This window comes from Polynucleobacter hallstattensis, assembly GCF_018881835.1.
GTDB classification, from domain to species: Bacteria; Pseudomonadota; Gammaproteobacteria; order Burkholderiales; family Burkholderiaceae; genus Polynucleobacter; species Polynucleobacter hallstattensis.
Map to the genome: position 1 here is coordinate 396,780 of NZ_JACVPO010000002.1, position 230,686 is coordinate 627,465.

The window sequence follows — 230,686 nt, forward strand, 5'->3', positions numbered from 1 at the left end:
GAATCGTGGCCAACATAATGAACAAATCACCCATCACTACTTCCATACTCAAGAGACTGGCAGGCTCACCTCGGGTGAGAACTACGGTAACGCCTATCAAGGAGACGACTGCACCCAAGAGCTGAAGAAGCGTCGGCCTCACTTGATAAAAGACAGCACCGATCAGGAGCATCCAGATAGGCATGCTCGCCCCAATGAGGGTGACATTAATCGCCGTCGAGGTTTGCAAGGCGAGATATAAGAGTACGTTATAGCTACCTACCCCCAACAATCCCAAAACAAGGAAGCGACTCTTGTTTTGCCACAAGGCACTTCCTGGCTTTAGGATTCGCCAGCCAAGAGGTAGTAGTAGCAAGGCTGCTAGACCCCAGCGGACAGCACTGAGGGTGATCGGCGAAATACTTCCCACCAAGACCCGTCCGGCAATTGCATTACCCGCCCAGAGGAAGGTAGCAAGCGATAAATAAAAGACAGTTGAGAGGGGTATTTGAGGCATTCGGGGGGATGTAGGTGAATGAGTGGCTGTTTAGAGCCTCAAGAAGGGCTTTGCCTAGTCATTGTAGAAACAAATGCTCGGTATTGCTAAGATAGAGCTTAAATTAGCGTCAGACATCTGGCATGAGCAACACACCGAGGGGTTTTAGTGACAATCATCACCAATATTGAAGATTTACGAGTTCTGCATCAGAAACGCACCCCCAAGATGTTTTATGACTATGCAGACTCCGGGTCGTGGACTGAATCCACCTACCGCGCGAATGAGTCGGATTTTCAGAAAATTAAACTGCGTCAACGCGTTGCCGTCAATATGATCAACCGCACCACCAAAACAACGATGGTCGGACAAGAAGTTGCCATGCCAGTCGCTTTAGCGCCTACTGGACTAACCGGTATGCAATATGCTGACGGTGAAATTCTGGCGGCCCGCGCTGCAGAAAAATTTGGCGTCCCCTTCTGCCTTTCTACGATGAGCATTTGCTCGATTGAAGATGTGGCAGAGCGCACTACCAAACCGTTTTGGTTTCAGCTCTATGTCATGAAAGACCGCGGCTTTATTGAGCGCCTCATTGAGCGTGCCAAAGCAGCTAAGTGCTCTGCCTTGGTTCTCACTTTAGATTTACAGATTCTGGGACAACGCCATAAAGATTTAAAAAATGGTTTATCTGCCCCTCCAAAGCTGACGATTGCCAACATCATCAACATGATGACTAAACCCCGCTGGTGCATGGGTATGGCGATGACTCCCCGTAGAACCTTTCGTAATATTGTTGGTCACGCCACTGGTGTTGGCAACATGTCCTCCCTCTCCTCTTGGACAGCAGAACAGTTCGACCCAGGTCTGAGCTGGGATGATGTGGAGTGGATTAAGAAACTTTGGGGTGGCAAGTTAATTATTAAAGGCATCTTGGATGAAGAGGATGCCCGCTTTGCTGCTAACTCGGGCGCGGATGCTCTGATCGTTTCCAACCATGGTGGCCGACAGTTGGATGGTGCCATCTCTAGCATCAAAGCTTTGCCTGGCATTGTGAATGCTGTTGGTAAAGATATTGAGGTGTGGATGGATGGTGGCATTCGTTCAGGGCAGGATGTTTTGAAGGCTTGGGCATTAGGAGCACGTGGCACATTGATTGGTCGCCCCTTCCTCTATGGCTTGGGTGCTATGGGCGAGGCCGGCGTTACTAAATGCCTAGAGATTATTCACAATGAATTAGATATCACCATGGCCTTTACAGGACATCGTGATATCCAGAATGTGACTAAAGATATTTTGTATCCAGGAACTTTTTAATATTTCACACTTAGCCAATTCTCCCGAACTCGTATTTGGCATCTCTGCTGTAGCCCTCTCGGGCTCGGTGTGGTTTGGCAATGCCGTACTGAGCAAGTACCGCACAAAAGATACTGAGACCTCTGCAGATTTGGGGATCATTCAGACTGCAACACTCACATTGCTTGGCCTGATTATTGGTTTTACCTTTTCCATGGCTATTGCTCGGTATGACTTAAGGCAGACTTATGAAGAGGCTGAGGCAAATGCCATTGGTACTGAGTTCTTAAGAGCCGATCTTTTGCCCAGCAAGACTGCAGAATCCATCAAGGGGCTTCTCAACGAATATCTGGATCAGCGTATTTTCTTTTACTCTAAGCAAGATCAAGAAACGGCTAAGCAAATTACGAAACGCACCCTTGCTTTAGAGAACGCGATGTGGAACGAATTACTCCCTGTAGCACGCACACAATCAACCCCGACTATTGCACTAGTCATCGCTGGAATGAATGATGTGATCAACTCCCATGGCTACACCCAAGCGGCTTGGTGGAACCGTATTCCGACTGCGGCCTGGTGGCTGATGGCAGCAATCGCGATTGCTGCCAATATGTTGGTGGGTTTTGGTGCACGAAACTTTAAACGTAATGTCGGCCTTTTTATGATTTTCCCAACCATGATTTCCATTGCCTTCTTTCTGATTGCAGACATTGATAGTCCTCGTGGTGGCATTATTCGTATCGACCCACGAAATCTGATTGATTTAAAAAACAATTTGAGCTCCCTAAATAGCTCAGTCCCTACCAGAGGCATTAATAAATGAAGCGTATTGTTGATGTATATAAAGATAGGGGTCGAGAGCTCGTGTGGACTTATGTCATTCACCTTGGCAATCTTGAGTTTCACCCGGCTCAAACTGATTTTGAGCAAGAGGCACTGCGACTTTCTCAACTTGATAAGCGCGGCACGCCAAGCGAGTTGAGTGCCAAAGCTAGACTTACCGTTCGATAACTTTTAACTTTAGTTCTGAAATATGAAACCTTTAAGCAAAAAAGCCAAGATGGCAGTTGGATGGACAATCTTAATGACCGTTACTGGCACTGCCATGCTGCATCAATGGGAATTTTTTGCGATGGGATGTGCATCCATTGCAATGCTACTCATTGCGAATCACTATGGCCTACTGAAAGATCCTGAAGACAAAAAATAAGGCCCCTATCTTTCGATAGCGGCCCCAATTGATCTTCAGCAGATTAGAGTGTTGGGTAATCTGTATATCCGACCTCTGCTCCACCGTAAAAAGTTGCACGGTTATAAGCATTCAGTGCTGCGCCTTGCGCAAAGCGCTCAGCCAAATCCGGATTAGAAATATACAAACGTCCATAGGCCACTGCATCTGCTAAGCCAGCCTCTAAAACAGCTTCACCCATGGCTTGATCATACCCACCGGCACTAATAAATTGACCCTGATAGATTGCACGGAACATCTCTGAGGTAATGGGCGCCTCTACGTTTACTTGATCATTACCACCTGCACTTGTGGAACGCGGTTCAATCATGTGCACATAAGATAAGTGATAGCCGTTGAGCTTCTGAATTACCGCGGTAAACAAAGCAACTGGATCGCTATCAGCCATATCATTAAAGCTACCGTACGGTGATAAGCGCACACCGATACGATCACTTGGGTATACCTTGGTAATAGATTCAATAACCTCGCCCAATAAGCGCATACGATTTTCGATTGATCCGCCATAGCCGTCAGTACGTTGATTGGTTTTATCTTGTAAAAACTGATCGAGTAAATAGCCGTTCGCAGAATGAATTTCCACACCATCAAAACCTGCCGCTTTAGCATTAACAGCAGCTAGCTCAAAGTCCTTCAGAAGACGGACAATGTCTTCGGTGCTCATCGCCTTAGGCGTTTCGTAATCGTGCAACTTCCAATCAGCACCATAAGTTTGGCCAGCAGGCGCAATCGCAGATGGAGCTTCAGGGATACCCTGCTCGGGATGTAAAGAAGAATGGGAAATACGTCCAACATGCCATAACTGCGCAATCATCTTGCCACCTCTGGCATGCACCGCACTCACAATTTCCTTCCAAGCCGCTGTTTGCGCAGCAGAATAGATACCAGGTGTTGCGGGATAACCTTTGCCAATAGCAGAAATTTGCGTTGCTTCGCTGATGATGAGGCCGGCACTTGCCCTTTGCTCATAGTACGTTTTTGCAAGAGGATGTGGCACATCCCCATCAATGGCACGCATTCTAGTGAGAGGAGCCATCACAAGGCGATTCTTTAATTCAATCGCGCCAAGTTTGACGGGTGTAAACATGATTTCTTTTCCAGACATGAACTACTTTCTTTGAGGATGAACACTTCAATTAATGGGCAACTGTAGCAGGGATACTAAAGCACCGCCGATACCATACTAGACTCTTTGAAAACTCTTTCGACTGCCCCGACTAATTCTTGGGCTAGATTTAAATCTTGACTCAATACTCTGGGCAAGCGCTTGGAACTCATCATGATGCGCAGTTGATAAGCGAGCTACAAGCGCAATCACTCTCTTGGGAGCAGGCGGTGCTAAAGGCCGGGCAATTAATGTCGTACCATTTAAGATCCCGCCTTTTACTGCCATTTCAGGTAGCAGCGCAATGCCCATACCAGACTCCACCATTTGCAACAGTGTCAGTAAACTAGTTGCCTCCATGCCTTCGGCATTGCGAATATCAGAATGCTTACAAGCTTGCATAGTGTGATCACGCAAGCAATGGCCCTCCTCTAGCAACAGTAGCCTCTCTGCCATTTTGGTTGGCAAATGAATTTCCTTACCTTTTAATGCAGGGTCATTTGCACCTGCAACTAACCAAAATTCATCGACAAAAAGCTCTTTTACCAACAGGCCCGCTGTGTCATAGGGCAATGCAATTAATGCAAAATCGAGTTGATGATCCGCTAAACGCGCCAATAGATTAGCGGTTAAATCTTCACGCAGGGCAATCTTGAGCTTGGGGTAATGCTCCCGAATATCTGGCAACACATTTGGCAATAAAAATGGTGCAATGGTTGGGATCACTCCCAATCGAATAGTCCCCACCATGGGCTCGCCAGAGGCGCTCGCATACTCCACAAGATCTTGAGACGAGGCTAAGATGACCTTAGCCCTTTCCAAAATCTCTAGACCGATTGGAGTGATAGCTACATTTTGTCTATCCCGCTCTACCAAGCAGACTCCCAACACATCTTCCAGCTCTTTTAAACCAGCGCTCAGGGTAGATTGGCCTACAAAGCAGGCCTCTGCAGCCCTAGTAAAATTAAGCTCTTGAGCAACTGCTACAAAATAGCGAAGTTGTCGTAATGAAGGTAGAGCCGCCATAAGTTGTAGTTATCCCTATAATCTAATTATCAGATAAATAATATCATTCCTATTTACCTTATAAATCATTGCCTACTTACTTGCTTGATACAAAACAATCAGTCTCTTAGCTGGCAAGTAAATTTGAAATTCAATTTAAACTGTCTTTTATCTCTCACAGTAAGGAATCTCTATGAAATCTTGGCAATGTATCGTATGCGGTTTCGTCTATGATGAAGCGAAAGGCTTGCCTGAAGATGGCATTCCTGCTGGAACCGCTTGGGCTGACGTTCCTGAAGATTGGGAATGTCCAGATTGCGGTGTATCAAAATCTGACTTTGAAATGGTGCAAGTTTCCTAATTCAAGTAAAACGTATTACCTTTCAACGCATTATTAGGGAGTCCATTTTTGGATCATCAGAATCAATCATCCCCATCAGGGATTGTCATCATTGGTAGCGGCTTAGCTGGCTTCACCGTCATTCGCGAGCTTCGCAAAATAGACAAGGTGATTCCGATTACCCTTGTAACAAGAGAGCCGGGATACTTTTACTCCAAGCCAATGCTCTCTACCGCATTGGCAAGCAGCAAATCTGCAGAGCAATTAGTCTCCACTAATGCCGAGGGCATGGCAACACAGCTAGACATTACGATTCTGGGCGATGTTGACGTCACTGCAATTGATACCACCTCACAAACAGTCACCACTTCTACAGGCAGCCTTTCCTATGGAAAGCTAGTACTAGGATTAGGCGCCGATCAAATTCGCCTTCCTTTGGAAGGCAATGCAGCCAATGAAGTGATTACCGTCAATGATCTGGAAGACTATGCGCAATTTCGCAAGACAATTGAAGGCAAAAAACGAATCGCTATTTTAGGTGCAGGCCTCATTGGATGCGAGTTTGCAAATGATTTAGTTTTAGGCTCCTATGAAGTAGATGTCATCGATTTAGCACCGCAGGCTTTAGGTAGACTACTTCCCGAAGCGGCGGCACAAGCACTGCAAGCGAAGCTCAGTGCAGCAGGTGTGCGTTGGCACTTCGCTACTACCGTTCAATCGATTGATCGAAGCGGCGATTCTCTCTCAGTTACTCTTGCCAACGGATCGGTAATTCATAGTGATGCATTTCTGTCGGCCGTCGGTTTAAAGCCTCGCTTAGATTTAGCTCAATCAGCCGGAATTGCAACAGGCGCAGGTATTACAGTTAATCGTCAATTAGAAACCAGCGCCAAGAATGTTTATGCCATTGGCGACTGTGCCGAAGTTGAGGGCTTGGTTCTGCCTTATGTCATGCCGATCATGCAGGCTGCACGAGCTTTAGCTCCTAATCTACTTGGGCAAGCGACTACCCTCAGTTATCCTGCAATGCCCGTCATGGTCAAGACCCCTGCCCTACCAACCATTGTTTCACCACCAGCTAAAGATGCGCTTGGTGATTGGAAAATCAATTCGGTTGAAGGTGGTCTTGAAGCGCGCTTTGAATCTAGTGACGGTAAGTTGCTCGGCTTCGCTCTTATGGGTACAGCTACCGCACAACGTGGCGCACTGACAAAAGAGTTGCCCCCCATCTTGTAGTCATGGTGGCTGACCGCTATCTCTCAACGATCTGCACAAAAGAAAAAGGCCCGCTCAGCGGGCCTTTTGCATGATCCAAAACATTTACCTTATGAAGCAATCACAAACCACGTTGTATTGTGTGACTGAGCGCTCATCAAAAATAGCATTGGGATAGATAGCATCGTGTTAAAGCGGGAAGTCAACATCGCAATGCGTGCAGACTTTGCTTTGACATCAGGCTCAACCGCAACCATGCCTAGAGCACGTTTCTGATTTGGCCAAATAATGAACCAAACGTTGAACGCCATGATCAAGGCAATCCACATACCTAAGCCGATTGCGCGGAAAGGTGCCTGCAAAGTGAATGCCTGATGCGCATACCCATTCAATATGGATAAGATCAAGCCGCTCAGTACGGTCAATAGAGCAGCCCATCGAAACCAAAAGAGTGCTGTTGGAGCAATAACTTTGCCGATTGCTGGCTTTTGCTCATCCGGAATCTTTGACATGGATGGAATCTGCACAAAATTGAAATACCAAAGCAAACCTACCCACATCACGCCAACCATCACGTGAATCCAACGGAATAAAAATGGCAACTCAATCGAACCGAGGTTCGCACCCAAGGCTAGGACAATCAATACGAGGAGCACAAAGCCAGCTAAAACAGTACGGCCTAATGAGGTAAAGATAGATGACATGAGAGCTTCCTAAAGAAAAGTAAATAGATCAGGTTGGATTTAAGCGAAATTCTTGCTAGCAAAATCCCAGTTCACTACATTCCAGAAATTTTCAACATACTTTGGACGAGCATTGCGAGTGTCAATGTAATAAGCGTGCTCCCAAACATCACAAGTCATCAAAGGCTTGGCATCGGTAGTCAATGGTGTAGCAGCGTTGCTTGTGGATGCCAAATCCAGAGTGCCGTCAGCCTTCTTAACCAACCAAGCCCAGCCAGATCCAAAGGTACCCACTGCACACTTTGTAAACTCTTCTTTGAATTTATCGAAAGAGCCCCACTTTGCATTAATGGCATCAGCTAGAGGACCTGTCGGTGCGCCACCGCCATTTGGCTTCATGCTATTCCAGTAAAAAGTGTGATTCCAGACCTGAGCTGCGTTATTGAAAACACCACCAGCCGACTTTTTAATGATGTCTTCAAGGGAAGCATTTTCAAACTCAGTACCTTTTACCAAATTATTTAAGTTGGTGACATACGTTTGATGATGCTTACCATAGTGAAACTCAAGCGTTTCTTTTGAAATGAATGGTGAAAGCGCATCTAATGCGTAAGGGAGTTGAGGTAATGTGTGTTCCATTATTTTTCCTTGTAAAACATATTAATAGGTAGCTACAGTAGCCATAATCGACCTAACTATAGACGATTATGGCGATTTTGTTTGATTGGGAGTAAATCAAGGGCTGGCCTGGTAATCCTTTTGATGATTACTGAGCTGTCCAGCCGCCATCCATATTCCAGGCCGCTCCACGAACTTCAGAAGCATCTGGGCTACAAAGGAAAACAGCTAACGCTGCTAATTGTTCTGGGGCCACGAATTCACCGGAGGGCTGCTTCTCAGACACTAAGGCTTTTTTGGCTTCTTCATTTGAAATTCCTTCACGCTCTGCCCGAGCATCCACCTGCTTTTGAACCAAGGGAGTTAAAACCCAGCCTGGGCAAATTGCATTACAAGTAATCCCCGTTTTGGCGTTCTCTAGAGCGGTCACTTTGGTTAAGCCAACAATGCCATGCTTTGCAGCGACATAAGCTGATTTTTGTATAGAACCAACTAAGCCATGAACAGAGGCGATGTTAATAATGCGGCCCCAGTTACGCTGCTTCATTCCGGGCAAGGCATGATGAGAGGTGTAGAAAGCTGAGCTTAAATTGATGGCAATAATCGACTCCCACTTATCCGCTGGAAAGTCTTCAATATTCGCTGTGTGCTGAATGCCTGCGTTATTTACTAATATATCCAGTGAACCAAAGCGTTTTTCAGTTTGCTTAATGAGATCCTCAATCTCGGCAGGCTTACTCATATCAGCGCCGTGATACTCCACTTCAACTCCACAAGCTTTGATGGCAGCAACTGCGGCATCTTTTTCACCAAAGCCGTTCACCATGATGTTGGCGCCCTGCTTTGCTAAACCAATAGCCATTGCCAAACCAATACCACTAGTGGAACCAGTGACAAGAGCTGTTTTACCTTTTAAATGGGACATATTTTTATTCACAATATCAAATTAATGGCAAATCCCCAGGTCGGGGATTTGCGCATGGTCAAAACTGGATGTTACAGGATCTACCAGCCCATTTAATACGGGGAATGCGCCTCATTTAGGTGTGCTCTAAATTAGACCTTTCCAAGGGCTTTAAGAATCTTTTCACAAGTAATGGGTTGGTCAAACACTGCAGTATTAAATGGCGCCAAAGCATCATTAATCGCATTCTGAACCGCTCCAGGAGCGCCAGCAGTGCCAGCCTCACCAGCACCTTTTGCGCCTAACTTAGATGACTGAGTTGGAGTCTCAACGTGAGCCACTTCAATATCCGGCATTTCATTAGCCATTGGCACCAAATAATCAGCCATACTGCCATTCCGTAGCAGCCCACTTTCGTCGTAGATACACTCTTCGAAAAGGACGCCGCCGATACCCTGAACAATTGCGCCGCGCACCTGCTCATCCACCAACATGGGATTCAATACCCGGCCGCAGTCCTCAACCGCCCAATGCTTTAGGAGTTTTACAAAGCCAGTATCCGGATCAACTTCAACATAAGAAGCCTGAACGCCATTGGTAAAAATAAATGGGTAATCTTTTTGGGTGTAATGACGCGTCACCATCAGATCAGCCGAGAATCCCGCTGGCAAAGTATCTGTGCGGAAATAACCTATTCGCCCAATCTCACTAAACGGCAGGAGCTGCTCACCGCTAGCCTTATCTAACACGTGTCCACGACGAACGGATAGCCCTTCAGGTGATCGATTGAGGATTGCACCAGCAAGCTTCAAGATGTTCTCTTGAAGTGCTTGGCAAGCCAATAAGACTGCTTCACCACCCACTCCAGCACCACGTGAAGCCCAGGTGCCTCCGCCGTAAGGAGTTACATCAGTATCACCAGTAATGATGCGCACATCTTTAATCGAAAGACCGACGGCATCAGCAGCAATTTGCGCGTATATACCTTCAGTACCTTGACCCTGCTCACCAACACCGATCAATATCGATACAACACCGCTTGGGTCTAGACGCGCAGAGGCACCATCCTGAGACGCGATGCGTGCCCCACCCACACCATAGAACGCCGGACTTGGGTTAGTTAATTCGATTAATGTGGCAAAACCAATTCCGCGATAGATACCTTTTTTACGCAACTCAGCTTGCTCTTTACGCAAAGCAGAATAGTCCATCATCTTTTCAATGGTTCGCAAGCATTGCTCGTGCGACAACACCTCTAACTTGATACCGGAAATTCCCGAGCAAGGGTATGCATCATCAGGGATCACATTACGCTTACGAAACTCCAAAGGATCCATCTTTAATTTTTGAGCTGCCAAATCAACCAAGCCCTCAGTCACAGCGCAGGCAATGGGGTGGCCTACGCCACGATATTGGCAAGTAGGCGTTTTATTCTGAAACACCACATTGAGTTTGGCGCGGTAGTGCTGATGCTTATATGGTCCACCAACCAAGTTCACCACCTGGTTACCCTCGATCGCACTGGTTCTTGGGAACATGGAGTAAGGGCCAATCGCCGTGAGATCGTCGATCTCAAATGCCAGGATATCACCCTCTTTATTAGCTGCAATACGTCCTTTAATCCGATGCTCACGCGCATGAATATCACTTGTAAATGATTCGAGTCGATCCGCAACAAATTTGACTGGGCGCTCCAACATCATCGCCAAACCCACCGTTGCAAAATCATCAGGATACGCATGCACCTTAATGCCAAACGATCCGCCTACGTCTTTACAAATGACATGGACATCAGACTCTGACAATCCAAACTGACGGCAATATAAATCTTGCATCATGTGTGGCGCTTGTTGCGAGTGATACACCGTGAGACGACGATCACCAGGATTGTAGTCAGCAATTTGGCAGCGAGGCTCTAACGTAACTCCAGTATGTCGACCAAATCCAAAAGTAGCTTCAGCCACAATATCCGCCGTTGTAAATACCTCATCTACCTGACCAACATCCAAGGTACGGGTAAAGCAAAGATTGTCGCCAAGCTCAGGATGGATTACTGGAGTGTCTGCATCCAATGCCGTTTCCATTGAAACTACTGCAGGCAGCTCCTCCCACTCAACATCAATGAACTGCAAAGCATCTTCTGCTTGAGCGCGTGTCTCAGCAACTACAGCAACTACAGGCTCGCCTTGCCAGCAAGCCCTATCAATTGCCAATGCATATTGAGGGGCGGATTTCATACCCGCAAGGTGGCCTAAGGTAGCAACCCAAGGCTTACAAAGCTCAGCCATTCTCACGCCATCAACAATGGCCAAAACACCTGGCATCTTGCTAGCTTGTTCAGTATGAATTTTTCCAATTTTCATATGTGCTACTGGCGAGCGCCAATAGACTACATGACCCATCCTAGGCAGCTGAATATCATCTACATAAGTACCCTGACCCTCGATGAGTCGACGTGCCCCATGCCGAGGTTCACTACTACCGATATAGCGCTGGTCATTGGTTACCGGATCAAGCACCAATCCTTTGAGATCTACTGGCTTATTCATAATCAGTTTTCCCAGTCTTTTTAAGCGAGAGCAACAACGGGTTTAATTTTTTCACCTTTGGCACGCGCTTCAAGCACGGCCATGATGGCGTCCACTATGGAATGGTAGCCAGTGCAACGGCAGTAGTTTCCAGAGATCCATTCACGCACTTCTTCACGAGTGGACTTAGGTTGTTTTTCTACTAATTCAGCTGCAGCAAGCAACATCCCAGAAGAGCAGAAACCACATTGCATTGCGTTATGACGCATAAAGGCTTCCTGTAAATCTGCTAATGCACCGCTCTTAGTTAATCCTTCGATTGTTTCCACTACACAACCATTGGCTTGTACGGCCAGATATAAACAACCACGAATAATTTTCCCATCCACCTTTACTGTACAGGCGCCACAAGCCCCTTGCTCACAACCGAGGTGCGGGCCTTTGAGATGGAGATCTTCTCGCAAAAAATCGACTAAGTGACGACGCGGCTCAATCTCAGCATTGACTGTCAAACCATTGACGGTCATCGTAATTTTTTTCTTTAAGCTCATTAGAATCTCCGAACTAGATTTATCTTTTTGTGTATTGATTGCTCAAGCAATTAAGTGCTTTAAGCCACGCTCTAATAAAACACCAATCAGATGTTGCTTAGTTTGTGCACTGTTAGTGATATCGGCAATCGACTCAATCTCTTCCCTTACAGCGGCGACTGTATTGGCAATTAATTCATCATTAAGAGGCTTACCATCTACCAGGGCTTGAGCCTTTTTCGCCATGATTGGCGTGGCACAAACAGAGAAGAATGTAAAAGTGCAATCACTCAAAACATTGCCTGCCTTATTCGCAACTAAGGCTACGCCCGCAATTGCATAGTCTCCGTGACGGCGAGCTAGCTCATGGAAATAAAAAACTTGATTACTGCTCGCGATCGGGATTTCTGTTGCTATGAGAATTTCATTGGGCTCTAAAGAGGTGGTGTAAAGATCAATGAAAAAGTCTTGCGCTGAAATTCGACGCTCTCCATCAGGGCCGCCGATCAACATGGTTGCATTGAGCGCCAGACTACAGGCAGGCCATTCAGCCGCAGGATCTCCATAGGCTAGAGAGCCGCCCCAGGTTCCTAAATTGCGGATGGCTCTGTGCGCGATATGAGGAGCCGCAGCCTTGAGAAGTGGTGCATGCTGCGCAATCAGTTTGGATTCCTCAATCTCAGTATGGGTTACTAATGCACCAATACGCAATTGATCTCCGATAACTGAAATACCTTTTAATTCATCTAAATTCGTGATGTCAATCAGCATGCTAGGTTCAGAAAGACGCAGGTTTAAGGTAGCTAAGAGCGTCTGTCCACCCGCAATCAATTGCGCATCTTCACCAGCTTCGGCCAACATAGCTAAGGCCTCACTGAGAGCCTTCGGTTTTGCATAATCAAATGCTGCTGCTTTCATTGTGTCTCCTTCACTACTTTTATATTGACATCGCCTCGCATTATTGAGCTTGCGGGTCCGACTCCAGTGGCACTATTTCACCACCTAACTCTTTTGCAAAGCGCTGGAAAAAGTCATCCGCAATCTTTTTAGCAGAGGCGCTAATAAGCCGCCCACCAATTTGCCCCAGCTTGCCGCCAATAGAAGCCTCAGTCGTATAAGAAACCAGTGTCCCGCCCTCGGCAGGCTTGAGCTCAACACGTGAACGACCCTTTGCAAATCCTGCAGCGCCACCTGAGCCCTCAAAGGCCATAGAACAGGACTGATCTGGAATGACATCGCTTAAAAATAACTTTCCTGAGAATCTGGCTCTGACGGGTCCAATTTTGAACATCACCTTGGCATGAATCTCCTCTGGGGAGATGCGACTGATTTCCTCGCAACCTGGAATGGACTTTGCCAGCACGTCAATATCATTCAAGCCCTTCCACACAACTGGGATTGGGGCTGCAATGAGCTGCTCGCCATTTAATTCCATTACATCTCCTTGGGGTTTGTACGAATAGAGTCTTATCTACCAATTGTTCAACAATGTACCATTATTTAACTTTTGGTCAATAAGGCCAAATTCGGATAAACCCTGATGACAATGAGTTTCGATCGAGACAGCAGTACGAGAAGTAGTGTCGCTCTAGAAGCGACTGCATCTAGAGCGCCTGCACGTCGCAGAATGAGTACTGTGGATCGTAAGCGTCAGATTTTGGATCGTGCTATTCAGTACTTTGCAAAGCATGGAATGGATGGGCAACTCAGAAACTTAACAAAGGGTTTGGGCATTACTCACACCCTGCTTTATCACTACTTCCCCACTAAGGATGCTTTAATCAAAGCAGTCTATGAAGATGTCTTCGAGTCCCGCTGGAAGCCAGAGTGGGAGCAGCTGCTAGATGATAAGACTCTCTCGCCAGAGGAAAAATTTAATGCCTTCTATATTGACTACTCAAATACAGTGCTGACCTACGATTTTGTACGTATTTTGATTTTCTCAGGCCTGAGCGATCATTCAATTAGCGACAGATTCTTTGAATTATTGCGCGATCGCCTTTTACCGCGCCTTATTCGGGAAACTCGTAAGCACTGTGGTCGTAGCTCGCGCAGTAAGCCTTCGCAGCGAGAATTGGAATTTTTAATGGGCTTGCATGGCGGCGTCTTTTATATTGGTATGCGACGATGGATTTATGGGCAAGCTATTTATGACTCCGGCAACCCCCATACCGAACAAGAAATTATTCAAGACCGTATTAGTTCTTACCTCACTTCAGCAAAAACTTTATTTAATACCGGCAAAAAAATAAAATGACGAATTTAAGCTTAAATCACTTCTCCATTCGCAGTCTAGAGATTGAACAAACCACCAAGTTCTACTGTGAGGTCTTTGGATTCACAGTGGGGCCTCGTCCCGATTTTCCTTTCCCAGGCGTCTGGCTATACAACGGCGATCCAAACGATTGGGCTAACGCAGTTGTGCATCTCATTGCAATTGATAAGAACAATCCGAATGGCTTAAAACAATATCTCGGGGAACGAGATCCTAGCTCACTCTATGGCTCTGGAGCAGTAGATCACATCGCCTTCTTTGCCAAGGGATTGGAGGCCAAACTTGCATTGCTGGAGAAGTTGGGCGTACCTTGCAGACAACGCACCGTACCAGCAATTCAATTACACCAAGTCTTTATGGATGATCCTAATGGCATTGTGGTTGAACTAAACTACCCTGCTGCAGAAAAGGCGGCACTAGATGCCAAGGCTGCATAGGTAAAGATGGCCAAAATACTTGTCATCGGCGGATCTCTTGGAGGCTTATTTGCCGCCAATATATTGCTGCGCGAAGGGCATGATGTCACCTTGTTAGAAAAGGCAATCGGCTCTTTAGATGGTCGAGGTGCCGGAATCGTGACCCATGACGCTCTTGCAGATGCCTTAAGTGAAGCAGGTATTCAAGTTGATAACAGCCTGGGGGTTGCTGTATCAAAGCGAGTTACTTTGGGTATTGATGGGGAGAACTTGGGCGAAATGCAGCTCCCGCAAATCTTGACTTCATGGAGCCGTCTATACCATCTATTAAAAGAGAATTTTCCAAACGAGCGTTACTTACAGGGTAAGAATGTCAAAGTGGTGACACAGGACTCTAATAGCGTTCAGGTCAGCTGTGAAGATGGCAGCACTTATCAGGCCGAGCTTCTGATTGCATCAGATGGCATACGCTCCACAGTCAGATCCCAGGTGGCGCCAAATATTCAGCCCAAATACGCAGGATATATTGCGTGGCGTGGCGTTTGTGATGAGAGCAATTTATCAAATTACACCTTAGAGACTCTATTTAATTATTTTGGATTCTGCTTACCCAATGGTGAACAAATGCTTGGCTATCCAGTTGCAGGGCCTGGCAATGACACTAGACCTGGCAAACGTCGCTATAACTTTGTTTGGTATCGCCCTGCCTCCGAAGAAGATGAGCTAGTCAAGCTGCTGACTGATGCGGATGGTCACTATTATCCGACCGGCATCCCACCACTAAAAGTCTCATGGAAGCATATTGCCGAAATGCGCACAGTTGCGCGCGATATTCTGGCGCCGCAATATGCAGAAATTTTAGAAAAAACACCCTCACCTTTTTTGCAAACTATTTATGACGTTTGTTCAGAGCAAATTGTGTTTGGAAGAATTGCCTTGATGGGTGATGCTGCTTTTGTTGGTCGACCTCATGTTGGCATGGGGGTTACCAAAGCGGGTGATGAGGCCATGGCAATTGCACGTCATATTGCGACCTTAGGTCCAACTCCTGAAGCTCTCGAAGCCTACAGCAAGGAGCGTCTTAAGTTAGGGCAACAAGTTGTTGCAAGAGCACAATACTTAGGGCGCTACATGCAAGCGCAAGGTAGCAAAGGCAGTAGAGATAGCAACAGTCTTCGTAGAAATGCAGATACCGTAATGGCAGAAACGGCCATTGATATTAGTACTTTGTTGGTGGCTGGAAAAGCAGTTCCGGAGTCACATTAATTTAAACCCGCTGTAGATTTTCGTATCACTAGAAGCATTCAGTTAAGATTTATGCATTACGAAGTAGTCCTATTAATAAACTGTTTTAAATGGAGGAGACAACCATGAAACAAAAAGTAACGAATCAAACTAGAAGAAAAATGTTGATCGGCGGAGCTGCTGCTGCAAGCACTCCCCTGTGGATAAATGTAGCCAGCGCCCAGTCTGAAACAATTAAGATTGGTTTTCCAACACCACTAACTGGGCCATTTTCTGCAGAAGCACAAGATCAAGTTAAAGCAGCTGAATTAGCCATTAAAGAATTTAATGATGCTGGTGGCTTTAATGGACGCAAAGCCGAACTTTTGGTTCGTGACGACAAACTCAACCCAGGTGAGGCTGCAACGCGCACTCTTGAGTTGATTGAAAAAGACAAGGTAAATTATGTTGTGGGTTCGCTCTCAGCTGCAACCCAACTATCTATTAATGCAGTATGCAAAGAACGTAAGGTGCTCTTCAATTCGATTAGTCAATCTGATGCGATTAATGAGGTAAAGGACTGGAGTGTTTATACATTCCATGAGGCGCTCAATCCAACTATGACTGCTGGTGCAGTCGCGCGCTATTCGATCCCTCGCTATGGCAAAAAAATTGTCTACTTAACTGCAGACTATGCCTACGGTCACGAGATGGTGCGTGCATTTGAGCGCGCCGGTAAGGAGATGGGTGCCACTACATTGGCAGATATTCGTCACCCACTTGGCGCATCCGATTACTCTGCATTCTTGCCACGTATTAAAGCCTTGAACCCAGATATTTTGGTACTCTGTAATTTTGGCCGCGATTTAGTTAACTCCGCTAAGCAATGTACAGACTTTGGTCTAAAGTCCAGCATGAAGATCGTGACTCCAGTATTGCTATATACCGCACGCTTAGCTGGCGGGCCAGAAGCATTTGAAGGAATCCTTGGTGGCACTTCATACTACTGGGGACTTGAGGATCGCATCCCTACAGCGAAAATGTTTAACGATGCATTCCGTAAAATGTATAACGGCTCGGTTCCTTCTGACTATGGTGCACTAGGCTACGCTGGAGTAAAAACTGTTCTTACTGCTGTTAAGAACGCTAAATCTACCGACACAATGAAGGTGGTGAATGCACTAGAGAACCTGAAGTACGACTTTTACAAAGGTCCTGAGTATTACCGCAAATGTGACCATCAGGCAGTGCAGACGGTCATTATTGTTGAATCTAAATCAAAGGATATGAAAGATAAGTATGACGTCTTTAAAATTCTGACCATTGAACCAACCACTGAGAAAAATATGCGTAGTTGTGCGGAGTTAGGCCACAAAGCTTAAATCCAAGATTACAGGGCAAATCCTCTGATTTGCCCTGAGCCCCTCCCCCGATGCCCATGGTTGAAGGGGAGTTTTTCTGAGTACATATATGACCGGTCTTACATTTGAACTTTTATGCATGCAGTTACTGACAGGGATTGCTCTGGGCAGTATCTATGCACTTCTAGCCTTGGGTTTATGCCTTGTTTTTGGCATGCTCAATGTAGTGAATTTTGCACATGGCGCCTTCTTTATGGTTGGTGCATTTATGGGCGTTTACTTCTTAGGTATTACAGGCAACTTTTGGTTTAGCCTAATTCTTACCCCAATCGCTACCGGAGTACTTGGATTACTCACTGAACGCTTCTTGGTTCGCCCCCTATATGGCCGAGGCATTGACTACCCCCTACTCCTCACTTTTGGATTGTCTTACGTATTAATTGAGGCGATGCGCGTCACCTTTGGCATTGAGGGCTTGCCCTCTGTTACTCCCGACGGACTTAAAGGCACTATGGATGTCGGGGTTGGCTTCTTTCCAAAATATCGCCTATTTTTAATCGCTGCTACAGCCGTGATTATTTTTGCAGTCTGGTTCTTCATTCAAAAAACAAAATATGGTCTGATTATTAAAGCTGGTGCTGCTGACCAAGAAATCGTTAAGGTACTTGGTGTAGACATTGCTAAGGTATGGCTCATGGTATTTGGTCTTGGTTGCGCGATTGCTGGTCTCTCCGGAATACTGGCATCGCCTACTCGCTCCGTGAATCCAGAGATGGGCATCCCCATCTTGGCAGAATCCTTTGTAGTAACTGTAGTTGGTGGCATGGGCTCACCAGTCGGCGCTGTTGTCGCAGGTCTATTGGTTGGCGTGGTTTACAGCATGACCTCCCTATTCTTCCCAGATCTTGCAGAACTCTCGATCTTTGTGCTGATGGCAGTAGTGCTTTTAATTCGCCCACAAGGTTTGTTTGGCAAAGCGGGGGCGATGGGTTAACCCCCCTTGATATATATGAAATCATTTTTCCAGCTTATTGCACGTCATCGTGTACTGGCAAGTACTCTTTTCTTGATGATCTTTCCTTTCATCATGCCGTATGAGGCACTTGCTATCAATATCTTGATCTTTGGCTTGTTCGCGATGGGATTCAATCTCTTGTTCGGCTACATGGGATTACTGTCCTTCGGACATGCAGCCTTCCTTGGTATCGGCAGCTATCTTACCGGTATTGGGATCGTCCATTACGCCATGCCCTGGGGTGCCGCAATTCTAGTAGGCGTGATTGGTGCAGCCATCGGTGGACTGCTCATGGGTTTCTTGGCTATCCGCACGAGAGGCATCTACTTCTCAATGGTCACCCTTGCCTTAGGTCAAATTGTGTTCTATGGTTTTTATAAGGCAGAGAGCTTGACTGGCGGAGAAAATGGTTTGAGAGGTGTCCGTGTCGATACTTTCAATATCTTAGGCATGCCGGTAGATTTTTTAAATCCAATGATCAAGTACTACATCATTCTCTTCTTTGTTGTTATTGCCATGTGGCTAATCTCGCGCATTCTCAACTCACCACTAGGCGCGGTAATGGAAGCAATTCGTGAAAATGAGAAGCGTGCTGCTGCCTGCGGATTCGATGTGACCCGTACAAAGCTCCTGGTATTTATATTATCGGCAGCGATCTGTGGATTAGCAGGTTCATTGCGTGCCCTGCACCTCTCGATCGTTCCAATTGACTCATTGCATTACCTACAATCAGGGCAAGCAGTCATGATGAGTATTTTGGGTGGCATGGGCACTTTCTTTGGCCCATTCTTTGGCGCCGCTGTCATGCTGTATTTGGAAGATGTAGTGACTACCTTTACCAAACATTGGATGGCCGTCATTGGACTAGTCTTTATGTTCTTTGTATTGTTCTTCCCGCAAGGAATCTGGGGAACGATCTTGAGTAAGCTAAACCTGAATCAGGATTCAAAATCATGAGCAGTCCAAATCAAACTCCCATCCTTGAAGCTCGCAATGTCAGCAAGAGTTTTGGGAAATTCAAAGCTTTACAGGATGTCTCCACCACTTTTATGCCTGGCACTTTGACGGCAATTATTGGCCCTAATGGTGCAGGTAAGAGCACTTTCTTTAATGCTCTCAGTGGAGCCTTTCCACCTTCAAGTGGTCAAATTCTATTTAACGGTAAAGATATAACCGGCATGCAGCAACATGAATTTGCCCGCATTGGTATCTCCAAAAGCTTTCAAATTACCAATGTATTTAAGCAGCTAACTGTTCATGAAAATGTGCGCGTTGCTGCCCAAATGGAAACGGCGCGCTATAACTTCTTACGTAATGCGCAAAGTTACCCAGAACCCATTGAACTTGCAGACCAGCTTTTACGTCGCGTCAACTTAGAGCATCTCAGAAATAAAAAAACGGGTGACTTAGCCCATGGTCAACAACGTGCTTTAGAAATTGCGATGGCCCTCGCCTGTAATCCCAGCCTTCTTTTACTAGATGAACCAACTGCTGGAATGTCTCCTGAAGAAACCCTCGTCATGATGGATCTCATCCGCACACTAGCCAATGAAAGAACGGTGATTTTGGTTGAGCATAAGATGAAACTCATCATGGGTTTATGCAAACGCATCATTGTTCTGCATCATGGTGAGTTTTTAGCTGAAGGCACTCCAGAAGAAATTCAAAATAATGCAGAGGTAAGACGTGTATACCTAGGTCAAGGTTAATGAAAGTTTATATATGTTGCGCATAGAAAATTTAAACGCCTGGTACGACCGTAGTCACGTGCTTCAAGGCGTCTCGCTGGATGTCAATAAGGGTGAGATTGTTACGCTGATGGGAAGAAATGGTGCCGGTAAAACTACCACCCTGAGATCCTTGATGGGCCTTCTCCCTAAAAGAGAAGGAAAGACCACCATTGATGGCACTTCTTTTTTAGATCTTGCAGCGCATGAGCGTTATCACCTTGGACTGGCATATGTTCCTGAAGATCGTCGTATTGTTCCAGGGCTCACCGTCAAAGAAAATTTAGAGCTGGGCGTGATTTCCAAGAAAAATCGTGGTGATATGAGCGCCTTGGTCGATGAAATCGCCGAAACCTTTCCGCGCCTTAAGGAAAGGTTGTATCAAGACGGTACCTCCATGTCTGGTGGTGAGCAACAGATGTTAGCAATCGCAAGGGCCATGATTGCCAAACCAAAAGTGATCTTGCTGGATGAACCATCAGAGGGAATCATGCCGGTATTAGTTGAAGAAATGTTTGAACTGTTTGCCAAACTCAAGCAACAAGGCGTAACTATTCTGCTTGTAGAGCAAAATGTTCAGCAAGCACTTAAGATTTCTGATCGTGCCTATATTTTGGATCAGGGTCAAATTGTTTTCCACGACACCGCTCAAAATCTTTTGAATAACGACGAGATTCAGCAAAAATACTGCGCCGTTTAATCCCTCAAAGTCTTGCTTAGATTAGGCCTAGCCAATGTCCCAATTGGTGCCAAACGCTGGTGGGCACCAAAGTTAACAACCAGGTCATCGTGAGATAGCGTAATAGCTTGCCAATAAACATGTAGATTAAGCATGGACCCCAAGCAAGCCTGAGCCACCCTGCTGCCAAACACAAGGGGTCGCCAAAGCCAGGCAACCAAGATAACAAGAGCATCTTTGGCCCCCGCTCTTCGAGCCAGCGCTGCATTCTGCCATTACTAGGTCCTTTAAGGGATTCAAAACTATTACGGCTAATCAGTCCAAGCCACCAATCCAACATGCCCCCTAATGTATTGCCGATAGTAGCAACCATAATGGCGATCCAATACAAGTGGGGGTTAACTGAAACGTACCCAAATAGGATGGGCTCGGAGCCAACGGGCAGTAAAGTTGCGGAGATAAAAGCGCTAATAAATACCGCTGGCAAACCAATTGATGGCATCCCAAAGAAGTCAAAGAATTGACTGAGCATTTGCTCCATTAAGCAGGAACTCCGGACGGTTTAGCAAGTAAGCGCTTGGTCATCCTTCAAGTATGCCCCAATAGAAGCTCTGGTCGATCATACTGATGAAGGATGCATTTATTTTGACTCGCCCGTAATTCTGAATTCTTGCTTAAACTGTAGGCCTCAACATTATTTAACCTCCTCCACTTTTAGATAGCGATATGAATCACCCCATCCCTAAGCCAGACCAATATCAAGACATGCGTGAAGCTTTGCGCGACCTCTGTGGCAGCTTTGATTCTGCTTACTGGCAAAAGGTAGATCACGAACGTGACTATCCAGAAGCGTTTGTAGATGCTATGGCCCAAGCGGGCTGGTTAGCTGCATTAATTCCTGAGGAATATGGTGGCTCTGGCTTGGGTTTGGCTGAGGCTTCAGTCATCATGGAGGAGATTAATTTCTCCGGCGGTAACGCTGGCTCCTGTCATGGGCAGATGTACAACATGGGCACCTTGCTGCGCCATGGCTCAGACCTGCAGAAGAAGCTGTACCTCCCCAAAATTGCTACCGGTGAATTACGCCTCCAAAGTATGGCAGTGACTGAGCCAACTACAGGCACCGATACCACCAAACTCAAAACTACTGCCGTCAAAAAAGGTGATAAGTACATTGTCAATGGTCAGAAGGTTTGGATCTCCCGCATACAGCATTCTGATTTAATGATTCTGCTAGCGCGCACCACTCCATTAGCAGAGGTCAAGAAAAAATCAGAGGGTATGTCGATCTTTATCGTCAATCTCAAAGATGCTATTGGTAATGGCATGGCAATTCAGCCGATTGCTAATATGGTCAATCATGAAACCAATGAAGTCTTCTTTGATAACTTAGAGATTCCAGCTGAGAACCTCATTGGTGAAGAAGGCAAAGGCTTTAAGTACATCTTAGATGGCCTTAATGCTGAGCGCGTCCTTATTGCAGCTGAGTGTATTGGTGATGCTTATTGGTTTGTTGATAAATCACGTCGTTATGCCAATGACCGTGTGGTGTTTGATCGTCCCATTGGTAAGAACCAAGGTATTCAGTTTCCTATTGCCGATGCTTTTATTGAGACTGAGGCGGCTAACCTGATGCGCTTTAAAGCATGCGAACTATTTGACAACAATCAAGCTTGTGGTGCAGAGTCCAACATGGCAAAGTACTTAGCTGCAAAAGCTTCTTGGGAGGCGGCAAACGTTTGTCTACAAACTCATGGCGGTTTTGGTTTTGCTAATGAATATGATGTTGAGCGTAAGTTCCGCGAGACCCGCCTCTATCAAGTTGCGCCGATTTCCACGAACTTAATCTACTCTTACGTTGCAGAACATATTTTAGGTCTGCCACGCTCCTTCTAATTTGGTAGATCTTTTGATTGATTCAGTTTTTTAGAGAAGTAATGACATGAGTATTCGCCCTTTAGATGGCATCACTGTGGTTTCCTTGGAACATGCTATTGCCGCTCCTTTTTGCACGCGCCAATTAGCTGATTTAGGAGCGCGCGTTATTAAGGTGGAGAGGCCTGGTGCCGGAGACTTTGCCCGCGCTTATGATGAGCGTGTCAACGGTATGTCCTCTCACTTTACTTGGGTCAATCGCTCCAAAGAAAGTCTGACCTTAGATCTCAAGCAAGAATCTGCGCTAGCAGCACTAAAGATGCTTCTCAAAACGGCTGACGTTCTGGTGCAAAACTTAGCACCTGGTGCGGCAGCACGGATGGGATTGACTATAGAACTCCTGCAAAAAGACAATCCGGGTTTGATTTTGTGCGACATCTCAGGCTACGGAAATAACGGTCCTTATCGCGACAAAAAGGCCTATGACCTTTTGATTCAGAGCGAAGCTGGGTTCTTATCCGTTACCGGCACTCCAGAAACTCCTAGTAAAGCAGGTAACTCCATTGCTGATATTGCCGCAGGTATGTATGCCTATACCAATGTACTCGCAGCACTATTGCAGCGGGGCAAGACTGGCAAGGGCTCTACGATCGATGTATCTATGCTCGAGTCTCTGGGTGAATGGATGAGTTATCCACTCTACTATGCCTATGAGGGTGCGACACCCCCTCCTCGTAATGGCGCATCTCATGCCACGATCTATCCCTATGGTCCTTTTAAGGCGGGCGATGGTGGCACCATCATGCTGGGCTTACAAAACGATCGTGAGTGGGTTTTATTCTGTGAGGTGGTGCTTGAGAATCAAGCCCTCGCCAAAGATGAACGCTTTGATAAAAACTTTAAGCGCAATGAAAAGCGCGATGAATTACTTTCCATTATTGATGCGTGCTTTAGCAAACTGACTACCGAGCAGGTCATAGCAAAGCTGGATCAAGCTCAAATCGCCAATGCCCGACTAAATGATATGCAAGGCTTATGGAATCACGATCAACTCAAAGCACGCGAGCGCTGGGTACAAGTTGGATCACCCGTAGGTCCCATTACAGCAATGCTGCCGCCTGGTAGCAATAACAGCTTCGAATACCGCATGGATGACATTCCTGCTGTAGGTCAGCATACTGAAGCAATCCTATCTGAGCTTGGTATTGCCGCAAGTGAGATTGAGGTAATGCGCAGTAAAGGAGCGATTTAAAGTAGAGGTGAAGCTAAGTGTGCCGCATTCTCTAGCAAAACACGCCAACGTGGTCGCTTAGCCCAGCTTACTGGATCAACTAAATCAGATTGGGCTAAGTAGGACTCAATCAGTGTCTCAAGTTTGGCGCAAAATGCATCGTTGTAGACAATTAAGCTGATTTCAAAATTGAGGCGCAAGCTTCGTTGATCAAAATTCACGGATCCAAAAATCGCTACCTGCTTATCTATTAACAAACTCTTGGTATGCAACAAGCCGCCATGGAATTCAGCGATATTGACGCCAGCATCCATCAGGTCTGCATAAAAGCTATGGCTACTCCAGGCGACTAAGGCTGAATCGTTCAATTTGGGAACAATTAAAGTGACCTTCACACCGCGACCGGCTGCTGCCATCAGCGCCTGAATCAAGCCATCATCTGGACCAAAGTAAGGCGTAGTAATGATGAGCTCCTTACGTGCGTCCATGATGGCAGAGAGGAGCACCTGATACAAGATGTCATCGCGATATACAGGCCCTGAAGAAAACTCTTGGGCAAGCACTCTTCCCTCGCTCGGAGTGGCAGCAGGTGCTACGGCTCTAAAGTGGGAAATCTTAGGGTTATCAACACTCCAGTCAAATGAGAATGTCAGCTCAAACTGAGATGCAACCGGGCCTTCAATTCTGACCATGGCATCCACCCACTCACCCACACCGGAGTCTTGCTTAAAGCTGCGCGGATCGACCATGTTCATGCTGCCAGTCCAAACGACGGTGTTATCGATCACAAATATTTTGCGATGCAGTCTGAGATCCGCACGGCGAAATTGAAAGCGGCCAATTTGAATTGGTAATGCCTCAGTCACTTGAATACCGGCTTTTCTAAAACGATTAGGCCAACTGGATTTAAACCAGTCCTTACTTCCTAATGAATCTAATAACACTTTACAGGCCACGCCGCGTTTAGCAGCCGCAATTAAGGCCTCGCCAACGCGATCAGCATCGCCACCCAATGCCCATATATAAAACTCCAAATGCAGTGATTTTTTTGCCTGATTAATTTCATCAATAAAATGCTGCAAGATTTCTAGTGAGATGGTAAATAACTCTATCTTGTTGCCAGCAATAACAGGGGATCCATTTTTGGATTCGGCTAACAAGCTCAGGGCCCTACCCTCAATTGGTAGTTGTAGCTTATCGGCTTGATAGTGCTGACGCATCTCTGCCGTGATGGCCGCATACTCCTTATCCATCCGAATAATTTTTCTCGTGAGCTTACGACCCACAGGACGCTCACCAATCAAGATATACAGACTGATGCCTAAGAGCGGGAACAAGACCACAATCAAAAACCATGCAATCGCAACACCTACAGGTCTTCTGACAGAAATTAATCTAAATCCAAACAGAATCACAATGACTGCATGGACTATGGGGACCCAAATTAAAGAGAATCCAAAAATAGAGCCTAATAGAAAATTTAATATGCTCATATGATTTCCAGTTCAGCAGTGATACCTAGGTGATCCGAGAGCCTCAACCATTCATGCAAAACTGCTGCTGAATGAATCTTTAACCCTCGTACATAAATTCGGTCCATCGGAAGCATAGGCTTCACACTAGGAAAGGTTTTTGCGGGAGTGCCTGTCAGCACCTCAAAAACTTCATTAAAACCAGCGGCACGCATCGGCGCACTGACACGATTACGCCAATCGTTAAAGTCGCCCGCAACAATGGTTGGGCCACCCTCTGCAAGCGAATCAATGTAACGAATAATTTCGTCCAATTGACGCTCTCGCCCTCTTTCAAATAAAGCTAGATGCACACAAAAACAATGAATCGGCGTTGCAATACCTTCTAGCTGTGTAATGCTATGTAGCAAGCCCCGCCTCTCAAATCGATAGGCTGAGATATCGTAGTTTTCACCCTTGTGTAATGGTCTCTTTGAGAGAATGGCGTTGCCATGATGGCCATCTGGATACTCAACATTCTTACCGTAGTGCCAATCATGCCAAAAGTCTTCGGATAAAAAATGGGTGAGCTCTGTTAGTGGCCATTGGCTAAATCTCCTGATCCGCCCACGATGCTCTTGCTGAAGTTCTTGAAGAAATAGTAAGTCCGGATGATGGCTACGCATTTTTTGACGCAACTCATAAATAGTCGATTTTCTGTGCAAGGGTGATAGCCCCTTGTGGACATTCATGGTCATGACGCTAAAGCGACCGAGTTGCACTGGTGATATCAAAACTGTCCTGCAGCACGCTGTCGTCGTACCCGCGCCAAATAGATTTCACCCTCAACCAATTCTTGGCACTGCATACACTTATTACAAATAGAGGCCTGATCGCGTAACTCTTCAATCGAATCGATCGGATGCCCGTCAAGATATTCGCGAAGATCAACATCAAGGACCTCGTTACAGAGGCAAATGACTTCAGCCATGAGTTCAAAAAAGGGAAATTGTTTGCATTTATGCCATTTTGCCATCCCCTTGCTAGAATCTAGCCCATGTTGATGACCTTTCAGGACGCTTTCGGACTACTTTTGCATTTAGATGCTGGAGTCATTGGCATTGTGCTGATCTCACTTCAGGTCAGCTTAAGCGCTTTACTCCTCGGCACGATTCTGGGACTACCCATTGGCGCCCTATTGGCCACAGAGGAATTCAAGGGTAAACAAACAATTACGCTGGTCCTAAACACCCTCATGGGCGTTCCAACTGTGATTATTGGCGTCATTGTGTACCTGCTACTCTCTAGAACAGGGCCATTAGGAGTATGGGGATGGCTATTCACACCCAAAGGCATGATCCTGGCTCAAACACTGCTCACAACCCCCCTCATTGCCGCCCTGAGCCGCCAAATCCTAGAAGATTCTTGGAGAATTCATCGGGATTCCTTTATGGCACTTCGCTTACCTAGGCTTTCCGCCCTGAAATGGCTTATTTGGGACTGCCGGTTTTCTCTCACGATTGCAGTTTTAGCGGGGCTGGCTAGAGCCATATCTGAGGTTGGCGCAGTCATGATCGTGGGTGGCAATATTGATAAATCCACTCGCACCATGACAACTGCAATTGCACTTGAAACCAGTAAAGGTGATCTCCCATTGGCGCTTGCCTTAGGCATTGTTTTGTTGGGTATTGTTTTGCTGGCAAACCTCTTTACATTTGTAGTTCGCCATTTTGCGGAGCGGCGCTATGGTTGATCATTCGGAACAATTCAAGCAATTTATTGAGTTCAAGGGCGTCATCGTCAAACGTGATGGGCGCATCATCTTGGATATTCCTCATGCAATTATTCCTACCGATCGAATTTGCGCTTGCATTGGCCCCAATGGCGCTGGCAAGACGACTTTCCTAAAATTAATTGACGGCCTAATCAAACCAGACTCAGGCACTGTTACTCACTCAAGTGGTCCCATCAAATCATCTTTAGTATTGCATCACACGCCGATGATCAAAGCCTCAGCTAGAGCTAACATATCGATGGTGAAAGACTCAGACTCTTCAATTCATTCTCTGGCGATTGATACGGTAATGGAGCAGATTGGATTAAGTCATCTTGCCAATAGCCCTGCGCATAAACTCTCGGCAGGTGAAAGACAAAAGCTTTGCTTGGGTCGAGCTATTTTGCAAAAACCGAACTTGATATTACTAGATGAACCTACGGCCAATTTAGATCCAAACACTACAGAACAAGTTGAAGAAATCATTCGCCAATTTAAGTCTCAAGGCTCTGATGTGATCTTTACCTCACACCAACTTGCACAAGTACAAAGAATCGCGCAGTACATCATCTTCATTGATGATGGTCAGATAAAAGAAAAGGGACCCGTAGGTCCCTTCTTTGCCGATCCCCAGACACAAGCAGCTAAACGCTACTTACATCAAGAATTGCTCGTCGACTAACTACTTTGCTGCTGGTGCTGGCGCTGCTGCTGTTGGTGCTGCAGCACCCGGTGCAACAAATGGAGGCGGAGCTACACAAGCTGCAGGCGCCGGAGTACCAGGAACACGGTATTGATCAGCTACCTTATTGATTGCTTGGCATAACTGAAAAGCGCCGACCCGACCAGCATAAGCTGTTTTAGCCTTCGCTAGATCATCAGCCGCTTTGGCTTCTGGAGTGAGCGGCGGCAGAGTAGCAAACGCTGAAGCTGTTGCAAATGTACAGATCATAAAAGCAATGAGTTTTTTCATGGCCATGTCCTTATTTATTAACTTTGTCATACCAGAGCTCATGGTGCTCTTTAGCCCAGGTTGCATCAACGTAGCCAGTCATCATGCCATCTGATGAGCCTTGCATACCGATAGATCCGATATACATGTGGCCCATAGCCATTGCAGTCATGAGGATAGATGCTGAACTATGAATGATGTTAGCTAACTGCATGGTTCCACGGATGTATTGAACTTCCATGAAAGGGACAATCATGTCTAGTACAAAACCAGATCCTGAGATGACCAAGCCTAAGAAAGTCATACCAAACCAGAACCAAATTTTTTCACCAAAGTTGAAAAAGCCAGCAGGAGGATGTTTGCCACCGAACATTCCGCCAAATGACTTAATCCAAGTAAGATCACCCTCTCCAGGAATATTTCTAGTTGCAAACAGCAAGAAGAAAATCACAACGCTTAGAGTAAAGAGTGGGCCAGAGTAGTTATGAATATTTTTACAAATATTCAAGAAAGTGCCATAGGCAACACCACCCATCATTGGCATCACAAAATACTTGCCCCACAAAATCAACATCCCAGTCAAAGCGAGTCCAATGAAACTAAAGGCCATGACCCAGTGAGTGAAGCGCTCAAAACCATTAAACCGTTTGATTTTTTGACCAGACATTGGGGCATGTAACTTAATTGGACCCTTGATGATGAACACGGCTGCAATACCGAAGAAAGCAAGGGCTAATAACCAGCCGCCGTAAACAGTGATCACACCGTTACGGATAAAGCGCCATTGCTGACCAGCACGTTGAATCAAAACACTCGCCTCTTTATCAGGAATGCTGACAAAGTTATAAGGATCGCTGTTTGCTGAGTTCCAAAGGAACTGCTCACCAACCTGAGCAGAATTCGCAGGCTGAGACTGAGCTTGGGTTCCATTAGGAATATTGCTAAGGTCCTTTGGGAAGTCAATGCCACTTGGAGATGGCAGCGGTGGCATTGGCGCACGCTCTGCCATGGCAACACCGCTAAGCAAACTGAGCGATACGCCAAGGGCTAGCAACCAGGAGCGACTAACACTAGAGAATGATCGATTCATACAAATATCCTTAAACGTTTTCGTTTTATTTATTGTTGTTTAACTGATGACTTAAAGCGTGAATACTCAGACTGATTCTGATTACGCTTATCGACCGATTCGGCCCAGCTTTTTTCATCCTTTGGAGTCCAGCCCTTAGTCATGAAGCCGTTATCAGCCCCCATGTAAGGCGCAACGTCTGGACGCTTTGCAGCTTTAGCCGCAATCTCAGGAGGCTCGGAGCAAGCAGCCAATGTGGCGCCTGCAACGAGGCATAAGCCAATGGTTTTTAGATTAAATCTCATGATTTGGCTCCTGGGATTTTGTCAGCTGGCGTTGGTTTTGGCGCAGGAGAATCCATTGGGCCGTAAGCAGTAGACCAACCGAAAATATCCTTGCTTGGATATCGACCATTTGCCTCGCGTACAGAAACACGCTTGGCGTAAATAGAAGAGATCACCTCGCTATCACCACCGATCAATGCCTTGGTTGAGCACATCTCTGCGCACAAAGGCAACTTACCTTCTGCTAAACGATTGCGACCATACTTCTCAAATTCAGCAACGCTTCCGTTGACTTCAGGACCGCCGCTACAGAAGGTGCACTTATCCATCTTGCTACGGACACCAAAGGCGCCTGAACTCAAGAACTGTGGTGCACCGAATGGGCAAGCAAATGAGCAGTAACCGCAACCGATACAGATGTCTTTGTCATGTAAGACAACACCTTCGTCCGTGCGGTAGAAACAGTCGACCGGACAAACAGCCATACAAGGCGCATCTGAACAGTGCATACATGCCACTGAGATTGATTTTTCTTTTCCGATAATGCCGTCATTCACCGTTACAACACGGCGACGATTAACGCCCCAAGGTACTTCGTTATCGTTCTTACAAGCAGTGACGCAACCGTTACATTCAATGCAACGCTCTGTATCACAAATAAATTTCATTCTTGCCATTGTGTTCTCCTGACTTTATTTTTTAACTTAGGCAAATTTTTCGATTTGGCACATGGTGGTTTTGGTCTCTTGCATCATCGTCACCTGGTCATATCCATAGGTAGTTGCAGTGTTAACCGACTCACCCAAAACAATTGGTGACGCACCTTCTGGGTAGTACTTACGCAAGTCAGCGCCTTGCCACCAACCAGAGAAGTGGAACGGTACAAATGCAGTTCCTTGATCAACGCGCTCTGTAACCATTGCACGTACTTTGATCTTGGCGCCTGTTGGTGATTTAACCCACACATAGTCCCAGTTCTTAATGCCGCGAGCTTGAGCAGCTTTTGGATTAATTTCTACAAAGTTCTCTTGCTGCAACTCTGCCAACCAAGGGTTAGAACGAGTTTCCTCTCCGCCACCCTCATATTCAACCAAACGCCCTGAGGTCAGGATGATTGGGAACTTCTCGTAGTACTTCTCGCTCAAGTTTTTGTCTTGTAGCGTTTTGTACAGAGTTGGCAAGCGCCAGAAATTCTTCTTATCCGCAGATGTTGGGTATTTACGCATCATGGGCTCGTTAGTACTGTACAAAGCCTCGCGGTGGACTGGAATTGGATCAGGGAAGTTCCACACTACAGCACGTGCCTTAGCGTTACCAAATGGATGGCAACCGTTTTTCATGACAACGCGCTGAATACCACCTGATAAGTCTGTCTTCCAGTTTTTACCTTCAGCGGCTTTTTGCTCATCCTCGGTTAACTGATTCCACCAACCGAGTTTCTTCACCAATACATGGTCAAACTCTGGGTAACCCGTCTTGATTGCAGAACCCTTAGAGTAAGAGCCATCTTCAGCCAACAAATTCTTGCCATCCTTCTCAACACCAAAGTTCGCGCGGAAGTTACCACCACCCTCCATCACAGACTTGCTGGTGTCATAGAGATTCGGTGAGCCTGGATGCTTAATCGCTGCAGTACCGTAACATGGCCAAGGCAAGCAATAGTAATCACCGGTTGTGTCATAGCCTGATACGGGATCTACACCACCTCTGGATTTCAGTGTCTTAGGATCAAAAGTGCCCGCCATTCTCATGTGCGCTTTGATACGCTCAGGAGTTTGACCGGTATAACCAATCGTCCAAACAGAGCGGTTAATTTCTCTAAGGATGTCTTCAATCAGCGGCTCTTTCCATTCCTTACCAGCAAACTTAGAGCTCTGCATCTTGAAATTCTTAGAAAGCTCTTGACCAAAACCAAGACGATCAGCAAAGGCTTGCATGATGACGTGGTCAGGTACAGATTCGAACAATGGATCGATCACTTTCTCGCGCCACTGAACCGAACGGTTCGATGCAGTTACTGATCCACAAGTTTCAAATTGGGTTGTAGCCGGCAAGAGGTAAACATTACGGTTCTTGTTAACCGAGTTACCTTCTGCAGGAGGCATTGCAGCCATCGCAGCTACTGCTGTTGGGTATGGATCCACTACAACGAGCAAATCTAACTTGTCCATCGCGCGCTTCATATCTAAGCCGCGAGTTTGAGAGTTTGCTGCGTGGCCCCAGAAGAACAAACCTTTAACAGCGGTTTGCTGGTCAATCATGTCATTCTTCTCTAGTACCGCATCGACCCAACGAGAAACAGTAGTACCTGATTTCTCCATCATGTCTGGTGCGTAGCGTCCTTTAATCCACTCGTAGTCAACATCCCAAACAGTCGCGAAGTGTTTCCAAGAACCCGCTGCCAAACCATAGTAGCCAGGTAAAGAATCTGGGTTAGGACCTACGTCAGTAGCGCCTTGAACGTTACAGTGACCACGGAAAATATTGGTTCCGCCGCCAGACTTACCGACGTTACCTAATGCCAACTGCAAAATACAGGAGGCACGCACCATGGCGTTACCGATGGTGTGCTGAGTCTGACCCATACACCAAACAACTGTACTTGGACGATTTTTTGCCAATGTCTCAGCCACTTTATAAACTTCGGCCTCAGGAACACCACAAGCTTCTTCAACGTTCTTAGGAGACCACTTTTCCATCACTTCTTTGCGGATCTCATCCATGCCGTATACACGGTCGTTGATATATTTCTTATCTTCCCAGCCATTGTTGAAGATGTGATACAGAACGCCGAACAAGAACGGAATATCTGTACCTGAACGAATGCGAACATATTGATCGGACTTGGCAGCTGTTCTTGTGTAGCGTGGATCAACTACAACAACCTTACAGCCGTTTTCCTTTGCATTGAGCAAGCTCAACATCGATACTGGATGAGCCTCTGCTGCGTTGGAGCCAATGTACATGGCAGCCTTGGAGTTCATCATGTCGTTATAGCTATTGGTCATCGCACCATAGCCCCAGGTGTTTGCAACACCCGCAACTGTGGTTGAGTGACAAATACGAGCCTGATGGTCTGTATTGTTGGTTCCGAAGAAGGAAACCCACTTACGCAATAAATAGGATTGTTCATTGCTATGCTTGGAAGAGCCGATGAAAAACAGTGAGTCAGGACTGTATTTTGTGCGGAGATCTTTCATCTGCGCAGTGATTTCAGTTAAGGCCTGATCCCAAGAAATCTTTTGGTATTTGCCATCAACGAGCTTCATTGGGTAACGGAGACGGAATTCACCGTGACCGTGCTCACGCAGTGAGGCACCCTTGGCGCAATAAGCACCCATGTTGATTGGGGAATCAAAATTGGAATCTTGACGAACCCAAACGCCGTTCTCAACAGTAGCGTCAGTTGAGCAACCTACTGAGCAGTGGGAACAAACCGTTCTCTTCACTTCAATCTTGCCCTTGCCATCCAACATCGCTCTATTTGGTTCAGCAACCGCTTTTTGAACAAAGCTGAGCTGGCTAGCTGCAATACCTGCCCCTACACCAACGCCAGAGCGTTTCAAAAAGGTTCGACGATCCATTGTTGGTACCGCAGACTGAAGTCCGCGTGAGAGGCTACCAATAAGGCGTGATGCAGGCGTGGAGCGGCTGCTTTGTGAAGTATTAGATTTGCGAGTCAGACTCATATCTTGTCCCTGAGTAATATTTTTAATTAACTATTTCGAAATGACTAAATCAACAAATGGTTTAAAGCATGGTGGTTTCGTAGTACTTACGAATGTGCGCAGTGAGTTGATAGCCATCATCTTTACCCTTTACTGTGCTGCCAATTTCTTGAATCACTGCTTTGCCAATCGGCGTTTGCGAGGCTATGGCTACGGCACCAACAGTGGCACCTGCCCCGATGAAAAACTTCCTACGGGAAGGCTTGTTTTCTTCGTTTACTGCGGCTGTAGATTTGGTGCTCATCGTATGCTCCTGTTTAGTGCTAATTTGATATCCGTCAAGTTTAAATGGTAATTGCATTTTTGACATATTAGCCACACAAAAATTTCTTACCAAGGGGGTAAACACTAGTATTTTTTTACTGCAATGCAGCATTTAAATCATGTCAAAGCCTTGGCCCTCAATAGCAAGAAACTCCCTAGCTAAAGAGGCGACAGAGTGATAAAGACGCATCTCGGGGACTGCATCGATTGCATCGAATAAGTCGTCATGCCATGGTCGAATGTGGTCATTAAAAAAGACCCTTTGATTTGTAAGGTTGGAGATCTCTACGTCATCACCTGCAATTAGGTAGCGCATCACTTCGCAGAGCGCAGAGATATGATCTTCAGTCTCAGAAATCTCCTCGGCAGATTCCAAGCCAAAAGCATCCAAAGCGCGACGGATTTCTACTAAGGGCCTCTCGTTTAAGTAACCAGCCATGTAAAAGGAACCATTCAGAATAATGATGGGTCGTCCAACGCTGATGAAGTTCTGATCAAACTCATCCTGCCAAGCTTTAGCGGGATTGGCTTTAGCCACTTCAACCAAATTCTGCCAAACCCTAGCTAAAGGAGCGTCTTCAGACTGAGCCTCCTGCCCCTCTGGAATGGAAGACACTATTTGATCCAACAACTCTTGATCGGGCGCCTCATGAAAGAGTCTCGCGATCAAGCCATATAAATCCGCTCTAGCCAAATCTTCCGGTAAGCCCACATCACCCACTTCGGTTACGGAGCTTTCTTTTATCTGTTCACTCATGTTTCTTTTTTCACCATATCGACAACACGACAATCACTGCACATTTTGAGTCTTTCTAAAGCCTCTCCAGCAAAGGCGCTGTGGGCGCCCAGCTTCATCAGCATCAGGTCGACCATTTTTGCTGTACCAAATACTTTTCCACAGCCGATGCAATGAAAAGGCTTGGTCTCGTTGAGTTCTACCTTTTGCTTGCGCTGCTCCACCGTTTGTAAGCGAGGGGCTAAAGCCAAAGCCTGCTCTGGGCAAGTTTGCACGCAAATGCCGCATTGGACGCACTGCTTTTCAATAAAGGAAAGTTTGGGCTCATCTAAGTTATCGAGCAAAGCGCCTTCAGGACAGCTACCCACACAGGACATGCATAGCGTGCAAGCATCCTGGTTAATTTTTAGACCACCCAAGAAAGATGACTGCGGTAAAGCTACTCCCTCTGCTGGTAACGGTACTTTTGCTTGCTTTTGCAAATGCTCCAAGACCGTTTCAATCGTTTCTCTCTTTTGATTGGATAAACCAAAGCTAGCGGGAGAACAAATAGCGGATAAAGCGCCACGCTGGCGCAGTTTACTCATCGCCTGTGAAGCTGGTTGAAGATCAGAAGAAGATCCTAACTGTATTTGCGACAGTCTGGCGTCAAATCCATAAGCAGCCAAAATGGCATTGCCTAAGTCAATTTGAGTTTCTAGGGCAGCTCGATAGCTTGGATCTTCATCGCCCGTTAGCAATAACACTACTTCACCAAAGCCGTAGCTAAGTGCGCCAAGCCATAAATCCAAACCAGTAGAAGCGATATGCTCGATCCCGTAAGGCAGCACAAAGGATGGCAAGCCCTCAAATTGTTTTGGTCTGAGGTGCGCAGATCGTCCGAGAGAATCTAAGACCTGAGTTCCTGCCTTGAGTGTATGAAGTAACAGAGTTGGAGCAGAAGATTTCTTAGCTTTAGCACTCTCGACAGTAAATACCGTAGCCAGCGTTTTAATTTCTTTACCCTGATGCGGCACACTTGGATAGTTGTAGCGCATTGCACCGGATGGACAAACTGTTGAGCAAGCCCCACAACCCATACAAAGATTCGGGTTGACATCAACTGTGCCTTGCCCGTTCTTGAACAAAGAAGATATAGCGCCGGTGGAGCAGACATCGATACAGGCATTGCACCCTACTTTGCCATTGCGACCATGGGCGCAAACTTTCTCGTTATAAACAAAGTATTTAGGCTTCTCAAACTCACCAATTAATCCGAGCAATTGATTTGCCACCAGAGATTGCTCAAATGGATCCTGGCCTGGGGCAAAGTAGCCTTGCGGAGTTTGACTCATACGCAGCTGAGGGTTAGCGCGCAGATCCATAATTAAGTCAAATTCAGAGCTACGCTGACGCTCAACGCGATCAAAATTAATTGCTCCAATGCCAGCACAGGCTGTGATGCAATCACGGTGTGACTTACATTTGTTTAGATCAATCTGGAAAGAGTCATCAATCGCACCCTCTGGGCAAACTTCAACACAGGCACCACAGCGAGTGCACATCTCTGGATCGATTGGGTTTTGTAAATTCCAGTCGACCGTAAAGTTGCCAAGATAACCATCTAGCTTAGTCACCTCACCTGTATAGGTCGGGAAATTTCTGGCGATTGGTAATGTTCCTGGCTCGGTACATAGCACTGAGACATCAAGAGAGTCGCTCAATTTTTCAGCCCAAGGTAAAGCTTGATCTCCAGGCCCAACAATGAGTAAGCGCCCCTGACTTTCGTAATTCACCACTGGCACGGGCTCGGCTTCTGGCATATCCGCTAAGGCCAGTAAAGCCGCAATCTTGGGTCCGGAATGTTTAGCCTCTTGAGTCCATCCAGCAACCTCACGAATATTGACAAACCGCAAGGGCGCTATCAATGGCTTCTCGGATTGTTCTGCCAGTTCGTTAAATAACGCACCCTCTTGAGTACAAGCAATCACGAGTGAGTCATTGCCATTCATTGCCTGAATAGCGATGCCCACTTCTTGCCTGCACAAAGAGGTATGAACCGGTACGCCCAGTGCCTTTGCATCTAAAGGCATGGTTCCGTTGCAATTACAGACTAGTTTTTGACTCATGGATTTCTTCTTAACTGGTTTTTTTATCCACGGATAGGGGGGCTTGATTTCCCACTTCCTGAATAGATGTTGGTGTGGATGTTAAATCAGTCTGGTCAGGAGCGGGCAAAGTTAGATCTTGGGATCCCGAATTGTCGATGCCAGCAGCGGTAGTAGCCTCAGGCTCTCCATCATCATCCTTGCGGAAGATGTTCAGCATATCGGACTGAACCATACGCTTGAGCATCTCCAAAGGGATCGGATCTGGCTTTGAATAATCATCGATATAAATATCCAAACCATCCATGATGTTGAAGTGCGGGTCTGAAAACATCTTCTTCATTGCCGCTTGCTGAACTGCTGGATCAACTCCAGGCTGCATAAAAGCTGAGAAGTCTGGCGCAAAGCGATCTATCTTTTCAACATCATCTAATGAAGCAGGCGGCGGAGCATCTTCAAGCTCGGTTGATTGCTGGATAGTCTGCGGACTGACAGCTAATTTTTCCTTAGCGAGCTCGCCTGGTTTTTTCTCAGGCTCAATATCCTCGCCTGACTTGCGACGTGACCATCGACTTAAAAAACCATCAGCCATCAATCCTCCACTGGGCGGTTTGCACCCTTGAATGATTCAGGACGATGACGTTTTTTTGGTTCAGGACGGTAATGTTCATTGACATACTCTTGCAGCCAAGAGGCATGCTCTGTAGACAAAAGCACACTATCGACCGACTCGCCGCCATCTAATAGACGCCCTGCTTCGTTGTAGCTTACGCTGATCCGATGGGGAATGGCAAACGAGGGCTCTGTTTTGGCCAAGTCAATAGACTGTGCGTCTATGTATCTCTCAACATCTTCCTCAAGACGCCACATCACAAACCAAGCAGGAAGAGTGGCTGATAAATTGAGGTAATAACCTTCAGCCTCATCCGGAAAAAGATTCAGTTCGTATCCAGTAAACAACCAAGACTCACCTTGTTCATCGCGCCCTAGAAACTGTCCAGAAATCTTATTGCCTGCTATAGACGTACTCGTAAATTGCCCAAAATCCGGCAATACCTCGTGCGGCGCCCACCGATATGAAATCCACGGGTTATCAACAAACTGCTTACGCATGATCACAGCAAAACGCATAAGGCCTTAGGTGTTTTGAACCACAATGTTCGGGAATTTATTGCTCATATCTTTAGAAAGCGCTGCTACTTTGATAGCAACTCGTCTTGCAATCGTTTTATAAATTTCGCTGATAGCGCCATCTGGATCGGCCACTACGGTTGGGCGACCCGCATCCGCCTGCTCGCGTATCGATAAGTTCAGGGGCAATGAGCCCAAAAAGTCAGCACCATATTCTTGGCACATCTTTTGGCCGCCACCAGTACCGAACACATGCTCTTCATGACCGCAACTTGGGCAGATATAGGTACTCATATTTTCGATGATGCCCACAATGGGTACGCCAACCTTGTCAAACATCTTTAGACCTTTACGCGCATCTAGCAAAGCAATGTCTTGGGGCGTAGTCACAATTACCGCGCCTGTAACAGGCACCTTTTGAGCAAGCGTGAGTTGAATATCGCCGGTACCAGGAGGCATATCTACAATTAAATAGTCGAGATCACGCCAACGGGTTTGACGCAGCAGTTGCTCTAAGGCCGAGGTCACCATGGGGCCACGCCAAACCATAGGAGCATCGTTATCAATCAAAAAACCAATCGAACTGGCTTGGAGGCCGTGGCCTACCATGGGCTCCATGGTGTTCTCTTCAATAGATTCTGGTCTGCCGGTAATACCCAACATCATCGGCTGACTTGGTCCGTAAATGTCCGCATCCAACATACCTACTTGCGCACCTTCAGCCGCTAAAGCTAAAGCGAGATTAACGGCGGTAGTGGACTTTCCGACCCCACCCTTGCCACTGGCTACAGCAATAATATTTTTTACATTAGGCAATAGTTTGACGCCGCGCTGAACGGAATGCGCAACGATTTGACTACTCACATTGACGCTGACGTTTTTAACCTCAGGTAATTCACGGAGCACAGCAATCACCGATTTACGAATAGCATCAAATTGACTTTTTGCTGGATAACCTAAAACAATGTCCAAACTGACATCACCGCCATCAACGCGTAAATTTTTAACGCTCTTAGATGTTGCAAAATCAATTTGGGTATTGGGGTCAATCAGACCCTTTAGTGCAGCTTGCACAGTCTCTACAGTAAGTGACAAAACTCTCTCCTATTCAGCAGAACGGGCTTTTGTAAAGCCAGCTCAGCCTCTTTTATTAAGCCTGATGATGAAAAATCAAATAGTGCGTAGATTAACCGCACATGCAAAAAATTGCTAAAACCAAAATTAAGGGCTAAGGTGAAACCGGGAATCCAGCCTCCGTTATCAGCCCAGAGGCTAACTCCGGAGAAAGACTGGTTTCTAGCGTGACCAGCTGCGTCGCCAAGTCCACCTGAACCTGCGCTTGGGGATCTTGGGCCTTTACAGCCCTAGTGACTGCGTTGATGCAACCACCACAAGTCATCCCTGAAACCTTGAGCGTAAACATAGCTTCTCCTTCAAAACGGTCAAAATACAGTTGCTAATGGCTTTTTTTCACCTTGCAGTAGATTATCTTCTACATGAGCCCTACAGAATCGTCTAATTCAGAGTTTTATACCCTCGACATTGGTGGTATGACCTGTGCCTCCTGCGTCGGTCGGGTAGAAAAGGCTCTAGGCAAGATTCCAGGGGTAGAGGCGGCTAGCGTCAATCTAGCTACCGAGCAAGCAAGAATTCGTACTCAACGGGGCTCGTCCAGCTTAGCGGAGATCATTGCGCTAGTTCAAAAGACAGGCTACGAAGCCAAAGAAAGCTCTGTTCGGGGTAATCCTGATCAGAGGATTGGTAAGTCATTTTGGGCTGCCGATGGCTTAGGCCGAGTGATTCTGAGTTTTGCACTATCCGCCCCCCTCTTCTTGCCAATGCTGTTCATGCCTTTTGGAATTCATTGGTCCTTATCAGGATGGTGGCAACTTGCCTTAGCCACACCAGTCCAGTTCATTTTAGGATGGCGCTTCTATGTAGCGGGCTATAAATCAGTCATGGCCGGTGCGGGCAATATGGACCTGCTCGTTGCCTTAGGGACGAGCGCTGCTTATGGACTCAGTCTCTATATATTGCTCACTTCAAGCCACGCACATGAACTTTACTTCGAAGGATCAGCGGTCATCATCTGCATGGTCTTATTGGGTAAATGGCTAGAGGCACGAGCCAAGCAACAAACCAGTGAAGCGATTCGCGCCCTGCAACAGCTCTGGCCAGAGCATGCCAAAGTTTTAAACACCAATGTTGATCTGCAGGGCAATAAGGCTATCGGCGCCGACCACTATCGCGACTTACCTTTAGAACAAGTGCTGCCTGGCGATAAAGTCTTCATTCTTCCCGGTGAACGTATTCCGGTAGATGGTGTCGTTATTTTTGGTGCTAGCCACGTTGATGAATCCCTGCTCACCGGCGAAAGCGAGCCTGTTAAGAAATCAATCGAGTCAACGGTTATTGGTGGCGCCTTAAATGGTGAAGGCGTGCTAATAGTGATGGCTCAAGCTGTTGGTGTTGAAAGCGTACTCTCACAAATGATTAACTTAGTAGAGGAAGCACAAACACAAAAAGCGCCGATTCAAAAGTTGGTTGATCAAGTGAGTGCGGTATTTGTGCCGACCGTCATTGTGCTTGCGCTCATGACGGGAATCGGCAACTGGCTTTACTTAGACTCCATCTCCATTGCCATCTTACGCGCCGTATCGGTCTTGGTGATCGCTTGTCCTTGCGCGCTTGGCTTAGCTACTCCGGCTGCAATCATGGCCGGTACTGGTATAGCCGCACGCTTTGGCATTCTGATTAAGGACCCACAAGTATTAGAGCTGGCTCATAAGCTCAATATCGTTGCCTTTGATAAAACTGGCACATTAACAATAGGTAAGCCGCGCATGCTCGCCCTACTACCTTTTGATACATCAATTGCCGATGCCAATCAGATCCTCGCCACTGCTGCAGGCTTACAGTTGGGAAGTGAACATCCGTTGGCAAAAGCATTACTAGTTTCATCCAAGGAAAAAGGTATCGCACCTATTACCACCTCGTTTAGTAAAGGCTTGCCTGGTATTGGGATTGAAGGTATTCCGAGTAGCGGTCCTTTTGCAGGTCAAACACTGCGTTTACAAAGCGTAGCTTCGCTTGAAGCTAGTCCTCAATACGCTATGGTGTTGCAAAAAGCACAGGCGTATTTTGAACAGGGTCAAACTGTTTCTGTGCTGATGAGCTCAGGTAGTGAAAGTAATGGCGCACCTTCACCAATTGCTGTCATTGCTTTTGGAGATGAACTGAAACCCAATGCAAAATCAGCAGTCGATGCATTGCATGCATTGCATATTCGAACGGTGATGTTGTCTGGTGATAATTTATCTTCTGCTACTCGTGTAGGAAAAATGATTGGTATTGATGAAGTCTTTGCACAAATTATGCCGAGCGATAAAGCGCAAAACATTCATCGATTACAAAACCCACCCGCACTACAAAAGCAATATGTCGCGATGATTGGTGATGGCGTAAATGATGCGCCGGCATTGGCGATAGCAGATGTGGGTATGGCGATGTCTACTGGGACTGATGTAGCCATGCAAGCCGCCGGAATTACCTTAATGCGTGGCGACCCTACTTTGGTGGCTGATGCAATCGATATCTCCAAAAAAACTTGGAATAAGATTGCGCAAAATTTATTTTGGGCATTTGCATTTAATACGATTGGCATACCAATGGCAGCTTTGGGATATTTATCGCCCATGCTAGCTGGCAGTGCAATGGCGCTCTCCAGTTTTTGCGTATTGAGCAATGCTCTCCTCTTAAAGCGCTGGCGCCCGAAGAATAGATAGGCTATTTGGAATTCTTACGCAGTAACTCGATATCGCCGTACAGGGCTCGGGTCTCTGATTTTGTATTGTCTGTATCCGTCAGTAGTGCAATGCCAATGACATTACCTGGTGTCTCTCCATAAGCCGACTTGTAGTCCGCGGCTAAATCCCGTTCGTGCTTGCGCCACTCTCCCAAACCATCCCAACCAGAGTCCACCACAATCATCTTCACACGAGAGGTATGAGCGTTGTTCAGGACGGTATTGACTGAATTCTTACCTGACCAGATGTACATCACTGTGGCGTAAGGCATTTCTTGGCCACTAATTAGACTGGCCATCTCAAAGGTGAGCTTTTCTTTGAGGGGCAGTTTAGATTTGTTGCCATCAAAGGCTACCAAGATACGTAGTGGTGCATCATCATGCTGACTATCTGCATTGTCTGCCTGCGGTATTGCACCTACCGCCTTCCACTCCCATTGCAGCCATAAGTTCTGAGCCGAGCGCGGTCGAAGTTTTACCGCGAGACCAGATGCTGAGGTTTTGGAATTAGCAGCAAGCACTGTGCGACCTTGATAATTCTCAAGGCGATAAAGCGTATTCTTTTTATAGGGTGCGATGCGATAGAAATGCCAACCATCTGGCATGCCAGCGCGTGGCTTCTCCGCAGAGAACTTGGGTAAATCCTCTTGAGCTGGCAATTGATCCGCATTGAATGGCTGCCCCGCCTCATTCTCAATCGAGTTTCCAGTCAAGCCCGCACAACCAGCCAAGGAGATGACAATCGTGGTCAAAAGCAGCAGGGATCGAAAAGGGGTTTTTATAGGCATCCGCTTTATTGTCCCAAAGAATGGCTTGCTTAAGTCTAAAATCATTGCATGCGTCATCAATCACCCTCGAGCTGGGCTGTCATCAGCATCTGCATTGCTGCACTGGTCCATCTTGCCCTGGGTTTCTCGATTGAGTTTTCTGTCGATGAAGCGCACTACGCTCTATATGCAAAGCACCTTGCCTGGAGTTATTTTGATCACCCACCACTGGTGGGTTGGATCCAATGGCCATTAGTAAGTCTGACATCATCCGAGGGGATCATTCGCCTAATTCCGGAATTACTCTGGGTGCTCTCCGCTTTCTTAGTGTATCGAGTGACAGTGGAAATTCACCGCTTGATACAAGGGCGTAATGCGGGTTACCTCACTACCGCTCTTCCATCAGCAAACCTGTGTGGATTGATGGCGGTATTAGCGATCATTGCAGCACCATTGCCCCACGTTTTAGCAATTGGTCTTTTACCAGACACCCTACTTGCCCCCTTAAGTCTTGGCTTGATGTTGATGGCCTTACGTTGGACCCGAAAAGATCAGTTCTCCATTACGGACTGGATCATTACCGGCTTATTACTGGGCTTGGCAGGTCTGAGTAAGTACACCGCTGCGTTTACTGCATTTGCTTTGCTCTTCGTATTGTTAGCTTCGCCTAAAAAAGTCTGGATTACTAAAGTCGGCTTTTGGCTAGCAGTCGCAATTGCCTTGATCGTGATTAGCCCCGTACTCTATTGGAACTGGATCAATGATTGGATCTCATTCAAATATCAAATTGCCCATGGTAGTGGTGGTGCTTGGGAGTGGCGAAGAGTCGGTGCCTTTGTAGGTATTCAGATCGCCTGCTTTGGAGCTTTATTAATTTTAGGCACCTATTCTTTTTTAAAGCATTGTCTCCACTCGCAAAAGCTGATTCTGATTGCTCTACTGAGTTTCTTCGCAATTCCCTTTGTGATCTTTGCTGCGCTATCTGGTGGAGGTAGCCTGCCCCACTGGACTACACCTGCCTGGTTTTGCCTTGCGCCATTTGCCGGCATCGGTCTAGCTAAAACATGGGCCATGCAGCACCGCTTGGTAATTCGAATATTGCTTATTGGGCAGTTACTGATTTGCTTACTCGGTTTTGGTTTTGTTCTGGCTGGAGGCTTTACTAACTCGGCAGTGAAATCAAACCCCATTGCTGATCTCTATGGCTGGAAGCTTGCTGGCCAGAAAGCAGCTCAATTAGCGCAAGCCAGCAAGGCAAATGGGATTGCAGTACAAAACTGGACTTTGGGTAGTCGTGCTGCTTGGTATGCTCAACCACTCCCGGTCTTTGTGCTGGACCAACGACAGGATCAGTTTGACCTTTGGTTTGGGCAATTACCCGCTGGCGCAAACGTCTTACTCATTAACTGGTCGGGCATGACTTTTAGGTCACCCGTGGGCGGAAATCTGGCCTTTGAAGTCTGTGAACCCTTAGATAGCCTAGAAATTATTCGATTTGGGCGAGTCTTATCCAAATTTGAGTACAGCCTCTGCCGGAACTGGCAGGGTGCTGGCGCAACGCGTTAATTCCCCAAATTCAAGACCTTAGGAGCCATAGGCATTATCCTTATGCCTATGAGTTCACAACCCCAAGCCACCCCCAAAGCCACATCTGGGTGGAAAGCAATCCTGAAGCGGGCATGGCCCACGATTCGTATTTTGTTATCGATCGCCCTTCTCTGGAAAGCTACCAGCGGAATTGATTGGCACGCCATATTAGATTCCGATATTCAGATGCAGCCCTGGTGGTTTTTAGCAGCAGGATTAGCCATGATCTCAGCGTTTATTTGTGGTGGACTGCGCTGGGGATTTTTGATGCGTAAGGTTGGCTTTCAAGGCAGTCTGATTAGTTTTGTGGCACTCTACTTTGCCGGTGGACTCATTAATCAGGGATTGCCAAGTACCTTAGGTGGCGATAGCTATCGCGCCATTACTGCTACTCATTTAAATAGTAGCGGCAGTTTGACTGAAGCGAAGAAGCTCGATGAAGAGCTACATCACTCTGTTGACCTAGAGCACGCTACTCCTAAACTTCGCCTGAGCTTTTCCATGGTGTTGGTAGATCGCTTGCTTGGCTTGGCTGGAAATAATTTGCTAGGTGGACTTGGCCTCATTTTGGGTGGTGCGACTTTAGCCGCTTGGGGTACCGATCTCGGATATGCGGTCACTGGGATTATGGTGACAGCAGGTTTATTACTCGCTGCTATTTTGGCATGGGGGCCTAGCTGTAATTTATTGCAAAAATTACTAGAGCGCGTACAAATGAATCATGCCCTGCCTGGCATCAAGTTCGCATTTTCTTGGCCTATGAATGTAGCTCAAGCCGCATTTGCAATTGGCATTCACTCCCTGACTATTTTGACGCTACTCTTCTGTCTCAAGGCCTATGGAGTCGACGCGCCGATTGAAGCCCTGATGATTGGCTTGCCTGCCTTAAGTCTTTTATTAATGCTGCCAATCAGCATCTCCGGCTGGGGCTTGCGTGAAGCTACACTCTCTTCTGTACTGGCATTGTGGGGCGTTAGTCCATCCATGACAGTATTAGCATCCATTAGTTATGGTGCCATTACCGTCTTATCGGTATTGCCAGGCGCTTACTTTTTATTAAAACGGAAATAATTCTTTTAGAGCCCTACTATGAGTATTAGCGTCAACACCATGCGTGCAATTGACCACTGGGTCGGCGTCCCACTTTGCGCATTAGCAAGCCCTGTCGTTGCTCTAATGGATGGCGTGAAGAATATCTTTGCTCGCAGTCCAGAGGCGCCCCGCAAATTACTCTTTATTGAACTATCTGAAATGGGCAGCGCAATCTTGGTTGATCCTGCCATGCGTAATGCACAAGCTCGTGGCGCTGAATTATTTTTCCTGATCTTTAAAAGCAATCGCGCCAGCCTGACTTTGTTAAATACGGTGAAACCTGAGAATATTTTCACAATCGACTCCTCAAGCTTAGGCGGCTTAATTAAAGATACGCTGAAATTTTTGCTACTCGCTCGCAAGCATCGTATCGATACCGTGATTGATTTGGAGTTATTCTCTCGCTTTACTGCTCTACTGACCGGCTTATGTGGCGCACGCCTTCGTGTGGGCTATCACATCTTTCATGGTGAAGGGTTATGGCGCGGCTTTATGCTGACACGTAAAGTTCATTACAACCCACACATTCACATTACTAAGAATTTTCTCTCTCTGATTCATGCAGCATTTGCTAAAGAGATTGAAGTGCCATTTAGCAAGATACAGATTGCAGATTCAGAAGTTCGCTTAGAGCAAGCGGTGATTGATCCGGCAGTATTGAGTAAAGTTCGCGAGCGCATTGAGAAACTGACTGCGACTTTTGGCATTGCATTTAAGCAAGGTGAGCAACGCCTCATTTTGGTCAACCCCAATGCTAGCGATCTTTTGCCACAAAGGCGTTGGGCTCAACAGCGCTTTTCTGAGTTGATTCAGGGATTAAATCAACGCTATCCAAATGATCTCATTCTGATTACTGGCTCCCCAGCTGAATTTGACTATGTTGAAAAAGTCCGTGCAGTTGCCAATGTTAAAAATGCTCTAAACTTTGCAGGTCAAGTGAGCTTTGCGGAATTGCCGCCGCTGTACACGCTATCCGATGTCATGGTGACCAATGATTCTGGGCCCGGCCACTTCTCCGCTGTTACTCCACTGCGAACAGTCGTCCTCTTCGGACCAGAAACACCAGCACTGTATGGCTCTATTGGTAAATCGATTGCAATTACTGCTAATCTGGCATGTTCTCCGTGCGTTAGTGCAGCTAATCATCGCAAAACACCGTGTCATGACAATGTCTGCATGCAGGCCATCACCGTTGCTCAGGTACTAGAGAAGATGGCGCATCAATTAAATGAAGCCGACCAAGAGCGGGCGCATTAATTCGCATGACTGAGCAGCGCAAATCGGCTTTAGCGATTGCATCAATTTGGGTTTGGTGTATTCCGCTTCTACCGCTCAGTCTAGCAATTGCCATTTACTTTGGTGAATTACAAACTCCGACATTTTTATTTATTAATCATTGCACCCGGTTACTTCCAGATACTTTCTGGACTTGGCTTACTTTTATTGGCAATGGTTGGGGCATCTTTGCGCTGTGCTTTCCTCTCTTGCTGCTAGCGCCAAGATTATTGAGCGCCGGACTATTGGCATCCTTGATTGGTGGCGCCATTAGTCAAATCATCAAGCCTTTTTTAGCCCTTCCTCGTCCTGCTGGAGTATTGGGTTTAGAGGACTTTTATCGTATCGGTGAACCGCTATTGTATAAAGCAATGCCCTCCGGCCATACGCTAACTGCTTTTGCGGTAATTTCCGGAATCTACTTTGCTAGTGATCGAGACAAAAGAGCCTCTTTGTGGTGGATCTTCATCATTGCGAGTTTTTCAGGTATCTCTCGCAATGCACTTGGCGCTCACTGGCTCACTGATGTATTGGCCGGCTGTGCTATTGGAATATGGTCTGGAATGTTGGGCGCAATATTGGCTGGGTTTATTCCAGAGAAACAGATGGCGCCCAATCAGATCGGGCCTCGCTTACTTGCGCTAGGTGGCCTTGCAACTATCCATGTTCTCCTTACACAAACTCTAGACTCAGAACTCAATCAGTCTTTGCAATACGCGTGTGTGGCGTTAATTAGCATTACCTTAGCTTTGTTTATTAAAGCGCAAAAACCCAGGGCCATATAAAGATGTTTAGTTATCGCCATGCTTTTCATGCGGGTAGTCATGCTGACATTCTGAAGCATCTGGTGATGATTCATTTAGTTGAGTACCTGCAAGAAAAGCCTGGTGCTTTGACTATTGTGGATACGCATGCTGGTGCTGGGATCTATAGCCTGACTGATGGCTTTGCAACCGTCAGCAAAGAAGCTGATCAAGGTATTTATCGCTTGGCTAAATTTGCAGAGGGTAATTCGATAAGTTCTGGGATAGCTAGTTATCTCGAACACATTCGTTCCGAAAATAATACTAATGAGATTGCCGTCTATCCCGGCTCTCCATTTATCCTGGCGCATTTACTGAGAGCACAAGATCGCCTGAAGCTCTTTGAGTTACATCCCAAAGAGATTGATATCCTGCGCCACAATATCAGCCAGCTCAAGCAGTCTAAGCAAGTCGACATTTATGCAGAAGATAGCTTTGCAAGACTAAAAGGCTTGATGCCGCCACCTAGTAGGCGCGGGTTGGTGTTAATTGATCCCTCTTATGAAGATAAGCAGGATTATCGCTATCTCGAAACGGCGATCGAAGAGGCTTTGCATCGTTTCGCTACCGGGTGTTACGCAATTTGGTATCCGTGCCTCTCCAGAAGAGAATCCGCTTCTCTACCGGATCATATGAAAAAGATTGCGGCAACCCACAAGCGATCCTGCTTACAAGTTGAGCTTCGGGTTGAGAATGCCCCAAAAGAGCGCCGACTGCAGGCGAGCGGCATGTTCATCATTAATCCACCATGGACTTTAGAAAAGCAATTGTCAGAAAGCTTACCCATTCTTGTTAAGGCGCTGGGACAAGATGGTGGCGCCTCATTTGTATCAAAGAGTTTTGAAGTCTAAGCTTTTAGTCAGCGGACAAAACGGGGGTTTATTCCCCTGATTCTTTGGTACTCATGGCTTTTTTGATGATGATCGCTGAAAGAGCCAGCAACAATACCGCTCCACTCTCATATATCAAGTCAATCGTACTAATTCCTTTGCCCTGCAAAATAATCAGCCTGCAAAGCGCTGTAATGGCAATAAAGATTGGAATAGTAATTGGAATCTTGTTGTACTTGTAAAAGGCTGCCACCATACCTAGAACCTCGGCATAAATGAACATTAACAATAGATCGGTTAAAGCAATTTTTCCGTTTATAAGAACGGCATACATCTCTATGCCGACACTAAAAATAGTAAAGAATGCAATGAGGATCAAAATAGCTTTTTCAGCCGCAGTAATCCAATCGTAAATTTTCATAATGTATGTACCTTAGCTAGATAAGAGGAAAAGTTAAATGGCATCACTGTGAAAAACTAATTGCTGAAAAACTGCTGGGATATTACTGGCGCAGTAGTAACGCCTATTTCTTCTGGTATTTTTTTTGCTGACGAGATTGACGTTGATCAGTTTCTTCAAATGAAATTGCAGAGTCCCTGAATCCACCCCAAACTGCTCGACTATTTCTTTGGGTGCAACTCCGTCCTCACCTGCCTGCATGATGAAATCAAAAACTTGTAATCTGATTTCACAACCCAAGGCTTCAAACACTGAACAAAATTTCATGATCGTCATATTAGCTCCCTTGCATCACCTCAGAATCTGCCTTTAAAAAATTGACTTCTCTTATTGGGCACTTGCCCTAAAGCTTGTTGAATACCGCTTAACGGCATCGACTAAAACAGCAACATTCTCTGGAGGGGTGAATTGTGAAATTCCATGCCCCAGATTAAAAATATGTCCATCGAGTGGATTGCCACCAGCAACATCAGCCGTTGATAAACCTTGAAACAATTGCATGACACGAGCATCTATTTCAGCAGGGTTTGCTAACAAAATCGAGGGGTCTAAATTACCCTGAATTGCAATTGGGTTTTTGGACGCATGGTTAATAGTTTGTCGCGCACGTTTAAGCTCTATAGTCCAATCCAGACCAATCACATTGGCACCTGATTGCGCAATATCGCTTAACCAAAGACCCCCTCCCTTGGTAAACAAGATGATAGGCAGGTCTTTGTATTTGGGATTGCTTTTAATGCTGCTGATAATTGCTGACATGGGAGCTAGTGAATGCTCAAGATAGTCACTCGGGGTCAATAGGCCACCCCAAGTATCAAAAATCATGAGGGCCTGAGCGCCAGAATCTGCTTGCAGTGTGAGGTATTCAGTGATGGATTGGACGTTGATATCCAATATTTTTTGGATGAGATCTTTGCGGTCATAGAGCATTTTCTTTGTCTTAGCAAAGTCTTTTGATCCACCGCCTTCAATCATGTAGCAAGCTAAAGTCCAGGGACTTCCTGTAAATCCAATTAAGGGAACTTGCTGTTTGCCATTGGAGGTGAGTGCCTTAGAGATGGATGCAACGGCATCAAAAACATAACGGAGCTGCTCCATATTAGCTACTGGAAGCTTTTTTACATCTTCTTCGGAGCTTAATGGGTGCAAAAACCTCGGCCCCTCACCGCTATCAAAAGTGAGTCCCAATCCCATTGCGTCTGGAACAGTCAAAATATCTGAAAATAGTATCGCAGCATCTAGGCCATAGCGATCTATAGGCTGCAGGGTAACTTCTGTTGCGTACTCTGGGCTTTTGGCTAAATCGAGAAAACTTCCAGCCTTAGCTCTGGTTTGGCGATACTCTGGAAGGTAGCGTCCAGCCTGCCGCATCAACCAAACAGGCGTTCTTTCTGTCTTTTGAGAAAAACAAGCTCTTAAAAAAAGATCGTTCTCCAATTCTGCCGCCATGCACTGACACCTATGAACTAGCGCAATCGCTCAACATAATAAGTTGCCTTTTCCAAGGCATCCGCTGCATCAAATCCAACCATATCAGCACCCAATTCATACACTAACTCAGGGTGTTGATTGAAAACAGGGCTGCCAACAATCACACCAACACGCGGATTTTTGGATTTAAGCTTGATTTCTTGAATCAGGTCTTTTAATTGCGGGAACTGTTCACGTAAACTTGCCGATAGGCCAATGACATCAAACCACTCTGTCTGTGCCATGGAAACAATATCCTCTTGTGTAGCAGCCAACTCACCCCAGATTCTCCAGCCCGCTTTAGCAAAAAACTCAGAAACCATAAATAGCCCTAAGTTATGTTGCGAGCCCGGCAAGGGAACAAGCATGATGCTCGAACCAGTTTTATTTTGCTCTGCATATTGCTGGAAGATGGGACTTAAGTCATACATCAACTGCTTGATACGCCAAAGTGCAATCGTGACGTCGGTGAAGCTAGACTGATCATCCTCCCACATTTCACCCAGTTTTCTCGCAACTGGAGTTAGTAAGAGTAAATAAATATTTTCGAGACTAACGCCTGAAGCATGAATATCTTTGACGTAGCTAACAGAGGTTCTCGCATCCTCTTGCAATACCAATTGCGTTAACTCGGTAATCGATTGCTGGGTAATCAGGTCGGCTGGAGGCGCTTTTAAAACTGAGGAAATCGATGTCTCTAGATGCTGCTCAACGATCAAGGGCAATATATTGTTTTCAATCGTCTTGACTAGCGACTCAAGATACTCTTCTTCCGTGCAGGCTTTTTCTAGTGGATGCGGAGTATCGTTTTTTTCAAATGTAGTCTTAGAGGGCGCATTTGCAACCAGGCAGTCCTCCCAGATGCTATTGGGCTGATTTGAGGGGGAATTCTGATTAAGTTTGGAGTCGTCTTGGCTAGATCTCTTTTTAGATTTAGCGATGCTCACTAGTCTGGATAAATTCATGAACATCACCTGATCAGATCACAGTCTCAAATCATTACTTGAGATCGCTATGACTGCCTAAGAGCCTATAAATGGGAATGTTTACTTTATAGGCTCATTTTTGAAGATACTCAAATGAATTAGCTTAAGTACTTTCCCTAGACCCCTTTATTTCATCACTAGAAGGCCGTATTTCATATTTTTCAAGCAAAACCCAGGTGGCTTTAGGCACCATATTTTTTATTTTGTGCGGCGCAATGCTGCGTAAATGAATCACCGATTCGATTGCCTTCATTTCTACCCTCGCTTTAGCAAACTCTAGCCCGCGAGGCCCAAATCTCGGCATTACCCAGGCAAAAATACTGCGCATGAAGTTGGGCATTCGCTGCAATGGCAAGCCACCTGCAGCAAGCTCCACATTTTTCATAAAGCCTTTAACGGGGCCTAAACGATTGCCAGCGGAACTCACCGGCTCAAGCGATAGCTCCTTAGAAAGGAGGTTTACGAGCTCTTGACCTTTTGGGTTGCGAACAATAATCCACTGCTCCCCCGTGCCTGCCATATACCCCACCGTGATATCCGATAGGGAGTTGACGTAATCAACACAGGTTTTACAAGTCGTTGGGAAAAAATCTGCGGGCAAAGTGCTGAGAGGTAACTTTAAAAAAGGGATCTCTTGCACTTCACCATTTTTAAATCTCAATTCAACATGGTAATCGGCTCTAAATTCTAAATAGGTAATATCTTCGGGATTGGGACTGAGCAAACCTAAAAACTGATGAAAGTTTTCGGTTGTTGTGTTGTCAGAGCAAGGAGATCCAATGATGAGTAACTTCTCAAATCCAAGCTCTTTTTCTAATGCTCTTGCAGCATAGACTTGGCAAGGTATGCCTACCATCACTACTTTTTCATATCCCAGATCCCTCGCTTGCTCAAGATACTGAATGATGGGCGCATAACCCATCTTCATACCTCGACACTCGGCCATATTCTCCGCTTTAGTGACGATGACTGGGCTGGGTTTCCAGCGATCCTCGGGGTCAGAACGCATGGTAATAACAGCGTCAACCTCCCCTTTCTCTAATAGCACTTCACATAAGCGACTGATAATTCCTGTCCATTGCGCACCAGGCAATGGATTGACTAGTCGAGCCCTAAACATGTGGAGGTAAGCCCCAAAAAATACTTCATCCGAATTTTCTAACTTACGCTCTCTACCATGAACTGATAGTTCGTATTTTGGGTAATCAGGCTGAATAAATTGACAGGCCGTAGCGCAGCGCTTCGGGGCTGATGTGCGCGAAACTCCACAATCAGTACATAAGTCCCGATATGGAAGCTCTTGAATTAAATCCTGTCCTGCCAATACTTTATCCAAATCGTGAAATAACGCTCTGCTTTATCTTCTGAGCAGAGAGTCCGTAATGATCTAAGAGTAGATTGACATCGCCATGCTCTACATACTCATCCGGCAATCCAAGTTGAAGAGTTTCTATTTGAATATTTTTATTTGACAGCACCTCAAGGCAAGCACTTCCAGCACCCCCCTGAATTGCGCTATCTTCAATCAAGACCAGAGCGTCGTGAGACTGGGCAATAGTCAGAAGTAGCTCTTCATCAAGCGGCTTAACAAAGCGCATGTCTACTACAGTCGCATTGATCTCTTCCGCCACGTCTAGGGCGGAATATAAGATTGGCCCAAAGCAGATAAAAGCAATTTTTTTCTTTGGTGGCGCTTCATTGCGAATACTGCGAACTATTCGGCCCTTACCGATAGGTAGCGCATCTAATGAAGATTCAATTGGAGTTCCAACCCCAGAACCACGTGGGTAGCGGACAGCTGCAGGGCCATCATGCTTAAAGGCAGTGCTCAACATAGCACGGCATTCTTGCTCATTTGAAGGTGTCATCAGAACTAAGTTTGGCAGGCAACGTAAGAAGGCAACATCAAATGCGCCAGCATGCGTTGCACCATCCGCACCCACGATACCGGCACGATCAATCGCGAAAACAATCGGGAGATTCTGCAAGGTGACATCGTGAATCAGCTGATCATAGCCGCGCTGTAAAAAGGTGGAGTAAATCGCAACTACTGGTTTTAAGCCTTCACAGGCAATACCAGCAGCAAAGGTAACAGCATGTTGCTCTGCAATTCCAACGTCATAGTAGCGATCTGGGAAGCGAGCTTCAAACTCGTTTAATCCCGAGCCCTCACGCATAGCTGGCGTAATCGCAATCAGTCGCTCATCAGCAGCGCCCATATCGCATAACCATTCACCAAATACTTGGGTGAATGTTTTCTTGGCGGCTTTACCAGCTTGAATTCCTATGCTTGCATCAAATTTACCGGGGCCATGATAAAGAATGGGATCGTCTTCCGCCCGTGAGTAGCCTTTACCCTTTTTCGTAATGATGTGAAGAAACTGAGGTCCCTCGGTTTGAGCAAGCTGTTTTATGTTTTCTAGAGTAGGAATTAATATATCTAAGTTATGCCCATCAATCGGACCATAGTAATCAAATCCAAACTCTTCAAAGATCGTTGCTGGGCCAACCATTCCTTTTGCATGACCTTCCAATCTTTTTGCAAACTCTCGTATTGGAGGAGCTACAGATAACACTTTGTCAATACCTCTTTTGGTCGCGGCATACATCGAGCCCGATATGAGTTTGACCAAATAGCGATTGAGCGCACCGACTGCTGGTGAAATCGACATCTCGTTGTCATTGAGTATTACTATCAAAGGTACTTTTTTATTTACGCCAGCATTGTTCATGGCCTCAAATGCCATACCGGCACTCATGGCACCATCACCAATCACTGCCACTACACTGCGCTTTTCATTTTTAGTCTTCGCTGCCACTGCCATCCCTAAGGCAGCCGAGATACTTGTTGAAGAGTGCGCAGTACCAAAAGCGTCATACTCACTCTCACTGCGCTTTGGAAATCCTGAAATACCGCCATATTGGCGAAGTGTGGACATTCCCTCACGTCGCCCCGTCAGCACCTTATGGGCATAACTTTGATGACCTACATCCCAAATCATTCGATCATGAGGAGTATTAAATACGTAATGCAGAGCAATAGCAAGTTCTACGGTGCCCAGATTAGAGGATAAATGCCCCCCAGTACTAGAGACTGAGTTGAGAATAAAGCTGCGTAATTCTTGAGCTATTTGAGGAAGCTGATTAGGCTCATAAGTCCTCAAATCAGCAGGATTAGTGATAGTCTCGAGAAGATTGGTGACTTTTAACATGGTAATTTACTTAGATGTATAAATTGTCGAAATGATCTTCTTAAAATCTTCCAGATTTTCATGGCTAGAGTTCTGAAGCGCACAAATTGGGGCATGCATAAATTTATTGGCTAGTGCACTAGCCATTTGAGAAAGAACAATCATGGGATCCTCTCCTTTGGCAATTCTTCTACCTGCTTTTTCCAGTTCAATTTTTTGATACCGCTCACCCACATCCTGAATCGATTTAATGATGGGCACTACTGCTCTTTTTTCTAAGGCTTGATAAAACTCGATCACCCCTTTTTCAATAATCTTTTCTGCCTCATGGACAGACTCTGTGCGATTGGCTTTGCCCGCGCTCACAATCTCACCCAGGTCATCGATAGAATATAAATAGGCATCTTTGACACTCTTAATCTCAGATTCAAAGTCTCTTGGAACGGCTAAATCAATTAAGACCATGGGTCGAAACTGCCTTGCTTTCAAGGCCGTTTTAACCATGCCTAGGCCAATAATGGGCAATGAACTTGCCGTGCAAGATACCACTACATCGTATTCATGTAGGTGCTGGGCTAACTCGTGTAATGGGAATGCTTCAGTGACTAAATTTTGATCGGCGAAGGCTTTGATTAATTCACTACCCCTATCCACCGTACGATTAGAGATCGCAATCTTTTTTGGCTTCTTCCCGGCAAAATGACTTGCACAAAGGCCGATCATTTCTCCTGCGCCGATAAACAGCACATTACATCCATTGATGTCACCAAAAATACGCTGAACTAGTTTGATTGAGGCGCCCGCCATAGATACCGAATGAGCGCCAATTTGAGTGCTGCCACGAACCACCTTGGCAACTGAGAAAGTTTTATCAAACAATGGCTTCAAATATGCGCCGACAGTCCCTACTTGATTAGCGCAGTCAATTGCCTTCTTCATTTGTCCGAGAATTTGGGTCTCTCCGAGCACCATAGAATCCAGGCCACTACCTACCCTAAAGGCATGCTTAACAGCATCTGCTGATGTTGCAGAGTAAATGTAGGGACGCAGCGCATTACCCTGAACATTATTTTGCGCTGCTAACCAATCAAAAGCTCTTTTTTCAAAGTCGTTATCTGCGTACTCAATATCATTTGCAGCACAGTAAATTTCCATACGGTTGCAAGTCGATAGAATTGCCACTTCAGGACTACTGTTTGAATTTTTCCCCTGCAAGTACTTACGCAGATCAATCAATGAGTCTTGCAAAATCTCAGGGGCTACGGCAACACTTTCCCGAATATCTATCGGAGCAGTATGATGATTGACACCAAGATTAAGTAGTTTCATGCTGGCCATTGTTTAATAAGCCCCCGGATTGAGAACTAGAGTCTCCCAGTTCAGACACATCGCGATAGTGACCCAAATCAAATAAGGCAACATTAAAAAGGCTGCCAACTTATGAATAGGCCACATAACCACCATAATTCCTAAGACAGATAACCATAGAAAGCCTGCCTCTATCAGAGACCAATCTGGATGGTGCATACGAAAGTAAAAGATGCTCCAGAGGATATTTAAGAAACTATTGAGCACAAATAGGCCAACTAAAGAAATTCTCTGCGACCTTGTTGGACGATTGTTAAAAGCAATCATCCAAGCAGCTGCTGATAGTATGAAAATAATCGTCCAGATCAAACCAAAGGCCCAATCTGGTGGTTTCCATGCAGGCTGCTTCAACGAGAAATACCAAGGCCCGATCTCTGTAGCTAATCCACCCGCAACAGAAGTAATGATCATCCATGCGGCGATCATTAGAAGGTACTTGCGCTCGAAGAAAATCTTCATGCCTTAGCTAATCCCAATAAATGCCCCATATCTTTGAAGAAGATCTTAATATGAGCCAAAGGCTTTTTGCGTACAAGTTTTTTATTCATATAAGACTCGAAGGTCAGCTTCTGAACATCCTTGTCTTCACACATTTTGACAAAACTCTCGCGTCGCTTGTCAGTTGTGTACCAAAAATACTGCATGATTCCCAATACCCAGAAAGTCATACGATGCTCTTTCATAAAGCGCTTTCTGGCTAACTGTAACTTTGCGGGATCATTGCTCTCTACAAATTCATAGACAGCCTCGCCTGCTAATTGACCCCCCAGCATGGCGTAATAAATTCCTTCGCCAGACGCCGGGGCAACCACTCCTGCTGCATCACCAGCCAACACAACCTGCTGTCCATCATCCCATTTTTTAAGGGGCTTCATCGGCAAAGGTGCGCCCTCATGCCTGATGAGCTCCGCACCCTCAAGACCCACATCTGAGCGCAGCTTGGCAACAGCATTCCTTAAGGAGAAGCCTTTGTCAGCACTTCCAGTACCGATACTGATCGTATCGCCGTGAGGAAATACCCAGCCATAAAAATCGGGGGAGATCGGCTTTTGATACACCACATCACATCGGGTGGAATCAAAATGATGTGGCGTGTTTGGCGGAGTTTTAATGATTTCGTGATACGCAAAGACGTAATTGGCTTCAGCACAACCCTTTACTCCAGCACTTCTTCCAACTTGAGACTTAGCACCATCAGCGCCAATCACTGCTTTAGTAAGAACACTTTTGATAGCACCAGAATCGCCATCACGCGATCCTCTTGTGCGGTAATGAATGCGAGCCAGTGGGCCTTCACGTGTCAGAGTTTCAAAAAGACCATCTTCCCGAGTTGCTCCAGCAGCAACGGCGCGCTTGCGCAACCATTCATCAAATTGGGCTCGATCGACCATGCCAACAAAGCCATTATCAATCGGGATATCAACCGCTTTTCCGAGCGGTGAAACCATACGTGCTGATTTTGCCTTAGCAACTAACAGCTCATCGGGAATCTCAAAGTCTTTTATTAAGCGCGGAGGAATTGCTCCGCCGCAAGGCTTCACTCTGCCTCGCTTATCCAGCAATAAAACTTGCTTGCCTTTTTTAGCCAATGTTTGGGCTGCCGTAGCTCCTGCTGGACCACCGCCAATCACAACCGCGTCATAAATAAATTCTGTTCCCATTCGCTTTACCTCGCTTGACTCGTAGTGCTATTTTTTCTCTCAACTAGAGAGGCCATATATGCTGAAACAACAAACAACAGTGCTTCGATAAAAAAGACGCTGGAGTATGCAAAAGCAGGATTGGTGAAAATGGATCTCGCTAAATCACTAGCCCCAGCACCAATTAATCCACCCAAGCCAAAGGCAATGGCTTGCGCACCACCCCAAAGCCCAATGCGCACACCCTCTTTGCCTGCTCCACCCACTACCGCTAATCGCATCATGGAGGCAATCGCTGCAATTGAAAAAGCGCCATTTGCTAAGCCAAGCAAAAATACGTTCGGCTTTAATGGCCAGTCACCTTCTATCAAACCAGCTAGAACCAATCCAAACATGGCCAATGCAGAAGCAAGACAGCCATAAATCATCCATGAACGGAGTGAACCAAAATATTTGCGCAATCGACTCGATCCACAGACGGCGACCAATAACATTCCGGTCAACACACCAGCATGCTGAATACCCGATAGACTGGTTGTCTCACCCAAGGTGTATTTAAAAACCATTCCTGCAAATGGTTCCAGAATTAAATCCTGTGCACTAAATGCCAGCATCGACAAAAAGATAAAGATCGTAAATCGCTTGGTATCTGGATCAGCCAAAATATCACTTAAGGCTTTTTTGAAGGGGACTTTTTTATCTTTCTTCGCTCTACTATTTTGTAGATCATGACCCTCTAGCTTGAACAGGGCTGCAAAAGAAAGTGCCATAGCAGACAGAGAGATGATGCCGGAGATCAAGATCACTTTTTCTGGTTCATACGGATCTAAAAATTTTCCAGCAATACCGCTCGTCATGGCAAAACCAAAAATCATCATGAGCCATACAGTTGTAGCAGCAGCCGCTCTGCGCTCGTCGCTGACACCCTTCGCTAGCAGTGCCAGCAAGGATGTACCACTCATACTGACGCCAACACCAATAAAGAAGAAAGCAACAATCGCTGAGGCAATGCCTAAGAGAAGATGCACCCCCATTAACGTTGTTGCGATAGCAGCACCAAATCCGCCTAAGGCTAATAAAGTAATTCCGCCCAATATCCAAGGCGTTTTCTTAGCCCCACTATCGGACTCAAAGCCCATTCTTGGACGAATGACTTGTACAAAATAATGAATGGCCACTAAAAAGCCTGGGAGACTCGCTGGCAAGGCTAGCTCAACTACCATGATTCGATTTAAGGTGGATGTCGTCATCACCACAATAGCCCCGATGCAAGCCTGTACAAGCCCTATGCGAACGATACTCAACCATCCGAATGTCGAAAGATTTAATAGAGGTTGACTAATTGCGATACTCATTAGCTATCCATCCCCATCACTGCAAAAGCAGAAACCATCATTCCAGTAACCAAGACAGGCACTCCAAAGCCGCTATAAAAAAGTGCTTTCTCTATGGGCCGCTTTAAAAAATCCCTTAATAAAATCACTTGCGCTACGATCAGTAGGCCAATGACTAAGGCATACATTTCCTTATTCCAAGATAGCAGCAGGCATAGCACCACTACCTGCGGAATCAACATGAATGCAGCTGCAACTTGCGCTGCTCTTTTGGCCCCGAGTTGCACAGGCAAGGAGCGCACTCCCATTTGCCGATCACCCTCAATCGCCTTAAAGTCATTTAAAGTCATGATGCCGTGAGCACTTGCACTGTAAAGGCCGGCAAGTATTAGCGATGGTTTATTTGGCATTAAGCCGCCTGAGAGCAAGGTAGCTCCGGTAACCCATGCCAAACCTTCGTAACTAATTCCGCACGCAAGATTTCCAAGCCAACCATTATTTTTAAAGCGAATTGGCGGCATGCTGTAGAGCCATGCAAGCACTAAGGCTAATAAGGTTGCGGCAAATCCAATCGGACCCAAATAACTTCCCACCCAAATGGAAATCAAAGACCATAGGATCGCAATGTATAAACCCCAACGACCAGGTATGCGACCAGAGGGTATTGGACGCATGGGCTCATTGATCGCATCTACGTGTCGATCAAACCAATCATTGACCGCCTGACTAGAAGCGCAAACTAGTGGGCCAGTCAGGGCCAGTCCAACAAGAAAAATCGGTAAATTGTCAGCAATTTTTTCACTGCCAGTGATTGATCCACAAGCGAAGGCCCACATTGGCGGAAACCAAGTGATGGGCTTTAAAAGCGTCAAAATTGCTTTAGGATCAGGCAGATTCATGTAAATGATTTTGTCATTGACATTTAAAAGTGTCAATTAAATTTGACACTTTTATCGCCTGTTTTTACAAGTGAAAACCCTTATAGAACAGCACTTAGGAGAAAAAAGAGGGGTTTAGGCCGCCCTGAGAAGCTCTTTTGGGAGGGAAAAATTCACTGTTTCTTCAATTCCCTGGAGTGGTGAAACAGTTCCACTGGAAAATAGGCCAATAGCCTCAACGATTTGGGCTGTTAATGCCTCTGGAGCGGAGGCCCCTGCTGTTACACCAATATTACGAATCCCATCAAACCACTGCTTTTGAAGTTGTGAGGGGTCATCCACTAAATAGGCTGGCACATTCATGCTTTCAGCAAGCTCTTGAAGACGCTTAGAGTTAGAACTGTTTGGACTACCTACTACCACCACTAAATCCACCTGCGGAACCATTGCTTTAACTGCATCTTGACGATTCTGAGTGGCATAGCAAATATCTTGGCGTTTTGGTGCATGAATATTGGGGAACTTTTCCACTAATGCTTTGGTGATTTCTTGCGTTTCATCAACCGATAAAGTCGTTTGAGTGACGTAAGCTATCAGCTCATCTTCTTCAAAGTCAAGCTGAGCGACATCTTGCACGCACTCAATCAAATAGATTGAAGAGTCTATCTGGCCCATCGTACCCTCAACCTCTGGGTGACCACGATGTCCAATCATGATGATTTGATATCCACGCTCTTTTAAGCGGACTACTTCGGCATGCACCTTAGCAACCAGAGGACAGGTGGCATCAAATACCTTGAATTGACGATTATTCGCTTCCATCCTGACAGCCTGCGAAACTCCATGCGCACTAAAAATCAGAATAGCGCCCTGAGAAACATGCTCCAATTGATTAATGAAGACTACGCCGCGAGATTCGAAATCTTTAACAACATAGGCGTTGTGAATGATTTCATGTCGAACATATATGGGGGCACCATAAATTCTGAGAGCCTCCTCAACTATCAAAATAGCCCTTTCAACTCCGGCACAAAAACCGCGAGGTTGAGCTAAGAAAATAGTTTTTTTTGAAAGCATATTCAAATCAATTAGTGATTTTTTTTGTAACCCCACTTCCAAAGCAGCTCACTTGGAAACGGCAGAATTAAAAAGAGATGCTCTAATAAACCAAGAGCCAATAGGGTTCCTAGCAAGGCATATGAGGCCCTATCAAAGGGAGAAGAATCCACTCCAGCACTAGACCAAATCAGAATCAATATCATCACAGAAACCAAAACAGAAAATGGCATCAGGAAGTTCATTGCCCTGCGTCTGAAATAGGTAACCAAATACTGAAGATGCTGTGGCAAGAAAGATTCATTGAAATTAAGAACGCCTAAGAAGATATTAATCTTCGTACTTTGGCGCATACCCCATAGAATGACAAAGGTCCAAAATCCAGTTTGATTCACGGAGTCTAAATTAATGAAAAATAGAATCGCTCCTAAGCTGAGCAATGCCAGCTCATGATAATTAATCGTCTGAAATGCGTACCAAGCTCTTGTCATAGGGCTAAGTCCACTGGGACACTCTGAACGTCGTGATCCAGTGATGTAGCCCAAAAGAAAGGCCAGCTCTTGCCAACCCCAAATGATGATTGCGCAAGTAAATGAGCAATAAGCACCAGCAATCGTCGCCTGCTGACTAGAGATAGACAAGCCCCAAAAGGCGAGCAATAAAACTCCAATCGAGGCTATGAATATAGATTTAAAAAAACGCTTTGGAAGGCTATGCACCTTCAAGATAAGCCCTGTGCTAAACCACCATATAAAGACGGTGAATATCAGCGGGCTTATCCAGAAATACATATTGAATTACCAAACGGGTGCCATGCGAATATCGCTCGGTAATTCATTCGGAACTACGGGCAGCATGTAAAGACGCAAGAAGGTAGCGGTAGCTGCAATTGCTAGAGCACCTCGTTTGATAGCTGAGAAAACACCACCCACCCGCTTCAAATAATCTACCTCATCTGAAATTTTTCTCAGCTTTTCAAAGCACTCCCAAATTCTTGGATCATCTAAATTAATAGTGAAAGGAAAAACCTGCTTAGTAATATCAGAAGTAATTTCTAGTACCTTACGGTCGTAGTCTGTTGGCGATACTCCAAGCGCTTTATGAAACTCAGGCCTAGAATGATCACGCACATACATCGTTGCGTATACCGCCAATAAGAAAAAACGAATCCACAGTCGATTGCCGCCATCAAGTAACTTAGGCGTAGAGCGCATTAATAAGGCAAAGGCTTCACCATGCCGGAATTCATCATTACACCATTTCTCAAACCAGAGAAAAATCGGATGGAAGCGTAATTCTGGCTTGTTTTGAATAATTCGATAAATCGTGATGTAGCGTGCGTAGCCGATTTTTTCAGATAAGTAGGTTGCGTAGAAAATAAACTTTGGCTTAAAGAAAGTATATTTTTTTGTACGAGCTAAAAATCCTAGATCAACCCCAATACCAAAATCTTTGAGCCATTGATTAATAAAACCGGCATGTCTACTCTCATCACGAGCCATGTATGAGAACAAGTCTTTTAAGTCAGGATTCTTAATTGACTTTTTAATTTCTGAATAGAGAACACAGCCCGAGAACTCTGAAGTAATCGAGCTAATCAAGAAATCTAAAAACTCTTGATACAAACCTTCTGGTAAGTGGGAGTAGTCTTTAGACATATCTTCGGGACGCTGAAAGTGAGCCTGATTAATATCTAATTCAAATTCTTGCATGAGCTTATCCCACTCTGGCTTTACTGAGCTGATATCAAAACGATCCATCTCATCAAAATCGGTGGTGTAGAACCGGGGACTTAAGATCGTACTTTCTAATGCGCGATCAGTTGATTCATTAATGGGGCGAACCGCTTCCATGGTGGGGGCATTAGCGCTCATACTTCAATACCTTTAGTCACAATAAGGGGTTGGGTGTGCACTACTGGGCGCACTCTGGGATATTTTTTTGCTTGACTGAATCGGGTAGTTGAAAAGCTGACTTCGTATAACAAGGTAATTTCGAGTCTTGCAGTCAGATATACCCAAAAACGTGACAACCAACTAGCCTTAGAAACAGTTGCTGTTCTTTGGTAGCTCAATACTTCACCAAAAGGGAGCTCCACAATCGGATCATGGACTAACACCTGATCTCCTGGGCCGACTTGAATACCGTCAAGATCCACATGGGCATATAGGTACTCTGAAGTATTGGACATATCTACAGAACATTTGACCAGCTGTTTAGACATTATTGCCCCGCGCTATTTAAAAATGCAGCAAACTGCGCTGCGTTATCTCGACCAAATGATTCCAAATCAATGCGATTGCCTGTTGCTAGATCTACTAAAGTCAACCTACCATCAGATCGACTACTCAATTCAAATGCATCATCGCTGGTAATTTGCTGAATACGACGCTCACGAGCCAACGCTCGCAAAATTCCTCTTACAAAACCAGCCTGACCTTCTACCTGTGCAATCATTTTCCCATTAGAAGCTGATATAACCCCTACTGATCCATCAGGGAGATCCCTAAAAAACAGTGTTTTTTTCGCGATCACGCTGGCATCCGCCTGTGTTTCTGATTTGCCAGACTGAACGGTATTAGCTACCAGGAAAACTATCCCCGCCAAAAAAATGACTACAAACAGTGCAATGTAGTTTTGGATGCGGATAGTATTCATACGCAAAATCATGCTGTCTCAGCCCTTGAATAAGGCGCATTCACCATCGATAGATTGTTTTGAGCGGCTTGAACTGACCTAGTAATGACATTATTCTGAGTAGCCCAAGCATCAACCAAAATTTTGGCTACTTCGGAGCAGTTGTTAATACACCGTAGAGTAGGCTGAGGACTAGCCCAATGGGATGGCCTTGAATGCGGCCATAAGTGAAATATCGCAATTTTTGTATCTTTGCTTAACTTGAGAGAAATATCTCCCGTACCCTGCTTAGTGACGCAGCAATCAGCCGACTCAATCATCTTGAGGGGGAAATTGAAAGTCATATTCAGCACAATCCCAATCCGCATCACTACACGCTTGTTGGTAATAGTGTAGACCGCAGTGGATGCCATGAGATAAGCAAGTAAGGCAACTAGAGATAAGCCAATGGCTGAAAAAATTGCAATCCTTAAGGAGGAGAAAAATATCGCACTGAAGGCTTCACCATCAGTAACCCCTGTAATAATCTGATAGAGCAAGATCAGGCCGAAATAAATCAATAGCCCTTTGAAATGAAACACTCGCAGAAGCATCGCCTTTACATCAGGCGAGCCCTGCCACAAAATACGTTCGCCCTCAGGTAACTTTTCTGGAAGTCCCAGCTCTGGCTCAAACTCATGCTCTGGACTACTAGGAATGTTCAGGCTCATATTAGTGGCTCCTGACGATCAGGAGTCGCATACAGAGTGCCGGCGCCATAGTACGCCATGATCTTCTCTTCTTCCAGTAAAGTAATTTCCTCTGGATTCTTTGTTTTTGGCACAGCCGCAAACTGATCTGCAAGGATTGATGCTACTTGCACATCTTGCTTTCCAATACGTGAGAAATTGACAGGCAATAAGACTGCTGACCCTTTGACATCAATCTCTAAATAACGGATTAGCATTTCCATATGATCAACCCAGACGTCTTTCACAACGCCAGCTTTATGACCATCTGCGCCAATAACGCTCAAGCCAATCGGATTAGTATCTTGCTTTGCAATTGCAAAATCATTTAGCTTCCTCAGCGGACGAATTCGCGCATGACCCTCTAGATCGTAATCAACATGATCAGCACGGTTTGCATAGGAGCCTGGACCTACTCCTGCTAATAATGGATTGCCAATTGGAGCAATCGGTGCGCCATTCCACGGATGAATTGGCTCTGCTGAAAGCTGCTCTGTATCCGGCGGAGTTTCCAAGGGGGAGTAATAGGTTTTGCCGAATTCGGTGACATATTTCTTCGTCTTTGGCATACCTAAAATGCCATCTTCGCGTCGAACCTTGCCGAAGCGTTCGGTTTCAAGAGGGAAACCCTCTCTCTTCCCTTCTAATGTTAGGTATATCACTAAACCAACAAAAAAAAGTAGAAATAGATAAAACGCTAATTGAGCGACATCTATATATTGTGTAATTGCACCAGTACCCATTTTTTCTCTCCCTCTTTAAAAAACTAGCTTGGAAAATCTGCTAGGCCAAACTGACTCATTTTTGAAATCTCCAGGTTTCGCTTTTTGGCTACTAGTGGACCTAAGGCTATCAAAGTAATAAACAACAAATAAATCTCAATGTGATAAACAAAGCTATACCCAGTGGCAGGGTTCATTAAGGCAGAACCAATTGCACCGCCCATCGCCAAATCCGAGACGAGATCACGAATGACTCCTCCCAATGACATACCAATTCCAGAGCATGTTGCTGTTACCGCTCCCCAAGCGCCAATCACCATCCCAGTTTTATTCTCCTGATCCATACTCATGGCAATAGTGAGCGTACTCACTGCAAACAAGCCTCCACCAAAACCGATCAGAAGTGCGCCTAATCTAAAGAGATTGGGTGAACCTAATGGCTCTGAAAATATCACCATGGAGAAGGCAATCAGCCCAAGCAGGAGGCCGGCTGCAGAAATTCTGTAGGCGTTATAGCCCTTGCTTAGCCAGCGTGCAGATAGCGTAAATGCCAGTAAAGATCCGCAGGCAATCAGCGCAGTCAAAAAGCTAGTAGCAGATACATCCAATAAGAGTATTTCTCCGCCATACGGCTCCAAGATAATGTCTTGCATGCTAAAGGCAGTAGTTCCGAGACCTAGCATGATGAGGAAGCGACGAACCTGTGGCGCCTTAATGAACTCACTCCAACTTTGTGAGAATTTGGGCTGAACAATAGAGGGCGCAGTATTTTTAGGCTGCCTTGCTTCTTGCTTCCACAAGGCGAATAAATTGAGTAATAAGGTAATGAGTGCAACTCCCTGAATCACCTTAATTAGCTGAATCGGGCTAAATGGATCTAGAAAGACACTAAACATTACCCCGCTTAAGACCATACCAAAGAGCAGCATGACGTACATCATGGCAACTACACGCGGACGATTTTTTGCGTCCGCCAAATCTGTTGCAAGAGCTAAGCCAGCAGTTTGGGTAGTTTGCATTCCTGCGCCGACCAGTAAAAAAGCCAACGCACTGCCAAGGTAGCTAAACCAAGCTGGCCAATGGGTATCTCCAGACAGAATGATGAGCGCAAAAGGCATGATGGCCAAGCCACCAAACTGCAACCAAGTTCCGATCCAAATATAAGGAACTCTTCTCCAACCCAATATGGATCGATGGGTATCTGACTTATGGCCAATTAAGGCCCTAAATGGTGCAAATATGAGTGGGAGGGCAACCATTAAGGCTACCATCCAAGCATCCATGTGTAACTCAACAATCATGACTCGGTTTAAGGTACCAACCAATAAAGCAGTAGCCATACCTACCGAAACTTGAAATAAAGATAGTCTTAAGAGGCGGCTTAGAGGTAAATCTGGGGTCGCCACGTCAGCAAAAGGCAGAAAGCGAGGATCAATCCTCGTCCATGTCTTAGCCATCTTTGACAGATTGATCATGATACTTTTTCAATCTCCATGAGTTGTGACTTATAAAAACCACTAGAAACTAATTGGGTGTGGGGAATTTTCCAATCCACAAACCAGGGTGATTGATCTATTAACTTACTTAGCTTAGTTTGGCTTATAGGCTCTATAAAAGGTGCCCGATCTTTTCTAGGAAAAAGACGGCCAACACGAATCATGATTTCCAGCGGCAAGGTACTTGGCGCAAAAGTAAATACAATCTTATGTGAAACTCGTGGGGCCAGCTTCTCCAGCACGACTAACATATCATCCGCGCAGTAATGGATCATCGAATCCATGCCCACTACGTAATCAAATTCACCTAAGCCTTCATCGAGCATATCGCCAGATCTAAAGTCAATATTTTGACGATCAGCTGGAGCAATTCTCTCTTTAGCTAACTCAATGAGATTGGGCGATAAATCAATCGCAACAACACTAGCCCCTTTTTGGGCTAATTCCAAAGCCAATGCACCGGTGCCACAGCCTGCATCTAGAATTCGTTTTCCACTTAATGACTCTGGCAGGCGGGCAATCAGATTTGAGCGCATTTGGTCGCGCCCTGCTCTGACTGTTGCTCTGATTCCGCTCACCGGAGCATCAGAAGTTAATTTTGCCCAAGCATCATTTGCAGTCCGATCAAAATAGTCCTGCAACTTACTACGTCTATTTAAATAAGAAATAGCGCTCATGATTAGTCAAATCCAAGTAAGTCAAATATTTCACGGTCTTTGAGTGACTCTGTCAGCAAAGGATCGTCGTCTAAAAGTAGGCTAGCAGCTAAACGCATGTATTCATCTTTGACCTTCTCAATCTCTGGGGTCGATTCCATCTCAAAAACGGTACATTTTTTGAGACGGCTTTTACGAATCGCATCGAGATCCGGAAAGTGCGCCATTGTTTTTAAACCTACCCGCGTATTGAACTTATCAATCTGGTCTGTATCTGCGCTTCGATTGGCGATCACGCCACCCAAACGCACGTTATAGTTTTTTGCTTTGGCACTGATAGCCTGAACGATGCGATTCATGGCAAAAATAGAATCAAAATCATTCGCCGCGACAATAAGGGCTCTGTCAGCATGCTGTAACGGGGCAGCAAAGCCACCACACACCACATCGCCTAAGACGTCAAAAATAACAATGTCGGTATCTTCGAGTAGGTGATGCTCTTTCAGAAGCTTGACAGTCTGACCAACAACGTAGCCACCACAACCAGTTCCTGCAGGTGGGCCACCTGCTTCCACGCACATCACACCGTTAAAGCCTTCGTAGACAAAGTCTTCTACTCTTAGCTCCTCCGAATGGAAATCTACTGACTCTAGAATATCAATTACGGTAGGGACTAGTTTTTTAGTCAGCGTAAAAGTGGAATCATGCTTTGGATCGCAACCAATCTGAATGACCCGCTTACCCAGCAATGAAAACGCTGCAGACAGATTGGAAGAAGTTGTACTCTTACCGATCCCACCCTTGCCATAAATTGCGAATACTTTGGCATTCCCAATTTTTTCATTGGGGTCCAGGTGAACTTGCAAGCTCCCCTCGCCATCGGTTGGCTTACTTCGAGTGTTAATCGAAGAAACTGGCACACTAACTGTATTCATTAAATAGGTACTCCCTCATAAACGCCTTCAAGTCGATCTTCAAAGTCATTAGCAACGCGACGCAAGGTCTCTAATACTGATGGCTCTGGCTTCCAATAATTTCTTTCTGATGCTTCCAATAGTCGACTTGCAACTTTTGCTGATGAAGCAGGATTTAGCTTCATCAATCGCTCCCGCATTTCTGGGTCTAATATGAATGTTTGTGTTAGATGTTGATAAACCCAGGGCTCTACTTGGCCAGTCGTAGCAGACCAGCCAACAGTATTAGTTAAGTGACTCTCAAGCTGGCGAACGCCCTCGTATCCATGCTTAAGCATGCCTTCGTACCACTTTGGATTTAGCATGCGTGAACGGGTCTCTAGTGATACCTGCTCATTGAGAGTTCTGACAACCGCAGTACCACGAGTTTGATCGCCGATATACACAGGCGCCGCTTTTCCACCCTTTGCTCTTCTGACAGCCCTACTAACGCCACCTAAAGTATCAAAATAAGTATCGATGGTTGTGACACCAAGTTCAATGGAGTCTAGGTTTTGATAAGTGAGCTCCACATCAGCAAGAATATTGTTGAGAAGCTCGCTTTGTAGCATTGGGACACCAGTTCTTCCGTAGGCAAAGCTTTTACGACGGGTATAGGTTTCAGCTAACTCGTTTTCATCTTTCCATAAACCGTTATCAATCATCATATTGACATTGGCACCGTAGGCACTTTCAGCATTACCAAAGACTCGTAGCGCAGCAGTCTCAAGATCGCAGCCATTTTGTGCCTGATAGGCTAAGGTATGTTTTTTAATAAAGTTCTGATCAAGCGGCTCATCAGCACTAGCTGCTAAGAAGGCTGCCTCGGCAAGAATGCGGATTTGCAAAGGCATCAGATCTCTGAAGATTCCTGAAATCGATACCATGACGTCAATTCTAGGTCTGCCCAACTCTTCCAAAGAAACTAGTTGAGCGCCAGCTAACCTGCCGAAGCTGTCAAAACGCGGCAACGCTCCCATCAGCGCCAAAATCTGAGCAATCGGCCCGCCTTCAGTTTTTAAGTTGTCAGTACCCCACAAGACCATGGCGATGGATTCTGGCAGTGGATTACCATCCAGCTTATATCTCTCCAAAAGCATATTGGCCTGAGTCAATCCATCCTTCATTGCAAATTTACTTGGAATACGGAAAGGATCGAAGCCATGAATATTTCGACCAGTTGGCAATACCTGTGGGTTGCGCAGGACATCGCCACCAGGTGCTGGACGAATATAGCGCCCCTCTAAGGCCTTCATCACACCCTGCATTTCACTATCAGCTTGTAGCTCGCTATACACCGCAAGTAATTCCTCTAGCTCGGCACGTAGTGTGGGAGTTAGATTCATTTTTTGGGCTTTTATAAACTGCTCCAAACTATCGCTATTAATCAGCTTTTCAATGCTGGCTCGATCCATATTTTTGAGCTCACCCTCTTGCACAGATAAAAAGCTCACCAACATATCTAAGCTCTGTTCCATGCTGAGCGGACTACCGAGGACATGAAGTCCGTAAGGAATCAAGGTGTACTCTAACTCCAGAATCTGTTCACTCAGATGCATCACAGTCTGATTTACTTTACTTGCACTTAAATTCTTCCAAACAGGCTCTGGGGTAGAAAATTCGAGCTCAACTGCTTGTGCTTGCATCGAATCAAGCAACTCTTGCTCAGTGTCACTCCAAGCTTGGGCTGTCTCATTTGGAACCAACTTACGCCAGTGCTCTACCGCTTCCTTGAATTCCAATAGACCTTGATATAGACCTGCTTGTGAAACCGGTGGTGTTAGATAACTAATTAAGGTTGCTCCAGCACGACGTTTAGCAATCGCACCTTCTGATGGATTGTTTGAGGCGTAAATATATAGATTTGGTAAATCGTTAATCAGGCGATCTGGCCAGCAGGCACCGGACATCCCCGATTGCTTACCTGGCATAAATTCCAATGCGCCATGGGTTCCAAAATGCAATACTGCTGAGGCTGCAAAATCTTCGCGGATATAACGATAGAACGCAGAGAAAGCATGAGTTGGTGCAAAACCTTTCTCATACAACAAGCGCATTGGATCGCCCTCGTAACCAAACCCAGGCTGCAGAGCTACAAATACATTGCCAAACTGTTTACCCAACACAAAAAGTGATGAGCCATTACTCAGGAGATTTCCAGGAGCTGGGCCCCACTGCGCTTCAATCTCTTTTAACCAAGGCTCGCGACGAATATGATCTGCGGCGCTAATCATTGCATGAACATTAGCATCAGTGCCATGCTCTTTCGCATTACCAATCAAAATCATGTCCCGGAATTCATCGATAGATGCGGGTACATCAACACTATAGCCCTCTGCTTTAAGGCTTTTTAAGGTATTGAATACAGATTCAAAAACACTTAAATGAGCCGCAGTACCAACCCTTCCCGCATTTGGGGGAAAGTTAAACATCACCAGCGCCACTTTACGGTCGGCACGCTCGGCTTTGCGTAAGGCAATCAGTTTTGATACGCGCGCAGCTAACATTGCTGTACGTTCTATGCAGGTATGCATGTCATGACGATTAATGCTGGCCTCAAATACGCAGCCCTTATGGCAACCCTTGCACTGAACATTCGCATCACCTGCTCTGCCACCAAACACCATTGGGACAATCGCACCATCGAGCTCTGGTATCGCGATCATCAGCGTGTTTTCTACTGGCAGGAGTCCTCGATCAGAACTGCCCCATTCATTAAGAGTCTGAAACTCTAAAGGCTGTGCTGCGAGGTAAGGCACATCTAAAGAGGCGAGTATCTCCTCAGCTGCTTTTGCATCGTTATATGCAGGACCACCAACCAAGGAGAACCCGGTAAGCGATACAACCGCATCAACTACTTTCTCGCCATTTTGATAAAAGAATTGGTCGATAGCTGGTCTTGCATCCAAACCTACTGCAAATATAGGCAGAACTTGCAGTCCTTGTGCCTCAATTGCGGCAATAACTGAATCGTAATGCAATGTATTGCCAGCCAAAATATAGGATCTGAGCAATAGCAATCCAACGCGGCCCTTAGATTTCTTATCAGAAACCAATTTAGGTAAATCGTTAATAGACTCACTCATACGGCCTTTGAGCCGCGGATGATAAATACCGTTATCAGGATAAATAACTGGCTCAACCAGTTTTTCTTTAGTCTTTAAAACTACTCTCTCACCAGCAGCATAACGATTGACTAAGTTGGTCACCATATGGAAGAGGTTCTCTTCGGAACCACCCAACCAATATTGCAGAGTTAAGAAATAGGCTCTGACATCTTGCGCATTACCTGGAATAAATCGAAGAATTTTTGGCAGGCGACGCAACATGCGCATTTGAGCTGCACCACCAGTTTGGGCTTTCTCTTTATTCCCACGTAAACGCTTTAACAAGGCCATCAAGCCAGTTGCTGGCTTGCCCATATCAAACCCGCCCATGCGAGTCAGAGAAACCACTTCACCTGCTGACATAGCACAAATCATGGCATCACATTCATTGCGCCGAGCTTTTAAAGCTTCAATCACTGGCTTGTAGTGATCCTCCATAAAGAGCATGGTCACAATCAAGATATCTGCAGACTCAATATCAGCAATACAGTTTTCTAGTGCTTTAGCATCGACAGTCCAACTGGAAGCCGCATGAATACTTAGCTCAAGACTTGGGAGCTTTTTCTTGAGGGCATAACGAGCTCGCTCTGTCGCGCTACTCAAGTGCGTATCCATCGTAATGATAGAGACTCTCATTGGGATTTTCTTATCTGCCATAGTGAGCCTTAGCGTCGTAGAGCGTTTCAATAGTGATATGGCTAATGCCATGCTCAACTGCGAACTTCTCGGTATTGCGTCGTGCTTTACCTCTAACGAAGAATGGAATTTTTCCCAATTCTTTTTCCGCTTCTGCATCCCATAATTTTGCTGGCTCTGTACCACTAAATGTCTCAGCGTTTACCTGAGTGTGACTAACTACTGGAGCGACCTCATTGGATTGAGGCGCTGGTGAGTGCAAGTTTTCTTTAACAGCTGATGAATGCCCTAGATGTGAAGGTGCAGCCTTAGCACTAAATTCAAAATCATCGCGGAACATCATAATCAGATGCTCTTCAAGACCCATCATGAGTGGATGAATCCAGGTGTCAAACAATACATTGGCACCTTCAAATCCCATCTGTGGTGAGTAGCGTGCTGGAAAGTCCTGAACATGGACTGGTGCAGAAATCACAGCACAAGGAATGCCTAATCTTTTAGCGATGTGGCGCTCCATCTGCGTACCCAAGACCAAATCTGGAGTAAGTTCAGCTACCTTTTCCTCAACCTCTAAATAGTCATCGGTAATTAAAGCCTCAATCTCATATAGCTTTGCAGCTTCACGAACTTCGCGAGCAAATTCACGGCTGTAGGTGCCTAAGCCAACTACCTTAAAGCCGATTTCTTCTGAGGCGACCTTTGCAGCAGCAATGACATGACTTGCATCACCAAATATAAATACACGCTTATCGGTGAGGTAAGTTGAGTCGACTGATTTTGCATACCAATGGGCCCGCTCATCTTGAGACTGTAAAAAAACCTCTGGATTGATATTGGCTAATGCAGCCACTTCTTGAACAAACGCTCTAGTTGCTTTAGTGCCAATCGGAATGGTCTTTGTGAAAGGCTGCCCAAATGTTTTCTGTAACCAAGTACAGGTCAGTTGAGCAACTTCTGGATACAGCATGACATTAAAGTCTGCCTGAGGTAATTGGGTGATGTCTGCAACTGAGGCATTGAGTGGTGCAACCACTTTCACCTCGATACCCATCGCCTCCAATAGAGACTTGATTTCTTGAATATCGTCGCGATTTCTAAATCCTAATGCAGTAGGTCCGAGAATGTTGCAGCTCGGCTTTTGATCCTGCTTAGCATTAGTGGCACGCATCTCTTGATACTGCTGGGCACTAATAGATTTATCGAACGCCACTAATCCACGGACAATGTGATAAAAAGTTTCTGAAGCGCCCCAGTTTTCTTTTTTCTGATACGAAGGGAGTTCAAGTGCAATCACAGGAATTGGTAAAGTGAGTGCTCTTGCCAAACCACCTGGATCGTCCTGAATTAATTCTGCAGTACATGAAGCACCTACGATCATGGCTTTAGGCTGGAAACGTTCATATGCAGAATTGACAGAATCCTGGAATAACTGCGCTGTATCCCCACCCAAGTCTCTTGCCTGAAATGTCGTGTAGGTAACGGGAGGACGGGTTTTAGCGCGTCCAATCATCGTAAACAATAAGTCAGCGTAGGTATCGCCCTGTGGTGCATGCAAGACATAATGCAAATCCGTCATCGAGGTAGCAATACGCATCGCACCAATGTGTGGTGGGCCTTCATATGTCCAAAGTGTCAGTTGCATGTGAACCCCTTAAGCCGCTAGTTTCAGACTGCGATTTAAAGGCCGTGCAAACAGCTCTGCTAAATCAGCAGCCTGCTCATATCCATGCACGGGGCTAAACACCAACTCAATTGACCACTTAGTCGTAATACCCTCAGACTCAAGGGGATTGGCTAAGCCAAGTCCACAAACCACGATGTCGGGCTTATCACTCCGACAGCGATCTAATTGCTTCTCGACATCCTGGCCTTCAACAATGCGAATATTTTCCGGCAATAAATCAAATTCACATTCCAAATGCTGCTTATGAATATAGGGTGTGCCTATCTCCAGAACTTTCATGCCACATTCTTTGGACAAGAAGCGCGCTAAAGGAATTTCTAGTTGTGAATCTGGAAAGAAAGAAATACTTTTATTTTCCAAAGCTGGCAGGTAACGTGCGAGACTCTTTTTAGCCCGATCAATTCTGACTTGGGTTACTTGATCAAATTTGCCATCATCAATATTCCAAGCCTTGGCTGCAGCTTTAAGCCATGCGGTAGTACCTTCAACTCCAAATGGGAATGGTGCAGATAGTCTCTTTGCGCCCCGCTCCTCAATGAGTCTGGCAGTTTCAGCCAAGAAGGGCTGGGCAAGTAGGTAATGAGTATTGCTATTGATCTCAACTACTTGCTTTGAACTCTTTGGCGGGAAGAACGATACATTCGTAATTCCCAGCTCATTAAAAATGCGTTGGAATTGATCTTCAACGATATCTGGCAAGCAACCAACGATGAGTAAGTTTTGCTCGACTGCAGGAGCTTGCTTTGGTGTATCCGATATTAAGGATGCCAAGCAGGCATCCTCGCCTTGAGTAAAGGTTGTTTCAATTCCGCTACCCGAGTAACTCAATATGCGGCATTGATTGATCATCTCCTTATTCAATCTTTGCGCGGCACGAGACAGATCTAATTTAATCACTTCTGACGGGCAAGAACCTACTAAAAATAGCATCTTGATGTCAGGACGTCTTGTCAGTAAGGCCTTTACAACCCGATCTAGCTCATCATGCGCATCCGCAATTCCAGCAAGATCACGATCATCAATAATCGCCGTCGCAAACCTTGGCTCTGCAAAAATCATGACCCCAGCAGCTGACTGAATCAAATGTGCACAGGTTCTAGAGCCAACTACCAAGAAGAAAGCATCCTGAATTTTTCGGTGCAGCCAAATAATCCCTGTGAGCCCGCAAAATACTTCCCTTTGACCACGTTCTTTATAGATTGGAATATTTTTCCCAACATGGGACTGAGCTTCTTTTGGCAGATCAACGATAGCGTTCATGCTGCAACCTGGTCATTAAACTGCAGGCGAGCCATCCGAAGCTTGTAAATAAACTGGCCTGCATTAATAAAGTAGGATGCATACGCTGCGAGAGCGAGATACATCAGACTACGATCGCTCATGCCACCAGCTATGAGGAAGTAGAGATAAATCGTATGTAGGGAAATGACCAACATACTAAATACGTCTTCCCAGAAGAAACTATCGGCAAATAAATATTTTCCGAAAACAACTTTCTCCCAAATACTTCCAGTAAGCATGATCAGATACAAAAAGAAGGTTTTAACCACTACTGAAATGGTGGCTAATTCATAGTGATGGCCAGAAATAAGATATTGCACGACCAAGTACAGGCTAATCAGGCAAACTAAAAATTGAACAGGCGCCAAAATCCCCTGGACTAGGGTCCACACAGTGGCATCGCGTTTTGCGCGTTGCTCCTGACTGTATAGAGGCTTATTGATCTTCATTTTTGGGCGTGATGTTTTTGGCTATGTGTAAACAAAACTTTACGCTTATTAGAACTTACTAATACTGGTACTTTCCCTAGTTTATATTAGTGTTTACCCTAGTTAATAGAAAATAATTGCTATTATTAGATCTCTAGTGTAATAATTATTTTACATATGTTTGTAAATAATACAACACTTTAGATCAAGGGCCATTGGGTGAATCCATCTTTTAAAAAAGAACTCATCATGGAAGTGTTCAGCACTCAACTGCCCCACTTAGTTGAGGAAATTGAACGCAAGGTTGAGGGAGCTAATAAGCCCAAAGCCTCCAACGAAGATGGTTGGATTGAGACCCCCATACCCACTCTGAGCAAACAAGGGGAAGTATTAGGCGATGAGGAGATTAATCGCATTACCCAATTACTACTCTCTACCGAAGATGGGGCCTTTGAGCTGGCGATTACAGTACTCAAGACTCATGGGGTATCGATCAATTACATTGTCTTAGACCTCATACCCACTATTGCTAGAAGACTAGGCAAGCAATGGGAAGATGACACACTGAGTTTTGCCGAGGTATCAATTGGGGTTAATAAGCTTGAGCGGGTTATTCATAAGCTCGACTACCTTTTTCAAGTAACTCAATTAGAAAAACGAGGTGACCGCTCGATTCTGATCTCAAATTTTCCAGAATCACAGCACTCTCTAGGCACACTTATTCTTTCTAATTATTTTATTCATTCTGGATGGCGTGTTTGTCGCCCGGAAAATAACAGTATCAAATCCATCAGCCGAGAGCTTGAGTCTAATAATCATGATGCTATTGCCATCTCAATATCTTGTGACGAGCAATTGGATCTGCTGCCAAATACTATTAGCTTTCTGAGGGGAAAATCTAAGAACCCCAAAATTAAGGTACTGATTGGGGGTCCGCTCTATAATAGAGCGCCTGCAACATTTGATTGCATTCAGGCGGATATAAAAGCATTTACCCCTGAAGAATCTGTTGAAAAATTAGAGCTTGTTCTCAGCCAAATATAAAAATAATTATTAGAAAAATCGGTAAATAAACATAGTGACTAAAATTTTCAATTTAGCTCCACAAGCAATCGATGCCTTAGATGTGCATCAAGCAGCTGCAATACTGTCGCTTTCAGTCGATCTTGTGTTTGTGATGAATAGCTCAGGCTTAATAGAGAATGTATTAAACGGCTCAAAGCCTATTGCCAGCAATACGCAGTCTTTAATTGGGAAAAATTGGCTCGATACGGTTGCTATTGATAGCCAACCTAAAGTCAATGCTCTTCTCAAAACAAGCGAGGATGAGTTAGAGCAAAAGTGGCGCCAAGTAAACCAATGGATTGAAGGATCGCCCTCTTTTCCAATTCAATTTAGTACGATTTTTTTTTCAAAAGAAAATAAGTTAGTTGCTATTGGCAAAGATCTCAGCAGCATCTCTTTGCTGCAGCAAAAACTGGTCGACTCTCAACAAGAAATTGAGCGTGACTATGCCAATCTTCATGCAATACAAAATCGTTACGTCCAACTATTTAATAACATTGATCAAGCCTATTTAATAGTAGACAGCCAAACCCTAAAGATTCTTGAGGTAAATAAATCTGCGGGCTTTTTGGTAGGTGACCTAAAGAAAATTCAGGGAAAACTATTTACTAATTTATTTCCTGTAAAAGATTATGAGGCTATACAAACTTATTTAGCAGAATCAAAATCAGGAATTTTGCAGTCTCCTATCCAATCGACACTGGAGAATCTCAAAGAGAATGTAGAAATCTCTAGCGTCTTGTTGCGTGAGGGCAATCAAAATATTTGCCTAGTATCCATTAAGCCAAGATCGAAGAGTGTCCCGACTAACAATCTAAATGAGCAAACTACTTTGCTCACACAGGCCATTGAAGACTTTCAAGATGGTTTTATTGTGTGCAGTACTAGCGGCGTTATTTTGACCGCCAACAGTACCTTTGTTTCTATGTCTCAATCTGCCCAGAAAGAAAATATTCTCGGCAAGTCCTTGGAAATATGGCTAGGTAGAGCGGGAATTGATTTAAAAATTATCCTCGGCACCGTGCGCGAATATGGCTCAATCAAAGACTATTCAACAACAATTACCGCCGATGATGGTAGCTCACCGCAAGAAGCCCAAATTTCAGCAGTCAGCTTTATCAGTGGAAAACTTTCAGCAGTTGGTATTAGCATTCATCTGATTTCGAAATCTGTACAGCAACCTAGCGCTAAATCTGAGAACCTAGGAAAGAATGCCAAGGAACTAACCCAATTAGTTGGCAAAGTTCCTTTAAAGCAAATCGTTACTGAGACCACTGACATTATTGAAAAATTATGTATTTTGGCTGCCTTAGATCTCACGATGTCCAACAGAGCCTCAGCAGCTGAATTACTAGGCTTATCTCGACAAGGTCTTTATATCAAAATGAGGCGTTTTGGCATTGTTGATAGTAATGCTGCTGAAGATATTGATGCCTAATTTCTCATGACTAATCAGACAGCAGTATTAGCTTTAATCAATATTGCTGCTGGTTCTAGTGGATGGGGGCTATCACGCTATGTTCTGGGTAAATACCCCTTCGCTGGGTTGCAAGGCCTGCAATTTTGCAAAGTACTAGGCTCTGGATTTAACGGGGGATTTAGTACAAAACCAAGCCTCACAAAACAAGGCTTCTTTTGTGTATTTGATGAGCCTGAAAATGCAGCCGCTTTCTTAAAAAATGCTGCTATCTTGCGTGCATACCGAGATCATTCAAATGAAATGTTTACCGCAACGCTCCAGGCCTACTCTAGCCGTGGTTCGTGGTCTTCATTTCCAATGCAAGACTTGGTAGCAAAACCGATAAGAGGTCCTATTGCATCTCTGACTCGAGCTTCAATCAGACCCACTAAAGCGATGCAGTTTTGGAGCAAGGCAAAGCCTGCTGAAGTTTCCATTAATCAGGCATCTGGAAAAATACTGACGGCTGGACTTGGTGAGGCACCCTACCTTCGCCAGGCAACCTTTACTATCTGGAATGATGAGCAGTCTCTAGATCGCTATGCGCAGGAAGGGGCTCATCTCGCAGCCATTAAAGCCGCATACGGTAAAGACTATTTTTCAGAGTCCATGTTCACACGCTTTGTAGTCAATTCAGCTCAAGGTGTATGGCAAGGTAAGTATGTTGAAATCGCCTAAGGTTCTCATTGTTGGAGCGGGTATTGGTGGTCTTAGCGCTGCTTTGACCTTATCCCATCAAGGTCTCGATGTCACGGTCATCGAGAAGAATTCAGGGCCAGGTGGAAAGATCCGCCAAGTGCAAGCAGGCAGTTCTTTCATTGACTCTGGGCCTACGGTCTTTACGATGAAATGGATCTTTGATGAACTCTTTGCAGATTGTGGAGAGCATTTTGATTCAGAATTCGAACTTGAAGCATTAGATATTCTTGCAAGACATAGTTGGGGTGATAACTATCTAGATCTGTATGCGGATAGTCAAAAAAGCGCTGATGCTATTGGCCAATTTAGCGGGCCACAACAAGCAAAACAGTTTTTAGAGTTTTGCAAAACAGCAAAAAAAGTTTATCAAGCACTCAAATCACCTTTCATTGAGTCCCCTCGCCCTAGCATGATGGGAATGATGTCCTCTTTAGGGCTAGCAAAAAGTAAAGTGCTATGGGACATCGGCCCTTTTAGTAGCTTATGGTCAGCATTAGACCGCTACTTTCCTGATCCTCGTCTACATCAGCTGTTTGGGCGTTATGCAACTTACTGTGGCTCATCGCCTTATTTGGCTCCGGCAACTCTGATGCTGATTGCGCAAGTAGAAATGGAAGGTGTTTGGTCTATTAAGGGCGGAATGATCAAAATCCCCGAGGTCATTGCACGCTTAGCCCAAAAGAAACAATGCAACTTTAGATACAACTCGGAAGTCCAATCGCTGGATATTGCCGGGGATAAAGTAAAAGGTGTATTGCTCTCTTCCGGCGAATATCTTGAATGTGATTACCTGATTTTCAATGGCGACATTAACGCCTTAAAGCATGGCTTACTGGGTGAACCAGCTAGTGAAGCGATTCCTAAAAATCTTCAACAGTCTGACTCTCTATCTGCAGTCACTTGGTCAATGCAAGTTAAAGCATCCGGCTTCCCCTTAGTCAGACATAACGTTTTCTTTAATCAACCCTACCGTGATGAGTTTTCGGATATTTTTTCTCAGAATAAAATTCCAGAAAATCCAACGGTGTATATATGCGCTCAAGATAGAACGGATCATGCGATCGAGAGCGACCAACATGAGCGGCTACTTTGTCTGGTGAATGCGCCAGCAAATGGTGGCACTTCATCTTACGACGTAAAGGAAGTAGATCGATGCGAGCAAAAAATATTTTCACTCATGCGCCAATATGGTCTGCAACTTCAAAATCTGGAAGTGACTCGAACGAGCCCTCAAGAATTCGCCAAACTCTTTCCGGGTCGCGGAGGAGCTCTTTATGGTCAAGCAACTCATGGATGGATGAGCTCATTTCAGAGGCTCGGTTCTCAATCTCAAATCAGCAACCTTCTACTCACGGGGGGAAGCACGCATCCGGGTCCGGGAGTTCCCATGGCGGCTATGTCCGGTCGATTGGTGGCCGCAACCCTAATGGAACACCTCGGTTTGACCAAGCGGTAGATCCAGGCAATTATCTCTGGTGGTATGTCGATGGTCTGAGTGATGATGGTCTTTATGGCTTTAGCATCATTGCTTTTGTTGGCAGCGTGTTCTCACCCTATTATGCTTGGGCCAATAAAAAGCAGCCCGCAAATGCAAATGACTACTGCGCTATTAATGTTGCGCTTTACACACCAAATTCAAAATGCTGGACTATGACTGAGCGAGCTCAGAATGCGATCAAGAGAACGGAACATACTTTCACGATTGGCCCTAGTCATTTGCATTGGGAGAATGATGTTTTAACTATTAAGATTAAAGAGCGCGTACCTTTACTGGGGAGCAAGGTAGAGGGCACTATTAAGGTTTATCCAGATCAACTCTTTAATCAGGTTGTTGCCTTAGATGATCAGGAAAAGCATCGCTGGGGGCCGATCTCTCCGTCAGCAAGGGTTGAGGTGTCCTTTACCAAACCCAATTTACATTGGAAAGGGAGCGCCTATTTTGACTCGAATGAAGGCGATGAGGCAGTCAGCCAATCGTTTAGTGAATGGGACTGGTCTAGAGCACACCTGAAGGATGGAAGTACAGCCGTTATTTATGATGTCCGCCAAAACAATGGTGCAGAGCGCATCATCGCCTCCAAATTTAATCTCGATGGTACGGTTGAGCCCTTTGTAGCGCCAGAGAGAGTCTCCCTAAGAAAAACTGGCTGGGGCATCAAAAGAAATATGCGCTCAGAAAAACCTCAGTCGATGGAGCTCTTAAATACCTACGAAGATACCCCGTTTTATGCGCGCTCCAGAATTCAATCCCATCTGCTTGGGGAAGAGGTCATTTCGATGCATGAGACCCTCAACGTCAATCGCTTAAAGTCCAATATTGTGCAACTCATGCTACCTTGGAGAATGCCGAGAAACCCAACAATGATTTTTTAAACAGAGTTTTTAAGCTTGTTGCTGAGCGTTGGCGTGATAAGTTGCCGCTTTTCGGAGCTCGACTTTTTCAAGTAGCCCTACAACCCAAATTAATCTTTCCTCAACACTTCCAGTGTAATGAGCGTACGGCTCTTCTGGCCTAACGACATTAACCAAAAACTGTATAGAGGCGATCTCGCTGAAACTACGAGTCGGCTTAGCGGTAAAAATAGCGGTTCTAAATGCCTTAACAAGTAAGAGTAGCTTTCTCTTTTTAGAGACTACGGCACGTCGAGAGACCGAATCATAGGCTTGTCGCTCTACCTGACGACTGATTTCTGAGTAAATAAAGCTAGCAGCAGCAATTGCCGATCTACAGTTACGCGGCAAGCCAGAGAATCCAAAGGAAGAACGGCTGTAAAGGTCATCCGCGTAAGTAATCAGTCTTTTAACTACCCTGGATAATGCGGGACTAAATTGGGGATTAAGTAACCACTGATCCGGATCAATACCCTCCTCCTCAAGCCACTGCTTTGGCAAATAGAGTCGTTGATTTTTTGCATCCTCACCAACATCTCTAGCGATATTACTTAGCTGCATTGCTAGTCCGAGCTCACATGCTCTCTCTAAGACTGCGCGATCTCTGACTCCCATAATTAAAGTCATCATGACGCCGACGGTAGAGGCCACTCTTGCGGAATAATCACACAGCTCTTCTATTGTGTCGTATTGCCTACCACTGCGATCCCACCTGAATCCCTCAACTAGAGCCTCTAATATTTCTCTAGGAATCAAGAATCGTTCAACGACTAAAGCAAGTGCTCTGTCTGCAGGGATATCAGCAGGAGTCTGCGCATAAATACAATCGAGTCGATACTCAATTTGCTTGATGACATCATCTGGCGCATTAGGATCATCTACCATGTCATCCAATAGACGGCAGAATGCATAAAGTGCAATGGCAGAATCCCGTATTTTGCTAGGCAATATACGTGAGGCAGAAAAGAACGACTTAGAGCCCTCCTTCATCAGACTTTCGCAAGTCTGCAGATCTTGCTGAAAACCAAATTCAGCGGTAATCGCTCTATCGTGCACGGCTATCTGCAACCTTAACAGGCTCGATTAATGAATCTAGAGCTTTAGCTGACGACAGTACTCCAGGTATGCCAGCACCAGGATGGGTGCTTGCCCCAACCATATAAAGACCTTCAATATCTTCACTGCGATTGTGTGGTCTAAACCAAGCGCTTTGGGTTAGGAGAGGCTCCAATCCAAATGCTGCGCCCTTAAAAGACAAGAGTCTGTCTTTGAAATCTTCGGGAGTCATCACAAAGGATTCCACTAGATTCTCTTCTAAGCCCGGCAATACCGTCTCTTCTAACATTGTTGCAATAGCCTGCCTATAGGGCTCAGCCTCTTTTTTCCAATCCGTTCCACTATCTAAATGGGGCACAGGAGATAAAACATAAAATGTGTCACAGCCCTCTGGCGCCAAGCTGGGATCAGTAGCGGTCGGGCGATGTAAGTAAAGACTGAAATCTTTTGCTAAGTGATGACGTTTAAAAATATCCTCTAGCAATTCTTTATAACGCTTGCCAAGCAACATCATATGATGCGGGATTTGTGGATACTGTTTCTTGGTTCCAAAATACCAAACAAATAAACTCATGGAATACTTTCCATTGTTTATTTTTCTATCTGTCCAAATTTTTCTATGCTGCGGCTCAATCAGATTTTTATAGGTCCATGCAGTATCTGCGTTTGACACCACCTTATCAGCATAGATCACTTCCCCACTTTCTAAGGTGACCCCAGTGACCTTGCGATCGACGATATTGATTTTCTTGACCGTGCTGTTATAACGAATAGAAACCCCAAGACCTTCGAGCAAGCCTACCAATCCCTTGACAATGGCGCCAGTGCCACCCATCGCTGAATGCACACCCCACTTACTCTCTAGGGAGTTTATTAAAGCGTAGACAGCTGTTACTGAAAAAGGATTTCCACCAATCAGCAGAGGATGAAAGCTCATTACCTCTCGCAGCTGAGGATCTTTCATATGCTTGGCTACTAGACTGTAGAGGGTTTCCCAAGCGCGCATTTTGATCAGACTGGGAAATGCCTTTGCAAGATCAGCTAGGTTGTCGAAGGCGACATCGCCTAACTCTTCAAAACCTAACTTATAACGGTATTTGGCATCTTCCAGAAAGCGTAAATAACCCGGCAAATCCTTTGGATTAAATTTACTGACCTCCCGCTTCATTTGCTCTAAATCGCCGGTGTAATTAAAGATCCGTCCATCAGCAAATCGGATTTGGTAGAAGGGATCCATGGCTCTAAGATCAACATCATCAGCCATTTTTTTACCGCACATCTCCCACAACTCTTCCAATAGAAATGGTGCAGTAATAATGGTCGGGCCAGCATCAAAGGTAAAGCCATTCTTTTTATGAACGAATGCTCTACCGCCTGGACTCTCGAGTCGCTCTAATACTTGTACTTGATAGCCTTTTTTTGCCATGCGAATGGCGGAAGCTAGACCCCCGAATCCTGAGCCAATGACTAAAACACGCTCAGCATGATTGCCGTCATGAGGGTTTGTGATTTGCCCCGGAATCTTAAATAGATCGACCTTTTGGTCCATCACACTTCCTTTAGTGAAATCCCCCTCTTACTCACAATGAACAAGAGGGGGTTACTACATCAATTCTTAGAACTATGAATACTATCGGCCGGTTTAGTTTTGGCAGGAACAAGATATGGATAATCTTTGACCATGCTTTGTCCTAAGAGAGGCTTATTTACACCCTGATGGCAAGTGGCGCAATTGGCTTTGGCTACATCACCATCTGGTCCCTTACGGTTATCGGGGAAAGTAGATGCTAATGAATCTATATAGTTGGTATTTACATCTTTCAGCATCTGAATACCATGCCAAGCTTGTATACGTTGTGGCGTACTCTGCTCCCAACTACTAAAGGCGCGACTGTTATGACAGTACGTACAATTGACCCCAAGAGAGCTCGACATGTGCGACATCACGCCATACACACTCTCGGTACTTTGTAGAGTTGCTTTATGTCCATTAGGCAATGCATCACCCCCAATAACACGCGCTGCACCGGCACCGGCCACGAAGTAGCTTCCAAAGGTGTTATTAGGTAAGGAGGCATAGGCGCTACCTGCCGTTGGATCATTTTGACCATTCTTATTACCCAGCATATTACCGCCACGGTTTTCGACTGTATTGAACCAAACATTTTGCGGGATGTTATTACCACGGTGACAGGTATAGCAAGTTACACCTGTAGTTTTTACGTGATTATTCCAAGTGCCATTGATCTCTTGATTCATCAAGATCATTTTTCTAGCAACGGTCTTGGTGTACATAGAGTCATCGGCAAAGTTTTGAACGTTATGACAGTAAGCACAACCTTCTTTAGGAGCAACCCAAGCGGTCATAGACACCATAAAAGCGCTGAACTGAGCAGCACTCAAGTTATTAAGCACCTTGACGTTCTTGTATACAGCACCAGCCTTGGGTCCATCGGCCGATGCTGGAATTCCTGCCGGCATTTCATTGAGCTTGGCCAGCTGAGCATCTGTTCTTGGATTATTAATCTCAGCCATACCAGTGCCTCGGAAGCCAGTTTGCTTTGATTCTATTGGCGGCCGCTCACATGCGGTCAGCATCAAGATGCCCAGAATTCCGAATACAACTGTTAATTTATGACGTAGGTTCTTCATTTTTTCTCTCCTATAGCAATTGGAGCAGCGGGCGCTGTAAGGGCGGGATCCGTCATCGTTCCATATATTGCTGGATAAGCAGGTGCTATGTCGTGCTTCACACCCCATAAATACCAGTTATCAACTACTGTGCCAGTCAACAAGATACCAATACCACCGGTCAGCGGTGTCAATATTGCAAACCACCAAGCCCAACGGTGAATAGATTCCATAGTTGCATTGAAGCCCATGGTCCATCTCCAAAACAGTGCGGCCCGCTCTGAAGCTGTACCACGATCAACAATTTGTTCGATTTCTCGCTCTCCACCAAAACGGCTCACCGCCAGAATGGTTGCACCATGCATTGCGAAGAGCAGGACAGAGCCATATAGAAATACGATTGAGAGCATGTGGAACGGGTTATAAAACAAATTTCCGTAGCGAATCGAGAGGGCAGCCGTCCAGTCCAAGTGAGAAAAGATGCCAAATGGAACTCCTTCACTCCAGCTTCCCATCAATACAGGTCGAATCAGACCGAGCACTAAAAATAACCAGATTGCGGAAGCGAATGCCCAAGGTACATGGTTACCCATGCCAAGTGCTTGTGCGCGGCGGAAAGTTCTGAACCACCACAACATAATGGATATCGTGGAAAAGAGACCCACAATCAGCCACCAACCACCCTCATTTAGAGGGGGGAAGCTAAGGCCATACTTAGGTGAGGGGGCATCTAGAGAAAGCCAGAACAGTTTTCTGACAAACTGAAGTGGATTCCACCCTACTTGTGCCCACATATTCATACCAATGATGAAAAATGCCGTCATGCCGAACATGAGTGACGCGACACCAAGCCGTCCCAGATAAATCGGTCCAAGCTGAGCATTGCCTAGGCGACCCAGTAAATGGCTAACGCCGATTGAGCGAGTTCGCTCACGCATATCGTATGCGTTAATGGGCACGCCATGACTAGCAGGTCCAGTTACTTGAGTTTGAGTAAATAAGTTTTGATATTCCATAATGCTCTCCGCATATTTAATTCAGCTGAAAACTACCCCCAGATAGGCAAATTCAACCACCACGTCCACCACTCAGGCCATCCTTTTGTCCAGAAAGGCCCGCTGATCACGATACAAACTGCACTCCAAAAGACGGCTGCTAATGCCAGGAATAAACCGAGGCGGTGAATTCCCAAGGTTCCTACTGAATAACCAATAATGTCCCTGAAGAAAGTATCTTCATGCTCCGGAGTCCTGACAGTCTTACCAGCAGCAGGATTGGTAGAAGACAGAACTAAAGCACCATGCAGGGCAAGCGCTAAGGTTGTAGTGAAGAATAAGGTCACCGCAATCATATGAGCCGGGTTGTAATGAAAGTGCAGGTACTGATAACCGGTATTGGATACCCAATCAAGGTGACTCAAGATTCCATACGGGAATCCATGTCCCCATGCACCCATCAGCACTGGACGAATTACCACCAAGCTAAAGTACGCAAAAATTGCCATGCTAAAAGCCAGCGGAACATGAAGACCCATACCCAGTTTTCTGGAGATCTCTACCTCGCGCAAAGCCCATGATCCGAATGCGCCTAAGGCACAAATCGTAATGATTTGCCAAAGTCCGCCCTCCATCATGGGAGCTGGCCCTAGACCATACTTCAGATCGGGCGGAGCAATATTGATTAGCCAGGGATTAAAGACCCCTACCTGAGAGGTTCCCCAAAAAATCATTGCAGTCCCGAGAAACGTAAAGAAGACTGTAGTGACACCAAAAAATCCCACGTAAAACGGGCCTACCCAGAAATCAAATAGATCTCCACCGATAAGTGTCCCGCCGCGTACGCGGTATTTCTTTTCAAAGTTGAGCATGGCCATTTAGCGCTCCTTGCACTATGAGATTTTTCTCATAATTAATTAATATTGCGTAGACGAATCACTATCTCTAGAAATTCGTCTACGGTTTGTACATCTACTTACTTCTTCGCTGCAGAGATTGCTGCTTTGTACTGCTCTTGACTCATGCCATCCAACCATTTGTACTGAACAGTGCTCAATAAAATGAGATGAATCATCGCTGCCAAAGCAAAGAGAAAAACTCCTTGGGCAACCATTGCACGTAGTGGGTCGTATAACTTCCAAATTCTCCACATAATATTTCTCCTAATTTAAGTAAGACATAAAGCCGTAAACACCTGACTCGACTGATTTGAAGAATGATCCCCCATCAGATCCAGAAAATAACCACGCCTTCTGGGAGCCAGGCAATACAACCAAAAAGAGAGCTGCCATAAAGATCACTACATAGCTAATTAAAAAAATGATCTTGAACGACACCGTGTCGGGTAGATGATTCTTATTGATTAAATCTGCATTGGTCTTCATATAAAACACTCCTTTTAGTTGAATCTATTTACTATGTACTTACTGCTGCATCAAAAGAACCATGGACGCCATGCCCATACAAGTATGTGCGCGACGACAGCGATGGCAGTAAATCCAAGAAGACCTTGCACATAAAATGCATGGAATTCTTGAGCTTCTGCATCGGTAAGCCCAGATATAGATCTGTTTTCACTCATGATGACTACTCCTTGAGACTGACCTTACGGTCTTTTCTACATCACCCCTGTAGATTTGGGGATACAGCTTTACTACGCCATATACGTTTAGCCTTTTAATAAGGCAATTTCTTTTAGCAAAAGTCATACTGTCTCTCCACTCAGGTGGGATAGCGTGGACTTTTGAACACAATCGACTGTCACTCTTTCAATATTCTGTTTGCGTGCCTCAAACTCAGCTTCATCACGAATTCTTTTTGCAGCTGAAATTTGCGTCAGCACAGGTTGATTACTAATTAATTTATTCATCAATGCTTGGGCTTCTTCTTCCCAAGGAATAGAGGCAATCTGGCCTTGTATTCTTGCTGGGGTTGGATCCACCTTATCCATCTCTGTACCTAATGGCAGGATGTGAAAGAGCGCATCAAATAAGGAGTTACACACTTCCTGAATCAGATAGACCGCCCCGGAATAACCCATAAACGGAGTGCCGGTATGTCGACGGATAATCGCGCCAGGGAAGGAAGCGGGAATATAAGAGAAACGTGCATTCACTTCGCTTCCGTACATCCGCTCGTTATAACTACCAAACATGACTAATGGTGTTTTCTTCTGCACCAAATCTCTCACTTCGACGTTATTCGTTTTATTACCAGGCAATCTAGAGACGGCAAAGTTACAAGGGAGACCCATCTCATCTTCCAAGAAATTACGTACACCACGGGTATAGGTTTCGTTAGCAACGATGGCAAAACTAGCTGTGCCAAAAAAGTCTTGAGTCACAGAGCGCCATAAATCCCATGCTGGTTTGAGTGTGGTGTGCTTTTCTTTTTCGATAAAACTTTCCACATCGATCTCACAGAGCTCACCCAGCTTACGCAGGAATGCAGTGGTCGATTGCATACCAATTGGCGCCTGTAAATAAGGGCGCTCCAGGGTCTCACACAATAAACGTCCATATTCGCGATACATGCAAATATTGACATCCGCATTGACTAACTTGGCAACATCGGCCAGATGAGAGCTCAATGGGAACACCATATTGACCTCTGCACCAATGCCCTCTACCAAACGTCGAATTTCTGCGAGGTCGCTATATAAATTAAAGCTGCCATAGGCTGGGCCAATGATATTGACTCTCGGCTTTTCGCCTTCTGCTCTGACGCGCTGCGGAATCTTTTTGAGGCCATACTCTGTCCATAACCAATTCATGGCACGATTTGCGCACTGCCACTGATCTTCATCAATGGTTCTGGGTAAGAAACGCTTAATTCCAGTTCCTTCTGGTGTCACACCGCCGCCAATCATTTCAGCAATAGAGCCTGTAACTACTACTGCTGGTAAATTGGGATCGAGCACCTTGTGGGCCCGCTTCATCGACTCTTCTGTACCTTCTCTACCGAGCTGCTCTTCTGCTAATCCAGTAACCACAATCGGCAACTCATGCGGAGGCAATGCATCGGTGTAATGCAAGACTGAAGTCACTGGTAAATTTTCACAACCGACAGGTCCATCAATGACAACCTGCAGCCCCTTGATAGCTGTGAAAACATACACGGCTCCCCAATAGCCGCCAGCGCGATCGTGATCAATGACTAACATTAGCCCATCTCCTCCGCTTTTTGCTTGGCAATTGCTTTCTCAAGCTTACGGCGAACTTCGGCCTTAAATTCAGGGCGATCTACCGGCATGTCTTCCCAAACTCCAGTTGTATGCTCAGTACCGACACCTTCAAAGAATTCAGTCATGTTGTTGAATCGCTCTTTATTAGCTAGAGCTGCATTCACAACCTGGGCTAATGAACCCGCGCCTGCAGCACCCATCAGCGGCCGCGCAGATATTAAATTCGTGAAATATAAGGACGGTATAGCCAATTCTTTTGCTTTTTGGACCACTGGCGTAGTACCAATCACTAAATCTGGTGAAAACTCTTTCATTGCGGCAAGGTCTTGCTCAAGAGAAGCGCGATATTGGACATGTATGCCTCTGGATTCGAGCCAATCTAAGTCTTTGCTACTCCAAATAGTTTTTGGACAAGCTGTTCCAACATAGCGAACGTCTGCCCCACTCTCAACCAACAGTCGGGCAACGAGTAACTCGGAGCCTTCGTAACCGCTGACAGTGATACGACCTTTAATAGGCTTGGCACTTAAGGCCGCCTTGATCATCGGTAAAAACTTGGTTTTTGCATTGCCAATTTTTTCAGCGCTAACACCACAAGCATTACCTATCTCATCTAGCCAGTCGGCTGTACCGTCATATCCGATAGGTGCAGATCCGACAATTTGTCTACCGGCAGTCTGAAACTCACGAATACTCGCTGTATAAAAAGGATGAATGGCAGCAACTACTTTTGAATCCATTGCTTGATACAGTTCACGCCATTCTCTGGTGGGAACAACCGTTCCGACAGCTAAATCCATGGGCTCTAACATCATCCCAATACTGATAGGATCTACTGGGAACATCTCTCCAAGTAAGGTGATGGTTGGCTTCTCTGATACACCATTACGAGGCGCTTGAACTGGACCGCTTTCAATTTCATTACGCGCATAGCGCAACATAGCGCTGGCTAAAACATCTTTTGCTTCGGCATGGGTCGGAACTCCAAAACCAGGAACATCGATACCAATGATGCGAACACCATTAATTTCTTTTGGTAGCAGTTGAAGTGGTACACCACTGGCAGTCGGTACGCATAAATTAATAATGACGATGGCGTCGTAGAGCTCTGGGTTAGCCTCTTTGTAAACAGCCTCTCGGATATCTTCAAATAACTTACCAGTTACTAAAGATTCAGAATTAAATGGCACATAACCCACGCTGCGACGGGCACCATAAAAATGCGAGGTAAAAGTTAAGCCATAAACGCAACAAGCAGAACCCGACAGAATGGTGGATGTGCGACGCATTCTTAAGCCAACCCGCAGAGATCCAAATGCAGGACACATGCTCTGCGGTTGGTCATGAGGCCCCTTTGGGTAATCTTGAGCGTACTGCCCCAAGATCTCGCTCTTACTAGCATTTTTTGCTGCTGCCAGTAATCCTTCTGCGCCAGAGTGGCAAGCAATCCCCGATACATCGGCAGATGCATTTTGAATAGGAATTACTTTAGATGATTTCATTTGGCTCTCAGTCTCTATGCTTTGTCATAAATTACTTCGAGGGTTGGCTTAATCACTTCATTTTTGCCAACCATGTCAAAAATAGTTGCAGGCTCTAGTACGACATCTCTACCGACTTGGCTTGCAGAAAATAGTCCTAGCAAATCATCTGGAGCCATTGGTTTTGGTCTTACAGGTGGCGCCCCTGCAACATTGCTAGCTAACTCTTCAAAGAGTGGGCCCCATTGTGAATCTGGTCGACCGATGATTTCGTAACTAGCACTCTTTCTTCTAATATCGTCATTGGCAGGAATAACAGACAGGATGGGAATCCCAACTTGTTCAGCGAAGGCGGTGGCTTCACCAGTACCATCATCGCGGTTGATGACCATACCTGCCACACCCACATTGCCACCCAACTTCCTGAAATACTCCACTGCAGAGCAAACATTGTTTGCTACATAGAGAGACTGCAAATCGTTACTTGCTACCACAATCACTTTTTGGCACATATCGCGAGCAATTGGAAGACCAAAGCCACCGCAAACTACGTCACCCAAGAAATCAAGCAGCACATAGTCAAAGCCCCAATCATGAAAGCCAAGCTTTTCCAAGGTTTCAAAGCCATGAATGATTCCGCGTCCACCGCAGCCTCGGCCAACCTCAGGTCCACCCAACTCCATGGCGTATACGCCATCGCGCTTAAAGCAGACGTCGCCAATCTTGACTTCTTCGCCAGCTAATTTTTTCTTTGAGGATGTTTCGATGATGGTTGGGCATGCCTTACCACCAAAGAGCAATGATGTTGTATCGCTTTTAGGGTCACAACCAATCAGCAGCACTTTTTTACCTTGCTGCGCCATCATGTAAGACAGATTCGCTAAGGTAAAACTTTTACCGATACCACCTTTGCCATAAATAGCAATGATTTGAGTTTCTTTTTTGATCTCGCCGGTATGAACCTGATCAGGTTCGATAGCAGCCTCTTTCTTTAATGCTGCGAATTGAATCGTAATTTCTTTTGGGACGCTTGGTGCATTCATAATGCTTCTCTCCAGTCAACAATCATTTTGAGACAGTTTGGATCCTCAAATGCGGTGTGATAAGCCTCACCAATTGAACTTGGGGTTCTTTGATGCGTAATTAATCCCTGCAGATTGAGGTGTCCGCTGGAGATCATTTGCTTCACATCGGCCAGATCCTGTGGAGCCCACTGAGCGGCAATTCGAAATCTTGCCTCTTTCATGAAAGCCTTAGGAAAGTTAAATTGAATATCTTTGTTGTAAAAGCCAGCCAAGGTAATTTCGCCACCTGGCAAGAGCTGTCCAACTAAAGAATTTAAGACGTCCACTTGACCACTAGCATCACAAATGTTTTTGTACTTGCTCTCTTGGTCTTCGCTAGGATGAACGACGGTATAACCATCAGCATTACCCATACGATCTGAGTCGATTTCCCAAACAACGGGATGGCCACCTAACATCACTGCGATTCTGGCAATCAAGCGGCCCAGTACGCCATGCCCAACAATCAGGTCTGGTTGCAAAGCCTTCTTACCCTGAGTCACGTGATATGCAGTAGCTGCTAGTGCAAGCAATACACCTTCCTCACCAATTGTTTCAGGCAAGGCAATAATTCGATCGCTTGGTACTACAACATGAGAAGAGGCTCCACCAAATAATCCTTTCACATCACCAAAGCATTTAGCGCCAGGTACGAACACCCGTTGATTCAAGCTAAATTTTGATTTTTTACCGACTTTAGTAATGCGGCCAACAGATTCATATCCAGGCACTAATGGATAGCCCATGCCAGGGAAATCAGGCATGGTTCCATTCCAGAGTAATTTTTCTGTACCAGTGCTAATTCCGCTCCACTCAATCTGCACAACAACATCCTCATCTCTTGGCTCATCAAGCAAAAGACGCTTCAACCGAAGCTCTCCTGGAGATTCGAGTAAGACTGCTGTTGAATGAAGTTGACTGGGCATTTGTATATTTTTATTTACTTTGCTGTATGTAAACTAATTTATACACATAATAGGATATGCGCATTAGTAATTACCCTAAATTAACGACTAATTAGTAAAACTTGGGCATTAATTGGCATGTTGGAGGGTAAAACCTCCACTTTTTTGAAGCCTGAGTCGATTGCCAAGGCCGAAATCTCGGAAATACTTCTCGGTTTACCACGGCCCATTGCCAATAGATAAAAACCAAAATAAGCCCGTCCCATCGCTGGGTGGCCCGGTGTATCAGCCATCGGCTCAGCGATTAATAGCTTTCCATTGGGCGGGAGCGCTTCAAAAACCGAACGCAAAAGAATTTTGACGCGCGCATCGTCATGATCAAAGATTACCCGAATCAATGTAATCAAATCGGCGCCATGAGGCAGAGGATCTTTAAAAAAATCACCGCCGTATACCTGAATATCTTTTTGTTTTTGGTCTTTCAAAAAACCATCTTGTGCAAGCTGCGCTACACCTGGAAGATCAAATAATTTTCTCTGTAATTGAGGCGCATTCAGATGCACTCGTTTTAAAAAAGTTCCTTGACCACCACCAACATCCAGAAGACATTGATGCCTAGAAAAATCGTATGCATCAACTACTTGATCGGCGACTAGTGGTAGTGATGCTGACATTAAATCTGAATAATTTTTAACGCGCTCTTTATCTAATAAAAATTCTTGTTCCTTTTCATCTTCAGAAACATAAGGCCAAAATTTTTCTAGATTTTTATTTTTAATACCGCCCGATAACAACAACAAAGGATCTTTAAGATCTTCATACAGTACGGTGTGATGCTCGATCATCGCAGACAATGCAGTATTGCCAACCATGGGGGCGCCGAGTGCACCTAAGCCATATCTCTGATGAGAGCGCAGCTCTAGGAGATCAATCGATACTGCGCCATCGAGTAACTTCTGTAATGCATCCAACTCAAGACCGCAGTTATTTTTTATGAACCCGATTTCTAATGGGCCATTTTTTAACAGGTTAAATAAATTGATTCGAACACAAGCAAGCAGTATCTGTGTGTAGACAAAGCCAGCCATCAAATCAAACAGTTGATTGGCTCTTTTTTTTGCAATTCGATTGATAAAAGGAATTTTTGAAACTGCGTTTTGAAAGCGACTATTTGCAATAAGTTGATCTCGATAGATGCAGAGTTTTTCCCAAAGGCTATATTCACTTGGGCTTACATTGATCACAGCTGTCTCTATGGATGGCATACTCAATATCGATTCAGTCTAGGCAAATTGCCTTTGAGCAACAACGGCAATATGTCTTTCATCATTCTGAAACCATGAAGATGGGAGAAGTCTCTCCGCCTCAAATGCCACTAACCTTTTTAAAGCAACATCTCCTTTGCAACTCGGTATTGAGGAGATAGCCTTTCCAACCAAAGTATCAAAATGCTCAACAGCGCCATTGAGTCCTAATTCTTTTGCAGAGCTTGGACGGTGATGCTCTTCATCCTGCCCTGCTGGCTTACCAAGAAACTGAGCATCCCCTAATACATCACGAATATCGTCGGCAATTTGATAGGCCTCACCTAGCCATTCGCCCAAGCCCATCCAGGTTTGTGCATCAGCACCAGCAGCTTGTGCGCCGCTAGCTGTTGCTGCAGCAAACAGAGCGCCCGTCTTTGATCTTTGGTAGTCACTAAGAACTGCTTGCGATTCGCACTCCCAAGATTGGCCGGCAATAATTCCGAAGGGTGCCCCTACTCCCTCAGAAATCGTTTTGATAATTGGAGCTAAACGTTGGGCTGATCTTCTCGAGGCGGCAGCAACAGTCTGGTATGCCATCACAATCAGAGCATCACCCGCTAGTACCGCAAGCCGTTCTCCAAACTCTTTATGAACCGAGGTTTGACCTCGACGCATTTCCGCGTCATCGAAGCAGGGCAAATCATCGTGCACTAGAGAGCCACAGTGAATCATCTCAATCGCAATGGCACTTGCCATGGATAGTTGCGGATCATCGTTACCGCAGGCATGAGCCACTGCCAGAGTAAGTTGCGGTCTAATGCGCGCACCCCCAGGAAATACAGCATGTCTAATAGCTTTGCTCAATAAAGCCGGCCCTTTTGCTGACTCATGGGACTTCAATGCTTGCTCTAAGGCTCTATCCAAATGCTTGATTGGTGACATGTTCTTGCCCCTAAAGGAATAAATTACTTTGTCAAAATAAGAATACGATTTAATATGTAAAAAAATATAGACACTATTTGAAGAGCTGTCAAACCAAAATATTCGGGTTAACCCTTAATTTTTAAATGTAAGTTGCTTAGGATGATTAAAAGAGTTCCAAATGATTGGCCCAATAGCGCCTTTAGCCAAGAAATTCAGGTTGGGGATTTGTTTTGGCACGTTCAAGTTTCTGGAACCTCACCAAGTCACCTGCTGTTGCTTCACGGCACTGGATCATCAGCACATACCTGGGGGGCGATCTTTGCAGAGCTCTCAAAGCATTACACCGTGGTTGCAGTAGATCTACCGGGGCATGGCTTTACAAAAAACTTAGGCAATAAAACGCTCAGCCTAGATCAATTGGCTGACACACTTACCGACCTTAGGAAGGCTTTAAAGATTGATTATTTCGATAGCATTATTGGGCACTCTGCAGGAGCAACGCTAGCCTTAAGTTACGCACTAAAAAATAAGCAACCAAAGACGATTATTGGACTAAATCCCTCACTCATTAGCTTGCCCAATTTTTACAATAAGTTCGTAGCACCGTTTCTCAATCCGATTGTGACCTCATCATTTTTTACGGCTGTGTTGTCTGACTTACTGCCAAGAACAAGCATGATTGATAGTCTATTAGATTCAACCAAATCAGTCCTGCCACCTGAAAAAAAAGAGCGTTATAAAACACTCTTCAAAAGTGCTGATCACCTTAATGGTTCTATGAGCTTCATGGCTGGGGCAGATATCCCGAGCTTACTCAGTCAGTGCAAGAAAATTAGCTCTCGATTGACATTTATTGTCACAGAAGATGACGGCTGGATTCCGATAAAGCAACTCCGTGAGGTGATTAAAAAAGACTTTATAAATCCTCGCATCATAGAGATCAAAGGTGGTCATTTATTCCATGAGGAATCTGAAAAACTAGCGCTTGAATTCATTATGAGTGCATTAACAGAAGAAGAGGCAAAGCATGTTCACACTAACTAATGTCGCACTATGTCTAGGCCTTGTACTTGGTCTAGGACTTTTTATGAATGCCTACCTTAAGGGTAAGAAAGTCTTAGGCAAGCTTTCTCAAAAGAAACCTTATTGAACATTAGCAAGCTGTATAGCAGCATGCGAAATTATCTTGCCTGAGCCGCTGTAAGGTAAAGCTAGATATTGCGCAGCCATCATCTGGGAAAGCTCTTGCGCTAAAACTTCAGGCTGAGGCGAGGTATCAACAAATAAAACGCAGTGATTTTTTACTCTTAGCTCTTTAGCGGCCATCAGGGCATCGTTGTGAGCCTCAGATCTACCGCCTACTCCCTTAAGATTTACGTTTGCCTTGCCATCACTCAGAATGACAATGATGGGAGTTAAGCCTTTTCTCTTGAGCACTACGGCCATTTCATTTGCCGCTCTAAAGCCTGTTGCCAGAGGCGTTCCTCCCCCACCTGGGAGTGTTGCTAAATTTCTCTTTGCTCTAACAAGTGATCGAGTGGGCGGCAGAATGAGCTCAGCTTTAGAGCCCCTCATCGAGAGCATGGCTACTTCGTCGCGACGGATATAACACAGAGCCAGTAGTTGCTCCAAGGCTCCCTTGGCCTCAGCTAGGCGTTGTGTTGCAGAAGATCCTGAGGCATCGACCAGGAAAATAGTGACAGTTCCCCGTCTTTTTAGATACTGCTTTATATGTAAATCTTCTGACCGAAAATCAATTTTCCTTTTTCCAGGACTGTATTGCTGTGAGCCAATATGACTCTCGCGTACACGCTGCCAAGGAATTGCAGCCCGAATACTTTTTAAAACGTCTAAGCGACGACCACCTCCTGGCTGTCCCTTACGTGAACTCATTGGCCTTCCACTGATAAAGCTATTTTGAGACTCACCAGATTTTCCAGAAGTATGCGAAGCTACATGAGTTGAGCGAGTACCTTGTTTAGATTGGGCAAAGAAATCCTTTGGGACGGATGCTTTGGCTGCTGCAACGACGATATCTTCTAACTCTTCCTGAGATGGTGGCTGGGGATTGGGTTGCTGATCTCCATCCTCTTCAGGATGATTGTTTTCTGGGTTTTGATCTGGGTTCTGATCATCACCCTCTTCATCCTTAGAGTTTTCTCCATCATCTTGATTTGGCTGCTCTGCTTCTGGTGGTGCATGCAGTATTTTGGAATAGGTATAGACCAAGCGCGCGGCATCAACTACCTCATCTTGACCGACCACTTGCAAGCCCCGTAATGCTGCCAAGGTCTTCGCCGTCTCCACTGCAAACTGGTTGGCTCTAAAAGAACCAATACCAATCTTGAGGGCTGATTTAGTCAATACCTCAATGTAATCAATGCTGCAAACTACTCTGGGTAATAGCTCTTTGGCATCCCGAATATCATCTACATGAATCGCTAAATTTTCTTTCATGTCAGCGAGAGAAAATTGATCAAGATAAACTTCAAAAGCCAATCTATCCATCATCCTAGGGCTAAAGCTATCGCTCGCAGCCTCTGATTCATCTAGGGCGATTACTCCAAACTCAGCGCCATGCGTAGTGCCGCTATCTAATGCTTGCGAGATTAACGCCAGCACCTGAGTATCCATGCGTTCAGCCATTGATAACAATAAGAAGTTACCTTGCGCCTTCTCTAAAAGTCCTTTACTAAGGACTAAGGAACCTTGATTGAGAGTAGCTTCAATGTCTAAGGAGCCCATTAATTGCTCTGCTACTAGGTTGGCAGGTGCCTTGATCAGACGCGCTGCTGGAGAACACAGAGCAGAGAAATAACTAAGCCATGAATCTCTCACAGGACCAAACTGACCTCTGAGGCAGACGCCTTTAAGTACCCGAGGATTAATCGCTACTAGAGCAGCAACGATATTTGCATCAAACCACGCTAATTGATCTGATTTCACTTCGATGTATCGGCAAAGAATTCTTGCATCGCGCGTTCAATGCGCACGTTAGAACTACTGTCATCTAGTGGATTACGGCGTAGACGATGGCTCAGAGCAATAGGGGCAATTTTCTTTAAGTGCTCTAAATTGGCTTTTTTCTTACCCTCAAATGCGGCAAGCGCTCTTACCGCTCTTAATACAGTAAGCTCCCCTCTTAAGCCGTCTGTACCCAAATGCGCGCAAAGCTTGGTTGCCAACTCCAGAAGGCTATCATCAACCTCGACTTTATCCAGCATTTTTTTGGACTTGCTGATTTTTTTCTTTAGCTCTAATTCATCTTCCTGGCATTGAGCAATAAATTGTTCGGGGTTGCGTTCGAACTCATCGCGCTTTTTGATAATGGACACCCGCTCCTTAAAGTCTGTAGGGGTTCGCACTTCAATTGACAGTCCAAAGCGATCTAGCATTTGGGGGCGAAGCTCACCCTCTTCGGGGTTGCCGCTTCCAATCAAAACGAAGCGTGCTGGATGCCGAATACTCAAACCCTCACGCTCAATAATATTTTCTCCAGAGGCAGCAACGTCAATCAGAAGGTCTACCAAGTGGTCCTCAAGCAAATTGACTTCATCAATATAAAGATAGCCACGATTTGCTTTAGCCAGCAGTCCTGGCTCAAATGACTTAATTCCTTGTGTCAGCGCTTTTTCAATATCCAGGGCGCCAACCACTCTATCTTCAGTAGCCCCTAAGGGGAGGTCAACTACAGGAACAGAAATTAGCTGTGATGAAAGCTTTTGTCCACTCGCTTTTTTAGCCAAGCAATCAGTACACAGATTGCTTGAATCTGGATCACAGTGATAGTGGCAAGCAGCAACCGACTTCATTTCAGGGAGCAAAGAAGCTAAGGAGCGAATGGTGGTAGATTTTCCTGTACCGCGATCCCCAAAGATCAGCACTCCACCAATGGAAGGGTCGATCGTACAGAGTATGATGGCAAGCTTCATTTCAGCTTGTGAGACTATTGCTGTGAACGGAAAATTAAGGGCCATCGCTATCCTAAGACAGATTAATATGTAGTTTGAATTTTACTTAGATTAGTGTAACTAAATGTAAGTGATAGCCCTTAATATTCCTCAATTCCACCCATTGCAAGAATTCAAATTCAAGTCTGATTAAGCTATTTTTATAAGTTATAGCCCCGTTTTTAGGGGCTCTATAGTTCCAATATCAATACCTAAAAGCGCTCCTCCACCTCAGCGCATCACATAGAAAAACCATCAATGTCTGAAAACGCAATACCGGTAAGCAAGAAGCTAAAAGCCTTAAAAACACTTTTGCCATTCATAAAGCCCTACAAAAAACAGCTTTTCTTTGCAGGAATTAGCTTAGTGCTCGCTGCAGCAGCAACTCTAGTCATTCCACTTTGTTTTAGAACCATCATTGACCAAGGCTTCAGTGAAGCAAGCCAAGCTCAAATAAACCGTACTTTTATTAATTTATTCGGGGCGGCAGTTGTGTTGGCATTTGCCAGCTCTTTGCGCTATTACCTCGTGTCATGGCTCGGAGAAAGAATCACTTGTGATATCCGCAAAAAAGTTTACTCCCATATTATTTCTCAAAGCCCTGAGTTTTTTGAGACTCAGCAAAGTGGTGAAATTCTCTCGCGCATCAATAATGACACCACCATTATCCAGATCCTCTTAGGTACCAGCATTTCAATGGCGGTAAGGAATGCATTTCTATTGCTCGGTGGTATGGCAATGATGTTCATCACCAGCATTCAACTTTCCCTACTGATTGTATTAACTCTCTTACTTACAGTCATTCCCATCGTCTTGATGGGGAAGAAAGTTCGACAGCTATCTAGAAACTCCCAAGACAAAATCGCCCTCACATCCGCAATAGCTGGAGAAAAGATTAATGCAATCTTTACAGTGCAATCTTTTGCAAACGAAGAGAAAGAAATCAAAGCCTTCAATCAATCGATTGAAAAATCATTTTTAGCATCAATCACTCGTAGTGCAGCACGGGGAAAGCTGACTTTTGTTGCCATCTTATTAGGCTTTAATAGCATCATCTTAGTCCTATGGCTTGGTGCTTATGCGGTAAGCAATCAAGAGATATCTGGTGGTCAACTCACCCAGTTTTTTCTTTATGCAGTCATTGTTGCTGGTGCTATCGCGGCACTATCTGAAGTTCTTGGAGATACCCAAAGGGCGATGGGTGCGGGTGAGCGACTACTGGAGCTGTTGAGCTCTCAGTCCAAGGTGATGAGTCCATCAATGCCACATATCAGGACTCAGAGTGCAGATAAGGCCGTTCATGTTCAGATTGAGAATCTCACCTTTGCTTATTCATCCAACCCAAACCTCGTCCTCTCTGATATCAACCTATCGATTGAGGCGGGCGAGAAAATTGCTCTAGTGGGTCCTTCAGGGTCTGGAAAAACAACTCTCTTTAAATTGATACAACGCTTCTATGACCCCCAATCGGGTTGCATCAAATTTGATGATGTTGATATTAAAGAATTTAAGCTCGAGGACTTGAGAAGATTAATTGGAGTTGTGCCACAGGACATCAGTATATTTTCAGAGAATGCTTTAGAAAATATTCGTTATGGCAGAGAAGATGCAACTGATGATGAAGTTTATGAGGCGGCTCAGCAGGCTGCTGTAGATGAATTTATTTCCAGACTTCCAGAGCGCTATGAATCCTTTTTGGGGGATCGGGGAGTCAGATTATCTGGCGGACAGAAGCAGCGCATTGCGATAGCAAGAGCGCTACTGAAAAATCCACCATTACTTCTTTTGGATGAGGCAACCAGCTCACTTGATGCGGAATCAGAAAGGCTTGTCCAACAAGCTCTTGAAATTGCTATGAAAGGTAGAACCACGATTGTGATTGCACATAGACTTTCTACCGTCAAGCAGGCAGATCGAATTATTGTGATGGAGCATGGTCGAATTATTGAAACTGGCAACCACGCAAGCTTGATAGCCCAATCAGGGCTGTACTCACAACTAGCCAAATTACAATTTACGGATAGGTAGTATCGGAGCCCGTTAGAGGGCTACTCTTCACACTCAGAAATTGAGTTTAGATACGAACCAGACGCAAGCAGTGATGGTTAAAAAAATACCAGTAAAAATCAAGATACCTGTGAGGTAAATATTTCTTGATTTATCACGTATCAAACTAATGCGCTTATGTTCCATTTATGTATCCAAAACTCTATTGATTTACAAATATTAATACATTTGGCTAAACGGCGCATGGCAGCTCAACAATGCCCCTTTAAAACTGCTCACTTCAGCAGTTTCTTACCCCCGTCTCTTAGGGCTGCTAACAGAGGGTGGCCAACTGGAAAATTCACTTCATCAATAGCAGCACTCACCTCAGGCAAGCCTTTGAACAATTCCTTGTCGCCCTGAAAAACCATAGTCCACTTTTCAAAGTTTCTGGCACTAATGGTTTTCCTCTCTATTAATAGGATGTTTTTATGGCGATCATCTTTTTGAATTTTCTCCCACAATGCATCAATCACATCCTCTGGTCCCTCAATCACCTGACCAAATTGATTATTTTCGAAGATGAGTGCGCCGGTAATTTCTAATCTGAGGTTTCTCAAATAAGAGTGATAGAGAAGTCGCATGAGACCTAAAAAGGACGTCCCTTGAACGGGTTCGCTTACATAGGTTAATTCAATAAGTTTCGACATTCCTACATACTATGGAGGAATAGTGATAGTCTCTGTAGGCATATACCCTAAAGTAAGAGCCCGAAAGATTGATGACTCTGATTACTGTATTCGATTAATCCCGAACTGTTATCAGAATTTCATTACGGCGCATAAAGGGTATAGACCAAGGAGGGTTATAGCGTGCAAATTGGGGATTTCCAATTACCTGCCATTGTTTACTTTTGATCCACTCTTCTAATGCCTTTGTTTTTTCAAGGACTTTAGCTTCATTATAGAAACCAGAAAAAGTAATTGCAGCACGTCTTTGGGCTGGCAACTCCCGAATAGTAACCAAAGGGTTTAATGGCTTTGGTAGTGTCGCCATGGTGTACTCAGAGGGCATTACAAAAGAAAAAACCCATTGATTGACACCTTTCCCAGAATCCTTACCAGCCTCAATACCTACCGGTACAGTCATCGCAATCTTGGTGCTTTGCGCTGTTTCAATCGCTACTGGCACAGTCATAGAAATTTTTTCACTAACTTGGTTCTGCCCAAAAATAAAAGCCGCTATCAGACGAAATCCTTGGCTAGAGGCTGCATCTAAATCGCCCTCGACTTTGACTTCAGCAACTAGTTGAGGAGCATAGGTACGAAGCTCAAAAGGTTCTGATTTTTCAAGGATAGAAAATTTTGGTTCTTCAGTTGCCATTACAGTGCTCGCAATCAATATGCTGGTGAGAAACACCAAGAGTCGGGGGATGGAACTTTTCATAATCATTTACTTACCAAGTTGAGTGAATAGTAAAACCAGTTAAATCATATTGAAGCTGCGCTTGCGCACCAACTGGCAAAGTGAGTTTTTCTGCTTGATGCCCAAAAGGCAGGCCGGTTAACACCGGAATATTATTTGGTAGGCGCTGATTAATCGCTTCAATAGCAGTTTCTAGTGTGTAACCTCGATCATTGTCATAAAGACGATAGGCCGAGAATCCACCCAAGAGAATGGCGCTTTGATTAGCCAATATGCCTGCATCTAGTAATTGCATCAACATCCGCTCAATCCGATATGGATGCTCATTCACATCCTCTAAAAATAAAATCCCACCTTGAGTTTTCTGCTGATTTGGCAAATAAGGCGTACCAACTAAACCTGCCAGCACGGTTAAGTTTCCACCCCAGAGCATTCCGGATACTTGGCCTAAGGCAGATTTTCTTAAAAAGGGTTGCGCAGCCTCGATGGTGCAATCTAATTTACGCTCTGTAATAGCCTTCTGAAAATGCGCCCACATAAAAGCATTTGGGGTAATGTCCCCACCCTGCTCACCTTGGCAAGCAAAATCAAAATTGAGCATAGGGCCAGCTAAAGTGACTGCGCTAGTTTTAGCTAACAAACCTAACTGAAAGGTGGTGAAATCGCTGTGCCCACAAATTTGTAGACCGCTCTTGATAGCATTACTAATAGCGCTCCACTCAATATCTGGGAGTAGGCGATGCAATCCGTAGCCACCACGCATAGCTACCACGACCTTATCGGGAGAGAGTGTAGCAAGTTGATTGATTTCAGCTAGGCGCTCAGCATCTGAGCCAGCAAAACGTTGCTCAACTCGGTTTACGCAAGCGGTATTGAGAACTTCAATACCCTGCTTCTGAATCCATTCTATTCCAGCTAATGGGCTGCGTGTATCTAAGCTAGCTCCAGAAGGAGCAATTAAATGAATTGACTTCAACGCCGCTCCTTAAAAAAATTACGCAGTATTTGCCCACACTCTTCGCTCATGATGCCACCTTCAACCTGGGTCTGGTGATTGATCTGCTTTTCTGAGAATACATTGAGTACGCCTCCTGCGGCACCAGTTTTAGGATCGCCAGCACCAAATACTACGCGCTCCACTCTGGCATGCAGCATCGCTCCAGCACACATAATGCAGGGTTCTAGCGTGACATAAAGGGTTGTACCAGGCAAACGATAATTTGATTCATCATGAGCTGCGGCACGCAATGCCATCATTTCGGCATGGGCGCTAGGATCGCTATTGCTAATCGGTTGATTAAAGCCGGTTGAAATTATCTGACCATCCCGAACCAATACGGCACCTACAGGCACCTCACCAGCTGCGGCAGCGAGCTTGGCTTGATCCAAAGCTTGCTGCATAAATTGACAATCAAGCTCTGCTTGCATATTGTTTTTTACGAATGAGAAACGTCAGCCCAACAATTGGGGGTTTCATAAAGACGAATAGATGCCAGCTTCAGTCGGCCATCAAAGGCTTTTTCAAAAACAGGTTGTAGCGCTCTAAAGGCTGCACTGGCTAAGTTCTCAACAGTGGGCACATGCTCCATCACCACCGTCTTGTGATTAGGAATGGAATTTAAATAATCTACTAAGCCAGCATCTTCTTTGGCCACCAGAAACGCATGATCCCAGGGCTCCACTACATATTGATTAGTGAGGCGCTTGATATCCCCAAAGTCCAAGACCATGCCATCATCCGCTTTACCAGGATGATCTGCAATTACACCTGTCAGGGTGACTTCAATTGCATAGCGGTGGCCATGCAGGTGTCGACACTGCCCATCATGATTCGGAATGCGATGACCTGCATCAAACTCAAGTCGACGGGTAATGGAAATAGCTTCTTGCTTTGCGCTCATTTTATTTTTTCTTAGTGCTTATAAATTACTTGATCAGGCTTTTATCGGATACCAATGATCTTATGGGTCTGAACACTCAAACGCCACAAGGGGCGCTTCTGACAGAGGCGAACTGCTAATGCGAGATTGTCTTCGAGATTAGGGCCATCCATCGCTTGCAAGAAGCGATTGCGATAATCCATCTTCTCAAACCGAGCCAATAAGGTTTCGATAGAGGTGTGTCCAGCTTGAGGTACTACCAACTTCATCTCATCAGCCTGCAACACAATGAGTTCAGACCCAGCTTTAGGGCTGACGCAGACCCAATCAACCCCCTTAGGTACCTTGATTGTTCCGTTCGTCTCAATGGCAATAGCAAAACCCTTGGCATGCAAAGCATCAATCAATACAGCATCTAGTTGTAGTAATGGCTCGCCACCCGTAAAGACAACGTAGCGTTGTTGCGGTCCGGCAGAGGTGCTAATCCATACCTCTTCGATGGTATCGGCCAATAGTGAGGCAGTTTCAAACTTTCCACCACCAGCACCATCAATACCAACAAAGTCGGTATCGCAAAATTGGCAAACCGCAGTAGCACGATCTTCTTCGCGACCGCTCCACAGATTGCAGCCAGAAAATCGGCAAAATACAGCCGCACGACCAGCGTGGGCGCCCTCACCCTGAAGGGTTGGAAAGAGTTCTTTTACGGTATACATAGCTATGTCACGATTTTAAGCGCTTTGCTTACTTCCAGGACACAAGCTCCCACTCTAAGTAGTCTTCCCATAGGGCATTGCCCCAAAACATACCGGCCCATAAATACTGACCCGAACTACGCCGAATGACCCAGCGACCGATTTCAGGGGAAAGCCAAATGTCTTCTTGGCGATAGTTGGCCACTCGAGAGAAGTCATTGCTGGTGAAATAAGGCGCCTCACTTTGATACTTTAGGACCGGGAATTGACCTGCGGGAGCGCTGACACCCTCCCAGCCTACTGCGGTAATGTTCAAGCCCCAGTAGTAGTCATTGTCTGGATAACCAAGCACCTGATAACGATTCCGATAAAACCCAGACCATCCTGGAACCAGTTGTTCAGGCCACAAGGGGATGGGCTGTAAAAACCGTTGGGGAGGATTCCAATGGGGATCTTGAACAATGTAACCCCAAGGTTGCTGGATCTCATCCGGGAGCGGTCCAGCCTTCAATCCGCTGCGCTCAATCCGAATCTGAGATCCAACCGACACAACCCTCTCCGTAACGATATCCACTAGCTCTTGGTTAAACACATTGCGTACGTTGTAAACCCACTGCTGACCAACTTGTGGCAACCTCACTTTTGGTGGATTAATGGGTTGCGGTAAAGGTGTTGCAACTGGATAAGGCTGCGAAGCAATACAAGCCACCAGCAATGCTGGTGATAGCAGTACGACCAATCTCTGTATTGTATTTATTTGTAAGAGCTCAATTGCCATTGATAGCTACCCTCTAAAATCACCGCACTAACCTGACCCTGAATTCGATAAGATCCAAATGCCTCACGCGCAACCCAGCGACCAATCTGAGGTGCAAACCAAACCGTTTCCTTGCGAATACAATCAAGCTTGTTTGGATCTTCACTCTCATAATTAATCAGAGTCTGAAAGCGCAGGGCTACAAACTCTCCAGCAGGAACAGTAATTTTTTCCCAGCCCTGAACGGTCATATATTCCTGCCAATTCATTCTCGAATCTGAGTAGCCCGCAATGCTGTACTTAGTATTGAACTGCTTCGCCCAGGTAGTCGATAATTGCTCGGGCCAAAGCGGCAAAGATGGACTGAAGTTCAGCAAACGTGACCACTGCGTATCGGTAGCAACCATTCCCCAAGAGGTTTGGATTTCGCTGGGTAAGCGAGCACCATCAGCCGTGGACCGATCAAGCACAATAGTTGAACCAATATTAGCAACACGCTCCGTAATCACATCTAGCGTTTTACCATCAAAGATGTTTTTCTTAATATAAGTCCACTCCTGCCCCACTTGCGGAGGGCGAACAACGGGCAGTGGCTTTGGTTGAGCAACTGGAATCCCATGCTCATAAGAAAGGCTTCCACAAGCTACAGGAGCTAGAGCAGCTGATACGATGAAAGTGCGGCGAGATAAATTCATGTGCGACCCGGAATGATTAAATTAAATGGTTTGGATAAATAAGTTTATACATGCTTCAATGCTTTTGCTATTTTATTGCGCCTCACTGAAGTCTTTGGAATACCAGGCATATCAAACCACTGATGGGCCTCTTCCTCAAAACCTACGCCGTGCATAAAGTTGTAGATCGCTTTTTTGAGGCCAAGCCCAAGATGATCGTGATCTACACCTGTGGGATCGATAAAGGCAACATCATTCTTAGCAAAACTAATAGGCGGCAATGGGACAAGTTCGATGCCATAGGCTTCCGGATCAAGACCTACTGGGGAATGGACCGTACAAGTAAATCGATGAAAAAAGCCACTCTGAATACAGCCATTCTCAAAAAGCTGACGAACGTACTCAAGAGAGTCGACAGTTTCTTGAACAGTTTGCGTTGGGAAACCGTACATCAGATAAGCATGCACCAAGATGCCCGCATCTGAAAAGCCTTTGGTCACTTGGGCCACCTGCTCTACAGAAACACCTTTTTTCATAAGATCAAGAAGTCTGTCGGAGGCAACTTCTAAGCCGCCAGACATCGCAATGCAACCACTTTGCGCCAATAAATCAGAAAGCTCTGGTGTAAACGTCTTTTCAAAACGAATATTGCCCCACCAAGAAATCACCACCTTGCGACGTATTAATTCTTCAGCAAGTGCCTTCAAGATCTTCGGTGGCGCAGCCTCATCTACAAAATGAAAACCTGTCTGACCAGTCTCCGCAACAATCGCTTCAATGCGATCAACCAATAGACTGGCTGAAGCTGTTTCGTAACGAGAAATGTAATCTAGACTGACATCGCAAAAGCTACATTTTTTCCAATAGCAGCCATGCGCAACAGTGAGCTTATTCCAACGTCCATCACTCCATAGGCGATGCATAGGGTTGAGCATATCCAGCAAGGATAAATAAGAATTGAGAGGCAGGCCATCCCAAGTAGCAGTACCTACCTCTTCAAAAGGTATATCAGGCTCTTGCCAATTAATGTAACGTACTTCATTACCAGTAGTTCGAATAAATGTACGAACTAATCTTTCTGCAGAACGCTTGCCATTTAAATGTTCTAGGAGTGCAAGTAAAGGTCTCTCACCAGAATCCAGAGTGATGAAATCGACAAAATCAAATAGGCGTGGATCGGTGAGTTCACGGAGCTCAGTATTAACGTAGCCACCACCAAGACCAATTTTGATGCCGGGGTAATCTTGTTTGATAGTTTGGGCTATTCGTAATGCGGCATACATTGCCCCAGGAAATGGCACCGACAACAATACTAAAGTAGGCTGATGCTTTTCTATGGAAGACTTTGTAAGTTCCTCCAAATGCAAATCCATTAATGTAGGACTTGCTGCTAGAGCATCTGCCAAAGGCGTAAAGGTAGGCTGACTACCTGCCAAAGATTCTGCATAACGCACAAACTCAAAGCGCTCATCCACTGCATCACGTAGAACGTCTGATAAATCATTGAGATAGAGGGTAGCCAAATGACGTGCTCGATCCTGAGAGCCAAGTGCACCAAAGGCCCATGCCAACGAATCTCCACCCTCTTCTTCTTCAAAAGAATCTAAGGATGCAAAGCGTGGGCCCTCAGGTAACAAAGAGCGGCTATTGATGCGATGGGCAAGAGTGCTATCTCTTCCTTGCAAAAATGCAATAGCCAAAGCAATGGTGCTTTGGTAATCCCTAAAGTAATCCAAAAAGAAGTTGACGCTGGCACTGCGATTATCTTCAGGGAGCCTCAAGGCTTGACTCTTAATCTCTAGCAAACCCTGTGGAGTAAAGAAACCTAGAACTAGGGCCAAAGCCAAATCTTCTTGAACCGCCTCAAAACCACGTGAACGTAAAAATCCAGTGAGATAAGCCGTTGATGGATACGGCGTATTGAGCTGCGTCATCGGCGGAATGAGGCTCAGAATCTTCATACTGCTTGCATCCGCTTTTCACTGAGAGATTCCAGTAACTCTAATTCTTCTGAAGTAAAGCCAGCTTGTTCACGTGCTTCAAAATTAAACGGCCCCCTCAAAGTGGGTGCACAGTATTTCTTAGCTAATTCTTGATAAGTCGTAATCGGAGATAAGTTCTCATTCGCGCACAAGAAGTTAAACCAACGATTGCCAACCAGCACATGGCCGATTTCATCATGAAGAATAATTTCCAGAATCTCTACAGCACGTTCATCTTGAATTTGCTTAAACCGATCCCGAATCTCTGGAACTGCATCAAGACCTCTTGCCTCCATGGTTCTAGGAACCAGAGCCATGCGAGCAATCACTGAATCTGAAGTTCTCTCCACCATCTCCCATAGACTATTGTGGGCTGGGAAATCACCATAGCTAAATCCAAAAGACTGAAGATGGGCATTGATCAAACTGAAGTGATGTGACTCTTCCTTAGCAACCCTTAGCCAGTCCTCGTAATAGGCCATAGGCATATTTGGGAAGCGCCAAATCGCATCTAAAGCAAGATTCATGGCATTAAATTCAATATGAGCAAGAGAATGCCAAAGAATAGCTCTTCCCTCAACCGTATTCATTTTTCTTTTAGGCACAAACTTCGGTGCTACTAAATCCGGCTTATTGGGTCGGCCAGGTAGATGCAGATTCTGACTATCGAAGTTACCTGAAAGATTGATTGCAATATGCTCAGAAAAGTAATCCTCAAATAAGCTAAATAGTTGGTTCACTTTAGCTTGTGGATTAGTATCTGCCAGTATTGCGAGGGCAGCCTTTCTTAACTCAAGCATGGGTATGGGCCTGTTTGATGGCAGACATGAGCCGCTCATTTCCACGCGGTAGTTAAACCAGAAAAACCATTTACGAGACGCGGAGTTTCATCAATTGATTTCATGTGTACTGCTAGCTTGGTAGTGCTCTAAAAGAGTGGAAAAGTGAGGTTAAGCATATGACCATATTGTACGTAGATATGGGTCATACAGCATGCAAATGGGCTGTATTTGTATTTAAGTGATCCCATTAATTAAGTTGATGACCAACACTTTAGAAAACCCTAAACTCCCACCATATCTGGTGGGATTAGGCTCAAACAAAACCTATTGGGGAGCTAAGCCAAATTTACTGGTTTGAGCCCTATCCCAGTACAGCACATACTCTGGAGGTAAATCTTTTTGTAAAGAGGTTGCGGCGCCTTGCAATAGCGCTCCAGCAGATAGAGTTGGGAGCTGAGTTGCCAATGAAGTGATCTTGCCAGAACCATCTCTGCTCAAAAGATAATCAGGTGTAATTTCGGTAGGATGCGTCAGACCTGCAGAGCCAATTAAATCAGCCAAAGATGCAACCGTATTCTCGTGAAATGCAAATACGCGCTCAGCCTTATCGGGAACCACTAATGCTCTTTGACGACCTAAATCCTGAGTTGCAACACCTGTAGGACACTTATCCGTATGACATGTTCGTGACTGAATGCAGCCTAAGGCAAACATAAACCCTCTTGCAGAGTTACACCAATCAGCTCCTAATGCAATAGCTCGAATAATGTCATAGCCAGAAATAATTTTTCCAGAGGCCCCAATCGCAATCTCCTTGCGCTTATTGATTCCAACTAAGGTGTTATGAACCAGTCTAAGGCCATCACGAAGCGGCATTCCCACATGATCTGTAAATTCAACGGGGGCAGCACCAGTGCCACCCTCGCTTCCATCAACCACAATGAAGTCGGGACTAATGCCTGTCTCTAGCATCGCCTTAGCAATACCAAAAAACTCCCAGGGCTGGCCAACGCATAATTTAAAGCCAACAGGCTTGCCACCGCTCAACTTACGCAAACGCGCAATGAATTTCATTAACTCTAAAGGAGATGAAAATTCAGCATGATGAGCCGGAGAGACGCAATCCTCACCAATCGGTACACCTCTAGTAGCAGCAATTTCAGCAGTAACTTTAGCGCCAGGCAAGACTCCGCCATGGCCTGGCTTAGCGCCCTGAGATAGCTTAATTTCCACCATCTTGATTTGCGGATCGACTACTTGAGCAGTAAATTTTTCCTCTGAAAATCGACCATCCGCGGTGCGACAGCCAAAATATCCAGATCCAATTTCCCAAATAATATCGCCGCCAAACTCCCGATGATATGAAGAAATTGAGCCTTCGCCGGTATCGTGTGCAAATCCACCCAGCTTGGCACCTCTATTCAACGCTCTAATGGCATTTGGTGAAAGCGATCCAAAACTCATCGCAGAAATATTGAATATAGATAAAGAGTAAGGCTGAAGACAGCTTGGACCACCAACTTGAATGCGAAAGGTGCTTGGGTCAGGATGACATGGAGAATTGGAGTGTCCTAACCACTCACCCTCAGAACCGTACATAGACTTGATTGAACCAAATCCCCGCTTATCGTTATCTTTTTTAGAACGGCTATAAACCATAGCCCTTTGATTTCTAGAAAAAGGAAGTTTCTCCTCATCATCCTCTAGGAAATATTGACGAATTTCTGGGCGAATATATTCAAGCAAAAAACGCAAATGTCCTATCAGGGGATAGTTCCGCAAGATTGAATGCCGCTTTTGCATTACATCCCTCAAACCAAGCAGAAATAATGCTACGAAAAAAATAGAGAGGTATGGGCTAAAGGGAAAAGAGAGGATTGCAAATACAACTGTGGAGAGCCAAAAGAAATATCTGGAATAGCGCATTCGAAGTTCCCTCACCTCAATTTTTGATAAACGGAAATTAAAAAATGATGCCTTCTACATCTACAGCAAGATATACAGAATGATGAATTATCTGAGTATAGCTTTTATGTGCTATCGACAGATATATGACATTTAAATGAAAATGTAAGCTTATTCAACTCAGAACGGGATGCTATCCAAAGTTATCGCCCCTTTTTAGGCTTTGACTGCAATTAATCCTAGCAACAACATAGCTCGCGCTATTGATAACCTAAGATCTATCGATTCACTTTAATTATCGAGATATCTTCTCAAGAAATACGAGAAACTATCTACTAGTAATACCAAACCAATCATCGTCATTAAAATCGTGCTGGTATCTTGCATTTGAAAGAGGCTCATATGAAAAGCGAGCATCTGCCCCAAGCCGCCGCCGCCAACCACCCCAAGAACGGTCGCAGCCCTAATATTATTTTCCCAGCGATATAAGCTATATGAAATTAATTGCGGCAGAATGCTTGGTAATGTAGCGTATAGGAAAATTTTTAACTCACCAACTCCCATAATGCGCAGAGTCTCTGCCGGTTGAGTAGGCGCATTTTCAATAGCATCTGCAAACAACCTCCCCAGCACACCCGTAGTGTGCAAAGCTAGTGCCAAAGTTCCTGCAAAGGGGCCGAGACCAACCGATATCAATAACAATGCAGCCCAAACTAACTCTGGAATGGATCGTAATGCATTCAATATCCACCGAGTGATAGTGCGAATGTAAATTGGATCATTGGCATACGTTTTACTAGCGGGAAAAGCTAAAACTATGCCGAATAAGGCCGCAATAAGAGTGCCTAAGGCCGACATTGCCAAAGTCTCTAATGAGGCTTGGAAGACCTTATTCAGAAAGTTCCCGCTGAAATTGGGTACTAGCAACTCACCAAAAAATTTACCCATTAATTCCCAGCTACGAACTGAAAGTAATTTTGATAGTTGTATATCTAGGGACCAAAAGCTAGCGATGATAAGCAAACTCATACCCATCAGTACGATGTAAGGATGCAATGAAAGATGGGGAGACTTTAATTGCATATCAGTTGATTAATTTTCTGAGTTGGGCACTAAACCAGTCTGCCAAAGCAACTAAGATCATGAACGTGATCAGAATAGTCGCTACTTCAGAACCATTAAACATTCTCATGGAGTTATCCATTTGCTGGCCTAAACCACCTGCACCAACAAACCCAAGCACTGCAGAAGAGCGGACAGCGCACTCCCAGCGATAAACGGTGTAACTTGTTAGCTCACTCGAGTTTTGAGGCAGGACGGCATACAAGAAGGTTTGTAAGCGGCCCGCTCCATTGCGAAGCAGTGCTTGACTTGACTCATGACTCCCACTCTCTAAGATTTCAGCATAGATCTTCCCAAGCATGCCTGCATACGTTAGTGCGATTGCCAACACTCCTGCGGCAGGGCCAAGACCAACTACCCTCACAAATACCAAAGCCCACACTATTTCAGGAATACTTCGCATCAAGATCAACACGATTCGAATAATTTGTCGAATCACGAACGGTAAAGTTGCCATACGACCCGTTAACGCAGAAATGGATAGCACACGGGTGCTCACCAAGGTAAGTGGGATTGCTAGTACGAGAGCCAAAACCATCCCAGCAGTTGCAATGGCAATAGTGCGCCAAGCCTCTATAGCAACTAATTTTAAAAAGTCGGGCTTAGTATTAGGCGGGACAAAGTCTGCCAAAAACTTAAGAGTGACTTTTAGATTCTCTGCCTCAAAAAAAACCCAAGGCTTAAATTCTGTTGAGATGAGTGCTGGCACCAATAAAACAATAGCCAGAATAGCAAGACTAAGACGTGAATGCCATGCAGGATCTTTTATATGCAAGGGAGTAGAAGCTGAAATCATTGAAAATATTAAGTCAGCATTCGATTAAGCTTCACTCAGCATGGAAGATATTAGCTTCTAACTGAGTAATTTCATGCTCACTTTGTGCATATAAATTCTGAAGAATATTTTTCGTAATATCAGCGGATGGCAAATCAAATGCCAGCTCACCAGCTTGCAGTCCAATCACCCTAGAAAATTCTTTGGTTGCAATATCGACTTGGTGCAATGTCACAATTAAGGTAACGCCCCGTTTCTTCGCCTCTGCAATCAGCATCTGAATTGCTTGCCTCGATCTTTTGGGATCCAAGGCGGACAAAGGCTCATCTACCAACCATAGGTCAGCTCGGCTCATTAAGATTTTTGCCAACCCAACCCGCTGACGCTCCCCACCAGATAAACGATCTACCCTACTCCATAATTTTTCACTGAGATCAAATAGGGATAGCGTGTTGAAGGCGTCTTGAGAATATTGTGGGTAAATTAAATTCAATATGCTCTTGCTCAATCCCATTTCTCCGAGCCGACTGGCGGACAAGGAAGTAACCACACGTTGTCGTGGGGGCAGCGGCGGAATTTGCGGTGCATAAAAAAGGTGCTGGCGCAGTTGACGTAATGCCCCGCCAGAAATTGACCATGGATTGATTCCACCTAGAGCAAGTGCCCCGGACTTAGGTTTCATTGCAGCCGCAATCATTTGCAGCAAAGTGGTCTTACCAGAACCCGACGGCCCAATGATCGCTACATGCTCACCAGTTTTTACTTGAAAAGAAACATTCTTTAAGGCAAAGACTTCATCCTGCTCACGAGCAGGATGATAGGCAGTGATATTTTCTAAATGTACGTCCACGACTATTTGATTAAGCCTGCACTGCGGCCAGCAAGCTCCAGATTTTTATAGTTATCTGCTTTCGTGGGAATGTATTTAGTGGCGCGATTTAAAGTCAATATTTCCTTGCCTTCGGAAGTGTTCATATCCAGCGCAAATAGGGCCTTAGCAATCTTCTCACGTTGAGCAGCAGGCATATCTGCATGAACCGACCAGTTGTAATTAAAGTAAGGGGGTGTTGTGTAGAAAACATCCACCTTGCTCGTGTCTACCTTACCTTCATTCACAAATTTATTCCAAACGGTAATGTCTAAAGCTGCTGCATCCACTCGACCACTCACTACTGAGGCAATCGTCGCATCATGCGCACCTGAATAAGCTACGCGCTTGAAATCAGTTTCCGGGTTAATTCCAGCCTCTAGGAGGAAGGTGCGTGGCATCAAATGCCCAGACGTGCTGGATTGAGAACCAAAACTGACTTGCTTGCCCTTTAAATCCGTTAACTTAGTAATTCCTGAATTTTTCTGCGTAATAAAAACAGAACGAAATTTAGTATCTTCTTCACGCTGTGCAAATGGGACTACTTTTCCACCGGAACGAATGTTTGCCTGTACATAGGTAAATCCACCAAACCATACCAAATCTACTTGCTTATTAACCATGGCCTCTACTGCAGCCGGATAGTCATTGACCGGAGTGAACTCCACCTTCATACCAAGATTCTTTTCGAGATAATTACTGAGAGGTCCAAACTTTCTCATTTGCTCAGTAGCTGCCTCTTCAGGAATAGTTGTTACCCGAAGAACTTGCTGCGAGTAGCCCAGAGGGATATGTAGCAAACAAGCCAATACCACTAATGATCGAATCCATTGAAGCATTTTCATCATGTTCCTTTATTAATAATGTGATTATGTAACACCAAAGTAAGCTATCTCAATACGTAATCGCAAAAATCAATCATCTCATTCCCACTCAATCCTTGCCGGTGGCTTTCCGCTGATATCCTCAGCTTCTCGTTAAATCAAAAATCTGGCTAGAGTAAAAAAGGCCATTCCCAATAATATGGTCGCCAAGATACTATTGGTCACCAAAAACCCAATCACTCCGCCAATTGCTCCAAATAGCTGGGGTGAATACAGGTTTAATTCAAATAGTTGCGTCGTCGGATCTTTTACAAACAGCACATCTGGAAGGACGATAGCAATGAGCGCGGCAGTAGGTGCATAGCGCAAGAACTCATGAACGCTTCTGGGAATCGGGAATTTTGATCCCACTAAAAGAAAAGAGCCTCTGCTAAGTAAGCTAACCAGCATTAAGCCAAAAAAAGCAATCCACAAATCTACTGTATTCATATATTCTTTTTTTGAGATTGTTTATCAACCAATACCGCAGCCATAACACCAGCAATTACTGAGCAAACAATTGTTAAGCGATAAGGTAGATTGATTGTTAAGACGCAAGTACAGGCAGCCACTAACGCTGAGATAACAGCAGTTTTATGTTTAATAGCAGGAATAATCAAAGCCATCAATGCTAGCGGGCCAGCAAATCCAAGGCCCCATGAGATCGGAATATAGGATCCAAAAAAAATGGCAATTAATGCGCCTACCTGCCAAAAAAACCAATGCGCTAAAACCATTCCCATAAAATAGAGCAGCTCAACTTGCTTCCCTTGGGAATTATCTGGTGAAGGGAACTTTTCTATAAATTTCGCAAAACTCATATCGGTATTTAAACCCCCGATACCCAATCTTTGCCAGAAAGAATAATGTTTGAAGTGAGGTTGAATGACTGCGCTAAAAATGACAAAACGGGACATCACAATTAGTGCCGTCAGCCAAACAGTCCAAAAGGGATAATCTCCAGCAATCAATGGCATCACCGCTAATTGCGAAGAGCCGGCATAGACCAAGATATTGAACCAAAATGTATCTACTGGACTGAGTCCCGCGCCCAGCAAACTAATACTTGTCACTAAGGACCAAGCAATTATCCCCGGAGACGACTCGAGCATCACTTTTAAACCTTCGATAAAAGGCGGTCGCTGGAAGAATTTCAAGAAATTTAAATGCTTTATTTAGCGAATTGGGAAGCAACTCAATCGTGAATTTCTATTCCCACTCGATAGTTGCTGGTGGTTTTCCGCTGATATCGTAGACCACACGATTAATGCCACGCACTTCATTGATGATGCGGTTCGATACTTTGCCCAGTAGATCATGTGGCAAGTGAGCCCAGTGTGCGGTCATAAAGTCTTGTGTTTGCACTGCCCTGAGGGCAACAACGTATTCATAGGTTCTACCATCACCCATTACGCCAACGGACTTCACTGGCAAGAACACAGCGAAGGCTTGGCTAGTGAGGTCATACCAAGATTTTTGGCTGACTTCATCAATCGTATTGCGTAACTCTTCAATGAAGATAGCATCAGCACGTTGCAAAAGACTTGCAAACTCAGCTTTGACTTCACCCAAGATGCGCACACCAAGACCGGGGCCTGGGAATGGATGGCGATACACCATCTCACGCGGCAAACCTAAAGCAACGCCAAGCTCACGTACTTCATCTTTAAATAATTCACGCAAAGGCTCAAGTAACTTGAGGCGCATATCTTCAGGAAGGCCGCCTACATTGTGATGACTCTTAATCGTATGCGCGCCCTTCTTACCTTTACCGGCAGACTCAATCACATCTGGATAAATAGTTCCTTGAGCAAGCCACTTGGCATTTTCGATCTTGCTAGACTCGATCTGGAAAATCTCCACGAATTCTTTGCCGATGATTTTTCGCTTGGCTTCAGGATCTGCAACACTGGCGAGCTCAGACATAAACTTCTCTTTAGCATCAACCCGAATGACTTTGACACCGAGATTGCGGGCAAACATTTCCATCACCATGTCGCCTTCATTTAAACGAAGCAGGCCATGATCAACAAATACACAAGTGAGTTGCTCACCAATGGCGCGATGTATTAATGCCGCTGCCACACTAGAGTCAACACCACCGGATAAACCTAAAATGACTTCTTCATCGCCGACTTGCTTACGAATATGCTCAACTGCTTCACTAATGTAGTCGCCCATGACCCAGTCTGGTTTGCAATGACAGATCTCATGCACAAAGCGAGCTAGGATAGCTTCGCCTTGTAAGGTATGAGTCACTTCTGGGTGAAACTGGAATGCATAAAAACGGCGCTCTTCATCAGCCATACCTGCAATTGGGCAGGACTCTGTTGAGGCCATCAGCTTGAAAGCTGGCGGCATTGAAGTTACTGAATCACCATGACTCATCCATACCTTCAGAATGCCGTGGCCTTCGCTAGTAGAAAAGTCTTGGATACCTTTGAGTAAATTGGTGTGGCCATGGGCACGTACTTCTGAATAACCAAACTCACGGGCTTTAACAAGAGATTCGGCGGAGGCAACTGCGCCACCCAATTGGCTTGCCATGGTTTGCATGCCATAGCAAATACCTAAAACAGGAACGCCTAATTCAAAAACGATTTGCGGTGCACGAGGACTACCCTCTTCCGTTACCGAGCTAGGTCCACCAGAAAGAATGATGCCTTTACCACCCTGCTCTTGAATAAACTTACGAATGAATTCTGGATCGCAATCATAGGGGTGGATTTCAGAGTAGACGCGGGCATCACGCACGCGCCGAGCAATCAATTGGGTGACTTGTGAACCAAAGTCGAGAATCAGTATTTTGTCGTGCACGAAAGGATTGCCTTAAATTCAGTCTGCTTTTACTTCTTAATCAATATGGTAATTTGGCGCTTCCTTGGTGATCTTCACATCATGAACGTGTGACTCGCGCACACCCGCTGAAGTGATTTCCACAAAATTCGCTTTCTCATGCAGTTCATCAATCGTTTTGCATCCAAGATAGCCCATTGAAGAACGAATACCACCAGTCAGTTGATGCAAGATGGCCAGGACACTGCCTTTGTAAGGCACTTGTCCTTCAATACCTTCAGGCACTAGCTTCTCAGCATTTGCAGCACTGATATCGCTTTGGAAATAACGATCTGCAGAGCCATCTGCCATCGCGCCCAAAGAGCCCATGCCGCGATAGCTCTTGTATGAACGGCCTTGATACAGGAACACCTCACCAGGAGCCTCTTCAGTACCGGCGAACATACCGCCCATCATGACGGAGCTTGCGCCAGCAGCTAAGGCTTTAGCAACGTCACCCGAGTAACGCACACCACCGTCTGCAATTAAAGGGATACCCGTACCTTTGAGTGCAGCCGCCACATTCACAATGGCGCTAATCTGAGGCACACCTACACCCGCAACAATACGGGTGGTACAAATAGAGCCAGGGCCAATGCCGACCTTCACGCCATCAGCGCCGTGATCAGCCAATGCTTTAGCAGCTTCGCCAGTGGCAATGTTTCCACCAATCACTTGTACGTGAGGATAATTTTTCTTAACCCACTTCACGCGATCTAAAACGCCTTGGCTATGACCGTGTGCGGTATCGACCACAACCACATCAACACCCGCACGAACTAAGAGCTCAATACGCTCATCATTATCGGGACCAACACCGACAGCAGCGCCAACACGCAATTTACCTTCGCTATCTTTACAGGCATTTGGATGCTCAGTCGCTTTCAAAATATCTTTAACGGTGATGAGGCCACGTAATTCAAACTTGTCGTTGACAACCAGTACGCGCTCTAAGCGATGCTGACTCATCAAGCGCTTTGCCTCTTCTAGAGAACAGCCTTCCTTGACTGTAATCAAGCGCTCACGCGGAGTCATTTTGGATTTCACTGGTGCATCTAAGTCTTCTTCAAAGCGCAAGTCGCGGTTGGTAATAATGCCCACTACCTCTTTGCCAGTCAGTACCGGGAATCCGGAGAAACCATGCTCACGAGAAAGTTGCATCACTTGACGCAGCGTGACATTTGGATCAACCGTAATGGGATCACGCAGAATGCCGGACTCGTAACGCTTCACCTTGGCTACTTCCCTAGCCTGTTCAGCAGGCTTGAGATTTTTATGAACAATACCAATACCACCCTCACTAGCCATGGCAATTGCCAAACGGCCTTCAGTGACGGTATCCATCGCTGCCGACACCAACGGTGTATTGAGTGAAATTTCTCGAGTTAACTTACTTGCCAAGCTGGCATCTCGAGGGAGTACCGAAGAATAAGCCGGTACAAGGAGCACATCGTCAAAAGTGAGTGCTTTTTGAATGAGTCGCATGCAAAACCCCTAGTCGCAAAAACCGATTATAGCCTCCTAGCCTTTCTTTTAGCTGCGGCGGCCTGGAATTTGGCATCTTGATTCTGATTAGCCTTCTTACGACGGACAGCCTTGGGGTCAACTAGGAGTGGTGAATACAGCTCTAGGCGATCACCCTCGTAAATAGGGCTGTCCCAATCCTTACGCTTGCCAAAGACGCCAAAACAGCCTTTTCTGGCCAAGGTGGAATCACTAGGGCCTTGGGCAAGTCCAGCTTTAAGGAGGGCAAGTCCTACAGTAGGAGCCTCGGAGGGCAATAAGCGCAGCGTGAAAGGGTTTAACTTGGGCTCACCCAAGCGGGCATCGCAAATCAGAATCTCCATAGACTGACTAGCCATAGAGGTCTTCAGCTCGCTTAACAAAGCAATCCACGAAGGTACCTGCAATATGTCCGAAGACTGGGCCAATAATCTTATCCAGGATGATGCTCTTGAACTCCCAGTGAAGCTTAAATTCCACCTTGCAGGCATCCTCTTTAAGGGGAATGAAGTTCCACTGCCCAGAAAAATGCTTGAATGGGCCATCCACAAAGACCATATCAATACTCTCGGGGCGACGATTGGTGTTTCGAGTATGAAAATACTGATTAATACCCTTGAAGTGGATATTGATTTTGGCATCCAAAACAGTCTCGGATTGCTCAAAAATTTCCACTCCACCGCACCAGGGTAAGAACTCTGGGTAGCGGGCAACATCAGTTACCAAACCATACATACGGTCCGCGGATTGGCCAATTAAAACGGTCTTGTTGACGTCTGCCATAATCGATCTTGAGAAGCTAAATAAATATGAGTATCGTCGATAACAAAAAAGCCTTCTTCGATTATTTTATCGAGGAACGGTTCGAGGCAGGGCTGGTTCTGGAAGGCTGGGAAGTAAAAGCCATCCGCGCCGGTCGCGTGCACGTCAAAGAAGCGTATGTTGTCATCCGTCAGGCGGAGCTGTTCCTGATCGGCTGCCATATCACCCCCCTGCTATCAGCTTCCACTCATATAGTTCCAGACAGTACTCGGACCCGCAAACTCCTCCTCAATGCGATTGAGATTAAAAAGCTGATCGGTAAAGTGGAGCAAAAAGGCTACACCCTCGTTCCATTGAACCTGCATTTCTCGAAAGGGAATGTGAAGTGTGAGATTGGGCTAGCCCGTGGCAAGAAACAGCATGACAAACGCGCTGCCACTAAAGAGCGTGAATGGGAAGTCCAAAAGGGACGTATTGCTAGAGGCGATCTCAACGCTTAATCTGAATCACCTTACATTACTCGGTCTCGCATGATTGCACCAATAAAGTGCATGACAGTGGACTTGGGAAAGTAAGCTCAGCCCAAAACAAAATGCCTAGATTTGCATCTAGGCATTTTTTCATCTTGCTAGTGGTTAGCAATTCGAAGTTAAGTCTCTTTCTTACCTAACATTTCCCAGGTGGCTACTACGCTGTCTGGATTGAGGGAGATGGAAGTAATACCCTTAGCAACCAACCAACGTGCAAAGTCTGGGTGGTCTGAAGGGCCTTGACCGCAAATACCGACATACTTGTTTTGCTTAAGGCAAGCTTCAATTGAGCGAGCAATCATGAACTCTACCGCAGGGTCGCGCTCATCAAAGTCAATTGCCAACAATTCCATACCGGAGTCACGATCTAGACCCAAGGTTAACTGAGTCATATCATTTGAACCGATTGAGAATCCATCGAAATGCTCGAGGAATTGATCCGCTAAGATGGCATTAGAAGGAATCTCGCACATCATGATTAGGCGTAGACCATTCTCACCACGCTTAAGACCTAACTTCGCCATCATGTCGATGACACGCTCAGCTTGCTTGATAGTACGTACAAACGGCACCATGATCTCGACGTTATCTAAACCCATATCCTCGCGAACGCGCTTCATTGCAGCGCACTCTAAAGCAAAAGCTTCGCCGAAATCTGCTGATACGTAACGGGACGCACCACGGAAGCCCAACATTGGGTTCTCTTCGTCCGGCTCATAGCGTGAACCGCCAATGAGCTTCTTGTACTCGTTTGACTTAAAGTCAGACAAACGGACGATCACGGGCTTTGGATAAAAAGCAGCAGCAATCGTTGCCACACCTTCAACTAATTTATCTTCATAAAACTGACGTGGACTTGCATAGCCACGAGCAACGCTCTCTACCGCGCGCTTGAGATCAGGGTCAATGTTTGGATACTCCAAGACAGCACGTGGATGCACGCCAATGTAGTTGTTGATGATGAACTCGAGACGAGCCAAACCTACACCAGCATTTGGGATTTGACAGAAGTCAAAGGCTAACTGGGGATTGCCGATATTCATGGTGATCTTTACTGGGATCTCTGGCAATACGCCACGAGAAACTTCAGTTACTTCAGTTTCAATCAAGCCATCATAAATATGGCCCTCGTCACCTTCTGCACAAGAGACTGTAACCATCATGCCGTCTTGCAAATGCTCAGTCGCATCACCACAACCAACCACTGCAGGGACACCTAGCTCACGAGCAATAATCGCAGCGTGACAAGTACGACCACCACGATTAGTGACGATCGCAGAAGCGCGCTTCATCACTGGCTCCCAGTTGGGATCAGTCATGTCGGCAACCAATACATCACCTGGCTGCACACGATCCATCTCACTTGGGTCACGAATAATACGAACCGGGCCTGCGCCAATCTTTTGACCAATTGCACGACCTTTAGCCAATACCTTTGAGCTGCCTTTTAACTTATAACGCATCTCCACTTGACCGGCAGCTTGGCTCTTCACTGTCTCTGGGCGAGCTTGCAGGATATAAATACGGCCATCTTGACCATCCTTACCCCACTCAATATCCATTGGACGACCGTAGTGCTTTTCAATAATGACTGCGTATTTTGCTAATTCAGTAATGTCAGCATCTTCCAATGAAAAACGATTGCGTTTTTCCGGAGCAACATCCACAGTCATTACCTTCTCAGCAGAACCTGCCGGGGCGAATTGCATCTGAATCAACTTGGAGCCTAAGGAGCGACGAATGATCGCCTTCTTATCTTTTGCCAAGGTAGTTTTGAACACATAGAACTCGTCTGGGTTCACTGCACCCTGCACTACTGTCTCGCCTAAGCCATAGCTGGAAGTGATAAAGACCACATCCTCGAAACCAGACTCAGTATCCAAGGTAAACATCACACCGGCTGCACCTAGGTCAGAGCGCACCATACGCTGGATACCAGCTGATAGCGCTACTTCAGCGTGAGCAAAGCCCTTGTGAACGCGATAAGAAATCGCGCGGTCGTTATATAAAGAGGCAAATACTTCACGAATCTTCTTCAGAACATCATCAATGCCTTCAACGTTCAAGAAAGTTTCTTGCTGTCCTGCAAAGGAAGCATCAGGTAAGTCTTCTGCAGTTGCTGAAGAGCGTACTGCAAAGGAGCCTTTGCCAGAGTCATCTAGTGTTTTGAATGCAATACGAATCTCTTCATCAAGACGCGCTTGAAATGGTGCAGTCTCAATCCAGCCACGAATTTCTTTTCCAGCCTCGGCTAGCGCACGCACATCATCAATGTTCAGATTTTCCAAACGCTGTTGAATGCGCTCGGTCAAGTTGTTGTGCTCCAAGAAATCACGGAACGCCAGGGAGGTAGTTGCAAAACCAGTAGGCACACGTACACCCGTGGAGGACAACTGAGAAATCATTTCACCAAGCGAGGCATTTTTACCGCCGACTGACTCAACATCGGTCATCCGGAGTTGCTCAAAAGGCAAAACATAGGCATTTGCTACATCGTTACTTTGTTGCTGTTGGTTGGACATAAAGTACTCTCTAAGGATAAGGAAACTGGTCGAGCGGCCGGATAAAATACGGCATACTTCATTAACTACATATTGTAGTGCTGACCAAGACCTCTAGGCCAATCTCATGTCTACCCAAACTCGTATTGTTTTTATTGTTTCCGATGGCACCGGCATTACTGCCGAGAACTTCAGCCAATCAATTTTGGCCCAATTTGAGGCCACTTTTAAGCATATTCGAGTGCCTTTTGTGGATAGCCCTGAAAAAGCCCACGATGCAGTCTCTAGCATCAATCAGGCAGCCTCCAAATATGAAGTCCAGCCGATTGTTTTCACTACTTTGGTGAATCCCGAATTGAATACCATTGTTGGTAAAGCCAATGGCCTTATTTTGGATATGTTCCAGACTTTTGTGGCACCTTTGGAACAGGCTCTCGGGGTTAAATCAACCCACGCCATGAACCGCCTGCACCACAATGCGGATACCGAAGCCTACAAAAACCGGATCGAGGCGATTAACTACTCCTTGGCCCACGATGATGGTCAATCTAATAAAAATCTAGCTGAGGCTGATGTCATTTTGGTGGGCATATCGCGGGTGGGCAAAACACCAACTAGCCTCTACTTAGCGATGCAATATGGCATGAAGGCAGCAAACTACCCTCTCATTCCGGAAGACTTCGAACGTGGGCAACTACCCAAAGATTTAATCCCATATCGCAGTAAGATTTTTGGCTTGATGATTGATGCCGAACGCTTATCAGAGATTCGTAATGAGCGACGCCCCGGCAGCAACTACGCTAAGTTAGAAAACTGTCGTTATGAGATTAATGAAGCAACCGCCATGATGAAAAAGGAATCCATTCCTTGGGTGACTACGACTAGTAAATCAATTGAGGAGATTGCAACTACCGTCTTACAATCCATGAAGTCAGATAAGACAATTTTAGGCTAGCGCATTAGCTAGTTTTAGTTGCGACGAATTCGGACTGTTTCAAATAAACACACTGCCGCAGCAGTAGATACATTCAGCGATTCGACTCTTGGATCAATCGGAATAGAAACTCCCTTAGCCTGAGCCATCAGGTCTTCAGAAACGCCTTGACCTTCACTTCCCATGACCCAGGCAACCGGATGAACCAACAGTTTAGGCATATTAAATACATCAAGCTCACCATCGGCAGTTGCAGCGAGCAAAGGTGCAGTAACTGCGCTGAGGACTTGCTGAGATGACCAGCCTTCATAAAGATCGAGCAAGCGATGGGCACCCATGCCGGCTCGTAATACTTTGCTTGACCATAGGTGGGCACAACCTGACAGCGCAATCACCTGAGTAAAGCCTGCTGCCGCTGCAGTACGCAAAATAGAACCTACGTTCCCCGCATCCTGAATACGATCCAAAATAATGACATCCCCCTCAAGCGTAGCAACCGACTTTTGGGGGTTCAATGCAGATTGAGGAAGGTCCAGTAATCCTGCAATCTGCGGGGCGTTAACCAAATCAGATAGCAGGTCCCATAAGCCTTTATCTAATTGATAAACCCGGGTCTCTGGATAAATCTCTACATGGTCATATACAGCTTGAGCAATTTCTGGGTTTTGCAAACCCAGCTCGGAGGTAATTAATGTCTTGAGTGCTGGATCACCCACCCATGTTTGCACTAAATGAATGCCTTCTAACAAAGCTTGCCCACAAGCAAATCTGGCCTTTTGTCCTTTAGGGCCAGCGGCTTGCAATTGACGAATCTCCTTAAATAAGGAATTGTCTTTTGAGCTGATAAATTCAATTTTCATAGTTGGGATTATCGACTATGCAGCGCCAATACATTGCGCACGGGAGAAAAGCTACGGCGGTGTTGATCGCATGCGCCGTATTCCTTTAGTGCAGCGAAATGGACTTCAGTTGGATATCCCATATGCTGAGCAAAGCCATATTGGGGATGCAGTTCATGCAAGGCCATCATTTGACGATCACGTGTGACCTTTGCCAAGATAGAGGCGGCTGAGATTGCTGGCTCTTTAGTATCGCCCTTGATGATAGCCTCGGCTGAGATGGGAAGCTCGGGACAGCGGTTGCCATCAATCAAAGCTTTATCTGGCCAGCCGCCTAAACGTGTGCAGAGATCTTCAATGGCACGGCGCATGGCCAACATCGTCGCTTGCAAAATATTGATCTCATCAATCTCGGCTGGGCTCGCCTCGCCAATGCCCCAGGCTTTGGCCTTCAGCAAAATTTGCTCAAATAAAAACTCACGTCTGATAGCTGATAGCTTCTTAGAATCTTTTAATCCACTAATGGGGTTTTCAGGATCAAGAACAACCGCACCCGCAACAACTGCTCCTGCCAATGGGCCACGTCCTGCTTCGTCGACACCACATACCCAAATCAAGCTCACACAGTAACCCGATGCTTTGCGGCGGTAATGGTTTGCGCTACGGCCTGTGCAACCAATAAACCAGTTGGTCTTCGTAAGGTCTCATGCATTGCTGCAAAACGGGTTTTCAGTTGAGCAACCTTACTGGGGTTGTTTAACCAGGCTAACAAGGCATCGGCCAATTTATTCGGAGTAGCGTCATCTTGTAGAAGTTCAGGAACAACAAACTCACCGCAGAGTATGTTGGGCAAACCAACATACGGTAGATAGCCCTGTCGCTTCATAATCTGCGCAGTCAACCAAGGTACTTTATAAGAAATCACCATCGGCTTTTTCCAGAGCGCTGCCTGTAATGTCGCTGTACCACTAGCAATCAGTACAACATCGGCAGCCTCGAGAACTGCATCGGCCTCACCATCAATCAGATGAATATGAAGGTCAGGATTATTATCAAGCGTATTTTTAAGCAATGCTTCTAGCGGTTCACGCAGGCGTGGCGTTGCCACCGGAATTACAAAATGCAGATGCTGTCCTGACATGCGCTTTGCAAGCTCTACTATCGCCTCAAAAAAGACTGGCGCAATCAGTTCAATCTCGGAACCGCGACTGCCTGGCAGTACAGAGATAAGCACTCCGCTTAATGTATTACTTGGTAGATTTAAGATTTCTTCTATTCTTTGCTTAGCACTTGCTGGATTTGGCTCTAGAGGTATTTCACTAGCAAGGGGGTGCCCAACATAAGTTGCGCCAATACCAGCACGCTCATAAATCTCCGTTTCAAATGGGAAGATGCAGAGCATACGTTCAACTGCTTGCTTAATCTTCGTAATGCGCCCTGCTCTCCAGGCCCAAATCGATGGGGAAACAAAATGCAGAGTCGGAATACCTACTTTGCGCAAAGCCAACTCAACACCTAAATTGAAATCTGGTGCATCAATACCAAGATACACATCTGGGCGGCCTTCGCCCGAGAGATTGGCAATCAATTCTTTGCGCAACTTCAGAATGGCAGGTAACTGTTTAATTGCCTCAACGTAACCACGGACACTCAATGTCTCCATTGGCCAATCTGAGTGCAGGCCCTCGGCCTGCATGCGAGGACCGCCAATACCGTAGACCTCCAGACTAGAGGTGTCGGGAATCTGCTTAAGTGCGCTCAATACTGGCGCTGCCAGCAAGTCACCCGAAGGCTCTCCGGCAACACAAGCAAGTTTAGACACTAGATCTTCTCTATCGAATAATGCCGCGCGTCGAGGCGGCAATAAAGTCATGTAACTCGGTCAGCTTTTCTGCAGTTTGGGTATCAGATGCACTAGCGAGCGCCATCTTCTGAATCTCCACTTTAGCCTCCTCAAAGCTGAGGCCATCTTTGTAGAGAACCTTATACGCCTGCCGCAATGCAGAAATCGTTTCGCTAGAGAAGCCACGACGTTTCAGACCCTCCACATTAATGCCATGAGGAGAGGCTTTATCTCCAGCCGCAATGACAAACGGTGGAATATCTTGAACTAATGCAGAAGCACCACCCAACATAGCATGTTGGCCGATGCGGACAAATTGATGAACTCCAGACATACCACCCATGATTGCCCAGTCACTCACTTTTACGTGGCCAGCAATTTGTGCGTTGCTTGAGAAAATCGTATGGTTACCGATTTGGCAGTCATGTGCAATGTGCACATAAGCCATGATCCAGTTGTCATCACCAATTCTAGTGATGCCCTCATCCTGCGATGTACCCGTATGAATGGTTGTGAACTCACGAATCGTGTTGCGATCTCCGATAATCAACCGGGTAGGTTCGCCACGGTATTTCATATCCTGGGGAGCGCCACCAATAGCAGCAAAGTGGGCAAAGTTGTTTTCTTTGCCGATCGTGGTGTAACCCTCGATCACAGTGTGGGAGCCAATCTTGCAAGCAGCGCCAATTTTGACATTTGGTCCAATGACGGAATAGGGACCAATCTCTACGTCGCTGGCGATCTCCGCTTTGCTATCAACTAGAGCAGATGCATGAATCCGAGTCATTAAGCACCTTTCGTACGAACAGCACAAGTGATATTCGCTTCGGCAGCCAACTCGCCATCCACGGTAGCTTGCACTTGGAACTTATAGATGCCGGCACGCTCGCGCTCTAACTTAGCCGTCATGATCAATTGATCACCAGGCAATACCGGCTTCTTAAAGCGCGCACCATCAATACCAGCGAAGTAATAAACCGCATTTTCTTCGCGCACTTCAGAAAAGGTTAGGAGAGCCGCCGTTTGGGCAAGCGCTTCAATAATTAACACTCCCGGCATTACCGGAAAATCTGGGAAGTGACCCTGAAAGAACGGCTCATTCATGGTGACATTTTTAAGCGCAGTAATGCTTTGACGGGGCTCAATTTCCAATACGCGATCAACCAATAGAAATGGATAGCGATGCGGCAGCAACTTCAAAATTTGATTGATGTCGATAGCGATAGGTTTGCTCATGTATTTACCTGCTGAATAAAGTTTCTAGATTTTGTAAGATGGCGATGATTTATTTGGATTTATCTAATAAACGTAAGCGTTGACGGATTTTATCGAGACCTCGCAGAATGGCTGCGTTTTTCTCCCAAGCACTGTGAAGCATTGAAGGGTACACGCCCGTGTAATGCTGCCCCGGCTCAGTAATCGAACGAATAATTGAGGTATTACCCGACACTGTTGTTCTGTCTGCAATAGTAAGATGGCCAGCAAAATTCGCTGCGCCACCAATAATGCAAAAGTTGCCAATCTTCGTGCTTCCAGAAATGGCAGCGCAACCAGCAATCACACAGCAATTGCCTACCACTACGTTGTGAGCAATTTGAACTTGGTTATCAATCTTGGTGCCATTGCCGATGATTGTGTCACTCATGGCGCCACGATCGATTGTGCTTGACGCGCCCACCTCAACATCATTACCGATGACAACAGCGCCCGTTTGCGGGATCTTGACCCACTCAGCACCCGTAGCGGAAAAGTCAGGGGCAAAACCAAAACCATCCGCACCAATGACCGCTCCACTGTGAATAATGCAGCGCTCACCAAGCTTGGTTTCTGAATAAAGAGATACGTTGGGATAAATCAAGGTATCACTGCCAATGTTGGAATTTCTAGCGACACAAGTATTTCCCAACAAGACAACTCGCTCCCCTAATTTAACGCCAGGGCCGATTTGCACAAATGGTCCGATATGACATGTTGATGGAATGCTGACGCTAGAATCAACAGCGGCACTGGGATGCACTCCGGGTGCATAAACTGGTGCAGAAGCCTTGGCAAAATGCTGCGCCATTCTGGCAAAAGTGGCGTAGGGATTTTTAGAGACAAAAAATACTCGCCCTGCCGTGTTGCTTCCAGGGCTCGCCTGGAGAAAATCTAAATCCGCCTGACTGACAATCAAAGCTCCTGCAGTGCTATCACTAGCTTGTTGGCGATACAGCGGATTCGAAAGAAAGGAGATTTGACTTGATTGGGCTCGCTCGAGCGGAGCGAGGCCTTGAAGCGCGAGGGAGCCATCCCCCACCAAGCTTACTTGAAACTGTTCGGCCAGCTCGATGGCGGTGGGCATAAAACTTACTTAAGACTATTCAAGGCCTTGATGACATCATCAGTAACATCAACCTTGGGATTGGCATAGGCTGGATCTTGAATAATGACATCAATTTTTCTTTGTTCAGCAATTTGCTTCAGGGCTTGATTGGCCTTTTCAGCAATCTTGGCACGCTCTTCAAAGTTACGCTGATTCAGATCCTCGGTGTACTCACGCTGTTTGCGCTGCAATTCGCGATCCTGGTCGGCCAACTCACGCTGACGACGTGCACGCTCAGCCTCAGACATTACCGCTGAGTCACGATCTAACTTTTCTGCAGCAGATTTGATTTTTTGGGCGCTGTCACGAATTTCGTTTTGACGTTTTGTAAATTCATTCTGCAACTTAGTCTGACTAGCTTTAGCCATGTTGGATTCGTTGAATACCTTTTCAACGTTCACAGCTGCAACTCGAGTTCCAGCATCTTGAGCCAATGCCGATGGCAATATCATGAGTGATGAAACAGCAATTAAGCTGAACTGAATCCATTTGGAAGATTGACGAAGCTTCATAAAACTTTCCTTAAACAATTAAAACGCTGTACCCACTTGAAACTGCAATCGCTGGATGTTATCCGTCGGCAATGATTTGATCGGAATACCGTAACTAAACTTGAGTGGTCCCAATGGTGATATCCATGATAAACCCAAGCCGTAAGAATATCGTAAGACGAGATTGATATTCTCCGCATAGACATTACCGCCATCTACAAAACCAAATACCCGAAGAGTTTTATCAATGCCAGACCCAGGTACTGGAACGGTATATTCGACGTTACTTACAATTTTAGACTGGCCACCGGTAGGCTGATTCAGACCGGTATAGGTATTGACGTAGGTAGGCCCCAGCGACCCAGGGGCGTAGCCTCGCACTGATCCAATGCCACCAACATAGTAGTTTTTAGTGATCGGGAATGGGTACTTACCGTAGGCCTCACCATAACCAACCTCACCGTTAAAAGATAGGATATTTCCTTTTGAGAAAGAGTGATATTTTTGATACTGACCAAAGATACGATAAAACATCATGTTTCCTACTGGGGTTCCAACTTCAGCATTCAGTTGCTGAAGTGATCCTGTCGATGGAATAAGTGCGCTATCACGACCATCACGAGACCAGCCAACGGTAACAGGGATATTGTAAGTATTCAGCGATGCAGGATAACCTGGGAATGGAGCGCCGTAATCCATCATGTAATTCAAATATGGTTGAGGCGTATTCACGGTGGATTTAATTTGAAAGAGCTCAATACCGGATCCAAAGAAAACACGATCCACTTCGGTGTAAGGAACACCAAACTTGATATTTGAACCGATCGACTTAATTTGATATTCAGGATCGCCAACATAGTACAAAGGCTTGGATGAGCGATAGAACAAATCAGTGTAACGACTGATGCCATCCTCTGTAAAGTATGGGTCGTAGTTTGATAATGCTAAGCTTTGGTTGATTTTTCCAAGCGAAAAGTTCAAGCCTACTGCGGTACCTGTACCGAAAGCATTTTCTTGGTTGATACCAGCGGAAAGAATTAACTTTTCTGTGGATGAGAAACCAGCACCAATAGTTACCGCACCGGTTGGCTTTTCAGTTACCTTCACGTTTACATCCACTTGGTCTGAAGATCCAGGAACATCTTGTGTAGAAACATCAGCTTCAGTGAAATAGCCCAAACGACCTAAACGTTTTTTAGATAAATCAATCTTTTCGCTATCGAACCAAGCGCTCTCAAACTGGCGTATCTCACGTCGAATCACCATGTCACGAGTCTTAGCATTGCCCGTAACGTTTACCTGACGTACATAGACACGACGGCCTGGATCCACAACTAGAGTGAGATCAACCTCACTTAATTCACGACGAATATCCGGCTGTGGGTTGATAGTTGCAAACGCATAGCCATACGAACCTAAAATTTCTGCAATCGCCTTGGTGCTTTCGGTCAACTTAGCAGATGAAAAGGTATCACCTGACTTAAGGGTTACGAGTTGAATGAGTTCAGCATCTTTACCCAACAAGTCTCCAGCTAGGCGCACATTCTTGACCGTGAACTTATTACCTTCGCGAATACTCACCGTGAGAAAGATGCCTTTTTTATCCGGGGTAATAGAAACCTGAGTTGATTCAATGACAAACTCGAGGTAACCACGATTAAGGTAATAAGAGCGGATATTCTCTAAGTCAGCAGTGAGCTTTTGCTTCGAGTACAAATTATCTTTGCTGTACCAAGAAAGCCATCCACCTGTCTTCAATTGCATCTCGCTTTTGAGAGTGCTCTCGCTAAAGACCTTATTACCAATTAAATTAATCTCTTGGATCTTGGCTACAGGACCTTCATCGATATTGAAATAAATCGCCACTTGATTACGCTCTACCGGGGTAACGGTTGCAACGACCTCAGCAGCGTACATACCCTTACCAACATACTGACGCTTGAGCTCTTGCTCAGCTTTATCAATCAACGCTTTGTCATAGAAGCGGGCTTCTGCTACACCTACTGCCTTGAGTGATTTGCGGACAATTTCTTGATCGAATTCTTTCATCCCAGTAAATTCAATTCGGGAGATAGTAGGTCGTTCCTCAACGATCACAATCAATACATTGCCTTGCGCTTGAATCTGAACATCTCGGAAAAAGCCAGTGTTGTACAAAGTCTTAATAGCCTCAGCACTCTTCTCATCTGTAAAGGTGTCACCCACCTGAACGGGCAAATAGCTAAAAACAGTTCCTGGTTCAACTCGCTGCAAACCCTCGATTCGAATATCTTTGATCACAAAAGAGTCGGCAGCTTGTGCATGAATGCAAAAACCGGCCGCAAGAATCAAAGCGGCTTGCGCAGCAAATCGAGTTAGAGAGCGAAAAGAGGGGATCAGAAAATTCAAGGTGAAAGGTAGCGTTGCAAATCGTTAAACAAGGCTAGCAAGGAAAGAGATATCAGAAGCAAAAAACCCACTTTTTGGAGCTTTTCCTGCAGTGATAAAGATATTCGCTTACCAGCAACCAACTCCCATGCATCATACAGGAGCTGACCCCCATCGAGCATTGGTAAAGGCACTAAATTCAAGAGCCCAATACTGATACTCATCAGGGCTAAAAAGGCTACAAATGGCTGCCAGCCGACCTGGGCAGACTTACCTGCCATATCCGCAATACTTAAGGGCCCACCGAGCTGCTTTAAAGTCGTTTTACCCGTAAATAAGCCCAGCATTAGCCGGAAAGAGACCTTGGTTATCAGCGAAACCCGCTGGTATGCAAAACCTAGGGCATCTATCGGTCCTAACTTGAGCTCTATCCACTCCGAAGGTGGGGCCACTTGAGGAAACAATCCGAGAGCCTGAAATGGATCAGAATCAGGTGCCATTGGAGGTAAATCGCCCTGCTTAAAGAATTTAACATGACGGGCACCAGCAGCATCCTGGATTTCTAGGGCAAATCCTTGCTCGCCGGTAAGCGCATTTAAGAGCAGCCAACGCAATGCATTCCAACTTGGAACCGATTCAAACTCTTCAAGAATGGCGCCACCGTTGTAGTCAGATGAAAGAGATTGCCAGCCAATGACCTGATCACCTGCCGCTACCCCCAGTTTTGCGGCAATAGATTGCTCGGGCGGAGCTTGAAGTCGAGCGGGGATCTGAGGCACACCCGAAACATAAATCACTGAGAACAAAATGACTGCCAGCAGGAAGTTGGCAAAGGGTCCTGCGGCCACAATCATAGAGCGTTGCCATAGGGGCTTTACATCAAAGGATTGGGGGCGCTCTTGAGCTGAAATGGTTTGCTCACGATCACGGCCGTCCAACAATTTGACATAACCACCCAAAGGAATGGAAGCCAGAACCCACTCAGTGCCATTACTAGCATGATAAGTAAATAGCGGCTTACCAAATCCTAGGGCAAAGCGAAGTACCTTAACTCCGCACAAACGAGCTGCTAGGAAATGGCCGTACTCATGAAAACTGACCAGCACTCCGAGTGTGACTAAGAATGCAGCAAGAGTGATTAAGGCCTGCATCAAAAGACCAATCTATTTCTGAAGGTTGTGAATAAATTGATTGGCAACTTGACGAGCCTGAGCATCAGACCCAAGAATGGTTTCTAAAGAGTCCGCAGAAGCCGATGGCAAGGCATTTAAACAGTGCTCCACTACCTTCGGAATGCTTAAGTAAGGCAATCCATTCTCTAAGAAAGCGGCAACGGCAACTTCATTGGCGGCATTCAACACAGCGGGCGAAGTTCCCCCTGCTTTTGCAGCAGCAAAGGCCAAACTCAAACAAGGGAATTGGGCAAAATTGGGTTCTGTAAAACTGAGGCCGCTCAACTGCGTCAGATTCAAAGGAGCAACACCAGCATCAATACGTTCAGGCCAAGCCAGTCCATAGGCAATCGGTGTGCGCATATCAGGTTGACCCATTTGCGCTAAAACCGAGCCATCGCGATAACGCACCATCGAGTGCACTACGCTCTGCGGATGAATCAACACCTTAATTTTTTCTAATGGCAGGCCAAACAACCAAAAAGCCTCAATAACCTCAAGACCTTTATTCATCATCGTCGCAGAGTCAACCGAAATCTTTCGACCCATCACCCAATTCGGATGGGCACAGGCTTGATCAGGAGTAATGCCCGCTAAATCTGCGAGAGCTCTATCTCTAAATGGTCCACCAGAGGCAGTTAACCAAAGTTCTTCAACACCTAAATGGACAGATGGGTTTTTTGTAAAGCGATCGGGTAAACATTGAAAAATCGCATTGTGCTCGCTATCAATCGGCAGCAATTCACTGCCACCTGATTTCATCGCCTGCATAAATAAATTACCCGACATTACTAGCGCTTCTTTGTTAGCCAGCAACACTCGCTTACCTGCTTTTGCAGCTGCCAAAGTCGGGACTAGACCGGCTGCCCCCACAATCGCTGCCATCACGGTATCGCATCCAGATTCAGTTACTGCACTGACTAAAGCTTCAGGCCCATAAAGAACTTGAATAGAAATCTTTTTTTCTAGCAAAAGTTGGCTCAGTTGAGCAGCGCCATCAGCATCAGCCACCACTGCAATAGCAGGCTGGAACTCAATACATTGCTCAGCCAAACGCTCGATTTGTTTTGCGGCAGTCAGGGCCACTACTTTAAAGCGGTCGGGGTGGGCGCGGATCACGTCTAGGGTATTAACACCAATTGATCCAGTAGACCCTAAGATAGCAAGGTGTTTCAGAGGCATTAAATCCACCCTGCTAGTAATGCAGCAATTGGCATTGTTGGAATGAGTGCATCAACTCGATCTAGGACGCCACCATGACCTGGCAATAAATGACTACTATCTTTGACGCCAGCCAAACGCTTTAACTGAGATTCAAATAAATCCCCAAAGACACTGAACGCTGTTAAGACTGTCACCATAAGGAACATCGGCACCCAACCAAATTGAATGGCCCAAGCGCCAAATAAAGTATCACCTAGCGGTAAATACGTGACACACAAGAATGCGTAGAGATAACAAAGCAGTAAACCACCTAGCGCGCCCTCAATCGATTTTCCCGGGCTAATGCTCACGGCTAGCTTATGTTTACCAAAAGCTTTGCCAACAAAATAAGCGCCAATATCAGCAACCCAAACTAAGGCCATTGTTGTTAATAAAAATACTAACCCTAATTCACGCAAGAAGACTAATGCAAACCAAGTAGCCGGCAGAATGATCAAGCCCACAATGCTGTAGAAAGGTTTGAATTTTTGAAGAGAGAGATTCATTCCTTTGGCTAAGATGAATGGTGCTAAAAAGAACCAAAACAAGACCGCTATCATCAGCAAAGAAAACTGCCAAGTAATTGCTTGCATACCCAGCAACAATAAAATAATGACCAAACAAAAAACAGCATAGAGCAAAGCAGCCTTTTTAGCTTCGGGAGCAATCATACGACTCCATTCCCAAGCGGCAGCAACTAAGGCGATCAGGAAAAATATACCCAAGTAAAGCGGTGGCAAGAAAAATAAAATAGGTAATAGCACTGCCATCAAGATGGTGGCAGTAATGATTCGAGTGATTAGCATGGAGAAATAAGGAGGGTTAGACTGCGTCGCTCAATGACTCAGACGCTAACTGAGCACTAGTGCGTCCAAAGCGACGCTCGCGCTGACTGAACCAGTCAAAAGCTTTATGCAATTGAGCTTCATCGAAATCAGGCCAAAGAGTATCCGTGAAATACAACTCGGTATAAGCCAGTTGCCATAGCAGAAAGTTGCTGACGCGCTGCTCGCCACCAGTTCGAATAAACAAGTCTGGCTCTGGCGCATAAGCCATAGATAGATAAGGCTGCAGTAATTCTTCAGACACTTGTTCTGGTTTTAAGCCAGGATTGGCAGCCAAAGATTGGCGCATAGCCTGCAAGATATCCCAGCGCCCACCATAGTTGGCAGCAACAGTAAGCGTAAGCCCTTTGCAGGCAGCTGTTTTTTCTTCGGAGAACTGCACCATCTCCTGAATCCCAGAATCAAAGCGGCTTAAATCCCCAATGAGGCGAAGACGGATATCGTTTTCAGCCAAACGAGAGACTTCACCTTTTAAGGACTTCAAGAATAACTTCATTAAAAAGCTAACTTCTTCTGGAGGGCGACGCCAATTTTCAGAGCTGAAGGCAAACAGAGTGAGATATTCCACGCCTAGTTGGCGACACTCTTGAACAATCTTACGAACAGCACCTAAACCCTCTGAGTGACCCGCTACCCGCGGCATGAAGCGCTTACTTGCCCAACGTCCGTTACCGTCCATGATGATGGCAACATGACGAGGAATAGCACTAACCTCTGGGATTACCAAGGTTGAGCTAGTATGCTTTGTCATAAGGCGAATAATAAGAATGAATCTGACGATTAAACCGTCATGATCTCTTTTTCTTTTTCAGCAACGATCTTGTCGATCTCGATCACTGCGCGATCAGTCATCTTCTGAATATCATCCGTTGCACGACGCTCATCATCCTCGGAAATTTCTTTATCTTTGGTGAGGCGCTTTAAATGCTCATTGGCATCACGGCGTAAATTACGTACAGCGATCTTAGTATCTTCACCCTCGTTTTTGACAACCTTGGTTAAATCACGACGGCGCTCTTCAGTTAATGCAGGCATAGGCACGCGGATCACAGTGCCTTGGGAGGCTGGGTTGAGACCCAAATCCGAATCACGAATCGCCTTTTCAACTACAGCAACCATTGTTTTTTCAAAAGGCTGCACATTAATCGTTCTGGCATCAGCCAAACCTAGGCTAGCCACTTGGCTTAGTGGCGTCGGATTACCGTAGTAATCCACTTGGATATGTTCCAAAATTCCAGGGTTTGCACGACCGGAGCGAATCTTCGCTAAATTGGTTTTCAGAGCCTCAAGAGACTTCTGCATCTTTTGATCGGTAGTGGTTTTAATTTCTGTTGCGGACATCAAGCCTCCTATTAAACGTGAACTAAAGTGCCTTCAGATTCACCCTGAACTACGCGCATCAATGCGCCTGGTTTGAGAATCGAAAACACTTTGATTGGTAATTTGCGATCACGGCACAATGCAAAAGCAGTTGCATCCATTACCTGCAAGTTTTTGATGATTGCCTCGTCAAAAGTCATTGTTTTATACAAAGTAGCTGTTGGGTCTTTCATTGGATCAGCGCTGTAAATACCGTCTACCTTAGTAGCCTTGAGCACGATTTCAACTCCCATCTCTGCGCCACGTAATGCGGCTGCAGTATCGGTAGTAAAGAATGGATTTCCTGTACCAGCAGCAAAAATCACTACCTTGCCCTCGCTTAAAGCACGAATCGCTCGGGGACGGATGTAAGGCTCGACCACTTGATCCATTCTCAAAGCAGACTGCACGCGAGCTTCAACTCCTTTTTGACGCAAAGCATCTTGTAAAGCCAGAGAGTTCATCATAGTAGCGAGCATTCCCATGTAGTCAGCGGTCGCACGATCCATGCCGGCTGCGCCACCTGCTACACCTCTGAAAATATTTCCACCGCCAATCACGATAGCTAGTTGAACGCCGCTATTGACTACATCGGCTATTTCTTTCACCATGGAATCAATCGTAGTTGGATTGATACCAAAAGCATCATCCCCCATAAGGGCTTCACCAGAGAGTTTTAAGAGAACACGTTTGTAGGCTGGCATTGTTTTATTTTCCGTAATTTGCTATGCAATTTATCTGCTTAGCTTATTGATCTTTAAGTACTTTTTAATGTCTTGCCCAAATTATAAAGGGCTTGGCACAGATCAAAGAAAAGGGCATAGAAACCGAGGTTTCTATGCCCTTTTGGGTATTACAGCCGTACTGGAAGAGCCCAGTAAGCTTGGGGCTAATTAAGCACCTTTAGCAGCGGCAACCTGAGCAGCAACTTCAGCTGCAAAGTCGTCTTGACGCTTCTCAATGCCCTCGCCCACAACAAACATGGTGAAACCCTTGATTGTGGTGTTAGCAGCCTTCAGCATTTGCTCAACCGATTGCTTATCGTTTTTAACGAAAGTTTGGTTCAACAAAGAAACCTCTTTGAGGTACTTCTGAATAGAACCTTCAACCATCTTCTCTACGATTTCTGGTGGTTTGCCAGATTCAGCAGCCTTTTGAACAGCAACACTACGCTCAACAGCAATTGCTTCAGCAGGAACATCAGCCATCGATAAAGCTACTGGCTTCATTGCAGCAATATGCATTGCCACGTCTTTAGCTGCAGTCTCATCACCTTCGAACTCAACCATAACGCCAATACGAGTACCGTGGAGGTAAGAAACCAACTTGTTACTGCCAGCGAAACGCTTAAAACGACGTGGCATGATGTTCTCGCCGATCTTACCGATTAAGGCGCTGCGAACTTCATCCACAGTTTGGCCATTCATTGGCAATGCTAATAAGGCAGCAACATCCGCTGGATTCTTTTCAGAAATCAGATTTGCGCAGGCTTGTGTAAATGCCAAGAAATCATCATTTTTTGAAACGAAGTCAGTTTCGCAGTTCACTTCAAGCAAAGTGCCTGTAGTGCCATTGATTGCTGAAGCAACAATACCTTCGGCCGTAACGCGGGATGCGGCTTTACCAGCTTTGCTACCGAGCTTTACACGCAGAATTTCTTCTGCACGAGCCATATCGCCATCAGCCTCAGTCAATGCTTTTTTGCACTCCATCATCGGAGCATCTGTCTTGGCGCGTAACTCGCCAACCATTGCAGCGGTAATAGCAGCCATTATTCAGCTTTCCCTTCTTCAACAAACTCTTCTTCGCCTTCTTTAACGGCAGTCAAGATTTCTTGAACAGAGTTTGATTTACCTTCGAGAATTGCATCAGCAATACCACGAGCATAGAGAAGAACAGCTTTGCTGGAGTCATCATTACCAGGGATGATGTAATCAACACCTTCTGGTGAGTGGTTGGTATCTACTACAGCGATAACAGGAATGCCAAGCTTATTAGCTTCAGTAATAGCAATCTTGTGATATCCAACGTCCACTACGAAAATCGCATCAGGAACGCCGTTCAAATCCTGAATACCGCCAAGCGCTTTTTGCAACTTGTCGAGATCGCGATCATTAGTCAACGCTTCTTTCTTGGAAAGCTTTTCCCAATCGCCAGCTTCTTTAGCAACTGCCATATCCTTCAAACGCTTGAGGGAGCCTTTAACAGTTTTGAAGTTCGTGAGCGTACCGCCCAACCAGCGACTGTCGATGTAAGGCATGCCAGCACGAGCAGCTTCTTCAGCAATAATCTCGCGTGATTGACGCTTAGTACCAACGAATAAGATAGTTCCACGGTTAGCAGCAATTTGTTTTGCAAATTTCAGGGCATCCTGAAACATTGGCAATGTTTTTTCCAAATTGATAATGTGAATTTTGTTGCGATGACCAAAAATATAAGGGGCCATTCTTGGGGACCAGAAACGGGTTTGGTGACCAAAATGGCAACCGGCTTCCAGCATTTGACGCATAGTTACTGACATAACTTCTCCTAAGGGTTGGTTTCTGAGATTGAGTCCTAGCTGCGCTAAAAAGCGCCACCCTGGAAGGCTCAACCCGCTATTTCAGATCAAAATTGACCTGAGAACGAAATTATAGCTTAAATATCAATGGTCTAGACGCACCACCCCAAGCGCCTCGCCTTGAAACCTGCACAGAAATACCATTAAATGGTGCATCTGCCTATTAATTAGGCATCTATCCACTAGCAAAAAGCTCCAAGTCGTTGATAATCAAGGCATGAATAGTGTATTTACTGCTGAAAAAGACATCCAAGGGATGCGCGAAGCTGGCCGCTTAGCCAGTGAAGTTCTTGACCACGTTGCCCCGCACGTGAATGCTGGTGTCAGTACGGCTGAACTCGATCGCATCTGCCACGAATATATGCGCGATGTCCAAAAGACGATTCCAGCCCCACTAAACTACCAGCCGCCTGGCTACCCACCCTTCCCGGCATCGATCTGTACTTCGGTTAACGATGTGATCTGCCATGGAATCCCTGGTGAGAAGATTTTAAAAGCTGGGGATGTTGTCAACCTCGACATCACTGTGATTACGCCTGATGGCTACTACGGCGATACCAGCCGCATGTTTATGGTTGGTGAAGTTTCAGTATTAGCTAAACGCCTCACCCAAATTACTTTTGAATGTATGTGGCTTGGTATTGCGCAAGTGAAGCCTGGCGCATCGCTCGGTGACATTGGCCATGTTATTCAGACCCATGCTGAAAAAGCCGGTTATTCAGTTGTTCGTGAATACTGCGGTCATGGCATTGGCAAAGTGTTTCATCAAGATCCACAGATTCTTCACTATGGTCGTCCTGGCACCGGTGAGAAATTAAAAGAAGGGATGACCTTCACTATTGAGCCGATGATCAATGCCGGTAAGCGTGATATTCGGACAATGCCTGATCAATGGACCGTGAAGACTAAAGACCGAAGTCTCTCGGCGCAATGGGAACACACGCTACTGGTAACAGCCACTGGCGTTGAAGTGCTAACTTGGTCAGAGGGTAGTAATCCAATTCCTGATTGCGTTAAAGGCCTTTCATTTAGACCCAATCTAGCCAACGCTTGATTGCCAAATTAACTCAATCGTAATGGGTCAAACTCTCGCAGCTACTCAACCTATTGAAGATATTGCCGGCCTAAAGGCTGCGCGAGAATTGGCCTACGCCGATTTTCGTGAGAATCAAGTAGTTGGGCGATTAACCAAGCAACTGAGTAAGCTCAGCGATGAACTCCTCATCAGCCTATGGAATTCCTGTGATTTAAATTCAGATGCTGCACTTGTGGCAGTGGGTGGATTTGGCAGGGGCGCACTCTTTCCCTATTCCGACATTGATATTCTAATTTTGCTGCCTGCAGATAAGCAATACTTTGAAGATGTTCTTGCCAGCAAGATTGAAAAGTTTGTAGCGCAATGCTGGGATACCGGATTAGAAATTGGCTCCTCAGTTCGAACTGTTGCTGAGTGCGCATCTGAGGCAGAGCAAGACATTACTGTTCGCACCTCCCTACTTGAATCCAGACTCATTTGTGGCAAGAAGGTCCTCTTTAAAGAGTTTGAATCTGTTTATGAAAAGACTTTAGATCCAAAGTCATTCTTCCAGGCTAAGCTAGCAGAGCAAATCCAGCGTCACTATAAATATCAAGACACGCCCTACTCATTGGAGCCTAATTGCAAAGAGAGCCCCGGTGGCTTACGTGACTTACAGGTAATTTCCTGGGTCAGCAAAGCAGCGCGCTTAGGCAATACATTCAAGGATCTCAGTCTTGCAGGCCTAGTAACTCAACGTGAGTTAACAGAGCTCAATCGCAACCAGCGTTTTTTAGAAACTCTGCGCGCAAACTTGCATCTATTAGCAAAGCGAAGGCAGGATGTTTTGGTATTTGACTTACAGACACCCTTAGCAGCAGCTATGGGCATCCAAGAAGAGTCCTCTAGACTAGCTAGTGAGGCCATCATGCGCCGCTACTACTGGGCAGCCAAAGCAGTCAATCAATTAAATGATGTGCTACTTCAAAATATTGAAGCACTCCTTTTTCCTCAAGAATCTAAAACAACCCATGCTATTGCTGGCAAAGGCAACGAATGCTTTATTGAGCGTCAAGGTGTCCTAGACATTACCGACCCTCAGTTGTTTCAGAAGCATCCAGAACAAATCCTGCGGACCTTCTTAGTTTTTGCGCAAACAGCGAACGTCAAGAGCTTATCGGCAACAATCTTTAGAGCCCTCTATAACGCTCGTCAAAAGATGGATAGTCAATGGCGTAAAGATCCGATCAACCGCGCACTCTTTATGGAAATTCTTAAGGAGCCAGAAGGAGTCAGTCGCGCCTTCCAACTCATGAACCGCACCAGCGTTCTTGGTCGCTATCTGCCAGCCTTCAGAAGAATCGTTGGCCAGATGCAGCATGACTTGTTTCATGTCTATACGGTGGATCAACATATCCTGATGGTGCTGCGGAATGTACGCCGCTTTATGGTGGTTGAACATACACATGAGTTTCCTTTTTGCAGCAGTCTGATTGCCCATTTTGAAAAGCCTTGGCTATTAGTGATTGCCGCCCTCTTTCATGACATTGCCAAGGGACGTGGTGGCGATCACTCTGAACTTGGCAAAGCAGACATGCGTAAGTTTGCCAAAGACCATGGTTTAGATAAGGCGGATACCGAGCTCTTAATTTGGTTAGTGGCAGAACACTTGAACATGAGCCAAGTGGCACAGAAACAAGACATTACCGATCCAGATATAGTGCAAGCGTTTGCTAAAAAAGTAGGTGATGAGCGCCACCTTACTGCGCTGTATTTATTAACTGTTGCCGATGTCCGTGGAACCAGTCCTAAAGTATGGAATGCCTGGAAAGGCAAGCTATTAGAGGACCTCTATCGCGTAACTCTTCGCGTATTGGGTGGGGCAAAACCAGATGCCTCCTCCGAACTCGCACAACACCAAGAAGAATCCCGCGCCATGTTGCGGCTCAATGCAATTGAAGATTCTGCTTACGAAAATCTCTGGAAGCAATTGGATGTTGCCTTCTTCTTGCGCCAAGATGCTGCTGATATTGCTTGGTTAACTCGCCATCTATTTGATAAGGTGGATAGCGAAACTCCGGTCGTACGCGCTCGTCTCTCCCCGGTTGGCGAAGGATTGCAGATTGCCGTCTATGTCAAAGACCAAGAAGATCTGTTCGCCAGAATTTGCGCCTACTTTGAACGTCATGGCTTCTCTATTTGGGATGCCCGCATTCATACAACAAAGCATGGCTATGCACTCGATACTTTCCAAATTTCAGGAAGCAACTTAGTAGATGAAGGTGGTAGCTACCGAGATCTGATTCAACTGGTTGAATACGAATTAACAGCTGCACTACAACATAACGACCCATTACCATCACCCAGTATGGGTCGCCTATCGAGGCAATCACGCACATTCCCAATTCAGCCACGCGTACATATGACTCCAGATGAGCGTGGTCATTACTATGCTCTATCGCTCTCAGCGAGTGATCGCACCGGCTTGCTTTATGCAATCTCTAGAGTCTTAGCTAGGCATCAAGTGTCCCTACACACCGCACGTATTAATACGCTAGGTGAGCGAGTCGAGGATGTATTTTTATTAGATGCGGCTAACTTGAGTAAGAACCCTAAGCTGCAGATCTTGTTGGAGACAGATTTGTTAGAGGCCTTAGGAGCTTAAGCCAAGAGTAGAAGCATGCTTGCTTCATCAATCACCGGAACGCCTAGCTCCTCTGCTTTAGTAAGCTTGCTTCCAGCATCGGTACCTGCAACTACATAGTCAGTTTTTTTGGAGACTGAGCCTGCTACTTTGGCACCCGCTTTTTCAAGCAAGTCTTTGGCTTCGTCTCTTGTCATGGTCGGGAATGTGCCTGTCAGTACAAAAGTTTTACCTGCGACTGCTGCGCTGATAACTTTTTCTTCTACAGAGAGTTGCATGCCTGATGCTAAGAGTTGCTCAATCACTTCACGGTTGTGAGCTTCTTCCATAAAGCTGGTGATGGAGTCTGCGACCACAGGACCAACATCTTTTACTGTCAGCAAGTCCTCGAGGCTGGCATCCATCAAAGCGTGCATAGATTGGTAGTGATTAGCTAAATCTTTGGCGGTAGTCTCACCTACGTGTCGTATACCCAATGCAAATATGAATCTGGCTAAGGTGGTATTTCTGGATTGATTGATTGCAGCAATGAGGTTATCAGCAGACTTCTCACCCATGCGCTCTAAATTAGCGATAGCCGTAAAGCCGAGGCGATAAAGATCAGCAGGCGTTCTGACTAGATTGTGATCAACCAACTGATCAACAATCTTCTCGCCCAAGCCTTCAATATCTAATGCACGTCTATGCGCAAAATGAATTAATGCCTGTTTACGTTGTGCGCCACAAAATAAGCCACCACTGCAACGGGCAATGGCTTCATCAGCTAAGCGCTCAATATGGGAATCACATACAGGGCAATTTGTTGGCATGACAAATTCTGTTGTACTTTCTGGTCGACGCTCTTTAAGCACCGAAACCACTTCTGGAATGACATCTCCTGCTCTTCTGACAGAAACGGTATCGCCAATACGGACATCTTTACGCTTAACTTCGTCTTCATTGTGCAAAGTGGCATTGGTAACAGTCACTCCGCCTACCTCGACGGGAGCAAGTCTTGCAACTGGTGTGATAGCACCAGTACGCCCAACTTGGACATCGATACCGAGTACAGTGGTTAAGGCTTCTTGCGCTGGAAACTTATGAGCCAAGGCAAAGCGTGGGGCTCTAGATACAAAGCCCAGCTTAGCCTGCTCTGCAAAGGAGTTGACCTTGTAGACCACACCATCAATGTCATAAGGCAAAGAATCGCGCTTTGCACCAACTTGGTTGTAGAAGGCCAAAATATCATCTACTGATTTGAGAACACGGCGTTCTGCGCAAACTGGTAAACCTAGTTTGACATAGGCATCCAAAAGTTGTTCGTGAGTGACTGGTAACCAGGACTGCGGCTCCAATGCGCCTAAGCCATAGGCAAAGAATGACAACGGTCTTTTGGCGGTGATCTTGGAATCTAGTTGCCGCAAACTTCCTGCTGCAGCATTACGGGGATTGGCAAACTCTTTCTCACCCTGGGCAGCAGCTTGTGCATTCATTTTCTGGAAATCTTTTAGATACATAAAGACTTCCCCGCGCACTTCTAATACTGCCGGGATATTATTACCTGTCAGCTTGAGTGGAATAGCCCGAATAGTTTTGATGTTGGCAGTGACATCTTCGCCACTGGCACCATCACCCCGAGTAGCAGCCCTTACTAAAGAGCCATGCTCGTAGCGCAGGGAGATTGCAAGGCCATCAAATTTAAGTTCACCTGCGTAATCTACATGATCCGCATGCAGACCTTCACGACAGCGACGATCAAAAGCAATTAACTCAGCATCTTCAAATGCATTATTCAAAGAAAGCATCGGTACTGCGTGAGTTACTGAATCGAATTCCTTCAGTGCGGCACCACCCACCCTTTGCGATAGTGAATCCTTTGTAATCCATTCAGGGTGCAAAGCCTCTATCTGAAGTAACTCACGATATAGGAGGTCGTACTCACTATCAGGAACTATTGGGTTATCAAGAACGTAGTAGGCATGCTCTAAGCGCGCTAGTTCAGCTTGTAACAATGCATAGCGATCCGCTAAATTTGTCGGATTAGGGGACGACAAGTGATTCCTCAGCTAAAAAGTCTGCTGGCAGCAGAGGATCCTGCAGGAACACCGTTTCTCTCGAGGTTTTCATATAAACCATCAAGGTGTTTACGAATGCTTTGAATAGAAATTTCAGACAAATTGATACCGTTGTCATCGACTAAGCGACCTTGAGCAATTTGTGCAATTTCAAGGCCCTCCGCAAGCATGCGCTCAAATGCTTTCTCATCAAAAGAAACTAAGGGCAGCTCTAGGAGTAAGGTAAGTTGCTGCACAGGCTTGCCGGGATTAAGGTCGCTACTGCTAAAAATAGGCGCTCGATTACTGAAGTACTCATAAGTGCGGCCACTGCGCGACAAGATAAATCCACGTTGACGCATCACAGAGTCAAGGCTAGCCCAAGGGTATGCTTCATCAAATAGCACATTGATACTCAATTGAATATCGCTTTCAGCAGCCATGAAATCCAAATCTTTAGCCTTATCCAACATCGTACTGACACTCGGCATGTCAATCTGAGAACCAAGCGTTAAGGCAAGCGCCTGAGCTCTAGAGCAAAAGTCAGACAACTCCAGCACGCCTATAGGCCCGCGACGACTTGCTAATTGAATAGCTAGTTGAAGCTCCGAATAAGAAGAGTCAGGCATAAGCAAACCCCATGCCTCAGAAGAATCATGATCCACATTCAAGCCCTCACACATCCAGCGTGCAGAAGATGGGGCAGATAAATCTTCCCAGGAATGCATTTCTTTCAGAATCTCTGACCCCATAATTGGCTGGGAAAAGCGCAAAGTAATAACGCAGTCTATTCTTGGATCTATCGAAAAGGCTGGCAATTCAGCCTTTGCTGGCAAGGAGCCTTCTTTAAAAACCGGTTCAATCTGTTCGCCAGGAATAGGGTCGGCAAAACCAGTTCCAAAAGTTGGTTCACGCGCACTTCGTTCGGCGGCGTAATACTCAACGCTCGCTTTTGCCTTACGCAGTGCGCGAGCATATTTAACATTCAAAATAGCCACTAATATTAGTATCAGAAGGCCGATAACAGCCAAAGCAAACTGCAAGTCAGACAAACCCAATGCTGTCATGATTTGCTCTAGATCCACTTAAGCTGCCTCCACCATCGATACTGCAGAAGAAATATCCACCGCCACAATACGCGATACCCCCTGCTCTTGCATGGTGACACCAATCAACTGATGAGCGATTTCCATAGTGATCTTGTTATGTGAAATGAATACAAACTGAGTCTTATCAGACATTTTGGCAACCATCTTCGAATAACGCAAGGTGTTCGCGTCATCCAATGGTGCATCAACCTCATCGAGTAAGCAGAACGGTGCGGGATTGAGGAGGAACAAGGAGAAGACCAAAGCGATTGCAGTTAAGGCCTTTTCACCTCCGGAGAGCAAGTAGATCGAACTATTCTTCTTGCCTGGAGGCTGAGCCATAACCTGAACACCAGCATCCAAGATCTCCTCACCAGTCATTACTAACTCCGCATGACCACCACCAAACAGCTCAGGGAATAGCTTGCCGAAATGGATATTGACCTGATCAAAAGTACCCTGCAAGAGATCACGGGTTTCTGCATCAATCTTGGCAATCGCATCCGTCAAAGTTTGCATTGCTTCATTTAAGTCAGCAGATTGGGCATCCAAGAACTGCTTACGCTCACGTGAACTAGAGAGCTCATCTAAGGCAGCCATATTGACTGGGCCTAAAGATTGAATCTCAGAATTGAGGCGATTGACTTCGGTTTGCAATGCCCCAACCTTGAGGTCTGGGCTAAAGCTGGCTTCTAATGAACTTAAGTCTGCTTCAGCGTCTGATAGCAAGGTCGCAAACTGCTCAAAGTTCAGACGGGCAGCCTGTTCTCGCAACTGTAAGTCAACTACTTTGTCACGCATAGGTTGAAGACTGCGTTCAATCTGCAAGCGCACTTCATCCGCTTCACGTAATTGATGCAACAGTGCATCTTGTTCTGTACGGGCATTTGCTAATGCGGCTTCGCGAGCACTGCGTGCCAGCAAAAGTCCCTGTAATTTATCTTGAGCCTCTTCATCACTCAGAGTTTCCAGCTCTTGCTCTGAGGTAGCCTGCTTATCCTGAATCTCCATGATCTGTACACGCGCAGTACTTTGATCACGCTGTAAGTCAGCAATCCGCTGCTGCAAAGAACGGGTTGCAAATGCAGCCTCTTGGGCAGACATCTCGGATGAGCGCAAAGATTCACGGAGACGATCGCGCTCTTGAGTCGCCAATTCCAGTTTTTCTTGCGCAATGGCGAGATTCTCTTGCAAGCCTTGCTTAGATTCTTCTGACTGAGCGAACTCATCAGAGGATTGCGCTTGAGTTTGGGTCAACTGCTCCATTTGCTGACGCAACTCGCTTAACTCACCCTGAATTTGCTCAGCGCGTTGGCTGTACTTTTCTTCAGCCTGAGTTAACTGCATTCTTTCTACTTCAAAGCCATGCACTTCTTGAACAGCATGCTCTGCGGCAATGCGGGTTTGCTCAGCAGCTTGATGGGCAGCTTGGTAATTGGCAACACATTGATCCAGCTCACCTTGCAACTCACTCTGAATTAACTTCTGTGCACGCAATTGCTTCTCAAGACCTTCCATCTCTTGAGCACGCGCCAACATGCCAGCTTGCTCAGAGTCTGCTGCATAAAGCTGCACACCCACACGGCTCACTAAGTGACCTTGCTGAGTAACGAAAGCACCACCAGCAGGTAACTTTTCACGGCGATGCAATGCATCTTCCAAGCTATTGGCAATATAAATATTATCTAACCACTCCTGCAATACAGCAGCTACGCGTGGTGCGCCTGCACTTTGGACGCGGGTCAATAGTGCAATGAAATCTGCTGGAACGGCAGTGTGCGCAGGAGAAATGTCTTCTGTGAGCAAAATCGCTAAACGACTTGGAGGCGCATCATTCGCTAAGGCTAAAGTTTCTTGAACGCTCTTGGCTGTAACAGCAGCTAAGCGCTCGCGCAAGACGGACTCTAAAGCGGCTTCCCAACCACTCTCGACTTTAAGCTCTTGCCATAAACGCTTGCTCTCTTTTAAACCTTTGCTCTCAAGCCATGGACCAATTTTGCCTTGAGCTTGAACGCTGGCTTGCAAGGCAGTCAGTGCAGTTAATTTAGCTTCGGTTTGTGCCAACTCTTGGTTAGCAGATTGAATCTGTTGTTGTGCGATATTACGAGCCTCATCGGCAGCAGGCACACGTTGTTGTGCCTCACCTGCTTTTTGTCTCGCTTCATCCACTTTGCGTTGCGCCATCGCATGACGATCAATTGCCATTTGTAATGCTTCGGCATCAGGTCTGCGCATACCTGCGAGCTCAGCTTCAAGACGGGTATCGCGCCCCTTGAGCTCTTCTACTTGTGAGGTGATGGCTTTCACACGCTCGCCTAAACTGGCTAAGCGCTGGTCAATCGTAGCTAAGTTCTCGCGCGCATCATTGAGTTCGCGTACATGAACTTGATAGGCTTCTTCGCGTGCTGGCATTTGCTCTTGCAAGCCAGATAAGTCCGCCATTAATGTTTGTTCTTTTTCCGCAGCCAAGCTGAGCTCATGCTCGGCAGAGCGTTGCGCTTGAGCGGCATCAGTTTCTTGAACAGTCCAACGTTGCAGTTGAGCTTGTAAATCTTGGGATTGTTGTTGCAGGCGCTGGCGCGCTTCTTGCACGTAACGAATCTGGGACTCAACTTGACTCACATCAGCATTGGTTTGATACAAATCGCCTTGAGCTTGAGAAACCTGATCTTGCAATGCGTACTGCTCAGTGCGCATTGTCTCGAGCTCAGTCTCCACATGACGCATTTTGGCAGTCTGCTCTTCCAAGCTGACTTGTGTGTCACGAATACCGTTGGCATGACGCTCTTGCTCCTTGCCAGCTTCGGTCTGACGTACAAACCAGAGTAACTGCTGTTGCGACTTCATTGCAGTAGATAATTCAGCATGGCGCTCAGCAACAGTGGCCTGCTTCTCTAGACGTATAACCTGCTGATCAAGCTCACGCAAAATATCTTCTACGCGAACCAAGTTTTCTTTTGTATCTTCAAGGCGGGAGGCGGTTTCTTTACGACGCTCCTTGTATTTGGAAACACCAGCTGCTTCTTCTAAGAAAACACGTAACTCTTCTGGCTTTGCTTCTAAGATGCGGTTGATGGTTCCCTGCCCAATAATGGCATAACCTCTAGGACCCATACCGGTGCCCAAGAAAATATCTTGAATGTCCTTACGTCGCACAACTTGATTGTTGACGTAATAACTAGAATTACCATCACGTGTCAAAACGCGTTTAATACCTAATTCTGTAAAAGCACTCCACTGACCTTGAGCGCGCCCTTCAGAGTTATCAAAAATGAGTTCGACGCTGGCACGACCCGACGGTTTACGCAAACCAGAGCCATTAAAAATGACGTCTTGCATGGATTCACCACGCAATTCACTGGCGCGAGACTCACCCAAAACCCAACGCACGGCGTCAATGATGTTCGACTTTCCGCAACCATTAGGACCCACAACACCGATCAATTGACCTGGCATTTCAAAATGGGTTGGATCGACGAAGGACTTAAAGCCGGAAAGTTTGATGGATTTCAGTTGCACGGCGTACTTTGCAGGGAAAAAGGGGGTTCAAATAAGGGGGTAAAAATTATTACTAAAGTGGGAAGATGATAGCAAGCTTAAGGCTCCCCACACGGGTTTTTGCCCCACCGATATAATGATCAATCTATATCCAGGGACAAAATCCCTTAACAATCTGATAGTTAACTAAAAAGCATGAGCAAATCACCACAAAGCATCATCGATCAAGCCTGGGAAAACCGCGCAAACCTGTCTCCTGAGGCCGTTTCTGGAGAAATCCGCAATGCCGTGAACGCCGTTCTCGAGGGCCTTAATACAGGCAGTATTCGCGTTGCTGAGCGCCTCAGCGTTGGCAAATGGGAAGTAAACCAGTGGGTCAAAAAGGCGGTTTTACTGTCTTTCCGCTTGGAAGATAACAAACCTATGGGTGCTGGTGGCTATACCCAGTTCTACGATAAGGTGCCGAGCAAGTTTGAGAACTACACTGCAGAAGACTTCGCCAATGGCGGTTTCCGTGTTGTTCCCCCTGCAATGGCTCGCCGAGGCTCATTTATTGGCAAAAATGCCGTTTTAATGCCTTCCTACGTCAATATTGGCGCTTATGTCGGCGAAGGCACTATGGTTGATACTTGGGCAACCGTAGGGTCATGTGCCCAAATCGGTAAAAACGTGCATCTCTCTGGTGGTGTCGGTATTGGTGGCGTTTTGGAACCAATTCAAGCAGGTCCAGTGATTATTGAAGATAACTGCTTTATTGGCGCCCGCTCTGAGGTCGTTGAAGGCGTGGTTATTGAAGAAAATGCTGTTCTCTCAATGGGTGTTTATATTGGTCAAAGCACCAAAATCTACGACCGCGAAACCGGTGAGATCCATTACGGCCGTGTACCAGCAGGTTCTGTTGTGGTGCCAGGCTCCCTTCCTTCCGCTTGTGGAAAGTACAGCCTGTACGCTGCAATCATCGTAAAGAAGGTGGATGCTCAAACTAGAGCTAAGACTGCGATTAACGAATTGTTACGTGATTAAGTCTTAAAGCTAAATATATGAGTGCCACCCTAGAGTTAACTGAAGCCCTCATCTCTTGCCGCTCGGTCACCCCGGCGGACGGAGGCTGTCAGGATCTCATTGCCAAACGCCTTCAAGCCATTGGTTTTCACACAGAGAGCGTAGTGAGTGGTCCCGAGAATTTTCAGGTTACCAATTTGTGGGCAATCAAAAAAGGTGTGTCTGGAGATCAAGGTAAGGTCTTAGTGTTTGCTGGCCATACTGATGTTGTGCCAACTGGCCCACTAGAGAAGTGGACCAATGATCCGTTTACCCCAACCATTAGAGATGGCATGCTTTACGGTCGTGGGGCTGCGGATATGAAAACCTCTCTTGCAGGATTTGTGGTCGCCACCGAAGAGTTTGTCATCACCCACCCTGATCACAAAGGTACGATTGCTTTTTTGATTACAAGCGATGAAGAAGGTCCCGCCAATGACGGCACTGTCATTATGTGCGAGCGCTTGCAAAAACAAGGTCAGCGTTTAGATTACTGCGTGATTGGTGAGCCAACTTCAGTTGATCAACTCGGTGACATGATTAAAAATGGTCGCCGCGGATCACTCTCCGGCAAACTTCGGGTTAAGGGTATTCAGGCGCACATCGCCTACCCTCACCTAGGTAAAAATCCAATTCATCTTTCAGCTCCTGCAATTCAAGCGCTAGTTGAGACTGAGTGGGATAAAGGTAACCAGTATTTCCAGCCTACGAGCTTTCAGATTTCGAATATTCATGCAGGTACTGGTGCGAACAACGTCATTCCCGGCGAGCTAGCGATTGATTTCAACTTCCGCTTCTCCACTGAGAGTAAGCCAGAGGAATTGTGTAGCCGCCTAGAAGGAATTCTCAAAGCCGCAGGTCTCGATTTTGAAATTGATTGGGTCTTAGGTGGCAGCCCATTTATTACTGGTGATGGCGCTCTTGCTGGCGCCATACGTAAAGCCATTAAAGCCGAAACCAAAATTGATACAGAACTCTCCACTACTGGCGGCACAAGTGATGGTCGCTTTATTGCGAAGATCTGCAAAGAAGTTGTCGAATTTGGCCCGCTCAATGCGACCAGCCACAAGATTGATGAGTGCGTGATTGTGGATGATGTTGTGCCGCTCAAAAATATCTATCGCAAGACACTCGAGCAACTGGTTGCTTGAGACTGTTTAATCAATTACTTTTCTTATAAACATTCCTCATGGACCCTGCGCCCCAGCAATCTCTGACGCTCGATCAATGTATTGATCAGATTGCACAAGAATTAGAAATGGCAGATTTGCATTATGGTCATGGTGCTATTGATGCGCAAAGTGAAGCTCTCTGGATTGCCAGTAAACAACTTAACTTAAGTCCTGCAGATGCGCTGGATCACTTAGAGCAAGTGATGAGTGCCGAGCAAATTACTCAGGCACTTGAAGTGACACAAACCCGCATCTCCACACGTAAGCCATTGGCTTATATCTTAGGTGAAGCCTGGTTAATGGGTGTACCTTTTTTCTCTAGCGAGCAAAGCATTGTTCCCCGCTCTTGGATAGCCGAGCTCATCGTAGATGGTTCACTAGGGCCCTGGCTGCCTGCTGATGGCAAAGCGCTCGATCTTTGCACTGGCAATGGCTCTTTAGCAATTTTGTTAGCCTTAACTTGTCCCGACATTCATGTAAGCGCCTGTGACATTAGTTTGCCTGCATTAGCAGTGGCGTCTCGCAATCTCGATCGTCATAGCCTGACTTCACAGATAGAGCTTTTTGAGGGTGATCTCTGGGATGCGCTTCCAGAACCTCATGAAGATAATCTCTTTGATCTCATCATTTGTAATCCGCCTTACGTTAATGCAAATTCGATGAATGTCCTGCCCGCTGAATACCATGCGGAGCCTGCTCTTGCATTGGCAGGTGGTGATGATGGCATGGATCTGATTCGGAAGATTATTGCTGCCGCACCAGACTATCTATCTGAACGTGGCGCTATTCTGATTGAGATTGGCAATGAGTATGAGTACTTTAAAAAAGCCTTCCCTCAAATCCCGGTCATTTGGATGGAGGTATCTGCAGGGGACGAGCAAGTACTTCTTATTCAAGCGGAAGACTTGCGCTAAATTATGATTGCTTTAACTGAGCTCTGCTGCTGCAGAGATAGCCTGATCAATACGCTCTACCGGAATCACCCTTAATCCTGGGATCTTTGTCTTCGGCATATTAGCCTTCGGAATAATGGCTACAGTAAAGCCCAGCTTCGCTGCCTCTTTCAGACGCTCTTGACCACGTGGGCATGGACGAATCTCTCCCGCCAAACCAACCTCACCAAATACGATCAACTCTTTAGGCAAGGCCTTATTACGAATCGAAGACTGAATTGCCAATAGCACTGCTAAGTCTGCTGCTGGCTCTGAGATCTTCACACCACCTACTGCATTTAAGAAGACATCTTGATCGAAGCAGGCAACACCAGCGTGACGATGCAGTACTGCTAAGAGCATGGCTAAACGCGCTTGCTCCAAACCAACTGCCAAGCGACGAGGATTTGGAATATGCGCAGTATCTACTAGTGCCTGAATTTCTACCAAGAGTGGGCGACTACCCTCTTGTGTAACCAATACGCAGGCACCCGGAACCATCTCCGCATGCTGTGAAAGAAAAATAGCTGAAGGGTTAGCAACGCCACGCAGACCTTTTTCAGTCATCGCAAATACACCGAGCTCATTGACTGCGCCAAAACGGTTTTTAATCGAGCGTACCAATCTAAATGAGGAATGGGTATCACCCTCAAAATACAAGACGGTATCCACAATGTGCTCGAGCACACGAGGGCCAGCTAAATGTCCATCTTTAGTCACGTGCCCCACCATCAAGACGCAAATACCACTAGATTTAGCAGCCCTGGTTAACTGGGCCGCACACTCTCGCACTTGAGCAACCGAACCAGGAGCTGAGCTGAGTACCTCTGAATACAAAGTCTGAATCGAATCCACCACTAAGACCTGTGGCTTCACGGTATCCATAATGGATAAGAGCTTTTCTAACTGAATCTCAGCGAGCACTTCTAATTGTGGCGCATCGAGTGCAATGCGTTTTGCACGTAATGCAATTTGCGCCGCAGACTCCTCACCACTACTGTAAAGAACGTTCATACCTGCAGCACTCATCTCAGCGAGGGCTTGAAGCAAGAGGGTGGATTTACCAATCCCAGGATCGCCGCCCAACAGAACCACGCCACCGGGAACTAATCCGCCACCTAATACGCGATCAAACTCTTCTACACCAGTGCTAAAGCGTGGGAGATCTTCAGCAGAAATAGCGGATAGTTTTTGACGGGGGAGCGACTGCGCCAAACCCTGAAAGCGGGTATTTGAGCTGACCTCAGGAACACCTTCTTCCAAGGTATTCCATGCCTGGCATGAGGGGCACTGACCTTGCCATTTGGCAGAGGTCCCGCCGCATGACTGACAGATATAGATTGTTTTTATTTTAGCCAAAGGATTAATCGAGCTGAGTGCCCGCTTTATTTTCTTGAGCACGCTTAGGCGCATCTTTGCGACGTTGCTCTAGGTCTGCCGCACGAGCAGCAGCAGCTTTTTGCTTCTCTTCAAATTCTTTTTGATTGGCTGAACGCTCAGCCGCTTTTTCAGCAGAAGCACGTTCAGCAATCTTGGTGGCATCGCGTTGATCTTTAATACTGGCGCGTAACTTACGCTGCACTTCATGTAACTCTACTTCTTGCACACGAATCGGATCGATTTCTTTACGATAAAGCGCACGTGAATCTTTTAGGCAGTCATTAACCCAATATTTTTGATAGCACTCTGAATTGGTTTTATCCCAGCGATACTTAGCCCAATCCCGTTGCAACTCGAGATCACGTTCAATCTTATCTAACTGCTCTAACTGAGCCTCTTCTGCAGGGGTTGCAAGCGTCAGGGTGCTGAAGGAGCAAATCAACAAGAAAGCTCCAAAGAAGCGCAAAGAAAGTGGCCTGATCAAATCTCTACCTTTGCACCGAGTTCAACCAAACGATTGGTAGGAATTTTAAAGAAGTCCGATGGCTTGGCTGCGTTTTGCATCATCCAACCAAACAGTTTCTCTCTCCATAAGGCCATCCCCGGATTTGCCGACGGGACAATAGTGTCTCGAGAAACAAAGAAAGAGGTATCCATGACATTAAATTCAATGTTTTCTTGCTTTTGAATTAACTCCAGTACCTTATTGATATCTGGAGATTCTTTAAAGCCATGTACCGCTCTCACCAAATAAATACCGCCCCCAAAGTCCTTCATCGTAATGCGCTCACTATCATTAACATAGGGCACATCCCAAGTACTCAATTTGACAAAAAAGATACGCTCATGCATCACACGATTGTGTTTTAGATTATGCAACATCGCGATTGGTACAAAATCGACGTGAGCCGTCAGAAAAATAGCAGTACCCTCGACACGATGAGGTGGGTGGGCTAATAGACTAGAAACAAAGGCTTGCAAAGGAATAGCGCCCTCTTCTACTTTAGTGCGCAATAACTTACGCCCACGATACCAAGTAATTAAACAAGTGAAAATGATGAGGCCTAGAAATAATGGGTACCAGCCGCCATCTTTGATCTTAATTAAATTGGCTGACCAAAAAGCAAAATCTAAAGCAAAGAAGATGGCTGTTAAACAAAGCACCAGGAAAATGTTCATTTTCCACTCACGATACATCACCACTCCCAACAAAATTGCAGTAATCATCATGGTAGATGTCACAGAAATTCCATAAGCAGCTGCTAAATTTACTGATTCTCTAAATTCAATAATGGTAACAACCACCATGAATAAGAGGGCCCAATTCACCACGGGAATATAGATTTGTCCCTGCTCTGAATCAGAGGTGTGCATGATGGTCATGCGCGGCATAAAACCAAGCAATATAGCTTGACTCACCAAAGAGTAAGCGCCTGAAATCACCGCTTGCGATGCAATGACTGTAGCTGCAGTAGCAAGACCAACAACAGGCCATAAAGCCCAATCGGGAACCATTAAATAAAATGGGTTAGAGGCAGCCTCTGGATTGGATAACAAGAGTGCGCCTTGTCCTAAGTAATTAATTAAAAGGCTAGGCAAGACGATAATGAGCCAAGCATATCGGACAGGGTTTCTTCCGAAGTGGCCCATGTCTAAGTAGAGCGCTTCAACACCAGTAACAACCAAGACGACAGCGCCCATCACAATATAGGCAGTGGTTGGATGATCTAGCACAAACTGCACCGCATACATTGGATTAATTGCGCCGATGATTTGCGGCGCTGCGCCAATATTAATGACACCCAATACAGCCAGAGTGATAAACCAAGTGAGTGTGACCGGGCCAAATAGATTACCAACAGCCGCCGTGCCATATTTTTGAATCAAGAATAGGGCAACCAAGATTGTTAAGGAAATGGGGATGATAAATTTATGCAGCCCAGGCGCTGCAATTTCGATACCCTCAACAGCAGATAACACTGAAATTGCTGGAGTAATCACAGATTCTCCCAAGAGCATACAAGCTCCGAGCATTCCTAAAATCATTAAAAAGAAATAACTCTTCGATTTACTATCAAATGATCTTAGCGCCAAAGCCATCAGAGATAAAACGCCACCCTCACCTTTGTTGTCGGCTCGCATCACAAATAAAACATACTTAAAGGTCACCACCAAAATTAATGACCAGATCATCATTGCGATCACACCAAATAATGCCTCTGGCGAAAACGGGATGCCGTGCTTAGGATCAAAACATTCTTTGAGAGCGTACAAAGGACTAGTGCCAATATCACCAAACACTACGCCAATTGCGGCAAGCATCATCGTCGCAAGACCTTTTTTATGGCCGTTGTGATCGTCATGCAGATCAACTGGCTTTAATAAAGTCGAATTCGAAAATTCAGGGTTGCTAATTGACATTTGAAAGCCCTTAGTGAATGTTGCGTGGCAATATGTTACTCCTTATGCATGCTGACTCTACAGTCTTTTTTCAATGAAAAAATAGCCTTCTCAAGTGCGATTTCCATGAATAGCTCGACAGAGGTGGTCAAAAAATGGTAGAATCACAGCTTCAGACGCGGGGTGGAGCAGTCTGGCAGCTCGTCGGGCTCATAACCCGAAGGTCGTAGGTTCAAATCCTGCCCCCGCAACCAAACAAGTAGAGGGCTTTGAAGGCGATTATGTCTTTAAAGCCTTTTTGCTTTTCTAGGTCATGTATTGGCCAGCATTAAGATCTCAAGGAATTTAACTCATCAAGCAGTTAGCGCCAAATGCGCAATGAATGCAGATCTGTTTTCTCCAGCCTTTTTTGCTTTTGCATCCAACCTAGCCAAAACCTTTTTTGGCAGAGTGATATTTATTCTCTCAATTTCATCCGAAAGCAATGCTGGATCAATTTCTACAATTGCCCAAGCCCAGCCCTTAAATTCTTTTTTCTTTTGCAGCTCTCTTAAGGAGCTAGGCTTTGGTATTACTTGGCCCCCATCCAAAGCCATCTCAATCCAAAGCTCTATAGCCTCTTTGGCCTGATCTATTGCTTCATCAAGACCGCCATCAGCAGCAGAAAAACAACCAGGCAAATCTGGAACAACAACTCCCCATGCGTTTTTCTCACTTCCTGGCTCAATCGCTATTGGATATTTCATCTAAGACCCCTCTTTTAATCTGGCTTGTTTCAGTATTTTTTCTATCAACCCCATACCTAAGTCTTTTCTTGGTTGCGGGATGCAGACATGGCCAGACTTTGTTTTATGAGTAAATATGTGATGCGATCCTTTTGTTCTGCTTAATACCCATCCATCACCCTTCAAAAGCTCAATTAGCTTTTTGCTATGCATCTATCTCCCTTATATTATACACACCATACACACCAAAGTTTCTCTATCGCGCCTCTCGATGCCATAGCCGCTTTCTATCCTGTCGCCAAAATCGAGGCTCAGTCTGCTTACGCTCTGATTGAGCTGGAAATTCCCAAACCTGTGCACCAGAAGTTGGTGTTTGATAAAACGGAATATTCATACTTTGGTATCGGGCGGTGACTGTAGGATGTGGATGGCCGTATCGGTTGCGATACCCGTTTTGAGCAAATGCTTCATCAGGACTGAGCGATGTTAAGAGCTCTTGAGAAGAGGATGTTTTGCTACCGTGGTGTGGCGCCATGAATATCAAATACTTATCCTTTAAATGATTGATGGCTTTTTGGGTTAAGCGCTCAGTGATTTCAGTCTCACCCCGCTTTTCTACATCGCCCGTCAACCAAAATGAGGTGGTTTGATTCCGAACTTCCAGAACGCAACTGACTTCATTGGGCTTTCTAGGGTGCTGATCCTCAAAGACTGTCTGCTCATGCGGATGCCAAATATAAAAGTCCACTCCATCCCATGACCATTGCTGACGAAAGCGACAGGGAATAGCGGGTATTTTCCTTGCTTCTAAATTGGCGAGCAATGGATTGGTGCTTGGAAGAGACCCCATCATGGAGTCGAAGTTGATTTCTTTCAGCAGAGTTGCGGCGCCTCCAATGTGGTCGCTATCACTATGGCTAATTACCATGCGATCAATGTGATTGATCCCTCTTCCCCTCAAATACGGTAGGATGATTCTTTGGCCCGCATTATCCTTTCCCTGAATAGGTCCGGTGTCGTATAGCAGTCGTTTTGTTTTAGTTTCGATTAGGACTGCCGTACCTTGACCTATATCTAGTACCGTCGCGCGGAACTCGCCTTTTCCCAAATGACTATTAGTCAGCGGCTGAATAAATAGAGTTGCGCACAACACGAGACCCATCACTCTCGACACCCAAGCCTCTTGTATAGACCCAGGACGAATCGCTATAGTGATTCCGATAGTGGATAAGGCTATTGCCCACCAGGCTGGCTGGCTAGACCAAGCGATTGACCATTTCCAATTAGCCATCCATGCAAGCATGATTGCCAAGTAGTCCATCGTGGCATGTGCTGGTATCAATAAGCACTTACCAATGAAATCAGGCAATAAGGCGCCAGCAATAGCTAGGGGAGTCACTATATAACTCACCACAGGAATAGCAATAGCATTTGCAAGTGGCGATACGATTGAGACTTGATAAAACCAGAATAAGGTTAAGGGTAGAAGTGCAATGGTGACAACCGCTTGAACCCGGCATGCTTCACGAAGCGCCTGAATCACTCTATCTTTCCAATAACCCTCCAACTCTCTACCGGTAGGTAAGCCCAATAAGCCATCAGAATCCTGCATGGCATACAAAATCGCAGCTACCGCTCCAAAAGAAAGCCAGAAACCCGGCGTATAGGGCGCCATCGGATCAATGACTAGAACAAAAAATAGGGCCCACCACCAGATATCAAATGAGCGAGGATTTCTGCCGGACCATAAGGCAAAGGCAACCACCCCAACCATATACATCGTTCGCTGCGCCGGAATCTGAAAGCCTGCCAACCACGCATATACGAAGGCTGTCAAAAATCCTACTGCAGCAGCGACCTTGCCAACCGGAACCCAAAGTGGAAGTGTTTTACGACGCCAGAGAAATGTTGCGAGCATGGCACCAAATCCAGCCAACATCGTGACATGAAGACCCGATATAGAGATGAGATGTCCGATTCCAGTAGCATTAAATACACGCCAATCTTCTTGGTCGATTGCATTTTGATCTCCCATCACTAAGGCAGCAATTACTCCGCCATAACGAGCATCTTTTGGCAGTAAGCGCTGAATCTTTTGCCTTAACTTCCAACGCTGATACTCCATGGCTAGAGCAAATTCGGTAAAGGCAATGTCCTTCTCAAGAATTAATTGTCCTGACCTAACTGATCCGCTTGCACCAAAGTCTTGATGGAAGGCCCAGCGCTCAAAATCAAAAGTGTGGGGATTGAGAGATCCATAAGGTCTTTTGATTTTGACCTTCAATTCCCAGCGCTGACCCGGAATGACTTCGGGCACATCCTGAGGATTACGCCATGCAGGCTGCCAACTTAAATAGACCTGCGGAGGAAATGTTTCAATCCTTTCGCGCCCCAAAAATGCCTGATCTACCTCAAAAGAAAACTTTGCACCACTGGAAGCACTCTGGGGTAAGGCATTGACCCTACCCTTCAGCATAAGGTCTTTACCCTCATGCTCTATGGATAGGATATTGCTTAAACGATCCTGTGAGTAATGGGCATTCCAAGCAAATCCCAAGGTGCAAAAACAAACTGCCAGTAATAGGACGCTTGCATAGCGATATTGGATCAATGAGCGATTGAGGTAAAAACCCAATAGAGAAACGATGATGATCGTAGTACACATCCAACGCCAATGCTCTGGCACAGTAGGTAAAAATAGAAGTAGCGATCCCCCGGCGATAAACGCCGCAATATTGATACGCAAGTTCTTAAGAGGTAGGGAGTAGGTCTGGGTTGTCAGTCATTAAGGATGACCAACGGGGTAATGCTTGCATGGCGTTTTGCCAAACTGCTTTTGAAAATACTTCTTCACTGATTCCACGAATGTCTGACAATTGGCTAGCGATTCTGGGAAGCAAAGCAGGTTCATTGAACTTGCCGCCCTCCTCTTTTAACCAGGCTGGCGGAATGTCAGGAGAATCAGTTTCAGTAACAATGCTTTCTAAAGGCAGCTCTTTTAAGAGACGGCGAATCTGTAACGCTCGATCGTAGGTTGCCGCTCCACCAAAGCCCAACTTAAATCCCAATTCAATAAATTGCTCGGCCTGCTGATGACTACCATTAAAGGCATGCGCAATACCGCTAGGAACTGTTCTCTTACGGAGCGCTTTCAGAATGGCATCCTGTGAACGGCGCACATGCAAAATCACTGGCAATTGAAATTGCTGTGCCAAATCCAATTGTTTATGAAAGAAAAATTCTTGACGCTGAGGATCGAGTCCCTCAACAAAATAATCCAAGCCAATCTCACCAATACCTACAAATTGAGGATCATCTAATGATTGCTCAATTTGCTCTTTAAGAACATCGATATCGCTATCTAGCGCTCGATTAATGTAAAGCGGATGAATGCCTAGCGTATAGACTAATCCCGAGATTTTATTGCCGTACTGGCTTGCTAAATGTTTAGCTGGCACCCAATCAGAGGCCTGAACCGTAGGTAGCAAAATAGCTTTAACACCTTTATCGGCCGCACTTGAAATAATCTCTGGAAGAGTATCTTTGAACTCCGGAGCATCTACATGGCAATGGGTATCCACCCATGCAAGGTCTGTATTCACTTCGCTCATTGTGCGAAGGTCTTTAATACTCCGCGCTCTAAATGCAAAATCCGGTCACAACGTTTCGCGCGAATAGGATCATGGGTCACAATCACAAAAGCAGTGCCCTGCTCACGAGCAATATCTAACATTAAGTCAAATACACCGTCGGCTGTTTCAGTATCGAGATTACCCGTCGGCTCATCCGCTAGAACACAAGAAGGGCTGCCAACTAGCGCACGGGCAACTGCAACACGTTGACGCTCACCACCAGACAGTTCGCCTGGTGTGTGCTGAACACGCTTTGCTAGACCAACCGCATTCAACATCACACTCGCTCGTTCCATGGACTCTTCATTACTCAAGCCACGAATACGTAAAGGCAAGGCGACATTTTCAACCGCACTGAATTCATCCAAAAGATGGTGGAATTGATAAATAAAACCCAGATTGTGATTGCGTAGTTGATCTAATTTACTTACCGACAATTTGTGGAGATTCTGCCCAGCAAGCATGACAGTACCTGCACTAGGGCTGTCTAAGCCACCCAATAGATGCAGTAAGGTACTTTTACCCGAACCAGAAGATCCTACGATGGCAACCTTCTCAGAAGCGCTTACCTGTAAATCAATTTCCTTCAGGACATCAACTGCAGTAGGTCCTTTGCCATAGGTCTTTGCTAAACCCGATGCACTCAGAATAATTTGATTGGAATTACTCATAGCGCAATGCCTCCGCAGGCTGAACCTGGGCGGCTCGTCGACTAGGGTACAGCGTAGCCAATACAGAAAGGCCAAAAGCCATTAGGCCAACAGTGAGGACATCAGACAAACGAACGTCCGATGGCAACTCACTAATAAAGTAGACATCGCGTGGCAAGAAACGCACGCGGAAGATGGCTTCAATTGCAGGAACAATCACATCGATGTTTAACGCTATTAGGAGACCCAAGCCGACACCAGCTAAAGAGCCTAGCAGGCCAATTGCCAAACCTTGCACCAAGAAGATTCGCTGAATGAGTCCAGGACTTGCGCCCATCGTTCTTAAGATCGCAATATCAGCTTGCTTCTCATTTACCGTCATCACTAAGGTAGATACCAAATTAAAAGCAGCTACTGCAATAATCAAGGTCAAAATGATGAACATCATCTTGCGTTCAGTTTGAACAGCAGCAAACCAATTTCGATTGGAGCGCGACCAGTCACTCACCCACAACGCCTGTGGCACAACTTGAGCTAATTCAGAAGCTATCTCTGGTGCACGCTGCATATCATCGACCTTCACGCGCAAGCCAGATGGGTCTTGCAAGCGCAGTAAAGCGGCAGCATCCCTCCAATGCATGATGGCTAAAGAGCTGTCGTATTCATAATGACCACTATCCACGATGCCGACGACTTGTAGCGTCCGCATTCTGGGCATGGCACCTGCTGGAGTGAGATCACTCTCTGGCACTATTAAATTCACGCGATCGCCAAGGCGAGCACCAACCATATTGGCAAGCTGTGCGCCTAAGGCAACCCCAAAGGTGCCTGGTTTTAAATCATCGATGCTGCCGGTAACAAACTGCTTGGGCAAATCAGAGACCTTACCTTCTTCACTTGGCAGCACTCCCCGAATAGATACGCCACGCATCACATTCTCGCGACTGAGCAAACCTTGCGAGCTGACCATCGGAGCGACACCCACAACGTGGGGCTGGGCAGCCACCTTGAGTGCAATCGGCTCCCAATTAGCCAAACCATCTGGGGCGGTAATTTCAACATGGGAAAGGACGGACAACATACGGTCGCGCACTTCCTTCTGAAAGCCATTCATGACTGAGAGCACCACAATCAGGGCGGCAACGCCCAAAGCGATGCCTGCAGTGGAGATTCCAGAAATAAAAGACAGAAAGCCATCACGCTTACCTACCGTCTTGCGACGCTTGGATCGGGTATAGCGCAGGCCAATTTCTAGCTCAATAGGAAGTCTCAACATGCTTACAGTTTAGTGAATTAAACGAGCAAACCAATGGATTCTGTAAATGCCACCTAAAATCAGGGGAATGACTGCTCATTTAACCTCCCAAACAAGTACTTCGCAACGCTTTACCCTGATGGTATCGGGGGAGGATGCTATTAGCGCTGGATTAGAGCGTGATACCCCGCCCAGCGGACTTCCGCAAGAGCGCTTTCTACTGGGTGATCAACTGCCAATTGCCCCAGTATTGCTATTGGGTCAAAGCGATCTAGCAGTGAATCCAAATGAAGTGATTGCCTGTCTTCAACCAGTCCACCTTCATGCCACCCGGGATCATTTAATCCTGATGGCTCAAAGTCAGATTGATTTGACAGAAAATGAATCTGCTAGCTTGCTACAAGTTGCCCTCCCCTTCATCGAGGAAGATTTTAGAAACAAGGTGTTATTCCAAGGTCAGCGTGATTGGTTTATTTCAGCCGGTCCATTTGCTAGTCTTGCAACGCACTCTATTGATCAAGCGCATGGTCGCAATATTGATTGGTGGATGCCGCGCGATACAAACGTAACTGGAGTTGCTAAGCTCTGGCGCAAACTCCAAAATGAAATTCAGATGCTCTGGCATATTGATTCTGTCAATCAGGAGCGTGAACAACGTGGATACCCCAGTATCAACTCCTTATGGATTAGCGGTATCGGTAAACTGGCTAATATTCAGACTCCTCCATTGCTGGAGAATGTAGACCAGATTTATGGAGATCACCCCCTCTTAGCTGGGCTAGCTAAATATCTTTCAATCCCTCAACAGCGTGAAATTGATTTCTCAAATCTGCAAAATACCTTTGCATGGATTGATCGCCCCGAGAGCATTTGGGGTAACTTGAGAAAAGCGCTTTTAAGTAAAGAGTTAGATGAAATCGAAGTGATCGATTTTCCCAAAGGTCAAACTCGCCACCGAATCTTCACAGCCAAAGACTTAAATAAAAAATCATGGGCTTTCTGGAAAAAATCAGAACCCTTAACCTGGCAAGAAATCATTTCAGTATGAGTCTTTTTTCTCAGCGCCCCTTCTCTGATCGCACGGCTAGCTGGCTACAGCAAAGTGGTCTGCACCCATTATTAGCGAGGCTGTATGCAGCTCGTGGTATTGATAAACCAGAGGAACTTTCTTTAGATCTGAAGCAACTACTCTCACCAGTAGAGCTAAAAAACTGCATCAGTACTGCCGCCTTACTGGCCGATATTTTGGAGCGTAAAGAATCCATGCTGGTAGTAGCAGACTATGACTGTGATGGCGCCACAGCATGTGCTGTTGCTCTGCGTGGATTGAAGATGTTGGGTGGGCCAGATACGCCCATTCAGTTTTTGGTGCCCAATCGTTTTACGATGGGCTACGGACTAACTCCAGAGGTGGTTGATCTTGCCGCTCAACAAAACCCCAAACCCAAATATCTCATTACAGTCGATAACGGCATCGCCAGTGAAGCTGGGGTAGACCGAGCTCGCGAGCTAGGAATGGAAGTCATTGTTACTGACCACCATCTGCCGGGAGATCGACTACCCAAAGCCACTGCAATAGTTAATCCCAATCAACCAGGTTGCAGCTTCCCCAGCAAAGCACTTGCTGGTGTGGGTGTGATGTTCTATTTATTAGTTGCCCTACGAGCAGAACTTCGCAAGCGTGGAAAATTTACTGCTGAGACTCAACCTAAGATTGAGAGTCTATTGGATCTCGTGGCCTTAGGTACCGTAGCGGATGTGGCACAGCTTGATCGCAATAATCGTATCTTGGTTTCTAATGGTCTCAAACGCATTCGAACAGGCGTATCGCAAGCTGGTATTCAGGCGCTATTCCAGGCGGCTGTTCGCGATCCTCGCAAGGCCAATACTTTTGACTTGGGTTTTGCTATAGGGCCTCGCTTAAACGCAGCAGGACGTCTAGCGGACATGACTTTAGGCATTCGCTTATTGATTTGCGATCAGCCCGAAGAAGCCATTGAGTTAGCTTACGAACTTGATCGCATTAATCGCGAGCGGCGTGTGATTGAAGGCGGTATGCAAGAAGCTGCTCTCGCCCATCTCGCTGAAGATCAACTAGCAGGCACTATGGCAGAGCGTTCCAGTATCTGCCTCTGGAATGCAGAGTGGCATCAGGGAGTAGTTGGCATCGTTGCCTCGCGCCTGAAAGAACGATTTAATCGTCCCGCAATTGTCTTTGCTCCAGCTGATGGCGCTGGCGGTGAGGAGTTGCGCGGCTCTGGTAGATCATTAACAGGCTTTCATCTACGTGATGCCTTGGATATTGTTTCTAAGCGTGAGCCTGGATTAATTCTGAAGTTTGGTGGTCATGCCATGGCGGCAGGCCTCAGCATTAGAAAAGCCGATTTTGAAAAGTTTGACGCCGTGTTTCAGCAGGTTGCTAATGGCTTACTTAATGATGAATTGCTAGAGCGTCGCCATATTCATGATGGGCCACTAGATTTATCTGAATTCACACCCGAAACCGGCGATCTCCTAGCCGAAGAAATCTGGGGTCAAGGCTTTCCTCAACCCATTTTTTATGGTGAATTTGAGATTGGACAGCAAAGCCTCATGAAAGAAAAACACCTGCGCCTGCAGCTTCGTCCAATTGGAATCGGTCCATTGGCTAGCAAGCCATTTACTGGAGTCTGGTTTAACCATACCCAATCCTTACCAGCCAAGGCCAAGCTGGCCTATAGCCTAGTCACCGACCATTTTCAAGGGCAGGCACGCGTACAACTCATGATTGAGGCCCACGACGAGGCTTAGACTGGAATAACCCCCTTATAATCAGGGGATGGAAGCCGAACAACTCAATATTATTTCAAATACTCTGTCCGATCTGCTCACCCGTGAGCAAGCACTTCGGGGGTATCTTTGACTTCGAAGTAAAGTCACGACGCCTTACGGAAGTTAACTCTATTCTTGAAGATCCCACCATTTGGGATGATCAAAAGAAAGCACAAGCCCTCGGCAAAGAGAAGAAATTGCTCGATGGTGTTGTTGCTACCCTCACCGATTTGAATAGCAATCTCACTGGCGCCCTCGAATTATTCGATATGGCTAAAGAAGAAAGTGATTTTGAAACTATTACTGCTATCGAACAAGACGTTGAGAGTTATAGCAAGATCATTCATGATCTCGAATTCCGCCGCATGTTCCATAACGAAATGGATTCTTGCAATTGCTTTATCGATGTTCAAGCGGGCGCAGGTGGAACAGAGGCTTGCGACTGGGCCAGCATACTTCTGCGTCAGTACCTTAAATATTGCGAGCGCAAAGGCTACAAAACAGAAATCCTAGAAGAATCCGATGGTGATGTAGCCGGCATCAAGAGTGCCACCATCAAGGTCGATGGTGAATATGCTTACGGGCACTTACGCTCAGAAACTGGTGTGCATCGATTAGTACGCAAGTCACCTTTTGATTCCTCTAATGGTCGCCATACTTCTTTTGCCAGTATCTACGTATACCCCGAGATTGATGACTCGATTGAGATTGACGTTAATCCAGCAGATATTCGTACCGACACCTATCGCGCCTCAGGTGCGGGTGGTCAGCATATTAATAAAACCGACTCTGCTGTTCGCTTAACCCACTTGCCCACCGGAATCGTGGTGCAGTGTCAGAATGACCGAAGCCAGCACCGCAACAGAGCCGAAGCGATGACGATGCTCAAGTCACGTCTGTACGAGCATGAGATGCAAAAACGTCGCGCTGAGCAAGATAAGCTTGAGGCTAGCAAAACCGATGTGGGCTGGGGTCATCAGATCCGCTCCTACGTGCTGGATCAAAGTCGGATTAAAGACTTACGTACTAACGTTGAGATATCAAATACACAAAAAGTTTTAGACGGCGATCTTGATGCCTTTATTGAAGCCAGCCTGAAACAAGGCGTTTGATTCATTACCCCATTCTAGTTATTAATATTCCATATGAACGATCCAGTGAATTTAACTCCTAAGCAAGCTCCAACTACTGAATCTGTAGATGAAAACCATATCATCGCCGAGCGTCGCGAGAAATTAGCCAAGTTACGTGAAGGTGGAATCGCGTTTCCGAACGACTTCGTACCGACCCACTTAGCCACAGATCTTCACACTCACTACGACAGTCTTACTAAAGAGGAATTGGCAGCCAAGAAAGTACATGTCAAAGTGGCTGGCCGCATGGTACTCAAGCGGGTGATGGGTAAAGCCAGCTTTGCCACGATTCAAGATCGTAGTGGCCAGATTCAGTTCTACATTAACGATGAAATCAGCGGTGCTGATATTCATGGTGCATTCAAGCACTGGGATATGGGAGACTTTATCTCTGCTGAAGGTCATTTATTCAAGACTAATAAAGGTGAGCTCTCAGTTGAATGTAGTAGCCTGCGCCTGCTGAGCAAGTCTTTACGTCCACTACCAGATAAGTTCCATGGTTTATCGGACTTAGAGACCAAATATCGCCAACGTTACGTTGACTTGATTGTTAATCCAGAAAGTCGCAACACTTTCAGAGCGCGTAGCAACACGATTGCTTCTTTACGTCGCCATATGCTCGATGCAGACTTCATGGAAGTTGAAACACCAATGCTTCACCCGATTCCTGGTGGCGCAACTGCTAAGCCCTTCATTACGCACCATAATGCTTTAGATATGCAGATGTTCTTGCGCATTGCGCCAGAGCTATACTTGAAGCGCCTTGTGGTTGGCGGCTTTGAGCGTGTATTTGAAATCAATCGTAACTTCCGTAATGAGGGTGTTAGCCCACGTCACAATCCAGAATTCACAATGATGGAATTCTATGCAGCCTATACCGATTACCGCTGGTTGATGGACTTTACAGAGAACTTAATTCGCTCTGCTGCAATGGATGCGCAAGGTACTGCTGTTCTAACCCACCAAGGTCGTGAACTGGATCTCAGCAAACCTTTTCAGCGCTTAACAATTACTGAAGCCATCCTGAAATATTGCGGCCAATCAAACAAGAGCTATGCAGCAGCTCAATTAGAAGATGCTGCATTCATTCGCGCTGAATTGAAAAAAGGTGGCGAGAACCCAGACTCCCCTACTCTCAAGAACGCTGGTATTGGTGCTCTTCAACTCGCTCTGTTTGAATTAGTGGCTGAGTCACATCTTTGGGAGCCAACTTACATCATCGATTACCCAATCGAAGTTAGTCCTCTTGCCCGTGAATCCGATACCCGCCCTGGCATTACCGAACGCTTTGAGCTATTCATTACCGGCCGTGAAATCGCCAACGGCTTCTCAGAGTTAAATGATGCAGAAGATCAAGCCAATCGCTTCCGTAAGCAAGTAGAGCAAAAAGAAGCAGGTGATGAAGAGGCAATGTACTTTGACCATGACTTCATTCGTGCCCTGGAATATGGCATGCCCCCGACTGGTGGTTGCGGTATTGGTATTGACCGTTTGGTTATGCTGCTAACTGACGTACCCAATATTCGTGATGTAATTCTGTTCCCACATCTGCGTCGCGAAGAAGAGTAAGTAGTTAGAACATCTTCTCCGTAAATCAAAAGCCGCAGAATGCAAACTCTGCGGCTTTTCTTCGACTACATCAGGAATGGTTAAATCGCTGGATATAACTTCGTGCTCTCGCTGTCAATGACAGTCACATTTACTGGAATACCCAAGCTCACGCTAGAAGATACAGTACAGAAGTCCTGAAACTGCGCTAATACACGCTCAAGGTTCTCAAGGGTATTGCCTGGAACGCCAATCCGAATCTCTACATTGATAGCTAATATACGCAAACGGTTTTCTGCGTTTCTACCGATTTCACAACTGGCCTTCGTTTCGATTGGCTCGGGGCTTTGCTTAAACTTTCTGAGCGCAAAGAGCAGCGAATCAGACAGGCAATTCGCCACACCCGCCAACAAAAACTGTGATGGTGTAGCGCCTTGTGATTTTCCTAGGGGTGGTGGCTCATCGCCATAAACAGGATCACACTCTTCGTTGTAATAAATAGCAAATTGGTAATCAGCTTGCTGAACTAGTCTTACTGAAGGATCGCTACTCATAAAAACTCCAATAACTTAAAACACTATTTTAATAGATAGCAGGAATTAACTTTTTGACCCTACGCTGGTAGTCTCGATAATCCGGAAAACGCTCTACCAACCAGACCTCCTCCCGCCTTGCTTTGACATCAAATAAGAAAAAAAGGCCAATGGCATAGATCAAGATATAAATGCCGGGGAAGATGAGTAGCCAAGCAAGTGCCGCTAAGAGCACTCCAAAGTAGATTGGGTGCCGTACAAATTGATACAGACCACCCTGAATCAGAATGGCATTGTCTTTTGGGCAAGGCAAAGGAGTGAGATTTTTACCGAGATTAATCACGGCGATTACCATGATTAAAGTGGCTAGCAAGCCAATCGCAATGCCACAAGACTGGAGAATGGCAGTCATTGGTTCTGAGCTGACTAGAAGAGACCCTTGGGGACCAAATAAGATCAGGCCAATCAGAATTCCCTGCACCACCACATACCATGCACCTCTTTCAAAGATCGATTGATGTGGCGATGAAGTCATGGCGTGGCCTTATGAAGATAAGACCACAGTCTAGCTTGATTTAGTACGTTAACGCCTTATTAAAGTGCTCATCAATGCTGTCCTCGTCTTGGGTCAATACATGTTGTGCAATCAGGAAAACCCCTGAAATAAAGCTGAGGCAAACTAGCACCCCAAAAGCATGATATTGATTTAGGCCACTCTGATTAAGGGCATTGAGATACAGGGCGCTATCCAGGGCCAAGTGGGTGGATAAGCTCAGTAGAGCTAAACCCAAAAATATCTGGATGATGGTTAAAAATAAGGGCTTTTGGACTTTGGGCTTAGCAGACATAAGATTCTCTTGATTAGGCATAAAAGAATCATAGGGGGCTAGTCGGCATAAGTAAAAGACTCCCTTTTTATATGCTAAATACTTTTTTATCTATAGAGACATCCCCAGAATGAGGATAATTAGGATTTACACCTTAATAATTCGTATTTATGGCTGCCTACAACACTGAAACCGTCCTCACTGTTCATCACTGGAATGACACCCTGTTTAGCTTTACAACCACCAGAAACAAAGGTTTACGCTTTCGTAGCGGCCATTTCTTGATGATTGGTTTAGAAGTTGAAGGTAAGCCATTAGTTCGCGCCTACAGTGTGGCGAGCCCTAATTATGAAGAGCATTTAGAGTTTTTAAGTATCAAAGTTCAAGATGGCCCCCTCACCTCCCGTCTTCAGAAGATTCAGGTGGGCGACCCCATTCTGGTCAGCGAGAAATCCGTGGGCACCCTAGTCATAGATGACTTGAACCCAGGTAAGCACCTATATTTATTTAGTACCGGTACAGGACTGGCACCTTTCATGAGCATTATTCGTGATCCGGATACTTATGAGAAGTTTGAGAAAGTAGTCTTAATTCATGGTGTTCGTTTGGTAAGTGAGCTGGCTTATGGTGATTACATTAAAAATGAGCTCACTCAAGATGAATACATTGGTGACATCATTCGCGAGAAATTAATCTACTACCCAACAGTGACGCGCGAAGCTTTTAAGCACACTGGTCGCTTAACTACTGCGATTGAATCAGGGCAACTGTTTAAAGATATTGGCTTACCCCCATTAGATCCAGCAGTCGATCGCGCCATGATCTGCGGTAGCCCATCCATGCTCAAAGAAACTGCTGAGATGCTTGATTCCAAAGGCTTCAAGGTATCTCCTAGTCTTGGTCAATTGGGTGACTATGTATTTGAGCGTGCATTCGTAGAAAAGTAAAAAGCCTATATACCCAAAAGTAATTAAGTTATCGCTATATGTTTCTTGTGGATATATAGACACCTTGGTAAATTGGTCCTCAGAAGATATTTACCAAGGAATTGAGATGTCCCCTGTCCGAGAGCACTACAACCCGATCATTACGCAGTTATTGCGCGAACATGATCGCTTGCCACATGAGAATGTGGCTGAACGAAAAAACTTCCAACGCAGAATTCTGTTCTTGATGACCACTATCAAGATGGAAGAGTTTGAGGACTCTTACAGTTAAAAATCTTTCTTACAAAGAGCTGCTAATAAAGATTAATCCGATTGCAGCAATAAATACAGTTTCAACAACCAACATGACTACCGGTTGCCAACCTAATTTTGCTAACTCCTGAAAGTTAGTTTTCAGTCCAGCCGCGCCAATAGCAATTACCAACATCCAACGGGACATTTCACCAATGGAATGGGTAACTGAGCTTGGCAAAATCTGCATAGATGCAACGACTGATAGCGCCACAAACCCCAGCAAGAATGTTGGTATCAGACGAAGGCTGCCCCAACCTAAGCGCTGAGATGATTTTTCAGCGCCAAAGAAAATAGAGATAAATAAAACGACAGGCAACAAAAGGGCGACACGGAAAAGCTTAACGACAGTCGCTACATCACCTGCCTCAGGGCCAAACAACATGCCCGCAGCAACTACCTGCGCTACATCATGAATGGTGGCTCCTAGAAAAATACCTGCAGGTAAAGCAGTAATATTGAGCAACTGCAGCGCAAAGGGGTACACCACCATGGCAATCGTGGAGAGGACAGTTACCCCAACTACTACAAGTAGGGTAAATCGCTCATTCTCTTTTGTTTTGGGCAGAACTGAGGCTACCGCTAAAGCTGCTGAAGCTCCGCAAATACCAACAGATCCTCCTGCAATCAATCCAAAGTCTGGGGACAGCTTTAAGAGTTTAGCCAGGAGGAATCCAAGGGCTACCGTAGCAGCAACTGCAAACATCACCATTAATCCGGTATTCAAGCCAATTGCGCCAATATCGGCAAATGTAATCCGAATGCCTAAAAATGCAACACCTAAACGGAGAACCGTTTTGGCACAAAAATCAATTCCCGGCTTTACTGCCTCATTGAGATAGAGAAAATGGAGAGACAAACCAATCAGTAATGCGTACAACAGCTGTGGGCCACCATAATTCTCAGAAAGAAAACTGGTGGACATGGCAATGACCAAACAAACTAACAGTCCTGGAATATTTTTCCGAATGGTGGCCAACATCAAACTAAGCTACCAACTCACTAAAATACTCATGTTGAGCAGTATTTAAAGTAGAGACACGCCACTCTAGAGGCTCATCCTGAATGCCCAGCGCTACCCTTCTAATCACTAGCACCGGGGACTCTGGATTTAATCCTAGCCATTCAGCGTGCTGTTTGCCTGCTAAGCCGGCACGCAAACGCTCGCTACTTCGCACAACGGTCTGGCCGTATTCCATTTGATACATTTGATAAATACTACCCTTGCGCTCAATAAAGTCTGCACGGGTTAATTCCTTGAAACGATTTTTATCTAGTGTGATCTGATCGATCATGACGCACTGCTCTTCCAATGACAGGCGATTAGTAATTCTCCAAACGGGTGCACCCTCTTTTATGTCTAACTTACTCGCCTCTTCCTTATTGGCAGTAGCGCTAATTAAGGAGACTAATTCAACCTTGGGGTAAACCTTTTTCTCAACATCGTGTTTAACAATGTGGAAAAAATAATATAGAAGTCTTTTGAGATCATGCTCAACAACATAGGTGCCCCTGCCTTGGCGTCGGACTACGATACCTTCCGCAACCAACTCGTCCACCGCTTTGCGCAGGGTACCTATAGATACATCTAACTCTTTTGATAGATCCTTTTCAGCAGGTAATGCCTGCCCCATAGGATATCGACCCCTGACCAGATCCTCGGTGATCTTTTGCTTAACTTCCTCGTAAGCGGTCAGGTTTCTCATGCTGCAGTCTTATGCTGATTCGTATAAACGAGTCAATACAAACTCACGGTGACCGAGAATTTCAGAAGCAGTCAACTCACCATCAGCGGTACGCTTCAAGCAATCCAACAGCTTATCTCCCGCCTCATCCATATTCTCTTCGCGACGCAATAAGCCAGACACATCAACGTCGATATGCTCACCCATCGTGCGAACAGTCTTTGGATTAGCGCAAATCTTAATGACTGGAAGGATTGCATTACCGATCACATTACCCTGACCTGTTGGGAAGAAGTGGGCTGTAAAACCTGCTGCTGCGCACAAGGTGACCATTTCAGCGGCGGCTGATGATGAGTCCATAAAATGCAAACCAGGAATCTTCGGCTCTTCACCTTTATCCAGCACGCTATCCACAATGCATTTCTTACCAATTTTCTGGATATTACCCAAAGCCTTCTCTTCAATGGTTGTTAAACCACCTGCAATATTGCCTTTGGTAGGCTGAGAGTCAGACAGATCGCTCGTCTTATGACGCTCAATTACATCCTGGTAGCGATCAAACATTTCGCGGAACTTTTTCTTCACTTCAGGAGTGCGGCAACGCGCTTCAACCAAATGCTCGCCACCAGTTAACTCGGTAGTTTCACCAAACACCATGGTGGAGCCAATTGCATACAACTTATCAAAAGCATCACCTACGGTTGGGTTTGCACCACATCCAGAAGTAGTATCGGATTCACCGCATTTGGTAGAAACCCATAGCTCAGATAATGGAGCAGAAACACGTTTTTGCTTAGACGCATGCTTCATCATGTTGTAGGCAGCTTTGCTAGCAGAAGCAATCGTAGCTGTGTCGCCATTACCTTCAATCCAGAATCCCTCAACTGGCTTACCTGATGCCTTAATGCCATCAACGATAATTTTGGTCCACTGCGGCTCAATACCGATCACCACTACAGCAGCTACGTTCGGATTGGAACCTGTACCAATTAAGGTGCGGAAGTGTAAATCCAAGTCAGCTCCAAACTGCAAACGACCATAGGAGTGAGGAATTGCCATCGTTCCTTTAATGTTGTTGGCTACTGCTTCACAGGCTGCATTAGATAAGTCATCCAAAGGCAAAATCAATACATGATTACGAATACCCATGCGGCCGTTTTCACGGCGATAACCTAAGAAGGTCGCGTCTTTCAAATTAGTCATTTTTTATATCTCTCTCAATGAATAGGTAGGTAAGGTGCCGGATTACCAGCGCTTAGTTTTTACGTTTTGGACGTGAAGGTGTTCGCCCTTTTTGATTGGGGCTACAACTTTGCCAATATCAACGCCGTATTTCATTACCGTGTCACCTGGTTTGAAATCGTTCAATGAAATTTTGTGACCAATAGGAATATCACTTTCAGACTTGATATTTAGAGTTAGGTCGCCATCCATGACCCAACCAATTAAGTCAGTTCCGGCCTTTACGCCTTCAACTACTACTACACCTACGCCATCTGCTGGCTCATGCACGACAAAGTGGATCATTACTATCTCCTCAATAATCTCGTTTATAAAAAACTACTCAGTCCATGACTGGCGGATACCAGTCTGAATTTCTTCCACAACCACATCTGAAACTGTGACACCACCCTTAAATCCTGCAGCACGCTGCTGAAAACGACGTTGTCCAGGAAGACGGGTACCAGTATCGGCACTTAAGACCTGCAAGAAATCCTGAATACGGCTTGCGAAAATAGATGCGCCCGCCAAACCAGGATCAATCGTTAAGATCAACTGTCCAATACGCGGGCGATTACCTTTAGTATCAAAAAGGGAATCCGCTTCATAAGAAAAGCGACTGCCTGACAGTCCAACCACTAGTAATTCAACGATGAGGGCAAGCAAGGCCCCTTTATCGCCACCCAAAGGAAGCATTAAGCCTTTTAAACCCTCTTGCGGATCAGTCGTCGGCTTACCATCTGCAGTTAATGCCCACCCTTCTGGAATCGCTTGACCATTTTTTGCAGCAACCAACAGTTTTCCGCGGGCTACTGCAGAAAGTGACATATCAATCACTAAAGGATCGCCGCTAGCTATGGGAAAAGCTGCAGCCAAGGGATTAGTTCCAAAGATTGCTTTTGTACCACCGACCATCGGCATTGCAGCTGGAGTATTTCCAAACAGCAGAGAGACGTAACCTGCTCGTGCCGCAGCTTCAACATAATGCCCTGCAACACCAAAATGATGACTATTGGTCACAGCTACTAAACCTAGGCCATTTTTAGAAGCTAGATTGACTGATAGGTCGGTTGCAAACCGAAGTGCAGGAAAAGCCAAGCCATCACGCGCATCGACCAAGGCGGCTGCCGTTTTAAATGGTCGAACCCTTAACTTAGGATCTAGCTCAATTCGGCCATTTTTCGCATGCGCAGCATATTGCGGAACTCTCGCCAAACCATGCGAGGCTAGCCCATCTAATTCCGCCAGCGCCAGAAACTGTGCAGTCTCATAAGCCGCTTTTGAATTGATCCCAGCAGCCTGAAGGCCTGAGCTTGCCAGGGCAAGAATCTCTGAATAGCTCAGATTCATGCATGCTCCCCACGAATGAGGTGCCCCAAATACAGGGTTTTCAGGGCTTGACTAGATCTAGCTTTAGGGAACAAAATAACTGACATATCTGAATCATATAGATGATTTAGATATCTTGCAATACCCAATTCGTGATGCAGTGCACAGAGTATCTTGAAATGCTGCAAGATGGATGGAGGGAGACAGCAGTAGTGAATAAGCATATAACTATTAAGTAGCAGTTGAGTATATTTTTTTCATAGCTAAGTAGCTAAGATATAAAGATCAAATTACCACTGGAGGTCACCGATGTTTAAGAATAAAAAATATAATTTAAGTAGGCGTTTAGTTTTACTTGCAGGGGCCCTCACCCTTGCTTTGCCTCAATTAGCAACAGCGCAATCCTGGCCAACAAAGCCGATTAAATTAATCATTCCTTTTGCAGCCGGCGGTACTACCGATATTCTTGGGCGACTCTTAGCCCAGCAATTAACAAAAGATTTAGGGCAAAACGTCATCGTTGAAAATAAAGGTGGCGCTGGTGGCAATATCGCTGCTGAATTAGTAGCTCAATCAGCTGCAGATGGTTATACGATCATGCTTGCCTCAGGCAGTATGCTTACCGTCAATCCGAATTTATACAAAAAATTACCAGTTAACTACAGCAAGGATTTTGTAAACATTACCAATGTTGCTAGCGGTCCCATGTTGCTATCTGTCAGTAGCAAAATCCCGGTTAAAAATTTAAACGAGTTTATTACTTATGCCAAAACTAAGGATCTGAATTTCGGCTCTGCAGGCATTGGAAGCCAAGTTCATATGGCTGCTGAAAACTTAACCTATTCTGCCAATATTCCTGCGACCCATGTACCTTATAAAGGTGAATCTGCTGCTATCAATGACCTGGTGTCGGGACAAATAGACTTTATGGTTGGGAACCTCACTGCCGCAACGGGTTTTGCAAAAGCTGGTCAAATTAAGCCAATTGCCGTCACTAGCGCTAAACGCGTCAAGCAACTTCCCGATGTTCCAACAGTTGCCGAAAGTGGCATCCCTGGATTTGAGAGCACCGGTTGGTTTGGCTTAGTGGCACCGGCCAACACACCTAAGGTCATTACGGACAAAATCTACGACGCTACTGTTAAGGCGGTGAAGTCTGAAGCTATGCAAAAGAGCTTGGAGTTGAATGGCTTAACTGCAATAGTGAATACTCAGAAAGAATTTGATGCTCAGATCAAAGCTGAATCAGCCAACTGGGAAAAAGTGATTAAGGGTCGCAACATTAGTGCTCAGTAAGAATTACTAGCGGGATATAAAAAGCGAGGATTCATCCTCGCTTTTTATTTACCCTGAAAAATATTTTACGTTAGCTGTCTAAACAACAACATGGAACCCGCAAATACCAATATCGACCCATAGGCAATGCGCATAGAAGTGTTGCTTAGCTTCGTGTGAACATGTGAGCCTGTCCAAATTCCTAAGAAAGTGACTGGCATTAGGCAAACTGCAAGACCAATTACCTCCCAGCTCAAGATGAGTCCCGTGACCAACATTAAGGTGAGCCGCAAAAATGTCAACATAAAAATAGCGAATGCCATAGTTGCACGAAGCACTTTGGGATTATTAATTCTTAAACCGAGATAAGAGACGTATACCGGTCCGCCCGTAGCAAAGAGGGCTGTAAATACACCACCAAAAAATCCAAATGGCAGTGCCCACCATCTATTAATGGGATCTCGAAACTCCATATTTCTCTGAACCAAAACACGTGCACCGTTAACAGCTGCAAATATCCCGAGTATCAGCAGCAAGGGCTCACTTGGCGCTTTTATCAATAGAAAGATCCCTAATACCATTCCAATTAAGCTAAAAGGGAATAGCCATTTCAACTCTTGGGTATTTGCATCTCCGGATGACTTTCTGCCAACGTAAAGGGAGGCGCAAATATCAATGATGACCATCATTGGAACCACCACTTTCAGTGGATATATCTGCACTAGCAAAGGGACGGCTACGATTGAAGAGCCAAATCCAGAAACCCCAAAGATAAAAAATGCGCAAAGGACTATTAAAGTTGCTAGCGCAAATGAGGCTGGCTCAATCAATTCAAAAATATTAGGCCTCTACCAAAATAGTCTCGCCTGGCTTAATCATCGTGAATTGAACTGGTCTATTTTTAATTACTAAGCCGTCTTTACCCAGATGAGCAGCGGTAAAGTAAGACTCCTCCAAGGAGCCGGGCTGCGGAAAATCATCACGATAATGAGCGCCTCTCGAGTTTTCTCGAGCAAGAGCAGCCTCTGTTACCGACTTACTCACTAAGATCAGATTACTTAAATTCATCCAGTCTTGCCAAGTAATACTGTATTCCCTCTGGATGTCGCCTACCCCCATTTGATGGAGCTGCTGATCAATCTGATCGAGTTTCACGCGAGCACGTAACAGACTCTCTCTTGTTCTTGAAATACCCACGTCATCCCACATACATTCTGCTAGGGCGTCACGAATCGATTCAATATCGCCAGCCGGTCTCTCTAGTGGGGCCTCGTGCGCCTTGATGCTAGCAAGCACCTCTTCCATATTGCACTCTTGCAGACTCTGGGATACAACCCAATTTGCCATCTCTTCACCGGCAATGCCACCAAACACGGTGGAATTAGCTACACCATTGCCACCCAGGCGATTTGCTCCGTGCACTCCTCCAGTATCTTCACCTGCCGCAAATAAACCTGGTAACTCGGTACTGCAATCCGCCTTGAAAATTAATCCGCCCATCATGTAATGCGCAGTTGGAACAACCTCTACCAAATCACCGGCCAAATCAAAGCCGCTATCCGTGCATCGCTCGACCATACCTTTAAATAGCTTGCGCACATTATCAGGACCTAAGTGACTCATCTGAATATAGACACCGCCATTAGGAGTAGATCTACCTGCCCGAATTTCAGAATTAATCGATCGCGAAACGATATCTCGAGTAGCGCGTTCATTGCGCGGATCATAGTTACCCATGAAACGTTCTTTGTTGCCATTGAGTAAATGACCACCTGCGCCACGCAATCCCTCCTCAAGTACGGTACCCGTCATCCTAGTGCCAGGTCCCGCCAATAAGCCAGTTGGATGAAATTGCACCATTTCCATATCGCGCAAAGTAAGACCCGCACGAAGTGCCATAGCTAAGCCATCACAACTCTTATCACCTGATGGTGTGTGGTACTTGTACATGGTAGGCCCACCGCCTGTGGCCAGCAGAACCGCCTTCGCTCGCACCAAAGTGAACTGACCCGTCGTCATATTGAGCATTAATACACCAGCAAGCGACTTTCCATCAGTACTATGAATTAACTCGACCGCCCTATGCTCCTCAAGACGATGAATTCCTCTAGCCCACACTTGCTCAGCCAGTCGACTGATAATTTCAATTCCAGTTAAATCGCCCTTGTGGACTGTGCGGTCAAAAGTTTGTCCAGCAAACGCTTTTTGGTGAACCGTGCCATCGGGATTGCGATCAAAGAAACAGCCGAGCTCATTCTCAAGCTCACGAATACGTTCAACCGACTTATTTACCAATGTCCAAGCCAGCTCTTGGTCCGACAACCATTTGCCACCTTCGATTGTGTCCATGAAATGACGTTCAACAGAGTCACCCTCTGCCAGCGCCACGTTATAACCACCTTGCACCATGCGAGTACAGCCACATTTACCCAGCAAACCCTTAACCGCAATGGTGATGTGTAGATTTGGGTTAGTTTGGTGTGCATGCAAAGCTGCAAACAGTCCTGCACCACCAGAACCTAGAATGAGAATGTCTGTCTCAAGAGTAGCGATATTCATAAGGAAATTCCTAAGCTCTTTAATACGGCCTCTTTATTGCGTGCAACATCACTTTTCACTTCTTGATAAATGCTGCCACCATGGCTATCCATTGCTACTAGCAGGGGACCAAAGTCTTTAATCTTGAAACGCCAGAGAGACTCTGGATTGAGATCATCCATATCAACGTCTTCAATTTGCTCAATCCACGTTGTCTCGAGCGCTGCTGTACCTCCAATAATGGCTAGATACACGCCGCCAATTTTCTGAAAAGCGGCCGCAGATTCTTCTCGCATTCCGCCCTTACCTACAATCATTCGCACGCCATTCTCGGTCATCAGTGGACGCGTAAAACGCTCCATGCGATCTGACGTGGTTGTACCAATACAGATCGCTTGATATCCAGCTGGGAATTCTTCACTCACCGCCACCTTGCGCACATTAGGAGCCGTATGAATTACTGCGTGACCATTGAGATCAAAACGCGTTTTTCGACCCTTATCAAACAGGTGAATTTGCGTCGCATCCCGAATACCAAATAAGGTATTTTGCAGAGTCACTGTATCGTTAATACGCAGCTTTCGAATATCCGATTCGCTAACAGGAGTTGGGAGGTTGTAATGAGCCATCTTTTTCTTAGAATCCGTAAGTCACACCATCAGGCGTGAAGGTTGCTCGCGCTCTACGCGCTGAGTGGCACTGCATATTGACAGCTACTGGATTTAAAGTAATGTGCGTATGAGCTAGCTCTACATGCACAGCAAATGCCGTACCGTCACCACCCAAGCCTTGAGGACCAATACCCAATTTATTGACGGCAGCAGTTAATTCTTGCTCCAACTTGGCGCCCTCTTCATCGCTGCACACACTACCCAATGCCCTTGTAGCAGCGCGCTTAGCCATCGCAACGCATTGCTCAGAGGTGCCGCCAATACCAACACCAACAATCGTTGGCGGACAAGTCTTGCCTCCCGCAGACACAACACTCTCGATAACAAAGGCTTTCACGCCATTAATTCCATCGGCAGGAATAGCCATCTTCAAAAAAGAATTATTTTCTGAACCGCTTCCTTTTGGAACCATTTCGATTTCAATCATCTCATCATCATCACAAAAATCAATGCTGATTGCTGGCATATCAATACCGCAGGATGTGTGATTGTTCTTGCGCGTGATCGGATGGACTACAGAAGAGCGTAAGGGGTATTCAGTAGTTGCTCGCTCACAACCTTTACGAATCGCCGCCTTGAGCTCCATACCATCTAGCTGAACATTACGGCCAATCTTGACCTTGTAAATTGGTAAACCAGTGTCTTGGCAAAGTAGATTGTCCTCACGCTCCGCAACGGTAATATTGGTGAGCATCGTTTTGAGAACCACCTGTGCACGTGCATCTGACTCGCCCTGATTTAAGCGTTCAATCCCAGCTTTCACATCATCCGGAAGCACTTTTAAGGCGCGGATGTAGAGCTCCTTACAAGCGTCCTCAACTGCTTTCATTTGTAACTGCATAAATTACCCAATCAATTTGCTAAATACAAAAATAGAAGGCCGCAAGCAATACCAAATAAAATAGCTATTTGAGTCCAAGCCTTACGTAATCCGCGCCATGGACCAAACTCAATCATGATGAGTCGAATTCCGCCCACTAAATGGATCGCCAACAAAATAACCAGCGCCCACTCACCGAATTTAAAAACCCAAAAGTCCGTTAAGCCCAAATAGCGCTCAAAACCACTGGCGCCACGCAAAGACTGAGAAAGCATTAAGAAGTGCAAAGGTATAAAGCAAGCCAATAGCAGACCGGAGAAGCGATGGCATGCATAAGCAAAATAGGAGAGGTGAGACTTTGCGCGTAAATCAAGCTTTGGTCTTGAGCTCATAGCGCGCCTCCGGTGTAGACACCAATCACGGCCGTGGTTCCTAGGATAAGTATAAGCACTGCCAGGAGCGAGGATACGGTTTTAGAGATGAGCCCCTTAGAAAACGTTTCTTCGAGAATATTGGCCAAGCCAATAGGCGCATGCACAAAGCAGGCTAAAACAAAAATCTCATAAAAAATAGCAAAAGCAATATTGCCTTGAGTGCGCCCCAGAATCTCCTCAGCCGTTAAGCCGCCGCGTATTGCATAGAAAATAATGACAAGATGGATGCTGACACAAAGACCCAAAACCATGGCGCTGATTCTTTGGGCATACCAGAGCTTTGCCTGAAGTACGGCTTGGCTCATAACTTGCCCCACTTGCTACCTCTCACTGCAGCTCTAGCCACCAATTTCTTGAGACCAGCAATGCTGGCCGTAGGTTCGAGCTTCTTAGGGCAACGCTCTGTACAAGATCCCTGTGTATGGCATGCATGGCAACCTTCATCACCAGCAACGGCACGTAAGCGATCCAATTGCTGTACATCACGCACATCATTCGTTAAGGTCCAAGCACGATTTAGGGCGGCTGGTCCGAGATAGTTGGGCCGACTCTGAACAACTTCACAAGAGGAATAGCACACTCCACAGCCGATACATTCAATACCAGCATTGGCCAATTGCCGTTCAGTAGACTCTGGCTCCACTCTTGCAAAATCATCATGACGGGTTTTGTCTCCCTTGAAAAAACCAACCGCACCCTTCCACTTATTAAAGAACTCTCGCATATCGGTAGCAAGATCTTTAATGACTGGGAGATTATTTAAAGGAGCAATCTCCAGGGAGTCCCCTTCAACAATCTGGGAAACGTGGGTACGACATGTCCAGCGAGCAACGCCGTTCACTGTCATGGCACAAGAACCACACATACCTACCCTACAAGCAAATCGATAGCTGAGGGTTGGGTCTAACTTGCGCTGAATATAGGTAACCACATCCAGCACCGTTTGATTTGGATTTCGAGGCACCAAATACTCAATAAACTCACCTTCTTGAGCTCCGCGCCAGACTTTTACTTTGAGATCTACATTAGACATGGCTCGATTATATCGATAGATAGTAAAATAAAAATCGAATATAATTTTCTACGAGATAAAGAAATACTTTATATTTAAGCCCATGTCTAGCATTCGAGTACTCAAGAACTTCCTAGCCATTTCAAGGCATAAGAGCGTGGCTGCCGCTGCACGTGAAATAGGGCTTACTGCTGCTGCTGCAGGACAGCAGTTACAACAACTAGAGGCAGATATTGGGGTAGAGCTATTTGATAGAACCAAGCGCTCAATGACCCTCAATTACCATGGCAGATCCTTGGTTGAACCAATTTCGGAAATCATTGAACGCTACGAGACCCTTGGGTCAAACTTTAAATCTGAACTCAGTGGCACCATTGTTCTAGGTGCATTGGTCTCAACCCTAATGGGCGCCTTTGGAAATACCTTGAATGAGCTCAAGCAAAACTATCCGGAACTTGAAATTAAACTGATTGCCGGTCTTTCTAGCAACTTTCTAGAGCAACTAATAGAAGGTAGCTTGGATGCGGCAATAGTGACTGAGTCGCCCTATGCCTTACCTCAAAATATTCAATGGACCGAGCTTTACACAGAGCCCATGATTGCGATTTACCCTGCAAGAAAAAATAAAAGGGGATTTACGCCAAAAGAGTTAGCTAATGAATTTCCTTTTATACGCTTTGAGAGAAACACATGGACAGGTCATCTAGTGGATCAAACTATTCGGGCGAATAAATTAAACATTAAAGAAGGTATGGAGCTCAATTCAGTAGAGGCGATTATTGAGCTTGTTAGGCAGGGCCTAGGCTACGCGATTGTTCCCAAGCTCGCCAACATTGCCTGGGAAACTGACAAGTATTTACGTGTCTCAGAATTGTCTGGAAAAACAATTTTTCGTAAGGTGGGATTGCTGGAACGAAAAAAACACGGTCGTGAAAAAATTACACAAGTAATTAAGCAGCATTTTTTATCCATTTTATTGAGAAAAGATTAATCTTAAAAAGATCTTTTCAATAGTCACGTTGATAAATGAGAAAGGTCCAGCAATGCCGGACCTTTCTTTTGGTTGCCAAATACACTCTATTTTCTAAGATTGAGCTCAGCACCTAATTTGCTATAAAGATCGAACTGCTCTTTCGCAAAGGCTTCGGTATCTGCCTGTGAACGAATTGCTGGGATTGCCCCCACCGTATCATTTCCACTTAACCATGCAGGATTTTTTGCCACCTCTTTAAGAATTGTCTGCCACTTCTCAACAACTTCAGGTGATAGTCCAGGAGGTCCATATAGACCACTCCAACCCATCACCTTCTCGAGACTACCCATGCCCTCTTCTTTTGCAGTAGGGATATTTGGAAAATCTTTTAAGCGAGTAGCAGTTGATGTTACTAAGGGTCGCATAGCATTGCCTTTAATTTGACCTGCAATTGTTGTTAAGTTATTGCATAAAAAATCTACCTCTCCACTTAACAATGCAGTTGTGGCCTGTCCAGCACTCTTATAAGGAATCATCGTTGCAGCTGTAGATGGCAGACCAACATCACGCAAAAATACTTCAACAGCTAAATGCTGAGTGGTCCCTGCACCTGCAGTAGAGTAATTCAACTTAGTTGGATTTGCTTTAATCGCTGCGATTAATTCCTTCATATTTTTATAGGCTGAATCAGGCTTTACTACACAAACTACCGGATTAAAATCAAGTAAGGAGATAAACGTAAAGTCATTCCATTTATAAGGCGTACTACTATCAAGTGCAGGCACAATTGCCTGAGAGCCGCCCCGAGAAATTAATAAGGTATATCCATCTGGAGTAGATGTGCGAACTTTCTGCGAACCAATCGTACCCGATGCACCCGCAACGTTTTGCATAATGACATTCTGGCCCAATAACTTACCAGCAATTGGCGCTAAATTTCTACCGGAAAAATCGCTATCACCGCCAACTCCATAAGGGGCGATAAAAGTAATAGGTCTATTTGGATAATTTTGAGCTACTGCAATTTCTGTCGCCAATCCCATCAAAAATACCGCTTGAAAGAATCGTCTATTGATTAACTTCAGCATGCTACCTCCTATATTGGATAAGGCACTCAACGAACATCAAACTTCATACTAAAGACAAATAAAGATAAATGAAGTAGGGGTTTAAACGAATAATTAGTTTATCTGGCTATGTAGCTAGCTCAACGGAAAGTTTTGTTCCCGGAACCAATATTCCGCCCCTATCTCCCGGAACAACACCGCCCCATCGTGAACCAAAGTATGCTGGCAGTGGTCTGGCTGAAGGTGGCGCAATCCAGAGTCGCAACAAATGTCGCTGAAGCTTCGGGTCGGGCCAATTCTCAAAGTCGTTTCTTGAATGAAGAATTTGATGGTTATGCAGCAATTGAATATCACCAGGTTCAAATGCCATCTGCAAGGCAAAACCAGGTTCTTGCAAAATAGCATCAATCTCATCCATGACTTCAATTTGCTCGCGAGTTAGTCTAGGAGCATTAGGATAGAGGTGTTGTGCATCCTCTATATAGTGCCGCAAGTAAACACAGGACAAATGTCCTTGATACCAATTAAAGATTGGAATCTCAAACCATGGATCCCGACCCTCGGGCACCTCACCTCGACGATCAGTTGGGTATGGGGTAAACATGGCAGCAATCAAATCCGGCCTACGCTCAATCAATTTGTTATAGAGCGACATTGAACTTGCAATGAAAGACTCTCCGCCTGCTTTAGCCTTTTGCAAGCAAAGCAAGCCAACAATATCCGCAGAGTCGGTATGGTAATCAAGTTTTTTATTGGTTTGATAAAAGCGCACACCCGCTTCGACCTTGACACCTTGATCGCGCACATGCCCCAAAAGATGGCCCTTGCCATTGCTGCTTCTTAAGGTGCCCATATGACGGCCAAGACCCATGTAAACAGCGGCAGACTTTTCTAGTGACCAATTTTCAATTGGAAGTCCCCGCAACATAACAAAGCCACGCCCAACCAGAAGTTCATTTAAAACACTATTTATAAAGGGAGCCAGTTTTTTTAGGGGGAATGATTCAGGGGTGATGTCTTCCAGGGCTATACCCGAGCTAAGAAAATGATCTGCTGCCAACTCAAGCTCAGAAATTTGCTCTGAATTCCAGTGCAAAACCCAACTAGGATCATTTTGAATCGCCCTACCTACCCATGCACTAGCACCCTCAATAGTGCGTGGTGGAGCAACTACATCATTTTCAATATGTTCAGCATGCATACTCATCTCCTCATTAGGTTATTTATATTTGGATTCTGACTGCGCTTGAATTGAAAGTAGTCTATCCCAAAAAAATATGGGGTGGAATTAAAATACCCTTTCTCATATCTATTTATTTTATTTTTAAAACATCCATATAACCAAGCCCCATAGATGACGCTGAATGATTAAGGGTTATCACTCATATTTACCTAAGGCCATGCAAATCCTCTCTAGCTTAAAAAATTTAGGAATGAATTCGATTTAGCAATACAACGTAAACTGTTTTGATGAAATGAAATTCGCAAAATATCGTATCCTGCACTGACCAATATCTACACTGAATGAAATTGAGGAATTGAATTTTATGACTACAAAAATTACCAGTGGTGCCGATAACTTTATCAAGGCACTGGAACTTGCTGGTGTGACTAAAGTGTTTACACTTTCTGGAAATCACATCATGCCTGCGTACAACTCAATATTTGATTCGAAAATTGAGTTGGTACATACTCGGCATGAGGCTGCAGCTGTCCATATGGCGGATGCATGGGCGAGACTAACTGGTGAAGTTGGCATTGCTTTGGTAACAGGTGGTCCTGGACATGCAAATGCAGTCTCAGCCCTTTATACCGCATCAATGGCTGAATCGCCGGTTGTCCTTATCTCAGGACATGCACCCCTAAATCAATTGGGCAAAGGTGCGTTTCAAGAGATGGCTCAAGCAGATATTGCCGCCCCCTTAACAAAAGCCTCTTGGACATGCCAAAAAGTTGAAGACATTTCTTCCGATACGGCAAAGGCAATACAAATAGCAAAGTCGGGAAGACCAGGGCCTACCCATCTCAGTCTACCTAGCGATATTCTAGAATCTCCCTCCCCATCAAATATCTCGATGCCCTCAAGCGAGGACTTTTTGAGAGAGCATAAGCCTGCTAAATCATCAGATGTTTCATCGATCGTTTCGCTACTCATTGCCGCAAAGAAGCCGCTCATACTTGTTGGACCCATGATGCTTTCAAAGTCTGGCAGAAAGCAGTTACTTCAGCTTCAGGAAGCATTCAATATTCCTGTTATCGGCATGGAAAGCCCAAGAGGTATAGGTGATCCTAGTCTTGGCGCCTTTTCTGAGGTGCTATCGCAGGCTGATTGCATTCTTCTGCTTGGTAAAAAGCTCGACTTCACTTTGAAGTTTGGCAATAGTCCCGGCATTAATCAAGCGTGCACCTTTTTACAAATTGATCCTGAAGAAAATGAAATTCAGCGAGTCAAAAATGCAGTAGGTGATCGCTTGAAGTTTGCATTCATATGCGACACCCCCAGTGCCATTAGCGCCCTAATTGCTGCCAAGCCTTCAAAAAATTCGGGCTTGGATAACTGGTTAAAAGAAGTTGATTCAGCTATTACATATCGTCCCACTGCCTGGAAAGATCTGCCATTAAGCGAGGGTAGAATCCATCCAGCACAAATATTTTTACCGCTCCAGGAAATACTGGATAGTCACCCCGATTCAATACTGGTTAGTGATGGAGGTGAAATTGGGCAATGGGCTCAGGCATGCTTGAGGGCACCGAATCGCGTTCTTAACGGCGTCGCTGGCTCTATTGGTGCCGGCCTACCTTTTGCACTAGCATCACGAGTTGCAAAACCAAACGTACCCATCATTGCAGTAATGGGGGATGGTACTTTTGGTTTTCATAGTGCAGAGATTGATACGGCTGTACGTTATCACTTGGATTTTGTCCTTTTGATTGGCAATGATGCACGGTGGAATGCTGAATATCAGATTCAACTGAAAGATTACGGCAAAGAAAGAACTATTGGCTGCGAATTATTACCATCCAGTTATGAGAAGGTTTGCCAAGCTTTTGGTGGCTATGGTGAATTACTCACAAACTCGGATGCGATACTGCCCGCAGTAAAACGAGCAATTGCGAGTAAGTTACCGTCCTGCCTCAACATCATGATCGAGGGTCTAGCGGCGCCGAATATCAAAAGGAGTTGATCTGAATAAGTACAATAATTTCCTAGAGCAATGCAGTGGAATCATTGGATCAGACTTTGTATCTAACTCAAGCGCCGATAAACAAGCTCACTTAACAGATTGGAGTAAACGGTTTTCGGGGGATGCAATTGCTGTATTGAAACCCAAAAATGTTGAAGAGGTCGCCTCCTTAGTTGCACTATGCAATCAAAATAGAATACCGATTGTTCCCCAAGGTGGAAACACTGGACTTTGTGGAGGCGCAACCCCTATCAGTGACTATCCATCCGTAGTGATTGTCACAAGCAGACTCAATCAAATCCATGAAGTTAACCTAGAAAACTCTACGATTACCCTTGATTCCGGAGTGCTACTAGCTAACGCTCAAGAGGCTGCAAAACAATCGGGAAGGTTATTTCCCTTAAGCCTAGCATCTGAGGGGAGCTGCACTATTGGTGGAAACTTATCCACCAACGCAGGGGGAGTGCAAGTTCTTCGCTATGGAAATATGCGCGATCTCACCCTAGGTCTTGAGGTAGTTACTCCATCTGGAGAGATATTTGATGGTTTACGAGGCCTCAGAAAAGACAACACGGGATACTCCTTAAAAGATATCTATATTGGCTCTGAAGGAACTCTTGGAATTATTACTGCTGCGACACTAAAACTATTCTCATTGCCTCGCTCTAAAGCTACAGCTCTAGTTGCACTTACGGATATGCAATCCAGTATCAAACTCATTGAATTAATAAACCAACATTGCAATGCCGATTTAACTGCGTTTGAGATTATTTCATCTTCAGCCCTAAATCTTTTCAGCAGCAAGATGAAGAAATTAGCTGGACTACTCGATGATCAATGTCAATGGGCGGCGTTAATTGAATTATCTAGCATGGAGGATGAAGAAAAATCATATGCACAGCTTGAGACTTTACTTGAGAGGGCCTTTGATATTGGACTAATTAACGATGCTGCCTTGTCTAAATCTCTACAGCAGTCAAAAGATCTCTGGAGAATGAGAGAAGGAATACCAGAGGCGCAGTTTATCTTAGGGACAATCGTGAAGCATGATATTTCATTACCAATATCCGAACTAGCAAAATTTGTTGCATCAACAGAACTAAAGTTAAAAAACTTTTGGCCTCATTTGCAAACAGTCATTTTTGGACATATTGGTGATGGCAATCTTCACTACAACATCGCCCCTATTAATCCCAAACTTTCTGAAGAGCTTGAAAGAAGACGAAATGAGATTAATCACTTGGTTCATGACGAAGTTTATAAATATTCTGGTTCATTTTCAGCCGAACATGGAATCGGCCAACTAAAGCGAGATGAACTGACAACAAGAAAAAGTTTTATAGAGTTGGAATTGATGAGAAGTATAAAAAAGGCTCTAGACCCAAATGGGATCATGAATCCTAGAAAAGTGCTTTAAAGTCCAATCCACAAGAGTTTCCTTAAAAGACCTCCCTATAAATAGCTGCCGCATGATGAAGCTTGATTTCAGGTGGGCTATTTATAAGTAAGTATGATTCCAAGAAAAAACCACCCCGTAGGGTGGTTTGAAAAATAAATCTATGGAGGTACTACCTAAGAATGAACAACAACTTCATCGTATTCCATTGATAGCCTCCCCCGACGAGGAATTGCTTACTTAACGTGCACAATGCCTCAGATTGGTGCAATAGCTAATACTACCCAAGTGCCTACTATTTGCAGGGATACATTGCTTCAAAGAAGCGAACCAGCGTCTTAGCTGCGCGCTCTTGATGGAATTGGGGATTATTTTGATTCCAAACCAAGAACTCCTGAAGAATAACTTCTCTGGTACCAGCTTCCGATGAGAAACAAATACTCATCTTTTGTTTTGAATTGCGATTGGCAAGATAAGCCTGATAAACACCCTCTCCAAAACCAAAGCAAAAGTTCTGAGCATCCGCATCGTTGAGGTTTTTGCATAGCTCAACCAATGCAGTAGTGGAGGCATCATTTTTAGGCAGGTCGGACTGAGCAAAAGCATTTACCTGCGACAGCAAGACTGCACCAATGACAAGTGGGATTATCCGGAATAGTTTCATAGTGTCTTCTTTAGAGATTAACGCCTAAATCCACCCATACGACCACCGCCAAAACCGCCGCGACCACCGAATCGATCATCATTCATTCGATCAGCACGCGCTTGCTCTCGCATCGCATTTTCTTGGGCAGCCTCACGATAGGTATTTGGATTACTACGATCTTGCTGGTAATCATTTCTTGCCTCTTGATTTAGGCGATCAGCTTGAGCGCGCTCTTGTGGCGTAGCATTTTTCTGAAAAGCGCTATCTGCTCGTTGCCCCGCTGCTCTGGCCGCTTGTCGATCTTGCGGGCTCGCATTATTTTTCCAATCATTGAGAAGGCGCTGTTGGTTCTGAATACTACTCGGACCAATTAGCCCCCTATTCGATCTTCCAGGAGAATTTGTATTGTTCACATTAATCGTGCCATCAGACCAGCTAGGTGTGGACCAAAATGCACCACCTACTGCCATGCCAAGACCAAATGACATCATTCCCCAAGCGGGGTTGTAAGCAGGATATGGCGGGTAGTCTGGATAAGGCCAAGCTCCATAAACAACGGAGGGGTTATAGCTCGGCACGTAGACCACTTGAGTATTGGCGGGACCAATTAATACGTTCGAGTTAGCATCAGTACTGACTGTAATTTGCTGATTTGATTTGAGAGTTCCAGCTTGAACGGCACGCTTGCGTAAAACCTGCACCGCCTTCATCGTATCTGCTGGTTGTAGCTTATAAGCATTACCCAGATTTTGGGTCCACTGTAATTTACTACCCATCATATTGAATGCTTGCGGGAATACGATCAGTGACTTCACGCTATCGTTCCACGATTGCGCTTTGAGAGCATCCCCTAATGCAGTGCCACTCAGTTTGGAATTGCTGTTACGCCAGTTATAGGCTTCAGCCACTTCCAGTGGATAAGTTGATGCCAATAGCATCAAAGACAGCAAGGAGTCTGGGTATAAAGCAATCGGAGAGAGTAAGGACTGCAATTGCTCTGATGAAATCAACTGTGGCGAACTGCTATAGCCACCACTTTGGGTATAGGACTGTGGATAGTCGATATTTTGATAGGGATCACTATTATTTGAACAAGCACTCAAGAGCGCTGTAAGCCCAATCAAATATCCTGCTTTATTCTGAATATTCATACGCTCGTTAATCCTCTTGTATTTCTAGAGTGTAATACCGAGCCAGAAATTAGTGATTTTCTTTAGCGTGGTTAATGGAGTATTTCGGGATCTCAATGACTAGGTCCTGGCGCGCCACAATGGCCTGACAAGATAAGCGAGACTGAGGATTGAGTCCCCATGCACGGTCTAACAAATCTTCTTCATTCTCATCAGGTTCATTCAGACTCTGATAACCCTCTTTTACAATTACGTGACAGGTAGTACAAGCGCAGACCATATCGCAGGCATGTTCAATCGGAATCTGGTTTTCTAGCAAGGCTTCACAAACGGAGGTGCCTGGAGTTACTTCAAGTACAGCACCTTCAGGGCAATACTCGCTATGGGGTAGAACGACGATCTGAGTCATTTGGGTAATTTTCTTTTCTTAAATTTCTGCAACATTCTTACCGGCTAATGCCCTCTTAATACTGGCATTCATACGCTTTTGGGCAAACTCATCGGTAGCCTTAGCGGCATGATCGACTGCTTTTCTGAGAATGGCGCTATCAGTTTCTTCTGTAAGCAACTTTTGTAAGATGGCCATTTCTTGATCAACCTCAGCCTGCTCTTGAGAACTCAATAATCCACGATCAGAATCCAAAGCAGTTTGTACAGCATCTAGTAATCGCTGGGCATTCACTTGCTCTTCACGCAAAGATCTTGAGAGGAGATCTATTTTGGCTGAGGCAAAACCATCTTGCAGCATGCGGGCAATCTCAGCATCAGTCAAACCATATGATGGCTTAATATCTATTGAGGCTTGCACACCTGAGCCCTGCTCCATGGCGCTTACAGAAAGTAATCCATCTGCATCTACTTGATAGGTCACGCGTATACGGGCAGCACCAGCAGCCATTGGCGGGATGCCACGCAATTCAAACTTGCCTAAAGAGCGACAGTCTTGCGCCAACTCTCTCTCGCCCTGCACCACCTGAATTGCTAAAGCAGTTTGACCATCTTTAAAAGTCGTGAAATCCTGAGCACGCGCTACCGGAATAGGCGTATTGCGAGGAATAATTTTTTCTACTAAGCCACCCATGGTTTCAATACCGAGAGACAGTGGAATGACATCCAATAGAAGCCACTCATCATCCTTGCTTTGATTGCCGGCAAGCAAGTCAGCCTGCATTGCGGCGCCCAAAGCGACAACCTGATCTGGATTGAGATTGTTTAAGGGTTTAGTGCCGAAGAGCTCGCCCACCGCACGTTGTACATGAGGCATGCGAGTTGCTCCACCAACCATCACAACACCCTTGACTTCATCAGCCTTAAGGCCTGCATCGCGTAAGGCCTTCTTCACGGCAAGCAAAGTCTTATTGATTAAGTTCTGAGTGATTTCAAAAAACTGCGCTTGGCTCACTCCCACATTAATCACGGAGCCATCTACAAGGGTTTCATGAACACGTGCTAATGGATTGTGACTTAATTGCTCTTTAGCATGTCTGCAAGAAAGTAAGAGCTTACGGTGATCTTGAATCGACAGTGGTGAAAGCTTAGCTTGCTCGATCACCCAACAATAAAGACGATGGTCAAAATCATCGCCACCCAAAGCAGAATCGCCGCCAGTTGAGAGTACTTCAAATACACCTCTGCTCATACGCAGAATGGAGATATCAAAAGTACCGCCACCTAAATCGTAAACCGCGTAGATACCCTCGGAGGCATTATCTAAACCATAGGCAATGGCAGCGGCAGTAGGCTCATTGAGTAGACGTAAAACTTCAATACCAGCCAACTTCGCAGCATCTTTAGTTGCTTGACGCTGAGCATCATCAAAATAAGCGGGCACAGTAATCACTGCGCCAACGATGTCATCATTAACTGAGTCTTCTGCCAACTGGCGCAAGCGTGCCAGAATTTCTGCTGAAACTTCAATGGGACTCTTATCACCCGCCACTGTTTTGATCTTTAACATCCCGGGCTCATCGACAAAGTCGTAAGGAGCGCTTTCGATATTCTCTACATCCACAATACCCCGGCCCATGAAACGTTTCACAGAAACGATCGTATTTTTGGGATCAGAGACAATACTTTCAGAGGCCTCGAAGCCCGCTTGGGTTCTACCATTTGGGAGATAACGCACCACAGAAGGAAGCAACTCGCGCCCTTCTGAATCAGGGAGAACCTGAGGCAATGCATCTCGCACAATTGCGACCAAGGAGTTAGTGGTACCTAAATCAATACCTACCGCAATCCGACGCTGATGCGGAGCAAGTGATTTACCAGGTTCGGAGATTTGCAATAAGGCCATGGGGTCTAAAGTGTAAAGCTACACCAAAGCTGAGATAGCATCATCTAGCTCTAGCGCAAACTTATCAATAAAAAGCAGGCCTCTAAGTAACTCAGCTGCGCGCTCATAGTTCTTAGCTCTATCAATAGCCTGTGTAATTTCTACCAAGATATCTCGCTTGGCTTGATCAACCTCTTCAGCTAGAGCTTCGAGTGCTCCGAGATCCTCATCTTGATCTTCAAGACTTTCACGCCATTCCATTTGCTTCATCAGAAAAGCCGCTGGCATGGCCGTATTAGTCTCAAGACGCGCATCCACTTTGTGGAGTTGGCAAAGATAGAGTCCACGCTGAATGGGATTTTTCAAAGTTTGAAATGCAGTATTAGCTAGGGTAGCCATTTGCATTGCCAACCTTTGCTCGGTATCGCTACCGCGAGCATGGCGATCGGGATGAACTTCTTTTTGGATCGCCAAATAGGCTTGATCTAGTGCAGACAAATCGAGATTGAATTGCTGCTCTAAACCAAAGAAATTAAAGTAATTGTCAGACGCGGAAGGATTCACCACAACCACACTCATCTTTTACGTTCGGGTTTTGGAACTTAAAGCCTTCGTTCAAACCTTCACGTACAAAGTCTAATTCGGTGCCATCTAAATAGGCCAAACTCTTAGGATCAATAAAGATGGTGATGCCATTAGATTCAAATTTCGCATCTTCAGGGGCAGCCTCATCCACATATTCCAGTTGATAGGCTAAGCCCGAGCAACCAGTAGTGCGAACACCTAAGCGTAAGCCGCAACCTTTTCCGCGCTTATCTAAATTGCGCTGAACATGTTTCGCTGCTTTGTCGGTTAAGGTAATTGACATGATGAAAGCCTTTTTTATCTTTACAGGGCCGGATGCTTTTCTTTGTAATCGGCCACTGCTGCCTTGATCGCATCTTCAGCCAAGATAGAGCAGTGAATTTTTACTGGTGGCAAAGCCAACTCTTCAGCAATCAAGGAGTTCTTAATCTCTAAGGCTTGATCCAATGTTTTCCCTTTTACCCACTCAGTAACTAGTGAAGATGATGCAATCGCAGAACCACAACCATAGGTCTTGAACTTGGCATCCTCAATCACACCCTGATCGTTTACACGAATCTGTAACTTCATCACGTCACCACACGCAGGTGCACCGACCATGCCGGTACCTACTTGGTCATCGCCTTTTTCAAAAGAACCCACATTGCGGGGATTTTCATAATGATCAATTACTTTGTCGCTATATGCCATGGTGTTTTCTCGCTATCTCTTTTATCTTTAATCTTGCTTCAATATATTCAATGCTTATTCAATAACTCTTAGTGAGCTGCCCACTGGATGGTGCTGAGGTCAATACCATCCTTAAACATTTCCCACAGAGGTGAAAGTTCGCGTAACTTCGCAATCTTCTCTTTAACTAATTTGATCGTGAAATCCACTTCTTCTTCAGTAGTAAAGCGTCCCAAAGTAAAACGAATTGAGCTATGTGCCAATTCATCATTGCGACCAAGAGCGCGCAATACATAAGAAGGCTCTAAGGATGCTGAAGTACATGCAGAACCAGAAGAAATAGCCAAATCTTTCAAGGCCATCAACATCGACTCGCCTTCAACATAGTTAAAGCTGATATTGAGGTTATGTGGAACACGGTGGTCCATGTCTCCGTTAACGTAAACCTCTTCAATATCCTTTAAACCATTAAGCAGGCGATCGCGTAGAGCGCGGATACGAGCATTGCCTGAGGTCATCTCAAGGCGTGCGATACGGAAAGCTTCGCCTAGGCCAACGATTTGATGAACAGCTAATGTGCCTGAACGCATACCGCGCTCATGACCGCCGCCATGAATCTGTGCCTCAATACGAATACGTGGCTTACGACGCACAAACAAGGCGCCGATACCTTTAGGACCATAGGACTTGTGAGCAGAAAAGCTCATTAAATCAACTTTAGTTTTCTCTAAATCGATTTCTACTTTGCCGGTAGCTTGCGCTGCATCCACATGAAAAATCACACCACGTGAGCGGCATAACTCGCCAATACCTGGAATATCTTGGATCACGCCAATCTCGTTATTGACATACATCACTGACAACAAAATAGTGCCTGGCTTCATTGCCGCTTCTAGCTGAGCGAAATCAATCAAACCGTTTGGCAGGACATCTAAGTAAGTGACTTCAAAACCTTCGCGCTCGAGCTCACGGCAAGTATCTAAAGTAGCCTTGTGCTCTGTCTTCACGGTAATGATGTGATTACCACGGTCTTTATAAAAGTGCGCAGCACCCTTAAGCGCTAAATTAATACTTTCAGTTGCGCCACTAGTAAATACGATCTCCCTTGGGTCGGCATGCACTAACTGGGCGACTTCTGAACGCGCCCACTCAACCGCTTCCTCTGCAGCCCATCCGTAGGCATGGCTACGAGATGCAGCATTACCAAATTGCTCGCGCAAGTAAGGCAACATCTTATCTACCACGCGCGGATCAATCGGAGTAGTAGCCGAATAGTCCATATAAACCGGAAAATGCTTAGGACTAAACATCGGTATTGACTGCTGGGGAATGTCTTGTGGTGCGTTCATTTTTTGCTTATCGATTAACAGGTAAAGAGATTGATCTCTTGGATTAACTTTGCCGAGCTAGATTAAAAACAGAATTCACTAGAGGACGCTTCGGGGCATCTTCTTTCTTTGCTGCGACTGCTGGTGCCAGCTTTTCTGCCTTAACACTGTCGGCCTTGATTTTCTTGGGGCGCAAATCATGCAATACGATCCCGCGTCCAGATTGCTGGTGCACCAAGTCTCGCAATGACACGGAACTCAAGTACTCCACCATCTTGGCATTCAGGTTCGACCAAAGATCATGAGTCATGCAATGGCCTTGGCTTTCTTCATCGGTATGACAGTTGCCCTTACCGCCACATTGAGTTGCGTCCAGGGGTTCATCTACGGCCACAATAATGTCAGCCACGCTAATTTCCTCGGATTTACGGGCTAGGGTGTAACCACCACCAGGTCCACGAGTACTTTCAACGATATTGAAGCGGCGTAACTTGCCGAATAGTTGCTCTAAATAAGAGAGGGAAATCTTCTGTCTTTGGCTAATTCCGGCCAAAGTTACAGGCCCGTGCGTCTCACGCAGGGCTAAGTCGATCATTGCGGTTACTGCAAAACGGCCTTTAGTTGTAAGTCTCATATGTCACCTTGGTAATGGATTGTTATGGACAGCTAACAGTCGGGCGGGTAATACCCGACCATTCCACTCAACTTTACCATATACCCCACTAAATTGCTCAGGCATTAACCCCTCAGGTCTAAATGGCGTCCCGGGAACGAGCCCCAAACGCCATTTCCTTCACCTTAGTCAATCTGTCGCGGGTAGAGGCGGCCTTTTCAAACTCCAAATTCTTGGCCTCAGAGTTCATTTGCTTCTCTAAACGCTTGATTTCGCCCGCCAGGTCCTTCTCGCTCATATCCTCATAGCGTGCCCGCTCCTGCTCAACTTGCATCTCAGAGCGCTTCTCTTTGACGTCATAGACCCCGTCAATAATGTCTTTAATGCGCTTTTTAACGCCACGGGGCTCAATCCCATTAGCCTTATTGAAGGCAATTTGTTTGGTACGGCGACGCTCCGTTTCGCCCATCGCCCGCTTCATGGAGTCGGTAATACGGTCGGCATACAAAATCGCCTTACCTTTGACGTTTCGTGCCGCTCTACCAATGGTTTGAATCAAACTGCGCTCAGAACGCAAAAAGCCCTCTTTATCTGCATCCAAAATGGCGACTAGAGAGACCTCTGGAATATCTAGGCCCTCGCGTAATAAATTAATACCTACCAATACGTCAAAGACACCTAAACGTAAGTCACGCAGAATTTCTACGCGCTCCACCGTATCGATATCGGAGTGCACGTAGCGTACTTTTACTCCGTTATCTGATAAGTAATCGGTAAGTTGTTCGGCCATGCGTTTTGTTAATACCGTTACTAAAACGCGTTCATGGACTTTGACTCGCTCATGAATCTGATTCAGCAGATCATCAACTTGAGTACTTGCTGGCAATACTTCGATTTCTGGATCGACTAATCCGGTTGGTCTTGCTACTTGCTCTACCACTTGTCCCGTATGCGTATTTTCGTAATCGGCTGGCGTTGCAGAGACAAACACGGTTTGACGCATCTTGGTTTCAAACTCAGTAAATTTGAGTGGGCGGTTATCCATCGCTGAAGGCAAACGGAATCCAAACTCTACTAAGGTATGTTTGCGAGACTTATCGCCGTTATACATCGCGTTGAGCTGACCTATGAGGACATGACTCTCATCTAAGAACATGAGTGCGTCATTGGGCAAGTAGTCCACCAAGGTAGGCGGCGCCTCACCAGGCATAGCGCCTGAGAGGTGGCGAGAATAGTTCTCAATACCTTTGCAGAAGCCTAATTCGTTGAGCATCTCCAGGTCAAAGCGGGTACGCTGCTCTAAACGCTGCGCTTCAACCAGCTTGCCATCTTTTACAAATTCATCCAAGCGGATACGTAACTCTGCCTTGATAGTTTCAATCGCTTTGAGGACTGTGTCACGCGGCGTGACATAGTGCGAGCTTGGATAGACGGTAAAGCGTGGAATCTTCTGACGAATTTTTCCAGTCAGTGGATCAAAGAATTGCAAGCTCTCGATAACATCATCAAAGAGTTCAACGCGAACAGCTAATTCATTATGCTCAGCCGGAAAAATATCAATCGTGTCGCCGCGAACTCGGAAAACACCGCGCTTGAAATCGGTTTCATTGCGGTCGTATTGCATCGCAATTAAGCGCATCAAAATATCGCGCTGACTCATCTTGTCACCAGGGCGTAAAGTCATCACCATGCTGTGATAGTCACCTGGATTACCAATACCGTAAATTGCAGATACAGTGGCTACGATGATGACATCGCGTCGCTCCAACAAACTCTTAGTAGCAGACAGTCGCATTTGCTCAATATGTTCATTGATAGATGAATCCTTTTCAATAAACAAATCTCGTGTCGGAACGTAGGCCTCCGGCTGGTAGTAATCGTAGTAACTAACAAAGTACTCCACCGCATTTTTAGGAAAAAACTCCCGAAACTCACTATAGAGCTGGGCAGCTAAGGTCTTGTTTGGGGCAAAAATGATGGCGGGACGACCTGTCCTGGCAATCACATTGGCCATGGTGAAGGTCTTACCCGAGCCAGTAACCCCCAACAGCGTCTGAAATGTCAGTCCATCCTCAATACCAGCCACTAAAGCATCAATTGCAGCCGGCTGATCGCCTGCGGGCGGAAATGGCTGGTACAGGTGAAATGGGGAATCAGGGAAGGAAACGAATTTGGATGGGTCTAAATCGTGACCTACCTCACCCAAAGGATCGGCTACAGGGGTTTTCTTGCTTTCGGCAACTGGGGAATTCGAGGAAGTTTTAGGCAACTTGGGGGGCATCTCAGCTATCATTTCAACTGTAAGTTTTAGTTCACAGCGAATTTTGTACAAACATCGATTTTGCCGTTTTTATTAAGAAATAGTTGAATCTAGCCTCAAAAACAGCCACTCAAAGCAAATTTAACTGAAATATCCTCTTATCCACCCTTTCTGATCATCAAATGAACCTTTTTACTTCAGTCCAGCTAGCCCCTAAAGACCCTATTTTTGGCCTCACAGAAGCCTATGTCGCCGACCAACGCGCAGACAAGGTAAACCTAGGTGTTGGTGTGTATTACACCGACGAAGGCAAGGTACCTCTTTTGAAAGCAGTAATTCAGGCTGAGGAGGCAATAGTTGCAAAGCGTTCCCCGCGCAGCTACATTCCAATCGAAGGCCCAAATCCATACAACAGCGCAGTTCAGAATTTATTATTCGGGGCCGATTCCTCGCTTATAAAAGATGGTCGCGTGGTTACCGCTGAGTGTCTTGGTGGAACTGGTGCATTGCGGGTTGGCGCTGACTTTATTAAGCGCCTTAACTTAAATGCGCCTTGTGCTATTAGCAATCCAACCTGGGAAAACCACCGCGGTATTTTTGAATCCGCTGGCTTTGAAGTAGTTGAGTACACCTACTTCGATGGCAAAACCCGCGGCGTAGATTTTGATGGCATGGTGAAGTCTTTAGAGTCTTTCCCAAAGTACACCACAGTATTACTTCACGCTTGCTGCCACAACCCAACTGGTGCTGACATTACAGAAGCGCAATGGCGTCAAGTGATTGACATATGTAAGGCAAAAGAACTCATTCCATTTTTAGACATGGCCTACCAAGGCTTTGCTGATGGTATTGAAAAAGATGGTATTGCAGTTCGTTTGTTTGCCCAGTCTGGGATGTCTTTCTTTGTATCGAGCTCCTTCTCCAAATCATTCTCACTCTATGGCGAGCGTGTTGGTGCTTTGTCTATCGTGACGCAAAGTAAAGATGAATCCACTCGTGTGCTCTCTCAATTGAAGCGCGTGATTCGTACAAATTATTCCAATCCTCCGACTCACGGCGCCGCAATTGCAGCTGCTGTTTTGAATTCACCAGAACTCAGACAGCTTTGGGAAGATGAGCTGGCTGAAATGCGTGATCGCATCAAAGCAATGCGTCATGGATTGGTTGAAAAATTGGCTGCTGCTGGCGTCAAGCAAGACTTTACTTTTATTGAAGCGCAGCGCGGTATGTTCTCGTACTCCGGCTTAAGCGCTGAACAAGTAGAGCGCTTACAAAAGGAAGATGGTATTTATGCCCTCTCAACTGGCCGTATTTGTGTTGCCGCCCTTAATACTAAAAATATTGACAAGGTAGCTAAAGCAATCGCCCGTGTATTGGCATAACAGCAAGTAATAAGCGGTTACACTGAATTATCAGGAGACATCATGCTATATCAGTTACACGAATTTCAAAAAGCTTTACTTCAACCCGTAAGTTCATGGGCTCGAGCAGCATCTGAAGCTTTTATCAACGCCTCTAATCCCGCATCAAAGGTTCCGGGGTCTGAACGTCTAGCTGCAAGTTATGAACTCCTGCATCGTCTTGGTAAAGACTATAAAAAACCAGAATTTGGTATCCGCTCAGTACAGGCACATGGTCGCGAAGTAGCGATTCATGAAAGAACGATTGTTGCTAAAGCGTTTTGTAATTTAATTCGTTTTAAGCGTTTTTCTGATGATGTTGATGTCATTAAAAAACTCAAGGGCGATCCAGTAGTCTTAGTAGTGGCTCCTCTGTCTGGTCACCACTCTACATTGCTACGTGATACTGTACGGACTCTATTGCAAGATCACAAGGTTTACATTACCGACTGGATTGATGCTCGCATTGTTCCTGCTGAAGATGGCAGCTTTAGCTTAGATGACTTCGTTCACTATCTGCAAGATTTCATTCGTACTATTGGTGCAGATGATTTACATGTGATCTCTGTATGTCAACCTACTGTTCCTACCTTGGGTGCAATCTCATTGATGGCTTCTGCTGGCGAGAAAACACCCGCCTCTATGATCATGATGGGCGGCCCAATTGATGCGCGCAAATCACCAACTGCAGTTAACAACTTAGCTGATCAAAAGTCCTATGACTGGTTTGAAAGTCATGTGATTTACAAGGTACCGCCAAGCTATCCAGGCGCTGGTCGCAAAGTATATCCAGGCTTTTTACAGCACACTGGCTTTATTGCCATGAACCCACAGAACCACATGCAGTCACATTGGGATTTCTTCCAAAACTTGGTGCGTGGCGATGAACAAGACGCCGCATCCCATATTCGTTTTTATGATGAATACAACGCAGTATTGGATATGGATGCACAGTATTATCTAGACACCATTAAGACGGTTTTCCAAGACTATGCCTTACCGAATGGCTCATGGGCGGTATCAGGTGATCTAGTGAAGCCACAAGATATTAAGAAAACTGCACTTCTCACTGTTGAAGGTGAGTTAGACGATATCTCTGGCAGTGGGCAAACCCGCGCAGCACATGCTTTGTGCGCAGGAATTCCGAAAGCCGATAAGGATCACTACGAAGTTGCTGGTGCTGGTCACTATGGCATCTTCTCTGGTCGTCGTTGGCGCGAGAAGGTGTATCCAAAGATTAAATCGTTTATTCGTGAGCACCAAGGCGTGCAGAAGAAAACCCGCGCTAGACCTCCGAAACTAGAGGGCTCAAAGTCTGCATAAATCAGCGGCGCGACTTTCGAGTCGCGCTTCTAGTTTTAGGGCTCGCACATTGCAATGGATATGAGGCAGACGAAAGAACTTGCAGATCGTCTCGAGGACATTCTTCCTCAAACCCAATGCACTAAATGCAGCTACCCAGATTGTCGTACCTATGCAGAAGCAATGGCAACTGGTGAGGCTTTACCCAATCGCTGCCCTCCTGGCGGAGTAGAAGGCATCAAGCGGCTGAGCGCAATTCTGACGCCCACCTTTCCTCAAGATGCGTTTGCACTACATCCCAGCATTGATCCTGAATGCGGCTCAGAGCGCCCTAGACCCGTTGCATTCATCGACCCTAAGACTTGTATTGGTTGCACGCTTTGTATTCAGGCTTGTCCTGTAGATGCAATTGTGGGAGCCTCTAAGCAGATGCATGTGGTCTTAAGTGATTGGTGTACGGGTTGTGATCTCTGTATTCCTCCTTGCCCTGTAGACTGCATCACTATGCAAGATGTCACTGATCAAAATACTGGCTGGGATGCTTGGTCTCCAGAGTTAGCGGATGCAGCGCGCGCAAGATATGCAACTCGTAATGTACGATTGGATCGCGAGCAACGTGACAATGATGAGCGGCTGGCAAAGAAGGCTGCCGCCAAACTAGTTGCAGTAAATGCAGAGAATCCTGATTCAGATGCTGCCCTAAAAGAGCAGGAAAGAAAGCGGGCCATCATTACCGCTGCGATCGCGCGAGCTCAACAACAAAAATGATGAATCTTGAAAAGCGCCAAGCTTTCTTTGAGCTACTCAGAGAAAACAATCCCCATCCAGAAACTGAATTGGAATATAGCTCTCCGTTTGAACTGCTCATTGCTGTATTGCTATCGGCACAAGCAACTGATATTTCAGTAAACAAAGGTACGCGTCAGCTATTTAAGATTGCCAACACGCCTCAAGCCCTTCTGGATCTGGGTGAGCAAGGTGTGAAGCCCTTTATCCAACACATTGGCTTATTCAACTCCAAGGGCAAGCATATTCAAGAGACTTGTCGACTACTGCTTGAAAAGTATGGTGGTGAAGTGCCTCAAAATCGCGAAGAGCTAGAGTTACTCCCAGGCGTTGGCAGAAAGACTGCGAACGTGATTCTCAATACCGCCTTTGGTCAACCTACTATGGCAGTCGATACCCATATTTTTAGGGTCTCAAACCGAACTGGTTTGGCGCCCGGTAAAGATGTTCTGAAAGTTGAAGAGCAATTGCTCAAACGCATCCCAAATGAGTTTTTAATGGATGCGCATCATTGGCTCATTCTGCATGGCAGATACACCTGTAAAGCCCGAACGCCTGATTGTGAACAATGTATTGTTGAGCCCCTCTGTGGCTTTAAACAGAAAACTGGCAAAGGAAAAGTTCGTGGCAATATTTAATCCCACCCGCGAAGAGGTAAGGCGCTTTTTTTGTGACACCTGGAAGAAGAAAACCGGAGATCAAATTCTGACGCCAATGGAGACGCTTGCTAGCGACTGGATGGCTGAGCACCCCGAATATCATGCCCTCCTAGCTGATCCAGAGGGGGCAATTGCGCAAGACTACACGCCAGAACGTGGTGAGACCAATCCCTTTTTGCACCTGTCGATGCACCTATCGATTAGTGAACAAATCTCGATCGATCAACCTCCAGGTATTAAGGAAGTTTCTGAAAAGCTAGCAAAGAAAAAAGGGTCTGCACATGAAGCTCAGCACGCCATGATGGAATGCTTGGGACAAGTTATGTGGGAGGCGCAACGTGAGTCTCGCCCACTGAGTCCTGAGAAATATCTTGAGGCGCTCCAGAAGTTAATCTAGTGGCTACGCTTCACTAGCATTCGCTTGCTCAGGATTACAGTAGAGACAACTAAGAAAGCAAAGACCATATTCATTACGGTGATGCGGTCATCCAAGAAAAAACTTGAGGCCAGCAGCGTACAAAAAGGCTGGATTAATTGAACTTGACTGACTCTTGCAATTCCACCGATAGCAAGACCTTCGTACCAAAAGAAAAAGCCTAAATACATCGGAAATATACTCAGGTATACAAAGCTTGTCCAAGCAACTACATCAGCACCCCAATACGATGAAGAAAATGTGAAATAAGTTGCCACGATATTAATCGGTAATGAAATCACTAGCGCCCAAGAAATTACTACCCGCGGATTCATCTTTCGAGATAGCTCCCCGCCCTCCACATACCCCACGCAAGCGCAAATGCCGCCCAGTACCAGCAGGATATCCACATAGGTAAAACTTCCGGAACTTTTTAGAAGGGCATACATCATTACCAATGCAGCACCCAAGATAGATACAAGCCAAAAACCAAAAGAGGGGCGCTCCTTGAAACGGATGACCCCGATTACTGTAGTAGCTAAAGGCATCATTCCCAAAATAACGGCACCATGTGAAGATGAACCCTCCTTCATAGCCAGGGTAGTAAAAATTGGAAATCCAAAAACTACGCCCAGTGCAATCACAGCAAACTTCACTAAGTCAGCTTTACTGGGGAGTGGTACTTGCTTATATGCAAGATAGCTTAAGGCAACTAAACCAGCTAAAGAAGCCCTACCAAAAGCAATGAAGTAAGGATTAAAGCTTTCAACGGTAATCTTACTTACCGGCAAGGTGAGACTAAAAACGAGAATGCCAATAAAGCCAATGAGCATTCCCTTTGTCTCTTTATTCACTATTACCCTTGGGAGAAAAACGCTACTAAACAATTTTAGGAAAGCGTGGCAATAGCGGCTTTGATTGCTGCAGGCAATTGACTGGCAAGCTGCCGGCGTTCCGTAAGTTTACTGAGAGATAATTCTTGAACTCTTTTTGACCACGCAGATCCTGGAAAGAAGGCATCGTCTTTATACCTCGGAATCACATGCCAATGTATGTGGGGAACCATATTGCCTAAGGCTGCAATATTGACCTTATCTGGACACATCACATGCCTTATGGCTTCCTCTACCGCAAAGACTAGAGACATCAGATGTTCGCGCTCACCATAGGCCAGATCAGTCATCTCAGCGACATGATGATTCCAGATCACACGGCAAAAGCCAGGCAGGTCAGGATCATTCACCAGGATGACTCGGCAGTCATCTCCACGCCAAATCAATTGACCCTCTTCAGGCCTAAGATCTTCTTTACAGAGTACGCAATTGGTCATGGGAAGAATGTAAACGAAAACGGCACCTAAGTCACCCTTATGGGGTAATTTAGATGCCGCGACAGTAAGAGTAGATTCCTTTACTGTTCTATTACGAACTACTTAGGGATTGTTTAGTGAAACTGTTCTTCCTCTGTAGAACCAGTCAATGCAGTGACTGAAGACTTACCACCTTGAATTACTGTAGTGACATCGTCAAAGTAACCAGTACCTACTTCTTGCTGATGCGATACGAATGTGTAACCACGATCACGAGCAGCGAATTCTGGCTCTTGTACTTTCTCGATGTAGGCAGTCATACCGCGCTTCATATAGTCTTGAGCCAAGTCGAACATGTTGTACCACATGGAGTGAATACCAGCCAAAGTGATGAACTGATACTTGTAACCCATTGCGCCTAATTCGCGCTGGAACTTCGCAATCGTTGCATCATCCAAGTTCTTCTTCCAATTGAAAGATGGTGAGCAGTTGTATGCCAACATCTTGCCTGGGAACTTTGCACGAATTGCTTCAGCGAACTGACGAGCAAAATCTAAATCCGGTGTACCTGTTTCACACCACACCATATCAGCGTAGGCGGCATATGCCAAGCCACGGGAGATCGCTTGATCCAAGCCCTTACGTGTTTTGTAAAAGCCTTCTGGAGTGCGCTCACCCGTCAAGAATGGCTTGTCATTTGCGTCGTAATCCGATGTCAACAAGTCGGCAGCTTCAGCATCAGTACGAGCCAAGATAATCGTTGAAACACCCATTACGTCAGCTGCCAAACGTGCAGAAATCAATTTCTGTACTGACTCAGCTGTAGGCAGCAATACTTTGCCACCCAAGTGACCGCACTTCTTAACGGAAGATAATTGATCTTCAAAGTGAACACCAGCTGCACCCTGCTTAATTAATGCTTTGCTTAATTCGAATGCATTCAATACACCACCGAAACCAGCTTCAGCATCAGCAACGATGGGAGCAAAATACTCGATATAGCCAGCATCGCCCTTGTAGATACCTTTAGCAGTTTGGATCTCATCTGCACGTTGAAATGAGTTATTAATTCGCTCAACCATCTTTGGAACTGAATCAACTGGATACAAAGATTGATCTGGATACATTGCTGCGTAAGAGTTACCGTCAGCAGCAACCTGCCAACCTGACAAGTAGATGGCTTGAACGCCAGCTTTAACTTGTTGCATTGCCTGTCCACCAGTCAAAGCACCTAAACAGTTCACGTAAGCTTCGTTATTCACTAATTCCCAGAGACGCTCTGCGCCATGCTTAGCCAATGTGTGCTCAATCTTCAATGAGCCGCGAAGGCGAACTACGTCTTCAGCCGTGTAACCACGAGTAATACCTTTCCAGCGTGGATTGGTATCCCAGTCCTTTTGTAGTGCTGCGATTTCTGCTTTGCGTTCGGCCATGTTTTTCTCCCTAAGTTAAACAAGTACATCCAATATCGAGACACTCATTACAGACAATAAAGTCTTATGTCTTATATAAGAGTTTAAGCATCTAGGGAAAGCATGCAAGAACTATTTCAGTATTTATTTGAATAAATTAGTTCAATAAATTCAATTACTTGAAAATATATTTTTATAATATGAAATATAAGTCCAAGCAGCGAAATAATGCCTAGCTTGAAATGTTGCACTGCATTTTGCGTATGGGAATGACTTTTCACATTGTGAAAAGAATTGAGTGTGTTAGCTAGCTTTTGGAGTGCTGATGCTTGCAACCTTAAATCCAGTCAAAATAATCATGAACTGGAGAAGGGCTACGCCAATAAATAATAGCTTTGGTAAGCCCACATCTAAAAAGATTCCAAAGATCAGCGGACTTAAGGCAGCGCCCAAATCAATACCTGAATAAACAATGCCGTAGACCCTGCCCGATGAGCCAGAGGGAGTTGCAGAGCGAATCATCAAGTCACGAGATGGTGCCGCTATTCCTAAGCCAAGTCCAATCACAATGAAAGCGATGATGATTAATTCCACAGGCACTAAACCTGTAGCCATTAAAAGACCCATGACGATATTCACAGTGAAGCAGATCGTAATGATGCGCTCGGGTACTTTTAGTTTAGTGGCAAGATAGCCACCCAGAAGCATCCCTCCAGCCCCACCCATAGACATGAGTGTTAAATAGTAATTACCAGAACTCACAGCAATGTCATAGATCTTAAAAAGCGCGGTTGGGGCAAATGATTGCAAGCCTGTAGTGGCGGCCATGCTAAAGAAAAAGAAAATCCAACAAAGCCAAACAACCGGTAGCTTCAGAAAACCAAAGGTGCTCATTGGCGCGCCATCAGGATTGCTTTGCGCATGGCTAGCTTGTGATTCTTCGCGCCTTGCATGGGCATCATCAATTAAGCGCTCTCTACCAAGCCAGAGGGTCAATAAGATCAGAGCTTCCAGCAATGCGGCAGATAGAAATGCAATCCTCCAATCAGCAATGCTTGCTACCGCCACCATAAAGGCTGGAGCAGCGGCCCAACCGATATAACCTGTTACCCCATGAATCGAGTAAGCGTAGGGCAAATTTGGTGGTGAAATTTTGTGATTAATCAGCGTGTAATCCACTGGATGGAAAACGCCATTGCCACATCCCGCAATCACTGCGCCTAGAGCCAACATGGCATAACCATTGCTTTGTGAGTAAATAAGTGCAGCCAATGCTAGCAATGCCACGCCAGCAAACAAGACAGGGCGAGATCCAATACGGTCTACTAAAAATCCAGATGCTGCCTGAACAATACAAGAGACCACAAAGAAGATGGTCATGAGCAGGCCCAATTCGGCGTAGTTAAAGCCGAACTCTGCTTTCAACCATGGGAACATGGGAGGCAGAATTAGATGAAAGAAATGGGAACTGCCGTGAGCCAGGCTAATGAGACCAACAACCCGGACATCACTGGCGCGCCTATTTTTTAGAACGTCAATCATGTACCGAGTTTACTGGCGCAGGCATATTCCTGCAAATTTGCTGATGAATTACTTGCTAAAACTGAAATCGCCGTTCTTATCAACGCCCACAGGAACCGTGTCCTTAGGGCCAAACTTACCTTCCAAGATCATCTTGGAAACTGGGTTCTCGATATATTGCTGAATCGCACGCTTTAGTGGTCTTGCTCCAAATACAGGATCAAAACCGACTTCAGCAATCTTGCTTAAAGCAGCATCACTCACATCCATCTGCATATCGATCTTAGCTAAACGATCTGACAAGTTCTTGAGCAAGATCTTCGCGATATTTGCAATGTTGCCTTTATCCAAACCATGAAAGACGACGATCTCATCAATCCGGTTCAAGAACTCAGGACGGAAATGACTCTTTAGCTCTTCAAATACCGCTTCTTTAATCTCCAACTGCTTCTTACCAACCATCGACTGAATCAGATGTGAGCCAATATTGCTGGTCATCACAATCACGGTGTTCTTAAAGTCTACGGTACGACCTTGACCATCCGTTAAGCGGCCATCGTCCAATACTTGCAAGAGCACATTGAAGACATCTGGATGCGCTTTTTCAATCTCATCAAACAAGATGACGCTGTATGGATGGCGACGTACTTGTTCAGTTAAGTAACCGCCTTCTTCGTAGCCTACATAGCCTGGAGGCGCACCGATTAAACGAGCAACGCTATGCTTCTCCATAAACTCACTCATATCAATACGAATGAGGTGCTCTTCACTATCAAATAAGAAACCGGCCAAGGCTTTACAAAGCTCAGTCTTACCAACACCTGTAGGCCCCAAGAATAAGAATGAGCCATAAGGACGATTCTCTTCAGAAAGACCTGCGCGGGAACGACGAATAGCATCAGATACCGCACGAATAGCCTCTTCTTGGCCAACTACGCGTTGATGTAATAACTCCTCCATCTTGAGTAATTTATCGCGCTCACCCTGCATCATCTTTGATACCGGAATTCCTGTTGCACGAGAAACTACTTCAGCAATTTCTTCTGCGCCGACTTGTGTTCGTAAGAGCTTGTTCTTTACTACGCCATCTTTACTTCCTTTTGCTTCCGCTGCCGCAGCGGACTTGAGCTTTGCCTCGAGCTCAGGTAATTTTCCATATTGCAATTCCGCAACTTGCTCTAGCTTTCCCTCACGCTGCAACTTATTGATATCTGCGCGAACTTTTTCGATCTCCTCTTTGAGATGGGCGGCGCCTAAAACAGCACCTTTTTCCGCTTTCCAGATTTCTTCTAAATCAGCATACTCAGCACCCAAGCGCTTGATCTCATCTTCAATCAAGCCAAGACGTTTTTGTGATGCCTCATCTTTTTCCTTCTTAACTGCTTCACGCTCAATCTTGAGTTGAATCAGACGACGCTCCAACTTATCCATGACCTCTGGCTTGGAATCAATCTCCATCCGAATACGTGAGCCAGCCTCATCAATGAGGTCGATAGCCTTATCTGGCAAGAAACGATCGGTAATATAGCGGTGAGACAGCTCTGCTGCTGCCACGATGGCAGGGTCAGTAATCTCAATACCATGGTGAAGCTCGTAACGCTCTTGTAAACCGCGCAAGATGGCAATAGTCGCTTCTACACTAGGCTCTTCCACCATCACCTTTTGGAAGCGGCGCTCAAGTGCGGCATCCTTCTCAATATACTTGCGGTATTCATCTAGAGTGGTCGCGCCGATGCAATGTAATTCACCACGAGCCAGAGCAGGCTTAAGCATATTACCGGCATCCATTGCGCCATCACCCTTACCTGCACCAACCATCGTATGAATCTCATCAATAAAGATGATGGTTTGACCTTCGTCCTTAGCGACATCACTTAAAACAGCCTTGAGACGTTCCTCGAACTCACCACGGTACTTTGCGCCCGCTAGTAACAAAGCCATATCCAATACTAGGACACGCTTGTTCTTGAGGGTTTCAGGAACTTCACCGTTGACGATACGCTGGGCTAAGCCCTCCACAATGGCAGTCTTACCAACCCCTGGCTCACCAATAAGGACTGGGTTATTCTTACCACGACGCTGCAGAATCTGAATGGTGCGACGAATCTCATCATCACGGCCAATCACAGGATCGAGCTTACCCATGCGAGCACGCTCAGTTAAATCAATGGTGTATTTCTTTAAGGCCTCACGCTGACCTTCGGCATCCGCACTATTCACTGACTCTCCTCCGCGTACTACATTAATAGCTGCTTCTAACGATTTACGATTTAAACCATTTTCCCGAGCAATCTTGCCGAGCTCGCCTTTATCATCCGCCACAACTAATAAAAATAACTCGCCAGCAATAAATTGATCATTACGCTTATTGGCTTCTTTTTCACATAAGTTCAGCCAGTTGCTTAAATCCCGCCCAAGCTGAACTTCCCCGCCAGTGCCCTGCACTTCTGGAAGATTAGCAATGAGTTTCTCGGTTGCCTTCTCAAGGCCCGGCACATTGACGCCAGCGCGTGTCAATAAACTCTTGGCACCACCATCTGAATCGCGCAGCATTGCTAGCAGCAAATGGGCTGGCTCGATATATTGATTGTCTTTTGCTAAAGCCAGGCTTTGCGCCTCACTGAGTGCTTCTTGGAACTTCGTAGTTAATTTATCTATTCTCATTTTTAAGTCCTATCTACTCTATCTATTTTTATGCGTTTATATCTATAGAATATAGGGGCATTCTGCATAATTTCAAGTCTGTTAGACCTCTTTTTAAGTGAATTGATCCCTATTTTGACCTGGCTTGTTTATCTCCTGGAGTGCTCTGATGGCAGCTACTACGCTGGCATTACAAACCGCTTAGAACATCGTTTGGCAGCTCATAACTCTGGGGAAGGTGCTCGTTATACGAGGGCTCGCAGACCAGTAATCCTTTTAGCAAGCCAAGAGCACCCAGATCGATCTGAGGCATCTAAAGCCGAGGCTAGATTAAAGAAGCTAGCAAGATCAGAAAAGCTGGGATTTTTTAAAGTCTAGGTTTTTAGCGCTTATTTACGCCGTGTCTTTGACCACTAAAGGAATCACCTGACTCTTAAAGCTTCCAGCCAGTGCTTTTTTCAAGATCTTGTAAATATCCAGATCAAAATCAGCGTCCCCTGAGTCAGCCAACTCATAGAGCTCTTCTTCGTTGATCGCTGTACCTAAATAACGCCAACGATCCACAACGTGCATGTGGCCAGCCTCTTTTACTGCCACTGGTCCCGGGTATGGCCAGACTTGAACCTGAAATAATTCCAGAGCAGTTTTAAGCTGAAGATTATGCAATTCGATAGGAGAACCTCCAATACAGGCACCACCGCATTGCTTTACTTGATAACCAAAGCAAGCCTTACCTTCAATCCGCTTCTCTAGACCAAGCAGCGCCTCACAGAGGCGGTATTTTTTTGCAATGGCTTTAAGGTAGGCATTGGCCTCTCGCTTGCTATAAAACAAACCAAACAAGTTATCTTGAATGCCAGGGTCTAGTTCACGATGACCTACTAGATGAGGAGTGAGTACACCATCCTCAGTAAACTCCAATTTCCAGGCGCAGAGATCCTTTGAGCGGCGTAGTTTGATGTTCATGCTGGGCATGCGCTCTTTAATGAGGCGCGATTCTAAAATCAATGCGCCCAACTCTCCGCTAGTTTCAATCCAATCAATATCTCTGACTTGCATCGAGAGCTTCATTTCCTTGCGCTGGGTGAGCGCCCCTTGAAAATGGCCCATCACCCTGCTACGCAGAGAAATACTTTTACCGATATACAGCGGAATTTGATTCTCACCATAAAAAATGTAGCAGCCAGGTTTTTCTGGAATCGAGTCCACTAGTGCTTTATCAATATTAGGCGGTAAGCTTGGATTACCAATGAGTTGATTTACCGCTTTGAGAAGCGCTTCACGCCCCAGCTTTTCTTCGCAAACGCGCCAAAACTGAAGCAACAAATCAGCGTCACCCAATGCACGGTGCCGCGCGCTAATTTTGAGACGGTGGGCACTAATGATGGTATCGAGATTATGTCTTGCCTGATCAGGAAATAGTAAACGGGAGAGCTTTACAGTACAAAGTACTTTGGGCTTGAAGTCGATGCCCACACGCTTAAAGGATGCCTTCAAAAATCCGTAATCAAAACGGGCGTTGTGGGCTACAAAAATCTTACCCTCGAGCTCGCGAGCAATCTCTGTCGCCAAGCCCTCAAAGGCAGGCTGCTGACTAACCATCTGGGGTCTAATACCCGTCAAATTTTGGATGTTCTGCGGAATAAATGTCTGGGGATTGACGAGACTTTCCCAAGTCTGTACCTGATCATGGATCAGCGATTTGATACCAACCTCGGTAATACGATCGCGCTCAAAATTTGAGCCCGTAGTCTCAATATCAACAAATGCTAATGGAGGATATTCATAGCCACTTGATGACATGAGAACTGAAGAATTACTTTTTACCTTGATACTTGGCGATACTCGCCTTTAGGTCGCTGTACTCTTCACAACCGAAGAGACAAGCCTTATCAAGTCTTGCTAACATCGCCTCTGCTCCAGGCAAGTCTTTCTTCATCAAAAGTAACTCGCCGTAGTACTCTAAAGCTGATCTATGACTTGGATCAATCTTCAATGCTGCCTGGTAATACTTTTCAGATGAAGCTAAATCTGGTGGTTGCTTTTTGCGCAAACTGTATCCCATCAGATTGTTCCAGTCTGCAGAGTTGACTTCGTTTGCCGACTGTAATTGTTTTAATGCCTGCTCATAACTATTGGATTTGATGCTGGCGCGGGCATCTGTTAGCCAAGCTGGATCAGATTTAGTTGGGGCGCTATCAGCAGCCAAGGAAACTACCCATGGTGCTATTGCAAGCAGAATAGAGGCCAATAGTTTGCTAGCGAAATTCCATTTCATTACCTGCATCATTAAGATCCTTGTTGTTGTCCTGCTTTATGTAAGTAGTCACCAAAGCTAAAAATGGAGTTGGGTCCCAAAGGTACATCCTCCACCTTCTTAAATGGCGCCTTGATTACTCTCTGCACTTCACCTTTAGAGGGCTTTTCAATTCTAAATTCGGAGTAAACAAAAGTCTGGCGTTCGGGAGCAGTTTTCGCTTCACTAAATCGCGGTACGTAATCTTTAATGGCATCGGATAGGTTCACATTCGCCATACAGCTGAGCATATAAGCCTCCAAAGATTGATAAAGTTCGCTAGCGATATCGCAAGCCTCAACTTTGCGCTTTTTGATGTAATTCATTGCTAGGACCACATCTTTAATGGTGACCATGCGGGGATCCTGCAGTAGTGTGTAACCCCCATTGCGACCTTTTGTACCCTTCACGATTCCAGCTGCACGCAATGCGCTGAGCAATAACTCTATTCTGCTCACAGACAATTTTTGGCGCTGCGCCAGCTCTAAGCCGGTAACTGGCTGAGCACCGTTGGAATGAGATGCAATATCAACCAAGGTGTTGAGAGCGGCTTTTACTGCTGTATTAACGTTCATGATGGATTTAGCAAATATGTTGAATTAAGCAAAGTATCAAGTTGAATCCATATTTCTGCAGAGTACCAAGTTTTAACCCTCTTGAACTCATGGTTGTAGTCAACCCAAGTAAGGCTTGAGCTCAGCAATCAGATTTTTAAATTGCTCACGCCTGAGAAACTGGCCAACTTCCACCCTCCGCCCCGTCTGCTCAACAAAAAACACTTTTTGGTGCTCATCTGGGTGCGATAGTCTGACCCAGCGAGTATTAAATTCAGTTACCGACTCTTTGTAGGCAATAAATTTCCTGACCAATAAGCGGGTCCCGCTGATTTCTATTTCCTCATAATCCAAAGCATGTCGGCAGTAAATCAAAAAGCCCGCAGTGACTGCAGTTAACTCTATTGCAGTAAAGATCAGGATAATTTTTACGCCAGCCAACAAAAAGCCGGTTGCTACGGTTAAGGAAAGGCAAATCAAGGCGATGTAGAACTTGAGCAATTGACTCGGAGTCAATGCACAGTTGCGCCTCATCTTCCAGATTTTCATTCTTTGATGTCAGTCTCAGTCAGACTTGAAGTCTAGTGCTTGGCAGATTGAGCTTGTTTGGCCTTTTCCAACTGATCAGCACTACGCTGCTGAAAATCAACCATGGTGTGGTAGCCCATTTGGTAGCAAGGGCAATGTTTACCCAAAATCCAGCGTGCGAGCTTAACCCGTAACTTTTTCATCATGTTTATTCTCCTGTGAGTAGTGCATATTTTGGCTGATATCCAGGATTACTGCTGAACACAGCGCCATTTCGACTGCTCAGCAAACTAAACGCAAATCCTTTAAATTAAACCCATGACAACATCCTCTTCGACAGCCCGCTGGATTCCTCTTTTCCCCTTGGGGACTACCCTCTTTCCGGGTGGTGTAATTGCCCTCAAAATCTTTGAAGCGCGTTATTTAGACATGATGAAACGATGCCTGCGCGAAGATACTCCTTTTGGGGTTATCAGCATTCTTGATAACAAGCCAACTGAATCAGATGCTGATGCCATTGCTAACTTCTCAAATATTGGCACCTTAGCAAAATTGGAAGAGTTTGATGCGATTCAGCCCGCGCTATATATGACCAAGTCCTATGGAACGCAACGCTTCAAAGTCCTGAACATCAAGCAAGAACCTGATGGCCTGTGGATGGGCCAAGTTGAACTGATGGATGCTGACCCAGAAATACCATTAGCAAAAGAGCATGAAAACGTAGCAGCACTTCTAAATGAGATTATTTCCGTTATCAAAAGCGAAGACTTGCTGGGTGAAGATGCATTCAAAATGCCGATGAACCCAGATGATTGTGGTTGGGTGTCTAACCGTTTGGCTGAGCTCTTGCCGCTCCCCCCGGCTCAGAAGAACCACTTGCTTGCTCAAAGCAATCCCAGAATCCGGCTCGATTTAATTTCAGAGATCATTGAGGATGATGGCTTGCGTAATATCGTAATTCATTAGCAACATGATTGATGAACTCATTCGTCGGTCAATTCGAGAAATGGTGGGTGGTGGCGGTCCACCCGTAGCATTTCTGGAGCCCCCTGGTGATAGAGGTCTATTTGGCCCGGAGTCTGTAGCTTGGAAGGTGCATGCGGATTTTATTTCCATGATGATCGGTGGCATTAGCTCACTGGTATTGCAAGCCCTTCATCCAAAGGCACTCGCTGGTGTATGGGATCACTCCAGCTTCAGGCAAGACCTTAAAGGTAGACTAGGAAGAACAGCATTCTTCATTGCCGCAACTACTTACGGCTCGCATGAGATGGCGGATAAGGCTATCAATCGTGTTAATCAAATTCATCAAAAGGTCACCGGGTTTGATGAATTTAATCAACCCTATAGGGCAGATGATCCAGAACTACTTGCGTGGGTTCATCTAACAGAAACCCGGAGTTTTATGTGCTCATATGAGCCATACCGAAGTGAAACGTTAATTCCAAAGCAAAAAGATCAGTATTTCTCAGAAATGAAAATGCTCGGGGAGAGATTGGGGGCGATTGATCTACCCGACACCTATTCTGGTACAGAGCAAGCTATCAGGCAATACATCCCCCAACTTCACTACGGTGAAAGAGCTAAAAGTATCATCGGAATGCTAGATCACTTTCCTAGCACGCTCAGCGCCAAACCTTTCGTAAGCCTGATCAGTCGGGCAGGCTTTCTCAATTTGCCTGATTGGGCATATCCGATTATTCAACGGCCCCAACCAAGCCGACTAGAGCGGCTGGCCGTGCAATCTTCTATTCGACTGATGGCGGTTCCTGTGAGGGAAGCACTAAAAGATGGTGTAGCTGCTCACTCGCTCCGTAGAGTTTACGGATCAACTAAATAAGGGGATCCTGGGATTCAGGTTTAGGATTTGTAGAATCAGAAGGCTGGCTTTTTGCAGACATGAGGGGCGGCGCGCTCATTTTCTCGCCATCCCACACTTGGCCACACCAGCACTCCCCAGCCTCATTAATAATGCAAACCCCTGAGCCGCAGCAACGTTTGTCGGGTGCTTTCATGATCAACCTCTTAGTTCTGAACAATTCATAATGCAGTCTATTCTAGGGTTTTTATTGAAATAAGGTGCAACCCTAGATTTATTAGCAAAAAATGCAAAGTCTCTTATTCGAACCCTCAGAATCATCCGACCCAATCTGCCTATTGGAGAGGGATGGTCGGGCTGAGTACTTTAGTCATTTTTACAAAGCGGATGAATCTGATCATTTTTTTGACAGTTTAATGAACTCCCTTGCCTGGGAAGCAGATCAGATCAATATGTTTGGTAAGTTAGTAACAACCGCGAGAAAAGTTGCTTGGGTGGGAGATCCCCAATGCCGTTATACCTACTCGGGTATCGAAAAATTTCCTCAAGACTGGACGAAAGAGTTACTTCAAATTAAGTATCAACTTGAAGAATTGACCGGCTATAGCTATAACTCTTGCTTACTCAATCTGTATCACAATGGTGATGAAGGTATGGGTTGGCATAGTGATAATGAAAAAGAGTTAGATAACACAACTCCGATCGCATCAATCAGCCTAGGTGCTCGACGTAAATTTACATTTCGTCATAAGCAGGATAAAGCGACTGTGTCAGTATTTCTTGATCACGGTAGTCTTCTCATCATGCATGCCCCCATTCAAGATCACTGGCATCACAGCCTTTTGAAAACCAAGACTGTTGTGAACCCACGAATCAATCTCACCTTTCGCAAAATACTTCCCAAAATATGAACGGCAGCAAAGCAATCAATCGGGTAGCGGTCATTGGCGCAGGAATTGCAGGCCTTGCTTGTGCGAGAGAACTACAGTCACACGGTATATCGGTAGACGTCTTTGAAAAGAGTCGCGGTCCAAGCGGACGTATGAGTACCCGTCGCGCGCAAGACTGGTCTGCTGACCATGGTGCCCAGTACTTTACTGCCAGAGATCCTCGTTTTATTGAGGAAGTACACAGTTGGCTTCAGGCCGGCACTGCAGCTATTTGGAAACCGAAACTCAAGGTATATGAGGCCAAGACATGGCGTGACAGTCACTCACAAGATATTCGCTATGTTGGTACCCCTCATATGAACTCGCCAGGCAAGCATCTTGCTGAAGGACTCTCCATTCAATACGAGAGAACCATTTCTCAGTTGGAGCATAAGGATGATCAGTGGCATTTGCAGTGCAGTGAAGTCAATGAAATTACAGCGCTATACGATTTTGTCGTATTGGCCATACCCGCTCCTCAGGCAAGCGCTCTGCTTAAGGGGCTTGACAGTAGAGCCGCTGATATCGCTAACTCAGCGCAGATGAAGGCCTGCTGGACCATGATGGCGCACCTTCCGAATCAGCTCAATAGAGATTTTGATGCAGCATTTATTAACCAAGAAATCATTAGCTGGATTTGCCAAAACGGATCAAAGCCAATGCGTCAGGGAAGCGCGTGGACTATCCATGGAAGCCCTGACTGGAGTCAAGACCATATTGAGTTAAGTAAAGAGGATGCTCAATACCAAATGGTGCAGTGCCTGACAGCACTAGGTTTTAACTGCGAGGATGCTGAAATCAGCATGCACCGCTGGCGCTATGCCAGTGGGGGTCTAGAAAATGGAATTGGATATTTATTGCTACCTAGTATTGGCCTAGGGCTTTGTGGAGACTGGCTCAATGGCGGCAGAGTTGAGGGTGCCTGGCTCAGCGGCTTTAATCTAGCTTTAGCACTCGAACAGATAAAGAACTAAATTAGCTCCAGCGTGCCATTGCAGCATCATCAGTTACGCGGGCATCTACCCATTTGCTACCTTCTGGTGTTTCTTCTTTTTTCCAAAATGGTGCCGCGGTTTTGAGATAGTCCATGATGAACTCACAAGCAGTAAATGCTTCACCTCTATGGGCACTGGTAACTGCCACAAGAACAATTTGATCTTCAGGTAAAAGTGGTCCTACTCGATGGATGACTAGCGTCTTATAAAGATCCCAGCGGCTTCTAGCTTGCATGATGATTTCTTCTAGGGATTTTTCTGTCATACCAGGGTAGTGCTCCAGAGTCATACCCTGAACGTGACTGCCATCATTCATATCTCGGACAGTGCCCAAGAAAGTCACCACTGCACCCACTCGGGGATCATCCTTACGCAGGGCCTTCACCTCGGTTGTTAGATCAAAGTCAGCTTCTTGAATGCGGATGAAATCATTCTGCATCTCAGCCGCCAGTAACCGGAGGGAAGAAAGCGACTTCGGCACCCTCCACCAAAGGGGTGGAGTCACTCACCATCTCTTGATTTAATGCGCAACGAATCACTTTACCGCTTGCCAATACTTCGACCCAAGGATTCCCCCGTTGAACAAGGTAGCTTCTTAAGTCGGCAATGGTTTTTACTTCTGGTGGAGCATCAATACTCTCACCAGAGAGTCCGAGACCCTCTCTTAAGGAGGCGAAGAATCGTAATTCGAGTTTCATATCAGAATCCTAATACGACTAGGAAAGAAGTGCACTAAATGGAATGTACTTCACCATATCGCCAGAGTTGACTGCTTGGCCTGGTGGACAATCTACTAAACCATCGCCCCAAGAGGCGCTAGTCAGCACCCCAGAGCTTTGATTGGAGAACAGATCTAAACCACCCTGGGCATTGATCTTGACCCTCAGAAACTCATTACGACGATCAGCCTTAAGCCAATCAAAGTCAGCGCGCATGGGGTAAGACTGCGGTAAACCTGCATCCCGCCCTTGTAACTTGAGAATGAATGGGCGTACAAATAATAGGAAAGTCACAAAACTCGATACCGGGTTACCAGGTAAACCGATGAACCAAGTTTCGGCTTCAGTTTTTGCTTCGACCGCATTACTTTTTGAACTATCTGATTTGCGGACAGCACCAAAAGCTAAAGGCTTGCCAGGCTTAATAGCAATCTGCCAGAGATCGAGCCTGCCTTCAGCGCTCACTGCAGGCTTAATGTGATCTTCTTCGCCAACGGAGACGCCGCCAGATGTAATGATTAAGTCATGATCTTTGCTGGCCTTACGCAGAGTTTCTCTCGTGGCTTCAAGACTATCAGGAACAATTCCGAAATCAGTGGCATCGCAACCCAAAGATTTGATGCACGCTAATAGTGTGTCGCGATTGGAGTTATAGATACCGCCTGGTTTAAGTGGTTCACCTGGCAGGGAAAGTTCGTCACCAGTGAAAAATGCAGCAACTCTCACCTTACGTTTTACAGTTAAATGCGTTAAGCCGGCAGAGGCAGCAACTCCAAGTTCTTGTGGCCGCAGATAAGCGCCTGCAGTAAGAGCTGTTTTGCCTGCAGTCAGATCTTCGCCTCTGCGACGAATCCATTGACCTGATGTTGGTGCGATATTGACTTGGACTTGGTCGCTTGCCCCCTCTGGAGTCGAGCAATCCTCTTGCATTACAACGGCATCAGCGCCAGGTGGCACAGGGGCACCAGTAAAGATTCTGGCAGCAGTACCAGGCTCGAGCTGAGTTCCCATAGATCCCGCCGGAATACGTTGCGCAATTGTGAGTGTTTGACCTGGTGTATGAGTATCCGCTGTTCGCACTGCATAACCATCCATTGAGGTGTTATCGAGTGGAGGCACATCTACAAGACTATTTACACTTTCTGCTAGCACACGGCCTAAAGCAGCCTGCATCGCAAGAGTTTCAGTTTCGCTCACAGGCTTTGCGTGAGAAAGTAAGTGATCTAAAGCCTGCTGAGCAGTCAACATCGGAGGCTTAGTCATAGCAATGGATTTCTGAGTTAGTTGGTGTGGACGGTAATGAAGTTTTTAACTTGATTGACATCGGCATCGATATTTTCAACGCGCTGCGGCTTTGACTTGATGTCTTTGAATGCTGGTGGACATTCGGCTGGACGCCCTAATGCAACTTCAATCGTTTCTTCAAACTTAATAGGTAAAGCAGTTTCCAAAACAATCATAGGGATGCCTGCCTGCATGTGTTCGCGCGCTACCTTCACCCCATCCGCTGTATGCGTATCAATCATCACACCATACTGCGCATCAATATTGCGAATCGTTTCTAGACGATTTTCATGGGTGCTGCGGCCAGATTGAAATCCATACTGCGCAATGTCTTTAAAGACGGCATCTTTAGAAATATCAAAGCCGCCTGCCTCATCCACCTGCTTAAACATGCCGGCAGTTGCCTTGCCATCCTTGCCCATGAAATCAAATACAAAGCGCTCAAAGTTGCTCGCCTTAGAAATATCCATAGAGGGGCTGGAGGTATGCAAAGTCTCAGCAGACTTACGCGCACGATAGACGCCGGTACGGAAAAACTCATCGAGAACATCATTCTCATTGGTAGCAGCAATCAAATGTGCAATTGGCAAACCCATCATGCGGGCAATATGTCCGGCACAGATATTGCCAAAGTTGCCTGAGGGCACAGTGAATGAGACTTTTTCATCGCTAGATTTTGTAGCCAGCAGATAGCCCTGAAAGTAATACACTACCTGGGCAACTACACGACCCCAATTAATGGAGTTCACCGTACCAATTTGGTGATTCGCTTTAAAGCTATGGTCATTGCTCACTGCTTTAACAATATCCTGACAATCGTCAAATACACCAGAAACTGCTAAGTTAAAGATATTGGGGTCTTGCAGAGAATACATTTGAGCAGACTGAAATGAGCTCATCTTGCCGCGTGGTGAAAGCATAAATACCTTTACACCTTCTTTGCCACGCATTGCATATTCAGCAGCACTTCCTGTATCCCCGGATGTCGCGCCCAAAATATTGAGCTTCTGACCATTCTTCTTTAAGGCGTATTCAAAGAGATTGCCGAGCAATTGCATCGCCATATCTTTAAATGCCAATGTGGGTCCATTAGATAGGCTGAGCAAACCAATACGTGTACCTTGCTCTTCACCCAACCAATGCAATGGCGTGATGTCTTTAGCATTATCTTCAGCACGGCCATTACAGTAGACCTGCTCTGTATAGGTCTTACGTAATAGAGTACGCAGATCCGCCTCAGGAATGTCATCGCAATAAAGACTTAATACTTCATAAGCGAGATCGGCATAAGACATGCCACGCCAAGCATCTAACTGCGCTTTAGTGACTTGTGGATACTCTGTCGGCAGATATAAGCCACCGTCTGGCGCTAATCCGCCAAGCAGAATTTCTAAAAAGGATTGTTGTGGGCTATTGCCCCGGGTTGATTGGTAACGCATGTATTTGTATTAGGACAGATTTTCTAAACGGATCTTCACTACTTCACCAGCAACAGTTTTCAGGTTCTGAATTTCCTGAATTGCTGCCAGCATGTGCTTTTCTTTAGTCTCATGGGTGAGAGCAACTAAGTCGGTTTGACTTTCACCTTCGTCGGCTTCTTTTTGCAAGAGAGCATCAATAGAGATGCTATGGGCCGCCAAGATCTTAGTAATGTCAGCTAACACACCGGCTTGATCTGCTACGCGCAAACGCAAATAGTAACTGGTGGTAATTTCACCCATTGGCAATACGGTAATATCGCGCACTGCATCCGGCTGGAACGCCAAATAAGGGACGCGACTCTCTGGGCTTGCACCCAATAAACGCGTGATATCCACTAGGTCTGCAATCACAGCAGAAGCAGTTGGCTCTGAGCCTGCGCCCTTACCGTAGTAAAGCGTTGTGCCAACAGCATCACCAAATACCTGAACAGCATTCATAGCGCCTTCAACGTTTGCAATAAGACGCTTAGTCGGAATCAAGGTTGGATGCACACGCAACTCAATACCGGAATTTGTCTTCTTCGCAATCCCAAGCAACTTGATGCGATAACCCAACTGCTCAGCATATTTAATGTCGATGGCATCTAACTTAGTAATGCCCTCGATATGTGCTTTTTCGAATTGCATTGGAATACCAAAAGCAATTGCACTCATGATGGTTGCCTTGTGGGCAGCATCTACACCTTCAATATCAAAAGTAGGATCTGCTTCTGCGTAACCTAAACGCTGCGCCTCCTTCAGAACGGTCGCAAAGTCCAAGCCTTTGTCGCGCATTTCAGAAAGAATGAAATTGGTTGTACCGTTGATGATGCCAGCGATCCACTCGATGCGGTTTGCTGTTAAACCTTCGCGCAGCGCTTTGATAATAGGGATACCACCAGCAACAGCGGCTTCAAACGCGACCATCACACCCTTTTCGTGGGCGGCTTTAAAAATCTCGTTACCGTGAACTGCGATCAACGCCTTATTGGCTGTCACTACATGCTTGCCAGCAGCAATTGCCTCGAGCACTAAATCTTTAGCGATACCGTAACCACCAATCAACTCAACAACGATATCGATTTCAGGATTGTTAATAACAGCACGAGCATCACTCACCACTTGAGCACGCTCTTTTACCAACTCTTTAGCGCGTTCTATATTGAGGTCGGCAACAGTATTGATACGAATGCCACGACCAGCACGACGGGTAATTTCATCTTGGTTGCGTTCGAGAACAGTAAATACTCCACCACCTACAGTGCCAATACCTAATAGACCTACTTGAATCGATTTCATGATGCCTTTGTTACTATTGAATTAGTCGAATTAGTTACCTTGCGACTATGTTTTTGACGATAACGCTCTAGGAAACGTGCCAGACGGCCAATAGCCTCCTTCAGCACATCCTCGTGAGGTAAGAACACTACGCGAAAGTGGTCAGACTTGACCCAATTAAAACCCGAGCCTTGCACCAGCAATACTTTTTCTTCTTTGAGAAGATCAGCTACAAATTGCTGGTCATCTTCAATCGGGTACATCTCAGAATCGAGTTTTGGGAATAAGTACAAAGCAGACTTTGGCTTCACACAAGTCACGCCCGGAATTTCAGTAATGAGCTTCCAGGCAAGATCGCGCTGCTTGGCTAGACGACCACCTTCATTGACTAAATCATTAATGCTTTGATAGCCGCCCAAAGCTGTTTGAATAGCATACTGGCCCGGCACATTGGCGCACAGGCGCATTGAGGACAACATATTGAGACCTTCGATGTAATCTCGAATCATCTCTTTGTCCCCAGAAACTACCATCCAGCCAGCACGGTAGCCGCAAGAGCGATAGTTTTTGGATAAACCGTTAAAAGTAATCGTGACTACATCAGTAGATAAGGATGCCAAAGAGACGTGTTTCTCTTTGTCGTAAAGCATCTTGTCGTAAATCTCGTCGGCAAACAGAATCAAGCCATGCTCACGCGCAATCGAGATTAGCTCTGTCAACACTTCCGTGGAATAGATGGCGCCCGTTGGATTATTAGGATTAATCACCACAATCGCTTTGGTACGGGGCGTAATTTTTTTGCGTAAATCCGCTAGATCTGGAGCCCACTCTTTCGACTCATCACATAAGTAATGCACTGGGGTACCACCAGACAAGCTGACAGCAGCTGTCCATAATGGGTAATCCGGGGCTGGTACCAATACCTCATCACCGTTATTGAGCAATGCATTCATTGCGAGAACGATTAATTCAGAAACACCGTTACCGGTATAGATGTCATCCAAAGTTACACCCTGGATGCCTTTTTCCTGGCAATATTGCATGATGGCTTTACGAGCCGCAAAAATTCCCTTGGAATCAGAGTACGCTGATGCATTACCCAAATTACGGATCATGTCCAACTGAATCTCTTCTGGAGGATCAAAACCAAAAACACCCACATTGCCGATGTTGAGTTTGATGATTTTGTGACCCTCTTCCTCCATGCGCTGTGCGAGTTCCAGCACGGGTCCACGAATGTCATAACAGACGTGATTGAGTTTTGCGGACTTTAGGATCGGTTTCACAATAAATTAAAGGATAAGTTCTTGAAATCTAGGAAAAAACAGCTGGCTATAATCATCACAATTATGACAGAGAGTCCATGTGAAGCTTCAATCTGACCCCAATTCCGGAGCCAATACGATCACCGGTTACGGCGATGGCTACATCGAGATCAATAAGATCCCCTATAGTCACGCGGTTTTACTGAGCTCTGACGGTGAAATCTTGGAATGGGCAGTGAAGTCCTTTGAAGAGCTCAGTTCAGCAGATTTCACTCAAATGGCTTCCCTTAAGCCTGAATTAATCATCATTGGCACTGGTAAACGCCAGCGCTTCCCAAGGCCTGAGCTTTTAAAAACACTGATTGAAGCTAAGCTTGGCTTTGAGGTCATGGATTCTCAGGCCGCTTGTCGCACCTACAACATCCTTGTTGGCGAAGGCCGCCAAGTCCTTCTCGCACTCATTGTGGAAGCCGTCTAATGCAGTTTGGCCAAATTCGGCAGTCAAGCACCCTCAACCCAGTAACTATTTTGATTCTGGTTTTGATCTATGCCTTATTGTGGTTTGGCACCTTAAATTACCGTCACCTCATTCCGTCGGATGAAGGACGTTATGCCGAGATTGCTCGTGAGATGCTTGTCACTGGAGATTGGGTCACTCCCCGCTACAACGGTTACAAGTATTTTGAAAAACCCCCTTTACAAATTTGGGCTACCGCTACCGCTTTCAGTCTTTTTGGCATTGGTGATTGGCAAGCGCGCTTATGGACTGCCCTCACTGGATTTCTGACAATTGGATTGATTGGATTTACTGGCGCACGCGTCTACAGTGCGCGAGCAGGCTGGTTAGCTGCAATCGCCTTAGCCTCAAGCCCAATGTGGGTGATTGGTGGACATATCAATTCACTTGATATGGGATTGTCAGCATTTTTAGTTGCTTCGCTTTGCAGTCTTTTGTTAGCGCAAACCTCTCGGAACTCGAGCGACACCAGGAACTGGATGCTAGCGTGCTGGGCCTTCATGGCATTAGCAACCCTATCTAAAGGTGTTATTGGAATCGCCATCCCTGGCATGGTGTTTATTGTTTATTCGATTACCGCTTGGGACTGGAAGATCTGGAAGCGACTTCATATTATTAAAGGCACCATTTTATTTTTAGCGATTACCGCGCCTTGGTTTGTTCTGGTAGCCCAACGTAATCCAGAGTTTCTGGAGTTCTTTTTTATTCATGAACACCTGCAACGTTTTACACAAAAAGCCCATAGTAGAACGGGTCCGATTTATTACTTCATTCCACTCCTACTACTCGGCTTTCTGCCATGGATTGCGCAAGCTCCTGAAGCGCTTGTTCAGGCTTGGCGGGAGCGTAATCGAGAATTTTCCAGCGGCTGGTTGCTCACTTGCTGGTTTGCCGTGATCATGGGATTCTTTAGTGTCTCTCAATCGAAATTACCCGGCTACATCATTCCAGTTTTTCCAGCGCTGGCAATGCTTGTTGGCCATAGTCTAGATCGTAATCTGGGCCCTAGTAATGCACTGGGATTATCTTGGAGATTACAAGCACTCTTTTTTGCAATCTTAGGTGGCATTGGATTTTTCTTTTTAGGCGAAGTTGGTAAACAAGCAAGGCCAGATGAAATTGAGTCCTATGCGCAATACATTTACTGGATAGTTGCTGCGCTGATTACCTTAATTGCATTTAGTCTCCTCACAGTCATGCAAAGTAAGCGCAATGGTTTGGGCAGCATTACCAGTTTTGCCTGCGGATTTTTTCTCTGCGCGATCATTGCCGGAACGGGTCATGAAACTCTGGGTCGTGCAGTATCAGGCATTGATTTAGTTGAGAGAGTCAAAGCAAGTATTCCAGAGAAAGTGAATTTTTATTCCATCAGAATTCTAGATCACACGGTACCGTTCTATCTTGGTAGAACCATGATCATGGTGGAGTCTCCAGATGAGCTTGAATTTGGCGTGAAGCAAGAGCCTGAGTTGTGGATCTCTACCTTTGCTGCTTTTATCGAACGCTGGAAAGAAGACCAAACCGCTTATGCCTTGATGGTTCCAGAACAGTATATTGAACTGCAGAAACTCAATGTACCAATGCAAGAAGTAGGCAGAGATTCTCGGCGCGTTATTGTTAAACACCCGGATTCACAAAGCAACTCCACAAAATAAGTTTTTAAGGTTCGCCATGTCAACTACTGAAAACACCCTTCCCTTCATTCCGTTTACGCGCCCTCACTTTAATCAAGAAACGATTGATGCGGTTGCCGAGGTTTTACGTTCTGGTTGGGTTACCTCAGGTCCGAAGTTAGCTGAATTTGAGGCCACTTTGAGTGACTATTTCGGCGGGCGCCCAGTACGTTGCTTTGCCAATGGCACTGCCACCATGAAAATCGCTTTGCAGGTTGCTGGCATTGGGTCTGGGGATGAAGTCATTACTACTCCCATTTCTTGGGTGGCTACTTCGAATGTGATTCTGAGCGTGGGTGCGACACCCGTGTTTGTCGACATTGATCCCGTTACACGCAACATTGATTTAAATAAGATAGCTGCAGCCATTACACCAAAGACTCGTGCCATCATGCCCGTCTATTTGGCTGGATTACCAGTTAACATGGATCAACTTTATGACTTGGCCAAGCAATACAAGCTGCGTGTGATTGAAGATGCGGCGCAAGCGTTTGGGTCGCAGTGGCGAGGTCAAAAGATTGGCAGCATTGGTGATCTCGTGAGCTTTAGTTTTCAGGCAAATAAAAACTTATCCACTGTTGAGGGTGGCTGTCTGGTTCTTAACAATATTGATGAAGCAAAGCTCGCAGAGAAGTTTCGTCTTCAAGGTCTCACACGCCAAGGCATGGATGGTATGGATGTTGATGTACTGGGTGGTAAAGATAATTTGACTGATGTGAATGCAGTGATCGGCCTTCATCAACTTAAAGAGTTACCAGCGTTTCAAGCGCGCAGAAGCGCTTTAGCTAAACAGTACTTTGATGCCATTCGCCATGAGATGAAATCTCCCGACTTAGAAAATCTCCATTTAGAGCTGCCTGTGGAGAACTTTACCGATAGTAATTGGCATATGTTCCAAGTCATCCTCCCTCTTGAGCAGCTGAATGTGGATCGCGCGCAGGTGATGTCTGAACTCAAGGATTTGGGTGTTGGTACTGGTGTCCATTACCCGTTGATTACGGGATTCACGCTTTACCAAAAGCTGGGGTACCAAGTTGCAGCCACTCCCGTAGCAAATCGTATTGGTCGCTCCATTTTGACCCTCCCCCTTTTTCCAGGGATGGCAGATGAAGATATTGGCCGTATAGCCAAGGGTTTGACTGGAATTCTGAAGAAACATCGTAAAAACTAGTGCCGAGAGCGGAATCAGGCAAAATTGCAGCATGACTGCAAATTTAGCTACCCAAGCCTGCAATCCGACACTCAGCATTGTCATTCCCGTTTACAACGAGGAAGATGGCCTACAAGCCCTCTTTGATCGCTTATATCCTGCGCTAGATGTCATGGCTAGTAAGCGCAACATTGCTTATGAAGTGGTGTTTGTGAATGATGGCAGTAAAGATCGCTCCGCCGGTATCCTGGCTAAGCAAGTTGAGCTGCGCCCAGATGTCACACGTGCGGTGTTATTTCATAGCAACTTTGGTCAGCACATGGCGATCATGGCTGGCTTTGAATACTCCCGCGGCGAATACATCATCACCCTAGATGCTGACTTGCAGAATCCTCCTGAAGAAATCGATGCCCTGGTAAATGAATTACTTCAAGGTCATGACTATGTTGGCACTATTCGTGCCGATCGTCGCGATAGCTTCTTCAGAAAATTTGCTTCACGCGTAATGAATCATTTGCGCGAGAAAATCACTCGCATCACAATGACTGACCAAGGGTGCATGTTACGCGGCTATAGCCGTCGTATTGTTGATCTCGTTCGTCAGTGTGATGAGAGCAATACTTTTATTCCGGCACTGGCTTATACCTTCGCTTCCAATCCAACTGAAATTACCGTCAAACATGAGGAGCGTTTTGCCGGTGAGTCCAAATACAGCCTCTATCAACTCATTCGCTTGAACTTTGATTTAGTAACTGGCTTCTCCGTAATGCCTTTACAGATTTTCTCGATTCTAGGCATGTTGCTGGCAATGGCAGCAGGCAGTCTGTTTGTCTACCTTCTGGTTCGTCGCTTTGTACTCGGTGCCGAGGTTGAAGGGGTGTTCACCCTCTTTGCTCTTACCTTCTTCCTGATTGGCGTAATGCTCTTTGGTCTTGGTCTACTCGGTGAGTACATTGGCCGCATCTACCAACAAGTTCGCGAGCGTCCACGCTATGTTGTGCAAACTGTTTTAGAGAAAAAATAATTGCACGCAGTCGTCTTTGCTTATCACGATGTTGGCGTTAACTGCCTTAAGGCATTGCTAGGTGCTGGCATTCAGATTGATCTAGTAGTTACCCATCAAGATGATCCTCATGAAAATGTCTGGTTTGGGAGCGTTGCGAAACTGTGTGAGGATCAACAGATTCCTTACATCACACCAAATGCGAATCAGTTGATGGATCTCATGACGCAGCTTCAAAAGCTAGCGCCTGATTACCTTTTCTCCTTTTACTATCGCCACATGATTCCGGCCGAGCTCTTGGCCTGCGCCAAGATTGGCGCCTTGAATATGCACGGCTCACTATTACCAAAGTTCCGTGGACGGGCACCAGTCAATTGGGCCATCCTGCACGGAGAAACTGAAACTGGTGCCACATTGCACATGATGGAAGTCAAACCGGATGCGGGAGACATTGTGGGGCAGTCAGCAGTCCTCATTGGGCCCAATGAAACCGCCACCGATGTCTTTGGCAAAGTCAGCCAGGCAGCCGTCACGGTAATAAACCAGGTCCTACCCGAGCTTATTCAAGGTCATATCCCCAGAAAACCCAATAATCTGGCTCAGGGAAGCTATTTTGGGGGCCGCAAGCCTGCTGATGGGCAAATTCTGTGGCATCAGACGGCTCAGCAGGTTCATAACCTCGTCAGAGCCGTTGCACCCCCCTATCCAGGCGCTTTTACAGACTGGCAAGGTCAGCGCAGGATCGTGGCTCGCACCAGCCTAGAAGGCCCATTTCCAAGACAGTTAGATCTTCAGGTTCCCGGCATCCAAGTGGTTGATAATCAGGTATTCGGCGTTTGTGGGGACCAAAAGGCAGTAGCAATATTGGACTGGTTCCCAGCAAATAGCTAACAAATTACCTGTAGCACTCTTTAGATTAAAAAACGAGGCAGTAAAGATGAAAAAAGTACTCATTCTTGGCGTAAATGGCTTTATTGGCCACCACCTTTCAAAGCGCATCCTGGAGACAACCGATTGGCATGTCTATGGCATGGATATGCAAAACGATCGTCTGGGTGATTTAGTAAGCCATCCTCGAATGCACTTTTTTGAAGGTGATATCACCATCAATAAAGAATGGGTTGAATACCACATCCGTAAATGCGATGTCATCCTACCCTTAGTGGCAATTGCAACACCAGCAACTTATGTTCAGCAACCATTAAAAGTATTTGAGCTCGACTTCGAAGCCAATTTACCAATCGTGCGCTCGGCAGTTAAATACAAAAAGCATTTGGTGTTTCCATCTACATCTGAAGTCTATGGCATGTGTGAAGATGGTGAGTTTGATCCCGCGAAGTCGAATATGGTTTATGGCCCAATCAACAAACCACGCTGGATCTATGCTTGCTCTAAACAATTGATGGATCGCGTGATCTGGGGTTACGGCATGGAAGGTTTGCGCTTCACCCTCTTTCGTCCATTTAACTGGATTGGCCCTGGACTAGATAGCATCTACACACCAAAAGAAGGTTCTTCCCGTGTCGTGACTCAGTTCTTGGGTCATATCGTTCGCGGTGAACCCATCAACGTAGTTGATGGTGGTGCGCAAAAACGTGCCTTTACTTATGTTGATGATGGTATCGACGCCTTAATGCGCATCATCGATAACAAAGATGGTGTTGCTGATGGCAAGATCTACAACATTGGCAATCCAAAGAACAATCACTCTATTCGTGAACTAGCCAATCAGATGCTCGATATTGCTCGTAGTATTCCTGAGTATGCAAAGACAGCAAATGAAGTGAAGATCGTCGAAACCACTTCCGGCGCTTACTACGGTGAAGGCTATCAGGATGTTCAGAATCGTGTCCCCGCAATTGACAACACGATGACTGAATTAGGCTGGAAGCCGACGATCAATATGAGCGATGCACTGAAGAATATTTTTGAAGCCTATCGCCATGACGTTGAAAACGCACGTCATTTAGTTGATAAAGAATAAGCGAAAGCACATTTAAGGCTTCATGGCTAAGATTGCACTCAAGGTAGATGTTGACACTCTGCGTGGGACCAAAGAAGGTGTCCCCAACCTAGCGCGGACGCTTGACCGCTTTGGTCTGAAAGCCACCTTCCTATTTAGCCTGGGCCCTGACCACACTGGCTGGGCGCTCAAGCGAGTCTTTAGGCCAGGCTTTCTAAAAAAAGTAAGCCGTACTTCCGTTGTTGAACACTATGGCATCAAGACTTTGCTCTACGGCGTTCTACTTCCTGGTCCAGATATTGGCAAACAAGCTGCGACTGAAATGCGCTCCATAGATACAGCTGGTCATGAGACCGGTATTCACACTTGGGATCACGTTGCTTGGCAAGATGCCGTACGCAATCGCGATGCTCAATGGACTAAAGCGCAGATGCAAAAAAGTTGGGATCGTTTTGTAGAGATATTTGGCCACCCACCGGTCACTTATGGTGCGGCTGGCTGGCAAATGAATGAAGATGCTTTTGAGCAACTTGATCAATGGGGTATTAAATATTCCTCTGATGGCAGGGCGGAGCCTAACTTGTTGCCATACCGTTTTGAATTGCCTTCTGGCAAAGCAAAGCACGTGCAATATCCAACTACCTTGCCGACTTTTGATGAGTTGATTGGAATAGATGATGCCGATGAGTTTGGGGCTGTGAAAAAACTGCTTGAGATCACCCAAAGCAATCCGAACGATCAGGTGTTCACTCTGCATGCAGAGCTTGAGGGTCAAAAGTTACTCCCTGCTTTTGAGCAATTACTGGCTGGCTGGCTAAATCAAGGACATGATCTAGTTACCATGGGTGAACTTCATCAATCCTGGGAAGCAACTAAACAACTGGATAAAATAGCGGTACAGCCAGTCACTTGGGGAGAAATACCCAACAGAAGTGGTGAACTCATTTTGCAAACGGTATAAGCAAGCTCAGAATACGTAATACATCAAGTTAAATAAGAGAGTCCTATCATGACAGTAGAAATTGGTAAACCAATGCCCCAATGTGCAATCCCGGCAACATCAGGATTGACCTTCACCCCAGACTCAGCCAAAGGCAAAAAACTGGTTGTCTACTTTTATCCAAAAGATATGACTCCAGGCTGTACTGCGGAGTCTGGTGAATTTCGGGACAACATCGATGCCTTCTCTAAAGCCAATACCCTGATCGTTGGCGTATCTCGGGATAGCCTCAAATCTCACGATAACTTCCGAAGCAAACTGGAACTGCCATTCGAACTCGTTGCAGATACTGAAGAAACCTTATGCCAGCTATTTGGCGTCATGAAAATGAAGAATATGTATGGCAAACAAGTGCGCGGCGTAGAGCGTAGCACCTTCCTCTTTGACTCTTCGGGCAAGCTGGTAAAAGAGTGGCGTGGCCTTAAGGTCCCTGGACATGTGACAGAGGTATTACAAGCGGCCCAAGTAACTAAGTAATTTTTAAATTAATTTAATCTGGGGCACTTGCAAAGCCCAAAATTTGCGGTAAAGTAGTTCTTATGCACCGTAAACGACGGGAAAGTCTCACAATCCGTTTGACTCCTCAGCCTGAACAATCAAGAGCAGGCGCGGCAAACAACCCCCGCCATTTTACAGATCGCTTTACACCCAGTTTCGCTATAAACCGTCATTGCAATCTGCTTGACGGTTTTTTCTTTTAGGAGAGTCTGCATGCCATTACCCCCCATCCCAACTCAAATTGCTGGCCAAGTAAAAATTAGTAGCAAGGACACCCCGAATTTAAAGAAACGTCCTGCGCCAGCAAAAGCTGTTGTGATGGATAGCCATGTGCCAGACTGGGCAACAGATGCAGACGAAGATCTTTCTGCTGCTGAAATAGCGCTTGAGAAAATCAAAAGTGATCACAACCCTGTAGTTGTGCGTAGTACGCGCAGTGATAACAAGGTAGTGAATGTTCCAGAAAAACCAAAACGCATTATTCGTACAGGTCCTCCGAGTCTATTTGTACTCGATACCAATGTATTAATGCATGATCCAAGCTCTCTGTTCCGCTTCTCAGAGCACGATCTCTTCTTACCAATGACTACTCTTGAGGAGTTGGACAACCACAAGAAGGGTATGACTGAGGTTGCTCGTAACGCCCGCACAGTCAGCCGCTCCCTAGATCAATTAGTAGCCGGAACTAGTGGCACATTGGATGAAGGTATCCCCCTGAATAAGCTTGGCAATCAAGATGTGTCTGGTCGACTCTTTTTCCAGACAAAGCTGACCACTCAATCGCTACCAGAGGGCTTGCCTGAAGGTAAGGGTGACAACCTCATCTTGGCAGTGGTAAGTGAACTTCAAAAGACACGTAAAGGCCAAGAAGTTGTTCTAGTATCCAAAGATATCAATATGCGCATTAAGGCTCGCGCTCTTGGTTTGCCTGCTGAGGATTACTTCAACGACCAAGTCCTAGAAGATCGTGACTTAATGTATTCCGGAGTCATGGCGCTACCTGCAGACTTTTGGCCAAAGCATGGCAAAGACATGGAGAGCTGGGCTGACGGTAAATCTGGAACAATGTTTTATCGCGTAACTGGCCCTTCAGTTCTCAGCATGTTAGTAAATGAATTTGTCTATCAAGAAAATCCCGATGGATCAACGCCCTTCTATGCCCAAGTTAAAGAGATCAATGGTAAGACCGCCCTACTTCAAACGCTAAGAGACTTCTCTCATCAGAAAAATAATGTATGGAGTGTGACAGCACGCAATCGCGAGCAGAACTTTGCTATGAATCTACTCATGAACCCCGATGTGGATTTCGTAACATTATTAGGTCAAGCGGGTACTGGTAAAACCTTGCTGGCTTTAGCTGCCGGCCTGGAGCAAGTACTAGATAGTAAGCGCTATAACGAGATTATCATTACTCGAGCTACCGTTCCTGTAGGTGAAGATATTGGCTTTTTACCGGGCACCGAAGAAGAGAAGATGCAGCCTTGGATGGGTGCATTTGATGACAATCTTGAAGTGCTACAACGTAACGAAGATGGCAGCGCTGGTGAATGGGGTCGTGCTGCTACACAAGAATTGATTCGTTCACGTATTAAGGTAAAGAGCATGAATTTCATGCGCGGTAGAACTTTTGTGAGTAAGTTTGTGATTATTGATGAAGCGCAGAATTTAACTCCAAAGCAAATGAAAACCTTGGTTACTCGTGCAGGCCCAGGAACCAAGATTATTTGTTTAGGTAATATTGCTCAGATTGATACACCTTACTTAACTGAAGGCTCTTCAGGCCTAACTTATGTGGTGGATCGCTTCAAAGGCTGGCGTCATGGTGGACATGTGACTCTGGCTCGCGGTGAGCGTTCCCGTCTTGCGGATCATGCTGCTGACGCACTCTAAGCAATCATTCTCATGCCGCACTCTGATAGGGTGCGGCATTTTTATTTGCGCCCTTCTTGTGCTCACGGGGTGCAGTAGCTTTGGCCCACAAAATAACGCAGCTAAAGTTGCCCAATTCAAACAAGACACTAGCGTGGGTACCGAAGATATCTCAATTGCTGCGGTGGGTTTGGTGGGCGTACCCTATCGCTATGGCGGCAACAATCCTAACGGGGGGTTTGATTGCAGTGGACTAATTGCTTATGTCTACAACAAGTCTGCAAACATCAAGTTACCTAGGACTATTCAAGAGATGAGCAATCGAGGTCGAAGTGTAGATAGCGGTCCACCTGCACCTGGCGATCTCGTCTTCTTCAATACTACTGGCGCAAAGTATTCGCATGCAGGCATCTATGTAGGTCAAGGTAGATTTGTCCATGCCCCAAGCGCCGGAGGAACTGTACGCTTGGAATACATCACTACACCCTACTGGGCGGCTAGATTTACTGAGGCTAGAAGATTGACGCCTTAATTATTAGCCTTTCGGCCGATAGCATTAACACTGTATTCCCAAAATACTGAATATTGTTTACATTTATAAGAAGAACAATTGGTTCTTTAGATTACTCATTTTTGGAGTGGCTCATATGAAGAAAATCATTATCGTTTTAAGTGTTGCATTTAGTTTTGCAATTCCGTCCGTTACTTTTGCAGATCAGGCAGCTTGCGAGGCAAAGGCAGTTAGCAAAGAAGGTAAGCCGCTCTATGGCGCTGCTAAAGACGCATCTATTAAGAAATGTATGGGTGATG

Annotated in this window: 229 protein-coding genes, 1 tRNA gene and 2 pseudogenes (2 of these 232 only partly in view); 70 read left to right on the top strand and 162 right to left on the bottom strand. The window is 45.7% G+C overall.

Going from position 1 to position 230,686, the window contains the following annotated elements; genetic code table 11:
- Positions 1–496: the 5' portion of a DMT family transporter gene (locus ICN26_RS08470; protein ID WP_216268006.1), read on the bottom strand. The gene continues 413 nt to the left of window position 1, outside the view; 496 of the gene's 909 nt are visible here — the first part of the coding sequence; it begins with the start codon at positions 494–496; its stop codon lies off the left edge, out of view.
- Between the two features lie 147 nt (positions 497–643).
- On the opposite strand from ICN26_RS08470, the gene ICN26_RS08475 reads away from it, so the two are divergent.
- From ICN26_RS08475 to ICN26_RS08490, 4 genes are all read left to right on the top strand, one after another.
- Positions 644–1,789 (top strand): alpha-hydroxy acid oxidase, encoded by a 1,146-nt coding sequence (locus ICN26_RS08475; RefSeq protein ID WP_216268007.1) that lies wholly within the window; start codon positions 644–646, stop codon positions 1,787–1,789.
- 67 nt (positions 1,790–1,856) lie between these two features.
- Positions 1,857–2,591 (top strand): bestrophin-like domain, encoded by a 735-nt coding sequence (locus ICN26_RS08480; RefSeq protein WP_369411818.1) that lies wholly within the window; start codon positions 1,857–1,859, stop codon positions 2,589–2,591.
- Positions 2,588–2,779, top strand: coding sequence for a hypothetical protein (locus ICN26_RS08485; RefSeq protein ID WP_216268008.1), 192 nt, complete (start codon positions 2,588–2,590; stop codon positions 2,777–2,779). The genes ICN26_RS08480 and ICN26_RS08485 overlap by 4 nt, the downstream gene beginning before the upstream one ends.
- Positions 2,780–2,801: 22 nt before the next feature.
- Positions 2,802–2,978, top strand: a complete 177-nt coding sequence (locus ICN26_RS08490; RefSeq protein WP_216268009.1) for a hypothetical protein — start codon at positions 2,802–2,804, stop codon at positions 2,976–2,978.
- A gap of 43 nt (positions 2,979–3,021) precedes the next feature.
- Here ICN26_RS08490 and ICN26_RS08495 read toward each other — a convergent pair whose 3' ends face one another.
- The gene (locus tag ICN26_RS08495) at positions 3,022–4,122 is read right to left on the bottom strand and encodes an alkene reductase (RefSeq protein WP_216268010.1); all 1,101 of its coding nucleotides are present in this window, start codon (positions 4,120–4,122) and stop codon (positions 3,022–3,024) included.
- A 78-nt stretch (positions 4,123–4,200) separates the two neighbouring features.
- Entirely contained in the window at positions 4,201–5,148 is a 948-nt protein-coding gene (locus ICN26_RS08500) for a hydrogen peroxide-inducible genes activator (protein ID WP_216268011.1), read from the bottom strand.
- A 172-nt stretch (positions 5,149–5,320) separates the two neighbouring features.
- Between ICN26_RS08500 and ICN26_RS08505 the strand changes: the two genes are divergently transcribed.
- Complete coding sequence (locus ICN26_RS08505) at positions 5,321–5,488, top strand: rubredoxin (protein WP_215304339.1); 168 nt, start codon at positions 5,321–5,323, stop codon at positions 5,486–5,488.
- 48 nt (positions 5,489–5,536) lie between these two features.
- Positions 5,537–6,703, top strand: a complete 1,167-nt coding sequence (locus tag ICN26_RS08510) for an NAD(P)/FAD-dependent oxidoreductase (protein WP_216268012.1) — start codon at positions 5,537–5,539, stop codon at positions 6,701–6,703.
- 89 nt (positions 6,704–6,792) lie between these two features.
- Here the strand turns inward: ICN26_RS08510 and ICN26_RS08515 are convergent, their stop codons facing one another.
- From ICN26_RS08515 to ICN26_RS08545, 7 genes are all read right to left on the bottom strand, one after another.
- On the bottom strand, positions 6,793–7,386 hold the full coding sequence (locus ICN26_RS08515; protein ID WP_216268013.1) for a urate hydroxylase PuuD: 594 nt from the start codon (positions 7,384–7,386) through the stop codon (positions 6,793–6,795).
- 39 nt (positions 7,387–7,425) lie between these two features.
- Positions 7,426–8,004, bottom strand: a complete 579-nt coding sequence (sodB, locus tag ICN26_RS08520) for a superoxide dismutase (RefSeq protein WP_216268014.1) — start codon at positions 8,002–8,004, stop codon at positions 7,426–7,428.
- Positions 8,005–8,131: 127 nt separating this feature from the next.
- Positions 8,132–8,908 (bottom strand): 3-hydroxybutyrate dehydrogenase, encoded by a 777-nt coding sequence (locus tag ICN26_RS08525; protein WP_216268015.1) that lies wholly within the window; start codon positions 8,906–8,908, stop codon positions 8,132–8,134.
- Positions 8,909–9,039: 131 nt separating this feature from the next.
- The gene (locus tag ICN26_RS08530; RefSeq protein ID WP_216268016.1) at positions 9,040–11,436 is read right to left on the bottom strand and encodes a xanthine dehydrogenase family protein molybdopterin-binding subunit; all 2,397 of its coding nucleotides are present in this window, start codon (positions 11,434–11,436) and stop codon (positions 9,040–9,042) included.
- Between the two features lie 20 nt (positions 11,437–11,456).
- Positions 11,457–11,966, bottom strand: coding sequence for a (2Fe-2S)-binding protein (locus tag ICN26_RS08535; RefSeq protein ID WP_046330362.1), 510 nt, complete (start codon positions 11,964–11,966; stop codon positions 11,457–11,459).
- 42 nt (positions 11,967–12,008) lie between these two features.
- Positions 12,009–12,863, bottom strand: a complete 855-nt coding sequence (locus ICN26_RS08540; protein WP_216268017.1) for an FAD binding domain-containing protein — start codon at positions 12,861–12,863, stop codon at positions 12,009–12,011.
- Positions 12,864–12,903: 40 nt separating this feature from the next.
- Entirely contained in the window at positions 12,904–13,380 is a 477-nt protein-coding gene (locus ICN26_RS08545; protein WP_216268018.1) for an SRPBCC family protein, read from the bottom strand.
- Between the two features lie 105 nt (positions 13,381–13,485).
- Between ICN26_RS08545 and ICN26_RS08550 the strand changes: the two genes are divergently transcribed.
- The 8 genes from ICN26_RS08550 to ICN26_RS08585 all read left to right on the top strand — a co-directional run bounded on the left by ICN26_RS08550 (position 13,486) and on the right by ICN26_RS08585 (position 20,663).
- Positions 13,486–14,202, top strand: coding sequence for a TetR/AcrR family transcriptional regulator (locus ICN26_RS08550; RefSeq protein ID WP_216268019.1), 717 nt, complete (start codon positions 13,486–13,488; stop codon positions 14,200–14,202).
- Entirely contained in the window at positions 14,199–14,657 is a 459-nt protein-coding gene (locus tag ICN26_RS08555) for a VOC family protein (protein ID WP_216268020.1), read from the top strand. The genes ICN26_RS08550 and ICN26_RS08555 overlap by 4 nt, the downstream gene beginning before the upstream one ends.
- 6 nt (positions 14,658–14,663) lie before the next feature.
- Positions 14,664–15,902, top strand: coding sequence for an FAD binding domain-containing protein (locus ICN26_RS08560; protein WP_216268021.1), 1,239 nt, complete (start codon positions 14,664–14,666; stop codon positions 15,900–15,902).
- A 104-nt stretch (positions 15,903–16,006) separates the two neighbouring features.
- On the top strand, positions 16,007–17,242 hold the full coding sequence (locus ICN26_RS08565; protein WP_255534454.1) for an ABC transporter substrate-binding protein: 1,236 nt from the start codon (positions 16,007–16,009) through the stop codon (positions 17,240–17,242).
- A gap of 88 nt (positions 17,243–17,330) precedes the next feature.
- Positions 17,331–18,215, top strand: coding sequence for a branched-chain amino acid ABC transporter permease (locus ICN26_RS08570; RefSeq protein ID WP_046330369.1), 885 nt, complete (start codon positions 17,331–17,333; stop codon positions 18,213–18,215).
- A gap of 15 nt (positions 18,216–18,230) precedes the next feature.
- Positions 18,231–19,193 carry a branched-chain amino acid ABC transporter permease gene (locus ICN26_RS08575; protein WP_216268022.1) on the top strand — a complete coding sequence of 321 codons (963 nt, stop codon included), beginning with the start codon at positions 18,231–18,233 and terminating at the stop codon, positions 19,191–19,193.
- Positions 19,190–19,945 (top strand): ABC transporter ATP-binding protein, encoded by a 756-nt coding sequence (locus ICN26_RS08580; protein WP_216268023.1) that lies wholly within the window; start codon positions 19,190–19,192, stop codon positions 19,943–19,945. The genes ICN26_RS08575 and ICN26_RS08580 overlap by 4 nt, the downstream gene beginning before the upstream one ends.
- Positions 19,946–19,958: 13 nt before the next feature.
- On the top strand, positions 19,959–20,663 hold the full coding sequence (locus tag ICN26_RS08585) for an ABC transporter ATP-binding protein (protein ID WP_216268024.1): 705 nt from the start codon (positions 19,959–19,961) through the stop codon (positions 20,661–20,663).
- Positions 20,664–20,679: 16 nt separating this feature from the next.
- Here the strand turns inward: ICN26_RS08585 and ICN26_RS08590 are convergent, their stop codons facing one another.
- A complete protein-coding gene (locus ICN26_RS08590; RefSeq protein ID WP_255534455.1) occupies positions 20,680–21,174 on the bottom strand; it encodes a YqaA family protein in 495 nt (164 codons plus the stop codon).
- A gap of 194 nt (positions 21,175–21,368) precedes the next feature.
- On the opposite strand from ICN26_RS08590, the gene ICN26_RS08595 reads away from it, so the two are divergent.
- Together ICN26_RS08595 and ICN26_RS08600 are read left to right on the top strand one after the other, a co-directional pair.
- Positions 21,369–22,538 (top strand): acyl-CoA dehydrogenase family protein, encoded by a 1,170-nt coding sequence (locus ICN26_RS08595; RefSeq protein ID WP_216268025.1) that lies wholly within the window; start codon positions 21,369–21,371, stop codon positions 22,536–22,538.
- A 46-nt stretch (positions 22,539–22,584) separates the two neighbouring features.
- A complete protein-coding gene (locus tag ICN26_RS08600; RefSeq protein WP_216268026.1) occupies positions 22,585–23,769 on the top strand; it encodes a CaiB/BaiF CoA transferase family protein in 1,185 nt (394 codons plus the stop codon).
- Here the strand turns inward: ICN26_RS08600 and cls are convergent.
- Genes cls through ICN26_RS08615 form a run of 3 tightly spaced genes read right to left on the bottom strand, consistent with a single transcriptional unit; the run spans position 23,766 to position 26,190 of the window.
- Positions 23,766–25,241: a cardiolipin synthase gene (gene cls / locus ICN26_RS08605; protein WP_216268027.1), complete on the bottom strand. Its 1,476-nt coding sequence runs from the start codon at positions 25,239–25,241 to the stop codon at positions 23,766–23,768. The two genes, ICN26_RS08600 and cls, sit on opposite strands and share 4 nt — an antisense overlap.
- On the bottom strand, positions 25,238–25,951 hold the full coding sequence (locus ICN26_RS08610) for an endonuclease/exonuclease/phosphatase family protein (RefSeq protein ID WP_255534456.1): 714 nt from the start codon (positions 25,949–25,951) through the stop codon (positions 25,238–25,240). The genes cls and ICN26_RS08610 overlap by 4 nt, the downstream gene beginning before the upstream one ends.
- A gap of 38 nt (positions 25,952–25,989) precedes the next feature.
- Positions 25,990–26,190 carry a bacterioferritin-associated ferredoxin gene (locus tag ICN26_RS08615; RefSeq protein WP_156156277.1) on the bottom strand — a complete coding sequence of 67 codons (201 nt, stop codon included), beginning with the start codon at positions 26,188–26,190 and terminating at the stop codon, positions 25,990–25,992.
- A gap of 72 nt (positions 26,191–26,262) precedes the next feature.
- On the opposite strand from ICN26_RS08615, the gene ICN26_RS08620 reads away from it, so the two are divergent.
- Positions 26,263–26,952: an ABC transporter permease gene (locus tag ICN26_RS08620; RefSeq protein ID WP_255534457.1), complete on the top strand. Its 690-nt coding sequence runs from the start codon at positions 26,263–26,265 to the stop codon at positions 26,950–26,952.
- Positions 26,945–27,655 carry an ATP-binding cassette domain-containing protein gene (locus ICN26_RS08625; RefSeq protein ID WP_216268030.1) on the top strand — a complete coding sequence of 237 codons (711 nt, stop codon included), beginning with the start codon at positions 26,945–26,947 and terminating at the stop codon, positions 27,653–27,655. Before ICN26_RS08620 ends, ICN26_RS08625 begins: the two co-directional genes overlap by 8 nt.
- On the opposite strand, the gene ICN26_RS08630 is transcribed toward ICN26_RS08625, so the two are convergent.
- From ICN26_RS08630 to ICN26_RS08685, 12 genes are all read right to left on the bottom strand, one after another.
- The gene (locus tag ICN26_RS08630) at positions 27,656–27,946 is read right to left on the bottom strand and encodes a hypothetical protein (protein WP_205621263.1); all 291 of its coding nucleotides are present in this window, start codon (positions 27,944–27,946) and stop codon (positions 27,656–27,658) included. It abuts the gene before it with no gap.
- 10 nt (positions 27,947–27,956) lie between these two features.
- Positions 27,957–29,015: a formate dehydrogenase subunit gamma gene (locus ICN26_RS08635; protein WP_216268031.1), complete on the bottom strand. Its 1,059-nt coding sequence runs from the start codon at positions 29,013–29,015 to the stop codon at positions 27,957–27,959.
- A 29-nt stretch (positions 29,016–29,044) separates the two neighbouring features.
- Entirely contained in the window at positions 29,045–29,299 is a 255-nt protein-coding gene (locus ICN26_RS08640; RefSeq protein ID WP_216268032.1) for a hypothetical protein, read from the bottom strand.
- Complete coding sequence (fdh3B, locus tag ICN26_RS08645) at positions 29,296–29,955, bottom strand: formate dehydrogenase FDH3 subunit beta (RefSeq protein WP_216268033.1); 660 nt, start codon at positions 29,953–29,955, stop codon at positions 29,296–29,298. Before fdh3B ends, ICN26_RS08640 begins: the two co-directional genes overlap by 4 nt.
- A 27-nt stretch (positions 29,956–29,982) precedes the next feature.
- Positions 29,983–32,967, bottom strand: coding sequence for a formate dehydrogenase subunit alpha (locus ICN26_RS08650; protein ID WP_216268034.1), 2,985 nt, complete (start codon positions 32,965–32,967; stop codon positions 29,983–29,985).
- A 61-nt stretch (positions 32,968–33,028) separates the two neighbouring features.
- Positions 33,029–33,250, bottom strand: coding sequence for a formate dehydrogenase (locus ICN26_RS08655; protein WP_216268035.1), 222 nt, complete (start codon positions 33,248–33,250; stop codon positions 33,029–33,031).
- A 132-nt stretch (positions 33,251–33,382) separates the two neighbouring features.
- A complete protein-coding gene (locus ICN26_RS08660) occupies positions 33,383–34,027 on the bottom strand; it encodes a TorD/DmsD family molecular chaperone (RefSeq protein ID WP_216268036.1) in 645 nt (214 codons plus the stop codon).
- The gene (locus tag ICN26_RS08665; protein ID WP_216268037.1) at positions 34,024–36,114 is read right to left on the bottom strand and encodes a 4Fe-4S binding protein; all 2,091 of its coding nucleotides are present in this window, start codon (positions 36,112–36,114) and stop codon (positions 34,024–34,026) included. The genes ICN26_RS08660 and ICN26_RS08665 overlap by 4 nt, the downstream gene beginning before the upstream one ends.
- Positions 36,115–36,124: 10 nt before the next feature.
- A complete protein-coding gene (locus ICN26_RS08670; RefSeq protein ID WP_216268038.1) occupies positions 36,125–36,685 on the bottom strand; it encodes a DUF3306 domain-containing protein in 561 nt (186 codons plus the stop codon).
- Entirely contained in the window at positions 36,685–37,224 is a 540-nt protein-coding gene (locus ICN26_RS08675) for a DUF3305 domain-containing protein (protein ID WP_216268039.1), read from the bottom strand. Before ICN26_RS08675 ends, ICN26_RS08670 begins: the two co-directional genes overlap by 1 nt.
- A gap of 6 nt (positions 37,225–37,230) precedes the next feature.
- Positions 37,231–38,319, bottom strand: a complete 1,089-nt coding sequence (apbC, locus tag ICN26_RS08680) for an iron-sulfur cluster carrier protein ApbC (RefSeq protein WP_216268040.1) — start codon at positions 38,317–38,319, stop codon at positions 37,231–37,233.
- Between the two features lie 133 nt (positions 38,320–38,452).
- The gene (locus ICN26_RS08685) at positions 38,453–38,647 is read right to left on the bottom strand and encodes a heavy-metal-associated domain-containing protein (RefSeq protein WP_216268041.1); all 195 of its coding nucleotides are present in this window, start codon (positions 38,645–38,647) and stop codon (positions 38,453–38,455) included.
- Positions 38,648–38,720: 73 nt separating this feature from the next.
- Between ICN26_RS08685 and ICN26_RS08690 the strand changes: the two genes are divergently transcribed.
- Positions 38,721–41,009, top strand: a complete 2,289-nt coding sequence (locus tag ICN26_RS08690; RefSeq protein WP_216268042.1) for a heavy metal translocating P-type ATPase — start codon at positions 38,721–38,723, stop codon at positions 41,007–41,009.
- A 1-nt stretch (position 41,010) separates the two neighbouring features.
- Here the strand turns inward: ICN26_RS08690 and ICN26_RS08695 are convergent, their stop codons facing one another.
- Entirely contained in the window at positions 41,011–41,817 is an 807-nt protein-coding gene (locus tag ICN26_RS08695; RefSeq protein ID WP_216268043.1) for a DUF3047 domain-containing protein, read from the bottom strand.
- 48 nt (positions 41,818–41,865) lie between these two features.
- Between ICN26_RS08695 and ICN26_RS08700 the strand changes: the two genes are divergently transcribed.
- From ICN26_RS08700 to ICN26_RS08720, 5 genes are read left to right on the top strand one after another with little or no spacing between them, the layout of a single operon-like run.
- Complete coding sequence (locus ICN26_RS08700; RefSeq protein ID WP_216268044.1) at positions 41,866–43,362, top strand: glycosyltransferase family 39 protein; 1,497 nt, start codon at positions 41,866–41,868, stop codon at positions 43,360–43,362.
- Between the two features lie 48 nt (positions 43,363–43,410).
- Positions 43,411–44,454: a lysylphosphatidylglycerol synthase transmembrane domain-containing protein gene (locus ICN26_RS08705; protein WP_216268045.1), complete on the top strand. Its 1,044-nt coding sequence runs from the start codon at positions 43,411–43,413 to the stop codon at positions 44,452–44,454.
- An 18-nt stretch (positions 44,455–44,472) separates the two neighbouring features.
- Entirely contained in the window at positions 44,473–45,732 is a 1,260-nt protein-coding gene (locus tag ICN26_RS08710) for a glycosyltransferase family 9 protein (RefSeq protein WP_216268046.1), read from the top strand.
- A gap of 5 nt (positions 45,733–45,737) precedes the next feature.
- Positions 45,738–46,535, top strand: a complete 798-nt coding sequence (locus ICN26_RS08715; RefSeq protein ID WP_216268047.1) for a phosphatase PAP2 family protein — start codon at positions 45,738–45,740, stop codon at positions 46,533–46,535.
- Positions 46,536–46,537: 2 nt separating this feature from the next.
- The gene (locus ICN26_RS08720) at positions 46,538–47,404 is read left to right on the top strand and encodes a 23S rRNA (adenine(2030)-N(6))-methyltransferase RlmJ (protein ID WP_216268048.1); all 867 of its coding nucleotides are present in this window, start codon (positions 46,538–46,540) and stop codon (positions 47,402–47,404) included.
- 28 nt (positions 47,405–47,432) lie between these two features.
- Here ICN26_RS08720 and ICN26_RS08725 read toward each other — a convergent pair whose 3' ends face one another.
- The 25 genes from ICN26_RS08725 to bchF form a co-directional block, all read right to left on the bottom strand.
- Positions 47,433–47,804, bottom strand: a complete 372-nt coding sequence (locus ICN26_RS08725) for a phosphate-starvation-inducible PsiE family protein (RefSeq protein WP_216268049.1) — start codon at positions 47,802–47,804, stop codon at positions 47,433–47,435.
- A 33-nt stretch (positions 47,805–47,837) separates the two neighbouring features.
- Entirely contained in the window at positions 47,838–48,119 is a 282-nt protein-coding gene (locus ICN26_RS08730) for a winged helix-turn-helix domain-containing protein (protein ID WP_216268050.1), read from the bottom strand.
- Positions 48,120–48,170: 51 nt separating this feature from the next.
- Entirely contained in the window at positions 48,171–49,292 is a 1,122-nt protein-coding gene (hemE, locus tag ICN26_RS08735) for a uroporphyrinogen decarboxylase (protein WP_216268051.1), read from the bottom strand.
- Positions 49,293–49,309: 17 nt separating this feature from the next.
- Complete coding sequence (locus ICN26_RS08740) at positions 49,310–50,278, bottom strand: cobalamin B12-binding domain-containing protein (RefSeq protein WP_216268052.1); 969 nt, start codon at positions 50,276–50,278, stop codon at positions 49,310–49,312.
- Between the two features lie 124 nt (positions 50,279–50,402).
- Positions 50,403–51,635 carry a Coenzyme F420 hydrogenase/dehydrogenase, beta subunit C-terminal domain gene (locus ICN26_RS08745; RefSeq protein WP_255534458.1) on the bottom strand — a complete coding sequence of 411 codons (1,233 nt, stop codon included), beginning with the start codon at positions 51,633–51,635 and terminating at the stop codon, positions 50,403–50,405.
- Complete coding sequence (gene dxs / locus ICN26_RS08750) at positions 51,628–53,511, bottom strand: 1-deoxy-D-xylulose-5-phosphate synthase (RefSeq protein ID WP_216268053.1); 1,884 nt, start codon at positions 53,509–53,511, stop codon at positions 51,628–51,630. Before dxs ends, ICN26_RS08745 begins: the two co-directional genes overlap by 8 nt.
- 6 nt (positions 53,512–53,517) lie before the next feature.
- Positions 53,518–54,819: a glutamyl-tRNA reductase gene (hemA, locus tag ICN26_RS08755; RefSeq protein ID WP_215354039.1), complete on the bottom strand. Its 1,302-nt coding sequence runs from the start codon at positions 54,817–54,819 to the stop codon at positions 53,518–53,520.
- A gap of 12 nt (positions 54,820–54,831) precedes the next feature.
- Positions 54,832–55,317 carry a TspO/MBR family protein gene (locus ICN26_RS08760; protein WP_216268054.1) on the bottom strand — a complete coding sequence of 162 codons (486 nt, stop codon included), beginning with the start codon at positions 55,315–55,317 and terminating at the stop codon, positions 54,832–54,834.
- Positions 55,314–56,519 carry a geranylgeranyl diphosphate reductase gene (locus ICN26_RS08765; protein ID WP_215354041.1) on the bottom strand — a complete coding sequence of 402 codons (1,206 nt, stop codon included), beginning with the start codon at positions 56,517–56,519 and terminating at the stop codon, positions 55,314–55,316. The genes ICN26_RS08760 and ICN26_RS08765 overlap by 4 nt, the downstream gene beginning before the upstream one ends.
- A gap of 5 nt (positions 56,520–56,524) precedes the next feature.
- Positions 56,525–57,853: a BCD family MFS transporter gene (locus ICN26_RS08770; protein ID WP_216860404.1), complete on the bottom strand. Its 1,329-nt coding sequence runs from the start codon at positions 57,851–57,853 to the stop codon at positions 56,525–56,527.
- Positions 57,853–58,731 carry a chlorophyll synthase ChlG gene (gene chlG, locus ICN26_RS08775; protein ID WP_216268055.1) on the bottom strand — a complete coding sequence of 293 codons (879 nt, stop codon included), beginning with the start codon at positions 58,729–58,731 and terminating at the stop codon, positions 57,853–57,855. The genes ICN26_RS08770 and chlG overlap by 1 nt, the downstream gene beginning before the upstream one ends.
- 114 nt (positions 58,732–58,845) lie before the next feature.
- The gene (ispH, locus tag ICN26_RS08780) at positions 58,846–59,787 is read right to left on the bottom strand and encodes a 4-hydroxy-3-methylbut-2-enyl diphosphate reductase (protein ID WP_216268056.1); all 942 of its coding nucleotides are present in this window, start codon (positions 59,785–59,787) and stop codon (positions 58,846–58,848) included.
- Between the two features lie 11 nt (positions 59,788–59,798).
- Entirely contained in the window at positions 59,799–60,557 is a 759-nt protein-coding gene (gene puhE / locus ICN26_RS08785) for a putative photosynthetic complex assembly protein PuhE (RefSeq protein ID WP_216268057.1), read from the bottom strand.
- A 6-nt stretch (positions 60,558–60,563) separates the two neighbouring features.
- Positions 60,564–61,640, bottom strand: coding sequence for a magnesium-protoporphyrin IX monomethyl ester (oxidative) cyclase (gene acsF, locus ICN26_RS08790; protein WP_216268058.1), 1,077 nt, complete (start codon positions 61,638–61,640; stop codon positions 60,564–60,566).
- Entirely contained in the window at positions 61,637–61,990 is a 354-nt protein-coding gene (locus tag ICN26_RS08795; RefSeq protein WP_216268059.1) for an O2-dependent cyclase accessory protein, read from the bottom strand. Before ICN26_RS08795 ends, acsF begins: the two co-directional genes overlap by 4 nt.
- The gene (gene puhC / locus ICN26_RS08800) at positions 61,990–62,424 is read right to left on the bottom strand and encodes a photosynthetic complex assembly protein PuhC (protein ID WP_216268060.1); all 435 of its coding nucleotides are present in this window, start codon (positions 62,422–62,424) and stop codon (positions 61,990–61,992) included. The genes ICN26_RS08795 and puhC overlap by 1 nt, the downstream gene beginning before the upstream one ends.
- Positions 62,425–62,432: 8 nt before the next feature.
- A complete protein-coding gene (gene puhB, locus ICN26_RS08805) occupies positions 62,433–63,113 on the bottom strand; it encodes a photosynthetic complex putative assembly protein PuhB (protein WP_216268061.1) in 681 nt (226 codons plus the stop codon).
- The gene (gene puhA, locus ICN26_RS08810; protein WP_215354062.1) at positions 63,110–63,874 is read right to left on the bottom strand and encodes a photosynthetic reaction center subunit H; all 765 of its coding nucleotides are present in this window, start codon (positions 63,872–63,874) and stop codon (positions 63,110–63,112) included. Before puhA ends, puhB begins: the two co-directional genes overlap by 4 nt.
- A 23-nt stretch (positions 63,875–63,897) precedes the next feature.
- A complete protein-coding gene (locus tag ICN26_RS08815; RefSeq protein WP_216268062.1) occupies positions 63,898–65,328 on the bottom strand; it encodes a BCD family MFS transporter in 1,431 nt (476 codons plus the stop codon).
- Entirely contained in the window at positions 65,325–66,026 is a 702-nt protein-coding gene (bchM, locus tag ICN26_RS08820) for a magnesium protoporphyrin IX methyltransferase (protein WP_216268063.1), read from the bottom strand. Before bchM ends, ICN26_RS08815 begins: the two co-directional genes overlap by 4 nt.
- 2 nt (positions 66,027–66,028) lie before the next feature.
- The gene (bchL, locus tag ICN26_RS08825; RefSeq protein ID WP_215307735.1) at positions 66,029–66,940 is read right to left on the bottom strand and encodes a ferredoxin:protochlorophyllide reductase (ATP-dependent) iron-sulfur ATP-binding protein; all 912 of its coding nucleotides are present in this window, start codon (positions 66,938–66,940) and stop codon (positions 66,029–66,031) included.
- Positions 66,940–70,722, bottom strand: a complete 3,783-nt coding sequence (locus tag ICN26_RS08830; protein WP_216268064.1) for a magnesium chelatase subunit H — start codon at positions 70,720–70,722, stop codon at positions 66,940–66,942. Before ICN26_RS08830 ends, bchL begins: the two co-directional genes overlap by 1 nt.
- Positions 70,712–72,343: a ferredoxin:protochlorophyllide reductase (ATP-dependent) subunit B gene (bchB, locus tag ICN26_RS08835; protein WP_216268065.1), complete on the bottom strand. Its 1,632-nt coding sequence runs from the start codon at positions 72,341–72,343 to the stop codon at positions 70,712–70,714. Before bchB ends, ICN26_RS08830 begins: the two co-directional genes overlap by 11 nt.
- A 9-nt stretch (positions 72,344–72,352) precedes the next feature.
- Complete coding sequence (locus ICN26_RS08840) at positions 72,353–73,645, bottom strand: ferredoxin:protochlorophyllide reductase (ATP-dependent) subunit N (protein ID WP_216268066.1); 1,293 nt, start codon at positions 73,643–73,645, stop codon at positions 72,353–72,355.
- Positions 73,642–74,115: a 2-vinyl bacteriochlorophyllide hydratase gene (gene bchF, locus ICN26_RS08845; RefSeq protein WP_215354072.1), complete on the bottom strand. Its 474-nt coding sequence runs from the start codon at positions 74,113–74,115 to the stop codon at positions 73,642–73,644. The genes ICN26_RS08840 and bchF overlap by 4 nt, the downstream gene beginning before the upstream one ends.
- 228 nt (positions 74,116–74,343) lie before the next feature.
- On the opposite strand from bchF, the gene ICN26_RS08850 reads away from it, so the two are divergent.
- From ICN26_RS08850 to ICN26_RS08870, 5 genes are all read left to right on the top strand, one after another.
- Positions 74,344–75,138: a cobalamin B12-binding domain-containing protein gene (locus ICN26_RS08850; protein ID WP_216268067.1), complete on the top strand. Its 795-nt coding sequence runs from the start codon at positions 74,344–74,346 to the stop codon at positions 75,136–75,138.
- Positions 75,139–75,172: 34 nt separating this feature from the next.
- The gene (ppsR, locus tag ICN26_RS08855; RefSeq protein WP_216268068.1) at positions 75,173–76,597 is read left to right on the top strand and encodes a transcriptional regulator PpsR; all 1,425 of its coding nucleotides are present in this window, start codon (positions 75,173–75,175) and stop codon (positions 76,595–76,597) included.
- Positions 76,598–76,603: 6 nt separating this feature from the next.
- Positions 76,604–77,296 (top strand): spheroidene monooxygenase, encoded by a 693-nt coding sequence (locus tag ICN26_RS08860; protein ID WP_216268069.1) that lies wholly within the window; start codon positions 76,604–76,606, stop codon positions 77,294–77,296.
- Positions 77,280–78,773, top strand: a complete 1,494-nt coding sequence (gene crtD / locus ICN26_RS08865) for a 1-hydroxycarotenoid 3,4-desaturase CrtD (RefSeq protein ID WP_216268070.1) — start codon at positions 77,280–77,282, stop codon at positions 78,771–78,773. The genes ICN26_RS08860 and crtD overlap by 17 nt, the downstream gene beginning before the upstream one ends.
- A gap of 68 nt (positions 78,774–78,841) precedes the next feature.
- Complete coding sequence (locus tag ICN26_RS08870; RefSeq protein WP_500797037.1) at positions 78,842–79,690, top strand: carotenoid 1,2-hydratase family protein; 849 nt, start codon at positions 78,842–78,844, stop codon at positions 79,688–79,690.
- 9 nt (positions 79,691–79,699) lie between these two features.
- Here ICN26_RS08870 and ICN26_RS08875 read toward each other — a convergent pair whose 3' ends face one another.
- From ICN26_RS08875 to ICN26_RS08940, 14 genes are all read right to left on the bottom strand, one after another.
- Positions 79,700–80,764, bottom strand: coding sequence for a phytoene/squalene synthase family protein (locus tag ICN26_RS08875; RefSeq protein ID WP_369411822.1), 1,065 nt, complete (start codon positions 80,762–80,764; stop codon positions 79,700–79,702).
- Positions 80,754–82,313 carry a phytoene desaturase gene (locus tag ICN26_RS08880; protein ID WP_216268071.1) on the bottom strand — a complete coding sequence of 520 codons (1,560 nt, stop codon included), beginning with the start codon at positions 82,311–82,313 and terminating at the stop codon, positions 80,754–80,756. The genes ICN26_RS08875 and ICN26_RS08880 overlap by 11 nt, the downstream gene beginning before the upstream one ends.
- Positions 82,314–82,372: 59 nt before the next feature.
- A complete protein-coding gene (pufC, locus tag ICN26_RS08885; RefSeq protein ID WP_216268072.1) occupies positions 82,373–83,416 on the bottom strand; it encodes a photosynthetic reaction center cytochrome PufC in 1,044 nt (347 codons plus the stop codon).
- Positions 83,413–84,411, bottom strand: coding sequence for a photosynthetic reaction center subunit M (gene pufM / locus ICN26_RS08890; RefSeq protein WP_216860405.1), 999 nt, complete (start codon positions 84,409–84,411; stop codon positions 83,413–83,415). The genes pufC and pufM overlap by 4 nt, the downstream gene beginning before the upstream one ends.
- Positions 84,412–84,443: 32 nt before the next feature.
- The gene (gene pufL / locus ICN26_RS08895; RefSeq protein WP_215354086.1) at positions 84,444–85,268 is read right to left on the bottom strand and encodes a photosynthetic reaction center subunit L; all 825 of its coding nucleotides are present in this window, start codon (positions 85,266–85,268) and stop codon (positions 84,444–84,446) included.
- 98 nt (positions 85,269–85,366) lie between these two features.
- Positions 85,367–85,543, bottom strand: coding sequence for a light-harvesting antenna LH1, alpha subunit (gene pufA, locus ICN26_RS08900; RefSeq protein ID WP_071608677.1), 177 nt, complete (start codon positions 85,541–85,543; stop codon positions 85,367–85,369).
- 10 nt (positions 85,544–85,553) lie between these two features.
- Positions 85,554–85,775 carry a hypothetical protein gene (locus ICN26_RS08905; RefSeq protein ID WP_216268073.1) on the bottom strand — a complete coding sequence of 74 codons (222 nt, stop codon included), beginning with the start codon at positions 85,773–85,775 and terminating at the stop codon, positions 85,554–85,556.
- 50 nt (positions 85,776–85,825) lie between these two features.
- Positions 85,826–85,972, bottom strand: coding sequence for a light-harvesting antenna LH1, beta subunit (gene pufB / locus ICN26_RS08910; RefSeq protein WP_046330418.1), 147 nt, complete (start codon positions 85,970–85,972; stop codon positions 85,826–85,828).
- Positions 85,973–86,095: 123 nt separating this feature from the next.
- Positions 86,096–87,553, bottom strand: coding sequence for a chlorophyllide a reductase subunit Z (gene bchZ, locus ICN26_RS08915; RefSeq protein ID WP_215354093.1), 1,458 nt, complete (start codon positions 87,551–87,553; stop codon positions 86,096–86,098).
- Complete coding sequence (bchY, locus tag ICN26_RS08920; protein ID WP_216268074.1) at positions 87,553–89,076, bottom strand: chlorophyllide a reductase subunit Y; 1,524 nt, start codon at positions 89,074–89,076, stop codon at positions 87,553–87,555. The genes bchZ and bchY overlap by 1 nt, the downstream gene beginning before the upstream one ends.
- A 14-nt stretch (positions 89,077–89,090) precedes the next feature.
- Positions 89,091–90,098, bottom strand: coding sequence for a chlorophyllide a reductase iron protein subunit X (locus ICN26_RS08925; RefSeq protein ID WP_215354095.1), 1,008 nt, complete (start codon positions 90,096–90,098; stop codon positions 89,091–89,093).
- The gene (bchC, locus tag ICN26_RS08930) at positions 90,095–91,045 is read right to left on the bottom strand and encodes a chlorophyll synthesis pathway protein BchC (RefSeq protein ID WP_216268075.1); all 951 of its coding nucleotides are present in this window, start codon (positions 91,043–91,045) and stop codon (positions 90,095–90,097) included. Before bchC ends, ICN26_RS08925 begins: the two co-directional genes overlap by 4 nt.
- Positions 91,046–91,125: 80 nt before the next feature.
- The gene (locus ICN26_RS08935) at positions 91,126–92,289 is read right to left on the bottom strand and encodes a methyltransferase (protein WP_216268076.1); all 1,164 of its coding nucleotides are present in this window, start codon (positions 92,287–92,289) and stop codon (positions 91,126–91,128) included.
- A gap of 18 nt (positions 92,290–92,307) precedes the next feature.
- Complete coding sequence (locus tag ICN26_RS08940; protein WP_216268077.1) at positions 92,308–93,213, bottom strand: polyprenyl synthetase family protein; 906 nt, start codon at positions 93,211–93,213, stop codon at positions 92,308–92,310.
- Positions 93,214–93,354: 141 nt separating this feature from the next.
- On the opposite strand from ICN26_RS08940, the gene ICN26_RS08945 reads away from it, so the two are divergent.
- Positions 93,355–94,239 carry an alpha/beta fold hydrolase gene (locus ICN26_RS08945; protein ID WP_216268078.1) on the top strand — a complete coding sequence of 295 codons (885 nt, stop codon included), beginning with the start codon at positions 93,355–93,357 and terminating at the stop codon, positions 94,237–94,239.
- A gap of 99 nt (positions 94,240–94,338) precedes the next feature.
- Here the strand turns inward: ICN26_RS08945 and ICN26_RS08950 are convergent, their stop codons facing one another.
- On the bottom strand, positions 94,339–96,141 hold the full coding sequence (locus tag ICN26_RS08950) for a VWA domain-containing protein (protein ID WP_216268079.1): 1,803 nt from the start codon (positions 96,139–96,141) through the stop codon (positions 94,339–94,341).
- Positions 96,138–97,172, bottom strand: coding sequence for a magnesium chelatase ATPase subunit I (gene bchI, locus ICN26_RS08955; protein ID WP_216268080.1), 1,035 nt, complete (start codon positions 97,170–97,172; stop codon positions 96,138–96,140). The genes ICN26_RS08950 and bchI overlap by 4 nt, the downstream gene beginning before the upstream one ends.
- A gap of 231 nt (positions 97,173–97,403) precedes the next feature.
- Here bchI and ICN26_RS08960 point away from each other — a divergent pair, with 231 nt between their 5' ends.
- Entirely contained in the window at positions 97,404–99,173 is a 1,770-nt protein-coding gene (locus ICN26_RS08960) for an ABC transporter transmembrane domain-containing protein (RefSeq protein WP_216268081.1), read from the top strand.
- Between the two features lie 254 nt (positions 99,174–99,427).
- Here the strand turns inward: ICN26_RS08960 and ICN26_RS08965 are convergent, their stop codons facing one another.
- From ICN26_RS08965 to ICN26_RS09065, 21 genes are all read right to left on the bottom strand, one after another.
- Complete coding sequence (locus ICN26_RS08965; protein ID WP_216268082.1) at positions 99,428–99,841, bottom strand: BLUF domain-containing protein; 414 nt, start codon at positions 99,839–99,841, stop codon at positions 99,428–99,430.
- A gap of 94 nt (positions 99,842–99,935) precedes the next feature.
- Positions 99,936–100,577: an SOUL family heme-binding protein gene (locus ICN26_RS08970; protein WP_255534461.1), complete on the bottom strand. Its 642-nt coding sequence runs from the start codon at positions 100,575–100,577 to the stop codon at positions 99,936–99,938.
- A 10-nt stretch (positions 100,578–100,587) separates the two neighbouring features.
- On the bottom strand, positions 100,588–101,532 hold the full coding sequence (locus ICN26_RS08975; protein ID WP_216268083.1) for an LD-carboxypeptidase: 945 nt from the start codon (positions 101,530–101,532) through the stop codon (positions 100,588–100,590).
- Positions 101,529–101,984 (bottom strand): tRNA adenosine(34) deaminase TadA, encoded by a 456-nt coding sequence (gene tadA / locus ICN26_RS08980; RefSeq protein ID WP_216268084.1) that lies wholly within the window; start codon positions 101,982–101,984, stop codon positions 101,529–101,531. The genes ICN26_RS08975 and tadA overlap by 4 nt, the downstream gene beginning before the upstream one ends.
- Before the next feature lie 8 nt (positions 101,985–101,992).
- Complete coding sequence (queD, locus tag ICN26_RS08985; protein ID WP_216268085.1) at positions 101,993–102,457, bottom strand: 6-carboxytetrahydropterin synthase QueD; 465 nt, start codon at positions 102,455–102,457, stop codon at positions 101,993–101,995.
- 41 nt (positions 102,458–102,498) lie between these two features.
- Positions 102,499–103,152 (bottom strand): 7-carboxy-7-deazaguanine synthase, encoded by a 654-nt coding sequence (gene queE, locus ICN26_RS08990; protein WP_216268086.1) that lies wholly within the window; start codon positions 103,150–103,152, stop codon positions 102,499–102,501.
- A 28-nt stretch (positions 103,153–103,180) separates the two neighbouring features.
- Positions 103,181–103,870: a hypothetical protein gene (locus ICN26_RS08995; protein WP_255534462.1), complete on the bottom strand. Its 690-nt coding sequence runs from the start codon at positions 103,868–103,870 to the stop codon at positions 103,181–103,183.
- Positions 103,871–103,884: 14 nt separating this feature from the next.
- Positions 103,885–104,583 carry a hypothetical protein gene (locus tag ICN26_RS09000; protein WP_216268088.1) on the bottom strand — a complete coding sequence of 233 codons (699 nt, stop codon included), beginning with the start codon at positions 104,581–104,583 and terminating at the stop codon, positions 103,885–103,887.
- Between the two features lie 44 nt (positions 104,584–104,627).
- Positions 104,628–106,523: a B12-binding domain-containing radical SAM protein gene (locus ICN26_RS09005; protein WP_216268089.1), complete on the bottom strand. Its 1,896-nt coding sequence runs from the start codon at positions 106,521–106,523 to the stop codon at positions 104,628–104,630.
- Complete coding sequence (locus ICN26_RS09010) at positions 106,520–107,344, bottom strand: ferritin-like domain-containing protein (protein ID WP_216268090.1); 825 nt, start codon at positions 107,342–107,344, stop codon at positions 106,520–106,522. The genes ICN26_RS09005 and ICN26_RS09010 overlap by 4 nt, the downstream gene beginning before the upstream one ends.
- A gap of 306 nt (positions 107,345–107,650) precedes the next feature.
- Positions 107,651–109,252, bottom strand: coding sequence for an FMN-binding glutamate synthase family protein (locus tag ICN26_RS09015; protein WP_216268091.1), 1,602 nt, complete (start codon positions 109,250–109,252; stop codon positions 107,651–107,653).
- Between the two features lie 270 nt (positions 109,253–109,522).
- The gene (gene phnE, locus ICN26_RS09020; RefSeq protein ID WP_216268092.1) at positions 109,523–110,314 is read right to left on the bottom strand and encodes a phosphonate ABC transporter, permease protein PhnE; all 792 of its coding nucleotides are present in this window, start codon (positions 110,312–110,314) and stop codon (positions 109,523–109,525) included.
- A 1-nt stretch (position 110,315) separates the two neighbouring features.
- Positions 110,316–111,149 carry a PhnE/PtxC family ABC transporter permease gene (locus ICN26_RS09025; protein WP_216268093.1) on the bottom strand — a complete coding sequence of 278 codons (834 nt, stop codon included), beginning with the start codon at positions 111,147–111,149 and terminating at the stop codon, positions 110,316–110,318.
- Between the two features lie 31 nt (positions 111,150–111,180).
- Positions 111,181–111,978, bottom strand: a complete 798-nt coding sequence (locus tag ICN26_RS09030; RefSeq protein ID WP_216268094.1) for a phosphonate ABC transporter ATP-binding protein — start codon at positions 111,976–111,978, stop codon at positions 111,181–111,183.
- A 2-nt stretch (positions 111,979–111,980) separates the two neighbouring features.
- A complete protein-coding gene (locus ICN26_RS09035) occupies positions 111,981–112,835 on the bottom strand; it encodes a putative selenate ABC transporter substrate-binding protein (protein ID WP_216268449.1) in 855 nt (284 codons plus the stop codon).
- Positions 112,836–112,973: 138 nt separating this feature from the next.
- Positions 112,974–113,309, bottom strand: a complete 336-nt coding sequence (locus tag ICN26_RS09040; RefSeq protein WP_046330441.1) for an AzlD domain-containing protein — start codon at positions 113,307–113,309, stop codon at positions 112,974–112,976.
- Complete coding sequence (locus tag ICN26_RS09045; RefSeq protein ID WP_216268095.1) at positions 113,306–114,016, bottom strand: AzlC family ABC transporter permease; 711 nt, start codon at positions 114,014–114,016, stop codon at positions 113,306–113,308. The genes ICN26_RS09040 and ICN26_RS09045 overlap by 4 nt, the downstream gene beginning before the upstream one ends.
- A 52-nt stretch (positions 114,017–114,068) precedes the next feature.
- A complete protein-coding gene (gene guaA / locus ICN26_RS09050; protein ID WP_216268096.1) occupies positions 114,069–115,676 on the bottom strand; it encodes a glutamine-hydrolyzing GMP synthase in 1,608 nt (535 codons plus the stop codon).
- Between the two features lie 36 nt (positions 115,677–115,712).
- Complete coding sequence (gene guaB / locus ICN26_RS09055) at positions 115,713–117,179, bottom strand: IMP dehydrogenase (RefSeq protein ID WP_216268097.1); 1,467 nt, start codon at positions 117,177–117,179, stop codon at positions 115,713–115,715.
- A 26-nt stretch (positions 117,180–117,205) separates the two neighbouring features.
- Positions 117,206–117,556, bottom strand: coding sequence for an RnfH family protein (locus ICN26_RS09060; RefSeq protein ID WP_216268098.1), 351 nt, complete (start codon positions 117,554–117,556; stop codon positions 117,206–117,208).
- A complete protein-coding gene (locus ICN26_RS09065) occupies positions 117,549–117,980 on the bottom strand; it encodes a type II toxin-antitoxin system RatA family toxin (RefSeq protein ID WP_216268099.1) in 432 nt (143 codons plus the stop codon). Before ICN26_RS09065 ends, ICN26_RS09060 begins: the two co-directional genes overlap by 8 nt.
- Positions 117,981–118,006: 26 nt before the next feature.
- On the opposite strand from ICN26_RS09065, the gene smpB reads away from it, so the two are divergent.
- The gene (smpB, locus tag ICN26_RS09070) at positions 118,007–118,459 is read left to right on the top strand and encodes an SsrA-binding protein SmpB (protein WP_046330447.1); all 453 of its coding nucleotides are present in this window, start codon (positions 118,007–118,009) and stop codon (positions 118,457–118,459) included.
- 149 nt (positions 118,460–118,608) lie between these two features.
- Here smpB and ppsA read toward each other — a convergent pair whose 3' ends face one another.
- The gene (gene ppsA / locus ICN26_RS09075; protein WP_216268100.1) at positions 118,609–121,011 is read right to left on the bottom strand and encodes a phosphoenolpyruvate synthase; all 2,403 of its coding nucleotides are present in this window, start codon (positions 121,009–121,011) and stop codon (positions 118,609–118,611) included.
- A gap of 106 nt (positions 121,012–121,117) precedes the next feature.
- On the opposite strand from ppsA, the gene ppsR (ICN26_RS09080) reads away from it, so the two are divergent.
- A complete protein-coding gene (gene ppsR, locus ICN26_RS09080; RefSeq protein ID WP_216268101.1) occupies positions 121,118–121,945 on the top strand; it encodes a posphoenolpyruvate synthetase regulatory kinase/phosphorylase PpsR in 828 nt (275 codons plus the stop codon).
- Positions 121,946–121,959: 14 nt separating this feature from the next.
- Here ppsR (ICN26_RS09080) and ICN26_RS09085 read toward each other — a convergent pair whose 3' ends face one another.
- The 16 genes from ICN26_RS09085 to rpsB all read right to left on the bottom strand — a co-directional run bounded on the left by ICN26_RS09085 (position 121,960) and on the right by rpsB (position 136,926).
- Positions 121,960–122,784 (bottom strand): TrmH family RNA methyltransferase, encoded by an 825-nt coding sequence (locus tag ICN26_RS09085; protein ID WP_216268102.1) that lies wholly within the window; start codon positions 122,782–122,784, stop codon positions 121,960–121,962.
- Positions 122,785–122,792: 8 nt separating this feature from the next.
- A complete protein-coding gene (rnhB, locus tag ICN26_RS09090; protein WP_216268103.1) occupies positions 122,793–123,386 on the bottom strand; it encodes a ribonuclease HII in 594 nt (197 codons plus the stop codon).
- Positions 123,383–124,585, bottom strand: a complete 1,203-nt coding sequence (lpxB, locus tag ICN26_RS09095) for a lipid-A-disaccharide synthase (RefSeq protein ID WP_369411823.1) — start codon at positions 124,583–124,585, stop codon at positions 123,383–123,385. Before lpxB ends, rnhB begins: the two co-directional genes overlap by 4 nt.
- A 10-nt stretch (positions 124,586–124,595) precedes the next feature.
- Positions 124,596–125,393 carry an acyl-ACP--UDP-N-acetylglucosamine O-acyltransferase gene (gene lpxA, locus ICN26_RS09100; RefSeq protein ID WP_216268105.1) on the bottom strand — a complete coding sequence of 266 codons (798 nt, stop codon included), beginning with the start codon at positions 125,391–125,393 and terminating at the stop codon, positions 124,596–124,598.
- Complete coding sequence (gene fabZ, locus ICN26_RS09105; protein ID WP_046330453.1) at positions 125,393–125,842, bottom strand: 3-hydroxyacyl-ACP dehydratase FabZ; 450 nt, start codon at positions 125,840–125,842, stop codon at positions 125,393–125,395. Before fabZ ends, lpxA begins: the two co-directional genes overlap by 1 nt.
- A 49-nt stretch (positions 125,843–125,891) precedes the next feature.
- Positions 125,892–126,947: a UDP-3-O-(3-hydroxymyristoyl)glucosamine N-acyltransferase gene (lpxD, locus tag ICN26_RS09110; protein WP_216268106.1), complete on the bottom strand. Its 1,056-nt coding sequence runs from the start codon at positions 126,945–126,947 to the stop codon at positions 125,892–125,894.
- Positions 126,948–126,952: 5 nt separating this feature from the next.
- On the bottom strand, positions 126,953–127,480 hold the full coding sequence (locus ICN26_RS09115; protein WP_216268107.1) for an OmpH/Skp family outer membrane protein: 528 nt from the start codon (positions 127,478–127,480) through the stop codon (positions 126,953–126,955).
- Positions 127,481–127,498: 18 nt separating this feature from the next.
- Positions 127,499–129,847 carry an outer membrane protein assembly factor BamA gene (gene bamA, locus ICN26_RS09120; RefSeq protein ID WP_439650730.1) on the bottom strand — a complete coding sequence of 783 codons (2,349 nt, stop codon included), beginning with the start codon at positions 129,845–129,847 and terminating at the stop codon, positions 127,499–127,501.
- Positions 129,844–130,977, bottom strand: coding sequence for a M50 family metallopeptidase (locus tag ICN26_RS09125; protein WP_216268108.1), 1,134 nt, complete (start codon positions 130,975–130,977; stop codon positions 129,844–129,846). Before ICN26_RS09125 ends, bamA begins: the two co-directional genes overlap by 4 nt.
- Positions 130,978–130,989: 12 nt before the next feature.
- A complete protein-coding gene (gene ispC / locus ICN26_RS09130; RefSeq protein ID WP_216268109.1) occupies positions 130,990–132,180 on the bottom strand; it encodes a 1-deoxy-D-xylulose-5-phosphate reductoisomerase in 1,191 nt (396 codons plus the stop codon).
- Entirely contained in the window at positions 132,180–133,007 is an 828-nt protein-coding gene (locus tag ICN26_RS09135; RefSeq protein ID WP_216268110.1) for a phosphatidate cytidylyltransferase, read from the bottom strand. The genes ispC and ICN26_RS09135 overlap by 1 nt, the downstream gene beginning before the upstream one ends.
- A gap of 16 nt (positions 133,008–133,023) precedes the next feature.
- Positions 133,024–133,797, bottom strand: coding sequence for an undecaprenyl pyrophosphate synthase (uppS, locus tag ICN26_RS09140; RefSeq protein ID WP_216268111.1), 774 nt, complete (start codon positions 133,795–133,797; stop codon positions 133,024–133,026).
- A 29-nt stretch (positions 133,798–133,826) separates the two neighbouring features.
- Positions 133,827–134,387 carry a ribosome recycling factor gene (frr, locus tag ICN26_RS09145; RefSeq protein ID WP_216268112.1) on the bottom strand — a complete coding sequence of 187 codons (561 nt, stop codon included), beginning with the start codon at positions 134,385–134,387 and terminating at the stop codon, positions 133,827–133,829.
- Positions 134,388–134,398: 11 nt separating this feature from the next.
- Complete coding sequence (gene pyrH, locus ICN26_RS09150) at positions 134,399–135,109, bottom strand: UMP kinase (protein ID WP_216268113.1); 711 nt, start codon at positions 135,107–135,109, stop codon at positions 134,399–134,401.
- Between the two features lie 189 nt (positions 135,110–135,298).
- Positions 135,299–136,177: a translation elongation factor Ts gene (tsf, locus tag ICN26_RS09155; protein WP_046330462.1), complete on the bottom strand. Its 879-nt coding sequence runs from the start codon at positions 136,175–136,177 to the stop codon at positions 135,299–135,301.
- Positions 136,177–136,926, bottom strand: coding sequence for a 30S ribosomal protein S2 (rpsB, locus tag ICN26_RS09160; protein WP_215307837.1), 750 nt, complete (start codon positions 136,924–136,926; stop codon positions 136,177–136,179). The genes tsf and rpsB overlap by 1 nt, the downstream gene beginning before the upstream one ends.
- Positions 136,927–137,131: 205 nt before the next feature.
- Between rpsB and map the strand changes: the two genes are divergently transcribed.
- Both map and ICN26_RS09170 read left to right on the top strand, forming a co-directional pair.
- A complete protein-coding gene (gene map, locus ICN26_RS09165; RefSeq protein ID WP_369411831.1) occupies positions 137,132–138,019 on the top strand; it encodes a type I methionyl aminopeptidase in 888 nt (295 codons plus the stop codon).
- Between the two features lie 22 nt (positions 138,020–138,041).
- A complete protein-coding gene (locus ICN26_RS09170) occupies positions 138,042–140,645 on the top strand; it encodes a [protein-PII] uridylyltransferase (RefSeq protein WP_216268114.1) in 2,604 nt (867 codons plus the stop codon).
- On the opposite strand, the gene ligA is transcribed toward ICN26_RS09170, so the two are convergent.
- From ligA to smc, 3 genes are read right to left on the bottom strand one after another with little or no spacing between them, the layout of a single operon-like run.
- The gene (gene ligA / locus ICN26_RS09175; RefSeq protein WP_216268115.1) at positions 140,642–142,657 is read right to left on the bottom strand and encodes an NAD-dependent DNA ligase LigA; all 2,016 of its coding nucleotides are present in this window, start codon (positions 142,655–142,657) and stop codon (positions 140,642–140,644) included. The genes ICN26_RS09170 and ligA overlap by 4 nt on opposite strands.
- Before the next feature lie 8 nt (positions 142,658–142,665).
- Complete coding sequence (locus ICN26_RS09180; RefSeq protein WP_216268116.1) at positions 142,666–143,724, bottom strand: cell division protein ZipA C-terminal FtsZ-binding domain-containing protein; 1,059 nt, start codon at positions 143,722–143,724, stop codon at positions 142,666–142,668.
- Between the two features lie 18 nt (positions 143,725–143,742).
- Complete coding sequence (smc, locus tag ICN26_RS09185) at positions 143,743–147,264, bottom strand: chromosome segregation protein SMC (RefSeq protein ID WP_216268117.1); 3,522 nt, start codon at positions 147,262–147,264, stop codon at positions 143,743–143,745.
- 174 nt (positions 147,265–147,438) lie between these two features.
- Between smc and dapD the strand changes: the two genes are divergently transcribed.
- From dapD to prmB, 3 genes are read left to right on the top strand one after another with little or no spacing between them, the layout of a single operon-like run.
- Positions 147,439–148,266 (top strand): 2,3,4,5-tetrahydropyridine-2,6-dicarboxylate N-succinyltransferase, encoded by an 828-nt coding sequence (gene dapD / locus ICN26_RS09190; protein ID WP_215354181.1) that lies wholly within the window; start codon positions 147,439–147,441, stop codon positions 148,264–148,266.
- Between the two features lie 17 nt (positions 148,267–148,283).
- On the top strand, positions 148,284–149,435 hold the full coding sequence (gene dapE, locus ICN26_RS09195) for a succinyl-diaminopimelate desuccinylase (RefSeq protein ID WP_216268118.1): 1,152 nt from the start codon (positions 148,284–148,286) through the stop codon (positions 149,433–149,435).
- Between the two features lie 38 nt (positions 149,436–149,473).
- Complete coding sequence (gene prmB / locus ICN26_RS09200) at positions 149,474–150,370, top strand: 50S ribosomal protein L3 N(5)-glutamine methyltransferase (RefSeq protein WP_216268119.1); 897 nt, start codon at positions 149,474–149,476, stop codon at positions 150,368–150,370.
- A 12-nt stretch (positions 150,371–150,382) separates the two neighbouring features.
- Here the strand turns inward: prmB and radA are convergent, their stop codons facing one another.
- Genes radA through ICN26_RS09215 form a run of 3 tightly spaced genes read right to left on the bottom strand, consistent with a single transcriptional unit; the run spans position 150,383 to position 154,093 of the window.
- The gene (gene radA, locus ICN26_RS09205; protein WP_215333120.1) at positions 150,383–151,747 is read right to left on the bottom strand and encodes a DNA repair protein RadA; all 1,365 of its coding nucleotides are present in this window, start codon (positions 151,745–151,747) and stop codon (positions 150,383–150,385) included.
- A gap of 4 nt (positions 151,748–151,751) precedes the next feature.
- The gene (locus tag ICN26_RS09210; RefSeq protein WP_255534463.1) at positions 151,752–152,213 is read right to left on the bottom strand and encodes a hypothetical protein; all 462 of its coding nucleotides are present in this window, start codon (positions 152,211–152,213) and stop codon (positions 151,752–151,754) included.
- 35 nt (positions 152,214–152,248) lie between these two features.
- Complete coding sequence (locus tag ICN26_RS09215; RefSeq protein WP_255534491.1) at positions 152,249–154,093, bottom strand: potassium transporter Kup; 1,845 nt, start codon at positions 154,091–154,093, stop codon at positions 152,249–152,251.
- A 252-nt stretch (positions 154,094–154,345) separates the two neighbouring features.
- On the opposite strand from ICN26_RS09215, the gene ICN26_RS09220 reads away from it, so the two are divergent.
- Positions 154,346–154,422, top strand: a tRNA-Met gene (locus tag ICN26_RS09220).
- Positions 154,423–154,521: 99 nt separating this feature from the next.
- Here the strand turns inward: ICN26_RS09220 and ICN26_RS09225 are convergent.
- The 6 genes from ICN26_RS09225 to ICN26_RS09250 are packed head-to-tail and all read right to left on the bottom strand — an operon-like array spanning position 154,522 to position 160,448.
- Entirely contained in the window at positions 154,522–154,914 is a 393-nt protein-coding gene (locus ICN26_RS09225) for a type II toxin-antitoxin system HicB family antitoxin (RefSeq protein ID WP_216268122.1), read from the bottom strand.
- Positions 154,915–155,106, bottom strand: a complete 192-nt coding sequence (locus tag ICN26_RS09230) for a type II toxin-antitoxin system HicA family toxin (RefSeq protein ID WP_216268123.1) — start codon at positions 155,104–155,106, stop codon at positions 154,915–154,917. It abuts the gene before it with no gap.
- Between the two features lie 43 nt (positions 155,107–155,149).
- Positions 155,150–157,639 (bottom strand): DNA internalization-related competence protein ComEC/Rec2, encoded by a 2,490-nt coding sequence (locus ICN26_RS09235; RefSeq protein WP_255534464.1) that lies wholly within the window; start codon positions 157,637–157,639, stop codon positions 155,150–155,152.
- 4 nt (positions 157,640–157,643) lie between these two features.
- Positions 157,644–158,504, bottom strand: a complete 861-nt coding sequence (locus ICN26_RS09240; protein ID WP_216268124.1) for a TatD family hydrolase — start codon at positions 158,502–158,504, stop codon at positions 157,644–157,646.
- Positions 158,501–159,196 (bottom strand): lipoprotein-releasing ABC transporter ATP-binding protein LolD, encoded by a 696-nt coding sequence (gene lolD / locus ICN26_RS09245; protein WP_216268125.1) that lies wholly within the window; start codon positions 159,194–159,196, stop codon positions 158,501–158,503. Before lolD ends, ICN26_RS09240 begins: the two co-directional genes overlap by 4 nt.
- Positions 159,189–160,448, bottom strand: a complete 1,260-nt coding sequence (locus ICN26_RS09250; RefSeq protein WP_216268452.1) for a lipoprotein-releasing ABC transporter permease subunit — start codon at positions 160,446–160,448, stop codon at positions 159,189–159,191. Before ICN26_RS09250 ends, lolD begins: the two co-directional genes overlap by 8 nt.
- A 70-nt stretch (positions 160,449–160,518) precedes the next feature.
- On the opposite strand from ICN26_RS09250, the gene ICN26_RS09255 reads away from it, so the two are divergent.
- From ICN26_RS09255 to lysS, 4 genes are all read left to right on the top strand, one after another.
- A complete protein-coding gene (locus ICN26_RS09255) occupies positions 160,519–161,478 on the top strand; it encodes a hypothetical protein (protein ID WP_255534465.1) in 960 nt (319 codons plus the stop codon).
- A complete protein-coding gene (recJ, locus tag ICN26_RS09260; RefSeq protein WP_216268127.1) occupies positions 161,475–163,220 on the top strand; it encodes a single-stranded-DNA-specific exonuclease RecJ in 1,746 nt (581 codons plus the stop codon). The genes ICN26_RS09255 and recJ overlap by 4 nt, the downstream gene beginning before the upstream one ends.
- A gap of 28 nt (positions 163,221–163,248) precedes the next feature.
- Positions 163,249–164,353 (top strand): peptide chain release factor 2 gene (gene prfB / locus ICN26_RS09265; protein WP_216268128.1). Its coding sequence is split into 2 segments (ribosomal slippage): positions 163,249–163,329 and positions 163,331–164,353, totalling 1,104 coding nucleotides; the frame shifts between segments, so codons are not numbered across the junction.
- 33 nt (positions 164,354–164,386) lie between these two features.
- Positions 164,387–165,943 (top strand): lysine--tRNA ligase, encoded by a 1,557-nt coding sequence (gene lysS, locus ICN26_RS09270; protein ID WP_216268129.1) that lies wholly within the window; start codon positions 164,387–164,389, stop codon positions 165,941–165,943.
- An 80-nt stretch (positions 165,944–166,023) separates the two neighbouring features.
- Here lysS and ICN26_RS09275 read toward each other — a convergent pair whose 3' ends face one another.
- Genes ICN26_RS09275 through ICN26_RS09285 form a run of 3 tightly spaced genes read right to left on the bottom strand, consistent with a single transcriptional unit; the run spans position 166,024 to position 167,303 of the window.
- On the bottom strand, positions 166,024–166,476 hold the full coding sequence (locus ICN26_RS09275) for an OsmC family protein (RefSeq protein WP_216268130.1): 453 nt from the start codon (positions 166,474–166,476) through the stop codon (positions 166,024–166,026).
- A 28-nt stretch (positions 166,477–166,504) separates the two neighbouring features.
- Positions 166,505–166,990, bottom strand: a complete 486-nt coding sequence (locus ICN26_RS09280) for a methyltransferase family protein (RefSeq protein ID WP_216268131.1) — start codon at positions 166,988–166,990, stop codon at positions 166,505–166,507.
- 40 nt (positions 166,991–167,030) lie between these two features.
- On the bottom strand, positions 167,031–167,303 hold the full coding sequence (locus ICN26_RS09285; protein ID WP_216268132.1) for a hypothetical protein: 273 nt from the start codon (positions 167,301–167,303) through the stop codon (positions 167,031–167,033).
- 149 nt (positions 167,304–167,452) lie between these two features.
- Between ICN26_RS09285 and ICN26_RS09290 the strand changes: the two genes are divergently transcribed.
- Entirely contained in the window at positions 167,453–168,229 is a 777-nt protein-coding gene (locus ICN26_RS09290; RefSeq protein ID WP_216268133.1) for a ferredoxin--NADP reductase, read from the top strand.
- Between the two features lie 106 nt (positions 168,230–168,335).
- Positions 168,336–168,500 carry a hypothetical protein gene (locus ICN26_RS09295; protein WP_170217003.1) on the top strand — a complete coding sequence of 55 codons (165 nt, stop codon included), beginning with the start codon at positions 168,336–168,338 and terminating at the stop codon, positions 168,498–168,500.
- Positions 168,501–168,509: 9 nt separating this feature from the next.
- Here the strand turns inward: ICN26_RS09295 and ICN26_RS09300 are convergent, their stop codons facing one another.
- Genes ICN26_RS09300 through ICN26_RS09320 form a run of 5 tightly spaced genes read right to left on the bottom strand, consistent with a single transcriptional unit; the run spans position 168,510 to position 172,776 of the window.
- Positions 168,510–169,502, bottom strand: coding sequence for a YeiH family protein (locus tag ICN26_RS09300; protein ID WP_216268134.1), 993 nt, complete (start codon positions 169,500–169,502; stop codon positions 168,510–168,512).
- Between the two features lie 4 nt (positions 169,503–169,506).
- On the bottom strand, positions 169,507–170,226 hold the full coding sequence (locus ICN26_RS09305) for a GntR family transcriptional regulator (protein ID WP_216268135.1): 720 nt from the start codon (positions 170,224–170,226) through the stop codon (positions 169,507–169,509).
- A 9-nt stretch (positions 170,227–170,235) separates the two neighbouring features.
- Positions 170,236–171,408 carry a UxaA family hydrolase gene (locus ICN26_RS09310; RefSeq protein ID WP_216268136.1) on the bottom strand — a complete coding sequence of 391 codons (1,173 nt, stop codon included), beginning with the start codon at positions 171,406–171,408 and terminating at the stop codon, positions 170,236–170,238.
- A 42-nt stretch (positions 171,409–171,450) separates the two neighbouring features.
- The gene (locus tag ICN26_RS09315) at positions 171,451–171,732 is read right to left on the bottom strand and encodes an SAF domain-containing protein (RefSeq protein WP_015421504.1); all 282 of its coding nucleotides are present in this window, start codon (positions 171,730–171,732) and stop codon (positions 171,451–171,453) included.
- Between the two features lie 33 nt (positions 171,733–171,765).
- A complete protein-coding gene (locus ICN26_RS09320; protein ID WP_216268137.1) occupies positions 171,766–172,776 on the bottom strand; it encodes an Ldh family oxidoreductase in 1,011 nt (336 codons plus the stop codon).
- Between the two features lie 288 nt (positions 172,777–173,064).
- Here ICN26_RS09320 and ICN26_RS09325 point away from each other — a divergent pair, with 288 nt between their 5' ends.
- Positions 173,065–174,051 carry a Bug family tripartite tricarboxylate transporter substrate binding protein gene (locus ICN26_RS09325; RefSeq protein ID WP_216268138.1) on the top strand — a complete coding sequence of 329 codons (987 nt, stop codon included), beginning with the start codon at positions 173,065–173,067 and terminating at the stop codon, positions 174,049–174,051.
- A gap of 65 nt (positions 174,052–174,116) precedes the next feature.
- Here the strand turns inward: ICN26_RS09325 and ICN26_RS09330 are convergent, their stop codons facing one another.
- The 7 genes from ICN26_RS09330 to ICN26_RS09360 are packed head-to-tail and all read right to left on the bottom strand — an operon-like array spanning position 174,117 to position 179,526.
- Complete coding sequence (locus ICN26_RS09330) at positions 174,117–174,860, bottom strand: sulfite exporter TauE/SafE family protein (RefSeq protein ID WP_216268139.1); 744 nt, start codon at positions 174,858–174,860, stop codon at positions 174,117–174,119.
- Positions 174,861–174,870: 10 nt separating this feature from the next.
- A complete protein-coding gene (locus ICN26_RS09335; RefSeq protein ID WP_216268140.1) occupies positions 174,871–176,589 on the bottom strand; it encodes an L-aspartate oxidase in 1,719 nt (572 codons plus the stop codon).
- Complete coding sequence (locus ICN26_RS09340; RefSeq protein WP_216268141.1) at positions 176,586–177,197, bottom strand: fumarate hydratase C-terminal domain-containing protein; 612 nt, start codon at positions 177,195–177,197, stop codon at positions 176,586–176,588. Before ICN26_RS09340 ends, ICN26_RS09335 begins: the two co-directional genes overlap by 4 nt.
- Before the next feature lie 7 nt (positions 177,198–177,204).
- Positions 177,205–178,080 (bottom strand): fumarate hydratase, encoded by an 876-nt coding sequence (locus ICN26_RS09345; RefSeq protein WP_216268142.1) that lies wholly within the window; start codon positions 178,078–178,080, stop codon positions 177,205–177,207.
- 11 nt (positions 178,081–178,091) lie between these two features.
- Positions 178,092–178,451: a succinate dehydrogenase, cytochrome b556 subunit gene (gene sdhC / locus ICN26_RS09350; RefSeq protein WP_216268143.1), complete on the bottom strand. Its 360-nt coding sequence runs from the start codon at positions 178,449–178,451 to the stop codon at positions 178,092–178,094.
- Positions 178,448–178,798: a succinate dehydrogenase gene (locus tag ICN26_RS09355; RefSeq protein ID WP_216268144.1), complete on the bottom strand. Its 351-nt coding sequence runs from the start codon at positions 178,796–178,798 to the stop codon at positions 178,448–178,450. Before ICN26_RS09355 ends, sdhC begins: the two co-directional genes overlap by 4 nt.
- The gene (locus ICN26_RS09360) at positions 178,795–179,526 is read right to left on the bottom strand and encodes a succinate dehydrogenase/fumarate reductase iron-sulfur subunit (RefSeq protein WP_216268145.1); all 732 of its coding nucleotides are present in this window, start codon (positions 179,524–179,526) and stop codon (positions 178,795–178,797) included. The genes ICN26_RS09355 and ICN26_RS09360 overlap by 4 nt, the downstream gene beginning before the upstream one ends.
- 82 nt (positions 179,527–179,608) lie before the next feature.
- On the opposite strand from ICN26_RS09360, the gene ICN26_RS09365 reads away from it, so the two are divergent.
- Positions 179,609–180,496, top strand: coding sequence for a LysR family transcriptional regulator (locus tag ICN26_RS09365; protein WP_216268146.1), 888 nt, complete (start codon positions 179,609–179,611; stop codon positions 180,494–180,496).
- Between the two features lie 86 nt (positions 180,497–180,582).
- On the opposite strand, the gene ICN26_RS09370 is transcribed toward ICN26_RS09365, so the two are convergent.
- Together ICN26_RS09370 and ICN26_RS09375 are read right to left on the bottom strand one after the other, a co-directional pair.
- Positions 180,583–181,566: a Bug family tripartite tricarboxylate transporter substrate binding protein gene (locus tag ICN26_RS09370; RefSeq protein WP_216268147.1), complete on the bottom strand. Its 984-nt coding sequence runs from the start codon at positions 181,564–181,566 to the stop codon at positions 180,583–180,585.
- A gap of 106 nt (positions 181,567–181,672) precedes the next feature.
- A complete protein-coding gene (locus tag ICN26_RS09375; protein WP_216268148.1) occupies positions 181,673–182,746 on the bottom strand; it encodes a TauD/TfdA family dioxygenase in 1,074 nt (357 codons plus the stop codon).
- Positions 182,747–183,092: 346 nt separating this feature from the next.
- Here ICN26_RS09375 and ICN26_RS09380 point away from each other — a divergent pair, with 346 nt between their 5' ends.
- A complete protein-coding gene (locus ICN26_RS09380; protein WP_216268149.1) occupies positions 183,093–184,730 on the top strand; it encodes a thiamine pyrophosphate-binding protein in 1,638 nt (545 codons plus the stop codon).
- A gap of 136 nt (positions 184,731–184,866) precedes the next feature.
- Positions 184,867–186,147, top strand: coding sequence for an FAD-binding oxidoreductase (locus ICN26_RS09385; RefSeq protein WP_255534466.1), 1,281 nt, complete (start codon positions 184,867–184,869; stop codon positions 186,145–186,147).
- A 274-nt stretch (positions 186,148–186,421) separates the two neighbouring features.
- Here the strand turns inward: ICN26_RS09385 and ICN26_RS09390 are convergent, their stop codons facing one another.
- The 10 genes from ICN26_RS09390 to uvrB form a co-directional block, all read right to left on the bottom strand.
- Entirely contained in the window at positions 186,422–186,790 is a 369-nt protein-coding gene (locus ICN26_RS09390; RefSeq protein WP_216268150.1) for a Rap1a/Tai family immunity protein, read from the bottom strand.
- Positions 186,791–186,807: 17 nt separating this feature from the next.
- Positions 186,808–187,923 carry a DUF3300 domain-containing protein gene (locus ICN26_RS09395; RefSeq protein WP_216268151.1) on the bottom strand — a complete coding sequence of 372 codons (1,116 nt, stop codon included), beginning with the start codon at positions 187,921–187,923 and terminating at the stop codon, positions 186,808–186,810.
- A gap of 49 nt (positions 187,924–187,972) precedes the next feature.
- A complete protein-coding gene (gene fdx, locus ICN26_RS09400) occupies positions 187,973–188,311 on the bottom strand; it encodes an ISC system 2Fe-2S type ferredoxin (protein WP_216268152.1) in 339 nt (112 codons plus the stop codon).
- A gap of 18 nt (positions 188,312–188,329) precedes the next feature.
- Positions 188,330–190,195, bottom strand: coding sequence for a Fe-S protein assembly chaperone HscA (gene hscA / locus ICN26_RS09405; RefSeq protein WP_216268153.1), 1,866 nt, complete (start codon positions 190,193–190,195; stop codon positions 188,330–188,332).
- 18 nt (positions 190,196–190,213) lie between these two features.
- Entirely contained in the window at positions 190,214–190,753 is a 540-nt protein-coding gene (gene hscB / locus ICN26_RS09410; RefSeq protein ID WP_215354232.1) for a Fe-S protein assembly co-chaperone HscB, read from the bottom strand.
- Entirely contained in the window at positions 190,719–191,042 is a 324-nt protein-coding gene (gene iscA, locus ICN26_RS09415) for an iron-sulfur cluster assembly protein IscA (RefSeq protein WP_216268154.1), read from the bottom strand. The genes hscB and iscA overlap by 35 nt, the downstream gene beginning before the upstream one ends.
- Before the next feature lie 20 nt (positions 191,043–191,062).
- Positions 191,063–191,449, bottom strand: a complete 387-nt coding sequence (iscU, locus tag ICN26_RS09420; RefSeq protein ID WP_046330506.1) for a Fe-S cluster assembly scaffold IscU — start codon at positions 191,447–191,449, stop codon at positions 191,063–191,065.
- A gap of 68 nt (positions 191,450–191,517) precedes the next feature.
- Entirely contained in the window at positions 191,518–192,777 is a 1,260-nt protein-coding gene (locus ICN26_RS09425) for an IscS subfamily cysteine desulfurase (RefSeq protein ID WP_439650731.1), read from the bottom strand.
- Positions 192,778–192,820: 43 nt separating this feature from the next.
- Positions 192,821–193,390, bottom strand: coding sequence for a Fe-S cluster assembly transcription factor (locus ICN26_RS09430; RefSeq protein ID WP_216268155.1), 570 nt, complete (start codon positions 193,388–193,390; stop codon positions 192,821–192,823).
- 118 nt (positions 193,391–193,508) lie between these two features.
- Positions 193,509–195,662, bottom strand: a complete 2,154-nt coding sequence (gene uvrB / locus ICN26_RS09435) for an excinuclease ABC subunit UvrB (protein ID WP_255534467.1) — start codon at positions 195,660–195,662, stop codon at positions 193,509–193,511.
- A gap of 149 nt (positions 195,663–195,811) precedes the next feature.
- Between uvrB and ICN26_RS09440 the strand changes: the two genes are divergently transcribed.
- From ICN26_RS09440 to ICN26_RS09460, 5 genes and pseudogenes are all read left to right on the top strand, one after another.
- On the top strand, positions 195,812–197,011 hold the full coding sequence (locus tag ICN26_RS09440) for an amino acid aminotransferase (protein WP_216268156.1): 1,200 nt from the start codon (positions 195,812–195,814) through the stop codon (positions 197,009–197,011).
- Positions 197,012–197,053: 42 nt separating this feature from the next.
- On the top strand, positions 197,054–198,352 hold the full coding sequence (locus ICN26_RS09445; RefSeq protein ID WP_216268157.1) for a polyhydroxyalkanoate depolymerase: 1,299 nt from the start codon (positions 197,054–197,056) through the stop codon (positions 198,350–198,352).
- Positions 198,353–198,412: 60 nt separating this feature from the next.
- A pseudogene (gene rsxB, locus ICN26_RS09450) lies at positions 198,413–199,096 on the top strand (electron transport complex subunit RsxB); the annotation flags it as partial.
- Between the two features lie 2 nt (positions 199,097–199,098).
- Positions 199,099–199,755 carry an endonuclease III gene (gene nth, locus ICN26_RS09455; RefSeq protein WP_216268456.1) on the top strand — a complete coding sequence of 219 codons (657 nt, stop codon included), beginning with the start codon at positions 199,099–199,101 and terminating at the stop codon, positions 199,753–199,755.
- The gene (locus ICN26_RS09460) at positions 199,748–200,173 is read left to right on the top strand and encodes a DUF1841 family protein (RefSeq protein WP_216268457.1); all 426 of its coding nucleotides are present in this window, start codon (positions 199,748–199,750) and stop codon (positions 200,171–200,173) included. Before nth ends, ICN26_RS09460 begins: the two co-directional genes overlap by 8 nt.
- On the opposite strand, the gene ICN26_RS09465 is transcribed toward ICN26_RS09460, so the two are convergent.
- The 5 genes from ICN26_RS09465 to clpB all read right to left on the bottom strand — a co-directional run bounded on the left by ICN26_RS09465 (position 200,170) and on the right by clpB (position 207,097).
- Entirely contained in the window at positions 200,170–201,045 is an 876-nt protein-coding gene (locus tag ICN26_RS09465) for a DMT family transporter (RefSeq protein ID WP_216268159.1), read from the bottom strand. The genes ICN26_RS09460 and ICN26_RS09465 overlap by 4 nt on opposite strands.
- Positions 201,046–201,080: 35 nt before the next feature.
- Positions 201,081–201,521 carry an HIT family protein gene (locus ICN26_RS09470; protein ID WP_216268160.1) on the bottom strand — a complete coding sequence of 147 codons (441 nt, stop codon included), beginning with the start codon at positions 201,519–201,521 and terminating at the stop codon, positions 201,081–201,083.
- A gap of 113 nt (positions 201,522–201,634) precedes the next feature.
- Entirely contained in the window at positions 201,635–202,933 is a 1,299-nt protein-coding gene (gene aceA, locus ICN26_RS09475; protein ID WP_216268161.1) for an isocitrate lyase, read from the bottom strand.
- A gap of 282 nt (positions 202,934–203,215) precedes the next feature.
- Positions 203,216–204,454, bottom strand: coding sequence for an MFS transporter (locus tag ICN26_RS09480; RefSeq protein ID WP_216860407.1), 1,239 nt, complete (start codon positions 204,452–204,454; stop codon positions 203,216–203,218).
- Positions 204,455–204,502: 48 nt separating this feature from the next.
- On the bottom strand, positions 204,503–207,097 hold the full coding sequence (gene clpB / locus ICN26_RS09485; protein WP_216268162.1) for an ATP-dependent chaperone ClpB: 2,595 nt from the start codon (positions 207,095–207,097) through the stop codon (positions 204,503–204,505).
- A gap of 114 nt (positions 207,098–207,211) precedes the next feature.
- Here clpB and ICN26_RS09490 point away from each other — a divergent pair, with 114 nt between their 5' ends.
- A complete protein-coding gene (locus ICN26_RS09490; protein WP_216268163.1) occupies positions 207,212–207,454 on the top strand; it encodes a GIY-YIG nuclease family protein in 243 nt (80 codons plus the stop codon).
- 15 nt (positions 207,455–207,469) lie between these two features.
- Here ICN26_RS09490 and ICN26_RS09495 read toward each other — a convergent pair whose 3' ends face one another.
- From ICN26_RS09495 to ICN26_RS09515, 5 genes are all read right to left on the bottom strand, one after another.
- On the bottom strand, positions 207,470–208,879 hold the full coding sequence (locus tag ICN26_RS09495; protein ID WP_216268164.1) for an exonuclease domain-containing protein: 1,410 nt from the start codon (positions 208,877–208,879) through the stop codon (positions 207,470–207,472).
- A 13-nt stretch (positions 208,880–208,892) separates the two neighbouring features.
- Positions 208,893–209,354 (bottom strand): tetratricopeptide repeat protein, encoded by a 462-nt coding sequence (locus ICN26_RS09500; RefSeq protein WP_223146603.1) that lies wholly within the window; start codon positions 209,352–209,354, stop codon positions 208,893–208,895.
- A gap of 11 nt (positions 209,355–209,365) precedes the next feature.
- A complete protein-coding gene (locus ICN26_RS09505) occupies positions 209,366–209,947 on the bottom strand; it encodes an RrF2 family transcriptional regulator (protein WP_216268165.1) in 582 nt (193 codons plus the stop codon).
- 99 nt (positions 209,948–210,046) lie between these two features.
- Complete coding sequence (locus ICN26_RS09510) at positions 210,047–210,475, bottom strand: DUF2244 domain-containing protein (RefSeq protein ID WP_216268166.1); 429 nt, start codon at positions 210,473–210,475, stop codon at positions 210,047–210,049.
- 32 nt (positions 210,476–210,507) lie between these two features.
- Complete coding sequence (locus ICN26_RS09515) at positions 210,508–210,660, bottom strand: hypothetical protein (RefSeq protein ID WP_216268167.1); 153 nt, start codon at positions 210,658–210,660, stop codon at positions 210,508–210,510.
- 112 nt (positions 210,661–210,772) lie between these two features.
- Here ICN26_RS09515 and ICN26_RS09520 point away from each other — a divergent pair, with 112 nt between their 5' ends.
- On the top strand, positions 210,773–211,420 hold the full coding sequence (locus tag ICN26_RS09520) for an LON peptidase substrate-binding domain-containing protein (protein WP_216268168.1): 648 nt from the start codon (positions 210,773–210,775) through the stop codon (positions 211,418–211,420).
- Between the two features lie 4 nt (positions 211,421–211,424).
- Positions 211,425–212,294, top strand: a complete 870-nt coding sequence (locus ICN26_RS09525; RefSeq protein WP_216268169.1) for an oxygenase MpaB family protein — start codon at positions 211,425–211,427, stop codon at positions 212,292–212,294.
- On the opposite strand, the gene ICN26_RS09530 is transcribed toward ICN26_RS09525, so the two are convergent.
- Positions 212,287–212,469 (bottom strand): hypothetical protein, encoded by a 183-nt coding sequence (locus ICN26_RS09530; RefSeq protein WP_216268170.1) that lies wholly within the window; start codon positions 212,467–212,469, stop codon positions 212,287–212,289. The two genes, ICN26_RS09525 and ICN26_RS09530, sit on opposite strands and share 8 nt — an antisense overlap.
- A 91-nt stretch (positions 212,470–212,560) precedes the next feature.
- On the opposite strand from ICN26_RS09530, the gene ICN26_RS09535 reads away from it, so the two are divergent.
- Positions 212,561–213,184, top strand: a complete 624-nt coding sequence (locus ICN26_RS09535) for an alpha-ketoglutarate-dependent dioxygenase AlkB family protein (RefSeq protein ID WP_216268171.1) — start codon at positions 212,561–212,563, stop codon at positions 213,182–213,184.
- Positions 213,181–214,176: an NAD(P)/FAD-dependent oxidoreductase gene (locus ICN26_RS09540; RefSeq protein ID WP_216268172.1), complete on the top strand. Its 996-nt coding sequence runs from the start codon at positions 213,181–213,183 to the stop codon at positions 214,174–214,176. Before ICN26_RS09535 ends, ICN26_RS09540 begins: the two co-directional genes overlap by 4 nt.
- Position 214,177: 1 nt before the next feature.
- On the opposite strand, the gene moaE is transcribed toward ICN26_RS09540, so the two are convergent.
- From moaE to ICN26_RS09570, 6 genes are read right to left on the bottom strand one after another with little or no spacing between them, the layout of a single operon-like run.
- Positions 214,178–214,636: a molybdopterin synthase catalytic subunit MoaE gene (gene moaE / locus ICN26_RS09545; RefSeq protein ID WP_216268173.1), complete on the bottom strand. Its 459-nt coding sequence runs from the start codon at positions 214,634–214,636 to the stop codon at positions 214,178–214,180.
- Position 214,637: 1 nt separating this feature from the next.
- Positions 214,638–214,895, bottom strand: a complete 258-nt coding sequence (moaD, locus tag ICN26_RS09550; RefSeq protein ID WP_216268174.1) for a molybdopterin converting factor subunit 1 — start codon at positions 214,893–214,895, stop codon at positions 214,638–214,640.
- A gap of 18 nt (positions 214,896–214,913) precedes the next feature.
- Complete coding sequence (locus ICN26_RS09555; protein ID WP_216268460.1) at positions 214,914–216,164, bottom strand: molybdopterin molybdotransferase MoeA; 1,251 nt, start codon at positions 216,162–216,164, stop codon at positions 214,914–214,916.
- Positions 216,165–216,196: 32 nt separating this feature from the next.
- Positions 216,197–217,639, bottom strand: coding sequence for a threonine synthase (gene thrC, locus ICN26_RS09560; RefSeq protein ID WP_216268175.1), 1,443 nt, complete (start codon positions 217,637–217,639; stop codon positions 216,197–216,199).
- A 9-nt stretch (positions 217,640–217,648) separates the two neighbouring features.
- Positions 217,649–218,959 carry a homoserine dehydrogenase gene (locus ICN26_RS09565; RefSeq protein ID WP_216268176.1) on the bottom strand — a complete coding sequence of 437 codons (1,311 nt, stop codon included), beginning with the start codon at positions 218,957–218,959 and terminating at the stop codon, positions 217,649–217,651.
- Positions 218,956–220,224, bottom strand: a complete 1,269-nt coding sequence (locus tag ICN26_RS09570) for a pyridoxal phosphate-dependent aminotransferase (protein ID WP_216268177.1) — start codon at positions 220,222–220,224, stop codon at positions 218,956–218,958. Before ICN26_RS09570 ends, ICN26_RS09565 begins: the two co-directional genes overlap by 4 nt.
- 79 nt (positions 220,225–220,303) lie before the next feature.
- Here ICN26_RS09570 and ICN26_RS09575 point away from each other — a divergent pair, with 79 nt between their 5' ends.
- From ICN26_RS09575 to ICN26_RS09625, 11 genes and pseudogenes are all read left to right on the top strand, one after another.
- Positions 220,304–220,681, top strand: a complete 378-nt coding sequence (locus ICN26_RS09575) for an Mth938-like domain-containing protein (RefSeq protein ID WP_216268178.1) — start codon at positions 220,304–220,306, stop codon at positions 220,679–220,681.
- The gene (locus tag ICN26_RS09580; protein ID WP_216268179.1) at positions 220,681–222,375 is read left to right on the top strand and encodes a glycosyltransferase family 39 protein; all 1,695 of its coding nucleotides are present in this window, start codon (positions 220,681–220,683) and stop codon (positions 222,373–222,375) included. The genes ICN26_RS09575 and ICN26_RS09580 overlap by 1 nt, the downstream gene beginning before the upstream one ends.
- A 16-nt stretch (positions 222,376–222,391) precedes the next feature.
- Positions 222,392–223,564 carry a DegT/DnrJ/EryC1/StrS family aminotransferase gene (locus ICN26_RS09585; protein WP_216268180.1) on the top strand — a complete coding sequence of 391 codons (1,173 nt, stop codon included), beginning with the start codon at positions 222,392–222,394 and terminating at the stop codon, positions 223,562–223,564.
- Between the two features lie 31 nt (positions 223,565–223,595).
- Positions 223,596–224,567 (top strand): glycosyltransferase, encoded by a 972-nt coding sequence (locus tag ICN26_RS09590; RefSeq protein ID WP_216268181.1) that lies wholly within the window; start codon positions 223,596–223,598, stop codon positions 224,565–224,567.
- Entirely contained in the window at positions 224,568–225,437 is an 870-nt protein-coding gene (locus tag ICN26_RS09595; RefSeq protein ID WP_216268182.1) for a formyltransferase, read from the top strand.
- 46 nt (positions 225,438–225,483) lie between these two features.
- Positions 225,484–226,530, top strand: a complete 1,047-nt coding sequence (locus ICN26_RS09600) for a bifunctional UDP-4-keto-pentose/UDP-xylose synthase (RefSeq protein ID WP_216268183.1) — start codon at positions 225,484–225,486, stop codon at positions 226,528–226,530.
- Positions 226,531–226,552: 22 nt separating this feature from the next.
- On the top strand, positions 226,553–227,470 hold the full coding sequence (locus ICN26_RS09605; protein WP_216268184.1) for a polysaccharide deacetylase family protein: 918 nt from the start codon (positions 226,553–226,555) through the stop codon (positions 227,468–227,470).
- A gap of 48 nt (positions 227,471–227,518) precedes the next feature.
- Positions 227,519–227,986: a peroxiredoxin gene (locus ICN26_RS09610; protein ID WP_216268185.1), complete on the top strand. Its 468-nt coding sequence runs from the start codon at positions 227,519–227,521 to the stop codon at positions 227,984–227,986.
- A 234-nt stretch (positions 227,987–228,220) separates the two neighbouring features.
- Entirely contained in the window at positions 228,221–229,897 is a 1,677-nt protein-coding gene (locus tag ICN26_RS09615) for a PhoH family protein (protein ID WP_216268186.1), read from the top strand.
- A gap of 124 nt (positions 229,898–230,021) precedes the next feature.
- Positions 230,022–230,399: pseudogene (locus tag ICN26_RS09620) on the top strand (C40 family peptidase); the annotation flags it as partial.
- 124 nt (positions 230,400–230,523) lie between these two features.
- A protein-coding gene (locus ICN26_RS09625; RefSeq protein WP_215354283.1) for a hypothetical protein crosses the window boundary here: on the top strand, positions 230,524–230,686 show its 5' portion. 104 nt of this gene lie beyond the right edge of the window; 163 of the gene's 267 nt are visible here — the first part of the coding sequence; the start codon lies at positions 230,524–230,526; the stop codon falls past the right edge of the window.

Bases quoted from the DNA above. Each gene is read 5' to 3' on its own strand.
- ICN26_RS08485 (WP_216268008.1), top strand. From the start codon at position 2,588: ATGAAGCGTATTGTTGATGTATATAAAGATAGGGGTCGAGAGCTCGTG.
- ICN26_RS08490 (WP_216268009.1), top strand. From the start codon at position 2,802: ATGAAACCTTTAAGCAAAAAAGCCAAGATGGCAGTTGGATGGACAATC.
- ICN26_RS08495 (WP_216268010.1), bottom strand. From the start codon at position 4,122: ATGTCTGGAAAAGAAATCATGTTTACACCCGTCAAACTTGGCGCGATT.
- ICN26_RS08500 (WP_216268011.1), bottom strand. From the start codon at position 5,148: ATGGCGGCTCTACCTTCATTACGACAACTTCGCTATTTTGTAGCAGTT.
- ICN26_RS08505 (WP_215304339.1), top strand. From the start codon at position 5,321: ATGAAATCTTGGCAATGTATCGTATGCGGTTTCGTCTATGATGAAGCG.
- ICN26_RS08515 (WP_216268013.1), bottom strand. From the start codon at position 7,386: ATGTCATCTATCTTTACCTCATTAGGCCGTACTGTTTTAGCTGGCTTT.
- sodB (WP_216268014.1), bottom strand. From the start codon at position 8,004: ATGGAACACACATTACCTCAACTCCCTTACGCATTAGATGCGCTTTCA.
- ICN26_RS08525 (WP_216268015.1), bottom strand. From the start codon at position 8,908: ATGTCCCATTTAAAAGGTAAAACAGCTCTTGTCACTGGTTCCACTAGT.
- ICN26_RS08530 (WP_216268016.1), bottom strand. From the start codon at position 11,436: ATGAATAAGCCAGTAGATCTCAAAGGATTGGTGCTTGATCCGGTAACC.
- ICN26_RS08535 (WP_046330362.1), bottom strand. From the start codon at position 11,966: ATGAGCTTAAAGAAAAAAATTACGATGACCGTCAATGGTTTGACAGTC.
- ICN26_RS08540 (WP_216268017.1), bottom strand. From the start codon at position 12,863: ATGAAAGCAGCAGCATTTGATTATGCAAAACCGAAGGCTCTCAGTGAG.
- ICN26_RS08545 (WP_216268018.1), bottom strand. From the start codon at position 13,380: ATGGAATTAAATGGCGAGCAGCTCATTGCAGCCCCAATCCCAGTTGTG.
- ICN26_RS08550 (WP_216268019.1), top strand. From the start codon at position 13,486: ATGACAATGAGTTTCGATCGAGACAGCAGTACGAGAAGTAGTGTCGCT.
- ICN26_RS08555 (WP_216268020.1), top strand. From the start codon at position 14,199: ATGACGAATTTAAGCTTAAATCACTTCTCCATTCGCAGTCTAGAGATT.
- ICN26_RS08560 (WP_216268021.1), top strand. From the start codon at position 14,664: ATGGCCAAAATACTTGTCATCGGCGGATCTCTTGGAGGCTTATTTGCC.
- ICN26_RS08565 (WP_255534454.1), top strand. From the start codon at position 16,007: ATGAAACAAAAAGTAACGAATCAAACTAGAAGAAAAATGTTGATCGGC.
- ICN26_RS08570 (WP_046330369.1), top strand. From the start codon at position 17,331: ATGACCGGTCTTACATTTGAACTTTTATGCATGCAGTTACTGACAGGG.
- ICN26_RS08575 (WP_216268022.1), top strand. From the start codon at position 18,231: ATGAAATCATTTTTCCAGCTTATTGCACGTCATCGTGTACTGGCAAGT.
- ICN26_RS08580 (WP_216268023.1), top strand. From the start codon at position 19,190: ATGAGCAGTCCAAATCAAACTCCCATCCTTGAAGCTCGCAATGTCAGC.
- ICN26_RS08585 (WP_216268024.1), top strand. From the start codon at position 19,959: ATGTTGCGCATAGAAAATTTAAACGCCTGGTACGACCGTAGTCACGTG.
- ICN26_RS08590 (WP_255534455.1), bottom strand. From the start codon at position 21,174: ATGCTCAGTCAATTCTTTGACTTCTTTGGGATGCCATCAATTGGTTTG.
- ICN26_RS08595 (WP_216268025.1), top strand. From the start codon at position 21,369: ATGAATCACCCCATCCCTAAGCCAGACCAATATCAAGACATGCGTGAA.
- ICN26_RS08600 (WP_216268026.1), top strand. From the start codon at position 22,585: ATGAGTATTCGCCCTTTAGATGGCATCACTGTGGTTTCCTTGGAACAT.
- cls (WP_216268027.1), bottom strand. From the start codon at position 25,241: ATGAGCATATTAAATTTTCTATTAGGCTCTATTTTTGGATTCTCTTTA.
- ICN26_RS08610 (WP_255534456.1), bottom strand. From the start codon at position 25,951: ATGAATGTCCACAAGGGGCTATCACCCTTGCACAGAAAATCGACTATT.
- ICN26_RS08615 (WP_156156277.1), bottom strand. From the start codon at position 26,190: ATGGCTGAAGTCATTTGCCTCTGTAACGAGGTCCTTGATGTTGATCTT.
- ICN26_RS08620 (WP_255534457.1), top strand. From the start codon at position 26,263: ATGACCTTTCAGGACGCTTTCGGACTACTTTTGCATTTAGATGCTGGA.
- ICN26_RS08625 (WP_216268030.1), top strand. From the start codon at position 26,945: ATGGTTGATCATTCGGAACAATTCAAGCAATTTATTGAGTTCAAGGGC.
- ICN26_RS08630 (WP_205621263.1), bottom strand. From the start codon at position 27,946: ATGAAAAAACTCATTGCTTTTATGATCTGTACATTTGCAACAGCTTCA.
- ICN26_RS08635 (WP_216268031.1), bottom strand. From the start codon at position 29,015: ATGAATCGATCATTCTCTAGTGTTAGTCGCTCCTGGTTGCTAGCCCTT.
- ICN26_RS08640 (WP_216268032.1), bottom strand. From the start codon at position 29,299: ATGAGATTTAATCTAAAAACCATTGGCTTATGCCTCGTTGCAGGCGCC.
- fdh3B (WP_216268033.1), bottom strand. From the start codon at position 29,955: ATGGCAAGAATGAAATTTATTTGTGATACAGAGCGTTGCATTGAATGT.
- ICN26_RS08650 (WP_216268034.1), bottom strand. From the start codon at position 32,967: ATGAGTCTGACTCGCAAATCTAATACTTCACAAAGCAGCCGCTCCACG.
- ICN26_RS08655 (WP_216268035.1), bottom strand. From the start codon at position 33,250: ATGAGCACCAAATCTACAGCCGCAGTAAACGAAGAAAACAAGCCTTCC.
- ICN26_RS08660 (WP_216268036.1), bottom strand. From the start codon at position 34,027: ATGAGTGAACAGATAAAAGAAAGCTCCGTAACCGAAGTGGGTGATGTG.
- ICN26_RS08665 (WP_216268037.1), bottom strand. From the start codon at position 36,114: ATGAGTCAAAAACTAGTCTGTAATTGCAACGGAACCATGCCTTTAGAT.
- ICN26_RS08670 (WP_216268038.1), bottom strand. From the start codon at position 36,685: ATGGCTGATGGTTTTTTAAGTCGATGGTCACGTCGCAAGTCAGGCGAG.
- ICN26_RS08675 (WP_216268039.1), bottom strand. From the start codon at position 37,224: ATGCGTTTTGCTGTGATCATGCGTAAGCAGTTTGTTGATAACCCGTGG.
- ICN26_RS08685 (WP_216268041.1), bottom strand. From the start codon at position 38,647: ATGTTTACGCTCAAGGTTTCAGGGATGACTTGTGGTGGTTGCATCAAC.
- ICN26_RS08690 (WP_216268042.1), top strand. From the start codon at position 38,721: ATGAGCCCTACAGAATCGTCTAATTCAGAGTTTTATACCCTCGACATT.
- ICN26_RS08695 (WP_216268043.1), bottom strand. From the start codon at position 41,817: ATGCCTATAAAAACCCCTTTTCGATCCCTGCTGCTTTTGACCACGATT.
- ICN26_RS08700 (WP_216268044.1), top strand. From the start codon at position 41,866: ATGCGTCATCAATCACCCTCGAGCTGGGCTGTCATCAGCATCTGCATT.
- ICN26_RS08705 (WP_216268045.1), top strand. From the start codon at position 43,411: ATGAGTTCACAACCCCAAGCCACCCCCAAAGCCACATCTGGGTGGAAA.
- ICN26_RS08710 (WP_216268046.1), top strand. From the start codon at position 44,473: ATGAGTATTAGCGTCAACACCATGCGTGCAATTGACCACTGGGTCGGC.
- ICN26_RS08715 (WP_216268047.1), top strand. From the start codon at position 45,738: ATGACTGAGCAGCGCAAATCGGCTTTAGCGATTGCATCAATTTGGGTT.
- ICN26_RS08720 (WP_216268048.1), top strand. From the start codon at position 46,538: ATGTTTAGTTATCGCCATGCTTTTCATGCGGGTAGTCATGCTGACATT.
- ICN26_RS08725 (WP_216268049.1), bottom strand. From the start codon at position 47,804: ATGAAAATTTACGATTGGATTACTGCGGCTGAAAAAGCTATTTTGATC.
- ICN26_RS08730 (WP_216268050.1), bottom strand. From the start codon at position 48,119: ATGACGATCATGAAATTTTGTTCAGTGTTTGAAGCCTTGGGTTGTGAA.
- hemE (WP_216268051.1), bottom strand. From the start codon at position 49,292: ATGGCGGCAGAATTGGAGAACGATCTTTTTTTAAGAGCTTGTTTTTCT.
- ICN26_RS08740 (WP_216268052.1), bottom strand. From the start codon at position 50,278: ATGAATTTATCCAGACTAGTGAGCATCGCTAAATCTAAAAAGAGATCT.
- dxs (WP_216268053.1), bottom strand. From the start codon at position 53,511: ATGTTAAAAGTCACCAATCTTCTCGAGACTATCACTAATCCTGCTGAT.
- hemA (WP_215354039.1), bottom strand. From the start codon at position 54,819: ATGAAACTACTTAATCTTGGTGTCAATCATCATACTGCTCCGATAGAT.
- ICN26_RS08760 (WP_216268054.1), bottom strand. From the start codon at position 55,317: ATGAAGATTTTCTTCGAGCGCAAGTACCTTCTAATGATCGCCGCATGG.
- ICN26_RS08765 (WP_215354041.1), bottom strand. From the start codon at position 56,519: ATGGGAACAGAATTTATTTATGACGCGGTTGTGATTGGCGGTGGTCCA.
- ICN26_RS08770 (WP_216860404.1), bottom strand. From the start codon at position 57,853: ATGAGTATCGCAATTAGTCAACCTCTATTAAATCTTTCGACATTCGGA.
- chlG (WP_216268055.1), bottom strand. From the start codon at position 58,731: ATGAATCTGCCTGATCCTAAAGCAATTTTGACGCTTTTAAAGCCCATC.
- ispH (WP_216268056.1), bottom strand. From the start codon at position 59,787: ATGCTTTCAAAAAAAACTATTTTCTTAGCTCAACCTCGCGGTTTTTGT.
- puhE (WP_216268057.1), bottom strand. From the start codon at position 60,557: ATGTATTTCTGGATAAGCCCGCTGATATTCACCGTCTTTATATGGTGG.
- acsF (WP_216268058.1), bottom strand. From the start codon at position 61,640: ATGAGCGCTAATGCCCCCACCATGGAAGCGGTTCGCCCCATTAATGAA.
- ICN26_RS08795 (WP_216268059.1), bottom strand. From the start codon at position 61,990: ATGTCTAAACAGCTGGTCAAATGTTCTGTAGATATGTCCAATACTTCA.
- puhC (WP_216268060.1), bottom strand. From the start codon at position 62,424: ATGAATACTATCCGCATCCAAAACTACATTGCACTGTTTGTAGTCATT.
- puhB (WP_216268061.1), bottom strand. From the start codon at position 63,113: ATGAGCCTGAACATTCCTAGTAGTCCAGAGCATGAGTTTGAGCCAGAG.
- puhA (WP_215354062.1), bottom strand. From the start codon at position 63,874: ATGGGTACTGGTGCAATTACACAATATATAGATGTCGCTCAATTAGCG.
- ICN26_RS08815 (WP_216268062.1), bottom strand. From the start codon at position 65,328: ATGATCAATCTGTCAAAGATGGCTAAGACATGGACGAGGATTGATCCT.
- bchM (WP_216268063.1), bottom strand. From the start codon at position 66,026: ATGAGCGCTATTTCTTATTTAAATAGACGTAGTAAGTTGCAGGACTAT.
- bchL (WP_215307735.1), bottom strand. From the start codon at position 66,940: ATGAATACAGTTAGTGTGCCAGTTTCTTCGATTAACACTCGAAGTAAG.
- ICN26_RS08830 (WP_216268064.1), bottom strand. From the start codon at position 70,722: ATGGCAGATAAGAAAATCCCAATGAGAGTCTCTATCATTACGATGGAT.
- bchB (WP_216268065.1), bottom strand. From the start codon at position 72,343: ATGCAACTGACACTTTGGACATATGAAGGCCCACCACACATTGGTGCG.
- ICN26_RS08840 (WP_216268066.1), bottom strand. From the start codon at position 73,645: ATGAACGCTATCGTTGATCTGCCAAAAGAAGCTCAGTCCCATGTTGGG.
- bchF (WP_215354072.1), bottom strand. From the start codon at position 74,115: ATGAAGATCAATAAGCCTCTATACAGTCAGGAGCAACGCGCAAAACGC.
- ICN26_RS08850 (WP_216268067.1), top strand. From the start codon at position 74,344: ATGGAAGTGTTCAGCACTCAACTGCCCCACTTAGTTGAGGAAATTGAA.
- ICN26_RS08860 (WP_216268069.1), top strand. From the start codon at position 76,604: ATGACTAATCAGACAGCAGTATTAGCTTTAATCAATATTGCTGCTGGT.
- crtD (WP_216268070.1), top strand. From the start codon at position 77,280: ATGTTGAAATCGCCTAAGGTTCTCATTGTTGGAGCGGGTATTGGTGGT.
- ICN26_RS08880 (WP_216268071.1), bottom strand. From the start codon at position 82,313: ATGGACCAAAAGGTCGATCTATTTAAGATTCCGGGGCAAATCACAAAC.
- pufC (WP_216268072.1), bottom strand. From the start codon at position 83,416: ATGAAGAACCTACGTCATAAATTAACAGTTGTATTCGGAATTCTGGGC.
- pufM (WP_216860405.1), bottom strand. From the start codon at position 84,411: ATGGAATATCAAAACTTATTTACTCAAACTCAAGTAACTGGACCTGCT.
- pufL (WP_215354086.1), bottom strand. From the start codon at position 85,268: ATGGCCATGCTCAACTTTGAAAAGAAATACCGCGTACGCGGCGGGACA.
- pufA (WP_071608677.1), bottom strand. From the start codon at position 85,543: ATGTGGAGAATTTGGAAGTTATACGACCCACTACGTGCAATGGTTGCC.
- ICN26_RS08905 (WP_216268073.1), bottom strand. From the start codon at position 85,775: ATGAAGACCAATGCAGATTTAATCAATAAGAATCATCTACCCGACACG.
- pufB (WP_046330418.1), bottom strand. From the start codon at position 85,972: ATGAGTGAAAACAGATCTATATCTGGGCTTACCGATGCAGAAGCTCAA.
- bchZ (WP_215354093.1), bottom strand. From the start codon at position 87,553: ATGTTAGTCATTGATCACGATCGCGCTGGCGGCTATTGGGGAGCCGTG.
- bchY (WP_216268074.1), bottom strand. From the start codon at position 89,076: ATGAAATCATCTAAAGTAATTCCTATTCAAAATGCATCTGCCGATGTA.
- ICN26_RS08925 (WP_215354095.1), bottom strand. From the start codon at position 90,098: ATGAATGCACCAAGCGTCCCAAAAGAAATTACGATTCAATTCGCAGCA.
- bchC (WP_216268075.1), bottom strand. From the start codon at position 91,045: ATGCCCAGTCAACTTCATTCAACAGCAGTCTTACTCGAATCTCCAGGA.
- ICN26_RS08935 (WP_216268076.1), bottom strand. From the start codon at position 92,289: ATGCCATCCATAGAGACAGCTGTGATCAATGTAAGCCCAAGTGAATAT.
- ICN26_RS08940 (WP_216268077.1), bottom strand. From the start codon at position 93,213: ATGTCACCAATCAAGCATTTGGATAGAGCCTTAGAGCAAGCATTGAAG.
- ICN26_RS08945 (WP_216268078.1), top strand. From the start codon at position 93,355: ATGATTAAAAGAGTTCCAAATGATTGGCCCAATAGCGCCTTTAGCCAA.
- bchI (WP_216268080.1), bottom strand. From the start codon at position 97,172: ATGGCCCTTAATTTTCCGTTCACAGCAATAGTCTCACAAGCTGAAATG.
- ICN26_RS08960 (WP_216268081.1), top strand. From the start codon at position 97,404: ATGTCTGAAAACGCAATACCGGTAAGCAAGAAGCTAAAAGCCTTAAAA.
- ICN26_RS08965 (WP_216268082.1), bottom strand. From the start codon at position 99,841: ATGTCGAAACTTATTGAATTAACCTATGTAAGCGAACCCGTTCAAGGG.
- ICN26_RS08970 (WP_255534461.1), bottom strand. From the start codon at position 100,577: ATGAAAAGTTCCATCCCCCGACTCTTGGTGTTTCTCACCAGCATATTG.
- tadA (WP_216268084.1), bottom strand. From the start codon at position 101,984: ATGCAAGCAGAGCTTGATTGTCAATTTATGCAGCAAGCTTTGGATCAA.
- queD (WP_216268085.1), bottom strand. From the start codon at position 102,457: ATGAGCGCAAAGCAAGAAGCTATTTCCATTACCCGTCGACTTGAGTTT.
- queE (WP_216268086.1), bottom strand. From the start codon at position 103,152: ATGTATACCGTAAAAGAACTCTTTCCAACCCTTCAGGGTGAGGGCGCC.
- ICN26_RS09000 (WP_216268088.1), bottom strand. From the start codon at position 104,583: ATGAATTTATCTCGCCGCACTTTCATCGTATCAGCTGCTCTAGCTCCT.
- ICN26_RS09005 (WP_216268089.1), bottom strand. From the start codon at position 106,523: ATGAAGATTCTGAGCCTCATTCCGCCGATGACGCAGCTCAATACGCCG.
- ICN26_RS09010 (WP_216268090.1), bottom strand. From the start codon at position 107,344: ATGCTTGAGTTAAGAAAGGCTGCCCTCGCAATACTGGCAGATACTAAT.
- ICN26_RS09015 (WP_216268091.1), bottom strand. From the start codon at position 109,252: ATGCGCTATTCCAGATATTTCTTTTGGCTCTCCACAGTTGTATTTGCA.
- phnE (WP_216268092.1), bottom strand. From the start codon at position 110,314: ATGCAATTAAAGTCTCCCCATCTTTCATTGCATCCTTACATCGTACTG.
- ICN26_RS09025 (WP_216268093.1), bottom strand. From the start codon at position 111,149: ATGATTTCAGCTTCTACTCCCTTGCATATAAAAGATCCTGCATGGCAT.
- ICN26_RS09035 (WP_216268449.1), bottom strand. From the start codon at position 112,835: ATGCTTCAATGGATTCGATCATTAGTGGTATTGGCTTGTTTGCTACAT.
- ICN26_RS09040 (WP_046330441.1), bottom strand. From the start codon at position 113,309: ATGAATACAGTAGATTTGTGGATTGCTTTTTTTGGCTTAATGCTGGTT.
- guaB (WP_216268097.1), bottom strand. From the start codon at position 117,179: ATGCGACTCATTCAAAAAGCACTCACTTTTGACGATGTGCTCCTTGTA.
- ICN26_RS09060 (WP_216268098.1), bottom strand. From the start codon at position 117,556: ATGGCTAGTCAGTCTATGGAGATTCTGATTTGCGATGCCCGCTTGGGT.
- ICN26_RS09065 (WP_216268099.1), bottom strand. From the start codon at position 117,980: ATGGCAGACGTCAACAAGACCGTTTTAATTGGCCAATCCGCGGACCGT.
- smpB (WP_046330447.1), top strand. From the start codon at position 118,007: ATGAGTATCGTCGATAACAAAAAAGCCTTCTTCGATTATTTTATCGAG.
- ppsA (WP_216268100.1), bottom strand. From the start codon at position 121,011: ATGTCCAACCAACAGCAACAAAGTAACGATGTAGCAAATGCCTATGTT.
- ppsR (WP_216268101.1), top strand. From the start codon at position 121,118: ATGTCTACCCAAACTCGTATTGTTTTTATTGTTTCCGATGGCACCGGC.
- ICN26_RS09085 (WP_216268102.1), bottom strand. From the start codon at position 122,784: ATGAAAATTGAATTTATCAGCTCAAAAGACAATTCCTTATTTAAGGAG.
- lpxA (WP_216268105.1), bottom strand. From the start codon at position 125,393: ATGACTCGGATTCATGCATCTGCTCTAGTTGATAGCAAAGCGGAGATC.
- fabZ (WP_046330453.1), bottom strand. From the start codon at position 125,842: ATGAGCAAACCTATCGCTATCGACATCAATCAAATTTTGAAGTTGCTG.
- lpxD (WP_216268106.1), bottom strand. From the start codon at position 126,947: ATGCCCACCGCCATCGAGCTGGCCGAACAGTTTCAAGTAAGCTTGGTG.
- ICN26_RS09115 (WP_216268107.1), bottom strand. From the start codon at position 127,480: ATGAAGCTTCGTCAATCTTCCAAATGGATTCAGTTCAGCTTAATTGCT.
- ICN26_RS09125 (WP_216268108.1), bottom strand. From the start codon at position 130,977: ATGCAGGCCTTAATCACTCTTGCTGCATTCTTAGTCACACTCGGAGTG.
- ispC (WP_216268109.1), bottom strand. From the start codon at position 132,180: ATGCCTCTGAAACACCTTGCTATCTTAGGGTCTACTGGATCAATTGGT.
- ICN26_RS09135 (WP_216268110.1), bottom strand. From the start codon at position 133,007: ATGCTAATCACTCGAATCATTACTGCCACCATCTTGATGGCAGTGCTA.
- uppS (WP_216268111.1), bottom strand. From the start codon at position 133,797: ATGACAAAGCATACTAGCTCAACCTTGGTAATCCCAGAGGTTAGTGCT.
- frr (WP_216268112.1), bottom strand. From the start codon at position 134,387: ATGTCCGCAACAGAAATTAAAACCACTACCGATCAAAAGATGCAGAAG.
- pyrH (WP_216268113.1), bottom strand. From the start codon at position 135,109: ATGCCAGCCTACAAACGTGTTCTCTTAAAACTCTCTGGTGAAGCCCTT.
- tsf (WP_046330462.1), bottom strand. From the start codon at position 136,177: ATGGCTGCTATTACCGCTGCAATGGTTGGCGAGTTACGCGCCAAGACA.
- rpsB (WP_215307837.1), bottom strand. From the start codon at position 136,926: ATGTCAGTAACTATGCGTCAAATGCTGGAAGCCGGTTGCCATTTTGGT.
- ICN26_RS09170 (WP_216268114.1), top strand. From the start codon at position 138,042: ATGGGTCAAACTCTCGCAGCTACTCAACCTATTGAAGATATTGCCGGC.
- ICN26_RS09180 (WP_216268116.1), bottom strand. From the start codon at position 143,724: ATGACAGCATTGGGTTTGTCTGACTTGCAGTTTGCTTTGGCTGTTATC.
- dapD (WP_215354181.1), top strand. From the start codon at position 147,439: ATGAGCAAATCACCACAAAGCATCATCGATCAAGCCTGGGAAAACCGC.
- dapE (WP_216268118.1), top strand. From the start codon at position 148,284: ATGAGTGCCACCCTAGAGTTAACTGAAGCCCTCATCTCTTGCCGCTCG.
- prmB (WP_216268119.1), top strand. From the start codon at position 149,474: ATGGACCCTGCGCCCCAGCAATCTCTGACGCTCGATCAATGTATTGAT.
- ICN26_RS09215 (WP_255534491.1), bottom strand. From the start codon at position 154,093: ATGATGCTTGCCGCAATTGGCGTAGTGTTTGGTGATATTGGCACTAGT.
- ICN26_RS09225 (WP_216268122.1), bottom strand. From the start codon at position 154,914: ATGAAATATCCAATAGCGATTGAGCCAGGAAGTGAGAAAAACGCATGG.
- ICN26_RS09230 (WP_216268123.1), bottom strand. From the start codon at position 155,106: ATGCATAGCAAAAAGCTAATTGAGCTTTTGAAGGGTGATGGATGGGTA.
- ICN26_RS09240 (WP_216268124.1), bottom strand. From the start codon at position 158,504: ATGAGCGAAGTGAATACAGACCTTGCATGGGTGGATACCCATTGCCAT.
- lolD (WP_216268125.1), bottom strand. From the start codon at position 159,196: ATGAGTAATTCCAATCAAATTATTCTGAGTGCATCGGGTTTAGCAAAG.
- ICN26_RS09255 (WP_255534465.1), top strand. From the start codon at position 160,519: ATGACTGCTCATTTAACCTCCCAAACAAGTACTTCGCAACGCTTTACC.
- recJ (WP_216268127.1), top strand. From the start codon at position 161,475: ATGAGTCTTTTTTCTCAGCGCCCCTTCTCTGATCGCACGGCTAGCTGG.
- lysS (WP_216268129.1), top strand. From the start codon at position 164,387: ATGAACGATCCAGTGAATTTAACTCCTAAGCAAGCTCCAACTACTGAA.
- ICN26_RS09275 (WP_216268130.1), bottom strand. From the start codon at position 166,476: ATGAGTAGCGATCCTTCAGTAAGACTAGTTCAGCAAGCTGATTACCAA.
- ICN26_RS09280 (WP_216268131.1), bottom strand. From the start codon at position 166,990: ATGACTTCATCGCCACATCAATCGATCTTTGAAAGAGGTGCATGGTAT.
- ICN26_RS09285 (WP_216268132.1), bottom strand. From the start codon at position 167,303: ATGTCTGCTAAGCCCAAAGTCCAAAAGCCCTTATTTTTAACCATCATC.
- ICN26_RS09290 (WP_216268133.1), top strand. From the start codon at position 167,453: ATGGCTGCCTACAACACTGAAACCGTCCTCACTGTTCATCACTGGAAT.
- ICN26_RS09295 (WP_170217003.1), top strand. From the start codon at position 168,336: ATGTCCCCTGTCCGAGAGCACTACAACCCGATCATTACGCAGTTATTG.
- ICN26_RS09300 (WP_216268134.1), bottom strand. From the start codon at position 169,502: ATGTTGGCCACCATTCGGAAAAATATTCCAGGACTGTTAGTTTGTTTG.
- ICN26_RS09305 (WP_216268135.1), bottom strand. From the start codon at position 170,226: ATGAGAAACCTGACCGCTTACGAGGAAGTTAAGCAAAAGATCACCGAG.
- ICN26_RS09310 (WP_216268136.1), bottom strand. From the start codon at position 171,408: ATGACTAATTTGAAAGACGCGACCTTCTTAGGTTATCGCCGTGAAAAC.
- ICN26_RS09315 (WP_015421504.1), bottom strand. From the start codon at position 171,732: ATGATCCACTTTGTCGTGCATGAGCCAGCAGATGGCGTAGGTGTAGTA.
- ICN26_RS09320 (WP_216268137.1), bottom strand. From the start codon at position 172,776: ATGAATCTGAGCTATTCAGAGATTCTTGCCCTGGCAAGCTCAGGCCTT.
- ICN26_RS09325 (WP_216268138.1), top strand. From the start codon at position 173,065: ATGTTTAAGAATAAAAAATATAATTTAAGTAGGCGTTTAGTTTTACTT.
- ICN26_RS09335 (WP_216268140.1), bottom strand. From the start codon at position 176,589: ATGAATATCGCTACTCTTGAGACAGACATTCTCATTCTAGGTTCTGGT.
- ICN26_RS09340 (WP_216268141.1), bottom strand. From the start codon at position 177,197: ATGGCTCATTACAACCTCCCAACTCCTGTTAGCGAATCGGATATTCGA.
- ICN26_RS09345 (WP_216268142.1), bottom strand. From the start codon at position 178,080: ATGCAGTTACAAATGAAAGCAGTTGAGGACGCTTGTAAGGAGCTCTAC.
- sdhC (WP_216268143.1), bottom strand. From the start codon at position 178,451: ATGAGCTCAAGACCAAAGCTTGATTTACGCGCAAAGTCTCACCTCTCC.
- ICN26_RS09355 (WP_216268144.1), bottom strand. From the start codon at position 178,798: ATGAGCCAAGCCGTACTTCAGGCAAAGCTCTGGTATGCCCAAAGAATC.
- ICN26_RS09360 (WP_216268145.1), bottom strand. From the start codon at position 179,526: ATGTCTAATGTAGATCTCAAAGTAAAAGTCTGGCGCGGAGCTCAAGAA.
- ICN26_RS09365 (WP_216268146.1), top strand. From the start codon at position 179,609: ATGTCTAGCATTCGAGTACTCAAGAACTTCCTAGCCATTTCAAGGCAT.
- ICN26_RS09370 (WP_216268147.1), bottom strand. From the start codon at position 181,566: ATGCTGAAGTTAATCAATAGACGATTCTTTCAAGCGGTATTTTTGATG.
- ICN26_RS09375 (WP_216268148.1), bottom strand. From the start codon at position 182,746: ATGCATGCTGAACATATTGAAAATGATGTAGTTGCTCCACCACGCACT.
- ICN26_RS09380 (WP_216268149.1), top strand. From the start codon at position 183,093: ATGACTACAAAAATTACCAGTGGTGCCGATAACTTTATCAAGGCACTG.
- ICN26_RS09390 (WP_216268150.1), bottom strand. From the start codon at position 186,790: ATGAAACTATTCCGGATAATCCCACTTGTCATTGGTGCAGTCTTGCTG.
- ICN26_RS09395 (WP_216268151.1), bottom strand. From the start codon at position 187,923: ATGAATATTCAGAATAAAGCAGGATATTTGATTGGGCTTACAGCGCTC.
- fdx (WP_216268152.1), bottom strand. From the start codon at position 188,311: ATGACTCAGATCGTCGTTCTACCCCATAGCGAGTATTGCCCTGAAGGT.
- hscA (WP_216268153.1), bottom strand. From the start codon at position 190,195: ATGGCCTTATTGCAAATCTCCGAACCTGGTAAATCACTTGCTCCGCAT.
- hscB (WP_215354232.1), bottom strand. From the start codon at position 190,753: ATGAGTGTGGTTGTGGTGAATCCTTCCGCGTCTGACAATTACTTTAAT.
- iscA (WP_216268154.1), bottom strand. From the start codon at position 191,042: ATGTCAATTACCTTAACCGACAAAGCAGCGAAACATGTTCAGCGCAAT.
- iscU (WP_046330506.1), bottom strand. From the start codon at position 191,449: ATGGCATATAGCGACAAAGTAATTGATCATTATGAAAATCCCCGCAAT.
- ICN26_RS09425 (WP_439650731.1), bottom strand. From the start codon at position 192,777: ATGAACGCACCACAAGACATTCCCCAGCAGTCAATACCGATGTTTAGT.
- ICN26_RS09430 (WP_216268155.1), bottom strand. From the start codon at position 193,390: ATGAGACTTACAACTAAAGGCCGTTTTGCAGTAACCGCAATGATCGAC.
- uvrB (WP_255534467.1), bottom strand. From the start codon at position 195,662: ATGATAGCTGAGATGCCCCCCAAGTTGCCTAAAACTTCCTCGAATTCC.
- ICN26_RS09440 (WP_216268156.1), top strand. From the start codon at position 195,812: ATGAACCTTTTTACTTCAGTCCAGCTAGCCCCTAAAGACCCTATTTTT.
- ICN26_RS09445 (WP_216268157.1), top strand. From the start codon at position 197,054: ATGCTATATCAGTTACACGAATTTCAAAAAGCTTTACTTCAACCCGTA.
- nth (WP_216268456.1), top strand. From the start codon at position 199,099: ATGAATCTTGAAAAGCGCCAAGCTTTCTTTGAGCTACTCAGAGAAAAC.
- ICN26_RS09470 (WP_216268160.1), bottom strand. From the start codon at position 201,521: ATGACCAATTGCGTACTCTGTAAAGAAGATCTTAGGCCTGAAGAGGGT.
- aceA (WP_216268161.1), bottom strand. From the start codon at position 202,933: ATGGCCGAACGCAAAGCAGAAATCGCAGCACTACAAAAGGACTGGGAT.
- ICN26_RS09480 (WP_216860407.1), bottom strand. From the start codon at position 204,454: ATGATTGACGTTCTAAAAAATAGGCGCGCCAGTGATGTCCGGGTTGTT.
- clpB (WP_216268162.1), bottom strand. From the start codon at position 207,097: ATGAGAATAGATAAATTAACTACGAAGTTCCAAGAAGCACTCAGTGAG.
- ICN26_RS09495 (WP_216268164.1), bottom strand. From the start codon at position 208,879: ATGTCATCAAGTGGCTATGAATATCCTCCATTAGCATTTGTTGATATT.
- ICN26_RS09500 (WP_223146603.1), bottom strand. From the start codon at position 209,354: ATGAAATGGAATTTCGCTAGCAAACTATTGGCCTCTATTCTGCTTGCA.
- ICN26_RS09505 (WP_216268165.1), bottom strand. From the start codon at position 209,947: ATGAACGTTAATACAGCAGTAAAAGCCGCTCTCAACACCTTGGTTGAT.
- ICN26_RS09510 (WP_216268166.1), bottom strand. From the start codon at position 210,475: ATGAAAATCTGGAAGATGAGGCGCAACTGTGCATTGACTCCGAGTCAA.
- ICN26_RS09515 (WP_216268167.1), bottom strand. From the start codon at position 210,660: ATGATGAAAAAGTTACGGGTTAAGCTCGCACGCTGGATTTTGGGTAAA.
- ICN26_RS09520 (WP_216268168.1), top strand. From the start codon at position 210,773: ATGACAACATCCTCTTCGACAGCCCGCTGGATTCCTCTTTTCCCCTTG.
- ICN26_RS09525 (WP_216268169.1), top strand. From the start codon at position 211,425: ATGATTGATGAACTCATTCGTCGGTCAATTCGAGAAATGGTGGGTGGT.
- ICN26_RS09530 (WP_216268170.1), bottom strand. From the start codon at position 212,469: ATGAAAGCACCCGACAAACGTTGCTGCGGCTCAGGGGTTTGCATTATT.
- ICN26_RS09535 (WP_216268171.1), top strand. From the start codon at position 212,561: ATGCAAAGTCTCTTATTCGAACCCTCAGAATCATCCGACCCAATCTGC.
- ICN26_RS09540 (WP_216268172.1), top strand. From the start codon at position 213,181: ATGAACGGCAGCAAAGCAATCAATCGGGTAGCGGTCATTGGCGCAGGA.
- moaE (WP_216268173.1), bottom strand. From the start codon at position 214,636: ATGCAGAATGATTTCATCCGCATTCAAGAAGCTGACTTTGATCTAACA.
- moaD (WP_216268174.1), bottom strand. From the start codon at position 214,895: ATGAAACTCGAATTACGATTCTTCGCCTCCTTAAGAGAGGGTCTCGGA.
- ICN26_RS09555 (WP_216268460.1), bottom strand. From the start codon at position 216,164: ATGTTGACTGCTCAGCAGGCTTTAGATCACTTACTTTCTCACGCAAAG.
- thrC (WP_216268175.1), bottom strand. From the start codon at position 217,639: ATGCGTTACCAATCAACCCGGGGCAATAGCCCACAACAATCCTTTTTA.
- ICN26_RS09565 (WP_216268176.1), bottom strand. From the start codon at position 218,959: ATGAAATCGATTCAAGTAGGTCTATTAGGTATTGGCACTGTAGGTGGT.
- ICN26_RS09580 (WP_216268179.1), top strand. From the start codon at position 220,681: ATGCAGTTTGGCCAAATTCGGCAGTCAAGCACCCTCAACCCAGTAACT.
- ICN26_RS09585 (WP_216268180.1), top strand. From the start codon at position 222,392: ATGTCAACTACTGAAAACACCCTTCCCTTCATTCCGTTTACGCGCCCT.
- ICN26_RS09590 (WP_216268181.1), top strand. From the start codon at position 223,596: ATGACTGCAAATTTAGCTACCCAAGCCTGCAATCCGACACTCAGCATT.
- ICN26_RS09600 (WP_216268183.1), top strand. From the start codon at position 225,484: ATGAAAAAAGTACTCATTCTTGGCGTAAATGGCTTTATTGGCCACCAC.
- ICN26_RS09605 (WP_216268184.1), top strand. From the start codon at position 226,553: ATGGCTAAGATTGCACTCAAGGTAGATGTTGACACTCTGCGTGGGACC.
- ICN26_RS09610 (WP_216268185.1), top strand. From the start codon at position 227,519: ATGACAGTAGAAATTGGTAAACCAATGCCCCAATGTGCAATCCCGGCA.
- ICN26_RS09615 (WP_216268186.1), top strand. From the start codon at position 228,221: ATGCCATTACCCCCCATCCCAACTCAAATTGCTGGCCAAGTAAAAATT.